The 230,686-nt window shown below is 72.0% G+C and carries 171 protein-coding genes, 1 tRNA gene and 2 pseudogenes (2 of these 174 only partly in view); 70 read left to right on the forward strand and 104 right to left on the reverse strand.

Translation table 11 applies throughout. From position 1 onward, the window contains the following. From sph to ACGFU6_RS04070, 3 genes are all read left to right on the forward strand, one after another. A protein-coding gene (gene sph / locus ACGFU6_RS04060; RefSeq protein WP_393608361.1) for a sphingomyelin phosphodiesterase crosses the window boundary here: on the forward strand, positions 1-83 show its final stretch. 898 nt of this gene lie to the left of the window's left edge; only the last 83 of its 981 coding nucleotides appear in the window; the start codon falls outside the window, past its left edge; the stop codon is at positions 81-83. Positions 84-220: 137 nt separating this feature from the next. Next, entirely contained in the window at positions 221-1,852 is a 1,632-nt protein-coding gene (locus ACGFU6_RS04065; RefSeq protein ID WP_393607944.1) for an FAD-dependent monooxygenase, read from the forward strand. Between the two features lie 125 nt (positions 1,853-1,977). Further along, positions 1,978-3,198 carry a hypothetical protein gene (locus ACGFU6_RS04070; protein WP_393607945.1) on the forward strand — a complete coding sequence of 407 codons (1,221 nt, stop codon included), beginning with the start codon at positions 1,978-1,980 and terminating at the stop codon, positions 3,196-3,198. A 36-nt stretch (positions 3,199-3,234) separates the two neighbouring features. On the opposite strand, the gene rbsD is transcribed toward ACGFU6_RS04070, so the two are convergent. Genes rbsD through ACGFU6_RS04095 form a run of 5 tightly spaced genes read right to left on the reverse strand, consistent with a single transcriptional unit; the run spans position 3,235 to position 9,136 of the window. Continuing rightward, complete coding sequence (gene rbsD / locus ACGFU6_RS04075; protein ID WP_393607946.1) at positions 3,235-3,624, reverse strand: D-ribose pyranase; 390 nt, start codon at positions 3,622-3,624, stop codon at positions 3,235-3,237. Then, the gene (locus ACGFU6_RS04080; protein WP_393607947.1) at positions 3,621-4,550 is read right to left on the reverse strand and encodes a ribokinase; all 930 of its coding nucleotides are present in this window, start codon (positions 4,548-4,550) and stop codon (positions 3,621-3,623) included. Before ACGFU6_RS04080 ends, rbsD begins: the two co-directional genes overlap by 4 nt. 53 nt (positions 4,551-4,603) lie before the next feature. Then, positions 4,604-6,574 (reverse strand): substrate-binding domain-containing protein, encoded by a 1,971-nt coding sequence (locus tag ACGFU6_RS04085; protein WP_393607948.1) that lies wholly within the window; start codon positions 6,572-6,574, stop codon positions 4,604-4,606. After that, entirely contained in the window at positions 6,564-8,102 is a 1,539-nt protein-coding gene (locus ACGFU6_RS04090) for a sugar ABC transporter ATP-binding protein (protein WP_393607949.1), read from the reverse strand. The genes ACGFU6_RS04085 and ACGFU6_RS04090 overlap by 11 nt, the downstream gene beginning before the upstream one ends. Continuing rightward, positions 8,099-9,136 carry a LacI family DNA-binding transcriptional regulator gene (locus ACGFU6_RS04095; RefSeq protein ID WP_393607950.1) on the reverse strand — a complete coding sequence of 346 codons (1,038 nt, stop codon included), beginning with the start codon at positions 9,134-9,136 and terminating at the stop codon, positions 8,099-8,101. The genes ACGFU6_RS04090 and ACGFU6_RS04095 overlap by 4 nt, the downstream gene beginning before the upstream one ends. Before the next feature lie 343 nt (positions 9,137-9,479). Between ACGFU6_RS04095 and ACGFU6_RS04100 the strand changes: the two genes are divergently transcribed. Further along, positions 9,480-13,445: an AAA domain-containing protein gene (locus tag ACGFU6_RS04100; protein WP_393607951.1), complete on the forward strand. Its 3,966-nt coding sequence runs from the start codon at positions 9,480-9,482 to the stop codon at positions 13,443-13,445. A 146-nt stretch (positions 13,446-13,591) separates the two neighbouring features. Here ACGFU6_RS04100 and ACGFU6_RS04105 read toward each other — a convergent pair. After that, positions 13,592-13,679 (reverse strand) — tRNA-Leu (locus ACGFU6_RS04105). A 236-nt stretch (positions 13,680-13,915) separates the two neighbouring features. Here ACGFU6_RS04105 and ACGFU6_RS04110 point away from each other — a divergent pair. Together ACGFU6_RS04110 and ACGFU6_RS04115 are read left to right on the forward strand one after the other, a co-directional pair. Then, positions 13,916-15,220, forward strand: a complete 1,305-nt coding sequence (locus ACGFU6_RS04110; RefSeq protein ID WP_393607952.1) for a DUF2254 domain-containing protein — start codon at positions 13,916-13,918, stop codon at positions 15,218-15,220. 117 nt (positions 15,221-15,337) lie between these two features. Next, positions 15,338-16,135: a phytanoyl-CoA dioxygenase family protein gene (locus ACGFU6_RS04115; protein ID WP_393607953.1), complete on the forward strand. Its 798-nt coding sequence runs from the start codon at positions 15,338-15,340 to the stop codon at positions 16,133-16,135. 28 nt (positions 16,136-16,163) lie between these two features. Here ACGFU6_RS04115 and ACGFU6_RS04120 read toward each other — a convergent pair whose 3' ends face one another. The 3 genes from ACGFU6_RS04120 to sucC all read right to left on the reverse strand — a co-directional run bounded on the left by ACGFU6_RS04120 (position 16,164) and on the right by sucC (position 20,167). Then, entirely contained in the window at positions 16,164-17,744 is a 1,581-nt protein-coding gene (locus ACGFU6_RS04120) for an aldehyde dehydrogenase family protein (RefSeq protein WP_393607954.1), read from the reverse strand. Positions 17,745-18,125: 381 nt separating this feature from the next. Continuing rightward, on the reverse strand, positions 18,126-19,022 hold the full coding sequence (sucD, locus tag ACGFU6_RS04125; protein ID WP_393607955.1) for a succinate--CoA ligase subunit alpha: 897 nt from the start codon (positions 19,020-19,022) through the stop codon (positions 18,126-18,128). An 11-nt stretch (positions 19,023-19,033) separates the two neighbouring features. After that, the gene (sucC, locus tag ACGFU6_RS04130) at positions 19,034-20,167 is read right to left on the reverse strand and encodes an ADP-forming succinate--CoA ligase subunit beta (protein WP_393607956.1); all 1,134 of its coding nucleotides are present in this window, start codon (positions 20,165-20,167) and stop codon (positions 19,034-19,036) included. Between the two features lie 176 nt (positions 20,168-20,343). On the opposite strand from sucC, the gene ACGFU6_RS04135 reads away from it, so the two are divergent. The 4 genes from ACGFU6_RS04135 to ACGFU6_RS04150 all read left to right on the forward strand — a co-directional run bounded on the left by ACGFU6_RS04135 (position 20,344) and on the right by ACGFU6_RS04150 (position 26,877). Continuing rightward, positions 20,344-22,026, forward strand: a complete 1,683-nt coding sequence (locus ACGFU6_RS04135) for a thiamine pyrophosphate-binding protein (RefSeq protein ID WP_393607957.1) — start codon at positions 20,344-20,346, stop codon at positions 22,024-22,026. A 16-nt stretch (positions 22,027-22,042) separates the two neighbouring features. Beyond that, a complete protein-coding gene (frc, locus tag ACGFU6_RS04140) occupies positions 22,043-23,272 on the forward strand; it encodes a formyl-CoA transferase (protein WP_393607958.1) in 1,230 nt (409 codons plus the stop codon). 2 nt (positions 23,273-23,274) lie between these two features. Continuing rightward, entirely contained in the window at positions 23,275-25,413 is a 2,139-nt protein-coding gene (locus ACGFU6_RS04145) for an acetate--CoA ligase family protein (protein WP_393607959.1), read from the forward strand. A gap of 69 nt (positions 25,414-25,482) precedes the next feature. Then, positions 25,483-26,877: an OFA family MFS transporter gene (locus ACGFU6_RS04150; protein WP_393607960.1), complete on the forward strand. Its 1,395-nt coding sequence runs from the start codon at positions 25,483-25,485 to the stop codon at positions 26,875-26,877. Positions 26,878-26,976: 99 nt separating this feature from the next. Here ACGFU6_RS04150 and ACGFU6_RS04155 read toward each other — a convergent pair whose 3' ends face one another. From ACGFU6_RS04155 to ACGFU6_RS04235, 17 genes are all read right to left on the reverse strand, one after another. After that, positions 26,977-28,173: a sugar phosphate isomerase/epimerase family protein gene (locus tag ACGFU6_RS04155; protein WP_393607961.1), complete on the reverse strand. Its 1,197-nt coding sequence runs from the start codon at positions 28,171-28,173 to the stop codon at positions 26,977-26,979. A gap of 49 nt (positions 28,174-28,222) precedes the next feature. Then, positions 28,223-29,611, reverse strand: coding sequence for an alkaline phosphatase family protein (locus tag ACGFU6_RS04160; protein ID WP_393607962.1), 1,389 nt, complete (start codon positions 29,609-29,611; stop codon positions 28,223-28,225). Further along, a complete protein-coding gene (gene eboE / locus ACGFU6_RS04165; protein WP_393607963.1) occupies positions 29,608-30,783 on the reverse strand; it encodes a metabolite traffic protein EboE in 1,176 nt (391 codons plus the stop codon). Before eboE ends, ACGFU6_RS04160 begins: the two co-directional genes overlap by 4 nt. A gap of 4 nt (positions 30,784-30,787) precedes the next feature. Then, complete coding sequence (locus ACGFU6_RS04170) at positions 30,788-31,636, reverse strand: TatD family hydrolase (protein ID WP_393607964.1); 849 nt, start codon at positions 31,634-31,636, stop codon at positions 30,788-30,790. Next, a complete protein-coding gene (locus tag ACGFU6_RS04175; protein WP_393607965.1) occupies positions 31,636-32,361 on the reverse strand; it encodes an EboA domain-containing protein in 726 nt (241 codons plus the stop codon). Before ACGFU6_RS04175 ends, ACGFU6_RS04170 begins: the two co-directional genes overlap by 1 nt. Before the next feature lie 21 nt (positions 32,362-32,382). Further along, complete coding sequence (locus ACGFU6_RS04180; protein ID WP_393607966.1) at positions 32,383-33,240, reverse strand: sugar phosphate isomerase/epimerase family protein; 858 nt, start codon at positions 33,238-33,240, stop codon at positions 32,383-32,385. Then, positions 33,237-34,205 carry an SCO3242 family prenyltransferase gene (locus ACGFU6_RS04185; RefSeq protein WP_393607967.1) on the reverse strand — a complete coding sequence of 323 codons (969 nt, stop codon included), beginning with the start codon at positions 34,203-34,205 and terminating at the stop codon, positions 33,237-33,239. The genes ACGFU6_RS04180 and ACGFU6_RS04185 overlap by 4 nt, the downstream gene beginning before the upstream one ends. Further along, the gene (locus ACGFU6_RS04190; RefSeq protein ID WP_393607968.1) at positions 34,202-35,320 is read right to left on the reverse strand and encodes an inositol-3-phosphate synthase; all 1,119 of its coding nucleotides are present in this window, start codon (positions 35,318-35,320) and stop codon (positions 34,202-34,204) included. The genes ACGFU6_RS04185 and ACGFU6_RS04190 overlap by 4 nt, the downstream gene beginning before the upstream one ends. Positions 35,321-35,452: 132 nt before the next feature. Then, positions 35,453-39,166: a ThuA domain-containing protein gene (locus tag ACGFU6_RS04195; RefSeq protein WP_393607969.1), complete on the reverse strand. Its 3,714-nt coding sequence runs from the start codon at positions 39,164-39,166 to the stop codon at positions 35,453-35,455. Between the two features lie 349 nt (positions 39,167-39,515). After that, positions 39,516-40,520: a sugar phosphate isomerase/epimerase family protein gene (locus ACGFU6_RS04200; protein ID WP_393607970.1), complete on the reverse strand. Its 1,005-nt coding sequence runs from the start codon at positions 40,518-40,520 to the stop codon at positions 39,516-39,518. Between the two features lie 12 nt (positions 40,521-40,532). Next, positions 40,533-41,783, reverse strand: coding sequence for a Gfo/Idh/MocA family protein (locus tag ACGFU6_RS04205; protein WP_393607971.1), 1,251 nt, complete (start codon positions 41,781-41,783; stop codon positions 40,533-40,535). A 227-nt stretch (positions 41,784-42,010) separates the two neighbouring features. Further along, positions 42,011-43,051, reverse strand: a complete 1,041-nt coding sequence (locus tag ACGFU6_RS04210; RefSeq protein ID WP_393607972.1) for a substrate-binding domain-containing protein — start codon at positions 43,049-43,051, stop codon at positions 42,011-42,013. A gap of 70 nt (positions 43,052-43,121) precedes the next feature. Then, positions 43,122-44,174, reverse strand: coding sequence for an ABC transporter permease (locus tag ACGFU6_RS04215; RefSeq protein WP_393607973.1), 1,053 nt, complete (start codon positions 44,172-44,174; stop codon positions 43,122-43,124). Beyond that, positions 44,171-45,697 carry a sugar ABC transporter ATP-binding protein gene (locus ACGFU6_RS04220; RefSeq protein WP_393607974.1) on the reverse strand — a complete coding sequence of 509 codons (1,527 nt, stop codon included), beginning with the start codon at positions 45,695-45,697 and terminating at the stop codon, positions 44,171-44,173. Before ACGFU6_RS04220 ends, ACGFU6_RS04215 begins: the two co-directional genes overlap by 4 nt. Before the next feature lie 252 nt (positions 45,698-45,949). Then, positions 45,950-47,131, reverse strand: coding sequence for an ROK family transcriptional regulator (locus ACGFU6_RS04225; RefSeq protein WP_123530896.1), 1,182 nt, complete (start codon positions 47,129-47,131; stop codon positions 45,950-45,952). A gap of 255 nt (positions 47,132-47,386) precedes the next feature. Then, positions 47,387-48,064, reverse strand: coding sequence for a GntR family transcriptional regulator (locus ACGFU6_RS04230; RefSeq protein ID WP_393607975.1), 678 nt, complete (start codon positions 48,062-48,064; stop codon positions 47,387-47,389). A gap of 64 nt (positions 48,065-48,128) precedes the next feature. Further along, positions 48,129-49,079: a beta-ketoacyl-ACP synthase III gene (locus ACGFU6_RS04235; RefSeq protein WP_123530900.1), complete on the reverse strand. Its 951-nt coding sequence runs from the start codon at positions 49,077-49,079 to the stop codon at positions 48,129-48,131. A 317-nt stretch (positions 49,080-49,396) separates the two neighbouring features. Here ACGFU6_RS04235 and ACGFU6_RS04240 point away from each other — a divergent pair, with 317 nt between their 5' ends. The 5 genes from ACGFU6_RS04240 to fdhD are packed head-to-tail and all read left to right on the forward strand — an operon-like array spanning position 49,397 to position 55,905. Then, positions 49,397-50,395, forward strand: coding sequence for a 2-dehydropantoate 2-reductase (locus tag ACGFU6_RS04240; RefSeq protein WP_393607976.1), 999 nt, complete (start codon positions 49,397-49,399; stop codon positions 50,393-50,395). Continuing rightward, positions 50,392-52,329, forward strand: a complete 1,938-nt coding sequence (locus ACGFU6_RS04245) for a molybdopterin oxidoreductase family protein (protein ID WP_393607977.1) — start codon at positions 50,392-50,394, stop codon at positions 52,327-52,329. The genes ACGFU6_RS04240 and ACGFU6_RS04245 overlap by 4 nt, the downstream gene beginning before the upstream one ends. Then, positions 52,320-54,191: an NAD(P)H-dependent oxidoreductase subunit E gene (locus ACGFU6_RS04250; RefSeq protein ID WP_393607978.1), complete on the forward strand. Its 1,872-nt coding sequence runs from the start codon at positions 52,320-52,322 to the stop codon at positions 54,189-54,191. Before ACGFU6_RS04245 ends, ACGFU6_RS04250 begins: the two co-directional genes overlap by 10 nt. After that, on the forward strand, positions 54,188-55,048 hold the full coding sequence (locus ACGFU6_RS04255; RefSeq protein WP_123530908.1) for a 2Fe-2S iron-sulfur cluster-binding protein: 861 nt from the start codon (positions 54,188-54,190) through the stop codon (positions 55,046-55,048). Before ACGFU6_RS04250 ends, ACGFU6_RS04255 begins: the two co-directional genes overlap by 4 nt. A gap of 5 nt (positions 55,049-55,053) precedes the next feature. Next, on the forward strand, positions 55,054-55,905 hold the full coding sequence (gene fdhD / locus ACGFU6_RS04260; protein ID WP_393607979.1) for a formate dehydrogenase accessory sulfurtransferase FdhD: 852 nt from the start codon (positions 55,054-55,056) through the stop codon (positions 55,903-55,905). 88 nt (positions 55,906-55,993) lie between these two features. Here the strand turns inward: fdhD and ACGFU6_RS04265 are convergent, their stop codons facing one another. After that, on the reverse strand, positions 55,994-57,022 hold the full coding sequence (locus ACGFU6_RS04265) for a bile acid:sodium symporter family protein (protein ID WP_393607980.1): 1,029 nt from the start codon (positions 57,020-57,022) through the stop codon (positions 55,994-55,996). 118 nt (positions 57,023-57,140) lie between these two features. On the opposite strand from ACGFU6_RS04265, the gene ACGFU6_RS04270 reads away from it, so the two are divergent. The 3 genes from ACGFU6_RS04270 (at position 57,141) to ACGFU6_RS04280 (ending at position 61,109) form a co-directional block, all read left to right on the forward strand. Further along, positions 57,141-58,025 carry a LysR family transcriptional regulator gene (locus tag ACGFU6_RS04270; protein WP_393607981.1) on the forward strand — a complete coding sequence of 295 codons (885 nt, stop codon included), beginning with the start codon at positions 57,141-57,143 and terminating at the stop codon, positions 58,023-58,025. Positions 58,026-58,357: 332 nt separating this feature from the next. Then, positions 58,358-60,157, forward strand: a complete 1,800-nt coding sequence (locus ACGFU6_RS04275) for an AMP-dependent synthetase/ligase (protein WP_393607982.1) — start codon at positions 58,358-58,360, stop codon at positions 60,155-60,157. Between the two features lie 115 nt (positions 60,158-60,272). Next, a complete protein-coding gene (locus tag ACGFU6_RS04280) occupies positions 60,273-61,109 on the forward strand; it encodes an aldo/keto reductase (RefSeq protein WP_393607983.1) in 837 nt (278 codons plus the stop codon). A gap of 140 nt (positions 61,110-61,249) precedes the next feature. Here the strand turns inward: ACGFU6_RS04280 and ACGFU6_RS04285 are convergent, their stop codons facing one another. Then, positions 61,250-62,203 carry a class I SAM-dependent methyltransferase gene (locus ACGFU6_RS04285; RefSeq protein ID WP_393607984.1) on the reverse strand — a complete coding sequence of 318 codons (954 nt, stop codon included), beginning with the start codon at positions 62,201-62,203 and terminating at the stop codon, positions 61,250-61,252. A 20-nt stretch (positions 62,204-62,223) separates the two neighbouring features. Continuing rightward, a complete protein-coding gene (locus ACGFU6_RS04290) occupies positions 62,224-63,195 on the reverse strand; it encodes an AraC family transcriptional regulator (protein ID WP_393607985.1) in 972 nt (323 codons plus the stop codon). Between the two features lie 82 nt (positions 63,196-63,277). On the opposite strand from ACGFU6_RS04290, the gene ACGFU6_RS04295 reads away from it, so the two are divergent. Beyond that, positions 63,278-64,144 (forward strand): NmrA family transcriptional regulator, encoded by an 867-nt coding sequence (locus ACGFU6_RS04295; protein WP_393607986.1) that lies wholly within the window; start codon positions 63,278-63,280, stop codon positions 64,142-64,144. A 46-nt stretch (positions 64,145-64,190) separates the two neighbouring features. On the opposite strand, the gene ACGFU6_RS04300 is transcribed toward ACGFU6_RS04295, so the two are convergent. Beyond that, the gene (locus ACGFU6_RS04300) at positions 64,191-64,949 is read right to left on the reverse strand and encodes a methyltransferase domain-containing protein (protein WP_393607987.1); all 759 of its coding nucleotides are present in this window, start codon (positions 64,947-64,949) and stop codon (positions 64,191-64,193) included. Positions 64,950-65,059: 110 nt separating this feature from the next. Between ACGFU6_RS04300 and ACGFU6_RS04305 the strand changes: the two genes are divergently transcribed. The 4 genes from ACGFU6_RS04305 to ACGFU6_RS04320 all read left to right on the forward strand — a co-directional run bounded on the left by ACGFU6_RS04305 (position 65,060) and on the right by ACGFU6_RS04320 (position 67,386). Continuing rightward, positions 65,060-65,677, forward strand: a complete 618-nt coding sequence (locus ACGFU6_RS04305; RefSeq protein WP_393607988.1) for a TetR/AcrR family transcriptional regulator — start codon at positions 65,060-65,062, stop codon at positions 65,675-65,677. After that, complete coding sequence (locus ACGFU6_RS04310; RefSeq protein ID WP_393607989.1) at positions 65,674-66,039, forward strand: DoxX family protein; 366 nt, start codon at positions 65,674-65,676, stop codon at positions 66,037-66,039. The genes ACGFU6_RS04305 and ACGFU6_RS04310 overlap by 4 nt, the downstream gene beginning before the upstream one ends. A 64-nt stretch (positions 66,040-66,103) precedes the next feature. After that, positions 66,104-66,346, forward strand: a complete 243-nt coding sequence (locus tag ACGFU6_RS04315; RefSeq protein WP_393607990.1) for a hypothetical protein — start codon at positions 66,104-66,106, stop codon at positions 66,344-66,346. 77 nt (positions 66,347-66,423) lie between these two features. After that, positions 66,424-67,386, forward strand: coding sequence for a LysR family transcriptional regulator (locus ACGFU6_RS04320; protein WP_393607991.1), 963 nt, complete (start codon positions 66,424-66,426; stop codon positions 67,384-67,386). A gap of 18 nt (positions 67,387-67,404) precedes the next feature. Here ACGFU6_RS04320 and ACGFU6_RS04325 read toward each other — a convergent pair whose 3' ends face one another. Continuing rightward, positions 67,405-67,710: a 4a-hydroxytetrahydrobiopterin dehydratase gene (locus ACGFU6_RS04325; protein ID WP_393607992.1), complete on the reverse strand. Its 306-nt coding sequence runs from the start codon at positions 67,708-67,710 to the stop codon at positions 67,405-67,407. 63 nt (positions 67,711-67,773) lie between these two features. On the opposite strand from ACGFU6_RS04325, the gene ACGFU6_RS04330 reads away from it, so the two are divergent. Further along, positions 67,774-68,580, forward strand: coding sequence for a helix-turn-helix domain-containing protein (locus tag ACGFU6_RS04330; protein WP_393607993.1), 807 nt, complete (start codon positions 67,774-67,776; stop codon positions 68,578-68,580). 35 nt (positions 68,581-68,615) lie between these two features. Here the strand turns inward: ACGFU6_RS04330 and ACGFU6_RS04335 are convergent, their stop codons facing one another. The 5 genes from ACGFU6_RS04335 to ligA form a co-directional block, all read right to left on the reverse strand. Then, positions 68,616-69,359 (reverse strand): YoaK family protein, encoded by a 744-nt coding sequence (locus tag ACGFU6_RS04335; RefSeq protein WP_393607994.1) that lies wholly within the window; start codon positions 69,357-69,359, stop codon positions 68,616-68,618. Positions 69,360-69,489: 130 nt separating this feature from the next. Next, positions 69,490-71,787 (reverse strand): protein translocase subunit SecD, encoded by a 2,298-nt coding sequence (secD, locus tag ACGFU6_RS04340; protein ID WP_393607995.1) that lies wholly within the window; start codon positions 71,785-71,787, stop codon positions 69,490-69,492. A 32-nt stretch (positions 71,788-71,819) separates the two neighbouring features. Then, positions 71,820-72,539 carry a hypothetical protein gene (locus tag ACGFU6_RS04345; RefSeq protein WP_393607996.1) on the reverse strand — a complete coding sequence of 240 codons (720 nt, stop codon included), beginning with the start codon at positions 72,537-72,539 and terminating at the stop codon, positions 71,820-71,822. After that, positions 72,536-73,354, reverse strand: coding sequence for a rod shape-determining protein MreC (locus tag ACGFU6_RS04350; RefSeq protein ID WP_393607997.1), 819 nt, complete (start codon positions 73,352-73,354; stop codon positions 72,536-72,538). The genes ACGFU6_RS04345 and ACGFU6_RS04350 overlap by 4 nt, the downstream gene beginning before the upstream one ends. Positions 73,355-73,492: 138 nt before the next feature. Further along, positions 73,493-75,619: an NAD-dependent DNA ligase LigA gene (gene ligA / locus ACGFU6_RS04355; RefSeq protein ID WP_393607998.1), complete on the reverse strand. Its 2,127-nt coding sequence runs from the start codon at positions 75,617-75,619 to the stop codon at positions 73,493-73,495. 291 nt (positions 75,620-75,910) lie between these two features. On the opposite strand from ligA, the gene ACGFU6_RS04360 reads away from it, so the two are divergent. The 3 genes from ACGFU6_RS04360 (at position 75,911) to ACGFU6_RS04370 (ending at position 78,708) form a co-directional block, all read left to right on the forward strand. Continuing rightward, positions 75,911-76,870, forward strand: coding sequence for a DUF1996 domain-containing protein (locus ACGFU6_RS04360; RefSeq protein ID WP_393607999.1), 960 nt, complete (start codon positions 75,911-75,913; stop codon positions 76,868-76,870). Between the two features lie 108 nt (positions 76,871-76,978). Further along, positions 76,979-77,581: a DUF305 domain-containing protein gene (locus ACGFU6_RS04365; RefSeq protein WP_393608000.1), complete on the forward strand. Its 603-nt coding sequence runs from the start codon at positions 76,979-76,981 to the stop codon at positions 77,579-77,581. 74 nt (positions 77,582-77,655) lie between these two features. After that, positions 77,656-78,708 (forward strand): LacI family DNA-binding transcriptional regulator, encoded by a 1,053-nt coding sequence (locus tag ACGFU6_RS04370; RefSeq protein ID WP_393608001.1) that lies wholly within the window; start codon positions 77,656-77,658, stop codon positions 78,706-78,708. 19 nt (positions 78,709-78,727) lie between these two features. Here the strand turns inward: ACGFU6_RS04370 and ACGFU6_RS04375 are convergent, their stop codons facing one another. The 5 genes from ACGFU6_RS04375 to ACGFU6_RS04395 form a co-directional block, all read right to left on the reverse strand. After that, positions 78,728-80,845 (reverse strand): phage holin family protein, encoded by a 2,118-nt coding sequence (locus tag ACGFU6_RS04375; protein ID WP_393608002.1) that lies wholly within the window; start codon positions 80,843-80,845, stop codon positions 78,728-78,730. Positions 80,846-80,944: 99 nt separating this feature from the next. Then, on the reverse strand, positions 80,945-81,349 hold the full coding sequence (locus ACGFU6_RS04380; protein ID WP_393608003.1) for a hypothetical protein: 405 nt from the start codon (positions 81,347-81,349) through the stop codon (positions 80,945-80,947). A gap of 137 nt (positions 81,350-81,486) precedes the next feature. After that, positions 81,487-82,932 (reverse strand): gamma-aminobutyraldehyde dehydrogenase, encoded by a 1,446-nt coding sequence (locus ACGFU6_RS04385; protein ID WP_393608004.1) that lies wholly within the window; start codon positions 82,930-82,932, stop codon positions 81,487-81,489. An 82-nt stretch (positions 82,933-83,014) separates the two neighbouring features. Then, the gene (locus ACGFU6_RS04390; protein ID WP_393608005.1) at positions 83,015-83,422 is read right to left on the reverse strand and encodes a YybH family protein; all 408 of its coding nucleotides are present in this window, start codon (positions 83,420-83,422) and stop codon (positions 83,015-83,017) included. 43 nt (positions 83,423-83,465) lie between these two features. Next, on the reverse strand, positions 83,466-85,001 hold the full coding sequence (locus ACGFU6_RS04395) for a purine-cytosine permease family protein (RefSeq protein WP_393608006.1): 1,536 nt from the start codon (positions 84,999-85,001) through the stop codon (positions 83,466-83,468). 112 nt (positions 85,002-85,113) lie between these two features. On the opposite strand from ACGFU6_RS04395, the gene ACGFU6_RS04400 reads away from it, so the two are divergent. The 3 genes from ACGFU6_RS04400 to ACGFU6_RS04410 all read left to right on the forward strand — a co-directional run bounded on the left by ACGFU6_RS04400 (position 85,114) and on the right by ACGFU6_RS04410 (position 88,042). After that, positions 85,114-86,565: a PucR family transcriptional regulator gene (locus ACGFU6_RS04400; protein WP_393608007.1), complete on the forward strand. Its 1,452-nt coding sequence runs from the start codon at positions 85,114-85,116 to the stop codon at positions 86,563-86,565. A 77-nt stretch (positions 86,566-86,642) separates the two neighbouring features. Then, a complete protein-coding gene (locus tag ACGFU6_RS04405) occupies positions 86,643-87,425 on the forward strand; it encodes an MBL fold metallo-hydrolase (RefSeq protein ID WP_393608008.1) in 783 nt (260 codons plus the stop codon). Between the two features lie 11 nt (positions 87,426-87,436). Beyond that, entirely contained in the window at positions 87,437-88,042 is a 606-nt protein-coding gene (locus ACGFU6_RS04410; protein WP_393608009.1) for a DedA family protein, read from the forward strand. 29 nt (positions 88,043-88,071) lie between these two features. Here ACGFU6_RS04410 and ACGFU6_RS04415 read toward each other — a convergent pair whose 3' ends face one another. Further along, positions 88,072-89,337, reverse strand: coding sequence for an aminotransferase class I/II-fold pyridoxal phosphate-dependent enzyme (locus tag ACGFU6_RS04415; protein ID WP_393608010.1), 1,266 nt, complete (start codon positions 89,335-89,337; stop codon positions 88,072-88,074). Between the two features lie 210 nt (positions 89,338-89,547). On the opposite strand from ACGFU6_RS04415, the gene ACGFU6_RS04420 reads away from it, so the two are divergent. The 3 genes from ACGFU6_RS04420 (at position 89,548) to ACGFU6_RS04430 (ending at position 92,823) form a co-directional block, all read left to right on the forward strand. Beyond that, a complete protein-coding gene (locus tag ACGFU6_RS04420; RefSeq protein ID WP_393608011.1) occupies positions 89,548-90,702 on the forward strand; it encodes a mandelate racemase/muconate lactonizing enzyme family protein in 1,155 nt (384 codons plus the stop codon). Then, positions 90,699-91,727 (forward strand): zinc-binding dehydrogenase, encoded by a 1,029-nt coding sequence (locus ACGFU6_RS04425; protein ID WP_393608012.1) that lies wholly within the window; start codon positions 90,699-90,701, stop codon positions 91,725-91,727. Before ACGFU6_RS04420 ends, ACGFU6_RS04425 begins: the two co-directional genes overlap by 4 nt. Positions 91,728-91,839: 112 nt before the next feature. Continuing rightward, positions 91,840-92,823 carry a hypothetical protein gene (locus ACGFU6_RS04430; RefSeq protein WP_393608013.1) on the forward strand — a complete coding sequence of 328 codons (984 nt, stop codon included), beginning with the start codon at positions 91,840-91,842 and terminating at the stop codon, positions 92,821-92,823. Between the two features lie 51 nt (positions 92,824-92,874). Here the strand turns inward: ACGFU6_RS04430 and ACGFU6_RS04435 are convergent, their stop codons facing one another. Together ACGFU6_RS04435 and ACGFU6_RS04440 are read right to left on the reverse strand one after the other, a co-directional pair. Further along, entirely contained in the window at positions 92,875-93,726 is an 852-nt protein-coding gene (locus ACGFU6_RS04435) for an SMP-30/gluconolactonase/LRE family protein (RefSeq protein ID WP_393608014.1), read from the reverse strand. Beyond that, complete coding sequence (locus ACGFU6_RS04440; RefSeq protein WP_393608015.1) at positions 93,723-94,496, reverse strand: IclR family transcriptional regulator; 774 nt, start codon at positions 94,494-94,496, stop codon at positions 93,723-93,725. Before ACGFU6_RS04440 ends, ACGFU6_RS04435 begins: the two co-directional genes overlap by 4 nt. A 252-nt stretch (positions 94,497-94,748) precedes the next feature. Between ACGFU6_RS04440 and ACGFU6_RS04445 the strand changes: the two genes are divergently transcribed. The 3 genes from ACGFU6_RS04445 (at position 94,749) to ACGFU6_RS04455 (ending at position 97,679) form a co-directional block, all read left to right on the forward strand. Beyond that, a complete protein-coding gene (locus tag ACGFU6_RS04445; RefSeq protein ID WP_393608016.1) occupies positions 94,749-96,254 on the forward strand; it encodes a bifunctional phosphatase PAP2/diacylglycerol kinase family protein in 1,506 nt (501 codons plus the stop codon). Between the two features lie 201 nt (positions 96,255-96,455). Then, complete coding sequence (locus tag ACGFU6_RS04450) at positions 96,456-97,265, forward strand: class I SAM-dependent methyltransferase (protein ID WP_393608017.1); 810 nt, start codon at positions 96,456-96,458, stop codon at positions 97,263-97,265. 51 nt (positions 97,266-97,316) lie between these two features. After that, a complete protein-coding gene (locus ACGFU6_RS04455) occupies positions 97,317-97,679 on the forward strand; it encodes a VOC family protein (protein WP_393608018.1) in 363 nt (120 codons plus the stop codon). A 16-nt stretch (positions 97,680-97,695) separates the two neighbouring features. On the opposite strand, the gene ACGFU6_RS04460 is transcribed toward ACGFU6_RS04455, so the two are convergent. Both ACGFU6_RS04460 and ACGFU6_RS04465 read right to left on the reverse strand, forming a co-directional pair. Beyond that, entirely contained in the window at positions 97,696-99,666 is a 1,971-nt protein-coding gene (locus ACGFU6_RS04460; protein WP_393608019.1) for a DUF5107 domain-containing protein, read from the reverse strand. A gap of 96 nt (positions 99,667-99,762) precedes the next feature. After that, the gene (locus tag ACGFU6_RS04465; RefSeq protein WP_393608020.1) at positions 99,763-100,659 is read right to left on the reverse strand and encodes an arginase family protein; all 897 of its coding nucleotides are present in this window, start codon (positions 100,657-100,659) and stop codon (positions 99,763-99,765) included. A 72-nt stretch (positions 100,660-100,731) separates the two neighbouring features. Between ACGFU6_RS04465 and ACGFU6_RS04470 the strand changes: the two genes are divergently transcribed. Next, positions 100,732-101,085, forward strand: coding sequence for a DUF6204 family protein (locus tag ACGFU6_RS04470; protein ID WP_393608021.1), 354 nt, complete (start codon positions 100,732-100,734; stop codon positions 101,083-101,085). A 40-nt stretch (positions 101,086-101,125) separates the two neighbouring features. Here the strand turns inward: ACGFU6_RS04470 and ACGFU6_RS04475 are convergent, their stop codons facing one another. Further along, entirely contained in the window at positions 101,126-101,326 is a 201-nt protein-coding gene (locus tag ACGFU6_RS04475; protein ID WP_393608022.1) for a hypothetical protein, read from the reverse strand. 220 nt (positions 101,327-101,546) lie between these two features. Continuing rightward, positions 101,547-103,067, reverse strand: a complete 1,521-nt coding sequence (locus ACGFU6_RS04480; protein WP_393608023.1) for an alpha/beta fold hydrolase — start codon at positions 103,065-103,067, stop codon at positions 101,547-101,549. Positions 103,068-103,162: 95 nt separating this feature from the next. Here ACGFU6_RS04480 and ACGFU6_RS04485 point away from each other — a divergent pair, with 95 nt between their 5' ends. Beyond that, the gene (locus ACGFU6_RS04485) at positions 103,163-104,113 is read left to right on the forward strand and encodes a MerR family transcriptional regulator (protein ID WP_393608024.1); all 951 of its coding nucleotides are present in this window, start codon (positions 103,163-103,165) and stop codon (positions 104,111-104,113) included. Between the two features lie 17 nt (positions 104,114-104,130). Here ACGFU6_RS04485 and ACGFU6_RS04490 read toward each other — a convergent pair whose 3' ends face one another. The 10 genes from ACGFU6_RS04490 to ACGFU6_RS04535 all read right to left on the reverse strand — a co-directional run bounded on the left by ACGFU6_RS04490 (position 104,131) and on the right by ACGFU6_RS04535 (position 114,931). Next, positions 104,131-104,670 (reverse strand): GNAT family N-acetyltransferase, encoded by a 540-nt coding sequence (locus ACGFU6_RS04490; protein WP_393608025.1) that lies wholly within the window; start codon positions 104,668-104,670, stop codon positions 104,131-104,133. A gap of 109 nt (positions 104,671-104,779) precedes the next feature. After that, complete coding sequence (locus tag ACGFU6_RS04495) at positions 104,780-105,019, reverse strand: DUF1049 domain-containing protein (protein ID WP_393608026.1); 240 nt, start codon at positions 105,017-105,019, stop codon at positions 104,780-104,782. A 137-nt stretch (positions 105,020-105,156) separates the two neighbouring features. Continuing rightward, entirely contained in the window at positions 105,157-107,016 is a 1,860-nt protein-coding gene (locus ACGFU6_RS04500) for a CocE/NonD family hydrolase (protein WP_393608362.1), read from the reverse strand. Positions 107,017-107,178: 162 nt separating this feature from the next. Continuing rightward, positions 107,179-108,123 carry an LD-carboxypeptidase gene (locus ACGFU6_RS04505; RefSeq protein WP_393608027.1) on the reverse strand — a complete coding sequence of 315 codons (945 nt, stop codon included), beginning with the start codon at positions 108,121-108,123 and terminating at the stop codon, positions 107,179-107,181. Beyond that, positions 108,120-110,105: an LpqB family beta-propeller domain-containing protein gene (locus tag ACGFU6_RS04510; protein ID WP_393608028.1), complete on the reverse strand. Its 1,986-nt coding sequence runs from the start codon at positions 110,103-110,105 to the stop codon at positions 108,120-108,122. Before ACGFU6_RS04510 ends, ACGFU6_RS04505 begins: the two co-directional genes overlap by 4 nt. Before the next feature lie 20 nt (positions 110,106-110,125). Next, positions 110,126-111,469 (reverse strand): M20/M25/M40 family metallo-hydrolase, encoded by a 1,344-nt coding sequence (locus ACGFU6_RS04515; protein ID WP_393608029.1) that lies wholly within the window; start codon positions 111,467-111,469, stop codon positions 110,126-110,128. Further along, positions 111,462-112,295 (reverse strand): M55 family metallopeptidase, encoded by an 834-nt coding sequence (locus ACGFU6_RS04520; protein ID WP_393608030.1) that lies wholly within the window; start codon positions 112,293-112,295, stop codon positions 111,462-111,464. Before ACGFU6_RS04520 ends, ACGFU6_RS04515 begins: the two co-directional genes overlap by 8 nt. Before the next feature lie 87 nt (positions 112,296-112,382). Then, positions 112,383-112,934, reverse strand: a complete 552-nt coding sequence (locus ACGFU6_RS04525) for a DinB family protein (RefSeq protein WP_393608031.1) — start codon at positions 112,932-112,934, stop codon at positions 112,383-112,385. Between the two features lie 42 nt (positions 112,935-112,976). Continuing rightward, positions 112,977-113,900 carry a ketopantoate reductase family protein gene (locus ACGFU6_RS04530; protein WP_393608032.1) on the reverse strand — a complete coding sequence of 308 codons (924 nt, stop codon included), beginning with the start codon at positions 113,898-113,900 and terminating at the stop codon, positions 112,977-112,979. 53 nt (positions 113,901-113,953) lie between these two features. Next, on the reverse strand, positions 113,954-114,931 hold the full coding sequence (locus tag ACGFU6_RS04535) for a zinc-binding alcohol dehydrogenase family protein (protein ID WP_393608033.1): 978 nt from the start codon (positions 114,929-114,931) through the stop codon (positions 113,954-113,956). A 138-nt stretch (positions 114,932-115,069) separates the two neighbouring features. Here ACGFU6_RS04535 and ACGFU6_RS04540 point away from each other — a divergent pair, with 138 nt between their 5' ends. Further along, positions 115,070-115,411, forward strand: coding sequence for an ArsR/SmtB family transcription factor (locus ACGFU6_RS04540; RefSeq protein WP_393608034.1), 342 nt, complete (start codon positions 115,070-115,072; stop codon positions 115,409-115,411). Between the two features lie 48 nt (positions 115,412-115,459). Here the strand turns inward: ACGFU6_RS04540 and ACGFU6_RS04545 are convergent, their stop codons facing one another. Continuing rightward, positions 115,460-116,461 carry an aldo/keto reductase gene (locus tag ACGFU6_RS04545; RefSeq protein ID WP_393608364.1) on the reverse strand — a complete coding sequence of 334 codons (1,002 nt, stop codon included), beginning with the start codon at positions 116,459-116,461 and terminating at the stop codon, positions 115,460-115,462. Between the two features lie 149 nt (positions 116,462-116,610). Here ACGFU6_RS04545 and ACGFU6_RS04550 point away from each other — a divergent pair, with 149 nt between their 5' ends. Beyond that, positions 116,611-117,501, forward strand: a complete 891-nt coding sequence (locus tag ACGFU6_RS04550) for a LysR family transcriptional regulator (RefSeq protein WP_393608035.1) — start codon at positions 116,611-116,613, stop codon at positions 117,499-117,501. 77 nt (positions 117,502-117,578) lie between these two features. Here ACGFU6_RS04550 and ACGFU6_RS04555 read toward each other — a convergent pair whose 3' ends face one another. The 4 genes from ACGFU6_RS04555 to ACGFU6_RS04570 form a co-directional block, all read right to left on the reverse strand. After that, complete coding sequence (locus ACGFU6_RS04555; RefSeq protein WP_393608036.1) at positions 117,579-118,298, reverse strand: class I SAM-dependent methyltransferase; 720 nt, start codon at positions 118,296-118,298, stop codon at positions 117,579-117,581. 121 nt (positions 118,299-118,419) lie between these two features. Further along, entirely contained in the window at positions 118,420-120,870 is a 2,451-nt protein-coding gene (locus ACGFU6_RS04560; RefSeq protein ID WP_393608037.1) for a SpoIIE family protein phosphatase, read from the reverse strand. A 158-nt stretch (positions 120,871-121,028) separates the two neighbouring features. Further along, positions 121,029-123,476, reverse strand: coding sequence for an MFS transporter (locus ACGFU6_RS04565; RefSeq protein WP_393608038.1), 2,448 nt, complete (start codon positions 123,474-123,476; stop codon positions 121,029-121,031). A 187-nt stretch (positions 123,477-123,663) separates the two neighbouring features. Beyond that, positions 123,664-124,107, reverse strand: a complete 444-nt coding sequence (locus ACGFU6_RS04570; protein WP_393608039.1) for an SRPBCC family protein — start codon at positions 124,105-124,107, stop codon at positions 123,664-123,666. A 149-nt stretch (positions 124,108-124,256) separates the two neighbouring features. On the opposite strand from ACGFU6_RS04570, the gene ACGFU6_RS04575 reads away from it, so the two are divergent. The 3 genes from ACGFU6_RS04575 (at position 124,257) to ACGFU6_RS04585 (ending at position 127,672) form a co-directional block, all read left to right on the forward strand. After that, positions 124,257-125,315, forward strand: coding sequence for an Rv2578c family radical SAM protein (locus tag ACGFU6_RS04575; RefSeq protein ID WP_393608040.1), 1,059 nt, complete (start codon positions 124,257-124,259; stop codon positions 125,313-125,315). Positions 125,316-125,464: 149 nt separating this feature from the next. Further along, complete coding sequence (locus tag ACGFU6_RS04580) at positions 125,465-127,057, forward strand: alpha/beta hydrolase (RefSeq protein WP_393608041.1); 1,593 nt, start codon at positions 125,465-125,467, stop codon at positions 127,055-127,057. 102 nt (positions 127,058-127,159) lie between these two features. After that, entirely contained in the window at positions 127,160-127,672 is a 513-nt protein-coding gene (locus tag ACGFU6_RS04585) for a GNAT family N-acetyltransferase (RefSeq protein ID WP_393608366.1), read from the forward strand. Positions 127,673-127,684: 12 nt separating this feature from the next. Here the strand turns inward: ACGFU6_RS04585 and ACGFU6_RS04590 are convergent, their stop codons facing one another. Further along, a complete protein-coding gene (locus ACGFU6_RS04590) occupies positions 127,685-128,257 on the reverse strand; it encodes an adenylosuccinate lyase (protein WP_393608042.1) in 573 nt (190 codons plus the stop codon). Positions 128,258-128,625: 368 nt separating this feature from the next. Here ACGFU6_RS04590 and ACGFU6_RS04595 point away from each other — a divergent pair, with 368 nt between their 5' ends. Continuing rightward, positions 128,626-130,407 (forward strand): 3-hydroxyacyl-CoA dehydrogenase family protein, encoded by a 1,782-nt coding sequence (locus ACGFU6_RS04595; RefSeq protein ID WP_393608043.1) that lies wholly within the window; start codon positions 128,626-128,628, stop codon positions 130,405-130,407. 91 nt (positions 130,408-130,498) lie between these two features. Beyond that, positions 130,499-131,314 (forward strand): TetR family transcriptional regulator, encoded by an 816-nt coding sequence (locus ACGFU6_RS04600; RefSeq protein ID WP_393608044.1) that lies wholly within the window; start codon positions 130,499-130,501, stop codon positions 131,312-131,314. 25 nt (positions 131,315-131,339) lie between these two features. On the opposite strand, the gene ACGFU6_RS04605 is transcribed toward ACGFU6_RS04600, so the two are convergent. Continuing rightward, on the reverse strand, positions 131,340-132,128 hold the full coding sequence (locus tag ACGFU6_RS04605; protein WP_393608045.1) for a restriction endonuclease: 789 nt from the start codon (positions 132,126-132,128) through the stop codon (positions 131,340-131,342). Positions 132,129-132,303: 175 nt separating this feature from the next. On the opposite strand from ACGFU6_RS04605, the gene ACGFU6_RS04610 reads away from it, so the two are divergent. The 8 genes from ACGFU6_RS04610 to pssA all read left to right on the forward strand — a co-directional run bounded on the left by ACGFU6_RS04610 (position 132,304) and on the right by pssA (position 141,207). Continuing rightward, entirely contained in the window at positions 132,304-133,107 is an 804-nt protein-coding gene (locus tag ACGFU6_RS04610; protein WP_393608046.1) for a GNAT family N-acetyltransferase, read from the forward strand. Positions 133,108-133,465: 358 nt separating this feature from the next. After that, entirely contained in the window at positions 133,466-134,827 is a 1,362-nt protein-coding gene (gene ccrA / locus ACGFU6_RS04615; protein WP_393608047.1) for a crotonyl-CoA carboxylase/reductase, read from the forward strand. Between the two features lies 1 nt (position 134,828). Next, a complete protein-coding gene (locus ACGFU6_RS04620) occupies positions 134,829-136,841 on the forward strand; it encodes a protein meaA (RefSeq protein WP_393608048.1) in 2,013 nt (670 codons plus the stop codon). Next, a complete protein-coding gene (locus ACGFU6_RS04625) occupies positions 136,838-137,800 on the forward strand; it encodes an HpcH/HpaI aldolase/citrate lyase family protein (RefSeq protein WP_393608049.1) in 963 nt (320 codons plus the stop codon). The genes ACGFU6_RS04620 and ACGFU6_RS04625 overlap by 4 nt, the downstream gene beginning before the upstream one ends. A gap of 1 nt (position 137,801) precedes the next feature. Next, positions 137,802-138,329 carry a MaoC family dehydratase gene (locus tag ACGFU6_RS04630; protein WP_123531075.1) on the forward strand — a complete coding sequence of 176 codons (528 nt, stop codon included), beginning with the start codon at positions 137,802-137,804 and terminating at the stop codon, positions 138,327-138,329. Positions 138,330-138,331: 2 nt separating this feature from the next. After that, the gene (locus ACGFU6_RS04635) at positions 138,332-139,537 is read left to right on the forward strand and encodes an acyl-CoA dehydrogenase family protein (protein ID WP_393608050.1); all 1,206 of its coding nucleotides are present in this window, start codon (positions 138,332-138,334) and stop codon (positions 139,535-139,537) included. Between the two features lie 181 nt (positions 139,538-139,718). Next, complete coding sequence (locus tag ACGFU6_RS04640; RefSeq protein ID WP_024489890.1) at positions 139,719-140,366, forward strand: phosphatidylserine decarboxylase; 648 nt, start codon at positions 139,719-139,721, stop codon at positions 140,364-140,366. Continuing rightward, complete coding sequence (gene pssA, locus ACGFU6_RS04645) at positions 140,353-141,207, forward strand: CDP-diacylglycerol--serine O-phosphatidyltransferase (RefSeq protein ID WP_393608051.1); 855 nt, start codon at positions 140,353-140,355, stop codon at positions 141,205-141,207. Before ACGFU6_RS04640 ends, pssA begins: the two co-directional genes overlap by 14 nt. A gap of 91 nt (positions 141,208-141,298) precedes the next feature. On the opposite strand, the gene ACGFU6_RS04650 is transcribed toward pssA, so the two are convergent. Further along, positions 141,299-142,033: a S1 family peptidase gene (locus ACGFU6_RS04650; protein WP_393608052.1), complete on the reverse strand. Its 735-nt coding sequence runs from the start codon at positions 142,031-142,033 to the stop codon at positions 141,299-141,301. Positions 142,034-142,353: 320 nt separating this feature from the next. On the opposite strand from ACGFU6_RS04650, the gene ACGFU6_RS04655 reads away from it, so the two are divergent. Further along, positions 142,354-145,212, forward strand: a complete 2,859-nt coding sequence (locus tag ACGFU6_RS04655; RefSeq protein WP_393608053.1) for a CHAT domain-containing protein — start codon at positions 142,354-142,356, stop codon at positions 145,210-145,212. Positions 145,213-145,249: 37 nt separating this feature from the next. Here the strand turns inward: ACGFU6_RS04655 and ACGFU6_RS04660 are convergent, their stop codons facing one another. The 4 genes from ACGFU6_RS04660 to ACGFU6_RS04675 form a co-directional block, all read right to left on the reverse strand. After that, the gene (locus ACGFU6_RS04660; RefSeq protein WP_393608054.1) at positions 145,250-145,492 is read right to left on the reverse strand and encodes a hypothetical protein; all 243 of its coding nucleotides are present in this window, start codon (positions 145,490-145,492) and stop codon (positions 145,250-145,252) included. After that, positions 145,489-146,181 (reverse strand): DUF6338 family protein, encoded by a 693-nt coding sequence (locus ACGFU6_RS04665; RefSeq protein ID WP_393608055.1) that lies wholly within the window; start codon positions 146,179-146,181, stop codon positions 145,489-145,491. The genes ACGFU6_RS04660 and ACGFU6_RS04665 overlap by 4 nt, the downstream gene beginning before the upstream one ends. Next, the gene (locus ACGFU6_RS04670) at positions 146,181-146,603 is read right to left on the reverse strand and encodes a hypothetical protein (RefSeq protein ID WP_393608056.1); all 423 of its coding nucleotides are present in this window, start codon (positions 146,601-146,603) and stop codon (positions 146,181-146,183) included. The genes ACGFU6_RS04665 and ACGFU6_RS04670 overlap by 1 nt, the downstream gene beginning before the upstream one ends. Positions 146,604-146,918: 315 nt before the next feature. Continuing rightward, positions 146,919-147,131 (reverse strand): hypothetical protein, encoded by a 213-nt coding sequence (locus ACGFU6_RS04675; protein ID WP_393608057.1) that lies wholly within the window; start codon positions 147,129-147,131, stop codon positions 146,919-146,921. Between the two features lie 338 nt (positions 147,132-147,469). Here ACGFU6_RS04675 and ACGFU6_RS04680 point away from each other — a divergent pair, with 338 nt between their 5' ends. After that, positions 147,470-149,839 (forward strand): discoidin domain-containing protein, encoded by a 2,370-nt coding sequence (locus ACGFU6_RS04680; RefSeq protein ID WP_393608058.1) that lies wholly within the window; start codon positions 147,470-147,472, stop codon positions 149,837-149,839. A 73-nt stretch (positions 149,840-149,912) separates the two neighbouring features. On the opposite strand, the gene ACGFU6_RS04685 is transcribed toward ACGFU6_RS04680, so the two are convergent. From ACGFU6_RS04685 to ACGFU6_RS04705, 5 genes are read right to left on the reverse strand one after another with little or no spacing between them, the layout of a single operon-like run. Further along, positions 149,913-151,163, reverse strand: coding sequence for an ABC transporter substrate-binding protein (locus tag ACGFU6_RS04685; RefSeq protein WP_393608059.1), 1,251 nt, complete (start codon positions 151,161-151,163; stop codon positions 149,913-149,915). After that, positions 151,160-152,290 (reverse strand): branched-chain amino acid ABC transporter permease, encoded by a 1,131-nt coding sequence (locus ACGFU6_RS04690; protein ID WP_393608060.1) that lies wholly within the window; start codon positions 152,288-152,290, stop codon positions 151,160-151,162. Before ACGFU6_RS04690 ends, ACGFU6_RS04685 begins: the two co-directional genes overlap by 4 nt. Next, positions 152,283-153,173, reverse strand: a complete 891-nt coding sequence (locus tag ACGFU6_RS04695; RefSeq protein ID WP_393608061.1) for a branched-chain amino acid ABC transporter permease — start codon at positions 153,171-153,173, stop codon at positions 152,283-152,285. Before ACGFU6_RS04695 ends, ACGFU6_RS04690 begins: the two co-directional genes overlap by 8 nt. After that, complete coding sequence (locus tag ACGFU6_RS04700; RefSeq protein ID WP_393608062.1) at positions 153,170-153,973, reverse strand: ABC transporter ATP-binding protein; 804 nt, start codon at positions 153,971-153,973, stop codon at positions 153,170-153,172. The genes ACGFU6_RS04695 and ACGFU6_RS04700 overlap by 4 nt, the downstream gene beginning before the upstream one ends. Then, a complete protein-coding gene (locus ACGFU6_RS04705) occupies positions 153,961-154,752 on the reverse strand; it encodes an ABC transporter ATP-binding protein (protein ID WP_393608063.1) in 792 nt (263 codons plus the stop codon). Before ACGFU6_RS04705 ends, ACGFU6_RS04700 begins: the two co-directional genes overlap by 13 nt. 327 nt (positions 154,753-155,079) lie before the next feature. On the opposite strand from ACGFU6_RS04705, the gene ACGFU6_RS04710 reads away from it, so the two are divergent. Continuing rightward, positions 155,080-155,802 (forward strand): PucR family transcriptional regulator, encoded by a 723-nt coding sequence (locus ACGFU6_RS04710; RefSeq protein ID WP_393608064.1) that lies wholly within the window; start codon positions 155,080-155,082, stop codon positions 155,800-155,802. Positions 155,803-155,882: 80 nt separating this feature from the next. On the opposite strand, the gene ACGFU6_RS04715 is transcribed toward ACGFU6_RS04710, so the two are convergent. Next, the gene (locus ACGFU6_RS04715; protein WP_393608368.1) at positions 155,883-156,998 is read right to left on the reverse strand and encodes a glycerate kinase; all 1,116 of its coding nucleotides are present in this window, start codon (positions 156,996-156,998) and stop codon (positions 155,883-155,885) included. Positions 156,999-157,139: 141 nt separating this feature from the next. On the opposite strand from ACGFU6_RS04715, the gene ACGFU6_RS04720 reads away from it, so the two are divergent. Next, complete coding sequence (locus ACGFU6_RS04720; protein ID WP_393608065.1) at positions 157,140-157,640, forward strand: NUDIX domain-containing protein; 501 nt, start codon at positions 157,140-157,142, stop codon at positions 157,638-157,640. Positions 157,641-157,901: 261 nt separating this feature from the next. Beyond that, on the forward strand, positions 157,902-158,486 hold the full coding sequence (locus tag ACGFU6_RS04725; protein ID WP_393608066.1) for a TMEM165/GDT1 family protein: 585 nt from the start codon (positions 157,902-157,904) through the stop codon (positions 158,484-158,486). A gap of 64 nt (positions 158,487-158,550) precedes the next feature. Here ACGFU6_RS04725 and ACGFU6_RS04730 read toward each other — a convergent pair whose 3' ends face one another. Beyond that, positions 158,551-159,069: a methylated-DNA--[protein]-cysteine S-methyltransferase gene (locus ACGFU6_RS04730; protein ID WP_393608067.1), complete on the reverse strand. Its 519-nt coding sequence runs from the start codon at positions 159,067-159,069 to the stop codon at positions 158,551-158,553. Further along, complete coding sequence (locus ACGFU6_RS04735) at positions 159,066-160,553, reverse strand: AlkA N-terminal domain-containing protein (protein WP_393608068.1); 1,488 nt, start codon at positions 160,551-160,553, stop codon at positions 159,066-159,068. Before ACGFU6_RS04735 ends, ACGFU6_RS04730 begins: the two co-directional genes overlap by 4 nt. 185 nt (positions 160,554-160,738) lie before the next feature. Here ACGFU6_RS04735 and ACGFU6_RS04740 point away from each other — a divergent pair, with 185 nt between their 5' ends. Then, on the forward strand, positions 160,739-161,047 hold the full coding sequence (locus ACGFU6_RS04740; RefSeq protein WP_393608069.1) for a UBP-type zinc finger domain-containing protein: 309 nt from the start codon (positions 160,739-160,741) through the stop codon (positions 161,045-161,047). A 22-nt stretch (positions 161,048-161,069) separates the two neighbouring features. Here the strand turns inward: ACGFU6_RS04740 and ACGFU6_RS04745 are convergent, their stop codons facing one another. Beyond that, positions 161,070-165,203: a molybdopterin-dependent oxidoreductase gene (locus tag ACGFU6_RS04745; protein ID WP_393608370.1), complete on the reverse strand. Its 4,134-nt coding sequence runs from the start codon at positions 165,201-165,203 to the stop codon at positions 161,070-161,072. 226 nt (positions 165,204-165,429) lie between these two features. After that, positions 165,430-166,848, reverse strand: coding sequence for a phytoene desaturase family protein (locus ACGFU6_RS04750; protein ID WP_393608070.1), 1,419 nt, complete (start codon positions 166,846-166,848; stop codon positions 165,430-165,432). 170 nt (positions 166,849-167,018) lie between these two features. Here ACGFU6_RS04750 and ACGFU6_RS04755 point away from each other — a divergent pair, with 170 nt between their 5' ends. Then, the gene (locus ACGFU6_RS04755; RefSeq protein WP_393608372.1) at positions 167,019-167,831 is read left to right on the forward strand and encodes a nucleotidyltransferase family protein; all 813 of its coding nucleotides are present in this window, start codon (positions 167,019-167,021) and stop codon (positions 167,829-167,831) included. Positions 167,832-167,851: 20 nt separating this feature from the next. Here the strand turns inward: ACGFU6_RS04755 and ACGFU6_RS04760 are convergent, their stop codons facing one another. Beyond that, entirely contained in the window at positions 167,852-168,283 is a 432-nt protein-coding gene (locus tag ACGFU6_RS04760) for a MarR family winged helix-turn-helix transcriptional regulator (RefSeq protein ID WP_260256113.1), read from the reverse strand. Positions 168,284-168,373: 90 nt separating this feature from the next. Here ACGFU6_RS04760 and ACGFU6_RS04765 point away from each other — a divergent pair, with 90 nt between their 5' ends. Beyond that, positions 168,374-169,231: an SDR family NAD(P)-dependent oxidoreductase gene (locus ACGFU6_RS04765; RefSeq protein ID WP_393608071.1), complete on the forward strand. Its 858-nt coding sequence runs from the start codon at positions 168,374-168,376 to the stop codon at positions 169,229-169,231. 13 nt (positions 169,232-169,244) lie between these two features. Here ACGFU6_RS04765 and ACGFU6_RS04770 read toward each other — a convergent pair whose 3' ends face one another. From ACGFU6_RS04770 to ACGFU6_RS04785, 4 genes and pseudogenes are all read right to left on the reverse strand, one after another. Then, complete coding sequence (locus ACGFU6_RS04770; RefSeq protein WP_393608072.1) at positions 169,245-170,072, reverse strand: inositol monophosphatase family protein; 828 nt, start codon at positions 170,070-170,072, stop codon at positions 169,245-169,247. 79 nt (positions 170,073-170,151) lie between these two features. After that, complete coding sequence (locus ACGFU6_RS04775) at positions 170,152-172,008, reverse strand: gamma-glutamyltransferase family protein (RefSeq protein ID WP_393608073.1); 1,857 nt, start codon at positions 172,006-172,008, stop codon at positions 170,152-170,154. A 49-nt stretch (positions 172,009-172,057) separates the two neighbouring features. Next, positions 172,058-172,348: pseudogene (locus tag ACGFU6_RS04780) on the reverse strand (tyrosine-type recombinase/integrase); the annotation flags it as partial. Positions 172,349-172,413: 65 nt separating this feature from the next. After that, entirely contained in the window at positions 172,414-172,692 is a 279-nt protein-coding gene (locus tag ACGFU6_RS04785; protein WP_393608074.1) for a hypothetical protein, read from the reverse strand. Positions 172,693-172,766: 74 nt separating this feature from the next. On the opposite strand from ACGFU6_RS04785, the gene ACGFU6_RS04790 reads away from it, so the two are divergent. Beyond that, positions 172,767-172,928 carry a hypothetical protein gene (locus ACGFU6_RS04790; RefSeq protein ID WP_393608075.1) on the forward strand — a complete coding sequence of 54 codons (162 nt, stop codon included), beginning with the start codon at positions 172,767-172,769 and terminating at the stop codon, positions 172,926-172,928. 259 nt (positions 172,929-173,187) lie between these two features. Here the strand turns inward: ACGFU6_RS04790 and ACGFU6_RS04795 are convergent, their stop codons facing one another. Then, positions 173,188-173,463 carry a hypothetical protein gene (locus tag ACGFU6_RS04795; protein WP_393608076.1) on the reverse strand — a complete coding sequence of 92 codons (276 nt, stop codon included), beginning with the start codon at positions 173,461-173,463 and terminating at the stop codon, positions 173,188-173,190. A gap of 511 nt (positions 173,464-173,974) precedes the next feature. On the opposite strand from ACGFU6_RS04795, the gene ACGFU6_RS04800 reads away from it, so the two are divergent. Then, positions 173,975-177,127 (forward strand): RHS repeat-associated core domain-containing protein, encoded by a 3,153-nt coding sequence (locus tag ACGFU6_RS04800; RefSeq protein WP_393608077.1) that lies wholly within the window; start codon positions 173,975-173,977, stop codon positions 177,125-177,127. Between the two features lie 746 nt (positions 177,128-177,873). Here ACGFU6_RS04800 and ACGFU6_RS04805 read toward each other — a convergent pair. The 3 genes from ACGFU6_RS04805 to ACGFU6_RS04815 form a co-directional block, all read right to left on the reverse strand. After that, positions 177,874-185,442 (reverse strand): amino acid adenylation domain-containing protein, encoded by a 7,569-nt coding sequence (locus ACGFU6_RS04805; protein ID WP_393608078.1) that lies wholly within the window; start codon positions 185,440-185,442, stop codon positions 177,874-177,876. Next, entirely contained in the window at positions 185,439-199,988 is a 14,550-nt protein-coding gene (locus ACGFU6_RS04810) for an amino acid adenylation domain-containing protein (protein WP_393608079.1), read from the reverse strand. The genes ACGFU6_RS04805 and ACGFU6_RS04810 overlap by 4 nt, the downstream gene beginning before the upstream one ends. A 402-nt stretch (positions 199,989-200,390) precedes the next feature. After that, positions 200,391-200,609, reverse strand: coding sequence for an MbtH family protein (locus ACGFU6_RS04815; RefSeq protein WP_393608080.1), 219 nt, complete (start codon positions 200,607-200,609; stop codon positions 200,391-200,393). Between the two features lie 817 nt (positions 200,610-201,426). Here ACGFU6_RS04815 and ACGFU6_RS04820 point away from each other — a divergent pair. Next, positions 201,427-202,251: an SDR family oxidoreductase gene (locus ACGFU6_RS04820; RefSeq protein WP_393608081.1), complete on the forward strand. Its 825-nt coding sequence runs from the start codon at positions 201,427-201,429 to the stop codon at positions 202,249-202,251. Between the two features lie 764 nt (positions 202,252-203,015). Here ACGFU6_RS04820 and ACGFU6_RS04825 read toward each other — a convergent pair. The 4 genes from ACGFU6_RS04825 to ACGFU6_RS04840 all read right to left on the reverse strand — a co-directional run bounded on the left by ACGFU6_RS04825 (position 203,016) and on the right by ACGFU6_RS04840 (position 205,219). Then, the gene (locus ACGFU6_RS04825) at positions 203,016-203,390 is read right to left on the reverse strand and encodes a VOC family protein (RefSeq protein WP_393608082.1); all 375 of its coding nucleotides are present in this window, start codon (positions 203,388-203,390) and stop codon (positions 203,016-203,018) included. 104 nt (positions 203,391-203,494) lie between these two features. After that, entirely contained in the window at positions 203,495-203,992 is a 498-nt protein-coding gene (locus tag ACGFU6_RS04830) for a nucleoside deaminase (RefSeq protein ID WP_393608083.1), read from the reverse strand. A 50-nt stretch (positions 203,993-204,042) separates the two neighbouring features. Beyond that, positions 204,043-204,513 carry a cyanase gene (gene cynS, locus ACGFU6_RS04835; protein WP_393608084.1) on the reverse strand — a complete coding sequence of 157 codons (471 nt, stop codon included), beginning with the start codon at positions 204,511-204,513 and terminating at the stop codon, positions 204,043-204,045. Positions 204,514-204,625: 112 nt separating this feature from the next. Further along, the gene (locus tag ACGFU6_RS04840) at positions 204,626-205,219 is read right to left on the reverse strand and encodes a carbonic anhydrase (protein WP_393608085.1); all 594 of its coding nucleotides are present in this window, start codon (positions 205,217-205,219) and stop codon (positions 204,626-204,628) included. Positions 205,220-205,343: 124 nt separating this feature from the next. On the opposite strand from ACGFU6_RS04840, the gene cynR reads away from it, so the two are divergent. Then, positions 205,344-206,243, forward strand: a complete 900-nt coding sequence (gene cynR / locus ACGFU6_RS04845; RefSeq protein ID WP_393608086.1) for a transcriptional regulator CynR — start codon at positions 205,344-205,346, stop codon at positions 206,241-206,243. A 38-nt stretch (positions 206,244-206,281) separates the two neighbouring features. On the opposite strand, the pseudogene ACGFU6_RS04850 reads toward cynR, so the two are convergent. The 5 genes and pseudogenes from ACGFU6_RS04850 to ACGFU6_RS04870 form a co-directional block, all read right to left on the reverse strand. Beyond that, a pseudogene (locus tag ACGFU6_RS04850) lies at positions 206,282-207,142 on the reverse strand (ThuA domain-containing protein); the annotation flags it as partial. 106 nt (positions 207,143-207,248) lie between these two features. Next, positions 207,249-209,393 (reverse strand): RICIN domain-containing protein, encoded by a 2,145-nt coding sequence (locus ACGFU6_RS04855; protein WP_393608373.1) that lies wholly within the window; start codon positions 209,391-209,393, stop codon positions 207,249-207,251. Positions 209,394-209,588: 195 nt separating this feature from the next. After that, positions 209,589-210,989, reverse strand: coding sequence for a ricin-type beta-trefoil lectin domain protein (locus ACGFU6_RS04860; protein ID WP_393608375.1), 1,401 nt, complete (start codon positions 210,987-210,989; stop codon positions 209,589-209,591). Next, on the reverse strand, positions 210,989-212,263 hold the full coding sequence (locus ACGFU6_RS04865) for a ricin-type beta-trefoil lectin domain protein (RefSeq protein ID WP_393608087.1): 1,275 nt from the start codon (positions 212,261-212,263) through the stop codon (positions 210,989-210,991). The genes ACGFU6_RS04860 and ACGFU6_RS04865 overlap by 1 nt, the downstream gene beginning before the upstream one ends. 445 nt (positions 212,264-212,708) lie before the next feature. Continuing rightward, a complete protein-coding gene (locus tag ACGFU6_RS04870) occupies positions 212,709-213,275 on the reverse strand; it encodes a GNAT family N-acetyltransferase (RefSeq protein ID WP_393608088.1) in 567 nt (188 codons plus the stop codon). 154 nt (positions 213,276-213,429) lie between these two features. Between ACGFU6_RS04870 and ACGFU6_RS04875 the strand changes: the two genes are divergently transcribed. The 3 genes from ACGFU6_RS04875 to argB all read left to right on the forward strand — a co-directional run bounded on the left by ACGFU6_RS04875 (position 213,430) and on the right by argB (position 215,845). Continuing rightward, entirely contained in the window at positions 213,430-214,137 is a 708-nt protein-coding gene (locus ACGFU6_RS04875; RefSeq protein ID WP_393608089.1) for a DUF2470 domain-containing protein, read from the forward strand. A gap of 98 nt (positions 214,138-214,235) precedes the next feature. Next, positions 214,236-214,892: an isochorismatase family protein gene (locus ACGFU6_RS04880; RefSeq protein ID WP_393608090.1), complete on the forward strand. Its 657-nt coding sequence runs from the start codon at positions 214,236-214,238 to the stop codon at positions 214,890-214,892. Between the two features lie 32 nt (positions 214,893-214,924). Then, a complete protein-coding gene (gene argB / locus ACGFU6_RS04885; protein WP_393608091.1) occupies positions 214,925-215,845 on the forward strand; it encodes an acetylglutamate kinase in 921 nt (306 codons plus the stop codon). A 60-nt stretch (positions 215,846-215,905) separates the two neighbouring features. Here argB and ACGFU6_RS04890 read toward each other — a convergent pair whose 3' ends face one another. From ACGFU6_RS04890 to ACGFU6_RS04905, 4 genes are all read right to left on the reverse strand, one after another. Then, on the reverse strand, positions 215,906-216,460 hold the full coding sequence (locus tag ACGFU6_RS04890) for a GNAT family N-acetyltransferase (RefSeq protein ID WP_393608092.1): 555 nt from the start codon (positions 216,458-216,460) through the stop codon (positions 215,906-215,908). A 184-nt stretch (positions 216,461-216,644) separates the two neighbouring features. Further along, on the reverse strand, positions 216,645-217,526 hold the full coding sequence (locus tag ACGFU6_RS04895; protein ID WP_393608093.1) for an ABC transporter ATP-binding protein: 882 nt from the start codon (positions 217,524-217,526) through the stop codon (positions 216,645-216,647). 107 nt (positions 217,527-217,633) lie between these two features. Continuing rightward, the gene (locus ACGFU6_RS04900; protein ID WP_393608094.1) at positions 217,634-218,734 is read right to left on the reverse strand and encodes a FecCD family ABC transporter permease; all 1,101 of its coding nucleotides are present in this window, start codon (positions 218,732-218,734) and stop codon (positions 217,634-217,636) included. Continuing rightward, positions 218,731-219,798, reverse strand: coding sequence for a FecCD family ABC transporter permease (locus tag ACGFU6_RS04905; protein WP_393608095.1), 1,068 nt, complete (start codon positions 219,796-219,798; stop codon positions 218,731-218,733). The genes ACGFU6_RS04900 and ACGFU6_RS04905 overlap by 4 nt, the downstream gene beginning before the upstream one ends. Before the next feature lie 243 nt (positions 219,799-220,041). Between ACGFU6_RS04905 and ACGFU6_RS04910 the strand changes: the two genes are divergently transcribed. After that, positions 220,042-221,739, forward strand: coding sequence for an ABC transporter ATP-binding protein (locus ACGFU6_RS04910; protein WP_393608096.1), 1,698 nt, complete (start codon positions 220,042-220,044; stop codon positions 221,737-221,739). A 65-nt stretch (positions 221,740-221,804) separates the two neighbouring features. Further along, positions 221,805-223,589: an ABC transporter ATP-binding protein gene (locus ACGFU6_RS04915; protein ID WP_393608097.1), complete on the forward strand. Its 1,785-nt coding sequence runs from the start codon at positions 221,805-221,807 to the stop codon at positions 223,587-223,589. A gap of 74 nt (positions 223,590-223,663) precedes the next feature. Here ACGFU6_RS04915 and ACGFU6_RS04920 read toward each other — a convergent pair whose 3' ends face one another. Further along, complete coding sequence (locus tag ACGFU6_RS04920; protein WP_123531213.1) at positions 223,664-223,873, reverse strand: MbtH family protein; 210 nt, start codon at positions 223,871-223,873, stop codon at positions 223,664-223,666. Continuing rightward, positions 223,870-230,686 carry the 3' end of an amino acid adenylation domain-containing protein gene (locus ACGFU6_RS04925; RefSeq protein WP_393608098.1) on the reverse strand. It continues 7,466 nt past the right edge of the window, so the window shows 6,817 of its 14,283 coding nt (coding positions 7,467-14,283); its start codon lies beyond the right edge, outside the window — the gene reads right to left on this strand; it ends in the stop codon at positions 223,870-223,872. Before ACGFU6_RS04925 ends, ACGFU6_RS04920 begins: the two co-directional genes overlap by 4 nt.

Genomic DNA, 230,686 nt, shown 5'->3' on the forward strand with positions numbered 1-230,686 from the left:
CGTGGACGGTGTCGAGCTGGGGGACGGACTACACGTACACGAACCTCTCCGACCACTACCCCCTGGTGGCGTCGGGACGGTAGCCGGTGGTCGCAGCCGGTGACCGGTACGCCCGTACCTCGTCGTCCCGGGCGAGCCGGGCAGCCCGGCTCGCCGCCCCCGTCCGATCGGGCGACCATGGAGGTGAGGGGGCGGCCGGGCAAGGCACCGGGAGGCATCCGTGGCACACGCCCATACCACCGACGTACTGATCGCGGGCGCGGGCCCGGTCGGGCTGAGCGCCGCGGCCGGACTGCGCCGCCGCGGGGTGGCGTGCCGCCTGATCGACCGCCTGCCGGCCCGTCTCCCCTATGCCAAGGCGGTCGGTGTCCAGCCGCGCACGCTGGAGCTCTGGGACCGGATGGGCCTGGCCCGCACCGTGCTGGAGGCTGCCGTCCCGATGCGCGGCCAGCTCATCCACGTCAACGGCCGCCAGGTGGCCAGAATGGACCTCGAGCTGCCGCCCGAGGTGCCGTACGGTTTCGCCGCTCTCCCCCAGTACGAGACCGAGCGCATCCTCGAGGAGTACGTGGCGGGCCTGGGCACGGCCGTCGAGCGCGGCACCGAACTTCTCGGGTTCACCCAGGACGCGGACGGTGTCACGGCGCGGCTGCGCACCGCCTCCGGGGCCACCGAGGAGGTCCGGGCCGGCCATCTCATCGGCTGCGACGGCGCGCACAGCGCCGTGCGCAAGGGGCTGGGGCTCGGCTTCGAGGGCGGGGCCTTCGCCGAGGAGTACATGCTGGCCGACGTCGAGACCGACTGGGACCTGCCCTACGGCTACGGCTTGCGCTCCAGCCACACCGCCGACGACGGTTCCACCGACGATCTGCTGGTCTGCATCCCGCTTCCGGGCACCGGCCGCTACCGGATGTCGATGCTCGTCCCGCCCGGACTCTCCACCCGTCCGGAGAACCCGGCTCCGGGCACCGCCGAGGTGGCGCACGGGCTGGAGGGCGGCCGCACCCCGCAGCTCAGCGACATCCAGGCCGTCGTCGACCGTCTGGCCCCCGGTCCGGCGACCCTGTCCACGATGCGCTGGTCCTCCGTCTTCCGCATCAGCCACCGCATCGTGGACCGCTACGGCGAGGGCCGGGTCTTCGTCGCCGGCGACGCCGCACACATCCACCCGCCGACCGGCGCCCAGGGCATGAACACCGGCATCCAGGACGCCTGCAACCTGGCCTGGAAGCTGGCCCTCGTCGTCCGGGGCGAGGCCGGACCCGCCCTGCTCACCACGTACGACGCCGAGCGCCGCCCGGTCGGTGAGGAGGTCGTCGGCCGCACCGTCCGGCACGCCACCCAGGGCATGGAGAACGACGCCGACGACCCGCAGACGCTGATGCTCCGCGAGGCGCAACTGCTCGTCGGATACCGGGACGGCCCCCTGGCCGGCGCCCCGTACGGCCCGTCCGACGCGCCGCAGCCCGGCGACCGGGCCCCGGACTGCGGCGGCCTGACCGTCCCGGTCGCCGCCTACCCGCTGCGCCTGCTCGACGTCCTGCGCGAACACCCGGGCCACGTACTGGTTCTGTACACGGAGGGGAGTACCGGCGCCGGCGCGGCGGACGCGGCCGGGATGCACACGGTCACCGTCCTCGGACGCGACGCCCCGGCGGACAGCCCTGGGTACCGCGACGCGGCAGGCGAGTTCGCAAGGCTCTACCGGCCGGACGGCCCCACCGGTTTCGTCATACGCCCGGACGGACAACTCGGCGCCCGCTTCCCGCTCTCCGCCACCTCCCGGGCCGTACCGGACTACCTCGACGCCCTGTTCGCGGCGACCGACCAGTGCCCGTCGGACCGCAACTGATTGCCGGAACCAGGAAGTCACCGGGGGCCGGGGCTGCCGGTCCCGCTTCTTGATGCCCGGCGTGCCGCGGCGCAAGCTGGCGGTGCGGGCGGACGGCTGTCGCGAGGCGAGGCGAGGGGGACCGGATGAGGCATGTACCTGTGTTCCGGTGGGTGCTGGCGGTCGGACTGGTGCTGATCGGCTGTTCGCTGGGTGCGTACCTCGCCGCGCCGGGCTACCCCGAGCTGCGGCGGGTGGACCTCACGGTGCTGGACGAGTCGGCGGACGGGGCGTGCACGGTGCGGTGGTCCGATCCGTTCGGGGAGGGCGAGCGTGAGGGGGCTTACCGCTGTGATGCCGAACGCGATCCGATCCTCAAGGCGCCGTACTACGAGGAGGGTTCCGGGCTCGGCCGGGACACCGGCTTCGTGCGGGCCGAAGGTGCTGACCGGGGTGAGCTGTACGAGCTCGGCCAGTACGACGGGGAGGCGGACGGGCTGCTCCGGCTTTCCGACGCCCTCGTCGTGGCCGGGCTGCTCCTGACGATCGTCGGTCTCGTAGGCGGGAACATCAGGGCCATGGCGCGGACGAGCGGGGTGAGCCCGCAGGTGGTGCTGCGGGCGCGGCGGCTCAGCGAGGTCGCCGGGGCGGTGGCCGTCGATCACGAACGGGCGGTGGAGGCCGTACGGGCGGCCTGGGCGCCCTTGCACAGGGAGTTGGTGGACGAACGGCTGGCCCGGCTCCCGGTGGCACGGCTGCGCTGGGCGGTCAGGGGGCGGCCGGGCGCCGACGAGTGGGAGCGGGGCGGCATCCGGAGCGTGCGGGACGTGCTCGACGCCGGGGTGTGGGAGCTGGGCCGGCTGCCGGGGGTCGGGCCCCGGACGGCCGGCCGGGCGATGGCCGCCGCGCGGCGGATCTCCGACCGGGCCGAGACCACCGCAGCCGTACCGGTCGACCCCGGCCGGCCCGAGCCCCGCACCACGGCCCTGCTGGTGGCCCTTCAGGTGCTGGTGGAGGGCGGCGCGGCGGCCCGGCGCACGGCGGATGCGGGACGGGTCCTGGCCGGGCGGCTGGAGCCGCTGCTGGCCGACGCCGAGCCGTGCCGCGGATACCGGGAGATGCTGCGTGCCGGACCGGACCGGCGCCGACTCGCCCGGGCGTCCGTGGCGCTGCTGCGTCAGGAGCTGACCGCAGCCGCGCGGGACGGCCTCGCGGAACGGTTCGCGCAGACGTCGGTGGATCTCCTGCGGGGCCAGAACAGCGACGCCGCCGGGCTGGCCGCGCGGGTCGGCTTCGAGGCCCGCCCCGCTGAGTACCGCCGGGTGCTCGTGGACGTCACGGGCCATGGCATCGTGACGGCCAGGTGACCTGACCGCGCCCGGCCGGGCCTCGTTGACGTCCCCTCAGAAAAAGACCCCGCAGCGCAGCAGCACATTCGCGTACGGCCGCGCCTCTCCCGTGCGCACCACCAGGCGGGCGTCCGCCGTGAGCGCCTTGAGGGCGTCATGGGATACGTGGGTGAGCCCCGGGAGGCGCTCGGTCAGGAGGCGTGACGCCTCCGGATTGGCTTCGCGGATCTCCCGCGCCGCAGTCGCGCCCTCCACCACCAGTTCGTCGAGCAGCCCGTCGACTACCTGCGCGAACGACGGGATTCCCGCCAGGAAGGCGAGGTCGACGACACGGGGGCCCGGAGGGATGGGCATGCCGACGTCGCAGATGAGCACGCCGTCGCCGTGGCCCAACTCGGCCAGGGCGCCGGCGAGGTGGCGGTTGAGGATGCCTGACTTCTTCACAGTGCGCCGATCTCTTCCGCTGTGGGGAACGACGCCTGCGCGCCCTGCCTGGTGACCGCGGCCGCGCCGACCCTGACGGCGAGGGCGGTGGCCGCGGGGAGCTCCTCGCCCAGGCCGAGCCGCCAGGCCAGGGCCGCGGTGAACGCGTCGCCCGCGCCCGTCGTGTCGACCGCGTCGACCTCGGGGCTCGGGACCCGTACACAGTCGCCGGTACGGGTGTCGGCCGCCAGCGCACCGCCGGCGCCCAGGGTGATCACCACCGAGCGCGGGCCGAGTGCGGTGAGCGCCCGCGCCCAGGACTCGGGAGTGGCACCCGCGTCCCGGCCCAGGATCGAGCGCGCCTCGTGCTCGTTGACCACCAGGGGGTCGCAGGCCGCCAGCACTTCGGCGGGCAGCGGGGCGGGCGGGGACGGGTTGAGGACGAGGCGGGTTCCGGCGGGCAGGACGCGGGCCGTCTCGGCGACCGTCTCCAGGGGGATCTCCAGCTGGACGGAGACCACCCGGGCGGCGGCGAGGAGGGGGGCCGCCGCCCGGATGTCCTGGGGGGTGAGCCGTGCGTTGGCGCCCGGCGAGACGACGATGCTGTTGTCGCCCGTCGGGTCGACCGTGATCAGGGCGACCCCGGTGGGCGCTCCGCCGACGAGGACTCCGCCGGTGTCGACGCCCGCCGACCGCTGCGATTCGAGCAGCAGCCTGCCGTGGGCGTCGTCACCGACCCGGGCCAGCAGCGCCGTGCGGGCGCCGAGGCGGGCGGCGGCCACCGCCTGGTTGGCGCCCTTGCCGCCCGGGTGGACGGCGAGGTCGGAGCCGAGCACCGTCTCCCCCGGCGCCGGGCGCCGTTCGACGCCGACGACCAGGTCGGCGTTGGCCGAGCCGACGACCAGGAGGTCGTACCGGGCGGGACCGGAGTCCTCGTTCTCGTACATCTGCTGCTACTGCCTTCCTTCCGTGGAGTACGTGGCCGGGGTGTGCCGCCCGGTCAGGAGAAGTCGGCCACGTTCTGCCGGGTGACGACCTTGACCGGCACCTTGACCGTGCCGGCGACCTTCTTGTCGTCGGCCGCCCGGACCGCGTTCTGCACGGCGATCTTCCCGAGCTCCTTGGGCTGCTGGGCGACGGACGCGTACAGGGTGCCCGCACCGACCGCCTTCAGGCCGTCCGGTGTGCCGTCGAAGCCGATCACGGAGACCGACTTCCCGGCCTTGGCACCGAGCGCCTTGACCGCGCCGAGCGCCATCTCGTCGTTCTCGGCGAAGACGCCGGTGATGCCGGGGTGGCCCTGGAGGAGGTTGGTCATGACGTCCAGGCCCTTGGTGCGGTCGAAGTCGGCGGGCTGGGTGGCCACGACCTTGATGCCCGGGTACGCCTTGATGCCGGCGGCGAAGCCCGCCCCGCGCTCACGGCTGGCGGAGGTGCCCGCGGTGCCCTGCAGGACGACGATGCTCCCCTTGCCGCCGAGCTTGTCGGCGAGGGCCTTGGCGGCGAGCTTGCCGCCGGCCACGTTGTCGGAGGCGACGAGCGTCGCCGTCTGCGCCTTGTTGACGCCCCGGTCGGCGGCGACCACGGGGATGTCGGCGTCGTTGGCGCTGCGTACGGCCGGTCCGACCGCGTCGGAGTCCACCGGGTTGACGATGATCGAGTCCACCCCGGAACTGGTGAAGTTCTGGAGCTGGTTGGCCTGCTGCGAGGCGTCGTTCTGCGCGTCGGTGACGGTGAGGTCGATCCCGGCGGCCTTGGCCTCCGCCTGCGCCCCCGCCTTCATCTGGACGAAGAAGGGGTTGTTGAGTGTGGACAGGGACATCCCGACCCGGGTGTTGCCGCCGGAGGAACCGGAGTTGTTGAAGAACGTGACGGCGGCGATGACAGCCGCGACGCAGACCAGTGCGAGACCGGCCTTCATCGCACCCCTGCGTCCCGATCCCGGTGATCCGGGCCCGGCCGCTGAGGAGCCGGCCGAGGACGGGGCTCCCGAACCGGCCTTGCGGCGCAGCGTGTCGAGCAGCACCGCGAGGGCGATGACGACACCGATGACGACCTGCTGCCAGAAGGCGGACACGGACATCAGGTTGAGGCCGTTGCGCAGCACCGCCAGGATCAGCGCACCGATCAGGGTGCCGGACGCCTTGCCGACGCCGCCCGCGAGGCTGGCGCCGCCGATGACGACCGCTGCGATCGCGTCGAGCTCGTACCCCTGCGCGGCCTGCGGCTGGGCGGAGGTCAGCCGGGAGGCTAGGACGATGCCCGCGACGGCGGCGAAGAGGCCGGACAGCGCGTAGATGGCCAGCTTCTGCTTCTTGACCCGCAGCCCGGAGAGCCGGGCCGCCTCCTCGTTGCCGCCGATCGCGTACATCGAGCGGCCGAGGTAGGTGCGGGCCAGGACGAGGGCGGTGATCAGCCCCATGGCGATCATGACGAGGACCGGTACGGGCAGCCAGCCGCCGAGCGTGTCACCGAGTGTGGAGACGGAGTCGGGGAACGCGATCGGGCTGCCCTGGGAGATCACCAGGGACAGGCCTCGCGCGATCGACAGCATGGCCAGCGTCGCGATGAACGAGGGCAGCTTCCCGTACGCGACGAGGGCGCCGTTGACGAAGCCGCAGGCGATGCCGGTGGCGACGGCGAGGAGGACCGCGAGTACGACGGGCATCCCCGCCGACGTCGCCGACCAGGCGAGGACCGTCGCGGAGAGCGCGGCGACCGAGCCGACGGAGAGGTCGATGCCGGCGGAGACGATGACGAAGGTGACGCCGAACGCGAGGATCGCGGTGACCGCGGCCTGTACACCGACGTTCAGCAGGTTCTGGGTGGTGAGGAAGTCGCCGGAGAGCAGCGACATCGCCAGCAGCAGGACGACCAGGGCGGTGAGGGCTCCGTTGTCGAGCAGCAGTCGGCGCAGGCTCGGCCCGGCGGCTCCCGCCCCCGTCTTGCCCGGGTGGGTGTCAGTGGCCACGGGGGCCCTCCTCGTCGTTCTCGGTGGGTTCGGTTGCGGGGGCGGAGCCGACGGCGAGGGCCATCACGGCGTCCTGGGTGGCGCGCTCGGCAGGGAGTTCACCGGCGATCCGGCCCTGGGCCATGACCAGCACCCGGTCGCTCATGCCGAGGACCTCCGGCAGGTCGCTGGAGATCATCAGGACGGCGTGGCCGGAGGCGGTCAGCTCGTTGATGAGCTGGTAGATCTCGACCTTGGCGCCGACGTCGATGCCCCGGGTCGGTTCGTCGAGGATCAGCACGCGGGTGTCCGCGAGCAGCCACTTCCCGATGACGACCTTCTGCTGGTTGCCGCCGGAGAGGGTACGGACGTGCTGGCCGAGGCCCGCCATCCGTACGCCGAGCTGTTCCGCGATCCGGGCTGCGGCCGTGCGCTGGCCCTTGAGGTCGACGAGCCCCGACCGGCTCGCCGCCCGCAGGGTGACGAGGCCGAGGTTCTCCTGCACGGAGGCGTCGAGCACCAGGCCCTGGCCCTTCCGGTCCTCGGGGACGAGGCCGATCCCGGCGTTCATCGCGGCGGTGACGTCGTGCCTGCCGAGCCGCTCGCCCCGTACGTCGACCGTGCCGGCGTCGTACGGGTCGGCGCCGAAGACGGCGCGGGCGACCTCGGTGCGGCCGGCCCCGACGAGTCCGGCGAGGCCGACGACCTCACCGGCGCGCACCTCGAAGGTGATGTCGTGGAAGACGCCTTCGCGGCTGAGCCCGCGCACGGACAGCAACGGTTCTCCGGCGTCGGCACGTTCACGCGGGTACTGCTGGTCGATGCTGCGGCCCACCATCAGCTGGACGAGTTCCGCCTCGGGGGTCGAGGCGGGCACCTGGTCGATGCTGCGGCCGTCACGCAGGACGGTGACGCGGTCGCCGAGGGCGGCGATCTCGTCCAGGTGGTGGGTGATGAAGACGATCCCGACGCCGTCCTCGCGCAGCCTGCGCACGATCCGGAAGAGCTTGTCGACCTCTTCGGAGGTGAGGACCGCGGTCGGCTCGTCCATGATCAGGACGCGCGCCTCCAGGCTGAGGGCCTTGGCGATCTCGACCATCTGCAGCCGGGCGATGCCCAGTTCGCGGATCTTCGCCCGAGGCGAGACGTGCAGGCCGACGCGGTTCAGCAGGACCTCGGCATCGGCTTCCATCCGGCGCCGGTCGATCAGTCCGTAACGGCGCGGCTGGCGGCCGAGGAAGATGTTCTCGGCCACCGTGAGATCGGGGACCAGGTTGAACTCCTGGTAGATCGTGGCGATCTTGAGCTTCTCGGCGTCCTGTGCTCCGTGGATGCGGACTTCCTGACCCCGGGCGAAGATCCGGCCGCTGTCCGGGCGGTAGGCACCGGAGAGCATCTTGATCAGGGTGCTCTTGCCGGCGCCGTTCTCGCCGAGCAGGACGTGCACCTCGCCGCTGCGCAGGTCGAAGTCGACGCTGTCCAGGGCGACCACCCCGGGGAAGGTCTTGCGCACGCCTTCGATGCGCAGCAACTCGACTGACTCGCTCACGCGTTGCTCCTCGGCTCGGTGGCGGACGGGTCCGGTTCGTTCGTGTGCTCACCGCAGGAGCCGCGTACGACGAGCCGGGCGGGCAGGGTGACGGACTGCGGGGGCCGGCCCTCGACGATGTCGACGAGTGCGCGTACGGCCGCGCGGCCGAGTTCGCCGGTGGGCTGGGCGATCGCGGTGATCGGCGGTGCGGTGTGGACGAACCAGGGGATGTCGTCGAAGGCGGCGAGCCCGATGTCCTCGGGGACGCGCAGCCCGTGGGCGCGGATGGCGTCCAGGGCGCCGAGCGCCATGAGGTTGTCCGCCGCGAACACGATCTCGGGCGGTTCTGGGAGAGCGAGGAAGTGCTCGGTGGCGCGCCGTCCGCTGGCCGCCTGGAAGTCGCCCTGGCCGATGTAGGCGTCCGGCAGCGCGAGTCCGTGCGCACTCATCGCCGCCCGGAAGGCCTCGACACGCTCGTCACCGGTGGTGGTGGCCGCGGGCCCGGCGATGATGGCGAGCCTGCGGTGACCGAGTGCGTACAGGTGGGCGACCAGGTCCTGGATGGCCCGGTGGCCGTCGGCGCGCACGACGGGGACGTCCACGCCCGGCATCCAGCGGTCCACGAACACCATCGGGGTGCCGGCGCGCGCGACGTCGTGCAGCAGCGGCGAGTCGCCGTCGGCCGGCGAGACGAGGAGCCCGTCGATCCTGCGGTCCAGGAGGGTGCGGACGTGGTCGTCCTGCTGCTCGGGCCGCTCGTCGGCGTTGCCGATGATCACGCTGTAGCCGAGGGCGCGGGCCTCCTCCTCGACGGAGCGGGCCAGGGCGGTGAAGTACGGGTTGAGCACGTCGCTGATGACGAGACCGAGCGTTCGGGTCTGATCGGTGCGCAGCGAGCGGGCCAGCGTGTTGGGCCGGTAGCCGAGGGCTTCGACGGCGGCGAGGACGCGTCTGCGCGCGTCCGGGCTGACGGAGGGATGGCTGTTGAGGACGCGGGAGACCGTGGCGACAGAGACTCCTGCCTGGGCCGCGACATCCTTGATGCTCGCCATTTCCGGGACCACCTCCTTGTGGTTTCCGTGCGCCTCGAAACCAGCGGCCAGGGCCGTGGAATCGATTACATGGAAGATTGGAATCGATTACATGGCCGAAAACAACCCCCTACCTGCCCTCCGAGACCGGATCGTGACGCGAGGGGGCGGATTGCCCGGGAGATCTCGTCCGCAGGTCACCGGCGGAGGTCACCGAGTGCCCGGGCACCCCCGCAAGCCAAGCCCGGCAGCCGGACCGCCGGCAGTCCCGGCCCGGCCTGCCGGCGGTCCGGTAGATTCGGCTGACAGCTCATCGGTAGAGGGAGCGGCCGGGGGCCGCCGCGTGTGAACTGGAGGCACGGGGGTGCGGAGCGGACAGGGGCAGGGCCACCGCAGGGAAGCACTGCTGGAATCCTGGCGCGCCATCGAGCTGTTCGGTCCGCCGGGCATCCCGGCACTGCCCCGACGGCGCCCCGTCTCGGGGTCCGGTCCGGGAGACGAGTACATCGTCGATCTGACGCCGCAGCCCGGACGCATATCGCCGCGGTTGCCGTGGGATGCCGATCATCCGGAGACGGGCGCGCGCCGGGCGCCGTACGGCCGCGTGTGGCGTCACGAGATCTACTGCGGGGTCTTCGATCTCGAGCTGCTCCGTCAGGCGATGATCGCGGTACTGCCCGCGGGGACCGATCCGGATCCTGGTGTGCCGCAGTCCGAGCTGACGGTGCCGGGCCAGAGCGCGATGTTCGCCCTGATCCTGGACGATGCGGGACGACCGGTCGAGGACACGTCCGTGATCTCCGCCTGCGCCTGGGCGACCGGCCGCCTCTTCGATCCGGGGCCCTCCGCGCCCGGCTGGCTGGACGGCTTCGAGGAGCTCGACGACGCGTTCGGCGCGGCGATCGACGAACTGACGGCCACCGCGATCCCGTACGGGTTCGCCGCCCCGCCCCCCGACTCGGGGTCCGGGCAGGGGCCCGGATCCGGGCGCCGGCCGGGAAGCTCGGCCGGGGGCGACCGCGTGAGCTGGCAGCGACTGCTCGGCGAGATCCTGGGCGGGGCCGCCGTCGGAGCGGTCGAGGCACTGTTCGGCGAGGTCGTCGGCGCCGCCCTCCAGGGCGCGGCCGAACCGCTGGTGAGCCGCGCCGCCGACTGGGCAACGGCACGCCGGGCCGTCGCAGACCAGCCGGGGTCCGGGGATCCGGCGAGCGGCAGCAGCGATCCCGCACCTGCGCGGGCGGGCTCCGCGGACACGTCGCAGGCACCCGAAGCCGGCCCCGGTCCCCGCCCGCTCGGGTTCGCCGACCTCGTCGCCCTGACCGCGCAGATCGCCGACCTGTGCGGGGTGCGGGACCATCTGCGACCCCAGGTGGTCCGGGTGCGGAGCAGGCTGGTCCACCGGCCCAAGGATCCACGGGCGAAGGCCACCGCCGCGGCGCCCTTCCTGAACAGCCTGCTCCCCCCTGATCTCGCCCGGGTGGCCGGGGCGGTAGGCAAGGGGATCGGCCCCGCTCTGGACGCGTATCTGACCGAGCACGACGCCCTCGCCGCGGGGGCGCGGACGGATGTGCGTCAGGAGCGCGGAACCGTCCTGGCCGGGGTTGACCCGGCGCTGGTTCCGTCGGGGCGGTGGCCCGCACCGGCACGATTCCCACTGGCACTGAGCCAGCAGTTCGCGGTCGACCGGATGCTGGCCGACCGCGCGGGCACCGGGGGCGGGATGTTCTCCGTGAACGGCCCGCCGGGCACGGGCAAGACGACGATGCTGCGCGACCTGGTCGCCGCGCTGGTGGTCGAGCGGGCGGCGGTGCTGGCGACGTTCGACCGGCCCGGACAGGCCTTCCCCGGTCCGGCGTGGCGGGGCAGGGACCGGCAGGGCAGTCATCCTCGGTTCGTGTCGCGGCTCGACCCCCGGCTGACCGGCTTCGAGATCGTGGTCGCCTCCTCCAACAACGGCGCGGTCGAGAACGTCACCGCCGAACTGCCGGGCATCGGCGCGCTCGGCGAGCGCTGGCACGACGCCACGGACCACTTCCCGGACCTCGCTTCCGCTCTCCTCGGCGGCCCCGCATGGGGGCTGGTCGCGGCGGTGCTCGGAAACAAGACCAACCGCAAGGAGTTCTGCGACCGGTTCTGGTGGGGCCGGCTGCCCGAGAAGGAGACCGCCGCCCGGTCCGCGGCCGAACAGCCGCCACTGCGCGGTATGCGGGCTGTTCTGAGCGACTGGATCCCGCCGAGGGTTCCGCCCGGCAGCCGGCGCCCCGCCCCCGCAGGCCCGGACGCGGCGGCCGGGCCCGCCGAACCGGTGCCGTCGTGGACCGCCGCCGTCACCGCGTTCCGCACCGCCCGGGCCGAGGTCGAGCGGCTGCGTGCCGAGCGCGCCCGGCTCGCCTCGGCGCTGACAGCCGTCGAGTCCCCGTCGGCCGGGCGGCGGATCGGCGGCCTGGAGGCTGCGGTGTCCCGCGCGGACCAGACGATCAACGCCGCGACGGCCGCCGTCGAGCAGGCCGTCGTCGCTGCCGACGGGGCCCGGCGCGCCACCTCGGCCACCGAGTCCCGGCACCGGGCGGCCACCGAGGACGTGGCACGAGCCCGGCAGGAGTTGGCCACTGCCCGTGCGGATCTGTCGGCCGCTCGTGAACTGGCCGCTCACCACCGCGATTACGTCACCGCGCTCACTGTCCGCCAGGACGCACCGCCCGCAGTCGAGGGGGGTCTGCGAGGCGGGCTGCGGCGGCTGCTTCAGAGCTCCGCGGACCGGCAGGCCGCTCAGCGGCAGCAGGAGCGCACCCAGGCCGAGATCGCGGAATTGCTCGTCGTCCAAAGCGCCGCCCTGGATGACTCCATGGCGCAGGTGGCCGCGGCCGTCCGCGCCGAGTCCCTGGCCGCGGGCAGGACCTCCCAGTACGCCACCGCCGTCGACGAGACGGCCGCCGCCGTCACCGCCGCCCGCGCGCACGAACGGACCGCGCATGCCCGGCAGACCGCGGCGGACACCGCCATGAGCCGGGCCCGTCAGGCCGCCAGCACAGCCCGCCGCGACCTGCGTGCCGCCAGGACCGAGCTGGACGGGCGCCACGCCGGGCTGCGGGACGCGGCCCGGACGCTGCCCTCACTGCCGCTCGGCTGGCTGCTCCTCGACGAAGACGTCCAGGAGCTCGGCTCCCCCTGGTCCGACGAGAAGTGGTCCACCGCACGCAGCGACCTGTTCCTGCGCGCCCTCGACCTGCACCGCGCCTTCGTGGCCGGAGCCGCGAAGAAGGTCCGCGGCAACCTCCAGGTCCTCGTGGAGCTGATGGCGGGAACGAATGGGCCGCTGCCCGACGAAGAGGTCGAGCACGCCTGGCAGACCCTCTTCCTCCTGGTGCCCGTGGTGTCCACCACGTTCTCCTCCGTCGGCAGCATGTTCGCCCGCCTCGGCCGGGAGTCGATCGGCTGGCTGCTCGTGGACGAGGCCGGGCAGGCCACCCCGCAGGCCGCCGTGGGCGCGCTGTGGCGGGCCCGCCGTGCCGTCCTGGTCGGCGATCCCCTCCAGCTGGAGCCGGTCGTCACGATGCCCACGGCTCTGCAGCGCAGGCTGCTGCGCGCCTACGGCGTCGACGAGCGGTGGCTGCCATCGGCCACCTCGGCCCAGGCCGTGGCCGACCGGACCAACCGCTTCGGCACCTACCTGCCGGCCCCGGAGGGGGACGACGAGCACGTCTGGGTGGGTTCGCCGCTGCGCGTCCACCGCCGCTGCGAGGAACCGATGTTCACCGTCAGCAACGAGGTCGCCTACGACGGCCTCATGGTCTACGGCACGGCGCGACAGGACTTCCCCGACGGGGAACGGAACGGGCTGCTGCCCAGCCGCTGGCTCAACACCGATGCCCCCTCCCGCCCGGCCGGAGCCCCGTGGGGCGAACGCGACCGCCGTGCGTTCGAGTTCGTCCTCGACACCCTGGACCGGCACGGCGTCGGCGTCGAACGCATACGCGTCATCGCCCCTTTCCGGGCGCTCGTCGCCGAGTGCAAGAAGGTCTGCCGCAGCCGCGCAGGATGGACTGCCGAACACCTGGACGAACGCTGTGCCACCGTCCACCGGGCACAGGGCAAGGAAGCCGACGTCGTGGTCCTGGTGCTCGGGGGTGGCCGTCGCGGAGCCCGGGAGTGGGCGGCCCGCACCCCGCATCTGCTCAACGTCGCCGCGAGCCGCGCCAAACGCCGCCTCTACGTCATCGGTGAGCGCAGCCTGTGGGCCCCGCTTCCCCATTTCGACGTCCTCGCAGGTGAACTCGATGTATTCGACCACCGCCGTGACCGCACCACCTGGTCGCTCGACGGCGAATAAGCGGCCCGGAGGAGTGCGGCGGCACCGCGATCCGGCGACATCAGGAGACCTCGACAGAACGGCCGCCGCGCCTAGGGGACAGACAAAAGAGCCGGTCAGAGCGATATTGCTTCGCTCTGACCGGCTCTTCTGGGTCGATCGACCTCTGGTGTCCGAGGGGGGACTTGAACCCCCACGCCCGATAAAGGGCACTAGCACCTCAAGCTAGCGCGTCTGCCATTCCGCCACCCGGACCGGGTGTGTCTGCCGCGGTTCCCCGTGGCGACAAAGAAAACAATACCAGGGGTTCGGGGTCCACCTCACCTGCATATTGGGTGGTCAGCGGGGTGCGAGCGGATCGGGCGGGTGTTCCGGGCGGCGCACGCCCACACCTGCGCACGATCCGTCGTCGGACGCGTACGCACGGTGTGTCCGGAGGGTCGGCGGCGACGTCCACGAGGGCGCGGGCGGAGCGGGTTACGTTCGCCGACATGAGTGATCGCGGCTATCGGCCACCCCGCGCGCTGTCACCGCTGCGTGAGCATCTGCGTGAGACGTTCTGGTTCGCTCCGACCCTGACGCTGGTCTGCGCCATCGCGCTCTGGTTCGCCGCCTCGGCGGTCGACGAGCAGCTCATCTCCTACCTCAAGGACGAGCAGGCGTACGACGAGGTCAAGGACCTGGTCTCGGTCGCGGAGGACACGAAGCAGATCGTCGTCACGGTCAGCTCGGCGATGATGACCTTCATCGGTGTGGTCTTCAGCATCTCGCTGGTGGCCGTGCAGATGGCGAGCGGACAGCTCACACCCCGGGTGGTGCGGATCTTCGTACGGAGCCGGATCAGCAAGCTCACGCTGTCGGTGTTCCTGGCGACGTTCGTCTTCTCGCTGCTGGTGCTGAGCTCGTACGAGAGCGAGACGGATCCGCGCCGGATCACGTCCGTGCCGTTCGTCCAGAGTGTGCTGACCGCCGCGCTCGTCGGGCTCAGCCTGCTGCTCTTCATCGCCTACGTGAGCTCCACGCTGCGTCTGATGCAGGTGGGCCCGGTCGTCGACCGCATCACCCGGGATTCGTTCCGGGTACTGGCGCGGATGCCGGGCGGCCGGCCCCAGGAAGGACCGCTCGCCGCCGAGAGCGGGCAGCTCGTGCACGAGGGGCGGGCCGGGGTCCTGCGGGACGTCAACGTGGCACGGCTGGTGCGGGCCGCGCGGCACCAAGGCGTCGTCCTGCGGCTGATCCCCCGGCTCGGGGACTTCGTCGTGCCGGGGACGCCGGTACTGGCGGTGCACGGCGGGGCCTCGCCGCCCCGGAGCGCGCTGCGGTACACGGTGTCCGTCGGGGTCGAGCGCACCCTGCACCAGGACCTCGCGTTCGGGCTGCGCCAGTTGTCGGACATCGCGCTGCGGGCCCTGTCCCCGGCGGTGAACGATCCGACCACCGCCGTGCAGTGCCTGGACCGGATCGTGCAGTTCCTCGCGGCCGTCGTGGACCTGCCCCTCGGCGCCGTCCACCACCGGGACCGCAAGGGGGTCGTGCGGCTGGTGCAGGACGTACCGGAGTGGGCGGACCTGGTGGATCTCGGCTTCGAGGAGGTCCGGCGGTGCGCGGCGAACAGTCCGCAGGTCACCCGGCGGCTGCTGGCCGGGCTGGACGATCTCCTGCTGCTGGCCCCGCCCGGCCGGCAGCAGCCCCTGGTCCGGCACCGTGCGCTGCTGATCCAGGCGGTGGAGCGCACGGTGCCCGACCCGGCCGAGCGGGAGTTCGCGCTGCTCCCCGACCGGCAGGGCATCGGGTGAGCCCCGGACGGCCCCGGCTGTCCCGGCCCGGCTTCACCCCGGTCCTCGGCGGCGCCCGACAGAAGCGGTGCGGAAAATGTCGGGCGGCCGGTGACGGCCTCACCGCACGATGGGCGCATGGATGACACGACCTTGGTATCCCGCTTCCTCCGCGACGGCTTCGTGAAGCTGGAGGGCGCCGTCGCACCACGCGTGGCCGCGGACTGCGCGCACCTGCTGTGGCGCGAGACGGGCTGCGATCCAGAGGATCCGGCGACGTGGACGCAACCGGTGCACTGGGTGCCCGGCATGGCGCAGGGGCCCTTCGCGGCCGCCCCCAACTCCCCTCTTCTGCAGCACGCCTACGACCTTCTCGTCGGCGCGGGACGCTGGGAGCCGCGCTACTCGCTGGGCACGTTCCCCTTGCGCTTCCCGCACGAGGAGGAACCGGAGGACTCGGGCTGGCACATCGAGGGGAGCTACCTGCCGGAGGGTGAGAGCTGGTACTTCACCAATCTGCGCTCCCGGGGCCGGGCGCTGCTGATGCTGTTCCTGTTCAGCGAGGTCGGTGAACAGGACGCCCCCACCCGGATCCGGGCCGGCTCGCACCTCGACGTGCCTAAGGTGCTTGAGAAGTACGGGGAGGAGGGAGCGAGCGGGCTGGTCCTCGCGCCCGATCTGGTCGCGGCATCCGCCCACCGGCCGCTCGCCCTCGCGACCGGGTCCCCGGGCGATGTCTTCCTCTGCCATCCCTTCCTGGTGCACTCGGCGCAACCGCACCACGGGGCGCGGCCGCGCTTCATGGCCCAGCCGCCGCTGATGCCGGCCGCGCCGTACGAACTACAGCGGGCCGACGGCGCCTACTCTCCCGTGGAGCTCGCGATCCGCCGGGGCCTGGGACAGGACACGCCCGGTCCGGAAGGGGCCGGGCACTGACTGCGGCACCGGGCGGAGCGGGGCACTGCTACGGCATCAAGTGGTGGTCCGGGAAGTTGCCCGGCAGGCGCTCGTCCGGCGGGCCGTCCGTCACGGCGCGGACCAGGAGTCCGCCCCCGACGAAGGCGCCGCGCCAGGAGGCGCCGAATCCGCCGAAGAGCTCCTCGCGGTCGCCCCTGGAGCGTGGGGCGCCGTGCCCGACCTTGAACGCGCGGATCTGGGGCTCGAGCCGCGCGTACGTCTGCGGGTCGTCGGTCGAAAGGGTGGCGACCAGGGCCCCGTTGGAGGCGTTCATGGCGGCGAGGAGTTCCGCCTCCGTGTCGACCAGGACGATCGTGTCGACCGGGCCGAAGGGCTCCGCGTGGTGCAGCGGCGAGGACGGCGGCGGGTTGAGGAGGGTGACCGGGTGGAAGTACGCCGAGGTGTCCTGGCCCGGGAGGAAGTGGCCGCCCCCCGGGGTCGCGCCGGCCCGGTGCAGCGGGACCGCGCCCCGGTCGATCGCCTCGGCCACCTGATCGGCCAGCTCCTTGGCCTTGGCCGCGTTGATCAGGGGCCCGAAGTCCATGGCGGGCAGCGGGTCGCCCGGGTCCGCCACTGCGAGGGGATGGCCCACGCGCAGCTTGCGGACCGCCGGGAGGTAGGCGAGGAGGAACGCGTCGAACGCGCTGCGCTGCACGACGAAGCGGGGGTAGGCGGTGCAGCGCTGCTTCCCGTAGTCGAAGAGCTTCGGGATCACGGCCGTGAGGGCGTCCCAGTCCGTGTGGTTCCAGATGCCCCAGGTGTTGAGGCCCTCCTGTTCGAGGATGTGCCGTTTACCCAGGTCCGTCACCGCTGTGGCGATGCGGGCCCCGGTGTCGCGGCCGCCGACGAAGGAGACGCAGCCGATCTCCGGTGAGCGGACCAGGGCCTCGGAGAGTTCGCCGCCACTGCCGCTGACGAGGGTGAGCGGGACGCCCTCGCGGGCGGCCAGCGCACACGCCAGTGTCAGGCATGCGACACCGCCGTCGGTGGGGGCCTTCGCGATCACCGCGTTCCCGGCGAGCGCCTGCACGAGCATCGCGTGGACCAGTACGGACATCGGGTAGTTCCAGCTGGCGATGTTGGAGACGGGGCCCGGGAGCGGGGTGCGGTCGGTGAGCATCCCCTCGATGTTGTCCACGTACCACCGCACCCCGTCGATCGCCCGGTCGACGTCCGCCTGGGCGAGGCGCCAGGGTTTGCCGATCTCCCAGACCAGGAGGAGGGCGAGCAGCTCGCGGTGTTCGGTCAGGGCGTCGAGGGTGGCCGTGACGCGGGCGCTGCGTTCGGGGAGCGGGACGTGGCGCCAGGCGCGGTGCTGGTCGAGGGCAGCGCGGACCGCGTGCGCGGCGGTTGGGGCGTCGAGCCGGGGCGGTCCGGCGATGGGGGTGCCGTCCACGGGGGTGGTGGCGGGGAGCACCCGGCCGTCGCGTTGCCAGCCGGCCGACCAGAGGTTCAGGACGCGGTCGTCCTGGAAGGCCTCGGGGGCGGTGGTCAGGCAGCGGTTCCAGGCGTCCTGCCAGGCGGTGCCGGGTTTGAGGGCGAGGGGGATGGGGGTGGGAGTCGGGGTGGGTGTGGTGTTGGGGGCCATGGGTTCTCCGCTCTCGGTGCACAGTCGGGGCGGGGTGTGGTGCGGTCGGGGTGCGGTGGCGGTGGCGGTGGCGATAGGGACGGGTTGCGGTGGGTGGGGCGCCTGCGGCGGGCCTTGCCCCCTACCCGCCCCTTCCCGTAACCGCGGCTCCGCCCCGGACCCCGCTCCTCAAACGCCGGAGGGGCTGGATGCACACGGGGCGGTGTACCTCGGCAGCCGAAGGAAATGAGCAGGGGGCACTCGGGCCCGACAGAACTCGCAAGGATCACGAAAGCGTGGCGTCCCCGGAAGAGCACGCAGGCTTCACGAGAGCGAGCGCGGCCCGAAGTACGCGCTGGCTTCACGGAAGCAGGCGCGGCCGACCAGTAGGCGCGGGGGCTCTCAGGTGCCGTGTGTTCCTGGCCTCAGTCGGGCTCTCGCCAGGTTCGCTGTCTCCGTGGGGGTCGACCCGACGGAGACTCCCGCCTCTTCCAGCCTACGCTTCTTCGCTTCGGCCGTTCCTGCCGAGCCCGAGACGATCGCGCCCGCGTGGCCCATCGTCCTGCCCTCGGGAGCGGTGAAGCCCGCGATGTAGCCGATCACCGGCTTGGTGATGTGCTGGGCGATGTGGGCGGCGGCGCGCTCCTCCGCGTCCCCGCCTATCTCGCCGATGAGGACGATCAGTTCGGTGTCGGGGTCCTGTTCGAAGGCGGTCAGGCAGTCGATGTGAGTGGTGCCGATGACGGGATCGCCACCGATGCCGACCGCCGACGAGAAGCCGGACTCGCGGAGCTCGTGCATCAGCTGGTAGGTGAGCGTGCCCGACTTGGAGACCAGGCCGATGCGGCCGGGGACGGGGGCGATGTCCGGCGGGATGATGCCCGCGTTGGAGTGGCCGGGGCTTATCAGGCCTGGGCAGTTGGGGCCGATGATGCGGGTGGGGCGGGTCCTGGCGTGGGCATGGAAGGCGACCGCGTCGTGGACGGGGATGCCCTCGGTGATGACGACGGCGAGTCCGATTCCGGCGTCCACCGCCTCGATGACGGCGGCCTTGGCGAAGGGCGGCGGGACGAAGACGACCGTGACGTCCGCGCCCGTCTCCTCCATGCCCTCCTTGACCGAGCCGAAGACCGGCACGGACGTGCCGTCGAAGTCCACGGTCCGGCCCGCCTTGCGGGGGTTCACCCCGCCGACGATCCGGGTGCCGGCGGCGAGCATCCGGCGGGTGTGCTTCATGCCCTCGGCGCCCGTCATGCCCTGGACGAGGACCCTGCTCTCCTTGGTGAGGAAGATGGCCATGTCCGCACTCCTTACGCTGCGTTGGCGAGTTGGGCGGCGCGGCGCGCGGCGCCGTCCATGGTGGTGGCCCGGTGGACCAGGGGATGCGCGCGGGCGTCGAGGATCGCGCGGCCGCGTGCGGCGTTGTTGCCGTCGAGGCGGACGACGAGCGGTTTGGTCAGCCGTACCGACTCAAGCGCTTGGACGATGCCGTCGGCCACCACGTCGCAGGCCGTGATCCCGCCGAACACGTTGACCAGGACCGACCTCACGTCGGGGTCGGAGAGGATGACGGACAGCCCGTCGGCCATCACGCCGGACGAGGCGCCACCGCCGATGTCGAGGAAGTTGGCGGGGCGGGCTCCGCAGCCGGCCACCACGTCGAGGGTGGACATGACGAGGCCCGCGCCGTTGCCGATGATGCCGACCTCGCCGTCGAGCTTGACGTAGTTGAGGCCCCGGGCGGCGGCCTCGGTCTCCAGCGGGTCGCCGTGCGGGTCGTCAGCCTCCGTGCCCCAACGGGGCTGGCGGAAGCGGGCGTTGTCGTCCAGGGTGATCTTGCCGTCCAGGGCGAGGATTCTGCCGTCGATGGTGCGTACAAGCGGGTTCACCTCGACCAGGAGGGCGTCCTCACGGGTGAGGACCTGCCAGAGCCGGTGGAGTACCGGGGCCGCTTCCGGCGGCAGCCCGGCCGCCTCGGCGATCCGCCGCGCCACCGCCTCGGTGACTCCCTCCCTCGGATCGACGGGGATCCGGGCCACCGCCTCCGGGCGGCTCGCGGCCACTTCCTCGATCTCCACGCCGCCCTCGGCCGAGGCCATGGCGAGGAAGGTGCCGGCCGCCCGGTCGAGTACGTAGCCGGCGTAGAACTCCGCCTCGATGTCCACCGGTTCGGCCAGCATCACCGTACGGACGCGGTGGCCCTTGATGTCCATACCGAGGATCCGACCCGCCGTGAGGGCGGCCGCCGCCGCGTCCGCCGCGAGTTTCACCCCGCCCGCCTTGCCGCGCCCACCGGTCTTGACCTGCGCCTTCACGACGACGCGGCCACCGAGCCGACGGGCCGCCCATTCCGCCGCGTCCGCGTCGTCGACCACCTCAGCCCTGGGTACCGCTATGCCGTGTTCCGCGAAGAGTTGCCGTGCCTGGTGCTCGTACAGATCCATAGTCACTCCCGATCGTGCCGATTGCGAAAGTGCCGCACGCCCCCTGGACACCACCCACCGGATGCGGGATAACAAGGTTCATACAGTATTCGCCGACTGTATGCAATGTACTGCGGAGTCGCTGCGCCGAGCGCTTGAGCGGCTCCCGCGCCCCCTACGAAGGGACAGGGATCTTCATGCCCGAGGACAGCCAGGACCTCATTTCCGGTGGGCACTTGGTCGCCAAGGCGTTGAAGGCCGAGGGGGTGGAACGCATCTACACCCTCTGCGGCGGTCACATCATCGATATCTACGACGGCTGCGTCGATGAGGGCATCGAGGTCGTCGACGTGCGCCATGAGCAGGTCGCCGCCCACGCCGCCGACGGGTACGCGCGGATCACCGGCAAGCCCGGCTGCGCCGTCGTCACCGCCGGGCCGGGGACCACGGACGCGGTGACCGGGGTCGCCAACGCCTTCCGTGCCGAGTCACCCATGCTGCTCATCGGCGGTCAGGGGGCGCACAGCCAGCACAAGATGGGGTCCCTCCAGGACCTGCCGCACGTCGAGATGATGTCCCCGATCTCCAAGTTCGCCGCCACCGTGCCGGACACCGCACGCGCCGCGGACATGGTGTCGATGGCCTTCCGCGAGTGCTACCACGGGGCGCCCGGCCCGTCCTTCCTGGAGATCCCGCGCGATGTACTGGACGCCAAGGTGCCGGTCGACCGGGCCCGGGTCCCGCAGGCCGGCCAGTACCGGGCCTCGACCCGTACGGCCGGCGACCCCGCGGCCGTCGAGCGGCTCGCCGACCTGCTGGTGCACGCGGAGAAGCCGGCGATCCTGCTGGGCAGTCAGGTGTGGACGACCAGGGCGACGGACAGCGCGGTCGAACTCGTACGGACCCTGAACGTCCCGGCATACATGAACGGGGCGGGGCGCGGCACCCTGCCGCCCAGCGATGCGCACCACTTCCAGCTGTCGCGGCGCTACGCGTTCTCCAACGCCGATCTCATCATCATCGTGGGGACCCCGTTCGACTTCCGCATGGGCTACGGGAAGCGCCTCTCCCCCGACGCCACCGTCGTCCAGATCGACCTGGACTACCGCACGGTGGGCAAGAACCGGGACATCGACCTCGGCATCGTCGGGGACGCCGGGATGGTGTTGAAGGCCGTCACCGAGGCCGCGAGCGGGCGGCTCAACGGGGGTGCGGTCAGGCGCAAGGCCTGGCTGGAGGAGCTGCGCACCGCCGAACAGACCGCGATCGAGAAGCGGCTGCCGAGCCTGCGCTCGGACGCGGCGCCGATCCACCCGTACCGGCTGGTCAGCGAGATCAACGACTTCCTCACCGAGGACTCCATCTACATCGGGGACGGCGGCGACATCGTCACGTTCTCCGGTCAGGTGGTGCAGCCGAAGTCGCCCGGCCACTGGATGGACCCGGGTCCGCTCGGCACGCTCGGGGTCGGGGTGCCGTTCGTGCTGGCCGCCAAGCAGGCCAGGCCGGACAAGGAGGTCGTGGCGCTGTTCGGCGACGGCGCGTTCTCCCTGACCGGCTGGGACTTCGAGACACTGGTGCGCTACAACCTCCCGTTCGTCGGCATCGTCGGCAACAACTCCTCGATGAACCAGATCCGTTACGGCCAGAAGGCCAAGTACGGCGACGCGCGCGAGCGGGTCGGCAACACCCTGGGCGACGTGCACTACGACAAGTTCGCCCAGATGCTCGGGGGTTACGGCGAGGAGGTCCGCGACCCCGCCGACATCGCGCCCGCACTGCGGCGGGCCCGTGAGTCCGGTCTGCCGTCCCTGATCAACGTATGGGTCGATCCGGACGCGTACGCCCCCGGAACCATGAACCAGACCATGTACAAGTAGCAGAGGAGCCGTTGGCATGACCAAAGCTCTTGAGGGCGTGCGCGTCCTCGACATGACACACGTGCAGTCCGGTCCCTCCGCCACCCAGCTGCTCGGCTGGCTCGGTGCGGACGTGGTGAAGCTGGAAGCGCCGAGCGGTGACATCACCCGCAAACAGCTGCGCGACCTCCCCGACGTCGACTCCCTCTACTTCACGATGCTCAACTGCAACAAGCGGAGCATCACGCTCAACACCAAGAGCGAGCGGGGCAAGGAGATCCTCACCGAACTCATCCGCCGCAGCGATGTGATGGTGGAGAACTTCGGCCCCGGGGCCGTGGACCGCATGGGGTTCACCTGGGAACGCATCCAGGAGATCAACCCCCGGATCGTCTACGCCTCCATCAAGGGTTTCGGCGAGGGCCCCTACACCAACTTCAAGGCGTACGAGGTGGTCGCCCAGGCCATGGGCGGCTCGATGTCCACCACCGGCTTCGAGGACGGACCGCCGCTGGCGACCGGGGCGCAGATCGGTGACTCCGGCACCGGGATCCACGCCGTCGCCGGCATCCTGGCCGCGCTCTTCCAGCGCGAGAGCACCGGGCGGGGGCAGCGCGTCAACGTCGCCATGCAGCACGCCGTGCTCAACCTGTGCCGGGTGAAGCTGCGCGACCAACAGCGCCTGTCGCACGGGCCGTTGACCGAGTACCCGAACGAGGACTTCGGCGACGAGGTGCCCCGCAGCGGCAACGCCAGCGGCGGCGGGCAGCCCGGCTGGGCGGTGCGGTGCGCGCCCGGCGGCCCCAACGACTACGTGTACGTGATCGTGCAGCCCGTCGGCTGGAGCCCGCTCGCCTCGCTCATCGGCCGTCCGGAGCTGGTGGACGACCCCGAGTGGGCGACGCCGGAGTCCCGGCTGCCGAAGCTCGGCAAGATGTTCCAGCTCATCGAGGAGTGGTCCTCCGCCCTCCCCAAGTGGGACGTCCTGGAGCAGCTGAACGCGCACAACATCCCGTGCGGACCGATCCTCTCCACCAAGGAGATCGTGGAGGACGAGTCGCTGGCCGCCAACGAGATGATCGTTCGGGTCGAGCACCCCGAGCGCGGGACGTTCACCACCGTCGGGAGCCCGCTGAAGCTGTCCGACTCCCCCGTCGATGTGGTGACTTCACCGCTGCTCGGTCAGCACAACGAAGAGGTGTACGCCGGTGAGCTGGGCCTCGCTGACGAGGAACTGCGGCTGCTGAAGACGAGCGGAGTCATCTGAGCATGGTCGAATCACAGGATCGCGAACAGATCGGGCGGTTGCTCGAATCCGTCCGGGCCGCCGGACGCACCGCCCTCACCGCCCCCGAGGGCAAGATCGTGGCGGACGTCTACGGGATCGCCGTGCCGGGCGAGGAGCTGGCCCGGGACGTGGACGAGGCGGTGGCCCATGCCGACCGGCTCGGCGGGCAGGTCGTCCTGAAGATCGTCTCCCCCGATGTGCTGCACAAGACGGATGCCGGCGGCGTCGTCGTGGGGGTGTCGGGCGCCCCGGCCGTACGGGAGGCCTTCTGCCGCATCGTCGAGAACGTCCGGGCGTACGCGCCGGACGCGCGGATCGACGGCGTTCAGGTGCAGCAGCTGGTGCCGCCGGGCCAGGAGGTCATCATCGGCGCGGTCACCGACCCGACGTTCGGGAAGGTGGTCGCCTTCGGCCTGGGCGGCGTGCTCGTGGAGGTGCTGAAGGACATCACGTTCCGGCTGGCACCGGTCACCGCCGACGAGGCGTGCTCGATGCTCGACTCGATCGGCGCGGCCGAGGTCCTGCGCGGTGTGCGCGGCGCCCCGCCGGTGGACCGGTGGGCGCTGGCCGAGCAGATCCGGCGGGTCTCCCAGCTGGTCACGGACTTCCCGGAGATCGCGGAGGTCGACCTGAACCCGGTGATCGCGGCCCCGGACGGGGCGGTCGCAGCCGACATCCGGATCCTGCTGGCCACCGAGCCCGTGAAGGAGCGCCGCAAGTACGGCCGCGAGGAGATCCTCGCCTCGATGCGCAGGCTGATGGAGCCGCGCTCGGTCGCGGTGATCGGTGCCTCCAACGAGGCCGGGAAGATCGGCAATTCGGTGATGCGCAACCTCATCGACGGCGGGTTCGCCGGGGAGATCCACCCGGTGAACCCGCGGGCCGATGACATTCTGGGCCGCAAGGCGTACAAGAGCGTCACGGACGTTCCCGGTGAGGTGGATGTGGCGGTCTTCGCGATCCCGGCCAAGTTCGTCGCGTCGGCGCTGGAGGAGGTGGGCCGCAAGGGCATCGCGAACGCGGTCCTGATCCCGTCCGGCTTCGCGGAGACCGGTGAACAGGCCCTCCAGGACGAGATCGTGGCGATCGGTGAGCGGTACGGGGTGCGGTTGCTCGGGCCGAACATCTACGGCTACTACTCGACGTGGCAGGATCTGTGCGCCACCTTCTGCACCCCGTACGACGTGAAGGGCGGGGTGGCGCTGACCTCCCAGTCCGGCGGCATCGGTATGGCGATCCTCGGCTTCGCCCGTTCGACGAAGACCGGTGTCTCCGCGATCGTCGGGCTCGGCAACAAGTCGGACCTCGACGAGGACGATCTGCTGACCTGGTTCGGTGAGGACCCGCACACCGAGTGCATCGCGATGCACCTGGAGGACCTCAAGGACGGGCGCGCCTTCGTGGCGGCGGCGCGGGCGACCGTGCCGAAGAAGCCGATCGTGGTCCTGAAGGCGGGCCGGACGAGCGCGGGCGCGAAGGCGGCCGGTTCGCACACCGGCGCGCTGGCCGGCGACGACGCCGTGTACGACGACATCCTGCGCCAGGCCGGGGTGATCCGGGCGCCGGGGCTGAACGAGATGCTGGAGTACGCGCGGGCGCTCCCGGTACTGCCCGCGCCCAAGGGTGACAACGTCGTCATCATCACCGGGGCGGGCGGTTCGGGCGTGCTGCTCTCCGACGCGATCGTGGACAACGGCCTTTCCCTGATGGAGATCCCGCCGGATCTGGACTCCGCGTTCAAGGCTTTCATCCCGCCGTTCGGCGCGGCCGGCAACCCGATCGACATCACGGGTGGTGAGCCGCCCTCGACGTACGAGGCGACGATCCGGCTCGGCATGGAGGACCCGCGCATCCACGCGCTGGTGCTGGGCTACTGGCACACGATCGTCACCCCGCCGATGGTCTTCGCGGAGCTGACCGCCCGGGTGGTCCAGGAGTTCCGGGACCGCGGGATCGAGAAGCCGGTGGTGGCGTCGCTGGCCGGGGACACCGAGGTCGAGGAGGCCTGCGCGTATCTCTTCGAGCGCGGCGTCGTGGCCTACCCCTATACCACCGAGAAGCCGGTCGCGGCGCTCGGTGCGAAGTACCGCTGGGCAAGGGCCGCGGGGCTGCTGACCTGACCCTTCCCAGGCACGAGGAGTTTGGACAGGGGGCGCTGGCCAGGTTCTTTCGAAGCCAAGGGGAGTTTCATGAGCACAGAAGGACAACCGGGCGCGTCAGCCGTCGCGTACCGGGAAGTGACGGACGGCAAGGGCCGCGTCTACCGGGTCGGTGAGACGGACCGCGGCATTCTCGGCCACAGCCGCAAGATCATGGTGTATCTGCCGTGGATCGCGATGATGGCCATCAGTGTGTCCGAGTACGCGTACGGCTCGGCGGAGGACACCCTCTCCGAGGCGCACGGCTGGACACAGAGCAACACCTTCTGGATTCTCAGCGTGTGGGTCTTCTTCCAGGCCGGGATAGCCTTCCCGGCCGGGTGGCTGCGTGAGAAGGGCGTACTCACCGCGCGCCGGGCGATGTATATCGGCGCCGCGCTCTGTCTCGTCGGCTTCCTCGCGCTCTCGCACCTCGACAACGTCTTCGCCGCGATCTGCGGCTTCGGCGTCATCGGCGGTCTGGGGTCCGGGCTGATCTACGCCACCTGCATCAACATGGTCGGCAAGTGGTTCCCGGAACGGCGCGGCGCGAAGACGGGCTTTGTCAACGGAGGCTTCGCCTATGGTGCGTTGCCCTTCATCTTCATCTTCAACTACGCCTTCGACACCGGTAACTACAACGAGGTGCTCGACCTCATCGGTGTCTACGTCCTGATCGTCGTGGCGATATGCGCCTGGTTCTTCAAGGACCCGCCGCAGAACTGGTGGCCGGCGGAGGTGGACCCGCTGAACCACTCCGGGAACACGAAGAGTTCCGCGAGTCTGGCGAAGAATCCTCCGGCGTCCAAGCAGTACACGCCGAAGGAGGCCATCAGGACCGGGATGCTGCCGCTCATGTGGATCACCATCGTCCTGACGGCCGGGGTGTCCATCTTCGGGATCTCCTTCCAGGTGGACTACGCCAAGGAGGTCGGCTTCGGCCCCCTGGTCGCGGCGTCCTCCATGGGGGTCATGGCGGTCATCAACGGGGTCGGGCGTGCCGTCGTGGGATGGCTGTCCGACATCTGGGGCCGCAAGCTGACCCTGGTGTTCGTCATCGTCGTGCTGGGCCTCGCCCAGTTCGGTGTGATCTGGGCCGGCAACCTGCACAGCGAGTGGCTGTTCCTGTTCTTCGCCTTCCTCTCCGGCTTCGGCGGCGGCGCCTTCTACCCGATGTTCGCCGCTCTGACCCCGGACTACTTCGGGGAGAACTACAACGCCACCAACTACGGTCTCGTCTACAGCGGCAAGCTGGTCAGCGGGCTGTTCGGCGGTGGGCTCGGCTCGATGGTGGTCGACTCCTGGGGCTACGACGGCGCCTACGCGCTGGCCGGGGCGATCTCCATGGTGGCGGCGTGCATCGCGCTGATGCTGAGGCAGCCGGGACGGCCCCGGATACGGGACATCGCGCCGAATCCACAGCCGATCAGCCGGGAAGTCGTCTAGGAGCAGCGCTTTTCCCATCACGGCCTCGGGCCTCCCCGCACAGTGTGCGGGGAGGCCCGACGTACGAGGCACAGCGGGGACGGGCCCCCGCCGGCGGTGCTACTTGCGCAGCGCCGCGATGCCCTGGTAGCTGGTCCGCGCCTGGTCCAGCGACTGCCCGAGGTCGGTCGAGCTCGGTGCGTTGTCCTGCTCGATCATCGGGTTGCGGTAGTTCGCCTCACCGACCCGGCTGAAGAAGGTCCGGTAGTCGATGATCCCGTTGCCGAAGGCGACCATGTCGTAGCCCTCGCCACTGGTCTCGTTGGCGACGCCGTCCTTGGCGTGGAACAGCGGGTAGCGCTTGTTGTTGCGGCGGACCAGTGCCGCGGGGTCGAAGACGTTCTCCCGCTGCGATCCGTCGAGCGCGGTGTAGGTGTGGAACTTGTACTGGGCGACGTGCGCCCAGAAGACGTCCATCTCCAGCCATACGGTCTTGGGGTCGGTGACCTTGAGGAAGTACTCCAGCTTGCGGATGCCGGAGCTGCGGGTGGGACGCCCCTGATCGTCCAGGGGACCGCCGTCGAGCAGGAAGCCGTAGGCCGCGTCGTGGTTGTGGGTGTACAGCTTGATCCCCGCGCGGTGGGCGATCTGCCCCATCGCGTTCCACTGGTCGGCCGCCACGTCCCAGTCGGCACGGTAGGCGCTGCCGGTGGGGTCGCCACCGGTGCCCATGTGGTCCATGCCGAGGATGTTCGCTATTTCGAGGTGCCGCTTGAACGTGTCCAGGTCGCTCTGGCTCAGCGGCCAGGACGAGGGGATGAAGCCGTGGTTGCCCTGGGCGCGCAGGCCGTAGTCGTCCAGCCACGAGCGCAGCAGCTTCGCACCCGCCACCGTCTCGAGGTTGTTGCCGCCGGGTGCGTTGGCGTGCTGGCCGTACCCGGCGAACTCGACCTGCTTGTAGCCGTAGCGGGCGAGCTCCTTGAAGACTTCGCGGAAGCCCGAGGGAAGGCTGGTGCTCAGCGGATCGCGGCCCGTCGCGTCGCGCACCGTGTACAGGATGATTCCCCGCTTGGCCGCGGGGACCAGCGCCTGACCGTGGCCGTGGCCGTGGTCATGCCCGTGGTCATGCCCGTGGTCATGGCCGTGCCCCTTCCCGTGGTGGGAGGAGTGGGCGAAGGCCGGCGACGCGCCGAGTACGGGTGCGGCGATCGCCGTCGCCGCGGCGGCGGTGCAGGTGCTGAGGAAGCGGCGGCGGTTGACGCCCAGGGTGCGGCGCAGGGCGCTGTCGGTTCCGGATTCGTCGTTGTACTCGGTCACGGTCTCTCTCTTTCTCGAAGACGCGCACAGGGCTGCGCGCGGACCGATCTCATGCGAGGCCGGCAAGCGTGAGGAGCAGGGACTTCACTTCGGTGGCCCGGACCGGGCCGCTGAAGGCGTGGGGGGTGGAGCAGAGGATGAGCGGCCCTTCTTCGTCGCTCAGGGGGAGGCGGCCGTGGCTGCCGCGGATCGGTGACGGGTCGAGCGGGACGACCGCCATGCGGTAGCGCATGCCGAGCTTCTTGCGGGCGACGGCGGTCGCGGCCTTTACCCTGACGTACGGGTCCCGGGGGTCCAGGAAGAGTTCGACGGGGTCGTAGCCGGGTTTGCGGTGGATCTCGACGAGCTGGGCGAAGTCGGGCGCGCGGGCGTCGTCGAGCCAGTAGTAGTACGTGAACCAGGCGTCCGGCTCCGCGACGGCGACCAGCTCGCCGGAGCGCGGATGGTCGAGGCCGTGCGCCTTCTTGCCCTCGTCGTCCAGGAGCTGCTCGATGCCCGGCAGTCCGGCGAGCGCCTCGCGGGCCGCTTCGAGGTCCTCGGGGCGGCGTACGTAGACGTGCGCGATCTGGTGGTCGGCGACGGCGAAGGCCCGGGAGGTCATCGGGTCGAGGTACTCCATGCCGTCCTGGGTGTGGACCTCCAGGAGTCCGGCGCGGCGCAGGGCGCGGTTGATGTCGACGGGCCGGTCCACCCGGGTGATCCCGTACTCGGAGAGGGCGACGACGGTGCGGCCCTCTCGGCGGGCGTCGTCCAGGAGCGGGGCGACGGCCCGGTCGAGGTCGGCTGCGGCCTTGAAGGCGCGCGGGTCGTCGGGACCGTAGCGCTGGAGGTCGTAGTCGAGGTGCGGGAGGTAGCAGAGGGCGAGGTCGGGGTGGCGGGTGTCGATGACGTGCCGGGTCGCGTCGATGATCCACTGCGAGGAGACGAGGTCGGCGCCGGGTCCCCAGAAGTGGAAGAGGGGGAAGGTGCCGAGCTTCTCGGTGAGCTCGTCGTGGAGGGCCGGCGGGCGGGTGTAGCAGTCGGGCTCCTTGCGGCCGTCGGCGTAGTAGACGGGTCGCGGGGTGACGGTGAAGTCGGTGTCGGCGCCCATCGCGTACCACCAGCAGATGTTGGCGACGGTGTAGCCGGGGTGGGCGCGGCGGGCCGCGTCCCAGAGCTTGTCGCCCTCGACCAGTCCGTTGTGCTGACGCCACAGGAGGACGTCACCGAGTTCACGGAAGTACCAGCCGTTGGCGACGATCCCGTGCTCGGCGGGCATGGTGCCGGTGAGGAAGGTGGACTGGGCGGCACACGTCACGGCGGGGAGCACGGTGCCGAGCGGGGCGTGGGTGCCGCTCCCGCCGAGAGCCTTGAGGTTCGGCATGTGTTCGAGGAGCCGGGGGGTGAGCCCGACGACGTCGAGGACGAGGAGGGGCGTGGGTGAGCCCTCGGTGGTCATGGCAGCTCCTTGAGGCCGAGGTCGACCAGGAGGTCGCGGGCGAGGGTGAGTTCGGCGGCGATGCCGTCCGCCAGCTGGGCACGCGTCCTGGGGCGCAGCTCCGCCGGGAGCGCCTGCCAGGTGTACGTCTCGACCTCCAGGTGCCGGGTGAGCGGCCGCGGACCGCCGACCAGCCGGGTCAGGGTGGACCGGAGCACGGGGAGGGTGGAGGTGAGCGGTGGCGCGGGTGGCGCGTGCAGGGGTACGTGGAAGTGGGCGCGCCACGGGGCGCTGTCGGGCAGGGCCTCGCCGGTGACCGCCTCGTCGAGGTCGTCGGTGCCGCGCAGCCCGGCGGCGGTGGCGACGCGGGTCTGGTGGAGGAAGCGGGGTTCGGCGAAGGCGGCGAGCGCGGTGCGTACCTCGGGGAGGTGGGGGTGCTCGGCGTGCAGGGCGGCGGAGAGCTGTGCCTTGACGGCGGGGATGCCCGCGGCGGCGAGCGCGTCGAGTGCGGTGTCCGGGTCCTCGAAGGAGGTGGCGAGGTGGCAGGTGTCGACGCAGATGCCGATGCGTTCGTGGGCGATGGCGGTGAGCGGTGCGATGGCGTCGGCGGTGGTCTCGACGGTGCAGCCGGGTTCGGGTTCGAGGCCGATCCGGATGGATTTGCCGGTGAGTTCGGCCAGCGCGTCCAGGCGTTCCCCGAGGGTGGTGAGCGCGGCCAGGGCGGTGCGGGCCGCCTCGGGGTCGCCGGTGTACGGGGTGCGCCAGGCGATGGGCAGGGTGGAGATGGTGCCGTCGGTGACGTCGTCGGGCAGGAGCGTGGCGAGGAGCCGGGCGAGGTCGGTGGTGTGGGCGAGGCGTTCGGGGTCCGTCCAGTCCGGTTTGTACACCCGGTACTTGACCTCTTCGGCGCCGAAGCCCTCGTACGGGAAGCCGTTGAGGGTGACGACCTCCAGCCCCCGGCGGTCGAGCTCGGCGCGCAGGGAGCGCAGTTGGGCGGGGTCGTTGACCAGGGTGCGGGCGGCGTCCCTGGCGAGCCAGAGGCCGATGCCGAGGCGGTCGCGGCCGAGCCGTCTGCGTACGGGTTCGCAGTGGTCGCGCAGTTGGGCGCGGACGCCTTCGAGGGTCTCGGCGGGGTGGACGTTGGTGCAGTACGCGAGGTGGACGACGGATCCGTCGGGGTGGCGGAAGCGCATGGCCTCACTCGCCGCCGCGGAGGATGGAGTTGCCCTCGTGGAGCTGTTGCGGGGCCGGGGTGTCCAGGTGGAGGCGGCCGCTCTGGCCGTAGAAGGCGACGGGGTTGCGCCACAGCACCTGGTCGACGTCGTCCTCGGTGAAGCCGGCGGCCAGCATCGCGTCGGCCACGCCGCGGGTCTTCAGCGGGTCGCTCTTGCCCCAGTCCGCGGCGGAGTTGACGAGGATGCGCTCGGTGCCGTGCAGCTTGAGGACGGCGATCATGCGGTCCTCGTCCATCTTGGTGTCGGGGTAGATGGAGAAGCCGGCCCAGCAGCCGCTGTCCAGGGCGTCCTTCACCGTCGTCTCGTTGAGGTGGTCGAGCACGACCAGCTCCGGGGCGAGGTGGGATTCGCGTACGACGTCGATGGTGCGGCGCAGACCGGCGAGCTTGTCGCGGTGCGGGGTGTGGACGAGTGCGGGCAGCCCGTGGTCGGCGGCGAGCTGGAGCTGGGCGGCCAGCGCGGTGTCCTCGGCCGGGGTCATGGAGTCGTAGCCGATCTCGCCGACGGCGACGACGGAGTCCTTGACGAGGTAGCGCGGCAGGGCGTCCAGCACCGGGGTACAGCGCGGGTCGTTGGCCTCTTTGGGGTTGAGGGCGAGTGTGCAGTGGTGCGCGATGCCGTACTGGGCGGCGCGGAAGGGCTCCCAGCCGAGCAGGGCGTCGAAGTAGTCGAAGAAGCTGCTCGGCGAGGTGCGGGGCTGGCCGAGCCAGAAGGAGGGTTCGACGAGCGCCCGGACCCCGGCGTCGTACATCGCCTGATAGTCGTCCGTGGTGCGGGACGTCATGTGGATGTGGGGGTCGAAGATGCGCATCAGGACTCCTCGGATGGGGCCGTTGAGGCCGTGGGGGCGGCGGGACCGGGGGCTGCGGGGCCGGTGGTGGCGGGGCCGGGGGCCGTGAGGGCGAGTACGTGGTGCAGGTCGGCGGGGACGGGGCGGCCCGCCGCGATGCGCTCGGCCGCGTAGTCACCCAGCATCCGGGCGAGTTCCGCGTCGCCCCGGGCGCGCCGGGCCAGCTGGTCGACGGCGTCGACGGGGACGCCGGTGAAGAGGCATTTGAGAACGGCGTGGCGCCAGTTGTGCGGGTCGAGGTGCTCGCCGGCGTACGGGCCGACAGCGGCGGCGATCAGCGTGGTGTCGTTGGCGCGCAGGGCGTCCTCGACGAGGGCGACGGCGGTGGCGCCGAGGCTCAGAGCGGGCAGCGCGAGCAGCACGGCGCGCCGTTCGGCGGCGGTGCCCTGTTCGTAGAGCCGGGTCACGGCGTCGAGGCCGGCACGGGCCCCGGTGAGCAGCAGGACGCGTACGGAGTCGCCGCGTTCGAGTCCGCAGTGCCGGCCGGCCGCGGCGTAGCGCAGTTCCCACGGGGGGACGGTGTAGGCGTTGGCGGTGGGTTCGGTGTCCGGGTGCGCGGCGGCGTGGGCGGCCTCGGCGAGGGCTTCGTCGAGCCAGGCGCGGGCGGCGCCCCCGAGCTGTGCGTCGAGTTCCCTGCGGGTCAGCAGCGGGGCGCCCGGCCGGTTCTTCGGCGGGGTCTTCGGCATGGCGTGGCTCCCTTCGGCGGGCTAGCGGCTCGGCGGACCGTACTTGCGCAGGAACTCGATGGAGGTCCGGGCGAGTTCGGGGCCCGCGTGGGAGTGGCGGGGCAGTTCGACGACGGTGAGCCCCTGGTATCCGTTGTCGCCAAGGGCGTCGAGGGCGGCGAGTACGGGCGGGAAGTCGATCTCGCCCTCGCCGAAGGGCAGGTGTTCGTGGACGCCGCGGCGCATGTCCTCGATCTGGACGTGCCGCAGCCAGGGGGCCGCGTCGCGTACGCAGTCCACGGGCGAGGCCTGCTCAAGGCACTGGCAGTGGCCGATGTCGAGGGTGAGCCCGAGCGGCTCCGGTTCACCGCACAGTGCGCGCAGGTGGTGGAAGTCGGAGAGGTGGCTGAGGAGGTGTCCTGGTTCGGGCTCGATGGCCAGCGGCACCCCGGCCCGCTGCGCCGCGTCGATGACCGGGGTGAGCGCGCCGGTCAGCCGGTCCCAGCCGGTCCCGGCATCGGTACCCGGAGGCATGACCCCGCTGAAGCAGTGCACGGCGTGGGCGCCGAGTTCGGCGGCGACGCCCACGGCCCGCACGAGCAGCCCGGTTCTGGCCGCCCTGGCCTCGGGGTCCGGGTCGAGCAGGGACGGGCCGTGCTTGCGGCGCGGGTCCAGGACGTAGCGGGCCCCGGTCTCCACGGTGACGCCGAGCCCCAGCTCCTGGAGCCGGCCGGCGACCCGCCGGGTGCGGGCGAGGAGGTCCGGGCCCATCGGGTCGAGGTGCATGTGGTCGAGGGTGAGGCCGACGCCGTCGTACCCGAGGTCCGCGAGGAGGCCGAGCGCGTCGCCCAGACGGAGGTCGGTGAGTCCGTTGGTGCCGTAGCCGAGGCGGATCGTCATGTGGGGCTCACCTTCCGGGCGAGGCTGCGGGCGAGCGGGACGAGGCCCATCACGGCGAGCGCGGTGCCGGAGGCTCCGGCCCGGGTGGCGAGGGCGGCCTGGAGCGGGATCATCGCCCGGATGCCGCCGCCGACGGCGCGCTGGGTGAGCGGCGGCGACGGGTTGAGCGCGGCGTGGACGAGCGGGCGGCCGGCGGTGCGCAGGTAGGCGCCGGTGAGCGCGGTGAGCAGGAGCCGGGCGGGGGCCGACGCCCGCTCCCCCTTCCCCGGCCGCTCCCGCACGGTCACGGCGCCGAGCGCGGCGACCGCGGTGAGGGCGGCGAGGGGTGCGGTGGTGGAGCCGCCCTGTGCCTCGTGGCGCGAGACGGCGGTGACCGCGTAGGTGTGGGCCGTCAGCAGGGCGGCTGCGGGGAGCGCGGCGGGCACGGCGGTGCGGGCCGTGGGCGGGGCCGGGGGCGCGGAATCGGTGGCGGCGGAGGTCTCAAGGGCCGTCGCGGAGGCGGTCCCGGTGGCCTTCGCCGTCGCCGTCGCCGTCGCGCCGAGGAGGAGGTCCAGGCCGCGCGCCGCCGCCATCGCCGCCGGGCCCGCCGGGGTGTGCTTCAGCCGCAGGTCGTACGCCCAGACCGTCGCCGCGAGGCCGGTGGCCACCGTCAGGGCCGGGCGGCCCGCGCGGGCGGCCAGAGCCAGGCCCGCCGCGGTCAGCGCACCGGCGGCGGTGAGCGCCGCGCGGGGGGTGATCCGGCCCGAGGGGATCGGCCGGTGCGGGCGGTCCACGGCGTCCTCTTCGCGGTCGGCCCAGTCGTTGAGGGCCATGCCCGCCTCGTACAGACAGAGCGAGGCGCCGACGGCGAGGGCGGTGGAACGGCCGGGGCGGCGCCCGACGGCTGCCGCGCCCGCCAGCGCGTCGCCCGGCACGGTGAACAGCGCGGAGACCCTGAGCAGTTCCGCCCAGGCGCGTACCGTCACTTCTCGCCCCGCAGCCGCTCCGCGAAGGAGAGCAGCGCCAGGTACTGGGCGGACAGGGCGGCGGGGCCGCCGTCCGGGTCCTTGAAGTAGAAGCCGAGTTCGGGACGTGGCCCGGTCAGGCCGACCTCCTGGGCGCGGGCCAGCAGCCGTGCCAGGTCGAGGACCAGGGGCGCGGCGAGTGCCGAGTCGCAGCCCTGCCAGGTGGTCTGGAGGACCATGCGGGCGCCGAGGAACCCGTCGAACGCGATGTGGTCCCAGGCCGTCTTCCAGTCCCCGAGCGCCGGCACGTCGTCGATGTGGACCTCGCCCTCGGGGGCGGCGCCGAGCGTGTCGGCCAGGACGCGTTCCTTGCCGGCGTTCTTCGCGGCGGCCGCCGCCGGGTCGGCCAGTGCCGCCCCGTCGCCGCCGCCGAGCAGGTTGGTGCCGGACCAGGCCCGTACCGGCAGGGCCCGCTGCACGAACATCGGGGCGAGCACGGAGCGCAGCAGGGTCTGGCCGGTCTTGCCGTCGCGGCCCGCGTGAGGAAGTCCGCACGCCGCGACGGCGGCTTGGAGGGCGGGGGTGCGCAGCCCGGTGGAGGGGGTGAAGTTGACATAGGGGCAGCCGGCGCGGAGGGCGGCGGCGGCGTAGAGGGAGCTGGCGGGCAGCCGCCGGGCGCCGGGCTCGGGGGCCGGCTCGGTGGAGGCGACGTTGATGACGACGGTCCTGGCCAGGCCGCCCCGGCGGGTGAAGTCGGTGAGGTCGGCGGCAAACGCCGTGACGAGTTCCTCGTCCGTGCGGGTGTCGCCGGGGAGCGGTCCGCCGGGGCGGATCTCGGCGTCGGCCTTGGCGAGTTCGGATTCCACCGCGGAGGGCAGGCCGTGCGGCAGCACTCCCCCGGCGGCGAGTACTTCGGCCCGTTTGGGAAGTGGGCAGTCCAGGGTGTCGTGCCCGCCGAAGACGAGTGAGCCGACGGGTGGCAGACCGCTCTCGGCGAACGGTGCGGTCTCGGTGACCATGCCGGCGGCCGGGTGGAGACCCGCCGCGACCGCTGCGCACCCCGCCGTGGCGGTGGTGGCGACGGAGCCGCGTGCTCCGATGAACCAGACTCCGGTACGAACGGCGTGTGCTGACACGGGCTGCCTCCCTGGCTGGGGGTCCTGGCGGTGCAGAGCTGGTGGCGCTGTGCCTGAGGGGATGGGGGGTATGGGGGTGCGGACGGCGGGTGGGGTGTGGTGTCCCGCCCGCCCGCCGTCCGGACGGTGGCCCTATGCGGAGGGCAGTTCCTTCAGCTGGATGTTGCGGAAGGACACCTGGTCGTCGGCCCCGTGGTTCTGGAGGCCGATGTAGCCGTCCTTGAGGCTGCGGGCCGGGTCGGTGTTGGTGAAGTCGTTGATCTTCACTCCGTTGAGGAAGATCTGGAGCCGTTCACCCTGGACCTTGATCTCGTAGCTGTTCCACTGGCCGGGCGGCCGCAGCACCTGGTCGCGGGCCTTGATGTTGGCCGACTTGAAGGTGTAGACGGCGCCGGTGGTGCGGTCGGGGGCGTCGGTGGCGTCGATCTGGACCTCGTAGCCGTTGTCGACCGCGGACCAGGGGTCGTCGGACTCCGGGAAGCCGACGAAGACTCCGGAGTTGTCGTCGCCCGCCAGCTTCCAGTCGAGCTTCAGGGAGTACGACTTCAGCTCCTTGGCCTGGTAGGTGAGCAGGCCCATGCCGCCCTCGGAGCGCAGCTCGCCGTCGACGACGTCGAACGTGCCGGGTCCGGCCTGCTTCCAGCCTTCGAGCGTCTTGCCGTTGAAGATCGAGCGGTAGCCGGTGTCCGGCTTGCAGTCGGCCTTCACCTGGCCGGCCGCGTAGCGCAGCCCGCCCGAGAGGACCTTGCGGAAGTCGGGGTCGGCGTACGACTCCTTGGTGTGACCGAGGCCGGTGTAGAAGGACCGGCCGCCCTGGTAGCTCTGGCACCAGGTGATCGGGTGGTCGCCCTTCATGTTGCCGCCGGTGTAGGTCGTCTCGTCGAGGGTGGCGAGGACCTTGACCTTGCCGCGCGGGTTGGTGCGGTAGTTGTACAGCTCGTCGGTGCGGTCCCAGGCCTCGCCCAGGTGCGCGGTGGCCGGGTTCTTGTGGTCCTCGACCCGGACGGTGACGGGCTGGATGGCGGGGTGGCTGTCGAAGTACGCGCCGACGAGTCCGCCGTAGAACGGCCAGTCGTACTCGGTGTCGGCGGCGGCGTGCACGCCGACGTATCCGCCGCCGGTGGTCACGAAGTTCTCGAACGCCTTCTGCTGGTCGGCGTTGAGGACGTCACCCGTGGTCGACATGAAGACCACGGCGTCGTAGCGGGCCAGGTTGGAGGTGGTGAACTGGCCGGCCTCCTCCGTCGCGTCGACCGTGATGTTGCTGTCCTTGCCGAGTTCCTTCAGTGCGGCGATGCCCTCGGGGATCGCGTCGTGGCGGAAGCCGGCGGTCTTGGAGAAGACCAGGACCCGCTTGGCGGTCTTGTCGGGCGCGGTGTTGGAGAGCTCGAAGTCATCGAGGTCGTAGAGCGCTCCGTCGCCTCCCTTGAAGACCAGGAAGAGCTCGGTGGACTTCTTCGGGACGCCGCGCAGTGGTACGTCGATGTCCTGGAAGACCTCCCAGCCGCCGGTCACCGGGACGGGTGCGGAGCCGAGGATCTTACCGTCGGCCGAGCCGGAGCGGACTTCGAGGAAGCCGCCGGCTCCGCCGGAGGCGATCCGGGCGGTGAGCTTGGTGGAGTCCCCGAGCATGTACGGCTTGAAGGAGATCCAGTCGCCGTTGTCGATGTCGCCGACGGTCTTGCCGCCCTCGGCGTTCGCCTTGTCGTAGGTCTTGATGCCGGACGAGTCGCTGAAGTGCTCGGCCTGGCGGTGGCGCGGCTGGAGCTCGGACTGGTCGTGACCGGACAGTGCGGCCTGGCCGCCGCCCCCGCCGTCGGTGTACGAGGCGTCGATGACCCCGAAGATGTTGGCGTTGGGGTCGTGCCCGCCGTCCATCTCGGTCTTGATGGTGCCGGTGCAGCCGTGGGCCGAGGTGATGGGGTGGCCGTGGGCGTCGTGGCCGAGGATGAAGCGGACCTCGACCTTGGAGCAGTCGATGGCCTCGTCCTCGGGATCGGTGACGGTCACCTTGAACGGGATCTCGTCGCCGAAGCTGAACAGCTGCCCGTCACCGGGGAGTTCCAGCTTCACGACCGGAGCGGTGTTGCCGACGGTCACGTGGACGTTGGCCGTTCCGGTGCGGCCGGTGGGGTCCGTGGCGGTGACGGTGGCGGTGTAGGTGCCGTTCTTCTTGTACGTGTAGGCGGGGTTGGCGGCGGTGGACTTACCGCCGTCACCGAAGTCCCAGCTGTAGGTGAGCGCGTCCCCGTCGCCGTCGGTGGTGCCGGCGGAGGAGAAGGCGACCTTGAGCGGTGCCGTGCCAGAGGTCTTGTTCGCGGTGGCCTCGGCGATCGGTGAGCGTCCGCCGGTGGCGTTCTCGATCCGGTAGAGGGCGGAGTTCTCGTCGCCGCCGAAGTAGCCGGTGCCGTAGTCCAGGACGTACAGCGCGCCGTCGGGCCCGAAGGCCATGTCCATGATCTGGGTGCCGGACCACGGCACGTCGTTGATGGACTGCACCTTGCCGTCGGCGTCCTGTTCGATGCGCTTGATCCACTGCCGGCCGAACTCACCGGCGAAGAAGTCGCCGTCGTAGCTCTCCGGGAACTTCACGGGCGAGTCGAGGTCGGCGTCGTAGTGGTAGACGGGTCCGCCCATCGGGGACTCCGAGCCGGTGCCGAACTCGGGCACGGACCCGTTGTCGTACGGGATCCAGGCGGGCTGGGCCGGCGGCAGGTCGACCAGCCCGGTGTTGTACCGGGAGGTGTTCTTGGGGGCGGCGCAGTCGAAGGCCTCACCGGAGGTCTTCGTCGCGAAGTCGTAGTCGATGAACGGGTCGTTGTTGCCCGTGCAGTACGGCCATCCGAAGTTGCCGGGCTTGGTGACGCGGGCGAACTCCACCTGTCCGGCGGGGCCGCGCTTCGGGTCGGCCGCACCGGCGTCGGGGCCGTAGTCACCGACGTACAGGATGCCGGTGGTCTTGTCGACGGTGAAGCGGAAGGGGTTGCGGAAGCCCATCGCGTAGATCTCGGGACGGGTCTTGTCCGTGCCCGGCGCGAAGAGGTTCCCGTCCGGGACGGTGTACGTGCCGTCCTCGGCGACCTTGATGCGGATGATCTTGCCGCGCAGGTCGTTGGTGTTGCCGGCCGAGCGGCGGGCGTCGAACGCCGGGTTGCGGTCCGGCCGTTCATCGATCGGGGAGTAGCCGTCGGAGGCGAACGGGTTGGAGTCGTCGCCGGTCGACATGTACAGGTTGCCCTGTGCGTCGAAGTCGATGTCCCCGCCGACGTGGCAGCACATGCCGCGCGAGGTCGGGATGTCGAGGACCTTCTTCTCGCTGGCCATGTCGAGCGTGCCGTCCTCCTTGAGGACGAAGCGCGAGAGCCGGTTGACCCCGTCGAACTTGGCGAAGTCGGCGGCGGTGCCGTTCTCGGGGGCGTCGCCGGCCGGGGTGTCGAGCGGCGGCGCGTAGTAGAGGTAGATCGCCCGGTTCTTCTCGAAGTCCGGGTCGACGCCGACGCCCTGGAGGCCTTCCTCGTCATGCGAGTAGACGGGGAGGGTGCCCGCGAGGGTGGTGTCGCCGCCGCTGTCGGTGAGCCACAGCTCGCCGCCCCGGGCGGTGTGCAGGACGCCGCGGTCCGGGAGCACCGCCAGCGTCATGGGCTCGCCGGTCTCGGCCACCCCCTTGGCGAGGGTCACCTGCTGGAAGTCCTCGGCGGCCGGGGCCGGGGCGGGCTCCTCGTGGGCGGCGGCGATGCCCGATGTGCCCAGGCTGAGGGTGGCGGCGGCGAGCAGGGCGCCGGTGAACAGGGCGAGGGACTTACGGACGCGGAGCCGTGATCCGGTCCTGCTTCGGGTTCTGTGCACGAGTTGTCCTCCGGAGAGTGCCGGTTGTACGGGCGGGTGCGGGTGCTGCCGTGCCGTTCCGCGCGGGGACTGCCGCGCAGGTCAGTCGGGGCCTGTGCGGCCCCGGTGACGAGAGTCATGTCGTGTACACGTTCTGGACGGTAGACCTGTTCGTCCTGGCTGGAAAGCCCTTGTGCAGCGGTCTTGTTGAACTTTTTCCTTGGTCAGGACAAAGCAGGGTGAGGACAGGACGGAGCGGCCCGACGGCGTACCGCGTGCCGCCGGACACGGTTCAGCTCCTCCCGCGATCGTGGCGCGGGGGTCCGGGAGCGCGGCCCCGGGCAGGGGGCCGCGCTCCCGGAGGCGTCCGTCAGTCGTTGCCGCCGAACGCCGCGTCGAACGACGTGCTCGGCGGGTCGAAGTCGAACCGCTTCAGCGAGGCCAGCGCCTCCGGCGCGCCCGTGAGGCGGTCCATGCCGGCGTCCTCCCACTCCACGGAGACCGGTCCGTCGTACTCGATGGACCGCAGCATCCGGAACACGTCCTCCCACGGCACATCGCCGTGCCCGGCCGAGACGAAGTCCCAGCCGCGCCGCGGGTCACCCCACGGCAGATGGGAGCCCAGCCGGCCGTTGCGGCCGTCCAGCCGCTTGCGGGCCTCCTTGCAGTCCACGTGGTAGATCCGGTCCCGGAAGTCGTAGAGGAAACCGACCGGGTCCAGGTCCTGCCAGACGAAGTGGCTGGGGTCGAAATTCAGCCCGAAGGCCGGCCGGTGGCCGACGGCCTCCAGCGCGCGGTGCGTGGTCCAGTAGTCGTACGCGATCTCGCTCGGGTGCACCTCGTGGGCGAACCGCACCCCCTCCGCGTCGAACACGTCCAGGATCGGGTTCCAGCGCTCGGCGAAGTCCTCGTAGCCCCGTTCGATCATGTGCGGCGGGACCGGCGGGAACATCGCCACCAGGTGCCAGATCGACGAGCCGGTGAAGCCGATGACCGTGTCGACCCCGAACGCGGCGGCCGCCCTCGCGGTGTTCTTGATCTCCTCGGCGGCCCGGCGGCGCACCCCTTCGGGCTCCCCGTCCCCCCAGATCCGGGCGGGCAGGATGCCCTGGTGGCGCTCGTCGATCGGGCTGTCGCAGACGGCCTGGCCGACCAGGTGGTTGGAGACCGCCCAGCACTTCAGCCCGTACTTGTCGAGCAGCTGGTGACGGCTCTCCAGGTAGCCGGGGTCGGCCAGAGCCTTGTCCACCTCGAAGTGGTCGCCCCAGCAGGCCAGTTCGAGGCCGTCGTAGCCGAAGTCACGGGCGTGCCGGCAGACCTCCTCCAGTGGCAGATCGGCCCACTGACCGGTGAAGAGGGTGAAGGGACGGGGCATGCGCAGGACCTCCTAGAGCTGTGCGGTCGGTTGTACGGGGGTGTGCACGGAGTTCTTCGCGGCGCTCTCCTCCACCGCCGCCAGCACCCGCTGCACCTGGAGCCCGTCCGCGAAGGACGGTGTGGGCGCGCCGTTCTCCGCGATGGTGCGGACCACGTCGCGGGCCTGGTGGATGAAGGTGTGCTCGTACCCGAGGGCGTGGCCCGGCGGCCACCAGGCCTCCAGGTAGGGATGCTCGGGCTCGGTGACCAGGATCCGCCGGAAGCCGGCCGTGGTGGCGGGCTCGGTGTGGTCGTGGAAGGACAGCTCGTTGAGCCGTTCCAGGTCGAAGGCGAGCGAGCCCAGCTCCCCGTTGATCTCCAGGCGCAGCGCGTTCTTCCGGCCGGCCGCCATCCGCGTCGCCTCGAAGGAGGCCACCGCGCCGGAGGCGAGCCGACCGGTGAAGAGCGCGGCGTCGTCCACCGTGACCGCCCCTCGCGCGCCGGTGTCCGCGATCCCGGCCAGGCCGTTCGACGAGCCGGTCCGCAGGGGCCGTTCGCGTACGAAGGTCTCGGTGACCGCGGACACCCCGACCAGCAGCTCCCCCGCGAGGAACTGGGCGAGGTCGACGATGTGCGCCCCGAGGTCGCCGAGCGCGCCCGAGCCCGCGTGTTCCCGCTCCAGCCGCCAGGTGAGCGGCGAGGCGGGGTCGACCAGCCAGTCCTGGAGGTAGGTGGCGCGTACGTGCCGCAGGGTGCCGAGCCGCCCCTCCGCGATCAGCTTCCGGGCATAGGTGATGGCGGGTACCTTGCGGTAGTTGAAGCCGACCACCGCCACCTGACCCCGGGCGGCTGCGCGCGCCGCAGCCTCGGTCATGGCCTCGGCCTCCGCGACCGTGTTGGCGAGCGGCTTCTCGCACAGCACGTGCTTGCCCGCCTCCAGGGCCGCGATGGCGATCTCCGCATGGCTGTCGCCCGGGGTGCAGATGTCGACGAGCTGCACGTCGTCCCGGGCGATCAGGGCCCGCCAGTCGGTCTCGGCCGCCGCCCAGCCGTGCCGGTCGGCGGCGGCCTCGACCGCCTTGCGGTCGCGTCCGCAGATCGCGGCGAGAGCGGGCCGCATCGGCAGCTCGAAGACATGGCCGGCCGTACGCCACCCCTGCGAGTGCGCGGCGCCCATGAACGCGTATCCGACCATGCCGACCCCGAGCGTGGGCACGCTCGCCATCGGCCGGTACGTCGGCGGCGCCGCCGCCTCCTGCTCCGTCTCTTCCCTACGGGCCATCCGGACTTCCTCCTCATCGGTGGTTCGGTGGGTGCGGCGGGAGGGTCAGCACCCTCCCGCGGGGCCTCAGCCCGACCGGCCCTTGGGGGGCGGCGTCGCGGGGCTGGATACGCACATCTGCCGCGTTGTCGTCAATCACCATGGCTCCGCCATGCCTCAATCCTCCGCCTTGCAGCTGCACGCACCCAGCCCCGCTCCTTCTCCCACCCCCCAAGGGCCGGTCGGGCTCAGTTGAAGCCCGTCGGCAGGTACTGATCGATGTTCTCCTTGGTGACCACCGCGGAGTAGAGCGTGAGGTTGGTCGGGATCTCCATCTCGGAGAGGCCGGCCACACCCTTGCCCTGGCCGAGCGCGCGGGCCAGGTCGACGGCCGAGGCGGCCATCGTCGGCGGGTAGAGCACGGTGGCCTTCAGGACACTGTTGCCGGCCTTGATGGCGTCCATCGCGGACTTGGCCCCGGCCCCGCCGACCATCAGGAACTCGTCCCGGCCCGCCTGCTCGATGGCGCGCAGCGCGCCCACGCCCTGGTCGTCGTCGTGGTTCCACAGAGCGTCGAACTTCTTCTGCGCCTGGAGGAGCTGCGCCATCTTCGCCTGGCCGGACTCGACGGTGAAGTCGGCTGCCTGACGGGCCACCAGCTTGATGTTGGAGTAGTTCTTCAGCGCGTCCGCGAAGCCCTGGCTGCGCTGCTTGGTGAGCTCCAGGCTGTCGATGCCGGCCAGCTCGACGACCTTGGCGTTCGGCTTGTCCTTGAGCTGCTCGCCGATGTAGGTCCCGGCGTTGAGCCCCATGCCGTAGCTGTCACCGCCGACGTAGCAGCGGTAGGCCTGCGGGGAGGCGAAGATACGGTCCAGGTTGACGACGGGAATACCCGCCCGCATCGCCTCCAGGCCGACCTGGGTGAGCGCCTTGCCGTCGGCCGGCAGGATGATGAGGACGTCGACCTTCTTGTTGATGAGGGTCTTGACCTGGCCGATCTGGGCGGCGGTGTCGTTGGAGCCCTCGGTGGTCTCCAGCGTGATCTCGGAGTACTTCTTCGCCCGCGACTTCGCGTTCTCGTTGATCGCGTTGAGCCAGCCGTGGTCGGCCTGCGGACCGGCGAATCCGATGGTGAGGGGCTTGCCCGGCTTGTCGTCGGCGGCGGGCGCGTTGCTCTGCGCCGCGGTGTCCTTCTCCTTGGGGTCGTTGCTGGTGCAGGCGCTGAGGAGGGCACCCGCTGAGACCGCCGCAGTCCCGAAAAGCAGTCCTCTTCGGCTGGTTTCTGGCATGGCTGTCAAACCCTTCATCCGTGCGTGGACATGCGGAACAGGCAGGAAATGATGGGGAGTTGACTAAAAGTCAGGTATCCCGGTGGGCCGACGTGCGGCTCTGGACCAGTACGGCGGCGACGATGATCGCGCCCTTGGCGATCTGCTGGACGTCGCTCTGCAGGTTGTTGAGCGCGAAGATGTTGGTGATGGTGGTGAAGACGAGGACACCCAGCACGGAGCCGACGATGGTGCCCCGGCCGCCGGTGAGCAGGGTGCCGCCGATGATCGCGGCGGCGATGGCGTCCAGCTCGTACAGGTTGCCGTTGGTGTTCTGACCCGAGCCGGACAGGATGATCAGCATGAAGGCGGCGATGCCGCAGCAGAGTCCGGACAGCAGGTAGAGGTAGAGGCGCTGGCGCCGTACGTCGATGCCCGCCAGCCGGGCCGCCTCCGCGTTGCCGCCGACGGCGACGGTGCGGCGGCCGAAGGTCGTACGGTTCAGCAGCAGCCAGCCGATGACGGTGACCACCGCGAACATGATGACCAGTGGCGGGATGCCCAGGACGTAGGAGCCGGGCAGGCCGAGGTCCAGGACCGACTTGACGGTGACGATCTGGGTCTTGCCGTCGGTGATCAGCAGGGCCATGCCCCGGGCGGAGGCGAGCATCGCCAGTGTCGCGATGAACGGCACCAGCCGGCCGTACGCGATGAGCACACCGTTGATCAGGCCGGCCCCCAGGCCGACGAGCATCGCGGTGAACAGGATGCCCACGAAGCCGTATTCCTGGGTGGCCAGGGTGGTCGCCCAGACCGAGGCGAGGGCGACCATGGCGCCGACGGACAGGTCGATGCCGCCGCTGGTGATGACGAAGGTCACCCCGACGGTCACCACGCCGATGACCGATGCCTGGGTCAGGATCAGCTGAAGGTTCCCGGTGTCCAGGAAGGCGTCGGGCTCGGTGATCGCGCCGACGACGATCAGTGCGGCGAGAACGCCCAGCAGCGAGAGGCTGCGCAGGTCGACGCGCAGCCCGAAGGCTCGCGGGGACCTGTCCTTCTTCGACGGGGGCGCGGGGACGGATACGGGCGCGGCGCCCTTGTCCGGCCCGCTCTGCTGTGCCGAGGAGACGGGCTGCGTCATGACGTCGGGCTCCCTTCCATCACGAGGTCGAGTACGCGGTGCTCGTCGAGCTCCGTGGCGGCCGCCGTATGCACGACATGACCCTCACGGAGCACCAGCACCCGGTCGGCGAGGCCCAGGACTTCGGGCACTTCGCTGGAGACGAGCAGTACGGCGAGGCCTTCGTCGGCCAGCCGGCGGATCACGGCGTAGAGCTCGGCGCGGGCGCCGACGTCCACTCCGCGGGTCGGTTCATCGAGCAGCAGCACCCGGCAGCCGCGCAGCAGCCAGCGGGCCAGGACCGCCTTCTGCTGGTTGCCCCCGGAGAGCGTGCGGACGGGGGCGTCCGGGTTGTCGGGGCGCAGCGAGAGCTCGCGGGTGGCGGCGCGGGCCGCCTTGCGCTCGGCCCCCCGGTCGAGCCAACCACCCCTGGAGAAACGGGACATGGTCGACACGGAGACATTGCGGGTGACGGATTCGAGCATCAGCAGGGCCTGCGCCTTGCGTTCCTCGGGGGCGAGGCCGATGCCGGCCGCGACGGCGGCGCGGACACTGCCGGTCCGCAGGGGCTTGCCGGCGACGGTGACCTGTCCGGCGGTGGCGCGGCGGGCTCCGTAGATGGTCTCCAGGATCTCGGAGCGCCCGGAGCCGACGAGCCCGGCCAGGCCGACGATCTCGCCGGGCCTGAGTTCCAGGTCGACCGGGGCGAACTCGCCCTTCCTGGTGAGGCCTTCGACCCTGAGCACCGGTTCGGCCACGCTGCCCGCGGGCGCGGTGTCCGGCCTCGGCGGGAAGACGTACTCGACATTGCGGCCGGTCATCATGGCAACGATGTCGCGCGTGGGTGTGGACTCGGCGGGCAGGCCGACCGCGACGGTCCTGCCGTCCTTGATCACGGTCACCCGGTCGCCGATCCGGCGGATCTCCTCCAGCCGGTGGGAGATGTAGACGACCGCGACCCCGTCGGCGGTCAGGGAGGCGACGATGCGGAAGAGGTTGGCCACCTCGTCGGGGTCCAGGGCCGCGGACGGTTCGTCCATCACGATGAGCCGTACGTCGTGGGAGAGCGCGCGGGCCATCGAGACGATCTGCTGCTGGGCCGCGGAGAGTTCACCGACCGGACGGGCCGGGTCGATCTCCGGGTGCCCGAGGCGCTTCAGCAGCGCGGCGGCGGCGGTGCGGCCGTCACGGGTGCGGACGACGAAGCCCGCGGTGGTCGGCTCGTGGCCGAGGAAGACGTTCTCGGCGACCGACAGCCCCTCCACCAGGTCGAGTTCCTGGTAGATGGTGGCGATCCCGAGGCGCATCGCGGTGATGGGCGTCTTGAGCACGGCGGGTGATCCGCGCCAGATGATCTCACCGTCGTCGGGCTGGTGGGCCCCGGCGAGCACCTTGATGAGGGTGGATTTGCCCGCCCCGTTCTGGCCGAGCAGACAGTGGACCTCGCCGGCCTGGACTTCCAGGTCGACGCCGTCCAGGGCGCGCACGCCGGGGAAGGACTTGGTGATGCCGGACATGGTGAGCAGGGGTGGTTCTGGAGCCATGACAAATCCCCTCGGCGGGTGCCGGTGAGCGGGCAGGGCGAAGTACGGTCCCGGGGTTCACCCGGACCCCGGCCGCTGGCGCGGGGTGGTGCCTTTCTTGCCGGCCGGCCGAGGATCGGTCCGGCGGGAGGCGGATCGGACGGGAGAGCGATCAGGCGGGAGAGCGATCGTGCGGGTGGTGCGCGGCTCTTGCACGTGCTGTGGCCCGGTGAGCAGGCCGGTGGTGCCGGTTTCGGGCCGGTGCTGCCGGGGTCAGGCCGGTGAGAAGAGGTGGTCGCTGATGAGCCTGGCCGCGCCGATCACTCCGGCGGCGGGTCCCAGCTCGCCCAGCACGATGGGGAGGTTGCCGGTGGCCAGTGGCAGTGACTGCCGGTAGACCTGGGTCCGGACGCTGGCCAGCAGCGTGTGACCCAGTCCGGTCACCCCGCCGCCGATCACCACCAGACCGGGGTTGAAGAAGCTGACGAGTCCCGCGATGACCTGCCCGACCCGGTTTCCGCCTTCGCGGATCAGGTCGAGCGAGGTGGCGTCGCCCGCGGCCGCGGCGGCGGCGACGTCGACGGCGGTGAGTTTCCCGGACGCCGACAGCCTGGCCGCGAGCTCCGTCGACTGCCCGGCACGGGCGGCGTCCTCGGCGTCGCGGGCCAGTGCGGCGCCGCTGAAGTGCGCTTCCAGGCAGCCCCGGTTGCCACAGGCGCAGGGGCGCCCGTCCGGTTCGACCTGGATGTGGCCGATGTCGCCCGCACTGCCCGTCGTACCCCGGTGGACCTCGCCGCCGACGACGATGCCGCAGCCGATACCGGTGCCGATCTTGACGCAGAGGAAGTCGCCCACGGAGCGTGCGACGCCCGCGTGCTGCTCCCCCATCGCCATCAGGTTCACGTCGTTGTCGACCATCACGGGGCAGCCCAGCTCCTGGCTGAGCGCCTCGCGGACCGGGAAGCCGTCCCAGCCGGGCATGATCGGCGGTGCGACCGGGATTCCCTCGGGGAAGCGGACCGGCCCCGGTACGCCGATCCCCGCGCCGTCGAACCCTTCGGCGAGCCCGGAGGCCCGGAGCTTGGCCGCCATGGACAGCACCTGCTCGAAGATGGCGACGGGGCCCTCGCGTACGTCCATGGGGTGGTTGAGGTGACCCAGGACCTCCAGCTCCGCGTTGGTGACCGCCACGTCGACCGAGGTGGCGCCGATGTCGACGCCGAGGAAGCGCAGTGCCGGGGCGAGCCGGATGTTGTGCGAGCGACGCCCGCCGCGGGATGCGGCGAGTCCGTCGGCCACCACAAGGCCGGTCTCCAGCAGTCTGTCCACCTCGACGGCGAGCTTGGAGCGGGAGAGATCGACCTGATCCCCCAGCTGTGCCCGTGAGTTGGGCCCGCCGTCGCGCAACAGCCGAAGCAGTCGCGCCTGATGCGCATTCGCGGGTCGTGCCGTCATACGTCTCACGCGCCCCTCCCCGCCACATCGGCCTGTCCGTCGGGCTTTGGAGGGGAACGTAGCAGCGCTTGCCCGGAGTGGGAAGAAGTTGCGCAGGAATCCACCACAACTTTCTCCACCCTGAGGACAAAGAGGTGTGGGCGCCGGCCTCGGAGGGGGCCGCCGGCCGCCGTCGGCGACGGGCACGACGATGCCCCCGATCGCCGGGCGGGCTGATTCCTCAGCCGGCGTTCGAGGGCATGGGAAGCGGGGAGGTCAGCCCTCCTGGCGCTGGTGGTAGCTCTGGCGGGTGTGTTCCGTGTGGGAGCGCATGACGGCCGTGGCCTGCTGCTCGTCGCGCGAGGAGATCGCGGCGATCAGCGCGCGGTGCTCGGTCCAGGACCGGATGCCCCGCTGACGGGCGACGGGGGTGTAGTACCAGCGGACCCGGCGGTCCACCTGGCCGGCCAGCTCGGCGAGGACGACATTGCCGGCCAGCTCCATGACCTTGGCGTGGAAGGCGGCGTTGGTCGCGACCGCCAGGTCCACGTCGTCGTCGGCGACGGCCCGCTCGCCCCTGGCGCACAGCTCCTCCAGGGCGGCGATGCCCGCGCTGCCGGAGTTGGCGGCGGCGAGCCGGGCGGCCTCGGCCTCCAGGAGCGTACGGACCGACAGCAGCTGGTCCGCCTCGTCCTCCGTGGGCTCATGGACGAACGCGCCCTGGGCGGGCCGCAGATCGACCCAGCCCTCGGTGTTGAGCCGCTGCAGGGCCTCGCGCACCGGCTGCCGGGACACCCCGAGATGGCCGGCCAGCTCGCTCTCGACCAGGTGCTGACCGGGACGCAGCGCACGGGTGGTGATGAGTTCGAGCAGCGCCTCGTAGACCCGCTCACGCAGCGGACCGGGGCGTTCCAGCTTCGGCACGGTCCCTTGCGGCAGTCCTGCGGACAACATTGCGGTCCCCCTCCGAGCGACGAGCAATTGCTTATCGTCTACAGTCTACCGAGCACAAGTCCCCTCAGGGACAGCGGATCACCTGACCCGCGTAGCTGAGGTTCCCGCCGAAGCCGAAGAGCAGCGCCGGAGCGCCGGTGGCGACCTCGCCCCGTTCCACCAGCTTGGACAGGGCCATCGGGATCGAGGCTGCGGACGTGTTGCCGGAGTCCACCACGTCCCGGGCGATGACCGCGTTGACGGCGCCGATCTTCCTGGCGACCGGTTCGATGATCCGCAGGTTGGCCTGATGCAGGACCACCGCGGCGAGATCCTCGGGGGTGAGCCCGGCCTTCTCGCACACCTTGCGGGCGATGGGCGGCAGCTGGGTGGTCGCCCAGCGGTAGACCGACTGCCCTTCCTGGGCGAAGCGCGGCGGCGTCCCCTCGATCCGTACCGCGTCCCCCATGCCGGGCACCGAACCCCACAGCACCGGCCCGATGCCCGGCCGGGCGGCCGAGCCGGAGTCGGCGACCACGACCGCGGCCCCGGCGCCGTCCCCCATCAGCACGCAGCTGGTGCGGTCGGTCCAGTCGACGATGTCGCCCATCTTGTCGGCGCCGATCACGAGCGCGCGGGTGGCCGCTCCGGCGCGCACGGCGTGGTCGGCGGTGGCGAGGGCGTGGGTGAAACCGGAACAGACCACGTTGATGTCCATCACCGCGGGTGACGTCATGCCGAGGCGGGCGGCCACGCGGGCCGACATGCTCGGTGACCGGTCGATCGCGGTGGAGGTGGCGACCAGCACCAGATCGATGTCCGAGGGCTGGAGCCCGGCGGTGGCGAGCGCCTTGGCCGCAGCGTGTGCGGCCAGCTCGTCCACCGGCTCGTCGGGGCCACCGAGGTGACGGGTCTTGATGCCGACGCGGCTGGTGATCCACTCGTCACTGGTGTCCACCATGGCGGCCAGGTCATGGTTGGTGAGCACCTTGGCGGGCTGATAGTGGCCGAGCGCCACGACGCGTGAGCCGGTCATATTCAGGTTCCCCTCGCTACATATGGCAGGAACCATCCAGTCTTGGTCGCTACCGACCGGTACAGAGACACGTGATCCCACAGGAATACCGCTCGACGATTGGAGGCTTGACAACAGCCTTGACCCGGTAGACCGCATACTGTAGACAATATTCTGTCGACTTGACAGCGTCTCCTGTTCCAGTCACGTGCTTCCCGACGTGCCCCGCCTTCCCGCCACACCCCCTCCGCCCCGCTGTCCCGCTCCTTCCTGCTGTACCCCCTCGCACTGCTTCCCCCGCTCCCGCCTCGCTCGGTCCCTACCGAACGGAGAGCCCCGTGAAAGTCGCAGTTGTCGGTGCCGGCGCGATCGGCGCCTATGTCGGGGCCGCGCTCCACCGCGCCGGCGCCGAGGTCCATCTCATCGCCCGCGGGCCCCATCTGGCCGCCATGCGCCGTGACGGCGTATGCGTCCTCAGCCCCCGCGGCGACTTCACCGCACACCCGTCGGCCACCGACGACCCCTCGGAGGTCGGGCCCGTCGACTTCGTGTTCCTCGGACTGAAGGCCAACTCGTACGCCGCGTCGGGCCCCCTGGTCCACCCCCTGCTGCACGACCGCACGGCAGTCGTCGCCGCACAGAACGGCATCCCCTGGTGGTACTTCCACGGGCTCACGGGCCCGCACGCCGGCCGCCGTATCAACAGCGTCGATCCGGCCGGCACGGTCAGCTCCACGCTGCCGCCCGAGCGGGCGATCGGCTGCGTCGTCTACGCGGCGACGGAGATCGAGGCACCCGGTGTCGTCCGCCATCTCGAAGGGACCAGGTTCTCCATCGGCGAGCCCGACCGGACCGTGTCCCGCCGCTGCCGGGAGTTCAGCGAGGCCATGGTCGCCGGCGGGCTCAAATGCCCGGTGGAACCCGATCTGCGCAAGGACATCTGGATCAAGCTGCTCGGCAACATCTCGTTCAACCCGATCAGCGCGCTGGCCAGAGCCACCATGGGCCAGATCTGCCGCCACCCGGACACCCGCGCACTCGTCGGTTCGATGATGCGCGAGACCCTCGACGTCGCGGCCGCGGTCGGCTGCCGGCCCGAGATCTCCGTGGAGCGGCGCCTCGCGGGCGCCGAGCGCGTCGGCGACCACAAGACCTCCACCCTCCAGGACCTGGAGAAGGGCAAGCCCCTGGAACTCGACGTACTGCTCGCGGCCGTCGTCGAACTGGCGGCCCTGGCCGGTGTCCCCGTACCGACGCTGCGCGCCGTGCACGCACTCGCCGATCTCCTCGCCACCACCTCCTCGCCCGCCCCGGCCCCAGCAGGGAGCGCACCGTGAACAACAACCGCAAGCGACGTGAGCGCAAGCAGTACGAACGGCTGACGCACCCGCTGGTCCGGGACCCGGACGGCACCCTGCGCCGGGCCGGCTGGGACGAGGCGCTGGCCCGCGCGGCTGCCGGGTTCCGGCAGACCCGGCAGGAGTACGGGCCCGACGCCTTCGCGATGCTCTCCTGCGCCCGCGCCACGAACGAGATGAACTACGTGGCGCAGAAGTTCACCCGGGTGGTGATGGGCACCAACAACGTGGACTCCTGCAACCGGACCTGTCACGCCCCCAGCGTCGCCGGCCTCTCGGCGGCGTTCGGCTCGGGCGGCGGCACCTCCTCCTACGAGGAGGTCGAGCACACCGATCTCATCGTGATGTGGGGATCCAACGCCCGCTTCGCGCACCCGATCTTCTTCCAGCACGTGCTGAAGGGCATCCGCAACGGCGCCCGCATGCACGCCGTCGACCCGCGCCGCACCTCCACAGCGGAGTGGGCGGAGAGCTGGCTCGGCCTGAACGTCGGTACGGACATCGCGCTCGCCCACGCGATCGGCCGCGAGATCATCCACGCCGGGCTGGTCAACCGGGCGTTCGTGGCCCGCGCGACCACCGGCTTCGAGCAGTACGCGGCGCTCGTCGAGCCGTGGACGCTCTCGGCGGCCGAGCAGGTGACCGGGGTGCCGGCCGAGGCGATCCGCGATCTGGCCCACGCCTACGCCACCGCCGAACGGGCCCAGCTGTGCTGGACGCTGGGCATCACCGAGCACCACAACGGCACCGACAACGTCCGCGCCCTGATCAACCTGTCGATGCTCACCGGCCACGTCGGCAGGTACGGCTCCGGCGTCCAGCCCCTGCGCGGGCAGAACAACGTGCAGGGCGGCGGCGACATGGGCGCCATCCCCGACAAGCTGCCCGGCTTCCAGGACATCCTCGACCCGCACTCCCGGCAGAAGTTCGAGCGGAGCTGGGACACGGTCATCCAGCCCCGGTACGGAATGACGCTCACCGAGATGTTCGAGTCGATGGAGAGCGGCGCACTGCGTGCGGTGTACTGCATCGGCGAGAACCCGGCCCAGTCGGAGGCCGACAGCGAACAGGCCGTACGGCGGCTGAAGGCCCTGGACCACCTGGTGGTGCAGGACATCTTCCTGACGAGGACCGCGGAGCTGGCGGACGTGGTGCTGCCCGCGACCGCCGCCTGGGCCGAGACCGACGGGACCACCACCAACAGCGAGCGCCGGGTGCAGCGGGTACGGGCGGCGCTGGTGCCGCCCGGCGAGGCCCGGGAGGACATCGACATCATCTGCGCGCTCGCCGGGCTCCTGGGCCACGACTGGAAGTTCACCGACGCCGAGACGGTGTGGAACGAGCTGCGCTCGCTCTCCCCCGACCACTTCGGGATGACGTATGACCGGCTGGCGGAACACCAGGGGCTCCAGTGGCCCTGCCCCGACACGGACCGGCTCCCGTCGAGCTTCCTGCACGCCCGGCTCTGGGAGACCGATCCGTTACGCCGCGGCCCTGCCGCCCCCTTCGGTCTCGTCCGGCACGATCCGCCGGTCGACCTCACCGACGAGGAGTACCCGCTGCGACTGACCACGGGGCGACGGCTGGACTCGTACAACACCGGCGTGCAGAGCGGTGGTTACGCCTCCCCGCTGCGGCGCGGCGAGTACATCGAGCTCTGCCCGGAGGACGCTGCCGCCTACGGGGTCACGGCCGGCGAGGAGGTCCGGGTGTCGTCCCGGCGGGGCAGCGTCACCGCACCGGTGTGGATCGAGGCCGGGCTGCGGCCCGGACTCGCCTTCATGACGATGCACTTCCCCGACGAGGTCGACACCAACGTGCTGACGATCGAGGCGAACTGTCCGATCGCCGGCACCGCCGAGTTCAAGGCCTCCGCGATCCGGATCGAGAAGCTGGTGCCCGCATGGACCTGAAATTCACCGGCGCCGCCCCCACGGACACCGAACGGCAGGCCGTGGACGCCCTGCTGGGCCCGCCGCCGTCCGGCTGGGAGGGAGCGGCCACCCGCAGCGATGAGGACCTGCGGTGGGCCAGGGGCGGCGCGGCGGCCGCCAAGGACCGGCGCGACCGGTTGCTGCCGGCGCTGCACGCGGTGAACGACCGGGTGGGCTGGATCAGCGAGGGCGCCCTGGACTACATCTGCCGCCGGCTGACGGTGGCCCCGGCCGAGGCGTACGGCGTCGCCACGTTCTACGCGATGTTCTCGCTGCGCCCCCGCCCGGCGAAGGTCCTCCACGTCTGCACGGACCTGGCCTGTGCGGCCCGGGGCTCGGCCGCGCTGTGCGCGGAGCTGACGGCGTCCCTGGCCCCGGCGGGCACACCGGTGGAGGGTGCGGTCTGGCAGGAGAGCCCCTGTCTGGGCCTGTGCGAAAGGGCCCCGGCTGCGCTGCTGCTCCGGGCGGGCGCCCCGCACACCTCCTCGGTCATCGCCCCCGCCACCGCCCAAACCCTCACCGCCGGAACCCTCACGGCCGACACGCTCACCGGCTCGGCCCGCGCCCCGGAAGCCTTCCCCGCCGAACCCCCGGCCGAAGCCGCCGTCCCCCAGGCCGGCGACCCCGGCCTCGTACTCCTCAGGCGCATCGGCACCACGGACCCCACTTCCCTCGACGACTACCGTGCGAGCGGCGGCTACACCGCGCTGCGCCGTGCCTTCGCCCTCGGCCCCGCCGGCGTCATCCGGGAGGTGCTCGACGCGGGGCTCGTCGGCCGGGGCGGCGCCGCCTTCCCGACCGGCCGCAAGTGGGAGGCCACGGCGCGGCAGCCCGACACCCCGCACTACCTCGTCTGCAACGCCGACGAGAGCGAGCCGGGCACCTTCAAGGACCGGGTGCTGATGGAGGGCGACCCGTACGCCCTCGTCGAGGCGATGACCGTGGCCGGCTACGCGACCGGTGCCCGGCAGGGGTTCGTCTACCTGCGCGGCGAGTACCCCCGGGCGTACGAGCGGCTGAGCCACGCCCTGGACAGTGCCCGCGCACGCGGACTGCTGGGTCCCGACGTGCTGGGCCAGGGGTACGCCTTCGACATCGAGATCCGGCGGGGCGCGGGGGCGTACGTCTGCGGCGAGGAGACCGCGATCTTCAACTCGATCGAGGGGCAGCGCGGGGAGCCGCGCTCCAAACCGCCGTTCCCGGTCGAGAAGGGCCTGTTCGGGAAGCCGACGGCCGTGAACAACGTCGAGACGCTGGTCAACGTGCTGGCGATCCTGGAACACGGCGCCGCCGCCTACGCGGCCACCGGCACCGGCTCGTCCACCGGCACCAAGCTGTTCTGCGTATCGGGACAGGTGGCCCGGCCCGGGGTCTACGAGCTGCCGTTCGGCGCGAGCCTGCGGGAGCTGCTGGAGCTCGCGGGCCCGCCGCCGGATCTGCGCGCGGTGCTCCTGGGCGGGGCTGCGGGCGGGTTCGTCCGCCCCGGCGAGCTGGACATCCCGCTCACCTTCGAGGGGACCCGGGCCGCCGGCACCACGCTCGGCTCGGGCGTCGTACTGGTTCTGGACGGTTCGGTGGAGCTGCCGCGCGTCCTGCTGCGGATCGCGGAGTTCTTCCGGGACGAGTCGTGCGGCCAGTGCGTGCCCTGCCGAGTCGGCACGGTGCGCCAGGAGGAGGCGCTGCACCGGATCAAGGACCGTACCGGCGCCGCGGCCGCCGATGACATCGCCCTGCTGAGAGAGGTGGGGCAGGCCATGCGCGACGCCTCGATCTGCGGTCTGGGCCAGACCGCGTGGAATGCCGTCGAGTCCGCCATCGACCGTCTGGGGGTCTACAAGTGACCGCTGTTCCGTTGCGACTGCCGCGCCGGCTGATCGAGTTCACCCTCGACGGCCGGGAGACCCGGGTGCCCGAGGGGTCGACGATCCTGGAGGCGTGCCGGGCCGCCGGCACGGACGTACCGACGCTCTGCCAGGGCGACACGCTCACCCCGAAGAACGCCTGCCGGGTGTGCGTCGTCGAGGTGGAGGGGGCCCGCACCCTCACCCCGGCGTGCTCGCGCCGGGCCGAGGCGGGGATGACGGTGCGTACCGACAGCGAGCGGGCCCGGCACAGCCGCAAGGTCGTGCTGGAGCTGCTCGCCTCGTCCACCGACCTGTCGACGACGCCCGGGGCCGCCGGGTGGATCAAGGAGTACGGGGCGGAGCCGGGCCGCTTCGGCGCCGACGCGGCCCGGGTCAACGAGGAGCCGAAGGTCGACAACGACCTCTACGTCCGGGACTACGACAAGTGCATCCAGTGCTACAAGTGCGTCGACGCGTGCGGCGAGCAGTGGCAGAACACGTTCGCCATCGCCATCGCGGGCCGCGGTTTCGACGCCCGCGTCTCCACCGAGCACGGGGTGCCGCTCACCGATTCGGCCTGTGTCTACTGCGGCAACTGCATCGAGGTCTGCCCGACCGGGGCACTGTCGTTCAAGTCGGAATTCGACATGCGGGCGGCCGGGACCTGGGACGAACCGGCACAGACGGAGACCACCACCGTCTGCGCCTACTGCGGGGTGGGCTGCAACATCACGCTCCATGTGCAGGACAATGAGATCGTGAAGGTCACCTCGCCGCACGACAACCCGGTGACCCACGGCAACCTCTGCATCAAGGGCCGCTTCGGCTTCCAACACGTACAGAATCGGGTCTAACGGTCATGGGACGGGTCACCGAACGCCGCCGCACCATCCGCATCCGGGACGGGGCCGTGTCCACGCGCCCCGACACCCTCGTCGCCGAGGAGCCCCTGGAGATCCGGCTGAACGGCAAGCCGCTCGCCATCACCATGCGCACCCCGGGTGACGACTTCGCGCTGGCGGCCGGCTTCCTGGTGAGCGAGGGCGTGATCGGCGAGGGCCACGAGGTGCAGTCGATCGTGTACTGCGCCGGGGCGACGGCCGACGGGGTCAACACGTACAACGTGGTGGACGTGCGGCTCGCGCCCGGCGTCGTGGTCCCGGACATCACGCTGGAGCGCAACGTCTACACGACGTCCTCCTGCGGGCTGTGCGGCAAGGCCAGCCTGGACGCGGTCCGCACCACGACCCGGCACCCCGTCGCCGATACTCCCCCGGTCCGGGTGGAGCCCTCGCTGCTGGCCGCCCTCCCCGACCGGTTGCGCGCCTCGCAGCAGGTCTTCGACCGGACCGGGGGCCTGCACGCGGCGGCGCTGTTCTCCGAGACGGGCGAGCTGATGGACATACGCGAGGACGTGGGCCGGCACAACGCGGTCGACAAACTGGTCGGGCGGGCCCTCACCGACCACCGGCTGCCGCTGTCCCGGTCGATCCTGCTGGTCTCGGGGCGGGCCTCGTTCGAGCTGGCGCAGAAGGCGGTGATGGCGGGCATCCCGATGCTGGCGGCCGTCTCGGCGCCGTCCTCCCTCGCCGTCGACCTGGCGGCCGAGACCGGTCTGACCCTGGTCGGCTTCCTGCGTGGCCCTTCCATGAACGTGTACGCGGGTGAGCACCGCATCGCTCTGGAGGCGACGGCCGTCCAAAGCCGCTGAGGCGCCCCGCCCGCTGCACGGGTGCGGGGCCGGCCGGCGGGGAGCGCCCCCTGCGCCGGCCGGCCCCGGTCCACCTGGGCGGTCCCCGTCAGGTCGCCGGAACGGGCTCCCGCTCCGCCACCGCGGCGTCCGCGCCCGCTTCCAGCGGGTCCCTGGCGCGCCGCTTCGCGAGTACCGCGCACACCATCAGCTGCATCTGGTGGAAGAGCATCAGCGGCAGCACGGCGAGGCTCGCCTGCGCGCCGAACAGGACGCTGGCCATGGGCAGACCTGAGGCCAGGCTCTTCTTCGAGCCGGCGAACTGGATGGTGATGCGGTCCTCCCGGCCGAAGCCGAGCCGCTTCGCCCCGTACCAGCTCAGCATGAGCATCAGCGCGAGGAGTACGGCCTCGGCGCCGAGCAGCGCCCCGAGCCTGGCCGGGGTGACCTGGTGCCAGATGCCGGCGACCATGCCCTCGCTGAACGCGGTGTAGACGACGAGCAGGATCGAGCCCCGGTCGACATAGCCGAGGACCTTCTTGTGCCGGGCGATGAAGCCGCCGATCCAGCGGCGCAGCAGCTGTCCCGCGACGAACGGCAGCAGCAGCTGGACGCCGATCTTCAGCAGGGCGTCCGCGGAGAAGCCGCCGCCGCTGTTGCCGAGCAGCGCGGCCGCGAGCAGCGGGGTGACGAAGATGCCCGCTATCGAGGAGAAGGAGCCCGCGCAGATCGCTGCGGGGACGTTGCCCCGGGCGATCGAGGTGAAGGCGATCGACGACTGGATGGTCGAGGGGACCAGGCAGAGGAACAGGAAACCGCTCTGGAGCTGGGGCGTCAGTACGTAGGGGACCAGCCCCTTGCTCGCCAGCCCCAGTACCGGGAACGCGAGGAACGTGCAGGCCAGGACGGTGAGGTGGAGGCGCCAGTGCCTGACCCCGTCGAGCGCCTCGGCGGTGGACAGACGTGCGCCGTAGAGGAAGAAGAGGAAGGCGACCGCCCCTGTCGAGGCCCCGCCCGCGACATCGGCCGCCCCTCCGGAGGCCGGCAGCAGCGCCGCGAGTACGACGGTGCCGATCAACGCCAGGATGTACGGGTCGATCGGCAGCCAGGACGGCAACTGCGGCTTGCGGCGGCTCATGTGCTCCACGTGTTCTCTCGTTCAGGGTCGTGCCCTTCCCATCGTGCTCCTGATCACCGACATCGGGAATCCCGTATACCGCTCTGACTGTCATCACGGTTCGCGATAGCGTGTCGGCATGTACGACCCCGCGCAGTTGCGCACCTTTCTCGCCGTCGCGCAGACACTGAGCTTCACCCGGGCCGCCCGCCGGCTCGGGGTGCGCCAGTCCACGGTGAGCCAGCACGTGCGGCGGCTGGAGGAGGCCGCCGGCCGGCAGCTGTTCACCCGGGACACCCACCGGGTCGACCTCACCGTGGACGGTGAGGCGATGCTGGGTTTCGCCCGGACGATCCTGGAGGCCCACGAGCGCGCGTCGGCGTTCTTCACCGGCACCCGGCTGCGCGGGCGGCTGCGGTTCGGAGCCTCGGAGGACTTCGTGCTGACGCGGCTGCCGGAGATCCTGCAGGCGTTCCGCCGCGACCATCCGGAGGTCGAGCTGGAGCTGACCGTGGAGCTGTCGGGCATCCTGCACCAGCAGCTGGCGGCGGGCCGGCTCGATCTGGTGCTGGCCAAGCGGCGGACCGGTGACACGCACGGGGAGCTGGTGTGGCAGGACGCGCTGATCTGGATCGGTGCGCCGGGGTTGCGCCTCGACCCGGACCGGCCGGTGCCGCTGGTCCTCTTCCCGCCGCCGGGCATCACCCGGGCCCGCGCCCTGGAGGTGCTGGAGGGCCAGGGCCGTTCCTGGCGGGTGGCGTGCACCAGCGGCAGCCTCAGCGGGCTGATCGCGGCCGCCCACGCGGGGCTCGGCGTGATGGCTCACAGCCGGGGTCTGGTCCCGCCCGGTCTGGTCCCGCTGCCGGCCAGGGCGGGGCTGCCGGAGCTCGGCGAGGTGGACTTCGTCCTGCTGCACGGCCGCCGCCGGGACGGTGCGCAGCAGGCGGCGGACGCACTCGCGGCGGCGATCCTGGCGGGCGGCGACCGGCTGATCCGCCGGCCGGGGATTGGGGAGCCGCCCTGAGGGGGACAATGAACGGCATGCGGCGGTCTCCGCCGGGCGGCCCAACCCGGTCAGGTCCGGCAGCTGCGGACCAACCCCCCGTATCCGCACGGAACGGCAGTGATCGCGGCGTACAGATTCGGTGGAGATTCCCGCGCGAGCCACTTACTCCTTGGTCGGAAGCGTGCCCGAGCCTTGCCCATCTGGCCGGATTTCAGCCCCTGACCAGTGCAGACGCCACGTTTCACGGGCCGCTTCGGGCTCTCCCGCGGCGGCGTCCGGTGGGGTAGCGTCACGGCGCTGTGCGGAGCGCCACAAGGAGCAGGTCATTGCGCGAGTTCACTGTCCCACCCATGGCGGCCGCGCCCCACGTGGGCGGGCTCGCTGATGTGGTTTTCGACTACGCCGAGGAGGATCCGCACCGGATCGCCCTGGGCCGCAAGGACGCGTCCGGACGCTGGCTCGATATCACCTCCGCGACGTTCCGCGACGAGGTGCTCGCGCTGGCCAAGGGGCTGATCGCGCACGGCGTGCGGTTCGGTGACCGGGTCGCCCTGATGTCGCGCACCCGCTACGAGTGGACGCTCTTCGACTTCGCCCTGTGGGCGGTCGGCGCGCAGTCCGTTCCGGTCTATCCGACGTCCTCGGCCGAGCAGGTCCTGTGGATGCTCCACGACGCCGAGGTCTCGGCGGTGATGGTCGAGCACGAGGACCACGCGATGACGATCGCCTCGGTGATCGACCAGCTGCCCCGGCTGAAGCGGCTGTGGCAGCTGGACACCGACGCGGTGTCCGAGCTGGTGGCCGCGGGCGCCCACGTCGAGGACGAGGTGGTGCACCGCCACCGGCGTGCGGTGACGCCCGACTCGGTGGCGACCGTCATCTACACGTCGGGCACCACGGGGCGGCCCAAGGGCTGTGTGATCACGCACGCCAACTTCATGTTCGAGACGGACACGATGGCCTCGCGCTGGGAGTCGGTCTTCCACTCCCGGCCGGGCGACGAGGCCGCGACCCTGCTGTTCCTGCCGCTGGCGCACGTCTTCGGGCGGATGGTGGAGGTCACGGCGATCCGGGGCCGGGTGAAGCTGGGCCACCAGCCGGAGCTGTCGGCGAAGGCGCTGATGCCGGACCTGGTGACGTTTCGCCCCACGTTCATCCTGGCGGTGCCGTACATCTTCGAGAAGGTGTTCAACGGGGCCCGCCGCAAGGCCGAGACCGAGGGCCGGGTGGGTCCCTTCGACAAGGCCGTGGACATCGCGGTGAAGTACGCGGAGGCGATGGAGGCGCGGGCCTTCGGGACAGGTCCCGGCCCGTCCGCCGGGCTGCGGATGCAGCACCAGTTCTTCGACAAGGTCGTGTACAAGAAGGTGCGCGAGGCGATGGGCGGCCGGATCCGGCACGCCATGTCAGGCGGCTCGGGGATGGAACGGCAGCTCGGCCTGTTCTTCGCGGGCGCCGGTGTCACGGTGTACGAGGGGTACGGGCTGACCGAGACGACCGCCGCGGCCACCGCCAATCCGCCGGAGCGCACCCGGTACGGCACGGTCGGGCAGCCGATCCCCGGGACCACGGTGCACATCGCCGCCGACGGCGAGATCTGGGTGTACGGCAGCAATGTGTTCTCCGGGTACCTGGGCGACCCGAAGTCCACCGACGCGGTGCTGAACGACGGCTGGCTGGCCACCGGCGATCTGGGCGCGCTGGACGAGGACGGCTATCTCACGATCACCGGGCGGAAGAAGGAGATCCTGGTGACGTCCGGCGGCAAGAGCGTCTCACCGGCCGGCCTGGAGGAACGGGTGCGGGCGCATCCGCTGGTGGCGCAGTGCATCGTGGTCGGCAACGACCGGCCGTACATCGCGGCCCTGGTCACCGTGGACCAGGAGTCCGTGGAGCACTGGCTCGCGATGCAGGGGCGCCAGCGGCTGTCACCGGGCGAGCTGGTGCGGGACCCGGATCTGGAGATGGAGGTCCGGCGGGCGGTGGTGGCCGCGAACACGGCCGTGTCGCAGGCCGAGTCGATCCGGACGTTCCGGATCCTGGCGCACCAGTTCACCGAGGAGCACGGGCTGCTGACACCGTCGCTGAAGCTGAAGCGCAAGGCGATCGAGGCGGCGTACGCGGCCGAGGTGGACGCCCTCTACCGCTGAACGGGTGAGGGGCGCTACCGCCCGGCCGGGAAGAATCGGCCGGAACGGGAATGTGCGGGCCGTCTTGATCGTTGAAGCTTCGAGTCCCACCCCCCAACGTAAGGATCGACCGCTCGTGAGCCACGTCCCCGCCCTCACCCTCAACAACGGCGTCGAGATGCCCCAGCTCGGTTTCGGAGTCTGGCAGGTGCCGGACGACGAGGCCGCGAAGGCGGTCGCCACGGCCATCGAGTCCGGGTACCGCAGCATCGACACCGCCGCCGTCTACCGGAACGAGGGCGGCACCGGCAGGGCCATCTCCGCCTCCGGTGTCGCCCGCGACGAGCTGTTCGTGACCACGAAGCTGTGGAACAGCGAGCAGGGCTACGACTCGACGCTGCGCGCGTTCGACGCCTCGCTGGACAAGCTCGGTCTCGACTACGTCGACCTGTACCTGATCCACTGGCCGGTCCCCGCCAAGGACGCGTACGTGGACACCTACCGCGCGTTCGAGAAGATCTACGCGGACGGCCGCGCACGGGCGATCGGCGTGTCGAACTTCCTCCCCGAGCACCTGGAGCGACTGCTCGGCGAGAGCTCCGTCGTGCCCGCGCTCAACCAGATCGAGCTGCACCCGCAGCTCCAGCAGACCGAGTCCCGCGCGCTGCACGCCAAGCACGGCATCGTGACCGAGGCCTGGTCGCCGCTGGGTTCGGGCAAGGGCCTCCTGGAGGTCCCGACGGTTGTCGCGGTCGCGCAGAAGCACGGCCGCACCCCCGCCCAGGCGGTGCTCCGCTGGCACCTCCAGACCGGTCACGTGGTGATCCCGAAGTCCGTGACCCCGTCGCGGATCGCGGAGAACATCGATGTGTTCGGCTTCGAGCTGGACGAGGACGACCTGGCCGCGTTCGCGGCGCTGGACGAGGGCAAGCGGCTGGGCTCGCACCCGGCCGAGTTCAACCTCGGGGCCTGAGCCGTGGCGTCAGCCGTGACGTCGCGCCACTGATCGGCACAGCGAGAATCCGCCGCCCGGCTGCCGGGCGGCGGATTCTCGCTGTTCGGGCTCTCGCGGCCGTGTTCAGGCCCTGACGCGTTCAGGCCTTGCGGTCGTGCTCAGCCCTTGCGGCCGAGATGGAACGTCCGGGCCATCAGCAGGAAGGTGTCGGTGCGCCGGTGCAGCCCGGCCGGGTCCTCGGGGTCGGTCAGCCGGTCGAGCACCGCACCGTCCTCGGCGTCGAGCCGCTCGCCCAGGCTCTCGCGGCGGCGGGTGAAGTTGTCGATGACGTGGTCACGTGCCACGTCGGTGAGCGGCGCGGGCAGGTCGAGCAGGAAGCTCCGGGTGCCCTGCGGGCCGAGGCCGACCGCGCTGAACAGGGCGGCCCAGTTCTCGGTCTCCCGCTTGGTGCCGGGCAGGTCCGCCCGCATCTGCTCGAAGGTCTCGGCCTGGATCACGTCGAGCCGCTCCTCCAGACCGGGCCGGCCGAAGCCGATGTCGCGCGGGAGGTGGCGCGGCTGCAGTCCGCCCTCGACGAGGGCGACGGTGCCGCCGGGACGCAGCAGCCCGGCGAACCCGGCCAGTGCGGCGCGCTGGTCGCCCATGTGGTGCAGCGCGTTGCCCGCCCAGATCAGGTCCGCTTCACCGGCGCGGTCCAGTTCGCCGGGCAGGTCGGCGTGCAGGGTGGTGACCCGGTCACCGAGCCCGAGCCGCTGGGCACGAGCTCGGGTGCGCTCCAGCAGCGCCGGGGTACCGTCCACGGCGACGACCTCGGCCTCCGGGAACACCTCGGCGAGCAGACAGGCCACGACGCCCGGTCCGCTGCCGATGTCCAGGACCCGGCGGACCTTGGGGGCGTCGGGCAGACCGGCGATCCAGCGGGCCGCCTCCGTGTAGTGACCGGAGCTGAGTTCGGCGTTCATCTCCAGCAGCGGACCGATGGCGTCCCAGTCGAGATCGGACCCGTGATGGTGGGCATGGCCGCTTTCGTGCCGGTGGCCGCCGTGGCCGCCTTCGTGCCCGTGGCCGTGGCTGCTGTCGTGGTGAGGACCGTGACCGGTGTCGTTGCTCATGGGGACAGCGTCACCACAGATCAGGCCACAGGCAAACTTTGTTGCCGGTCCGGCAAGCCCCGGCCGTTGCGGTAGTCCTGCGGGCCGACCCCGCGGACCCGCTTGAAGGCGGTGCTGAAGGCGAACGCCTGGCTGTAGCCGACCTTGCGGGCCACCGCCTCGACCGTCGCGTCCGTCTCCCGCAGCAGATCCGCCGCGACAGCGAGCCGCCAGCCCGTCAGGTACGCCATCGGGGGCTCCCCCACCAGCTCGGTGAACCGCCGGGCGAGCCCGGCCCGGGAGACTCCGGTCCGCTCGGCCAGGGCGGCGACCGTCCACGGGTGGGCCGGCTCGTTCTGCAGCAGCCGCAGCGCATGGCCGACGACCGGGTCACCCATGGCCCGGTACCAGGCGGGGGCCTCGGCACCCGGCCGGGAGAACCAGGTGCGCAGCGCGTCGATCAGCAGCAGGTCGAGCAGCCGGTCCAGCACCACGCTCTGCCCCGGATCGTCCCTGGCGATCTCGCTGTCGAGCAGCGTCAGCAGGGGGCCGCCCGGACCGTCGCCGGGGAGGACGAGCAGGGTGGGCAGCGCGTCCAGGAGCCGCCTGCTGATCTCGCCCTCCAGCAGATAGGTGCCGATGAGCATGGTCGCCGTGCCGTCCGGGGCATTGCCCCAGGTGCGTACGCCCAGGTGCATGGACCGGGAGAGCGGCTCGCCGCGCAGAGTGGTGCAGGTGCCGCCCGGGCCGATCCGGGTCCGGGGCTCGGTGCCGGGCAGATCCGCGACGGTGTACGGCTGCGGGCCGCGCGCGATGGCCAGGTCGCCGGGGCGCAGCAGTACGGGTTCGGCGCCTGCGGCGGGCACGATCCAGGCCTCGCCCTCGGTCATCGACATCAGGCAGAGCGGGGCCCGGTCCTCGATCCGTACGGACCACGGAGGTTCCATCACCATCCGCAGCAGGAAGGCCCCTCTGGCCCGCGGCCCGTCCAGAAGTCCGGCAAGTGCGTCCATGGGCAGCAGAGTAGACGTTCGCGTAGGGAGCTGAGCGGCTGAGGCATGGCCGGGGGCGGGGCCACGCGGCGAGCCTTGAGACATGACAAACGACATGGCGAACCAGCAGCAGGAGACCCGCCCGGCCGGACCGGTTCTGGTGACGAGCGGGACGGGCAAGACGGGCCGCCGGGTGGTGGAGCGCCTCGCCGCGCGCGGGGTGCCGGTGCGGACCGGGTCGCGCACCGGTGAGGTGGTCTTCGACTGGACGGACGAGTCGGGCTGGGAGGATGCGTTGCGGGGCGCGGAAGCGGCGTACATCGCGTACTACCCCGATCTGGCGGCGCCCGGCGCCCCGGAGGCGATGTCGGCCTTCGGGCGGATCGCGCGGGGCTGCGGGGTGCGGCGGCTCGTGCTGCTGTCGGGGCGGGGCGAGCCGCAGGCCGTGGTCGCGGAGGAGGCGCTGCGGTCGGCGGCCGTGGGGATCGAACTCACCGTGGTGCGCTCGGCGTTCTTCGCGCAGAACTTCAGCGAGGGCGCGCTGCTCGACGGGGTGCTGGGCGGCGAACTGGTGTTCCCGGCCGGTTCCACCGCCGAGCCGTTCGTGGATGCCGGGGACCTCGCCGACGTGGTGGTCGCGGCGCTGTGCGGGGAGAGTGTCCCGGGCCAGGTGCACGAGCTGACCGGGCCCCGGCTGCTGACCTTCGCCGAGGCGGCCGCCGAGATCACCCGGGCGACCGGGCGCGAGGTGCGATATGTGTCGGTGACGGGACCTCAGTATGCGGCGATGCTCGTCGAGTTCGGGGTCCCGGAGGCCGAAGCGGGTTTCCTTGCCGAGCTGTTCGCGATGCTGCTGGACGGGCACAACGCCACGGTCACGGAGGGCGTCAAGCAGGCCCTGGAGCGTGACGCGTCGCCGTTCACCGCGTTCGCCGCCGAGGCCGCGCGGAGCGGGGCCTGGGACGCGTAGCGCGGGGCCTGGGACGCGTAGCGCGGGGCCGAAGGATCCCCGGGGCCTACGCGCCGGCCCGGCCCGGTCGGCGGCGGAACGCCAGCAGCCGGTACTCCGGTTCGGCACGGCGCCGCTCCTGGCCGGGCAGCGCGGCCAGGGCCTCGGCGAGGCGGTCGGCCGCCGCGCCCGGCAGTTCCAGGCGCGAGGCGTAGTAGCCGCGGCGCACCGCGCGTGCCGCGCTCATCGGTGTCCGGCCCTGCCCGTGCCCACGGAAGCCGGCGCTCCCCACCAGGTCGAGGCCGCACTCGGCCCCGTACCCGGTCACGCGGTCGGTGGCGTCGGACGGGGTGGCCGCCAGGTACGGGGCGAACGCGGCGTCGATATCGCCGGCCACGTCGTGCGCGGCATCCTTGTCGACGGTGGTGACGAACACGCCCCCGGGCCGCAGCACTCGGGCCGCCTGCGCCACCACGGCCCGGACGTCACCGTCCCCGCGCAGCAGGTGCAGCAGCCAGACGGCCGTCACCGCATCGACGGCACCGTCCCGCACGGGCAGCCGGCGCGCGTCGGCGAGTGCCACACCACCGATGCGCTGCTTCGCGACCCGGGCCATGCCGAGGGCGGCGTCGGTGCCGGACACCCGCAGAGCGGGACGCCCGGCCGCGATCCGTTCGGTGACCAGTCCGGTCCCGCAGCCGATGTCGAGCAGCGACCGGGCGCCGGGAGGGATCAGACCGAGCACCGCGGTGGCGGCCGCCTCCGCCCGGGGCACGCCACCGCGCGTGGAGTCGTAGATGGCCGCCTCGTCGTTGTAGTCCAGCATTCGAGTGACTCTAGGACACCCCAACGGCCTTGCGGAGCAAGGCTGCTGCCGCCCGCACCGGTGGGCCGGCGGCCCTTGCGCACGCGTCTCTCCCGCCCTACTATCCGAACATGTTCAGTGAACGCGTTCAGTCACGCGTGGCGCAGCGGGAGGCGACCCGGCTCAAGGTGTTGTCCTCGGCCGAACGGCTCTTCCGCGAGCAGGGGTTCGGCTCCAGCACCATCCGCCAGATCGCCACCGACGCCGGGGTGAGCACCGGCACCGTCATGTCGGTCGGCGACAAGGACGCGCTGCTCGTCGCCATCTTCGACACCTGGATCGCCGCCGTGCACCACGGCCGGGAGGCCGAGCACGGGCCGGGCGGGATGACGCCGCTGTCCCCCGGCGCGGCGGCCGGGGCGGTCCTGGATCTCGTCGAACCCTTCATCAGCTACTTCGCACTCGACCTCGAACTGTCCCGTCAATACGCCGCGGTCATCGTCCGAGGCACCCACGAGTCCGAGATCTTCCAGACCCTCGCCGGGGCCCTGATCGCCGAACTCGAAGCCCTCCTGGCCCGCACCCCGCTCACCGCGACCGGGGCGGCAGGCGGCGCACGCACCCTCTACTTCGCCTACCTGGGCATCCTCATGACCGTGGGCTACGGCGCTCTCGACCAACGGGGCGCGGTCACCCAGTTCCAGGAAGTCATCCATTTCGTCGTCGACCGCGAAGGAAGCCAACGATGATCAGCACCCCCGACCCCTGGTGGCCGACCGCACTGCTCGCCCTGGCGCTCCTCTCCGACGCGATCATGTCGGTGCGCCCCCCGGTGTTCATCCAGCAGTGCCTGGAAGGCGTGCGCTTCCCGCGCGACTGGTGGTGGGTGCTGGTGGTCGTCAAGTTCCTGGCCGCGGCGGGGCTCGCCGCCGGTCTGCGGTACGAGGGCGTCGCCGTGACGACCAACGCCGCGGTGATCGCCTATTTCCTGTGCGCCACCTACGCCCACTACCGGGCGCGCTTCTTCAAGCGGATGTTCTGGCTGAACTGCCTGGGAATGCTCACGCTGTCGACGGCCGTCCTGTTCCTGTCCCACCTGTCCACGCTCTGACCGGGCCGGCCCGCCGCTGGGTCCCGGGGCGTTGAAACCACGGTGAAAGCGCGTTGAAGGCGCCGTGCCGCAGTCTCCGCGGCATGACCACAACGAGACTTCTCGCTCCGTCGCCATTGAGGCCAGGGGTCTGCGCGAGGCCTACGGGGACAGGTCGGTCCTCCTCGCCCGCCGCGAGGGCCGCGCCGCCGCCGCCGAACTGCGGCCGCGCCTCGACCTGACGGAGGCGGCGGGGAAGCCCGCCACCTACTCCGGCGGCATGAAGCGCCGCCTCGAGGTCAGATCGGTCGTCACACGTGCAGAATAGCCAAGGCCCGGCCAACGGAGCCCGCCCCGCCGCTCCGCACGATTGCCAGCAGCCCACCGGGGCCATAACTTTCGCTTATGGAGCTGGAGTTGCGCCATCTGCGTACGGTACGTGCCATTGCCGACACCGGAAGTCTCACCAAGGCGGCCGCCGCGCTCGGGCTCGCGCAGCCCGCGTTGAGCGCGCAGTTGCGGCGGATCGAGAAGGCGCTGGGGGGCCCGCTGTTCGACCGGGACCACACGGGTGCGCGGCCGACGCCCCTGGGTGAGCTGGTGCTCGAACGGGCCCGGGTGGTACTGCCCGCCGTCAGCGAACTCCAGGCGGAGGCGGTGCGGTTCGCCAACGCGCGCGGGGCCATGGAGCGGTTCCGGCTGGGCGGCACGCACGGTCCGTTGCTCGGCGGTCTCGTCGACCGGCTGGCCGAGGCGCACCCGGCCGCGCCGGTGTCCACGTACACCAGCTGGTCGGTGTCCGAGATCTCGGCCCAGCTGATCGACGGACGGCTCGACTTCGCTCTCATCGGCGCCTGCGGTGAGAGCCCGCCGCCGGACGCGGACCGGCTGACGTGGCAGGTCGTGGGGATCGATCCGGTCTTCGTGATGCTGCCGGAGGACCATCCGCTGGCCGGGGAACCCGAGCTGGAGCTCTCCGCGCTGGCGGACGAGTGCTGGGCCGACGTGCCGGGCGACGGCTGCTTCGCGGACTGCTTCGTGGCGGCCTGCGCGCGGGCGGGCTTCAGCCCGGTGTCGGTGTACGAGACGGACACCGTGTCCGTGGTCCATCTGGTGCGGGTGGGGCGCGCCGTCGGGCTGTGCCGGGCGACGTTCCCGCCGACGCCCGGCGTGGTGACCCGTCCGATCACCGGTTCACCGCTGAGCTGGCGCCATCTGCTGGGCTGGCATCCGCGCTCGGCGGCCGCGTCGGCGGCGGCCTCGGCGGTGAGCGGACACACCCGGGCGTCGTACGCCGAGGCGGTGGAGCGCAGCGAGAGCTGCGCGCGCTGGCTGGCCGCACATCCCCGCTTCGGCGCGACGCCCTGACGGCGCGGGCCCGGGGACCTACCGCGCCCCGTGGCCCGGGGCGACGGCCGCGACCCTGGCGGCGAGCGCGAGATCCTTCTCGGTGACCTTTCCGCCCGCGTCGTGGGAGTTCACCGAGAGCGCGACGGTGTCGTACCCGAGCGTCAGATCGGAGTGGTGGTTCAGCTCGTCCTGGATCTGGGCGACATGGACGGTGAGCCCGGCGGCGGCGAAGTGCGACGGGAGCCGGTAGGTGCGGGTAATCCGGTCCCCCTCCAGCGTCCAGCCGGGCAGTTCGCCCAGCCGGTTGTCGATCTCGTTCCGCGGCAGCGGTTCGGCGGGCATACGGTTGCTCCCTCACTCGTGGTCGGTGCCGGTCGGCGGTGCCGGTGACGTTACGGTCTCGCTATGACAACTGTCGCGCTTGACACGGGGGTAGGGCCGCTGCTGCGCAGCTGGCGGGAGCGGAGCCGGATCAGCCAGCTGGAGCTCGCGCTGCGGGCCGACTCCTCGGCCCGGCACATCTCCTTCATCGAGACGGGCCGCGCCCGCCCCAGCGAAGATATGGTCCTGCGACTGGCGGAGCACCTGGACGTACCCGTTCGGGAACGCAACGCGCTTCTGGTGGTGGCCGGTTACGCGCCCCGCTACACGGAGACCGCGCTCGACGACCCGGCGATGGGCGCGCTGCGCGAGGGCATGGACCGGCTGCTCCAGGGGTACGACCCGTATCCGGCGCTCGTCGTGGACGGCATGTACGACGTGGTGGCCGCCAACCAGGGCATCGCCCGGCTGACGGCCGGGGTGGCGGAGCACCTGCTCGCCCCGCCGCTGAACGCGATGCGGCTGACCCTGCACCCGGAGGGGCTGGCCCCTCGGATCCGCAATCTGCGCGAGTGGCGGGCCGATCTGCTGGCGCAGATGGAGCGTCAGATCGCCCTGGTCCGTTCGGCGGAGCTGCGTGCGCTGTACGAGGAGGTCGCGGGCTATCCGGTGGGCCCGGGGCCGGACGGTCAGGAGTGGGACGAGCCCTCGGCGTCGGTGCCGTTCGCGCTGCCTCTGCTGATCGAGCAGGACGGCCGGCTGCTCTCGTTCGTCGCGTCCATCGCCACGTTCAACACACCGATGGACGTGACGGTCTCGGAACTGGCCATCGAGACGTTCCTGCCCGCCGACGCCGGGACCGCGGCGTATCTGCGCTCGCTCGAGTCCTGACGGGTGAGGTGGCGTGCCGGGCGCGTCCCGGCGGGTCACTTCTTGACGACGGGCCGGGTCCACGGGCCGTCGTCGCGCGCCAGGACCCGCGCGGCCAGGCACACCACCGCGAGGATCGCCACGGCCAGGACCAGCGGCAGGACCGGGTGCCCGTGCAGCACGGCCACCGCTCCGACCAGGGCACCGGCCAGCATGGCGACGGCCGAGAGGATCCGGCGGCCGGCCCGGCTGCCGCCGCCCCCGGCGAGCCGGCCGTCGGAGGCGATGCCGGTGATGGTCAGCGTGAGCACGGTGGTGGTGAGGTCGGGTACGGCGAGCGCCCGCGAGACGGCGTTCTGCACTCCGAGGCCCAGGGCGAGCAGGACGATGAGTGCGAACCGCACGCCGCCGTCGTACGGGCTGCCCGAGGCCAGCGTGAGGACCAGGGCGGCCAGTACGCACAGGGTCTCGACACACAGCGCGTGCAGCAGCATGCGGCCGCGGTGGGCGTGGGAGTGGTGGACGAGCAGGCCGCCGGCCAGTGCCCCGGCCGCGAAGGCGGCGAGCGCGACGAGCGAGGCGGCCAGCGAGAAGCCCGGGGCGCCGGCGAAGGCGAAGCCGGAGAAGACCACGTTGCCGGTCATGTTCGCGACGAAGACCCGGCCCAGTTGCAGATAACTGACGGCGTCGACAAGCCCGGTGACGACGGTCAGGGCGAGCATCAGCGGCGGCAGCGGCCCGTGCCGGTCGGTCATGTCCGGTACGAGGGTGGTCCATGCCTCACGCAGCACGACGGGCACGGGCTCGCTCCGATCACTGGGTGGTCGATCGTGATTGTGCCGTCGCGCCCGGCAGGAATGCCACGACCGACGCGCCTCGCCCCCGCGCCGATGGAGCGGCGCGGGGGCGAGGCAGGGGAACCGGCCGGGGCTACACGCGTGCCCCGTTGTCGAGCCGGTCCCGGCGCCCGGCACCCGGCCTGCCGCGCGGGGCATCCTTGCGGACCGGCGGCGGCGCCTTGCTGCCGCGTTCCAGGAGCAGCGCGGCCGGCACCGCGGTCATGACCGAGGAGTACGTCCCGACGACGATGCCGATCAGCAGGGCGAGGGCGAAGTCCGCGAGCGAGTCGCCGCCCAGGACGGCCAGCGCGACGAGGATGAACAGGGCGCCCATCCCGGTGTTGACGGTTCTGGGCACCGTCTGCAGGACGGCCCGGTTCGCCACGCTCCCCAGCGGCTCACGGCGGGCCCTGGCCCACAGCTCCCGCACCCGGTCGAAGACCACCACCGAGTCGTTGACGGAGTAGCCGATGACGGTGAGGAGCGCCGCCAGGAAGATGCCGTCCACGGTGCGTCCCAGCCAGGCGAAGGCGCCGACCAGAATGATCACGTCGTGGACCAGGGCCCCGACCGAGGCCACCGCGAACGTCCAGCGGAACCGGACCGCCAGATAGACGAGTTGGACGAGTACGGCGATGGCCAGCGCGATCAACGCGTTGCGCCGCAGTTCGTCGCCCAGGCTGGGACCGATGAGCTCGTCCCGGACCTTGGTGGTCTCGCCGCCCTCCTCGGCCAGGGCCGCGCGCAGCGTGTGTTCGCCGGCGTTGTCGAGCGCTCCGGTCCGCACCGAGATGTCGCCCGCGCCCGCCGTGGTGACCTCGGCGTCGGCGAATCCCGCGCCGGCCAGCGCGGAACGGGCCGTCTCCACGTCGACCGGGCGGCTGGTCGCGTACTCGACTAGGCGGCCTCCGGTGAACTCGACGCCGAGGTTGACCCCACGCACCAGGATGCCGGTCACGGCGACGGCGACCAGCACCGCGGAGACCAAAAGCCAGCGGCGCGGGGAGCGCATCAGCTGCGGATCGCGGCGGTTCAGCCAGGTCCGTACCCGGCCGGGGCTCGCGATGCCGTTGACGCCCCGGTAGTCACCGACGAACGTGGAGCCCGCGGCGATCTCGGTGAGGGCGCGGGCGATGACCAGTGCGGAGAACATCGACGCGAGGACCCCGATGCCGAGGGTGACACCGAAGCCCCTGACCGGTCCCGAGCCGAGGAAGAAGAGCAGCCCCGCAGCGATCAGCGTCGTCACGTTGGAGTCCGCGACGGCGCTCCGGGCATGCCGGAATCCGGCGGTCAGCGAGGTACGCAGGGACCGGCCCGGATGCTGTGCGTGTTCCTCCCTGGCCCGTTCGAAGACAAGTACGTTGGCGTCGACCGCCATTCCGATGGCCAGGACGAATCCGGCGAGTCCGGGCAGGGTGAGCGTGACGCCGAGTGCGACGAGCGCCGCGTACGAGATCACTCCGTAGGCGCCGAGCGCGACGGCGGCGAGGGCGCCGAACAGCCGGTAGACGACGGTGATGAACAGCGCCGTGGCCGCGGCGCCGATGAGCGCGGCGCGGGCGCTGGCGTCGATGGCGGCGGCGCCGAGCGTCGGGCCGACGGTCCGCTGTTCGACGATCTCGACGGGCACCGGCAGTGCGCCGCCCTGGATCAGCAGCGCGAGTTCGCGGGCCTCGTCGGCGCTGAAGGAGCCGGTGATCCGGGTGGAACCGGAGGGCAGACCGGTGTCGCAGCCGACGGTCGGGGAGACCTGCGGCGAGGAGATCACCTGCTTGTCCAGGACGATGGCGACCCGGCGCCGCTCGTCGGCGACCGGGTGGCACGCCGCCTCGCCGGTCAGCCGGGTCCAGTCCCGCCCGGCGTCCTTGTGGAAGTCGAGCGAGACGGACCAGCCGGCGCCCTGCTGGGCGTCGAACGAGGCGGCGGCGTCCTTCACGCCCGCGCCGGAGAGCGCGGCAGGGCCGAGCGCGAGGCGGCGGCCCTGCTCGTCGGGGAGCACCGTCGTGTCCTTTGCCCCGGGGCCGTCGGGTGCTCCGGGGCCCTGTACGGCGTGGAAGGTCAGCTGGGCGGTTCTGCCGATGACCTCGGCGGCCTTGCGCGGGTCCTGGACGTCCGGGAGTTCGACGATGATCCGGTCCTCGCCGGAGCGGGTCAGGGTCGGTTCCGCGACGCCGAGCGAGTCGATGCGCTTGCGCAGCACCTCCAGGGTGCGGTCGGTGCTCTCGCGGTCCGCCTTCGCGGTGCCGGAGTCCTTGGCCTGGAGCACCATTCTAGTGCCGCCCTGGAGATCGAGGCCGAGTCTGGGGGACATGGTCAGCGTGATGAGCACGGCGACGAGCAGTACGGCCGCAGCCAGAACCGCCCGCACCGTGGTGGCGCGAGTCATGGGTTTCCTCCGAGGGGCGCCGGGCCCCTCGGTCAGGGTGCCGCGGCAGGGGTACGGGACGGGACCGGTGGCAGGTCCCACGGCCGGTGAACGGCCCTGCCCGGAGGCCCGCGCACACCGGGCAGCGCGGCGCGGAAGCGGTTGGCGGCGGCGGCCGGGGGTGCGGCCGGGAGGCTTGCGGGGACGGGGTGCGGCGGCAGGAGACCGGGCGGGCGCGGGAGCGGGGCGCCGGGGCCGGGCGGCGGAAGGTGCTGAGGGGGACGGGGGTGTTCGGCGGCGGCCCACGGCCGGGGCGCGGTCACGGGGCCCGGCCGAAGCCCTTCGGCAACGGCGCCGGCCCGGGTACGGGTATGCGTATGCGCACCGGTACGGGTGGCGGCGGTGCCGGGATCGTGGCTGATGCGACTGCCGGGGTTGAGCCCGGGGCGCGGACTCGGGCCGGGCGCGGCGCCGGTGCCGAGCCCGGTGCCTGTGCCGAGCCTGGCGCTGGTGCTGAGCCCGGCGCCGAGCCCGGTGCCGGTGCCGGTGCCGAGTCCGGTGCCGCCCCCGGTGAGGAGCACCGGACCGGCCGAGGTCCGGGCGGACAGCCCGGCTCCGACGGCGGCGGGCGCACCGCCCGCGACAGCGAGGACGGCGAGGAGCAGCGCGGCGAGGTACCGCCGCGCCGAAGCCGCGCGGCGGCGGCACTGCGGGGTGTCCGGCCGGTCCCGCGGGTGCGCGTCGCCCCGGGACGCCCCCGGGAGGGGGGTCACCCGGCTCGGCCGGGCAGGACCGGCGCGACCGCTCCGTGGCGGAGCACGGAGGCGAGGAACAGCCCGGCCCCGCGCACGACGGTGGTCGCCGGGTCGTCCGGGAGCCGGACCGCGACGCCGAGGCGGACCGCGATCCGGTTGGTGACGTCCGGGCGCAGCGCGCCGCCTCCGGCGAGCAACGGGCCCTTGCGGAGGGCGCCGAGCACCGCGCCGTGCCGGTCCTGCTGCCACATCGCCATGACCATGTCCAGGACGGCCCGGACGACGGCGGTGGGCGGTTCGCCGGGGCCCAGGTCGCTGAGCCCGGTCTCGGCCAGCCGGGCATCGCGGACCCGCCCGTCCACCAGGAGTGTCGCCTCGGTCAGTTCGGCGCCGATGTCGACGACGAGCAGCGGCCCGCCGTCCTGCGGCCCCGCGCACGCGGCGGCGGCCCTGGCGCTGTCCAGCACGATGACGCTCGAAGGGCCGAGCGCGCCGAGGATCTCCCGCGCGGCGGCGCGGTGTTCGGAGCCCGCGAGTACGGGGTGGCTGAGGACGATCACGGTGTCGTCGCGGTGGGCGCCCAGTGCCGTGTCCGCGATACGGCCGAGCAGCCGCCCGCACGACTCGGTGTCGACGATGCGTCCGCGCCGGACCGGGCCGCCCCGGCCGTACTCACCGCCGGGCCCGTTTCCCGTGTCGGACACGAGACCCTGTCCGGGGATCCAGGCACGGGTCCGGGAGCTGCCGAGGTCGAGCGCGAGCCCCCGGGTCGCTCCCCGGTGCTGCCGGTGAGCGGAGCGGACATATCGCTGTCCGTCGCGCAAAGAACGCATCGCCCCTCACCCCCGGCCCGCAGACGCAGCCGTTCGCACACCCATTGACCCGCTGATAGCGAGGCATGACCGAGCCCTCACTATGCAATAGGCAGGCAAAGAAAGCCACTCCCACGCAAAATCCAAGGATCGCTCCCGTCACACCTGGGACGGCAGGAATCCCCCGACCAGCCCGGCGAACTCCTCGGGGGCGGCGATCCGGATGCCCAGGTCCTCGGCTTTGGTCCGCTTGGACCCGGCCTTCTCACCGGCCACCAGGAGCGTGGTGCGCTTGGAGACGCTGGAGGAGGCCTTGCCGCCCGCCCGCTCGATCAGCTCGTTCATCTCGTTGCGCGAGAGCTTCTCCAGCGCGCCCGTCATGGCCCCGGTGACCACCACGGTCATCCCGTCGAGCGGCCGCTTGTCCGCACCCTCGCCGTCCGCACCTTCCCCGTCCGCGCCCCCGCCCTCCGCGTCGGCCTCCTGACCCGGCTCCGGGGGCGGGGTCGCGCCCGGCTCCGTCATGTTGACCCCGGCGGCGACGAGCTTCTCGATCAGCGGCGCGAGCTCCACCAGCTCCGCGACCACTCCCCCGGCCTTCTCCTTGCCGATGCCGTCGACGAGTTGGAGCGTCTCGGCGTCGGCCGCTCTGATGCGGTCCATGTCCGCGAAGTACCGGGCGATCCGCCGCGACATGGAACGTCCGGTGCCGCGTACCCCCAGCGCGCAGAACACCCGTGAGAGCGGCTGGGCGCGCGCCGCGTCGATCGCGGCCAGCAGATTGTCCGTGCTGGTGTCGCCCATCCGCTCCAGCGCCAGCAGCTGCTCGCGCTCCAGGACGAACAGATCCGCGAAGTCCGAGACCAGTCCGGCGTCGACGAGCTGGACGACCCGGGTCGCACCGAGCCCCTCGATATCGAGCTGGTCGCGCCCGGCCGCGTACGAGACGGAGGCGACGAGGCGGCAGTTCCGGCCTCGGACACAGCGCCAGCGCTGCTCGCTCGTGTCGATCTCGGAGCCGCACTGCGGGCAGGCCGCGGGGAACTCGACCGGCTGTTCCCCGCCGGTCCGCAGGTGGGCGACCGGGGCCTCGATCCGGGGGATGATGTCGCCCGCCTTGTAGACCATCACGTGGTCGCCCAGGCGCAGATCGCGGCGCGTGATGTCGGCCGGGTTGTGCAGCGTGGCGTAGCTGACGGTCGATCCGTCGATCTCGACCGGCTCCAGCACCGCCCTCGGCGCGATGATGCCGGTCCGGCCCACGTTCCACTCGACGCCCAGGAGCCGGGTGACCTTCTCGACGGCCGGCAGCTTGTACGCGATGGCCCAGCGCGGGGCGCGGGTGCCCGAGCCGGCCTCGCGCTGGTCCGCCGCGAGGTCGGCCTTGATCACGATGCCGTCGATCCCGAAGGGCAAAGAGGCGCGCAGCGCGGCGATTTCCTCGACCCGCAGCTGGACGTCCTCGGCGGTGCCGACGGTGCGCGGCGCCACGTCCGTGTCCGCCGCGGTGTGCACGCCGAGCTCCGCGGCGTATGCCAGGACCTCACTGTGGGGCAGCTCGGCCAGCGTGGCGGTCAGCTCGCCGGATTCGGGCAGCGGCAGGGCGCCGTACGCGAAGAACGTCATCTCCACGGTGTAGGGGCGGTCCTTGGCGCGCAGGGTGCCCGCCGCGCCGTTGCGCGCGTTGGCGAAGGGTGCGCCGCCGTGCTCGGTGCGGATCGCGTTGGCCTGTTCGAACTGCTCGGCCGTCATCAGGATCTCGCCGCGCATCTCGATCGTGACCGGCTCGGTGAGCCGTGCGGGGAGACCGGCGACGGTGCCGATGGCGTGCGAGACGTCCTCACCGGCCGTGCCGTCGCCACGTGTGATCAGCTGCTCCAGCCGGCCCTCGCGGTAACGGGCGGCGACCGCGAGGCCGTCGAGCTTCGGCTCGACGCTCCAGGCGGCGACCGGCCTGCCTATCCGGCGCTCCAGCGAGGCGGTCCAGGTGACGAACTGCTCGGCCGAGAACACGTTGTCCAGGGAGAGCATCGGCACGGTGTGCGGGACATCCCCGACGGCCGTGCCGCCCGCCACCTTGCCGGTCGGCGAATCCGCCAGCACCTCCTGCGGATGGGCCTGTTCGTACGCGGCGATCGCACGCGCCAACCGGTCGTACGCATCGTCGTCGAGCGTGCTCTCGCCCGTGGCGTAGTACGCGGCGGCGGCCTGCGACGCCTCTTCCACCGCGACGGCGTAGGCAGCGGTATCGGCGAGCACAACAGCTGAGTTCGTCATGCCCTCCATACTGCCGCCCACCACTGACAACGCCCCTGTGGCGAAGTGCCGCAGGGGCTCCGCGGCCCTCCTCGGACCGCCGCCCGCCCCGGTGCGTGCCGACCGTCCGGGAAGTCGGATCCGAAAGAATGTTGAGAGAGCGCTCTCCCACTCATCGATGCCCTCAACAAGCTTCAAACAGCAGCCAGTTGAGGGCCTGCGTGGTCTGTTGACATGTCTAGGGCGTCACTTTACGTTCCTTTGAGAGAGCGCTCTCTCTCGCGCTCAAGGAATCCCCCACTTCCTCCGAACAGGAGTGCCGTGCTCTTCTTCCGTCATCGACTCCGCGACCACCGGCCCGCCGGCCGACAGAGCCACCGGGCGTCCCTGCCGCGCCGGCGGTACCGCATCGCGGGGCTCGTCGCCGCCGCTCTCACCGTGTCCTTCCTCCAGTCCGCCACCGGCAGCGCGTCCGCCGGTGGGGGCACGAGCGCCGTACCGGCCGCCAAGGCCGCCGCGGACGTCGTCCGGGTGGCCGAGTTCCTGGCCGAATGCCCGTACACCCACCGGGCGCCCGATGACCCGATCGTGTTCCCCGGTCTGCCCGGCGCCTCGCACATGCACAGCTTCTTCGGCAACGACTCGACGAACGGCAACTCCGACCTCGCCTCGCTGGAGAAGGCCAGGAGCAGTTGCTCGCCCGACACGGACCTGTCGTCGTACTGGGTGCCGACCCTGTACGACGGCGACAAGGAGGTCGAACCCACCGGCACCACGTTCTACTACCTGGGCGAAGGGGTCCGGGACGATGTCATCCAGCGGATCCAGCCCTTCCCGCGCGGGCTGCGCATCGTCGCCGGGAACGCCAAGGCGACCGGTCCCGACGACAACACGATCTCCCGCTGGTCGTGCCTTCACCACGGGGAGGTCAACCCCTCGCACGACTTCGTGAACTGCCCGGCGGACGCGATGCTGGAGTCGTACCTGGACTTCCCGCAGTGCTGGAACGGCAAGGACCTCGACTCCGCCGACCACAAGAGCCACATGGCGTACCCGGTCAACGGCGAATGCCCCTCGACCCACCCGGTCCCGGTGCCCAAGCTGCGTCAGGTGCTCCGCTACCCGGTCAACGGCGACCCGGCCCGGTTCCGGCTGGCGTCCGGCCCCGGCTACACCATGCACGGTGACTTCTTCAACGTGTGGCCCGAGGCCGAGATGGCCCAGCGCGTCCGCGACTGCATCAACGCCATCGTGAAGTGCGGGGCCGACGGCACCCCCTGACCGGCCGACGGCCACCACCCCCGGCCACCGGCTGAACCGCCGCCGTCCGTCCGACTCCCGCCCGGGGCCCCACGCCCCGGGCGGGCCCTTCCCCCCGAGGATCTCGTCATGAAGGCGGCCCGCAGCACCGCGGCACTGTCCCTGCTCCTCCTCCTGGCCGGATGCTCGGCCCCGGCCGGCACCGGGCCCGAGGCCGCACCGCCCGCACCGGCCTCCTCGGGCTCCGCCACCACCGCGACCGGGGCCCCGGCCGATCCGACGGACGCCGCCTGGGCCCAGCTGATGACCCCGATGAACGAGCAGGCCGTGGTGCTGCTCACGCTCGCCGGGCAGCGCGCCGCCGATCCGCGGGTACGACGCTGGGCGGCCGGACTCCGTGCCGCGCAGAGCGGCGAACTCGCCCGGCTGCGACCGCTGCTGGCCAGGATGGGACTGCCGGACACCAATGTGCACGAGGGGCACGACATGCCCGGGATGGTGACGGAGCCCGACCTCGAACGGGCCCGCGCCGTCGAGGGCCGGGCGTTCGACCGCGTTCTCATGACGTTGGTCCGCGAGCATCTGAGCCAGTCCGCCCAGGTGTCACGCTCCGAGGCGAAGTCCGGGACCAGACCCGACGCCAGACGGCTGGCCACTGCCCTGGTGTCGGCGCGCAAGGCCGAACTCGCCGAACTCGACCTGCTTCCGGGCCCGTCCGAGGCGGCCGGCTGACGCCCCGCGCCGGGCGGACGCGGCGCCCCGTACGCGTTTCCGGACCGCTCGTACCGCCCGGTATAAAGGGCTGCATGACTGCCGACGCACCGCTGCCCGCGCGCCCCGCCACTCTGGAGGACGTGGCCGCCGTGGCGGGAGTTTCACGGGCCACCGTCTCCCGGGTGATCAACGGCGCGACCACCGTGGACCCGGCGCTGCGCCGGCTGGTCGAGGAGGCTGTGGACGCCACCGGATACGTGCCCAACCGCGCCGCCCGCTCGCTGGTGACCCGGCGCACGGACTCGGTCGCGCTCGTCGTCTCGGAACGGGAGCGGCGCCCGGTCTCCGAGCCCTTCATAGGCCGGATGTTCTCCGATCCGTACTTCGGGCGGGTGGTCAGCGGGCTGCTCGAAGTCCTGCGCCCGGCCGGTATCCAGCTGGTGCTGATGCTGGCCGACGACCAGTCCTCCCGCGACCAGTTGCTGTCCTACCTGCGCCACGGCCACGTCGACGGGGTGGTGCTCATCTCCTCGCACGCGGACGACCCGCTGCCGGGGCTGCTGCACGACACCCGGCTGCCCGCCGTGCTCGCGGGAGAGCCGCGCCGGCCAACGCCGCTCACCTATGTCGAGGCCGACCAGCGGGCGGGGGCGCAACTGGCCGCCGATCACCTGGTCTCGCTGGGCCGCCGCCGGATCGGCACGGTGTCGGGCCCGCAGGACATGCCGGCCGGTCAGGCGCGGCTGACGGGTTTCCTGGACGCGCTGGCGGTGCACGGCATCCGGGACGTGACGGCTTCGGAGGGCGATTTCACGCACACGGGCGGCGCCCACGCGATGAAGCGGCTGCTCGACGAGCGTCCGGACCTGGACGCGGTGTTCATCGCCTCGGACCTGATGGCGCTGGGCGCCCTTCCGGTGCTGCTGCGGGCCCGCAAGGAGATTCCCGACGACATCGCCCTCGTCGGGTTCGACGACAGCAGTGCGGCCACGGCCTGCGATCCGCCGCTCACGACGGTCCGGCAGCCGGTGGAGGAGATGTCCGTGGAGATGGCCCGGCTGCTGCTGAAGCAGATCGGCAGCCCGGGCGAGCCGGTCCCGTCGGTGATCTTCCACCCGACCCTGGTGCGGCGCCGGTCGTCCTGACGCCCCCGGGCTACGCGGCTCAGCCCCGCGCGCCGGTGTCCGCGTCGGCGTCGCCCGCCCGGTCCGGCTGCCCCAGAGGCACCTGCGGCCCCGAGACCTCGTTCAGCCAGCGCCTCAGGACCCGGTGCACGGCCTCCGCGCCGACCAGTTCGGCCGGCCGTCGCGCCCCCTCGGCGGCGACCGCGTCGAGCGGGTCCGTCATCCCGCGCGGCCAGAGCAGGAAGGGCCGGGACTGTTCGCCGCCCAGGCCCCCGTGCGAACCGATCTGCTCCTCGAAGGCGTGCACGGTGCCCGATTCCGGGTCGTACATCGAGTTGACCATGACGTCCGCGACGTGCGGGAAGGTGTCGGTGCGCCGGACCGCGGCCGCCGCTCCCGGGCCGAAGGGGGCAAGCGGCCCGTCCCCGTCGCGCAGTTCCGCCACCGGGATGCTGATCCCGCCGCGCGCCAGCACCACCGATCCGTGGGCCTCGCCGCGCACCAGCAGGAAGCCGATGCCGGGGTGGTTGGCGAGCGTGCTGAGCAGCGCGGGGTGGCGGCTCTCCAGCTGCTCGAGCGAGGCGCGTCCCGCTATGTCGGGGAAGGAGATCAGACCGAGGTTGCCGGAGGCGAGGACGACCGGGTCCGAGGGGTTCGCCAGGTTCTCCTGCCGGCCCCCCTCGACCGGGCGGTGCAGCGCGATCCGTACCGCGTCACGCGCCTCGGAGCCGCTGCGGGTGCGCTGCGCCCGGCGGGGCACCGGTAGTCCGCTGCCCGCCCGCACCAGGTCCTTCAGGGTCAGCCCGTACACCCCCGCGAAGGTCTCCCCCGGGCTCTGGCCGTGGTCGGACAGGAGCACGATCCGGTAGGTGCGCGGGGATTGTTCGGCGACCTCGACGATCAACGCGAGGGACCGGTCCAGCCGGGCGAGGACCTTCTCGGCGTCCCGGCTGCGCGGCCCGGAGTGGTGGGCGACCTCGTCGTACGCGACCAGGTCGGCGTAGACGGCGGTCCGTCCCGCGAACATGTCGCCCATGACGGCGGCGACCACCACATCGCGTTCGACGACTGTCGCGAAGGCCCGGATGAAGGGGTAGAGCCCGCCGCGCTTGATCCGGGGGGTCTCCTTGCGGATGCGGGCCCGGGTCGACTGGCCGATCTCCCGGCCGACCTCGGCGACGAACGACAGCGCGGTACGGACGGCGTTGGCCGGGTCCGCGAAGTAGGCGAAGTACCCGGCCCGGGAGCGGCGTCCCTTGCCGCGTCTGGCGGCCATGGACAGGACGAGCGCGAGCTGGTCGGCGCCGCCGCTGAAGAGGTTGCCCCGGCCGGCCCCGTCCAGCGTGAGCAGTCCGCCGTCCCGGGTGCGTACGACGGCCCGGCGCTGCATTTCGAGGGCGCTGGCCGGTCTGCTGGAGACCATGACGTCGCCGGTCTCCTTCTCGTACCACCGGAAGGCCGGGACGTCGAAGTTGGTGCCGTGCAGGATGCCGAGCTGGCTGGCACCGGTCTGGCTGGACCAGTCGGTGCGCCACGGGGTGAGCCGGTGGCCGTCTCCGTCGGCCAGCCAGTGCGCGACGGTCGGCATCAGTCCGTCGGCGGCGGCCTGCGCGAGGACGTCGTGGCCGACTCCGTCGAGCTGGATGAAGACCGTGCCGGGCGGTCCCCCGTCCGTGCCGTCACCGCTGCCGCTGCGGCGGCGCCGGCGGTCGGCGAGGCGCGACAGCCGGCGGCGGTAGGCGTTGTCGTCACGGACGGCGAGGGCGGTGGAGGTGGCCGAGGCGACGGCGGACATCACGGCCGCGACGACGACGGCCATCTGCGGGTCGGCCGCGCCGCGCCCGTCCGGGATGAGGCGCAGCGCTATCAGCAGCAGCGAACCGTTGAGGAAGAAGACCAGCATGCCCAGGACCAGGGCCGGCACGATGAGCAGGGCCCGTACCAGCACCGGCCAGACCAGTGCGGAGAGCAGGCCGAACGCGCCGGCGCCCCACGCCGCGGTGAACGCGGTCTTGGTGATGCTGTCGCCGTCGCTCGACTGGAGCTGGAAGTCCGGCAGAATCCCGGCGAGCACAAGCATCGTGAGCGTCGAGACCGCCCACACCACAATCACTCGCATCAGGGCGCTTCCGGCTCTCCGCCATCGCCCGTCACCCACGCCGCCGCCACCTCACGTCCGGGCCCCGCTGTTCCGGGCCCCGGTCCAGCTTTTCACAGCGGGACGGCCCCTTCCGCCGACGGTCTGCGGCCGGGCCGCTCAGGAGCCGTCGTATCCGGCGGTCGGCATGGACAGCCTGCGGTGCACGCCGGCCTTCGTCCGGGAGCTGTAGAGCGGCTCGTCGAGACCGGCGATCTCCAGGCGTACGCCGCGCCGCTCGCACTCCTCGGTGAAGCGCGGCACCGATGCGACGGCCCGTGCGAGCACCCGGTCGTTGGGGGCGACGAAGAGTTCGACCTCGCCGTCCTCGACGTCGGCCCAGAGTGCCTGGTGGTCGGGGCGCAGTCCGTAGAGGCGCAGCTGCCGGGTGACGACGTAACCCTTGTCGGCGGCCCAGCGGGCGCACATGTCGTGCTGGCTGCGGGTGTCCACGAGGAACGGGTCGCTGTCGAGTTCCTCCAGCGGCGTGAGACTGGCGATGGCCGCCACCCGTACGTCCCCCATGGCCGTTCTCCCCGTGCTAGGCGTCCTGCGACCCTACGCCCCGGCCTGCCGTACAAGAAGGCGCGTGGCAGGGCGGGCGGGAGCGCACGGGAGCGGGCGCGCCTGCCGCCGGGCGGCGGGCGCGCCTGTCCCCGGGGTCAGCCGTCGAGGGAGGTCATGACGTGCTTGATCCGGGTGTAGTCCTCGAAACCGTAGGCGGAGAGGTCCTTGCCGTAGCCGGACTTCTTGAACCCGCCGTGCGGCATCTCCGCGACCAGTGCCATGTGGGTGTTGATCCACACGCAGCCGAAGTCGAGGTTCTTGGACATCCGCATGGCGCGGGCGTGGTCCCTGGTCCACACCGAGGAGGCCAGGGCGTAGTCGACGCCGTTGGCGTACGCGACTGCCTGGGCCTCGTCCGTGAACGACTGGACGGTCATCACGGGGCCGAAGACCTCGTTCTGGACGATCTCGTCGTCCTGCCTGAGACCCGAGACGACGGTCGGGGCGTAGAAGTAGCCCCTCTCGCCGACACGGTGGCCGCCCGCCTCGACCCTGGCGTGCTCGGGGAGGCGCTCGACGAAACCGCTGACCTGGGCGAGCTGGTTGGCGTTGTTGAGCGGGCCGTAGAGCACGTCCTCGTCGCCCGGCTGTCCGGTCCTCGTGTCGGCGGCGGCCTTGGCCAGCGCGGTGACGAACTCGTCGTGGACGGACTCGTGGACCAGGATCCGGGTGGCGGCGGTGCAGTCCTGGCCCGCGTTGAAGAAGCCGCCGACGATCAGGTCGTCGACCGCCTTCGCCAGGTCCGCGTCCTCGAAGACGACGGCGGGCGCCTTGCCGCCGAGCTCCAGGTGGACCCGCTTGACATCCTTCGCGGCGGACTCGGCGACCTGGATGCCGGCCCGGACCGAACCGGTGATGGAGGCCATCGCGGGGGCCGGGTGCTCGACCATCAGCCGGCCGGTCTCGCGGTCGCCGCAGACCACGTTGAAGATGCCGCGCGGCAGCTCCAGCGAGTCCAGTACCCCGCCGATGATCTCGGCGGTCAGGACGGTGGAGGCCGGGGTGGTGTCGGACGGCTTGATGACCACGGCGTTGCCCGCGGCGAGCGCCGGGGCGAACTTCCAGACGGCCATCATGAGGGGGTAGTTCCACGGAGCGACCTGGGCGCAGACCCCGACCGGCTCGCGGCGGATGATCGAGGTCATGCCGTCCATGTACTCCCCGGCCGAGCGGCCCTCCAGCATCCTGGCCGCGCCCGCGAAGAAGCGGATCTGGTCGATGGCGGGGGCCAGCTCCTCACTGCGGGTGAGGTGCAGCGGCTTGCCGGTGTCCCGGCTCTCGGCGGCCACCAGCTCGTCGGCCCGCGCCTCCATGGCGTCCGCGATCCGCAGGAGGGCCAGCTGGCGCACGGCGGGGGTGGTGTCGCGCCAGACGGGGAAGGCCGCCGCGGCGGCGGCCATCGCCGCGTCGACGTCGGCCGGTCCGGAGAGCGGGGAGGTCGCGTAGACCTCACCGGTCACCGGGTCCACGACGTCGAGCGTGCGGCCGTCCGAGGCGTCGGAGGGGACACCGTCGATGGAGTTGCGGAACGTGAGGGGCATGCGGGGTAGACCGGTTTCTCTCGTGGTCGGGCGGCGTGGGAGCCATGGGCGGGGCCGCTGTGGGCCGGAGGCCGGAGCCGGGTCAGCCGGCCGTCCGGGCGGACAGGTGCTCGTGGACGGCGGGCCAGCCGCCGTCGTCGGTACGGGCGAAGACGATCGTCTCGCGCTCGTGGACCGTCTCCACGCCGCCCTTGGTGGAGAGCGTGGTCTCCACGTCGTGGCTGAAGACGGCGGTGGAGCCGAAGTGCTGGATCAGCTGCCCGGTGGAGGTGCAGCCGAGGATGCGGAAGTCGTCCTGGTCCACCCACTCCTGCCAGAGCGCGCGGTACTCGGCGGTGGAGCCGAGCCGCCGCGGGGTGGAGTGGAAGACGAAGGTCGCGTCGGGGGCGAAGGCGCCGAAGTAGTCGTCGAGGCGGCCCTCGGCGAAGGCGGCGACGAGCGCGTCGGCGGCGGCGCGGACCTGCTCGGTGTCCCGGACGGGCGTGCTCATGAAACGGCTCCTGGGTGCGGGGGCTGAGAAGGAGGCGGGGAGGTCAGAGTGCGGCGGCCGGTGCGGGGGCGGGCTCCGCCCCGGCGCCGGTGATCGGCGGGACCGGGGTGTCGGAGGCCCGGACGAACCGGGGCCCGTCCGGCCCGTACACCGCACGCGGTTCGGGGAAGAGCGTCAGCAGGCCGAGGTAGAGCACCGCGGCGAGGGCCAGGCCGACCGGCAGCGAGATGTCCGTACCGTTCGCGAGGTCGCCGAGCGGGCCGACGAACTGGCCGGGCAGGTTGGTGAAGAGGAGCGCGACCCCGGCGGAGAGCAGCCAGGTGGACAGGCCGCGCCAGTTCCAGCCGTGGTTGAACCAGTAGCGGCCGCCGGTCTGCCTGCGGTTGAAGACCTGGAGGGCGTCCGTGTCGTACCAGCCGCGCCGGGTGACGTAGCCGAGAGCCATCACGATCATCCAGGGGGCGGTGCAGGTGATGATCAGGGTGGCGAACGTGGAGATGGACTGGGCGAGGTTGAGCGCGAAGCGGCCGACGAAGATGAAGGTGATCGACAGGGCGCCGATGAGATACGTCGACTGCACGCGGCTGAAGCGGGTGAACACGCTGGAGACGTCGAGCCCGGTGCCGTACAGCGCGGTCGTGCCGGTGGAGAGTCCGCCGATCAGGGCGATCAGGCAGAGCGGCAGGAAGTACCAGCCGGGCGAGATCGCGAGCAGCCCGCCGACGTAGTTGGGGGCTGCCGGGTCGACGTACTTCGCGGCCTTGGTGGCGATGATCGACGCGGTGGCGAGGCCGAAGACAAAAGGCAGCAGCGTGGCGATCTGGGCGAGGAACGCCGCGCCCATGACACGGCGGCGCGGGGTGTCGGCCGGGATGTAGCGCGACCAGTCACCGAGGAACGCGCCGAACGAGACCGGGTTGGACAGCACGATCAGCGCGGCGCCGACGAAGGACGGCCAGAACAGCGGGTCGGCGGTGGAGGCGAAGGAGCCCGCGTACCCGGCGTCGAAGTCCCCGCCGAAGGCGAAGGCCCCCAGGACGAAGAGGGCGGAGGCCGCCACCACCGCGATCTTGTTGACCATCAGCATGAAGCGGAAGCCGTAGACGCAGACCACCAGGACGAGCCCGGCGAATACCGCGTAGGCGACGCCGTAGGTGAGGTCGGACTCGGGGACGTCCACCAGCCGGTGCGCGCCGCCCACGAGTGCGTCGCCGGACGACCAGACCGAGATGGAGAAGAACGCGACGGCGGTGAGCAGCGAGAGGAACGAGCCGACGACCCTGCCGTGCACACCGAGGTGGGCGGAGGAGGAGACGGCGTTGTTGGTGCCGTTGCGCGGGCCGAACAGCGACATGGGGGCGAGCAGCAGCGCGCCCGCGACGAGGCCGAGGACGGTCGCGGCGAGGCCCTGCCAGAAGGAGAGGCCGAACAGGATCGGGAAGGCGCCGAGCACGCAGGTGGCGAAGGTGTTGGCGCCGCCGAAGGCGAGCCGGAAGAGGTCGACGGGGCGGGCGGTGCGGTCCGCGTCGGGAATCCGCTCCACTCCATTGGTCTCGACTTCGGTGATCGAGGTAGTCACGGGCGCTCCACCTGCTGTTCGTGCTGTTCATGCGCGGGGACTGGCCCCTCAGTGTGTGGGCCGCGACGACGGCGGGCAATTGTGAAAGTCACAGAGGGATACCCTCCTTTCTGTGGCCACCAACAAACTGACGGTCGAGGATCTCCTCTCGTACCCGGCGCTCCAGCTCACCGTGCGGGCGGGCAGCGGCGGTCTCGGCCGGTCCGTCTCCTGGGCGCACGCCAGTGAGCTCGCCGATCCGACGCCCTGGCTGCTGGGCGCCGAGGTGATCATGACGGCGGGGCTCGCGGTGCCCCGTACGGCGGCGGGGCAGCGGGCCTATCTGGAGCGGCTGGACGACGCCGGCGTCTCCGCGCTGGCGCTCTCGGCGCAGCTGCACATGCCGCCGCTGCACGACGCGTTCTTCAGGGCGGCGGAGGAGCGCGGGTTCCCGGTCCTGGAGGTGCCGCTCGCGGTGCCCTTCATCGCCGTCTCCCAGGAGGTGGCCGCCTCGGTGCAGGAGGACGCGCGCCACCGGCTGGGCGCCCAGCTCCAGGTGTTCGGCTCGCTGCGCTGGCTGGTGGCCGAGGACCTGGACACCCCCACGCTGCTGCGCCGGCTGGAGCGCCTGTCGGGGTACGACGTCTATCTCTGCACCCCGCAGGGGCGTCCGCTGCTGCCCGGGGTGCCGGTACCCGGGGCGGGGGTGCTGCCCGCGTCGGCGGACGCGCCGCCGACGATTCCGGGCGGCTTCGTGCTGCCGGTGCCGGCGCCGGGCGGTCCGGCGGGGTTCCTGGTGGCGTACGAGCGGGAGGGCGCCCAGCCCGCCGGGCTCGCCGTCGTCCAGCACATCGCCACGGTGGCGGCGCTGCGGGTCGCGATGGTGCGCACCGAGCGCGAGACGCTGCGGCGCGAGGGCGCGGAGACGCTGGCCGAGCTGTTGCAGGAGGTGCTCGACCCCGAGACGGCGCGGCGCCGGCTGGCGCGGCACGCGATCGAGGGCGACACCGTGCTGATCGTGGTGCGCGGCGCCACGGACGAGGCGCTGCTGCGCTGCCTCCAGGACCAGCCGCATCTGCTGCTGACCTGGGGCGAGGACCGCTATGTGCTGGGCTCCGGTGAGCTGGCCGAGGAGATCGGCGGGCTGCCGGGGGTGGCGGCCGGGATGAGCCGGACCTTCCTGCCGGGCGCCGCGCTGCGGGTGGCGGAGCGGGAGGCGCTGTGGGCGGTGTCCAAGGCCGTGGAGTCCGGCCGGCCCGTGGTCCGCTACGGCGACGACTCGACGGGGCGCTGGCTGCCCGACGATCCGGCGGTGCTGACGGCGCTGGTCGAGCACGTGCTCGGCGAGGTGCTGCGCTACGACGCCGCCCATGACTCGCAGCTGCTGGTCTCGGTCCGCACCTGGATGGAGCGCGACCGCCGCACGGAGACGGCGGCGGCCGCCCTGCACATCCATCCGAACACCCTCTCCTACCGGCTGCGGCGCTTCGGTACGCTGGCCGGCCGGGACCTGGGGTCGACGGGGGCGTTGGCCGAGGTCTGGCTCGCGATCCAGGCGGCGGGCACGCTGGGGCTCACGGACTGAGCGGAACGACTGGCCGTAGGCTCGACAGCGGGTCCGGGAGCGGCCCGGCGGAGGGGCCGGGGAACAGGAGGCGGAGCGTGCCGGTGGAAGTCACCTGGTGGGGTCATGCCACCTGCACGATCGAGGACTCCGGGGTCCGGGTCCTGACCGACCCCCTCTTCGTACGGCGCATCGCGCATCTGCGCCGCCGGCGCGGCAAGCTGCCCGGCCCGGCGGCCACGGTCGCCGACGTCGTCCTCATCTCGCATCTGCACTCCGACCATCTGCATCTGCCGTCGCTGGCCCGCATCGCCCCGGGCGGCCGGCTGATCGTGCCGATGGGCGCGCTTCGGGCGGTCCCGGGGCTGCGGCTGCTGCGCCGGGTGCGCGGGCTGCGGATCACGGAGGTCGTGCCCGGCGACGAGGTGCGGGTCGGTGCGGTGCGGATCCGCGCGGTTCCGGCCCTGCACGACGGCCGGCGCCTGCCGGTGGGCCCGCACCGCTCCCCCGCGCTGGGTTACGTCGTCGAGGGCGCGGCACGCACCTACTTCGCCGGCGACACCGGTCTCTTCGACGACATGGCGCGGGCGGTCGGGCCGGTGGACGTGGCGCTGCTGCCGGTCGGCGGCTGGGGGCCCTACCTGGGCCACAGCCATCTCGACGCGGCCCGCGCCGCCGAGGCGCTGACCCGGCTGTCGCCGCGCTCGGCCGTGCCGGTGCACTACGGCACGTACTGGCCGATCGGGATGGACGGGGTCCGGCCGCACGAGTTCCACTCGCCGGGTGACGAGTTCGTCCGCCAGGCGGCGCTGGTGGCGCCCGGGGTGGCGGTGCACCGGCTGGAGCACGGCGAGCATGTCCGGCCGGAGGCCGGCGGGTGATCCACGAGGTCATGAGCCGGCTCCCCACGGAGTCGACGCAGCAGGCGGTCGGCTATCCGTCGCTGTTCCTGCTGGTGGCGCTGGGCGCTCTGGTTCCGGTGGTGCCGACGGGTGCGCTGGTGAGCTCGGCGGCGGTGGTGGCGTTCCACCAGTCGTCGCCGTTCGCGCTGCTGTACGTCTTCGCGGTGGCGTCGGCGGCCGCGTTCCTCGGGGACATCTCCCTGTACTGGCTGGGTCAGCGCGGAGTGCGGTCGAAGAACGGTTCCAAGTGGCTGCGGGTGATCAGCGAGCGGGCCGCTCCGGAGCGGCTCGCGCAGGCGCAGCAGAAGCTCGACGAGCACGGCGCGATGGTGCTGGTGCTGTCCCGGCTGGTGCCCGCCGGGCGGATTCCGGTGATGCTGGCGTGTCTGCTGGGGCGGATACCGATGCGGCGGTTCGCCCACGGGGACGTGCCGGCCTGTCTGGCCTGGGCCGCCACCTATCAGCTGATCGGCGTTCTGGGCGGCTCGCTGTTCCCCGAGCCGTGGCAGGGCGTGGTGGCCGCGGTGGGGCTGACGCTGCTGATCAGCGGGGCGCCCGCGCTGTGGCGCCGGCTGTGGGTGCGGTTCGGCCGCTGACGGGGCACGGTTCGAGGGTGTCGGCGGCGTCAGCGCAGCTCGTCGAGGGCCGCCGCGAAGACGCCGAGGGCCGCCGCGACGTGCGGCAGTTCCAGCGGCCGGTCGGCGGCCAGGGCCTCCAGCTGCTGCTCCGGGGCCGGCCCGAGCAGCGGCCCGGTGCCCAGGCGCACCCGCAGGGCCCCGAGTTCGTCGCCGAACCGGTGGCCGCCGGGGACCGGTGCGCCGAGCCGCTCCGTCAGGTACTCCTCCAGCTCCAGCGAGTCCGTGACCCCTCGGGCGGCGAGCCGGGACCTGAGCGGGCCGAGGTCCGCGTAGAGGTGACGGCCAGCCTGCGGGGGCCTGGCCAGCGCGCCCGAGGCGAGGACCGCCCGGTGGGCGGCGGCGGCGATCTGCGCCTGCATGGCCGAGGCCCGGCGCATCCGCTCCGTGACGGCGTCCGGTTCGCGCAGCGCGTGGGCGGCGGCCGCCGCGACGGGACCGGCGACGAAGGCGCCGAGCGCGGTGAGGATGTCGAGCGTGCGGGCGTGCCGGACCGCCGCCCGGCCGGTGTCCGGGAACCGGGCGACCGCGACCGGCCAGGCCGACGGGGTCAGCGCACCGGTCAGGTCGGAGATCACCGTCACGTCGTCGGGGCACATCTCGGCCGGGCTCAGCAGCACCGTGTCGCGCGGCCGGTGCAGGGTGTCGCGCCAGGTCTCGTCGCTGACGATGTGCAGCCCCTCGGCGACGGCGGCCTCGCAGGCCTCGCGCACGAGTTCGGGCGGCGCGACGGTGGCGGTGGGGTCGTCGACGACGGAGATCAGCAGCAGCCGGGGCCGGCCGCCCTCGGCCCGTACCCGGCGCACGGTCTCCAGCAGCGCGTACGGGTCGGGGACACCGCCGCACTCTGCGGGCGTCGGCACGTGATAGGCGGGTCTGCCCAGCAGCCGGGCCTGCGGGATCCAGGCGGCCGGGCAGGGGCGCGGCATCAGCACGTCGCCGCCGTGCGCGGCGATCAGCGCGAGCAGCAGCGCGGAAGCGCCCGGGGCGGCCGCGATGTGTTCGGGCCCGCCGCGCAGTCCGCGCCGCTCCCAGTAGCCGCGCGCGGCGTCGCGCAGCTGCGCCGAACCGCCGGCCGGCTCGGGTACCGCGCTGCCTGCCGCGCCCGCCAGCACCTCGGCCAGTTCGGGCAGGACCGGCAGGCCGGGTCCCGGCGCGGGCGGCCCGTACCGCACCGGTCCGCGGTCCTCCCGGACTCCCGGTGCGTCGCGCCCGGCCCGCCCGCGTCCCTGACGCCCGGTCCGCTCCCGGCCCATCCGGGCCTCCTTCGCCGCCGCTCGGTCCGCCGGCCCGTCGGCCGGGCCGTGTGAGCCCCTTTATACGAGGGAATGGCGCCGGCCGCCCGGCGGGCCGGGAACCGTACCGGCCGTGACGGACCCATTGACACCCGCCCCGCCGCGTCATTACGGTCACGCCAAGATTTCGAACGAGTGACGAAATATCGAACACATCGAGGGGCAGTCGCCTTGCGCATCACCGGAATCAGTACACATGTGGTCGGAACGCCCTGGCGGAACCTCACGTATGTGCAGGTGCACACCGACGAGGGCCTCACCGGTGTGGGCGAGACCCGGATGCTCGGCCGCACCGACGCGCTGATCGGCTACCTGCGCGAGGCGGAGGCCAACCACATCGCCGGTTCGGATCCGTTCGCCGTGGAGGACCTGGTACGCCGGATGAAGTACGGCGACTACGGACGGGCCGGCGAGATCGTGATGTCGGGCATCGCGGTCGTCGAGACGGCCTGCTGGGACATCAAGGGCAAGGCGCTCGGCGTCCCGGTCTGGCAGCTGCTCGGCGGAAAGGTCACCGACCGGGTCAAGGCGTACGCCAACGGCTGGTACACCACCGAGCGCACCCCGCAGGCCTACCACGAGGCGGCGTCCGGGGTCGTCGCGCGCGGCTACCGGGCGCTGAAGATCGACCCCTTCGGGACCGGCCACTTCGAGCTGGGCCAGGAGGAGACCCGGTACGCGGTGTCGCTGATCGAGGCGGTCCGGGACGCGATCGGACCCGACACCGAACTGATGCTGGAGATGCACGGCCGGTTCAGCCCGTCCACGGCGGTGCGGATCGCGCACGAGATGGCCCCCTTCAAGCCCGCCTGGCTGGAGGAGCCGGTGCCTCCGGAGAACCTCAAGGCGCTGGCCAAGGTGGCCGGCAAGGTCGACATGCCGATCGCGACCGGCGAGCGCATCCACGACCGGATCGAGTTCCGCGAGCTGTTCGAGTCACAGGCCGCCGACATCATCCAGCCGGACGTCGGCCACATCGGCGGCATCCTGGAGACGCGGAAGCTCGCGGCCACCGCCGAGACGCACTACACGCTGATCGCCCCGCACAACGTGGGCGGCTCGGTCCTGACGGCGGCCAGCCTCCAGGTCGCAGGCTGCACGCCCAACTTCAAGATCCTTGAGCACTTCAATGACTTCGCCGACGCCGAGATCAAGAAGGTCGTGCGGGGCGCCCCGCAGGTCGACCCCGCGACCGGCTGCTTCGAACTCTCCGACGCCCCGGGGCTCGGCGTGGAGCTCGACGTGGACGCCGCCGCCGAATTCCCCCAGCAGCGGGCCAGGTTCGACCTCTGGGCCGACGGCTGGGAGAAGAGGCAGCCCAAGTGAGCACCGCCCCCGCCCGCTCACGGGCGATCACGGTCGACCGGCCCGGCGGCCACCGGCTGACCGAAGGACCGGTTCCGGAACCCGGCCGGGGGGAGGTCCGGGTCCGGGTCGCCGCTGCCGGTATCTGCATGAGCGACCGGGAGGTGTACGACGGCCGCCGCGATCCCGGCTATGTCCGCTACCCGGTGGTGCCCGGACACGAGTGGTCCGGGGTGATCGAGGCCGTGGGCGCGGGCGCCGACCCGGCCCTGGCCGGACGCCGGACGGTCGCCGAGGGGTTCCGCTCCTGCGGCGGCTGCGAGCGGTGCCGGGCCGGCGAGACCTCGCTGTGCTCGGCGGGGTACGACGAGACGGGGTTCACCCGGCCCGGGGCGTTCGCGGACCATGTCGTGGTGCCCGCCCGGCTGTTGCACCCGCTGGACGACGACGCGGACCTGCGCGCCGCGGCGCTGCTGGAACCCGCCGCCGTGGTCGCCGCTGCGGTACGGGCCGGGGCGCCGGAGCCCGGGGAGCGGATCGCGGTCGTGGGCGCCGGAACCCTCGGGCTGCTCGCGGCGCAGCTGCTGGCCTCGGTGTCACCCGGTGAGCTGACGGTGATCGACCCGAGGGCCGAACGGGCGGGCCGGGCGCTGGCGTTCGGGGCGAGCGAGGCCCTGGGCCCCGAGGAGGCCACGGCGGCGCGCGGCCGGTACGACCTGGTCGTGGAGACGGCGGGGGCCGCGACCACGGCAGCCGACGCCTGCCTGCTCGCACGGCGCGGCGGCCGGGTGGTGCTCACCGGGATCTTCGCCCCGGGGGCCACCGGCATCGACCCGGTGCACATGTCGCTGAGCCAGCTCACCGTGCGCAGCGTGTTCGGGGCGTCATCCGCGTCCTGGTCGTACGCGGTACGGGCGTTCACCGCCGGGCTGCTCGATCCGGCCGCGCTGATCACGCACGAGTTCCCGCTGGAGCGGTTCGCGGACGCCGTGGCACTGGTCGGGGGCGGCGCCCCGGGGACGGGCAAGGTCCTGATGCGTCCCTGAGGGGCGGCTGCCCGCCCCCCTGACGGGCGGCCGCCCCCGCACCCCTCCACTCCCGAACCCTGTCCGGCCCACCGAACACGAGAGCCCGTCCCCCGAACACGAAAGGTCGCTGATGACCTCCGCTTCCATCGCCCCGTCCGGCCCCCGACCGGGCGCCCGGCGTCCGGGCGAGCCCGCGCTCACCGCGCTCGGGCTCGGCGCCCCGGCCCCGGACCCGGCCGACGCATCCCCGCACTCCTTCCCGGACGGCGGCACCTGGCGGACCGAGATCCCTTCGGTGGAGGGGCCCGAGGCGCTCTCCGTCGTACTGGAGGAGAGCGCGCGGCTCGATGTTCCCGTCCACCGGGTCAGCCAGGGCAGCGGGATCTGGATGCTCGGCGACGCCGAGATCACCGAGATGGCCGAGGGCTGCGCCGAACGGGGCATCGAGCTCTGCCTGTTCACCGGGCCGCGCGGCAGCTGGGACACCGGGGCCTCGTTCCGTACCGACTCGGGCGGGGCGGGACTGCGCGCCCGTGGGCACGACGCGCTGGCCGGTTGTGTCGAGGACGCCCTGCGGGCCTCGGAACTGGGTGTGAGGTGCCTGCTCGTCGCCGACGAGGGAGTGCTCTGGACGCTGCACCGGCTGCGCGTCCAGGGCGTGCTGCCCGCCGACACGACGTTCAAGGTGTCGGCGCTGATCGGCCCGGTCAACCCGGCGTCCTTCGCGGTCCACGAGCGGCTCGGCGCGGACTCGGTCAACATTCCGTCCGACCTGACGCTCGCCCACTTCACCGAGATCAGGCGGGTGTCGGCCGCACCCATGGATCTGTACATCGAGGCTCCGGACGACCTCGGTGGCTATGTGCGGATGTACGAGGCGGCCGAGCTCATCCGGCGCGGCGCCCCGCTCTATCTCAAGTTCGGGCTGTCCAGGGCGCCCGGCATCTACCCGTACGGCGCCCATCTTCGCGATGCCGCCCTGGGCACGGCCCGTGAGCGGGTCAGGCGCGGCCGGCTCGTGCTGGACCTGCTGGCCCGGCACGGCGCCGACGGGAACATGTCGCCGCTGGGCTCACGGCTGCCCGGCCCGCTGCGCCGCTTCCCGGCGGGGTGAGCCGTCGCCGGGCGGGGCCGTGAGCCGGACCTGCCCGGCGACGCGGGCCCGTCAGCCGGTGAAGGGTGTGCCGGCCATGCCCTGGCCCGCGTCCGGCAGGACGAGCAGCGAACCGGCCAGCGGATGCGGGGCTTCGAGGCCGCCGCGGGCCGTGGAGATGTACAGGTCTCGCAGGCCGGGGCCGCCGAAGGCGCAGGACGTCGGCCGCCGCACCGGCAGCTCGACGACGCGCTCCAGCACGCCGTCCGCCGTGTAGCGGCGCAGCGCGGACCCGTCCCAGAGGGCGACCCAGACGGCCCCCTCGGCATCCACCGTCAGCCCGTCGGGGTAGCCGGCCCCCTTCTCCACGGTGGCGAACGGGCGGCGGCCGCCGACCTGTTCACCGTCCACGTCGAAGACGTCGATCCGGCGGGTCGCCGTGTCGATGTAGTACATCAGCCGGCCGTCGGGGCTCCATCCGGTGCCGTTGCTGCAGGCCACCAGGGGCAGGATTCGGGTGGCCGTGCCGTCGGGCGCGACGCGGGTGAGGCTCCCGCCCGTCTCCGATTCGTCGTAGCGCATGGTGCCCGCCCACAGCGCCCCGTCCGGCGCCACCGCCGCGTCGTTGCCGCGCCGTCCCGGTTCGGCGTCGTGGACCAGCCAGCGGAAGGCGCCGTCGGCGTCGTACAGGCCGATGCCGTCGCGCAGGTTGACGACCAGGCCGCCGCCCGCGCGCGGTTTGGCCGCCCCGACGTGCTGTTCGGTGGCCATGACCGTACGGCGGCCGGTGGCCGGTTCGTAGGTGTGGATCCGGGCGCCGAGGATGTCGACCCAGATGAGCCGTCCGGTGGCCGGGTCCCAGGTCGGGCCCTCACCCAGCGCGGCGTGTTCGCGGACGGCGACCTCGGGGCGCGGACGGCTCATACCCGTCCCCCGTGGTGTCCGAGCCGGCCGGAGAGGTCAAGGGCGCCGTCGGCGGCGAGGGAGGCCAGCTCCTGTTCGCGCTCATCGCTCCAGCGGATCATCGGAACGGAGATGGAGAGCGCCGCGACGACCCTGCCGGTCCGGTCCCGTACGGGTGCGGCCACACAGCTCACGTCCGGGTTGGACTCGCGGTGCTCCACCGCGATGCCGCGCTCCCGGACGGCGTCCAGCGCGGTGCGCAGCTCCGTCTCGTCGGTGATGCTGTTCGGGGTCATGCCGGTCAGTTCGAGGCCGTCGAGCCGGGCGTCGAGCTCCCGGCCGGGCAGGGCGGCGAGCAGCATCTTGCCGACGGACGTGCAGTGGGCGGGCAGCTTGCGGCCGGCCGCCGAGACCATCCGGACCGCGTGGGTGGAGTCCACCTTGGCGATGTAGATGACGTCGGTCCCCTCCAGGATCGCCACGTGGACGGTCTCCCCGCACGTCTCGGCCACCTGCTGGGCCACCTGACGGCCCTCGGCGGCGAGGTCGAGCTGCTCGGCGTACCGGCTGCCGAGCTGGTAGGTGCGGACGCCGAGGCGGTAGCGGCCGGGCTGGTCCGGGGTGGTCACCAGGTAGGAGCGGGCGGCCAGTGTGGTGAGCAGCTCATGGACGGTGGTGCGGGGCAGCTGGAGCTTGCGGGTGACCTCGGGCGCGGAGAGCGTACCGTCACCGTCGAGGAAGAGTTCGAGTACGTCCAGCGCCCTGGTCACCGCTGGGACAAGTCGCCCCATGGTCGTTGCACCACCCTCTCGCGTTCGACATTCCGGCCAGTGACCGGCATCACGAACACAGGCTAAGCGCGGCGCACTTGTCCGGGCAATGACGAAGTGACCTCCGCCACCGGACCCTGCCCGCTTTCACCGTAATTCTCCCTTTATGTCATTGAATGGCGAGGGTCCGAAGTCACCCGGCGGGCGGGTCCGAGCGGGTCGTCCGGGCGCGCGGGTTGATTCGGCACGGCCCGGCAGGGTATTCGCTGTCCCATGTCGTCACCGAGCAACCCTTCACACGTGCCGAGCCCAGCCGGGCTGCGGAACCTGCTGCACCGATGCGATCTCGCCCTGTTCCAGGACCTGGCCCGACGGCACTGGCCTGCCGCCGCACCCGTACTGCCCCGGCTCAGCCGCAGCGCCAATCACGGACTGCTGTGGGCCGGTGCCGCGGCGGGCATGGCCGCGTTCGGCGGCAGCGCCCGCGCCCGGCGGGCGGCGCTGCGCGGGATCGCCTCGATGGCGGTGGCCTCGGCCGCGATCAACACGGTCGGCAAGGGCGCGGTCCGCAGGGAGCGCCCGATACTGGACGCCGTTCCGGTGATACGACAGCTCAAGCGCCAGCCGTTCACCACGTCGTTCCCGTCCGGGCACGCCGCGTCGGCCGCCGCGTTCGCCACCGGGGTGGCGCTGGAGTCGAAGGGCTGGGGGGCGGTCGTCGCGCCGGTCGCGCTGTCCGTGGCGGCGTCCCGCGTCTACACCGGCGTCCACTATCCGACCGATGTGCTGGCCGGCGCGGCGCTGGGCATAGGAGCCGCGTTCGCCCTGCGCGGCGTCGTCCCGACCCGGGGCCAGCTGCCCGCACCGGGCAGACCCCCCGCGCACGCGCCCTCGCTGCCCGACGGCCAGGACCTGGTCGTGGTGGTGAACCAGGCGTCCGGGACGGCGACGGCCACGGCCTCACTGGTCCGGGACGCGCTGCCGAACGCCGAGGTCGTCGAGTGTCCCCCCGAGGAGGTCTCCGCCGAGCTGGAGAAGGCGGCGGGACGGGGCCGGGCGCTGGGCGTCTGCGGCGGTGACGGCACCGTCAACCGGGCGGCGGCGGTGGCTTCCGTGCACGGTCTGCCGCTGGCCGTGTTCCCCGGCGGCACACTGAACCACTTCGCGTACGACCTGGGCATCGAGACCGTGGCCGACGCCTGTGCCGCGATCGCCGCGGGCGATGCGGTACGGGTGGACCTGGGCCGCTTCCGGCCGGGTCCGGAGGGGCCCGGCGGCGCCCACGGCTACTTCCTCAACGCGTTCAGCATGGGCGTCTATCCCGAGCTGGTCCGGACCCGTGAGCACTGGTCCCCCCGGATCGGCGGCTGGCCGGCCGGCGTGCTCGCCGCCTTGCAGGTACTGGGCGGCCGGCAGCCACTGGAGGCCGAACTGCAGGGGCGGCGGCGTCCGTTGTGGCTGCTGTTCGTCGGTAACGGCCTCTTCCAGCGGGTGGGCCCGGCCCCCGGGCGACGCCACAACCTCGCGGACGGGCTGCTGGACGTACGGGTGGTGCACGGCGGACGGACCCCGGGACTGCGGCTGCTGGCCGCGGCCGTCGCCGGCCCGCTGACCCGCTCCCCCATGCATGCCGCCGTCCGCCGCCACCGGGTGCGGATCGCCGGCCTCAAGCCGGGGACGCCGTACGCGTACGACGGCGAAGTGGCGCACAGCGGACGAGAGCTGATGGTCGACAAGCTGCCGGAGGCACTGACCGTGTACTGCCCGATGCAGATGTGAGCCGAAGCGGACGAACGAACGAGGGGCGGCCGACGCCGAGTCGGCCGCCCCTTCGCGTTCCCGGCCACCACGGACCAGCGCCGTCCCACATATCAAGATAGCCATCTCATTATTCGGCATCCGGGCGTACCGTAGCCGTACCGATCAGCACTTCGCGGTCCGCGTTCGGCGGCTCGCGTTTTCGAGAGAGGATGCACGGTCATGCCGAAGGAGACCGCCGTCTACACCCACGGCCACCACGAGTCGGTACTGCGCTCGCACCGCTGGCGCACCGCCGCCAACTCCGCGGGATACCTCATCGGTGAACTGCGCCCCGGCATGGCCGTGCTGGACGTGGGCTGCGGCCCCGGCACCATCACCGCGGACATCGCCGCACTGGTGGCCCCCGGCCGGGTGACCGCCGTCGACACCACCCGCGAGATCCTGGACCAGGCGGCGGACGTCGCGGCGGAACGCGGCCTGGGCAACCTGGTGTTCACCACTGCCGATGTGCACGCCCTGGACTTCCCCGACGACACCTTCGACGTGGTCCACGCCCATCAGGTGCTCCAGCATGTCGGGGACCCGGTCCAGGCGCTGCGCGAGATGCGCCGGGTCTGCCGCCCCGGGGGCGTGGTCGCGGCCCGGGACAGCGACTACGCGGCGATGACCTGGTACCCCGAGGTGCCCGCCATGGACACCTGGCAGGAGCTGTACGGCCGGGTGGCCCGCGCCAACGGCGGCGAGCCGGACGCGGGCCGCCAGCTGCTCTCCTGGGCCCGCCAGGCCGGCTTCACCGACATCGTCCCGACGGCCGCCGCCTGGTGCTTCGGCACCCCGGAGAGCCGTGACTGGTGGAGCGGGCTGTGGGCGGACCGTACCGTCGGCTCGGTCTACGCGGAACTGGCGGTCGACGGCGGGCACGCGACGCCCGAACAGCTGAGCGCGATCGCCGGGGCGTGGCGCACCTGGGGCGAGCAGAGCGACGGCTGGTTCATGGTCCCGCACGGCGAGGTGCTGTGCCGCGCATGAGCGCGGCGGAATCGATCACACACCTCTGACCGGCCAACTACCCTGTTCCGCATGGAAATCCTGGGAACCACGCTGCGGATCTGCGTCGACGACCTGGAGGCCGCGGTGGCCTTCTACGAGAACCTGACGGGCAGTTCGGCGCTGCGCTTCGAGCGCGGCGGGGTCTCGGTGGCCGCCATCAGCTGCTTCCTGCTGATGAGCGGCCCCGAGGCGGAGCTGGAGATCCTGCGCAAGGTGACGGCGACGATCGCGGTCAAGGACGTGGACGAGGCCAACGCCTCGCTGGCCCGGGTGGGCGCCCGCGTCATCGCGGGCCCCGTCCACACGCCCGTCGGCCGCAATCTGATCGCCGTGCACCCGGACGGTTCGGTCTTCGAGTACGTCGACCGCAACCTGTCCGCCGGGGCCTCCTGACGCACCTGTCCCTCCGTCAGGTGAGCGGGCGCATGCGGTAGTTGTACCGGTCCGGCAGCGGCTCGTCCGTCAGCTCGGCCCACACCTCGTCCAGGATCTCCGCACCCTCGCGCAGATCGGCGACCTCGAAGCCCTCGTCGAACAACGCGCGTGCGGCACCGCGGTCGCCCTCCGCGATCAGCAGCCTGGCCTCCAGCAGACGGAAGCGGCCACGGCTGCGGACCTCGGGGAGCTGCCCGTCCCAGACGGTGCGGGCAGGCTGCGGCCGGCCCGCCGTCAGCAGCGCCTCGATCGCCTCCCGGCCGAGGGCGGCGGTGGCGGCCGTCCAGGTGTCACCGTCGTCCCGGCGCTCCGCGCACAGGTCGTCGAACGCCTCCGTGTAGTGGTCGGCCGCCCGTTCCCACTGGCGGCTCTCCTGGGCGGCGACGGCGAGGCAGCGCAGCAGGGGCCAGCGGGAGGGAGCCAGGGCCAGTCCGCGTTCCCAGCTGCGGACGGCCTGGGCGCGGTCGTCGGCGTGCCACTGGGCGATGCCCAGGTGGTATTCGGTGAGCGGCTCGGCGGCGGCCGTCTCCAGCATGTCGCGCCAGTGCGGGGAGACCAGCGAGGGGCCGGGCGGCGCCACCCTGCGCGGTTCGGGGAAGGTCCCCTGCTCCAGCAACTCCAGCCAGGGCGCCTGCTGTTCACCCAGTGTGGACTCGGCGAACGGGGTACCGGGAAGCTTGAATCCGCCGCGTCGGACCTCCAGCGCACCCCAGCCGGACCCGGTGGCGAGGACCTCGCCGGGTTCGGTGTCGGCGCAGCGGCGCCAGGCCTCGTACGCGGCGTCCACATCGGCGCGCGGCAGGGCGTCGGCGAGCCTTCGTTCGGTCTCCGCGCGGGCGGCGGACCAGTCGTCGCCGTGCACGGCGGCGGGGTCCGCCGACAGGGGTCCGTACGACTCCAGCCAGCTGAACTCGCCGCCGGGCTCCAGCGGCACGTGTTCCAGCTGGGTGCGGGCGAGCCCGGCCTGGATCTCCGCGTAGCCGACGGTGCCCGGTTCGGTGAGCCACTCCTGCCAGCGGCGGCCGCCGGGTCCGCTGCCCCAGAGGAACAGCTTGCGGCCGCGCAGCAGGTCGGTGGAGGTCTGGACGAGCCCGTGGCCGTTCTCGTCGAGGGAGGCGATCCAGCGGCGGGCGCCGTCGGGGACCTCGTAGAAGTAGTCGGCGGGGAAGTCGCTGCGCAGCGGGTACGTGCGGTCGACCGAGCCGCTCTCGGGGACCGGGACCAGGTTCAGGTTGTGTTCGTAGCCGAAGTGCCAGGCTTCCTCGGCCGGGGCCACCACCCGGGTGCGCTCGCCCTCCGGTACGGCGATGTTGGACCACCAGTAGACCGGTGCGGGGCGCTCGTGCGGGTTGCGTATCCGCACGCCGACGTGGAGGAAGTCGGAATCGTCGGGCAGCCACAGGTCCACCTGGAACGGCAGGTCGCGCAGCCGCTCCCACTCCCAGAGCCGGACCATCCGGCCGCCGTCGGGGGCGGTGACCAGGGCGGCGTGCACGGGGGCGCAGGACAGGGTGGTGTGACCGGTGGCGCCGATGTTCCACTCGATGCCGCCGGAGAACCAGGCGCCGTTGAGCGCGAAGTCGGCGGGCTGCAGGACGGGGTTGGTGTAGACGAGGTCCCGGCCGGTGGGCTTGTGGAAGAGGGAGTGGATGCGGCCGCCGTATCCCGGCAGCACGGTGGCCCGGATCCGGTCGTTCTCGATCACGATCGCATCGAGGCCGGTGGGGGTGCGCTCGCGTCCGTACCCGTCGAGGACGGGCACCGGCAGGACGGTGGCCAGCGGCTCGTGGCCGATCTGGCGGGCCATGTCACGGGGCAGGCCGGCCCGGTCGCGGTCGTCGACGACGTGCATCTCGTCGAGGGGCCGCAACGCGGGCAGCGGATTCTCCGGTCCCACCGCCGCCGCGGGCAGGGTCAGTACGGCACGTCGTACGGTGGTGGCCAAGGCAACCTCGATCCCTCGCGCGGGCCGCCGCAGGTCCGGGCGCCCCCCGATGACCATGGAACACGCTGCGGGCCGCCCGGACCAGGGGATCGGCCGTCACTCTTCGGCAAAAGCCGCGACCACCAGGTCGGTGAGCATGGCACCCGCGGTGCCGTCCGGGTCGAGATCGGGGTCGTAGACGGTGATGTTGAGGCCCACGCAGCGCGGCGAGCGGACCAGTGCCCGCAGCAGCGGGCCCAGTTCGCCGGGCAGGACGCCGCCGTCGTCGGGGCTGTCCACGGCGGGCATGACGGACGGGTCGAGGACGTCGGCGTCCAGGTGCACCCAGAAGCCGTCGAGGACCGGGGTCTCCAGAGTGCTCAGGAGGTCCGCCGAGAGCGGCCCGGCACCCCGCTCGCGCAGTTCGCCCACGGTCACGAAGGGGATCTTCAGCTCGGCGAGTCCGGCACGGTCCTCGTCGTAGTCGCGGATGCCGACGAGCCTGATGTCCTCGTCCCGGAGGTAGGGCCGCAACCCCTCCAGATCGGCCAGGTCGTGCTGGCCCCGGCCGGTGGCGATGGCCACCTCCTCGCCGGCCGCCGCGCCGACCCGGTCGCTGTTGCCGGGGTGGCGGAAGTCCGCGGAGCCGTCGATCGCGACGAGCCCGTAGCGGCCGAGCCGGCGCAGCGCGAGCGAGGCGCCGAGCTGGATGGAGCAGTCCCCGCCGAGGACGAGGGGAAGGTCGCCGGAGCGGACCAGGCCCTCGATCCGGTCGGCGAGGACCGGGGTGTAGCGGGCGATCGCGGCGGCGTTGAAGACCCCGTCGCCCTCCTGCCAGTCGCCCCGGTCGTAGCGGGGCGGTACGACGACGCCACCCTCACGGGCACCGACGCGCTGGAGGATCCGTTGCTCCCGCAGCGCCCCGGCAAGCTTGTAGCAGCCCGGGACGGTGCCGGGGGCCGGCGGACGAAGCCCCAGGTTGGATGGTGCGTCGAGCACGACAATATTCCGCATGCGCCTCATCCTCCCGGTCGTAGGCTTGCCGCTCAAGCGGTTTGCGGGACGTAACGGAGACGGTGGATCACGATGAGTACGCAGCACACCTACCGAGTGATCGTGCGCGGCACCTGGGCCGGGCTGACGGACGTGGCGCGGGAGCGGATGCTGGCCGGGGTGGAGCAGCACGGCCTGGCGGCGATGGCGTTCACCGAGGAGGGTTCGCTCACCTACGACCGGGTGCTCAAGCACTTCAGCTTCCGCTACGTGGTGGTGTCGGACGCCGAGGACGGCGCGGAGATGGCGTGCGCGATCGCCGAGGACCGCGCGGAGAAGGATCTGCGCGAGCGCGGGTACGGGCACGGCGAACTGCGCTCCACGGCGACGGACATGGACACCATGAAGATCAACTACAAGGGACGGCGGGGACCGGGGGCGGGGTGACAGCGGGCCGCCAGCGGACGGAGAGGCGAGCGCGATCCGGTCAGCAGCGCACTCCGGTTGCGCCGCCGTCCGCGTGAATCATCGGTTCCGTGAGGCCGTAGTAGAAGCCTCCGTAGAAATCGATACAGGTGTTGCCCGGTGCGGAGACATAGACGGGTCCGGCGTACTTGCTGTAGTACTCCAACTCTCCGTCGACGTCGGCCCAGCCTCCCTGCACTGCTCCTCCACGGTAGGCTGACATGACCTACTCAATCGGGACCGAGTCCGGCTTCACAGCACAACTCAGGCCGTATCTGGCCCCGGGCCGGGGCCGCGTCGCAGTAGGCCTCGCGGCACCAGGGCCGCCCGCTGCCGCCGGACAGCGATCCGCCACAGGAGCACCGCACGCCCCGAGGGAGCGCCGGGCGGGATCCCCCACCACCCTGTACCCGACGCTCCGCGAACCGTGGATCCGGGCCGGCTCATACTGCCAGGTGGGCCAGTACCGAACGCATCCCGCCGTGCACGGCGTCGCGCGACTCCTGTGTCAGGTCGATGGTCTCGAAGCCGTGATGGGCGTTCGGTACGTCGACCACCTCCAGCACCGCCCCGCAGTTCCGCGACGCGGTGAGGAACTCCTCCACCGTCGCGGCGATCTCCGGCCTCTCACGGCCCACGCGCGTGATCACGAGGGGCAGGGCGCCGGCCTTCGCCACCGCGTCCGCCGGGTGGAAGCGCGCGTCGACCCGGCCCAGGTACGGCAACGGCGCGAGGACCGGATAGCTGGCCGCCAGGCAGCGCAGCCAGGACGGGGGCTCCCGCAGCCAGTCCGCCGTGAGCAGCCCGCCGCCCGAGAAGAACCACAGGGCGATCCGCTGCCCGTCCACCCGTGGATCGGCCCGGACCAGCTCCAGCGCCGCGGCCACGTCCCCGGCTGCGCGGGGGTAGTCGGCGACGTCGTGCAGGCGGTGGTCGAGGGTCACGCCCACCACGCCCTGCCCGGCCGCGCTGCGGGCGTACCCGGTCAGGGTCGGCCAGTCCCTCGGAGTCGGCCGGGCCTCGGCGGGTACCGGTCCGCCGTGCACGAACACCACGGCCGGGCGCGGGCCCTCGGCGTCCGGCAGGTACAGGTCGACGTTGGCGGTCCGCTCGCGCGGGATGTCCGGTACGTCGAGCAGGAAGGGCCGCAGGTGTGCGGGCGGCCGGGACTCCTCGGGGGACACCAGCCGGTGCCCCTCACCCGCCGCCGCCCTTCGCAGGACGTCCGCGAGCTCGTCCGGGAGGGACAGCATCGGCCAGTGCCCGGTGGGGAGTTCGAAGAACGTCACCTGTGGGCCGGTGAAGGCCTGGAGGGTGGGCTCGCCGAAGTCGACTCCCCGCTGGACCATTTCGATGCTGGAGCCGCTCCCGTTGCACAGCACCCCGCTGACGGGCAGCGCGGCGGCCGCGCCGGTCAGCCGCAGCGGCTGGAGCAGGGTGCGCAGCGGTTGCGGGGCGGCGGACGCGGTGAGCCGGTCCAGGGCCGCGTCGGGCACGCCCTCGGTGCTGCCCCAGCGCCCCCACGCCTCGCGGGCCGGAGCGGGCAGCTCCCCGTCCCCGCCGCGTCCGGCCAGTTCCTCGCGCAGGGCCGCGTCGGGTACCGCGGCCAGCGCGGGTACGCCGTCCCGGGGCAGTCCCGAGTCCAGGTAGACGATTCGGCCGACGCGCTCCGGTCTGCGGTCGGCGGCGCCCAGCACGGGGTGGATGCCGTAGTCGTGGCCGACCAGCACGATCTGCCGGCCGGCCGCGGCCCCCGCCGCTGCGTCGACCGAGTCGATCACCGCGAGCACGTCCGCGATGTGGGTCTCCAGGTCGACGGGGTCCGCCCCGGCGGGGCGGGGCCTGCCGGTTCCGGTGAGGGCCACCGCGTGCACCTCGTCGCCCGCGGCGGCCAGTCGCGCGGCGGTGTCCCGCCACACGTGTGCGTCGGTGAACATGCCCGGTACCAGGATGAATGCGGTCATCGGTCTCTCCTCAGCGCTCCTTCGCCAAAGACGCCGCCACCACTGTCCGGCAGCGCCCGCCGGTACGGTAGAAGCTCCCCCTGAGGGAGGTTCAAGTGTTCCCGTCCCACGACGGCCTGTACGGCATCGGTGAACTCGCCGAGCGTGCGGGCGTCACCGTCAAGACCGTCCGCTTCTACTCGGACAGCGGTCTGCTGCCGGAGGCCCGCCGCAGCGCCGGCGGACACCGCCGGTACGGCCCCGAGGCACTCGGCCGGCTGCGGCTGGTCCGCTCCCTGCGCGCCCTGGGGCTTCCGGTGCGCGAGGTGCGGCGCGTCATCGACGAGGAGGAGGCCGGGGCCGGCAGCGTGCTGGAGGACGCCGTCGCGGGGCAGCTGCGCGAACTCGGCTCCCAGCTCCGGGCGTTGCGCTGGCGGGAGGCCGGACTGCGGCTGGTGCAGGAGTGCGGGCCGGGTGAGCGGGCGGACCGGCTGCGCCTGATCGGGGCCGTGTCCGCGCCTCCGGACACCGCGCCGCTGGCCCGGTTCTGGCGGGGCTGGCTGCCGCCCCGGATGCCGGCCGGGGCGACCGCCGCGTTCCTGGAGGCGGTGGTGCCGCAGCCACCGGAGGACCCGGAGCCCGCCCAGGTCCTCGCCTTCGCCCGGCTGTACGCCTTGGTGACCCGCCCGTGCACCGGCGCCGAGCGGACCCAGCCGGCGGCGCACCGGGGCGAGGGGGCCGGCCGGCCGGCTGTCCTGTACGCCGGCCTGGCCGAGGCGTACGAGCTGGCGGGGGCCCGGATGCGCCGGGGCGGGCGGCCGTCCCCGGGCGCGGAGCTGGACAGTTTCGTGGCCGCGTACGCGAGCGCGTACGGCAGCCGGGACACCCTTGCCTTCCGCCGTGTGCTGGCCGGGCAGCTGGCGGCCGATCCCCGGATCGACCGCTACTGGGAGCTGGTGACCGAGGTGGTCACCCCGCCGGGCGGCACGCCGGAGCCGACCCCGGGGTCCGCGCACGACTGGCTGTTCGCCGCCCTGGACGCGCAGCGGCTTGCCGAGACGGCCTGAGGCCCCGGCCTGCCGGGTCAGCGCATCTCGGCGGTGATCGCCCAGCGCTCGTGGTCGCGCCAGGCGCCGTCGATGAACAGGAAGTCCGGCGAGAACCCCTCCAGCCGGAAACCGGCCCGGCGCACCAGCGCGAGCGAGGCCTCGTTGCCCGGCTGGATGTTGGCTTCGAGGCGGTGCAGGCCGAGGTGCCCGAAGGCGTGCCGCAGAACCAGTTCGAGCCCCTCGGTCATCAGCCCGCGACCGGCCGCGTGGGCGAAGGCGCCGTATCCGAGCGCGCCGCAGCGGAAGCCCCCGATGACGATGTTGTTGATGTTGACGAAGCCGGCGACGGCGCCGCCGGCGTCCCGCTCGCACACAAGGAAGCCCGCCCTCGACGGGTCCTCGATGAGTGCGGTCGCGTACGCGTCGTAGGTGCCGGGGCCGGTCGGCGGGAACAGCCAGGGCCGGTGCAGTTCCCGGCTCTCCCGGGCGCGTGCGGTGAACTCGTCGGCGTCCGCGGGCGTGAAGGGGCGGATCGCCGTGCGCGGGCCCTCGGCGAGGTAGGTGAAGTCGGGCATCGGCCCAGCCTAAAGGCTGTCCCGTAGGGTCTTTCGTTTGGATCAGGCCGGATCAGGAGCCCGGCATGATCCAAACGAGAGGCCCCAGGCGGCCAGGAGCGCGCCGGTGCTACTTGGGGCGCCTGCGGAAGAAGTAGGCGCCGCAGGCCATCCCGGCCACGAACATCACGGCCAGCGCCACGTAGAGCGGCATGGTCACCAGCGGGATCAGCAGGCGGACCGTCACGTCGTCGGTGTTCTCGGCGATGAACACCACCGACAGGACCGCGATGACGAGGACGAGAATGCGGGCCGGAGTGAACGGACCGGTGCTGCGCGTGCCGCCGCTCGACACATCCTTCGGGCTCATGAGACCGGCCCCTTCCCTGCTCCTGGTGCGCCTCGGCCCCCGGTCCACCAGGATGACTCCGTCCGGGTGGCCTGGGGCCGTTCTGTACACCCATTCGAGTGACAGGGGCGGGCAGGTGCGGGCAGGCGCCCGCCGTGTCAGTCCACCGTGCCGCCGACCACCGGCAGCTCCAGCACCCCGGTGTCGCCGGGTGCGCTGACGACGGTGACGGGCTTGATGCCCCGGTTCCCGAAGTACGCGGTGTCGCTGGCGGCGATCACGAACTCCAGCCGGTGCCCCGGCTCGTACCGGTGGACGATGCCCGGCAGCTGGACCGTGAACGGCCTGGTCACGTCCGGTACCCGGACCGGCGAGACGAGCCGGTTCACCAGACTCCTGGAGCCGTCCGGCGCCACGTCGTACACCTTGGCGAACAGGACGAGCTTGTCGGAGGCGTCACCGCTGTTCTGTACCCGCTCCGTCTTCGGCGAGACGACCTTCAGCGTCGCCTTCGGAGCGCCGACGACATCGACGGCGGCGGTCAGCGGGGCGCTGGTCCAGCCGAGGTAGGTGCCCTTGGTGTCGTAGGGCTTGGGATCCGGCAGGCCGATGAGGCCGGCCAGCGAGCTCTCCGAATGGCTGGTGGGAACCAGCCAGTTGCTGTACTGACGGCTGCCGCGCGAGACCTCGGAGCGGTTGTCGACGAGTTTGCCGTCACCGGAGAGGTACATCTTCTGTGTCAGGCCCGGCACGGCGTCCGCGGTGCCGTAGCCGCTCTGCCAGTCGCGGTAGTAGGCGAACTCGGGTCCGGTGTCGGTGTTCGTCTCGTGGCGGAGGTAGCGGTCGAACCAGCCGAGGATGCGGCCACCGACGTAGCTGCTCTCCAGATTGCCCTGACCCAGGTCGAGTTCACCGTCCACCTGGCCGCCGCTGTGGCCCCAGGCCTGCCAGATCATCTTGGCCGTGGTGCCCTGTGCCTTGAGCGTCCGGTAGGTGGCGGTGGCCTCGTTGAGGTTGAACAGGCTGTCAGTCTGGCCCTGGACCAGGAGCGTGGGCGCCTTGACCCGGCTCAGGTACGAGACCGGCGAGACGCTGCGCGCGTAGTCGAGCATGGCGGTGGTCTTCCCGGCCGGGTAGCGGCCCGAGTTGAGCAGCCGGACGGTGTCGCAGGCCTTCGGTGCGAAGTGCAGGCAGGTCAGGCTGCCGAACCGGGAGGGGTCCAGGCTGGGGCTGAGGATCGTCTGCCCCTCCCCCATCAGGTAGAAGCCGTTGGTCCACTGCCATTTGAAGACCCCGGGGGTGTCGGACGAGACGCCCTGGACCGCACCGGTGTTGTTGGGGGCGAGCGAGTAGCCGAGGTCGTTCCAGGTGATCAGCGGGACCAGGGCGTCGACGCGGTGGTCGACGGCGGCGGTGGCCATCTGGACGGCTCCGCCGTACGAGCCGCCGATCATGCCGACCCTGGGGTCTCCGGGGCCGTCCAGGGTGACGAAGTCGGCCTCGGTGCCGTCGTCGGCCGCGCGGGTCCCGCCGAGGAAGTCGACGAGGGCGGCGGCGGCTTTGCCGTCCGCCTCGGGGTCGTCGAGGGTGATGAGGCAGCCGGATTTGCCGAAGCCGAGTCCGGAGTAGACGAGTCCGACGTAGCCGCGCGAGGCGAAGGCCTTGCCGATGCCGTCGGTGGAGCCGTCCGACTTGCTGCCGCCGAAGCCGTTGGTGGCGAGCACGGCGGGCGCCGGGTGGGCCGCGTCGGCGCCGGTGGGGCGGTAGAGATCGGCGTCCACGGCGCAGGACCTGCCGCCCACCGAGACGGTGAACTTCATTGGGGTGACGGTGTATTCGGATGCCGCCGCGGCCGGCGCCGCCTGTGCGGTGCCGGTGAGCGCGAGCGGGGCCGCGAGGACCACGCCGGCGATGAACACGAGTGATCTGCGTGACGGTGACAGCGGTTTACGGGACAGTGACACCGGCCGGGACCGGAAACGGGAGCCGGGAACAGCACGCGACACAAAGACCTCCACACCGAGGGCGCCAGGCGCCCTACCGGCCAGTAAGCACTGGGTCGCGCTCATGCTGTGACACGGCTCATAGCGGTGTCAACGCCTCGTACGACGGTTCCTGAAGGTTGCTCAACTTCTGCGCATCGCGTACCCGTTCGGCGTGCGGGTGCCGGTCGGCACCGCTCAGAGCAGGGCCGCGACCTCGACCGTGAGGGTGGCCGGAGCGCCGTCGGCGGGCGCGTCCAGCACGGCCGGCACCCCGAGCGGGATGGTCAGCCCGGTGGGGCCGTGGCCGAAACCCAGCTCCTCGACGACCGGGATGCCGAGGCCGCCGAGCCGGTCGGCGAGTACCGCCCGCACCTTCGCGTACGGCTCGCAGCCCGCCCAGGAACCGCAGGCAACCCCGGCGACGCCGTCGAGCGCCCCGGCCCGCAGCAGCTGGGTGAGGATGCGGTCGATGCAGTACGGGGGCTCGGTGATGTCCTCGATGACCAGCAGCCCGCCGGCGGCCGACCGCCTGGCGTGCGGGGTGCCCAGGTCTGCTGCGAGCAGGCTCAGACAGCCGCCGTAGGTGACGCCCCGGGCCCGGCCGGGCACCAGCGCCCTCGCCCCGTCGAGCCCCAGCGTGCGCACCGTCCCGGGCTCGAACAGGGTGGCCCGCAGGGACTCCTGGGTGGCCGGGTCCTTGAGGAAGGTCTCCGCGCCCGCCATCGGCCCGTACAGCGTGGCGAGGCCCGTCCGCAGGGCGAACGCCTCGTGGAGCACGGTGACGTCGCTGTAGCCGACGAACACCTTGGGCCCGGCGGCCCGTATCGCCGCCCAGTCGAGCAGATCGACCATGCGGTGTGCCCCGTACCCGCCCCGGCTGCAGATCACCGCGTCGACCGAGGGGTCGCACCAGGCGTCCTGGAGATCCCGGGCACGCGCCTCGTCCGTGCCGCCGAGATAGTCCAGTTCCGGGTGGACTCCCAGGACATGGGGCATCGGCACCGGGTCCAGGCCCCAGCCCCGGAGGATGTCGAGGCCCGGCTCCAGGCGGTCGACGGGCAGCGGTCCGCTCGTCGACACGACGGCCACCCTGGCACCCGCGCGCAGGCGGGCCGGGCGGATCAGTGGCGCGAGGCTCACTTCTCCAGCTCCAGCCTCGGCACGTCGGGCCGCTCGATACCGAAGGTCTGCGCGTAGAGGGAGAGTTCGGACTCCAGTGCGCTGATCATGGTGTCGGCGCGGCGGAAGCCGTGCCCCTCGCCCGGGTAGGTGAGGTAGGCGTGCGGAATGCCGCGCCCCTCCACGGCGGCCAGGAAGCGTTCGCACTGCACGGGCGGGCAGATCGGGTCGTCCTCACCCTGGAGCAGCAGGAACGGCGTGGTGAGCCGGTCGGTGCGGGTGCTCGGGGACCGTTCGCGGTAGCGCTCGGGTACCTCGGCCAGCGGGCCCACCAGCGATTCCAGGTACTGGGACTCGAAGTCGTGGGTCTCCCCGCTGCCCCAGCCGGTCAGGTCGAGGATGGGGTAGATGATCGTGCCGCAGGCGTAGACGTCGGTGCCCGTCAGTGAGGCGGCCGCGGTCCAGCCGCCGGCGCTGCCGCCCCGGACGGCGAGCCGGTCCGGGTCCGCCGTGCCCTCGGCGGCGAGCGCGCCGGCGACGGCCGCGCAGTCCTCGACGTCGACGACGCCCCACTGTTCGCGCAGCCGGTTGCGGTACTCGCGTCCGTAGCCGGTCGAGCCGCCGTAGTTGACCTCGGCCACCCCGATGCCGCGCGAGGTGAAGTAGGCGATCTCCAGGTCGAGGACGAGGGCCGCGTGCCCGGTGGGGCCGCCGTGCGCCCACACGACGTAGGGCGGCAGTTCACCGGGCGGCCCGGTCCGGTCGGGGCTGTGCGGCGGGTAGATGTGGGCGTGGATCTCCCGGCCGCCGGGACCGGCGAAGGTGCGGTCGGCGGGCTCCGGGTAGTACGCGGGGTCGACCGCGTCCTCGTGCGGCGCCCCGATGATCCGGGTGTGCCCGGTCGCCGTGTCCAGCTCCACGATCTCGTACGCGCTGCGCGGGCTCGCGGCGATGCCGATGACCCGGCTGCCCTGCACGGCGAGCGTCCCGGCCCATTCGGTCCAGGGACCGGCGATGTCGACGAGCGTGCCGGTCTCCGGGTCGAGGATGCCGAGCGTGGTGGCGCCCTTGCCGTGCACGGTGGCGATGAGCCCGTTCTCCAGCGGCCGGAACCAGCTGAGCCCGATCTTCCACAGGGGCCCGGCGAACTCCTCCTGCCCGGGGCAGAGTTCGCTCGCGCTCCCGTCCTGCTCGGCGCGGTACAGGTTCCACCACCCGCTGCGGTCACTGGCGAAGAGCAGCCGCCCGTCGTCGGCCCACTGGATCTGCGGTACCGATTCCTCCGGTCCGCCCAGGAGGGTCCGCGGGGCGTGGAACGTCGCATCGTCACCGAGGTCCGCGACGATCACCTCGGTGCCGTCCCACGGCATCCTCGGGTGGTCCCAGGCGATCCAGGCGACCCGCCGCCCGTCGGGCGAGAGCTCGGGCCCGGTGACGAACCGGTGCCGGTCGTCGGAGAGTTCGCGTACCGCGGACCGGTCGCCGGCCGCCGAACCGTCGAGCGGCACGGCGGCGATCAGCCTGCGCAGTTCGGCCGGTCCCTCGCCGGTGAACTCCTCCAGGACGCACCAGACCTCGCCCGAGGCGCCCCGGCCCGGGTGCAGTCGCGGGTCGGCCCAGCGCAGTCCGCCGCCGAGCGGCGAGAGCGGGGTGAGCGGCCACGGGTCGCGGGGCCCGTCCGGCTCGTAGGCGTACAGCCGCTGGTCGTCGAAGTGGACGAAGACGATCAGTGGGCCGCCCTCGGCGCGTTCCGTGCCGGTCCAGGGCCGTCCGCCGTACTCGATGACCCGGCTGCGGACGTTCCAGGGGGCGGGCAGCTCCGCGGTGGTCCCGTCGGCCAGCCGTCGCACCAGGGCTCGGCGGCCTGCCTGGGCCGGGCGGGGTTCGGTCCACCACAGTTCGTCGCCGACCGCTTCGACGTACTCCGGCCGGCCGTCCCGTGAGGCGGCCAGCGCGGCGTCGATCGGGGACAGCCAGCTTCCGTAGGCCTGAGTGGTTGCCATGTGCGATTCCCCCGAGTGGGTCAGGCGGTGCGGAGATAGTGGTCCAGGACCCGGACGCCGAAGTGCAGCGCCTCGACGGGGACTCGTTCGTCCACGCCGTGGAAGAGGGCCTGGTAGTCGAAGCCGACGGGCAGCTTCAGCGGCGAGAAGCCGTAGCCGGTGATGCCGAGCCTGGAGAACTGCTTGGCATCGGTGCCGCCGGACATGGAGTACGGCACCACGTGGCCGTCCGGGTCGAACCGCTCGACGGCCGCGCGGAGCTTGGCGTACGTGGGCGAGTCGACGGGGGCCTGGAGGGCGACCTCGCGGTGGTGGAACTCCCAGTCGACCGAGGGCCCGGTCAGCCGGTCCATGGTCGTGCGGAACTCGTCCTCGCCGCCGGGCACCATCCGGCCGTCGACGAACGCGGTGGCGTGGCCCGGGATCACGTTGACCTTGTATCCGGCGTCCAGCATCGTCGGGTTGGCACTGTTGCGGACGGTCGGCTCGATGAGGGCGGCGGCCGGTCCGATCTTGCCAAGGAGTTCGTCCACGTCGAAGCCGGGGGCGTCCAGGTCGGGGTGGATGCCGTGCAGCGCGGCGATCTCGGTGAGCGCGGCGCGGACCGTCGGGGTGAGGCGCACCGGCCATTCGTGGGCGCCGATCCGGGCGACGGCGGCGGCCAGCGCGCTGACCGCGTTGGCCTTGTTGACCTTGGAGCCGTGCCCCGCCTTGCCGTGCGCGGTCAGCTTGAGCCATCCGGTGCCGCGCTCGCCCGCCGCGATGGGGTAGAGCGGCATCTTCGGCCCGGCGTGGAAGGTGAAGGCGCCGGATTCGCTGATGCCCTCCGTGCAGCCTTCGAAGAGTCCGGGGTGCTGATCGGCGAGGAAGCCCGAGCCGTCGTCGGCGCTGGCCTCCTCGTCGGCGGTGTACGCGATCACGATGTCGCGGCGGGGCCGGATGCCGGCCCTGGCCCAGAACCGGGCGACGGCCAGGACCATCGCGTCCATGTTCTTCATGTCGATGGCCCCGCGTCCCCAGACGACTCCGTCGCGTACCTCGCCGGAGAAGGGGTGCACGGTCCAGTCGGCCGCCTCGGCGGGCACCACGTCCAGGTGCCCGTGGACCAGCAGCGCGTCGGCGGTGGGGTCGGTGCCGGCGATCCTGGCGACCACGTTGGTGCGCCCGGGGGTGCGCTCCAGGAGCGTCGGTTCGAGGCCGGCGGCGGCCAGCCGCTCGGCCACGTACTCGGCCGCCGGGCGCTCCCGGCAGTCGCCGCCGCCCCGGTTGGTGGTGTCGATGCGGATCAGTTCGGAGGTGAACGTCACCGATTCGTCGAGCGCGCGTGCGTCGACGCCGTCCTGGGGGTTGGTCACCTCAGCCATACTGTTCCTCCACGGCGGACGACACGATGGTCGTCACCGCCTTGAACGTGCGGATACCTTCGTACATCGTCTCGCTCGTGTAGGAGACACGCCTCTCGCCGGAGACCGCCACGCCCGGTACGACGGTGGCCGCCGCCGCCAGGTGCTCGGCGTCGAACTCCAGCTCCACGGTGAACGGTCCGCCGTCGACGGGCTGGTACCGCCCGGCGAGCGCGGCCGCCTCCTTCGCCGCCGCACGGATGTCGGCCGCCGTACGGGCGGGGGTGCGGCAGACCGCCGCGTAGCGCGAGACGTAGTCCTTGACCGCGGCCGTACGGGCGTCGGGGGCGTAGCCGGCCGCGTCGGCACAGGTCAGGTCGTCCCCGGTGACCAGGACGACGGGAACGCCGTACTCGGCGGCGACGTGCGCGTTGAGCAGCCCCTCGCTGGCCCTGGCGCCGTTCAGCCAGACCCCGGTGATGGAGTTGGCCAGATAGGTGTGGGCCAGGACGCCCTCCGTGCCGGCACCGGTGTGGTACCCGACGAAGGCGACGGCGTCGACGTCCCCGTGCTGGATGCCCTCGACCATGCTGAGCGACTTGTGCTTGCCGGTGAGCATCTGGACCCGGTCGTCGAGCCGCTCCAGGAGCAGGTTGCGCATGCTCCAGTGGGCCTCGTTGACGAGCACCTCGTCGGCGCCGCCGTCATAGAACCCGAGGGCCGCGGCGTTGACGTCGGAGGTGAACAGGGAACGGCATCGCTCCCACTGCGGCGTGCCGGGCAGCACATCGGCCGGCCAGGTCACGCCGGTGGCGCCTTCCATGTCGGCACTCACGAGGATCTTCATGCGGCCACACGGTACGCGTCGTCGAACGCGCAGGCCAGGGCTGCCGGGACCTCCATTGGTCCATTCCACTGACGGTCCTCGCGCACCTCAGATCCCCGGGTGGTCTCCGGTCGCGCCGTCGGTCCGCTCGCGCAGGAGATCGGCGTGGCCGTTGTGCCGGGCGTACTCCTGGATCATGGTCACGTAGACCCGGCGCAGGCTGCACTCGCGGCCGCGCGTCGTCACGAAGGATGCGTCGAGGGCGTGCCCGGCGACGGCCGCGTCGGCGGCGGCGACCTCGGCCCGGTAGGCGGCGAAGTCGTCCGCGGCCCGGACCGGGTCGGTGCCTTCGAGTCCTTCGTCGCCGTCGTCCGGGCCGGTGAAGACGTCACCGAGCGGCCGGCCCGCGAAGCACCGCCGGAACCACCAGCGCTCGATCTCGGCCATGTGCCGGACCAGGCCGAGCAGAGTGAGCGAGGAAGGCGCGGCAGCGGTACGGGCCAGCTGTTCCTGGTCGAGTCCGGCGCACTTGACCAGGAGGGTCTCGCGGTGCCACTGGAGCCAGCCCGCGAGGAGGGTGCGCTCGTCGGCGGTGCCGGGGGCGTTGAGCTGGAGACCGTCGGCCGTCGTGCGGGTGAAGGGGGGCGCCGTCCATGTCATGGCGGCCATCCTTACAGCACGGGCGCGCGGGGTGCCGGCGGCTCAGCCGGCGGCTGTGCGGTGTTCGTGGACCCGCAGGTGGAGCACGGCGAGGTCCAGCAGCGGCGTGCCGACATCGTGGAGCCGGGCCCGGTCCGTCAGATCGCCGAGGACGTGCTCGGCCTCGGTCGGGGCGCCGCTCACCACATCGCGGTACAGCGAGGCGGTGAGCGGCGAGCCCTCCGTCGTCAGCATCCTTGCCAGGGCGTCGAGTTCGCCCTTCGGTACGGGGTGCCCGGCGGCCGCGGCGACGGCGGCGCACTCGCCCAGCAGCCCTTCGATGAAGGCGCGCCCACCGGGAACGGCCGCGACGTCCCCGACGGTGCCGCGCATCAGGCAGGTCAGCCCCGACAGGGTGCTGATGAGGACCCACTTGCCCCACATCGCCGTGAGGGTGTCGTCCGGCACCCTCGTGTCGATGCCGGCGTCGGTGAGGACGGCGGCGATCGCCGCCACCCGCTCCGAGGGACCGCCCCGCTGCTCACCGACGGACAGGCTGGCGACCGGGGCGAGGCGGACGATGTCCCCCTCGCCGTTCAGCGTGCTGATGATCCTGGCGACACCGCCCAGCACCGCGTCCTCGCCGAAGCGCGCGCCGAGCCGGCTCAGATGGGCCATGCCGTTGAGCAGCGGCAGGATCGCGGTCCCCGGGCCGACCGCCGGTGCGATGTCGTCGAGTGCCGCGTCGAGAGCCGTCGCCTTCACCGAGAGCAGCACCAGGTCGTAGGGGCCGGTGAGTTCGCCCGCGGTCACGAGCCGGGGGGTGACCGTCTCGTCCTCCCCGACGCCGGTGACGCGCAGGCCGCGCGCGCGGAGGGCGGCGGCGCGGCGCGGCCGGACCAGGAAGGTGACGTCCTTGCCCGCCTGTGCGAGCCGGGCGCCGAAGTATCCGCCGGTGGCTCCGGCTCCTACGACCAGGATCTTCATGAACTGCGCCTTTCGGGTTCGCGGGCAGGGTGTTCGCGTGGCGAGCTGTCGGCTCAGTCGGCGATACGGAGTACCAGCTTGCCCGTCGACGTACGGCCCTCCATCAGCAGGTGCGCCTCGGCCGCATCGGACAGCGCGAACTCGGCCGTCACCGGGAGGTCCACATGCCCCTCGGTCACCGCGCGGAAGGCCCGCTCGGCGACCGTACGCAGGGTGGCGGGGTCGGACAGGGCCAGCTCCAGGATCGAGAAGCCGGCGACCGACCTGCTCCCCGGATAGAGCTCGGGCTGCCCGACCCGCCAGGGCTCCCCGCCGCCCGCGTTGCCGAACGAGACCAGGCGGCCGAAGACGGCCAGGCTGTCGAGCCCGCGCCGCAGCGTCTCCCCGCCGACCGCGTCGAGCACCAGGTCCACGCCCCGGCCCCCGGTGGCCCGGCGCACCTCGTCCGCAAACGAGTCGCCCACGAACACCTCGTCGTAGCCGTGCGCGAGGGCGTACTCGGCCTTCGCCTCCGAGGACACGACGCCGTACACGGTGCCGGCACCGGCCGCTCGGGCCAGCTGTCCGGCCACCGTGCCGACCCCGCCCGCCGCGCCCTGCACCAGTACGCTCTCCCCGGCCCGCAGCCGCCCGATCTCGTGCAGCAGGGCGTGGGCGGTCGGCAGCACGGTGGGCAGCGTGGCGCCCGTGCGCAGGTCCACCCCCTCCGGGAGCGGGAAGACGGTGGCCGCCGGGGCGAGCGCCACCTCCGCGTAGCCGCCGCCGTCAAGGAACGCCGCGACCTCCTGTCCGATGCGCAGCCCCGTCACCCCTTCGCCGACGGCCCTGATCCGGCCCGAGACCTCCAGCCCGGGGACGACCGGCAGCGCGGTCACCCGGTACCCCTCGGCGCGGGCCTTGAGGTCCGCGAAATTGACGCCCGCGTAGGCGGTGTCGATGGTGACCTGGCCGGGGCCCGGCTCGGGTACGACCGCCTCGACGGTCTTCAGTACCTCGGGCCCGCCGTACTCCTTGAACTCGATCACACGCATGACAGACCGCCCCCTGGCAGATATGTTCAACGAAAAGCGAACACTCGGAGTGTATGATTCTCATCGAACACTTGGCAAGGGGTGACAGCCCCTCACCGCCGGTCAGGGGCCGAGCGGTTACGGACACGGGAGCGCGAGATGCCCAGCCAGCCCACGAGCAGCGGCCACCGGCCCGCACCGACGCACACCGAACCCGCGCAGGTGACGCTGCTCGGCGCCCTCTCCGCACTGGCCGACCCGGTACGCCTCCAGCTGGTCCGCGACCTGGCCGGCTCCGAGGACTGGAACCGGACCTGCGGCAGTTTCGACGTACCGGTCGGCAAGGCCGCGCTCAGCCACCACTTCGCGGTACTGCGCGGTGCGGGCCTGGTGGAACAGCGCGACATCGGGCCCAGGCGGGTGAACCGGCTGCGCCGCGAGGAGTTCGAGACCCGCTTCCCCGGTCTGCTGGGCCTCCTGCTGCGGCCCGACGAAGCCTGAGCCGGCCGCTCGGGCGGGCGCACCACCGCCGGGCCCCGGCCAGCGGTCTCAGCGGCGCTTGGCGCCCTTCAACAGCTTCTCGATCCGGCTGAGTTCCTTGTTGCTGAACTCCAGGTTGCGGACCGCCTGGACGCTGTTCTCCAGCTGGGCGACGCTGCTCGCGCCGACGACGGCGGAGGTGACCCGGCCGCCGCGCAGCACCCAGGCCAGTGCCATCTGGGCCAGCGACTGGCCGCGCTCGGAGGCCAGTTCATCGAGCTCGCGGAGCCGTCCCACCAGCTCCGGGGTGACGGAGTCGGCCGACAGGAACGGGCTGCTGCCCGCCGCCCGTGAACCCTCCGGGATGCCGCGGAGGTAGCGGTCGGAGAGGATGCCCTGCTCCAGCGGCGAGTACGCGACGGAGCCCGCGCCCAGCTCGTCGAGGGCGGTGAGCAGGCCGTCCTCCACCCAGCGGTCCAGCATCGAGTAGCGCGGCTGGTGGATGAGCAGCGGGGTACCGAGGTCCTTCAGGATCCGGGCGGCCTCGCGGGTCTGCTCGGCCGAGTAGTTGGAGACGCCCACGTAGAGCGCCTTGCCCTGCTGGACCGCCGAGTGGAGGGCGCCCATCGTCTCTTCGAGCGGGGTCTCGGGGTCGGGCCGGTGGGAGTAGAAGATGTCGACGTAGTCGAGCCCGAGCCGGCCGAGGCTCTGGTCGAGCGAGGAGAGCAGGTTCTTGCGCGAGCCCCACTCCCCGTAGGGGCCGTCCCACATCAGGTAGCCGGCCTTGGTGGAGACGATGATCTCGTCCCGGTGGCGGGCGAAGTCCGACGTGAGCGCGCGGCCCATCGCGGTCTCGGCGGATCCGGGGGGCGGGCCGTAGTTGTTCGCCAGGTCGAAGTGGGTGATGCCGAGGTCGAAGGCGCGGCGGAGGATCTGGCCCTGGGTCTCCGGCGTCCGGTCCCCGCCGAAGTTGTGCCACAGACCGAGCGAGAGGGCCGGCAGCTTCAGACCGCTGCGCCCGGTGCGCCGGTAGGGCATGTCCTGGTAGCGGTCGGCGGACGGGATGTACATGCGGGGCTCCACGGGAGAGATCGTTCCGGTCCGCCGGGACGAGGTGCTCTCGAACTCGCCCGGCGGGGTGCAGGGTCCAGGCTGGCCCACATCGATCCAGCAGTCCAACAGGAGATTCCGCTTGGATTCAGCGTCTATATTTCTCAATCATGGAGTTGCGCCAGCTGGAACATTTCGTCGCGGTCGCCGAGGAACAGCACTTCACCCGGGCCGCCGAGCGCCTCGCCGTGTCGCAGTCCGGCCTCTCCGCCTCCGTCCGGGCGCTGGAGCAGGAGCTGCGGACCCCGCTGTTCAGCCGGACCACCCGCAGCGTGCGGCTGACCGAGGCCGGACGCGCCCTGCTGGTGGAGGCCGAGCGCACGCTGGCGGGCGCACGGGCGGCGAAGGACGCCGTGGACGCCGTACGGGGGCTGCTGCGCGGCACCCTGTCGGTGGGGGTCGAGCAGTGCGTGGCCGGGGTGAGCCTGCCCAGGCTGCTCGCGGCCTTCCACCGCGAGCATCCGCACATGGAGATCCGGCTCCGCCAGGAGGGGACGACGAGCCTGGTGGACGGGGTGGCCGGCGGGCGGCTCGACATCGCCTTCGCCGCCACGGTCAGCTCCGTGGAGTGGCGCGGCGAGCTGGTCCCACTGGCCCGTGAGCCCATGGTCCTGCTGTGCGCCCCCGGCCACCGGCTGGCCGCGAGGGACCGGGCCGGGTGGGACGAGCTGGCGGGCGAGCCGTTCATCGACTTCCATCCCGACTGGGGTCCGCGCCGGGCGGCCGACGAGGCGTTCGCGGCCGCACGGGTCCGCCGCACCGTGGCCCTTGAGGTGAACGACGTGCACAGCCTGCTCGAACTGGTGCGGGAAGGCCTCGGCATCGCGGTGGTCCCGCACCACTTCTCCCGCAAGCCCGAGGCGCGGTGCCTGGCCGCGGTCCGGCTCGACGGTCCGGACCAGCCGTACTACGAGAGCGTCGTGGTGCTTCCCGACGCACGGGCCATGAGCCCCGGAGCGCGGGCGCTCATGGCCCTGGTCCGGGAGCAGGACGCCCGCTGAGGCCGCTCCCGGGCCCGGTGGGGGCGGGACCGGGACCTCGGGACGGCCCGGGGCCCCGGCGCGCTTGCGGACCGGGGTCAGCCGACGGCCAGCACGAACCACCTCGCCGGCAGGTCGATGCGGGTCCCGTCGGGCAGGTACTCGGTCTGCGGCAGCGCCGTGTCACCGCTGTCCAGCGTGGCCAGACCGGCCGCCCGCAGGAGGTCGGGCACCTCCTCCTCGGCGGCGTCGGCCGGCTTGAGCCCGTGATCGAAGACGCGTCGTAGCTTCTTGGGCGGACCGTCCGGGCCCTGGGCCGCCAGCCGGAGCACGTCCTTGGAGGCCGGGGTCAGCTCGGCGACGAAGGCACGGCCGCGCGCCCCGAGCAGCGTCGCCACGGCTGCCGCCACCGCGGGCCTGGCCTCCGCCTCGCTCTGGTGGATCACCGCTCGCATGTACACGTTGGCGTCCCCGATCCGCTCGTGCAGGGCGCGGACCGCCGCGCCGTCGGTCAGATCGAGCTGGGCGAACTCGGCGACGCCCTCGGTGTCCGCCCGGCGGGCGTGGCCGATCGCGGCGTGCGAGAGATCCACCCCGATGGCGTGGGCGAAACGGGTGGCGAGGTAGCGGGTCTGGGTGCCGTTGCCGCAGCCGAGGTCGACGACGGGCAGTGCGGCATCGGCGTACGGCAGCAGCAGTTCGCTGTGCGGTACGGCGCTGAGCGAGGGATCGGCGTCCCATATCGCCTCGCCCGGCGCGTCCGACGTCGCTTCCCAGAAGCCTTCCCACGCGTCGCGGTACCGCTGTGGATCATTCATGCGCACTCCCGATTCCCGTCATGCCGAGGCACCTTGCACAACAAGGGAGTACCGTGCCCGGCTGATCAGGGCAAGGGCGCGCACGCGAGAGGCCGCCGGAAGCGGCCCCGTTCGGCTGCGGTCACCCGCCGCCGCGCCGGGGGCCGGGCAGCCGACGGGAGAGTGCCAGCTCGAACCAGACGGTCTTGCCCCGGGCCGTGGTGCTGCTGCCCCATTCCCGGGCCAGGCCGCTCACCAGGACGAGCCCTCGGCCGAACTCGTCGTCGGCGGTGGCGTCGAGGAGCGCGGCGGGGGCCGGCTCGTCGTCGCTGACCTCGCAGAGCAGCGCGCCGGTGCGGACCAGCCGGAGCCCGATGTGGTGGGTGCGGCCGTGCTTGACCGCGTTGGTGACGAGCTCGCTGACCATCAGCTCGGCCGCCTCCACCGCGTCGGGCAGCTCCCAGTCGAGCAGCTTGCCCCGCACCATCCGGCGGGCGCGTGCCACCTCGCGCGGGTCCAGGGCGAGTTGCCACTCCGCGACGTCGTCGTCGGGGATGCCGTTGAGCCGGGCCATCAGCAGTGCGACGTCGTCCTTGCGGCCGTCACTGGGGTTGAGTGCGCGGATGATCGTGTCGCAGGCGTCGTCCATGGACGCGGCGGGGTGGGCGGCGGAGGCGCAGAGCGCGGCGAGACCGGCACCGATGTCCTGACCGCGCACCTCCACGAGCCCGTCGGTGCAGAGCACCAGGCGGTCGCCCGGCAGGACCCGCACGGTCGCGGTCGCGAAGGCGACCCCGCCGACCCCGATCGGGGCGCCGGTCGGCAGGTCGAGCAGTTCGGCCCGGCCGTCCTCGGCGTGGACGAGGACCGGCGGGATGTGCCCGGCGTTGGCGATCTGGAGCTCGGAGCGGATCGGGTCGTACACCGCGTAGAGGCAGGTGGCCAGGTACTGCTCACCGAGGCGCTGGGCCAGGTCGTCCAGGTTGCGCAGCAACTGTGCGGGCGGCATCTCCATGGTGGCCATGGTCAATACGGCGGTACGCAACTGCCCCATCATCGCTGCCGAGTTGAGGCCGTGCCCCATCACGTCGCCCACGACGAGCGCGGTCCGGGAGCCGGGTAGTTTCACCGAGTCGAACCAGTCGCCGCCGACCCTGCCGAGCCGGGCACCGGGCAGGTAGCGGGTGGCGATGTCGCAGCCGGCCATGCGCGGCTCGACCTGGGGCAGCATGCTGTCCTGGAGGGTCTCGGCGACGTTCTCCTGGTAGGTGTACATGCGGGCGTTGTCGAGTACGAGCCCTGCCCTGGCGGCCAGTTCGGCGCCGGTGGTGCGGTCCATGTCGTCGAAGGGCTCCCGGCCGGGGCGCCGCATGAGGACCATGAACCCGAGCACCACGTCGCGGGCCTTGAGCGGCACGATGAGCAGGGAGCGGTGCGTGATCAGCGGGCGCAGGTCACGCTTCTCGAACTCGCCCGAGATCCGGTTGCTCAACTCCTCACTGACGTAAGGGATGATGACCGGTTCGCCGGTGACCATGCACTGGAAGAACGGGGTGTGTTCCGGGAAGGCGATGGCCTCGCCCACCGGCACGGTGTCGTCCCAGCGGCCCGGTTCGTCGTTGTGCTCGACCCAGACCCGGTGCCAGACCGTCGTGACGTCGGGCGGGCCGTCCGGGAAGCCCTCACCGGCGAGGACCGCGGCGCGCAGATGCGTACCCGCGAAGTCGGTGAAGCGGGGCACGGCGGCGCTGGTGACCTCGCGGATGGTGCGTTCCAGATCGAGCGAGGAACCGATTCGGCCGCTGACCTCATTGAGGAACTCCAGCCGCTCCCGGACCGCCGCGTATTCGAGGTCCAGCTCGGGACGCGGCACCGCGCGCGGCGCGAGCCGCCCGACCGAGGTGCGCGGCAGGGCCTCGGCCCCCTGGTGTCCGGCGCGCTGCGGCACTCCCCAGTCGGGGGTCACCGGGATCCGGTCGTGTCGGCTGAACTCCAGCACGGGGTAGCCGAGTTCGAGTACCTGGGAGACGATCCGGGTGGCCTCGTGGACGCTCATGCTGGGCAGGATCTCGGGCAGCCGCCCGGACAGTTCCCGGTAGCCGGGGAATTCGGTGTGCAGGGCGAATCCGGGTGCGACCGTCTCGGCGCCCCCGCTCTCCCCCGCCTCGTCGCCGCGTACCTGCGCGGAGTCCGCGGCGAGCACGAGCAGCCGCTCGGGGCCGGGCCCGACGAGCGGATAGGCCCACCACAGGACCTCGATCCGGCCCCGGTCCGGTTCGTCGACCCGGGCCCGACCCGCCGTCGGGTACGCGGCGGTGCCGGTGAGGGAGCTGTCGAGCTCGGGGCCGAACTCGGCGTACATCGCGTCCCGCGACGGTTCGGCACGCTCCCGCAACGCCCCGGTGACCGGGAGCAGTTCACCGGCGGGGCAGCCGACCGCGTCGTCCCGGGCGACACCGAAGAGCTTTCGGGCACCGGACGACCAGTGCGACACCAGTCCGTCCGCGTCGACGACGACCACGGCGAGCGGCACACGGCCCGCCGCGGCGTCTCGCGGTTGTGGTGTCCTGTGCTGCGGCACACCGAGGTCCATGGGTGGAATGCTCCTTCCCCACCGCAAGGTTCTGCGGTACGTGGCTCCACCGTACGGGGCCGTGACCGGCGCCCGCCGGTCATCGGCGGAATCACCCACGAAGGTGGTGCGCCCCGCGCGCAAGAGGGGCGCACAACCTTCACCGGTGTTGCCGTCGGTCAGTCCTCGTGGCCCAGCTGGAGGTCCCGTTCGGTGCGCCCGCCGCCCGCGACCTGGAGGACCGTGGCCACCGGCGGATAGCCGGCGGCGATGACGGTGTACTCGCCGGTGGACAGGTCGACGAACCGGAAGGCCCCGTCCGGCCCGGTGGTCAGGGTGTCGACCACATTGCCGGCCGCGTCCAGCAGCGTGACCCTGGCGTCCTCGACGAGCCGCCCGCCGCTGGCGCGCACGACGCCGCGCAGCACGGCGCCGCCGGCCAGTTCGATGTCCTGCCTGGTCTCCCGGGCCGCCTGCACACTGACCGGCAGCGCGGCGGGCCGGAACGCGGGGGCGCTGGCCGCGAGGGTGTACTCGCCCGCCACGAGTTCGGAGATCACGTAGCCGCCCTCGCGGCCGCTGCGGGTCGAGGAGACCACCTCGCCGCGTACGTCGGTGAGTGTGACGGCCGCGTCCCGCACCGGAACGCCGTCCGCCGTCAGGACGGTCCCCGCCAGCCGGCCGGCCCCGCCGAGCACCACGTCGAGCTCCACGGGCCGCTCGCCCACGGTGACGCTGACCGCCTGCGGCTGGTGGCCCCCGGCGGCGGCGATGAGGACGTACGAGCCGGCGCCGGGGACACTCAGCGCGTACCGCCCCTCGTCACCGCTGGCGCCCCTGCCGACCTGCTGGCCCTGGACGTCGATGAGAGTGAGGGCGGCGCGCGGGACCTTGGTGCCGTCGGGGTGCTGGACGCTGCCGCAGACGGGCACCCCGGAGAGGTGACCGGCGGGCTGGGGGCCGGGGTCGGTGCGGGCGGAGGGGATCGCCGCGGGCTCGGCTGCGGTTTCGGGGCTGTGGTGGGACACCAGCGGTTTCTCCTTGAGGAAGAAGGCGAAGAACAGGCCGAGCACGAGGACCGGCACGAGGTAGAGGAAGATCCTGGGCATCGCGTCGGCGTACGCCTGGATATAACTGTCGCGCAGCACCGGGTCCATGGCGTGGACCAGCTGCGGGGTGATCGACTCGGGGTCGGGCAGCCCGGCTCCGGACGGCAGCCGGACCGCGAGCGCGTCGGCCAGGCGGCCGGCGAAGAGCGTGCCGAACACGGCGGCGCCGACGCTGCCGCCGATCTGCCGGAAGTAGTTGTTGGCACTGGTGGCGGTGCCGAGGTCGGCGGGGCGTACGGAGTTCTGCACGGCGAGCACCAGCACCGGCATGATCAGCCCGATCCCCAGACCGAGCACCGCCTGCGAGAAGCTGTACTCCAGCCGCGGGGTGTCCGTCTCCAGCCGGGACAGCAGCCACATGCCCACCGCCGCCAGCGCGCTGCCGGCGATCGGGTAGACGCGGTACTTGCCGGTACGGGAGATCAGCTGGCCGGAGACGACCGAAGCGGCGACGATGCCGCCCATCATCGGGAGCATCAGCAGGCCGGACTCGGTGGCGGTGGCCCCGTCGACCATCTGCAGGAAGGTCGGCAGATAGCTTGCCGCGCCGAACAGTGCGACCCCGACGACCGCGCCGACGAGTGCGCTGACGTTGAAGATCGAGTCGCGGAACAGCCGCAGCGGAATGATCGGTTCGGGCGCGCGGTGCTCGACGGCGATGAAGAGCAGGGTCGTTCCGGCGGCCCCGGCGGCCAGCCCCAGGATGGTGCGCGAGCCCCAGGCGTACTCCGTACCGCCCCAGCTGGTCAGCAGCACCAGACAGGTGGAGGCGGCGGCCAGCAGCAGGGCGCCGAGGATGTCGAGCCGGGGCCGGACCGTGGGCTTCGGGAGCTTCAGCACGACGGTGATGACGGCGAAGGTGACCACGCCGAACGGGATGTTGATGTAGAAGCACCAGCGCCAGGAGGCGTGGTCGGTGAAGAAGCCGCCGAGCAGCGGGCCCGCCACGGAGGCGAGTCCGAAGGCCGCGCCGATGAGCCCCATGAACCGGCCGCGCTCCCGGGGCGGCACGACGTCCGCGATGATCGCCTGGACGCCGATCATCAGCCCGCCGCCGCCGACGCCCTGGAGGGCGCGGAAGGCGATCAGCTCGTCCATCGTGCGTGACCAGCCGGCCAGCGCGGAGCCGATGACGAAGACGACGATCGCGAACTGGAAGACACCCTTGCGACCGAAGAGGTCGCCGAGCTTTCCGTAGACCGGGAGCCCGATGGTGGAGGCGAGCAGATAGGCGGTGACCGCCCAGGACATCTTCTCCAGGCCGTGCAGCTCACCGACGATCTTCGGGAGCGCGGTGGCCACGATCATCTGGTCGAGCGCCGCGAGCAGCAGCGTGAGCATCAGCCCGATGAAGATCAGCCGGATGCGGCGCGGGTCCGTCTCGTGGCCCGCGGGCATGACCGGCGCGGGTGGAGTGGGTGGCGCGGGCGGCGGCGGGGGCGGTTCGGACACCGGCAACGTCACGGTGTCGCCCGGACCGTCGGGCTCGTCCTTCACCAGAGTGATCCCACCCACCACGTGCCGCTCCCCTCGTCGCATCTGCGCCGCCCATTTCTCGCATTGCGATATAAGGGAGGGCAAACGCGGCGGGGGGCGCTGACGGCGCACTCGGAGGGCTTAGCCCCCGGTGAGAGCCACTACGGCGCACAACCGGCCGGGCGGAAAGACCACCCGAACCGGTGAGGCCGGAAAGCGGGACGGGGAGTTACTTCTCCACCTCGGTGGCGAGATTCTGCAGCAGTTCGTCGTAGATGCGGCCAAGTCCCTTGGGCGCGAAGGTCTTCTCGAAGAACCCGCCGATGCCGCCGGCGCCGTTCCACACGGTCGAGACGACCGCCTTGGAACTGCCCTCGCCGGCCGGGGTGACGGTCCAGGTGGTGACCATCGAGGAGTTGCGGTCCTTCTCCACGAGCTGCCCGTCCGTGGGCTCGCTGACCTCCAGCAGGCAGTCGCGCACCCGCTTGCTGGTGGCCTGGAGCTTCCAGTGCACGAGGGTGCCCTCGCCGTCGCCGCCCTCACGCACCTCGTACTCGCTGAACTGGCCGGGCAGCACCTTGCCGCGGACGTCCTTGTAGTCGGCCAGCGCGTCGAACACCGCTTCCGGGTCCGCCGCGATGATCCGCTCTGTCGTGGCCTCGACCTGCGCCATGGCTGTTCCTCCAGCACTCGGTTGTTCGGGGGTGTGCTGAGCCAACCACCTCCGGCACCCGGCTCAAAATCCGGCCGGGGACGAAGAGGAGGAAACGATCAAGGGAACAAGTGTTCTATTCTCTGGTCAGTGCTACCTAGGAGGCGTCCATGCGCTGGGACAATCTGGCAGAAAACCCCGCCGAACCCGCTGAGAACACCACCGGCCGTACCGCCGCGCTCTTCGCCGCGGACGCGGTGACGACGCGCACCTTCGACACTCCGGAGTTCCGGGGCATCACCTTCCACGAGGTCCGGGCCCGCTCGGTCGTGAACCGGGTGCCCGGCGCGTCCCGGATGCCCTTCGAGTGGACGGTGAATCCCTACCGAGGCTGTTCCCACGCCTGTGTCTACTGCTTCGCCCGCAGGACCCACAGCTATCTGGACCTCGACACCGGGCTCGGCTTCGACTCCCAGATCGTCGTCAAGGTCAACGCCCCGGAGCTGGTACGCCGCGAACTCGCCTCGCCGCGCTGGCACGGGGCGCACATAGCGATGGGGACCAACGTCGACTGCTACCAGCGGGCCGAGGGCCGCTACCGGCTGATGCCCGGCATCCTCGCCGCCCTGCGCGACCACGCGAACCCGTTCTCCATCCTGACCAAGGGCACGCTGATCCTGCGCGACCTGGAGCTGCTGCGGCAGGCGGCCGAGGTCACCGAGGTGGGCGTCTCGGTCTCCGTCGGCTTCGTCGACGCCGAGCTGTGGCGCACCGTGGAGCCCGGCACCCCCTCCCCCGAGCGCCGCCTGGACGTCGTACGCGCCCTCGGCGAGCACGGCATCGGCTGCGGGGTCCTGATGGCGCCGGTCATCCCCTTCCTCGGGGACCGGCCGGAACAGCTGCGGGCGACCGTGCGCGCGATCGCCGCCGCCGGCGCGACCTCGGTGACCCCGCTCGTCCTGCACCTGCGCCCCGGCGCGCGCGAGTGGTTCATGGAGTGGCTCGGCCGGCACCACCCCGAGCTGGTGGGGCGTTACGAGCGCCTGTACGCGAACGGGGCGTACGCGCCCACCTGGTACCAGCGCCGCGTCACCCGCCAGGTGCACGAGCTGGCGGCCGAGTACGGCATCGGGCCCTCGCACCGCACCGCCCCCCGCGCACTCCCCGGGCGTGACGAGCCGCAGATCTCGCCGGACACCTCCGGGCCCACCCAGCTGACCCTGCTCTGAGCGGACCGCCACGACCGGGGCGCGCCGGGAGCGCGCACGGCAAACGGGTCATCTCTCGGCAGAACAGGTCCTTCCGGCAAGGAATACGGGGAGCATCCGGCGGGGGCTGCCGTCACGGCAGCCGTGTTCCCCCCACCACGGGAGGCCATATGACGAAACGTTCAGGAATTCTGTTCGCCGTCGGGGCGACGGTCGCCGGTCTGGTGACCGCGGTTCCGTCCCCGGCGACCGCCGACACCGGCGCGCAGCGCGTCGCGGCGCTCAAGTGGACCGACTGCGCCACCAAGTCGTCCCCGGCGCTCCAGTGCTCGTCGGTGAGCGCCCCGCTCGACCATGACGACCCGTCGGGCCGGAAGGTCACCCTCGCCCTGACCCGGGTTCCGCACACCTCGAAGACCTTCCAGGGCCCGTTGCTGGTCAACCCCGGCGGTCCCGGCGGCAGCGGACTGTCGATGGCCGGTTTCGTCGCCGCCTCGCTGCCCAAGGCGGTGGCCGCCCAGTACGACGTGATCGGCTTCGACCCGCGCGGCGTGGGCAGGAGCCGGCCCGCCCTGGACTGCGTGCCGAAGTACTCCGACCCGGTCCGGCCGGACTCGGTGCCCACGTCCCTGGGCGCCGAGCGGGTCAACCGGGAGCGCGCCCGGTCGTTCGCGGCCGCCTGCGGCGAGAAGTACCCGGACCTGCTGCCGTACATGGACACGGTCAGCGCGGCCAAGGACCTCGATGTGATCCGCCGGGCGGCCGGCGCGGACCGGCTCAACTACCTCGGGTACTCCTACGGCACCTACCTCGGCTCGGTGTACGCCAAGCTGTTCCCGGACCGCGTGCGGCGCCTGGTGCTCGACTCGAACGTCGACCCGACCGGCATCTGGTACGGCGACAACCTGAGCCAGGACTACGCGTTCGACACCCGCCACAAGGCGTTCATGGCCTGGGTGGCGAAGTACCGCGGCACGTACGGCCTGGGCGGCGACCCCGCGAAGGTCGAGGCTGCCTGGTACCGGATGCGGGACGCGGTCAAGAAGCATCCGGCGGGCGGGAAGGTCGGCGCGAGCGAGCTCGACGACACGTTCCTGCCGGGCGGCTACTACAACGGCTACTGGCCCGCGCTGGCCGAGGCATTCGCCGGTTACGTGAACCACAAGGACGAGAAGACGCTGGTCAAGGCGTACGAGCGGTTCGGCGCGGTCGACGCGGAGGGCGACAACGGGTACTCCGTCTACACCGCCGTGCAGTGCCGTGACGCCCAGTGGCCGCGCGACTGGAACGTCTGGCGCAGTGACACCTGGCGGGTGCACGCCAAGGCGCCCTTCATGGCGTGGAGCAACACCTGGTACAACGCGCCGTGCGCCGACTGGCCGGTGGAGCCGCTGAACCCGGTCCGGGTCACCAACCACTCCCTGCCGCCCGCGCTGCTCTTCCAGGCCACGGACGACGCGGCCACACCGTACGAGGGCGGGGTCACCCTGCACCGCAAGCTCCACGGGTCCAGCCTGGTCGTCGAGCAGGGCGGCGGCAACCACGGCGTCACGCTGAGCGGCAACGACTGCCTGGACAAGTACCTGGCGGACTACCTCGCCAAGGGCACCGTGCCGCGTGGGAAGGGCGGTGACGTGGACGCGGTCTGCGCCAAGTCACCGGACCCGGAGCCCACGACAGGCAAGACCGCGAAGGCCGCGGGCCGCGCGGCCGCCGATGCCCGGGGCAGCGCGCTGCACGGGATCCTCGGCTTCCGGGGCTGACGGGCCGAAAACCCCCCTTCCCCCGGCGGGGGCGTGCGCGAGGATGGGCGTGTGAACACCCGACCCACTCCGGCGCACGCCCCCGAACCGCTGGTCCGGGACATGACCATCGAGGACTGCGAGGCCGTGGCGGCGGTCCGGGTACGCGGCTGGCGGAGCGCGTATGCCGGGCTGATGCCGCAGGCGCATCTGGACGCGATGAGCGTCGCCGAGGACGCGGAGCGGCGTCGCGGCTTCTTCACCGAGGCCGACGAGGTTGTCAACGTGGTGGCCGAGCGGGCGGACCTCGGCGTCGTCGGCTGGGCGGCATACGGCCCGTACCGCGAGAACGGCGCACGGCTCGCACGCGGTGAGCTGTACGCGATCTACGTGCTGCCGGAGCTGACGGGAACGGGCGTCGGGCGGGCCCTGATGTCCGAGGTGCTGGCGCGCGCCGCCTCGGCCGGACACCCGGATCTCGCACTCTGGGTACTCAGGGAGAACGCGCCGGCGCGCCGCTTCTACGCACGCGCGGGCTTCCGGCCGGACGGGGCGGCGGAAGCCTTCGAGGTGGACGGCGCGCTCGTGCCGGAGGTGCGCTACGTACGCCCGCTCGACGGGTCCGGGGGGCACTGACGCCGCGCGCCTTCAGGGCGCCGGCAGCCGGCTGAGCGCCTCCCCCGCCGCGTCGCCCAGCCGGGGGTGCGGCAGGGCCGCCTCCAGGACCGGACGGGCCCGCGCGTCACCGAGCAGGCCCAGCCCCTCGACGCAGGCGAGCGCCACCCGCCAGTGCGGCTCGTCCGGCCCGAGGAGCCCGCGCAGGGTGGTCATCAGCGCCGGCACGGACTCCGGGGCGCGCAGTTCGCCGAGCAGCCGGACCGGGTACAACGCGTAGGCGGTGCGCAGGGTGTTGGTGGCGAGCGCGGCGGCGGCGCGCGGGGTGCGCGGGTCGCCGAGGCGGGCCAGGGCGTGCGCCGCGCCGGCGCAGCGCTGCGGGTCGCGGTGGTTGAGCAGCAGCACCAGGGTCTCGAAGGCCCGCCGGTCGCCGCCGCAGCCCAGCCGGAACGCCGCGATCTCCCGTGCCCACAGCGGGCGTTCGCGCTCGATGAGGACCTGTGCCAGTTCCTCGTCGTCCTCGGTGGCGATCAGGCGGCGGTAGGCCGCCGACTCCCCCGCCTCGTCGGCCAGCCGGTGTGTCAGCGACCGCAGCTCCTCGTCCATGACCGTCAGCGTATCGGTGGACACGCTGCGTGCCGAAGGGTGCGTCGAATGTGAGCGGGACCACAACAATCCAGGGCTGGCGCGCTCGTTACTCGCCGGTTAACCTCATGTGAGCGGGATACTCCCCCCGCCGGCTCCGGTGGCCTGGTGACGCAGCCACCCGGAGTGGATGTCGGTTCGGCAGCTGAGGCGTGACCCCGGGACAGGGTCCGCCGCCCCTTTCCGGTCCGGACGTGCCCTTCACGCCCGGACGTGAGCACCACGACAGACAACTCCCGCACGCCCCGCCCGGCCAGGCCCTTTCCGGCCCCTCTCATCGGCCGCGCGCCGTGCGTCCCTCAGTCGTCACTCATCCCTGGAGTCCCGTGATGGACATCCCTCTCAGCACCATCGCCGTCGTCGGCCTCGGCACGATGGGCACCGGCATCGCCGAGGTCCTCGCCCGTTCCGGCCGCGAGGTCATCGGTATCGACGTCGACGACGCGGCCGCCCGCCAGGCCGTCGCCGCCCTGGAGGCCTCCACCGCCCGCGCGGTGCGGCGCGAGCGAATCACCGAGGAGGAACGGCGCGACATCCTCGCCCGGTTCCGCACCTTCTCCGACGTCCGGGCCGCCGCGGAGGCGGAGCTGGTCATCGAGGTCGTGCCCGAGTCCTACGAGATCAAGCAGCAGGTGTTCCGGGATCTCGACGCGGTCGTCCCGCCCACCGCGATCCTAGCGACGGGCACCAACGCCCTGTCGGTGACCCGGCTCGCCGCCGAGTCCCGGCACCCGGAGCGCGTGCTCGGCCTGCACTTCTTCAACCCGGCTCCCGCGATGAAGCTGGTCGAGGTGGTCTCTTCCGTGCTGACCGCTCCGCCGGCCGTCGCGGCGGTCACGGAGCTCGCCCGCCACCTGGGCAAGGAGCCGGTCGCGGTCGGTGACCGTCCGGGCTTCGTCGCCGACGGGCTGCTGTTCGGCTACCTCAACCAGGCCGCGGCGATGTACGAGGCGCACTACGCCTCGCGCGAGGACATCGACGCGGCGATGAAGCTGGGCTGCGGGCTGCCGATGGGACCGCTCGCCCTGCTGGACCTGATCGGCGTCGACACCGCCCGTACCGTCCTGGAGGCCATGTACAGCGCCTCGCACGACCGGCTGCATGCCCCCGCGCCGATCCTCGGCCAGCTCAGCGAGGCCGGGCTGACCGGCCGCAAGGCGGGCCGGGGCTTCTACACGTACACGGAGCCGGGCAGCCAGGACGTGGTCCCGGACGCGCTGACCCCGTCGCCGGACAGCGGTCCGGGCGCCGGGCGGACGGTGCGCTCGGTGGGTGTCGCGGGCTCCGGGACGATGGCCTCGGGGATCGCGGAGGTGTTCGCGAAGGCCGGTTACGACGTGGTGCTGGCCGCCCGCGGCCAGGAGAAGGCGGAGACCGCGAAGGGGCGGATCGCGAAGTCGCTCGAACGGTCCGTTACCAAGGGGCGGCTGACGGCAGAGGCGCGGGTGGAGACGCTGGCCCGGATCACCGCGGCCGGGTCGCTGGACGCGTTCGCCGAGGTGGATCTCGCCGTCGAGGCCGTGGCCGAGGACCTGCTGGTCAAGCAGCAGTTGTTCGCCATGCTGGACAAGGTGTGCAGGCCGGGCGCGGTGCTCGCCACCACCACCTCGTCACTGCCCGTGGTCTCGATCGCGCGGGCCACCTCGCGGCCGCAGGACGTCATCGGGATGCACTTCTTCAACCCGGCGCCCGCGATGAAGCTGGTCGAGGTGGTCCGTACGGTGCTCACCGCGGACGAGGTGCACGCCACGGTCCGCGAGGTCTGCGTGCGGGTGCGCAAGCACCCCGTGGACTGCGGGGACCGGGCGGGGTTCATCGTGAACGCGCTGCTGTTCCCGTACCTCAACAACGCGATCAAGATGGTCGAGGAGCACTACGCGACCCTGGACGACATCGACGCCGCGATGAAGCTGGGCGGCGGCTATCCGATGGGCCCGTTCGAGCTCCTGGACGTGGTGGGCCTGGATGTCTCGCTCGCCATCGAGAAGGTGCTGCACAGCGAGTTCCGCGATCCGGGGCTCGCCCCGGCGCCGCTGCTGGAGCATCTGGTGGCCGCCGGCTGCCTCGGCCGCAAGACGGGGCGCGGCTTTCGCGAATATGCCCGCCGCTGACGGGGGCGGCGGCTGGGGCGGGCTGCTCGGTCCTCCGGGCGGCCCGCCCCCACAGGCGCACTCACCCGCACCGATGCAGTACGTTCACACCATGCCCCAGCCCGCCAGGTCCCCCCGTGTGTCCGCCGCGCCCGACGCCCCGGAAAGTGCCGCGGGCACGCGTGCCGCCGCCCAACGGCTGAAAATGCGCCGTGAACTGGCCGCCGCGGCGATGGAACTCTTCGCCACGAAGGGGTACGAGGCGACGACGGTCGACGAGATCGCGGGCGCCGCGGGCGTCGCCAGGCGCACCTTCTTCCGGCACTTCCGCTCCAAGGAAGAGGCCATCTTCCCGGACCACGACGACACCCTCGTACGCGCCGAGGCGGTTCTGAACGCCGCCCCGGCGCACGAGCACCCGCTCGACACGGTCTGCCGGGGCATCAAGGAAGTCATGAAGATGTACGCGGCGAAGCCCGCGGTCTCGGTGGCCCGCTACAAGCTGACCCGCGAGGTGCCCACCCTGCGGGAGGCCGAGATCGCCTCGGTGGCCCGCTACGAGCGGCTGTTCACGCGCTATCTGCTGGGCCACTTCGACGAGCGCGACCACCACGTCGGCAATGACGACCCCTTGCTGGCGGAGGTCGCGGCGTCCGCCGTGGTCACCGCGCACAACCACGTGCTGCGCCGGTGGCTGCGGGTGGACGGCCAGGGCGACGTGGAGGCGCAGCTGGACCACGCGTTCGCCATCGTCCGGGACACCTTCGGCACCGGGATCGGCGCGGGCCGCACGGCCGGCGCCGAGCCGGCGAAGCCGCCCGCCGCCTCGGTGAGCGCCGAGGGCGAGGTGCTGGTCGCCGTGGCGCGTACGGACGCGCCGCTGGACGAAGTGATGCGCACGATCCAGCAGGCGCTCAAGGAGCGCTGAGCGCGCCGCACGGCTCCCGGCGGCCTCAGCACCAGGGCGGCGGTGCGGTCCCGTCGTTCCAGGCCGCGAGCGCCTCGCCGTCCACGCAGACAATCGCGCACTGCTCCGCGTACTCCAGGGCCGGGGTCGTGTAGGCGCTGGTGGTGACGCAGACGGCGATCTCGGCCTCGTGCACGGCGTAGCAGGTTCCGCCGAATCGCTGGAGGTCCTGCGAACCGACCTTGTTGTCCGGCCCGTAGTACTTGCACTGGACGACCAGGCGGCGCCCGTCGGGGGCGGTCGCGAGCACATCGGCCCCCAGGTCGCCCGCTCCGCCGACGACCTGCACGTCAACGCAGCCGTCCCGTTCACAGAGCGCGGCGATCGCGTCCTCGAACCCGTCGGCGTCCAGGGCCTCGTGGTCCTGCTCCTCCCCTTCCGGCCCGGCCGGTGCCCACTCCTGTTCCGGCACTGGTTCCCACTCCTGTTCCGGCATCGGTTCCGACACGGGTTCCAGCACCGGTTCCGGCAGGACCGCCGTGCGCGCCACGGCGTCGCCATCCAGGGGCCGGGGCTCCGGGCCCGGGGAGCTCCAGGGCTCCTGAGGCGGGTCGAAGAGCTCCTGCACGGCCTCGGAGAGCGGGCCCGGCCCGCCGCGAGGGCGACGCCGCGTGCGGCGGCGATACCCGAGAAGCACGCCCGCCGCAATGAGCGCGGCGGCCGGCACGACGGCGGCCGGATGCCTGAGCACCCCTTCCCAGGCGATGCGCACCATCAGTCCTCCACCGCAGATCAGCAGGGCCACGGCCCCGAATCCGCCGGCGGTCGTACGCACGCTGAAAGCCTTCGGGGAGCCGCCGGGGCCCCGCCTTCGTACCGGCACCGTCATGCGCGCCGCCCCGATATGCCTCTTCCAAGATCATTCATGTCTGCCGTCTGCCCCGGCGGGCCGGATCCAACGGCCGTGAAATGCGGTTGCCCGCCCCCCGGCGCGGTGCTGTGGTGGGCGGATGACCCAGAACCAGGACCATGGCTCCCTGCTCGCCGCTTTCGACCGGGAGATGCGCGAGCTCGCCCGGCCCGACGGCCCCGGCGTCCACGTCGAGCGAACCGGCGACGTCGTGCGCCAGTCCGGCGCGGCCCACGACTGGAACGGGGTCGTGTGGTCCTCCCCGGATCTGGACGCGGCGCGGGCCGACGCGGCGATCGCCGCCCAGGTGGCCCACTGCGTGGGGCGCGGGTACGAGGAGTTCGAGTGGAAGCTGTACGGGCACGACCGCCCGGCCGATCTGGGGGCCAGGCTGCAGGCCGCCGGGTTCGAGGCGGAGGAGCCCGAGACCCTGCTGGTCGCGCCGGTCGCGGAGCTGCCCACGGAAGTCGTGCTCCCCGACGGCGTCCGGCTGCGCACCGTGCGTGAGGAGGCCGATGTGGAGCTGATGGCCCGGGCCCATGAGCAGGCGTTCGGCTCGGACTGGACCCGGTTGCGCCACCAGGTACTGGCCCGGCTGAAGGAGGACCCGGACCATTTCGTGGGGGTGCTCGCGATGGCGGGCGAGGAGCCGGTGAGCTCGGCCCGGATGGAGCTGTACCCCGGCACCGGGTTCGCCGGGCTGTGGGGCGGCGGCACGGTCGAGGCCTGGCGCGGCAGGGGCGTGTACCGGGCGCTGATCGCCTTCCGGGCCCGGATCGCCGCGGAGCGCGGCTTCCGGTACCTCCAGGTCGACGCGACCGAGCTGAGCCGCCCGATCCTGCAGCGCCTCGGCTTCACGGCCCTGACCACCACGACGCCGTACGTCTACCGCCCCGCCTCCTGACCTGCTACTTCGGGGCACATCGCACCAAAACGCTCCTCGTGTTGCTCATGCGTGGCACCCGGACGACAATTGAGGGAAATTACTGGCACCCAGTGCCTTGCCAGGTGTCACGGAGTGCCATACGTTGAAGTCGTCCGGGCGGCCGGCGTGCTGAGACCTCACGTACGCCGGCTGTCCCCGCAAGCCAGGTGCCTGCGTGCCCGGACGCCTGCGTCACAGGCAAACCCTTCTGCTCCACAGAGCAAGCAGCCGAAGCACCACCAGCCGAACCGACGGCACACCTCCACGCAACACCGCTCCCCCTGCTTCGCAGGACCCTCAAGCGTTCCCTCAAACGCAGCTCCATCGGAGGCACACCGTGAAGGAAATCCTGGACGCGATCCAATCGCAGACCGACTCGAAGAGCGGCTCCGCCGCGGTCACGGCCGCGGACTTCGCGGCGCTGCCCATCCCCGAGTCGTACCGCGCGGTGACCGTGCACAAGGACGAGGCCGAGATGTTCGCCGGCGTCGCCGGCCGCGACAAGGACCCCCGCAAGTCCCTCCACATCGAGGACGTGCCGGTCCCCGAGCTCGGTCCGGGCGAGGCGCTGGTCGCGGTCATGGCCAGCTCGGTCAACTACAACTCCGTGTGGACGTCGATCTTCGAGCCCGTCTCGACCTTCGGCTTCCTGGAGCGGTACGGCAGGCTCAGCGACCTCACCAAGCGCCACGACCTGCCGTACCACGTCATCGGCTCCGACCTGGCGGGCGTCGTCCTGCGCACCGGTCCCGGCGTCAACGCCTGGAAGCCCGGCGACGAGGTCGTCGCGCACTGCCTCTCGGTGGAGCTGGAGTCCTCGGACGGTCACAACGACACGATGCTCGACCCCGAGCAGCGGATCTGGGGCTTCGAGACCAACTTCGGCGGACTGGCCGAGGTGGCGCTGGTGAAGTCGAACCAGCTGATGCCCAAGCCGGACCACCTCAGCTGGGAGGAGGCCGCGGCCCCCGGTCTGGTCAACTCCACCGCGTACCGCCAGCTCGTCTCGCGCAACGGCGCGGGGATGAAGCAGGGCGACAACGTGCTGATCTGGGGGGCGAGCGGCGGACTCGGCTCCTACGCCACGCAGTTCGCCCTGGCCGGTGGCGCCAACCCGATCTGCGTCGTCTCCAGCGACCAGAAGGCGGAGATCTGCCGGAAGATGGGCGCCGAGGCGATCATCGACCGCAACGCCGAGGGCTACAAGTTCTGGAAGGACGAGCACAACCAGGACCCGCGCGAGTGGAAGCGCTTCGGCAAGCGCATCCGCGAACTGACCGGCGGCGAGGACGTCGACATCGTCTTCGAGCACCCGGGCCGCGAGACCTTCGGCGCGAGCGTGTACGTGACCCGCAAGGGCGGCACGATCGTCACCTGCGCCTCGACCTCCGGCTACACCCACGAGTACGACAACCGCTACCTGTGGATGTCACTGAAGAAGATCGTGGGCTCGCACTTCGCCAACTACCGCGAGGCGTGGGAGGCCAACCGCCTCGTCGCCAAGGGGAAGATCCACCCGACACTGTCGAAGGTCTACTCCCTGGAGGACACCGGCCAGGCCGCGTACGACGTGCACCGCAACCTCCACCAGGGCAAGGTCGGCGTCCTGGCGCTCGCCCCGCGCGAGGGGCTGGGTGTGCGCGACGAGGCGATGCGTGAGCAGCACATCGACGCCATCAACCGATTCAGGGACATCTGACATGACCGGCCGTCAGAAGGACCGCCCCTGGCTCATGCGGACGTACGCCGGCCACTCGACCGCCGAGGCGTCCAACGAGCTCTACCGGCGCAACCTCGCCAAGGGCCAGACGGGCCTGTCGGTCGCCTTCGACCTGCCCACCCAGACGGGGTACGACCCCGACCACGTCCTCGCCCGCGGTGAGGTCGGCCGGGTCGGCGTGCCCGTCTCGCACCTCGGTGACATGCGCCGGCTGTTCCAGGACATCCCGCTGGAGCAGATGAACACCTCCATGACGATCAACGCCACCGCGATGTGGCTGCTGGCGCTCTACCAGGTGGTCGCGGAGGAGCAGGGCGCCGACGCGGACAAACTCCAGGGCACCACGCAGAACGACATCGTGAAGGAGTACCTCTCGCGCGGGACGCACGTCTTCCCGCCGGGCCCCTCACTGCGGCTGACCACCGACATGATCACGTACACGGTCAACCGCATCCCCAAGTGGAACCCGATCAACATCTGCAGCTACCACCTCCAGGAGGCGGGGGCCACCCCCGTCCAGGAGATCGCGTACGCCATGTCGACGGCCATCGCGGTCCTCGACGCGGTGCGCGACTCCGGTCAGGTGCCCGCGGAGAAGTTCGGCGCGGTCGTCGCCCGGATCTCCTTCTTCGTGAACGCGGGCGTCCGGTTCATCGAGGAGATGTGCAAGATGCGCGCCTTCGGCCGCATCTGGGACCGCATCACCCAGGAGCGGTACGGCATCACCGATGCCAGGCAGCGCCGCTTCCGCTACGGCGTCCAGGTCAACTCGCTGGGCCTGACCGAGGCCCAGCCGGAGAACAACGTCCAGCGCATCGTGCTGGAGATGCTGGCCGTCACCCTCTCCAAGGACGCCCGCGCCCGCGCGGTGCAGCTGCCCGCCTGGAACGAGGCGCTCGGGCTGCCGCGCCCCTGGGACCAGCAGTGGTCGCTGCGCATCCAGCAGGTACTCGCCCACGAGAGCGACCTGCTGGAGTACGAGGACATCTTCGCCGGGTCGCACGTCATCGAGGCCAAGGTGGACGAGCTGGTCACCGAATCGTTCACGGAGATCGACCGGATCCAGGAGATGGGCGGCGCCATGGCGGCCGTCGAGTCCGGCTACCTCAAGTCCGAACTGGTCTCCTCGCACGCCGCGCGGCGGGCCCGGATCGAGGGCGGCGAGGAGAAGATCGTCGGCGTCAACATCCACGAGGTCACCGAGCCCAACCCGCTCACCGCCGACCTCGACGCCGCGATCATGACGGTCGACCCGGCCAACGAGGCCAAGGTCGTCGCCGCGCTCCACGAGTGGCGCGACAACCGCGACGAGGCCCGCGCCACCGAGGCCCTGTCCGTCCTGAAGAAGACCGCCGCGGGCACCGACAACATGATGGAGGCCACCGTCGAGTGCGCCCGCGCAGGCGTCACCACGGGCGAGTGGTCCTGGGCACTGCGCGACGTCTTCGGTGAGTTCCGCGCCCCGACCGGCGTGTCGTCCGCGCCGGTCGCGGTGACCGCGGAGGCGGGCACGCCGCTCGCGCTGGTACGCGAGAAGGTCGCGCGGACCGCGGCGGACCTGGGCGCGGGCCGGCTGCGGCTGCTCGTCGGCAAGCCCGGCCTCGACGGGCACTCCAACGGCGCCGAGCAGATCGCGGTACGCGCCCGCGACGCCGGTTTCGAGGTCGTCTACCAGGGCATCCGCCTGACGCCCGAACAGATCGTCTCGGCCGCCGTCGCCGAGGACGTGCACTGCGTCGGGCTGTCCATCCTGTCCGGCTCGCACGCCGAGCTGGTGCCCGACGTGCTGACCCGGCTGCGCCGGACCGGCGCGGGCGACATCCCGGTGATCGCCGGCGGGATCATCCCGCCCGCCGACGCCGCGGCCCTGATCGAAGCCGGTGTCGCCGCCGTGTTCACCCCGAAGGACTTCGGCATCACGGAGATCATCGGCCGTATCGTCGACGAGATCCGGAAAGCGAACAAGCTCGACCCTCTGGAGGTCCCCGCATGACTGCCGTCAACCGCCTGCGTCCGCGCCGCTCGTGTCTGGCCGTACCCGGCTCGAACCCGCGGTTCCTGGAGAAGGCCCAGGGACTCCCGGCCGACCAGGTCTTCCTCGACCTGGAGGACGCCTGCGCGCCGCTCGCCAAGGAAGGCGCCCGGCACACGATCGTCGACGCCCTGAACAACGGCGACTGGACGGGCAAGACCCGGGTCGTGCGGGTCAACGACTGGACGACGCACTGGACGTACCGCGACGTCATCACGGTCGTCGAGGGCGCGGGCCCCAACCTCGACTGCATCATGCTGCCGAAGGTCCAGGACGCCCAGCAGGTCGTCGCACTGGACCTGCTGCTCACCCAGATCGAGAAGACCATGGGCTTCGAGGTCGGGAAGATCGGCATCGAGGCGCAGATCGAGAACGCCAAGGGCCTCGTCAACATCGACGACATCGCCGCCGCCTCGCCCCGGCTCGAGACCCTGATCTTCGGCCCGGCCGACTTCATGGCGTCGATCAACATGAAGACCCTGGTCGTCGGCCAGCAGCCGCCCGGGTACGGCGCGGACGCGTACCACTACATCCTGATGCGCATTCTGATGGCGGCCCGCACGCACGACCTCCAGGCGATCGACGGTCCGTTCCTCCAGATCCGCGACGTGGACGCGTACCGCGAGGTGGCGGGCCGTGCGGCGGCGCTCGGCTTCGACGGCAAGTGGGTGCTGCACCCCGGCCAGGTCGACGCGGCGAACGAGGTGTTCTCGCCCTCGCAGGAGGACTACGACCACGCCGAGCTGATCCTGGACGCCTACGACTGGTGCACCTCCGAGGAGGGCGGCAAGAAGGGTTCGGCGATGCTCGGCGACGAGATGATCGACGAGGCCAGCCGCAAGATGGCCCTGGTCGTCGCGGGCAAGGGCCGCGCGGCCGGCATGGAGCGCACCTCCAAGTTCGAAGCTCCGGAGGCCTGATATGCAGTTCGGGCGCACCTATGAGGAATTCGAGATCGGTGCCGTCTACAAGCACTGGCCCGGAAAGACCGTCACCGAATACGACGACCACCTCTTCTGCCTGCTGACCATGAATCATCACCCGCTGCACATGGACAGCAACTACGCGGAGAGCACAACGGATTTCGGCAAGAACGTTGTCGTCGGCAACTACATCTACTCGTTGCTGCTCGGCATGTCGGTGCCGGACGTCTCGGGAAAGGCGATCGCCAACCTGGAGGTCGAATCACTGAAGCACGTCGCGCCGACCTTCCACGGCGACACGATCTACGGCGAGACGACGGTCCTGGACAAGACTCCGTCGAAGTCCAAGAGCGACCGCGGAATCGTTTACGTGGAGACCAGGGGCTACAAGCAGGACTCCACTCTGGTCTGCGTGTTCCGTCGCAAGGTGATGGTCCCCACGGAGACGTACATCAAGGAGCGGGGCGGGGAACAGCCCGGCCGCCCGGAGCCGAAGCAGCCTTCGCAGAAGAACGTGGAGAAGTAGCCATGGCCCGACTCGCCCAGACCGCCGGCCTCACCGATGTGCAGCGGGAGATTCTCTCCACGGTCCGTGATTTCGTCGACAAAGAGATCATTCCGGTCGCCACCCAGCTGGAGCACCGAGACGAGTACCCGGCCGAAATCGTCGAGGGCCTCAAGGAACTCGGACTCTTCGGGCTGATGATCCCCGAGGAGTACGGCGGGCTGGGTGAGTCCCTCCTCACGTACGCGCTGTGCGTGGAGGAGATCGCCCGCGGCTGGATGAGTGTGTCCGGGATCATCAACACGCACTTCATCGTGGCGTACATGCTCAAGCAGCACGGCACACAGGAGCAGAAGGACACCTTCCTGCCCCGGATGGCACTGGGTGAGGTGCGCGGCGCGTTCTCGATGTCCGAGCCGGCCCTGGGCTCCGATGTCGCGGCGATCACCTCGAAGGGCGTCAGGGACGGCGACGGGTACGTACTCAACGGCCAGAAGATGTGGCTGACGAACGGCGGCACGTCCACGCTCGTCGCCGTTCTGTGCCGGAGTGACGAAGGCCACCCCGAGGGCACCCCGCCGCACAAGTCGATGACCACGTTCCTGGTGGAGAAGGAGCCCGGGTTCGGTGAGGTCCGGCCGGGCCTCACGATCCCCGGGAAGATCGACAAGATGGGTTACAAGGGCGTCGACACGACCGAACTCATCATGGACGGGCTACACATTCCAGCCAATCGTGTACTCGGCGGCACCACGGGCCGAGGGTTTTACCAAATGATGGACGGAGTGGAGGTCGGCCGGGTAAATGTCGCCGCACGTGGCTGTGGCGTCGCACAGCGTGCATTCGAGCTCGGCGTTTCCTACGCCCAGCAGCGCCATACCTTCGGAAAACCGATCGCCCAGCACCAGGCGATCCAGTTCAAGCTGGCCGAAATGGCCACCAAGGTCGAGGCCGCGCATGCGATGATGGTAAATGCAGCGCGCAAAAAGGACTCCGGGGAACGAAACGACCTGGAGGCAGGGATGGCGAAGTACCTCGCCTCCGAGTACTGCAAGGAAGTCGTCGAGGACGCCTTCCGTATCCATGGCGGTTACGGCTTCTCCAAGGAGTACGAGATCGAGCGCCTCTACCGAGAGGCCCCGATGCTGCTGATCGGTGAAGGTACCGCCGAGATCCAGAAAATGATCATCGGGCGCCGACTCCTTGAGGAGTACCGGTTCCAGGGTTGATTGCCCCATTCGCGGTGATTTAACCGCGAAGAAGATCACACCCTGTCATCCTCATCCGGTGCCTTCCAGACGTCCGACTCGGCTGCTGGCTTGCCCAGTTGCGGTCCGCAACCGATAACATCGCCGGAAAAGCCGCCGTCCCCCGTTGCCAGCGCGGCATCATCCGCTACGAAGGTCATCCATGCCCGACAGCCATACCTCTGCACCACGCGGCGGGGTCCGCCTTGCACGCGGAGCTTCGCCGTGGCTCCTCCCGACCGTCGCCACCGCCGCACTCAGCCTGTCCCGGGCCCGCAGGTCCGGGCGCTGGGCGGCCGTGGCCGTGCCCACCACCGCGCTCGCGGCGGGCATGCTGTGGTTCTTCCGCGACCCCGAGCGCGAGATCACCCAGGGCCGCGTCATCTCACCGGCCGACGGCGTGGTGCAGAGCATCATGCCGTGGAAGGACGGGCGCACCCGCGTCGCGATCTTCATGAGCCCGCTCAACGTCCACGTCAACCGCGCGCCACTGGCCGGCACGGTGACATCGGTCGAGCACATCCCCGGTGGCTTCGTTCCGGCGTTCAACAAGGAGAGCGAGAACAACGAGCGCGTTGTCTGGCACTTCGACACCGAGCTCGGCGACATCGAAATGGTGCAGATCGCGGGCGCAGTCGCCCGCCGCATCGTCCCGTACGTTCCGCAGGGCACCAAGGTGGACCAGGGCGAGCGGATCGGCCTGATCCGGTTCGGCTCCCGGGTCGACATCTACCTTCCGGAAGGTATCGATGTCGCGGTCGAGGTCGGCCAGGCCACCACCGCGGGGGTGACTCGAATTGACCGTGATTGATCCTGAGACACAGGCCGGCTGGGTGCCCGAGGCGGATGCCGAGGACGACGCCGAGGACATGCCGCTCTCAATGCGGCTGTCGATAGCGGACACCCTCACTCTCGGTAACGCCACGTGCGGTTTCATGGCGGTGTACTTCACCACCACGGGCATCCTCATCCCGCACCTCACGGGCAGCGACGAGAGCGGCATGGCCCGGCACTCGGCGGCCACCGCCGTGATCCTGATGCTCATGGCCGCGATCTTCGACCTGTTCGACGGACTCGTGGCGCGCAAGCTGCGTTCCTCGCCGATGGGCGCCGAGCTGGACAACCTCTCGGACCTCGTCAGCTTCGGCCTCGCCCCGGCGTACTTCGTCCTCGTGTACGGCATGGTCGCGGACGACGCACACCAGCGCGTCTCGGCCCTGGCGGCGATCGTCGTGCTGCTGGCGGTGGTACTCAGGCTTGCCAGATTCTCCTGCGTGACCTTGAAGGACGGCATGTTCCAGGGCATGCCGAGCCCCTTCGGGGCGCTCACGGTCATCTCGATCGTGCTCCTGGAGCTGCCCTTCGTGCCGACGCTGCTCGCGATCGTCGGCGTGGCGTGGCTGATGGTCAGCCGGGTCGAGTACCCCAAGCCGCGGGGTGTCCTCGCGGTGGCGATGCTCGGCTGGATCGTGGCCGCGATGGGTCTCCTGGCCGCTTGGGCGTTCGACGCCCCCGGCGGTCAGCTGCTGCTCCAGACCGGCTGTGCGCTCCAGGTGGTCCTGGGTGCGGTCATCCCGCTCTTCGCGACCGCCCGCCGGGTGAACACCTTCCGTGACAACCGGCGCGAGGCACGGGCGGCGCAGCTGCCGTAACGGCTCACGCACGTCATGCACGAGGGCCCGGATGCTCCCCAGCATCCGGGCCCTCGTGCGTTTCCCGGTCCCGTCCGGGCCAGGGCAGGGGCTACCCCTTGATGACCGAGCGGATCCAGGTGAGCTGCTGGGAGATCTCGCCGGCCCCGGCCGTCGTCTCCCGGTCGGAGCCGTCGAAGACGCCGAGCAGGGCCTCGTCGCCACGCGGGCCGATGCTCATCACCGGGCCCCCGGAGTCGCCGCCCGCCGGAATCCCGGACACCTTCGTCATGCAGAAGTCCGAGCCGCCCGGCACGGTGTACCCCTCGCAGCGCGGATCGGACGGCCGCAGGACCCGCAGGACCGACTGCTTGAGCACGGGGGACTGGCAGCTGTTCTCGTCCCCGGTGCAGGTGGCGCCCCATCCGTACTGCCGTACGAGCCGGCCTGGGCGGACGGCGGTGTCGGCGGGCCGCGCGGTGCGGATCCTCATCGGCGGGACCTTCACGAGCATCATGTCGGCCCGCGCGCTTCCCACACGGCCGTGCGGCACCGGGTGCACCGTGGCGCCCTTGCGCACGTCGAGGCTGCCGATCCGGAACGAGATCCGCTTGTCGGCCACCGCCTGCCCCTGCTCGAAGAAGCAGTGCGAGGCGGTGATGATCCACCGGCGCGCGATCGCCGTCCCGGTGCAGACCGGGGTGCCGTCGACGAGCATGCGCACCGCCCACGGACCGTAGGTGCTCTTCGAGCCACCGATCACGGCGGAGGCGGGGGCGGACGACATCAGCGCAGCCGTCACCACCAGTAAGGCGGTCAGCAGCGATACACGAACACGACGAACCATTCGGGACAGCTCCTCCGGGTCGGGGCGTGGGCGGCCGTACTGCTGGTGAGATACCCGGCCGTGCCGAAAGGTTCCGATTGGAGCGAATAAATCGAATGAAGCCAATGAAACGAATGGCCCGATAGAACTTTCACATTCAATCTCTTATCCGTAATGCATGCCTCCGATTGCGAACACACGGCCGAATATCGTCCCTCATTACCGCGGTCCCCCATACGGAGACTTCCGCTCTTTTCCCTCGGGACCGGCGGTACGGTGCGAGCGCGGAAGCACCACGGCCCGGCGGGCCGGCGGAACCGGAATGAGGGGGAGTTCAGCGGATGTCGGACTGGCCACTGGCGATCGGTGTACTCGGCACCTTGGCGATGCTGTTCTTCTTCTGCGCCGGTGACCGGCTCATCGGCAGCGCGGGCGGGCGCACCCCCTGGGGCATCCTCGGGTTCCTCGTCTCGCAGATGGTGGAGAGAGGGATCTGGGTCTTTCCCGGTTCCACTCCCGCCTGGTACGGGCCGTCGACCTACGTCTGCGCGATGGTGGCCGGTTTCGTGGGCTTCGCACGTCTCCAGCTGACCAACGCGGAGCAGCGCGCCAACCCGGAGAACAATCCGTTGGCGGCGAACGAGCGGGCCGCTGCCGGCACGGAACGGCTGCGGAGCTACGCGGTATCGGACGATCTGGCGGTCCTGGACTCGGGCGTGGACGACTTCCGCGCGGCGGCCCGTCAGAGCGTCGGACACGCCAACCACCTCGGCCACGTCACCGGCCTCGTCCGGGCGGCGCGCATGCGGTACGAGCGGCTCGGGCGGCTCCAGGACCTGGACGAGGCCGTCGAGGCCGGAGAGCGGGCCGACCGGGCCCGGGGCACCGGCCAGGCGCGCGGCCGGATGCTCTGCCAGCTCAGCACCGCGCTACGGCTGCGCTACGACCACCTCGGCGCGGCGGACGATCTGGCGCGGGCCGTCGCCGCCGGACGCGAGGCCGTCCGGCTCGTCCCCTCCCGCAGCCCTCACTTCCCCGGTACGTGCGGCCAGTTCGGCGCCGCCCTGCACAGCGAGTACCTGCGCACCGACGACCTGGACGTCCTGGAACAGGCCGTCGCCCAGGTGTCGGCCGCCGCGGACTGGGCCGACAGGCGCGGCTACCGGCGCGCGGCGGACCGGGCCACCCTCTGCTACCTGCTGGTGCAGCGGGGCAAGCGGACCGGGAGCCTCGTGGACATCGACCGGGCCGTACGGACGGGGCGGGAGGCGCTGGAGACGACCGAGCCGGGCGAGGCGCTGCACGGGACATGCCTGAGCAACCTCGGCCTGGCGCTGCGCACCCGGCACCGGCTGCGGGCGGGCGCCGAGCTCCATCCGGCCACGGACGATCTGGACGAGGCGGTCGGCCTGAGCGAACGCGCCCTGGCCACGGCGCCGACGGACGCCCCCGAAAGGGCGGTGTACCAGGTCGTGGCGGCACTGGCTCTTCGCGATCTCGGCCGGTACGACACGGCCCGCGGGCCTGGCGATGCCGGCGGCGGCGCCGATTCCGCCACCGGTGCCGTCCGTCCCGGGGGGCCCGATCAGGCCCTCGACGCGGCACGGGCCGCTGCGGCCCATCCGAGGGCCGACGTCCCCACGCGGATGCGGGCCGGGCTGCTCTGGAGCGATATCGCCGCCTCGGGTGCCCGCTACCGGGAGGCCATGACGGCGTTCGAGACCGTGATCGCACTCCTGCCCCGGCTGGCGGGCCGCGAGCTGCGCCGGGCGGACCAGGAGGACCGCCTCGGCCGGTACAGCGGCATCGCGGCGGACGCGGCCGCCTGCGCGCTCTTCGAGGGCGAGCCCGAGCGGGCGGTGGCGATGCTGGAGCTCGGGCGCGGTGTGCTGCTGTCGCGGGAGCTGGACCTGCGCGCCGACATCGGTGAGCTCCGGGCACAGAACCCCTCGCTGGCAAGGGAGTTCGAGGACCTGCGGACGGCCCTGGCCGAGGGGCGCGCCGAACCGCCCGTAGGCGGCGCTGCGGACTCGCGCTCCCGGCGGCGCGAGGAGGGCGAGCGCTGGGACGTGCTGCTGCGCGAGATCCGCTCGCTGGACGGGCTGGCGGACTTCGCGGGGCCGCCCTCCCCCGAGCGGCTGCTCGCCGGGGCGGCGGAGGGTGCCGTCGTGTACCTCAACGTGAGCCGGTTCCGCTCCGACGCGGTCATCATCGCCCCCGACGGCATCCGTTCCGTCCCGTTGCGGGTCACCCCGGACGAGGCCGAGGACCGGCGGCGCGCGCTGGACGCCGCGCTGGCCTCCCGGGACGAGGACGGCGCGGCGCGGGCGACGGCGGTGCACGAGGTGCTCGGCTGGCTGTGGGACGCCTTGGCCGAGCCCGTCCTGAACGCCCTGAAGGATCTGCACGCGGCACATCGCGGTCCGGGGCTGCCGCGAGTGTGGTGGGTGCCCACCGGACCGCTCGCGCTGCTGCCCGTTCACGCGGCGGGACACCGCGGCGGCGCCCGTTCCCTGCTCGACCGGGTGATCTCGTCCTACACGCCCACGGTGCGGTCCCTGGCCACCGCCCGGACCGCCGGAGCCCCGGCCGCCCGCCGCCGGGTGCCCCTCGCCGTAGCCATGTCCACCACCCCGGAGGCGGGGCCGCTCTCCGGGGCGGAGGCCGAGGCACGGATGGTGCGGGGGCTGTTCCCGGGGACCGTACGCCTCAGCGGCCCGGAGGCGACCAGGGAGCGGGTCCTGAGCGCGCTGCCGGACCATGCCTGGGCGCACTTCGCCTGCCATACGGCGACCGATCCCGACGTCCCGTCGCGCAGCGGGCTGCTCCTGCACGATCACCGGCGACGGCTGCTGACCGTCGAGGACGTGTCCCGGCTGGAGCTGGGCAGCCCCGAGCTCGCCTATCTGTCCTCGTGCGACACGGCCCGCACCGCGCCGCGCCATGCCGATGAGGCCATCCATCTGGCCTCGGCCTTCCAACTGGCCGGATACCGACAGGTCATCGCGACGCTGTGGCGGGTGGAGGACGAGGTCAGCTCGGTGTTCGCTGAGAACGTCTACACGGAGCTGGCCGAGGCGGTGCGGTCCGGCGCGCCCGTCGAGGCGGCGGCCGCGGTACGTCGCGCCACTCTGGCGGTCCGGGAGCTGTGCCCCAACCTGCCTCAGTTATGGGCGAGCTATCTGCACGTCGGCTGCTGAGGGGCGGGGCCCGGCGGCTCGGGGCCCGGCCGCGGGCTCAGCCGGACGGCTCGGACGCCCCGGACTCCGGCGGCACCGAGGACTCACCGGGCTCCGGCGGCAGGGCGGCCGCGCCGGTGCCCCGGGGCGGGAAGGAGACCCCTGCCGGGTCCGAGGGGCCCCGGGTCGGTTCGGGCAGGGCGAGGACCGGGGTGTGCCCCCGGAAGTCCCCGCCGCCCTTCCGGCGCAACTTCTTCTCGAATTCGGTCAGTTCCGGCTCTTCGGCCCGGGACGCGGTCATTCCGGCTCCTGCGTGGTCCGGGCGGCCGGGACGGCGGCCGCAAGGGGTTCGGGGGGTGCGGCGGCGGGCGGGGACAGGAGTTCCAGCACGTCGGTGTCCGCCGCCCTGATGTGGATGCCCGCGCTGTCCCGGACGGGCCGCACGAAGCTGCCGTCCGGCCTCATCAGCCACGCCGATTCGAGGTAGACCTCGGGGGCCTGCGGATACGAGGTGGCGTACGACCGGCTCCCGTACCAGCCGCCCACCCAGGCGCCGTCACGCAGCCGCATGCGTACGAAGCAGGGGCCGGAGCGGCTGAACAGGTGGTCCCAGGCGGTGGGTGTCGAACGGTAGCGCGCGGGCCGCCGGCGCCGCTGCCACCAGGTGACGCCGGCCGCGGCCGCCGCCGGCACGACGATGAACAGCACCAGGGCCGCCAGCCCGGCCGACCGGGGCTGCTGCGCCACGGCTTCCCGGCCGCCCGCACCCGCGTGCCGGGCGAAGCGCACCAGCCGGGGCCCCGCCGCGATCAGATACAGGGTGTCGAGCACGACGGACGCCGCCACCGCCCGCAACACCCTTTCCCCCAGGTCACGTTCGCCGGGCACCGGGCCCCGCCAGCGCTCCCGCAGGAACTGGTAGGTGACTCCCGGCAGGACGAACAGCACCAGGAGGGCGATCTGGAGCGGGGTGGACGGGGACTGCCCCATCACATGCCCCGCAGGCCCTCGGAGGGATCGTGCGCGATCAGTCTCGCCCGCCTCGCGCGCAGCCCCAGCAGGGCCGCCGCCACCAGTGTCGAGATCGCCACCCAGGGCCTCGCGTGCACGATCAGCGCGGCCGTCTGCGACTGCCGGTAGAAGGCCAGCGCCACCAGCAGCCCGCCGATGAGCCACAGGACCCCCGACAGGCGCCTGGGCGCGCTCATCTCCCCGAGCAGCAGCAGCGCTCCGAGCAACGCGGTGACCGCCACCCCCAGCGTGTACGGATCAGTGGCCACGAGCACCCGGTACTCACCGATGTTCAGCAGGGCCAGGATCGCCAGCCACTTGGCCCGGCCGAAGCCGATGAGGGGCGACAGGACGACGAGGGCCAGCACCAACCCGTACACGGCGGACTCCGGTACCTGCATGACTCGCCTCCCCCGGCCCGTTGTACGCCCTTGAGCGTCCTGCCTGAAATGCTAGTCACGCCGGGGGCACATCGCGGTCCCTCGTTCGGGTGATTGCGCTGCCGGAGGGTTTTCGGCCACCGGGCCGGCGCGCACGTCACGGACACCCCTGAGCCGCCGGACGGTGCTCTCGGAGCCGGCGCAGCGCGGCCTCCACGCTGTCCCCGCCATGGCTGTTGAACGCGATCGCGGCCTGGGGAGCATGACGGTGAATCAGGTTCACGATCCGCTCGAAGAGAGGCAGCAGCTGTTCCGCCTTGCGGATTCCGCCCCCGATCACCACCACGTCCCACGGACGTCCGGACAACGAGGCGACGAGGCGACGAGGGCGGCCTCGGCCGCTTCGCCGAACACGACCAAGGTCATGGCCGCCTCGATGCCGCGTTCGGCGAACCGGGCGAGCCCGCCGTCCAGCGCCGCGCGAAGGGCCTCCGCGTCGACGCCGGGTATCGCCTGTGGGTCGTATCCGAGAACAAGTGCGCAGGGCATGCGGCCGGCCTACGCAGGCGGATCCGACACCTGTCAGCTTCTGCGTTTTTTACGTATTGATGCGAATCTTTTGCGCAACCTCTGGACGCGGCCACAGACGCGACTGCCACGGCCCTGCAGCGCGGGCGATGTAACCGACCCACGCCACACCCGGGGCCGCGCACCGCCCTCCCGATGGTCGACCAAGCACCGCATAGTACGCACCACGCACAGGTTTGAGTCACGAATTTGAGTGAGCCAAGCAGAATTTTGCGCAGCAGCATGGACTTACTTGCGGCACCACTCCTAGCCTGTGGGGCGTCCGAAGTGCCCCCACGAGCCGCAAGGACGACTGATAAGTGACCCCGACTCCCAGACGCCAGTTGCTCAGACGCTCCATATCCGCCTCCCTCTCGCTGGCACTCGCCGCGGTCGGCACCGCCGCCGCCGTGGTCCTGTCCAGCGCTCCGGCCGCCCAGGCGGCGGGGGTCCCCGCCCCCTCCCCCGTCGCGGTCCCCGGTCGCGGCGCGACCGTTCCGTTCAAGGAGCAGGAAGCCGAGTACGCGGCCACCAACGGCACGCTGATCGGCCCGAACCGGCTGTACGGCACGCTGCCCTCCGAGGCCTCGGGCCGACAGGCCGTGACGCTGGACGCGGTCGGTGAGTACGTGGAGTTCACACTCACCGCACCGGCCAACGCGATGTCCTTCCGCTACTCGCTGCCGGACAGTGCCGCCGGATCGGGCCGGGACGCCTCGATCAACGTGCTGGTGAACGGCGCGTCGCCGAAGGCGGTGCCGGTCACCTCCAAGTACGGCTGGTACTACGGCGGTTATCCCTTCAACAACAACCCGGGCGACACCAACCCGCACCACTTCTACGACGAGGCCCGGACCATGTTCGGGTCGACCCTCGCCGCCGGTACGAAGGTCCGGCTGCAGGTCTCCTCCACCTCCGCCTCGCCGTCGTTCACCATCGACCTGGCGGACTTCGAGCAGGTGGCCGCGCCGACCGTCAAGCCCTCGGGCGCACTCGACGTCGTCTCCGACTTCGGCGCCGACCCGACCGGGGCCGCCGACTCGACCGCCAAGATCCAGGCGGCCGTGGACGCGGGCAAGGCGCAGGGCAAGGAGGTCTACATCCCGCAGGGCACCTTCCAGGTCCGCGACCACATCGTGGTGGACAAGGTGACGCTGCGCGGTGCCGGCCCCTGGTACTCCGTGCTGACGGGCCGCGACCCCTCCAACCGGAGCAAGGCCGTCGGCGTCTACGGCAAGTACGCCCGGGACGGCGGCAGCAGCAACGTCACGCTCAAGGACTTCGCCATCATCGGTGACATCCAGGAGCGGGTGGACGACGACCAGGTCAACGCCATCGGCGGGGCCCTGTCGAACTCGACCGTCGACAACATCTGGATGCAGCACACCAAGTGCGGCGCCTGGATGGACGGCCCGATGGACAACTTCACCATCAAGAACAGCCGCATCCTGGACCAGACCGCCGACGGCGTGAACTTCCACTACGGCGTCACAAACTCCACCGTCACCAACACCTTCGTCCGCAACACCGGTGACGACGGACTGGCGATGTGGGCGGAGAACATCCCGAACGTGAAGAACAAGTTCACGTTCAACACGGTGATCCTGCCGATCCTCGCCAACAACATCGTGACGTACGGCGGCAAGGACATCACGATCTCCGACAACGTCATGTCGGACACCATCTCCAACGGCGGCGGCCTGCACATCGCCAACCGCTACCCAGGTGTCAACTCCGGTCAGGGAACGGCCGTCTCCGGCACCACGACGGCGGCCCGCAACACCCTGATCCGCACCGGGAACAACGACTACAACTGGCAGTTCGGCGTCGGAGCCGTCTGGTTCAGCGGCCTCAACGAGCCGATCAACGCCACCATCAACATCACCGACACGGAGATCCTGGACAGCTCCTACGCCGCGATCCACTTCATCGAGGGCGCGACCAACGGAGTGCACTTCAAGAACATCAAGATCGACGGCGCCGGTACCTACGCGCTGCAGGTCCAGTCCCCCGGCACGGCGACCTTCGACAACGTCGTGGCCACGCACATCGCGCAGTCCAACCCGATCCACAACTGCGTCGGCAGCGGCTTCCAGATCACCCGGGGCGCCGGCAACTCCGGCTGGTACTCCGACCCGCCGGCCTGCACCGGCAACTGGCCGGCCCCCGTGTGGACCAACGGCGGTGTGCCGCAGGGCGGCAGCGGCCCGACGGATCCCACGGACCCGCCGACCGACCCGACCGACCCGCCCACCGACCCGCCCGCCGAGACGGGCAACCTCGCCCAGGGCCGTAACGTCACCGAGTCCGGCCACGCGGACGTGTACAGCGCGTCCAGGGCCGTGGACGGCGACGCGAACAGCTACTGGGAGAGCACCAACAACGCCTTCCCGCAGACCATCACCGTGGACCTGGGGGCGGCCAAGGCCATCAAGCGGCTGGTCCTGAAGCTGCCGCCGGCGGCCGCCTGGGCCACCCGTACGCAGACCCTGAGCGTGTCGGGCAGCACCGACAACAACTCGTTCAACTCGCTCAAGGGATCGGCGGGTTACACCTTCAATCCGTCGAGCGGCAACAAGGCCACCGTCACCCTGCCCGGCACGTCGGCCCGCTATCTGCGGCTGACGTTCACCGGCAACACGGGGTGGCCTGCCGCGCAGCTCTCCGAACTGGAGGCCTACACCAGCTGACCGGACGGACGAACGACCGCAGGGCGGCACGCGTGACGCGTGCCGCCCTGCGGCCTTCGCCGTCGTGCCGGGACTACTTCAGCGTGTATGACTTCGCCGCCGGTGCCGCCTGGGCCGGCCGGACCACCTTGAGGCCGCCGGGGGTCCCGGCGTCCGGCTTCATGATCACGCTCTCCCGGGTGGAGGGGGCCGCCGGGTCGGAGAAGTCGTGCGGCATCCCGAAGTCGCTGCCGAAGTCCGTGATGGTCAGCAGGGCCTTGTCGATGCCCTCACGGGTGAGGTCCTTGGCGGTGCAGGCCTTCTTCAGCGCCTCGCCGAACAGGCTCGCCGCGTTGTAGCCCGCGATGACGCCGTTGTCGAGGCCGTCCTTCGGGTAGGCGGCCGCGTACTCCTTGGCGAGCTTCGCCGGGCCGGCGCCCGGGTCACCGATCGGGAGGGTGGACGCGGCGACGTAGTAGTCCTTCGTCAGGGCCGGTCCGGCCTGCGTCTTCAGCAACTGGGGCGCGTAGGCTGAGTTGTTGCCGACGACCGGGACCTTGAATCCGGTGGCCGCGGCGACTCCGACGAGCGAGGCCGCCTGGCGCGGGCCCGCGCTGATGACGACGGCCTTGACGCCCGCCTGCTTGAGCGCGGCGACCTGGGCGGTCATGTCGTTGTCGGTGGGCTTGATCTTCTGCTCGACGACGGTGAGACCCGCCTCGTTCGCCGCGTACTTCGAGCCGGCCAGGGCGTTCTCGCCGTAGTCGCCCTCGAAGTAGACGTGACCGATCTTGTCGCCCTTGGCGATGCGCTTCCCGGCAAGCAGGTAGTCGATCGCGTTGATCGTCTCGACGTCGTACGTGGCGCCGATGACGCGGACGTATTTGCTGCCGAGCAGGTTCGCCGACCAGGCCTGCGGCAGGACGAGGCCCTTGTCCTGGCCGTCGATGCGCTGCTCGACCGCGGCCACGAACGGCGAGCCGATGAACTGGACGAAGCCCAGCACCTTCGGCTCCAGCTCCGTGTAGCCGGCGACGGCCTTCTGCGGGTCGTAACCGTGGTCGCGTACGGTCAGCTCGACCTTGCGCTTGCAGATGCCGCCCGCGTTGTTGGTCTGCTTGACCCAGAGCTGCTGGGCCTGGGTGACGCTCTTGCCGAGGGAGGCGTAGACCCCGGTCATGTCGGTGAGCGCGCCCAGCGAGATCACCGAGTCGGTGACGCCCACGCCGGTCTTCACACCGCCCTTGTCCTGGGTCCCCTCGTCGGAGGACTTGGCCTTCTCGCTACAGCCCACGAGGGTGAGGGTGAGGGCCGCGCACACGGCCCCGAGCACACGCAGTTTCATTTCTTCTCCCCTGAGTTCTTCATCAGACGTGTCAGGCCGCCGGGCAGGAACAGGACAGCCGCGACCACCGCGGCGCCGTACAGGTAGCGCGAGGCCTCGCCCGGTGCCAGACCGCCCGTACCGGGGGCGGAGACCAGGGGCAGGGAGTCGCTGTAGTGGGTGAGCACCTGCGGCAGCAGCGAGACGAAGGCGGCCCCGACGACCGCTCCCGCCACGGTCCCGAGCCCGCCGATGACGATCATGGCGAGGTATTCGAGGGACAGGACCATGCCGAAGTACTCGGGCACGGTCCGCTGGAAGACCAGTGCGAGCAGGACGCCCGCCAGTCCGGCGTACATCGAGGACAGGACGAAGACGCCCGCCCGGTAACGGGCCACCGGGACCCCCATCACTCCGGCCGCGATGCGGTGGTCACGGATGGCGTTGAGCGCCCTGCCGGGGCGGCCGCGCAGCACACCCCGGGCGAACAGACCGCTCAGCAGCAGGGCGAGGAGCGCCGCGTACCAGAGCTTCTCGGCGGACTGGAAGGGCACCGCGGCCACCGTCACCTCGGTGTCGTCGAAGCCGAAACCGAAGACGGAGAGCGGGGGGACGGCGCGGCCGTTGTAGCCACCGGTGAGCGAGCCCGCGTTGAACAGCACGTGCTGGCCGATGAAGATCAGGGCCAGCGTCGCGATGCCGAGGTAGGCGCCGCGCAGCCGGCTCGCGATGGGGCTGAACAGCCCGCCCGCGGCTCCGGCCAGGAGTACGGCGAGCACGGCGGCGAGCCAGCTGGGCAGGCCGAGTCCGGAGAGCTCGTGTCCGTTCTCCGTGCCGCGCTCCCCCGCGAGGACGCAGTAGCCGTACGCCCCCACCGCGAGGAAGAAGGCGTGCCCCAGGGAGAGCTGACCGGTGGCGCCGGTCAGCAGGTTGAGCCCGATGGCGCCGATGGCGGCGGCCATCGCGAAGAGTCCCGCCTGCAGCCAGAAGCGGTCCAGGTAGAAGGGGAACGCGAGCAGGAGCACCGAGCCGATGGCCCAGAGGTAGGTACGGGGGTGCCGCAGCCGGGCTGCGAGCACCGATCCGGGCGGGCGGAGCGCGGGCTTCGCCGCGGTTTCGTTCTGTGCCGTGGTCGTGGTCTCAGACACGGGCGAGCTCCTTCGTACCGAAGAGTCCCGCGGGACGCAGCAACAGCACCAGCACCATCACGAGGTAGGGGGCGAGGTCACCGATGCCGCGGCCCAGGAAGGAGAGGTCGCTCTGGTAGCCGGTGGCGAGCGACTCGGTGACGCCGACGATCAGTCCGCCGGCCAGGGCCCCGGTGGTGGAGTCGAGCCCGCCGAGGATCGCGGCGGGAAACGCCTTGAGGGCGGCCAGCGAGGTGGCCCGTTCCAGGCCGGGTGTGGGGAAGACGGTGAGGAAGAGGGCCGCGACGGCGGCGAGCGCTCCGGCGACCGCCCAGGCGGCGAGCGAGACCCGGCCGAGCTTGATCCCCATCAGGGCGGCCGTCTGCGGGTTCTCGGCCGCGGCCCGCATCGACACCCCCCAGGAGGTGAAGCGGAAGGCGAGCAGGAACACGGTGATGAGGAGGGCTGCGGCGACGAAGGCGGCGACTCTGGTCTGTGCGAGGGTGACGTCTCCGACGGTGATGACCCCGTCGCCCCAGGGGTCGCCGAGCGAGAGCACCTCCGTGCCCATCCGGCGGGTGAGTTCGGTGGTGAGCAGGATGTCGACGCCGATGGTGACGATGGCCAGGACGCTGTGGTCGCTGCCCCGGTAACGGCGCATCACCAGGAACTCGACGGCCGCTCCGACAGCGGCCGCGCCGGCGATGCCGACGGCGAGCGCGGGCCAGAAGCCGATGTCGTCGTGGAGCACGGCGGTGACGTAGCCGCCCGCGAGCAGCAGGGAGGCATGGGCGAAGTTGACGACCTCGGTCGCCTTGAAGATGACGACGAAGCCCAGTGCGATCAGGGCGTAGACCGAGCCGATGGACAGCCCGCCGAGGAGGAGTTCGATGAAGGTGGTCATTCCTGTACCCCCAAGTAGGCCTGGACTACGGCCGGATCGTTCTGGATCTCGGCGGGGCTGCCACCGGCGATCCTGCGTCCGAAGTCGAGTACGGTCACGGCGTCCGCGAGCCGCATCACCACTCCCATGTCGTGTTCGACGAGCACGATCGAGATGCCGAGGCTGTCCCGGACCCCGGCCACGACCGCGGCGGTGCGCCGCCGTTCGTCGGCGGTCATCCCGGCGACGGGTTCGTCCAGGAGGAGGACCTGCGGCTCCATGCACAGCGCGCGGCCGAGCTCGACGAGCTTCTGCTGCCCGTACGGGAGCGCCCCGGCCGGCCGTTCCAGCTCCTTCTCCAGGCCGAGGAACCCCGCGATCTCCCGGACCCGGTCCAGGTGCCGCCGGGCCTCGCGGGTTGCGGCCGGGAGGCGCAGGCCGCTCGCGAGGAAGCCGGCCCGGGTGAGCCGGTGGCGGCCCAGCAGCAGGCTGTCGGTGACGGTGGTGTGCGGGGGCAGTGCGAGGTTCTGGAAGGTCCGGGCGACACCGAGTGCGGCGATCTTGTGCGGGGCGAGTCCGGTGAGCTGCGTCGTACCGAGGTGCACGCTGCCGGATGTGGCCCGGTAGACCCCGGACAGCACGTTGAAGGTCGTCGATTTTCCCGCCCCGTTGGGGCCGATGACGGCGTGCACGCTGCCGGGCTCCACGGTGAAGGAGACGCCGTCCAGGGCGGTGAGTCCGGCGAAGCGGACGGTGACGTCCCGGACGGTGAGGGCGGCCGGGGGCGGGGCGGTATGACCGGCGGCCCTCAAGCGGACCACCTGCTCAGGGTGCGCACAGGGCCGGCCGGGTACGCGTCGACGGCCGTCTCGTCGACGACGCCCAGATAGCGCCGGCGTACCTCGTCCGACGCGGCGAGTTCGTCGGCCGGCCCCGCCAGGGTGATCTCGCCGACCTCCAGTACGTACGCCGTCGAGGCGAGCCGCAGGGCGATCGCCGCGTTCTGCTCGACGAGCAGGACGGAGGTGCCCGCCGCGTTGATCTCCCGCACCGTCTCGGCGATCCTGGCCGCCATCAGAGGGGCGAGGCCGAGCGAGGGCTCGTCGAGCAGCAGCAGCCGGGGCCGCGCCATCAGCGCCCGCCCCATGGCCAGCATCTGCTGCTCGCCGCCGGAGAGCAGTCCGGCGCGCTGGTGTGCGCGCTGGGCCAGTACGGGGAACAGTTCGTGTACGCGGGCCAGTGCGCCGGCCGACGCCTTGCGGCCGCCGCGGGCTCCCAGGGCGCCGGCCCGCAGGTTGTCGGCCACCGTCATCCGGGCGAACACCTGTCGTCCCTCGGGAACCTGGACCACTCCGGCGGCCACCACCCGGGCGGGGCGCAGCCCGTCCAGCCGGTGCCCGTCGAAGCGGACGGTGCCGGTGCCCGTTCCGCGGTGGAAGCCGAGGGTGCGCGAGACGGCCCGCAGCAGTGTGGTCTTGCCGGCCCCGTTGCCGCCGAGCACGGCGGTGATCGCCCCCGCCGGCACGTCGAGGGAGACGTCGCGCAGGGAGCGTACGGGGCCGTAGCCCACGGACAGTCCACGGATCTCCAGCGTTGCCATGCGTCCTCCTCCTCCGCCTTGTCATCGAGCCGGCCCGACGCGATTCGCCGGGCCGGGTGGCGCCGGGACCGGGGCCGCTGACTGCGGCTGTGCCCGTCACCTGCGCCGTGGGGCCACAGACCAGCAGCGGGGCGGGCCGCCCGTCCATGGCGTGCGGCCGAGACGCTGCGGGTGACCAGTGCCGGAGTCCGCCGCTTGTGCACGCGCACAGAGGCGGGCCGTGCGCGGTCGCCGCCCGCCCGGGCCGGTGGCATCCTCACGTCGGCGGCCCGGCCACCGGTGCGGGCGCCGAGGGGCCCGCGGCGGCTCGCGGAGGACGGAGCGGACATGCGGCGGCGCGGGGAGGACCGGGGGTGGGCGCTGCTCGACGCGCTGCTCGACGACCGGAGCGGACCGGGGCTCGCCGCCCTGGCCGCCGAGGCGCTGGGTCTTGCGGAGTGCGGCCGGTACGCGGTGGCCGTGCTGCCGCTTCGCGGGTGTCCCGGGCCCGGGACCACGGGCGCGCACGGGCTGCGGTTCCTCTGGCGGGTCCGTCCGGACCGGGTGATCGGGGTGGTCGTGCTGGGTGCGGCGGAGCCGGCCTCGGTCGCCGCGCTGCTGGCTGAGCGGTGTCCGGGCCCGGGTGGCGTCAGCCCGGCCGTGCGGGGTCTGGCGGGTCTGGGCAGGGCGCGCCGGCTGGCCGATGCGGCGCTGCTGACGTGCGGCACCGGCCGGGCGGAGGTCGCCTGCCTGGACGGCAGGGTCCCGGCGGCCCTGGTGGCCGGGCTGCCCTCGGTGTCGGCCTACCTGGCGGCGGAGGTCTTCGGCGCGCTGCTGGCCCGCGCCCCGGCGGAGCGGGCGCTGCTGCTGTCGACGCTGGACGCCTGGCTGGAGTGCGGAGGCTCGGCGGGTCGGGCGGCCGTCCGGCTGCGCTGCCACCGCAACACGGTGCTGAACCGGCTGCGGCGGCTGGAGGGACTGACCTCACGGTCGTTGTCCCGGCCGAGGGAGCTGGTCGAGGTGGTACTGGCCCTGGACGCGTTGAGGGCGCTTCCGGCGGCGGCGCTGTGAGGTGTCGGCGCTGTGAGGTGTCGGCGCTGTGAGGTGTCGGCGCGGAGGCACGGGACGCGCCCGTACCTCCGCGCCGGGGGTCAGCGCAGGAAGTCCCGGGCGATGGACTCCGCCGCCCGCTCCAGCAGCGGTCCCGCCTCGGCCATGCACACCGCCGGATCCGGCTCCAGCTCCGTGAGCGCGTACGCGCGGCGGATCCCCGCCCGCCCCAGCGCCTCCGGGGGCAGTGCGAGGCGGCCGCAGACCGCGACGACCTCGATGCCCGCCGCACGGGCCGCGGCGGCGACCCCCGCCGGGGCCTTGCCGTGCAGGGTCTGCTCGTCGAGCGAACCCTCGCCGGTGATGACCAGCGTGGCGCGGGCCAGCGCGGGGGCGAAGCCGAGCACGTCGAGCATCACCTCGATCCCGGGCCTGAAACGCGCGCCGAGGGCGGCCAGCGCCCCGTAGCCGATGCCGCCCGCCGCACCCGCGCCGGGCAGGTCGGCGTGGTCCGGGCCCAGCACGGACGCGTAGTGGGCGAGCGCCGCGTCCAGGACCGCGATGTCCTCCTCGGTCGCGCCCTTCTGGCGCCCGTACACCTCCGGTGCGCCCTTCGGCCCGGTCAGCGGGTTGTCGACATCGCTCGCGAGGATCAGGTCGACCCCGGTGAGCCTCGGGTCGAGCCCGGACAGATCGGCCGAGGCGAGGGCGGCGAGCCCGCCGCCCCCCGGGCCCACGGGCTTGCCGTCCGCGTCCAGGAACCGCGCGCCGAGCGCGGACAGCATGCCCGCGCCGCCGTCCGTGGTCGCGCTGCCGCCGACCCCGAACACGATGGTCCGCGCACCTGCCTCCAGCGCGGCGAGCAGCAGTTCGCCGGATCCGTACGTGGTCGCGGTGAGCGGCGCGAAGACGCCGTCGGGAAGGTGCTGGAGGCCCGAGGCCTCGGCCATCTCCACCACCGCCGTGGTGTCGCGCAGGGCGTACGCCGCCGTCACCGGATCACCGAGCGGCCCGGTCACCCGCGCCTCGCGGCGCTCGAACCCGGCGGCCACCGCGGCCGCCACCGTGCCGTCGCCGCCGTCCGCCACGGGCAGGGTCTCCACGGCCACCTCGGGAGCGATGCTCCGCAGCCCGGCCGTCACCCGCTCAGCGACCTGTACAGCCGTGAGTGAGCCTTTGAACTTGTCCGCCGCGACGAGCACGCGTGCGGCCTTCATCACTGCTCCGTCCGTCACCTTGAATCCCTTTGCTTTCGAACAGGCAGTCGCGCCGCCCCGACCCTATCCGGACCACCCGCCTCCTGCCCATGGGTGTCCGTGCCCTGGACCTGCGGCCGAGAACCTCTAGAGTCTGTCTGCGTGACCACGGATGACTACGCCACGTATATCGACGGACTCCCCAAGGTGCTCGCGGGTGCCGCGTGCGTCTTCCGCGACTCGGAGGGCCGGCTGCTGCTCGTCGAGCCGAACTACCGGGACGGCTGGGCGCTGCCGGGCGGCACGATCGAGTCCGCGGACGGCGAGAGCCCCCGGCAGGGGGCCCGGCGCGAGTCGGCCGAGGAGATCGGCCTCGACCTGGAGCCGGGCCGGCTGCTCGCCGTCGACTGGGCGCGCGGCACCGCACGGCCGCCGATCGTCGCCTACGTCTACGACGGCGGTGTGCTCGACGAGCGGCAGCTGAAGGCGGTGCGCGTCCAGGAGGAGGAGCTGCTGTCGTGGAAGCTGGTCGAGCGGGCGGAGCTCGGCAGCCATCTGCCCGCCGGACTGATGCGGCGGGTGTGTGCGGCGCTGGACGTACTGGACTCGGGCGCGGGTGCCGCGGAGCTGGAGGACGGACTGCCCGTCGGCTCGAACAGGTGATCTCCCCCGCTTCCGGGTGGGGTAGTGTTGACGGCTGCGAAGGGGAGTAGCCCCGCAAACCGGTCGTCGACACACTGGAACCTCCGGGTTCCCGGTGGCCGGGTCCGTGGATTTCCGCGGACGGGCGAGACCTTCGGTCAGGTATGACACACCCACACCCCGTGGGTGCCACCGTCATGCCGGGCCGAGTGGTCCTCCGAAAAGCCCGAGTGGCACTTCGCGGAAGATCCGGGGCCCGGCTCCTACAGAAAGCCACCCGGAATGCATCTCGACCCCCTGGCGATCCTCACCGCTTTCGGGCTGATCTTCCTCGCGGAGCTCCCCGACAAGACGATGTTCGCGTCGCTGGCCATGGGCACGCGCATGCGCCCGCTCTACGTCTGGTTCGGTACGTCGTCCGCGTTCATCGTCCATGTCGCCATCGCAGTCGGGGCGGGTGGCCTGCTCGGGCTGCTGCCCGACTGGATCGTCAAGCTCGTCTCGGCCCTGCTGTTCGCGTTCGGGGCGTTCATGCTCCTGCGGGCCGGCGGGGGCGACGACGAGGACGATGACGCCCCGAAGACCGTGACCGGTTTCTGGCCGGTGTACTCGACCGCGTTCATGGCGGTGTTCATCAGTGAGTGGGGCGACCTCACCCAGATCACCACGGCCAACCTGGCGGCGAGCAACGGCGCCTGGTCCACCGCGATCGGGTCCGCCGCGGCCCTGATGTCCGTATCCGCGCTGGCGCTGCTCGCCGGCCGGTTCATCGCCAAGCGCGTACCCCTCAAGACGGTCCAGCGCGTCGGTGGGCTGTGCATGCTGGGGCTGGCGATCTGGACGGTCATCGAGATCTTCACCGGCTGACCCGGCCGCGACGGGACGGTTACCGGTGGAGGGCTCCGCGCGCGTGCGGAGCCCTCCACCGGTTTCAGAAGAGCGAGGGGGTGGTGTCCTGCGTGCCGTTCTCGAAGGCCAGCAGCCGCTGTTTGCGGTCGAGTCCGCCGCCGTAGCCGGTGAGGCTCCCCGACGCCCCGATGACCCGGTGGCAGGGCACGATGATGCCGACCGGGTTCTTGCCGTTGGCCAGCCCCACCGCACGTGAGGCGCCGGGCCTGCCGAGGTTCTCGGCCAGTTCGCCGTACGAACGTGTCTCGCCGTACGGAATCCGCTGGAGCTCCGCCCAGACGCCGCGCTGGAACGGGGTGCCGTCGAGGTTCAGCGGGAGGTCGAACTCCCGGCGCTCACCGGCGAAGTAGGCGTCCAGCTGCCGGATCGTCTCGGCGAAGGGGCCGGGGTCGGGCGTACCGAAGGTCTCCTCGGGCGGACGGTGACGCTGAGCGGTCATGTAGAGGCCGGCGAGGACTCCGTCGGTGGCGACGAGGGTGAGCGGGCCGTAGGGGCTGTCGATCACGGTGTGCCGCCGGGTGGTGGCGCGTGCTGTGGTCACGATGGACTTCCCTGTGCCGGAAGGTGGTTGATGGGGTGGTCGTCGACGGTCCACAGGTACTGGACCGCGTACGCCCGCCAGGGCCGCCAGGCCGCCGCGCGGGCGGTGAGGGCGGCCGGTGTCGAGGGCAGGCCGAGCGCCTGGGCGGAGCGCCGGATGCCGAGGTCGGTCGGCAGGAAGGCGTCCGGATCGCCGAGCGCCCGCATGGCGATGACCTCGACCGTCCAGGGCCCGAAGCCGGGCAGGGCGCCCAGTTCGGCCCGCGCCTTCTCCCAGTCGGTGTCGGTGCCGAGCCGCAGTGAACCGTCCGCCAGGGCCCCGACGAGGGTGGTGAGCGTCCGGCGGCGGCTGCGCGGCAGGGCCAGTTGCTCGGGGTCGAGTCCGGCGAGCGCCCCGGGGGCCGGGAACAAATGGGTGAGACCGCCCTCCTGGTCGTCGACCGGCGTGCCGTGCGCGGTGACCAGCCGGGCCGCGTGGGTGCGGGCCGCCGCGGTCGACACCTGCTGGCCGAGCACCGCCCGGACGGCGAACTCCGCGCCGTCGACCGTTCTCGGCACCCGCCGCCCCGGCGCCTCGTCGACCAGCGGGGCGAGCAGCGGGTCGGCGCGCAGCTGTTCGTCGACCGCGACCGGGTCGGCGTCGAGGTCAAGCAGCCAGCGGCAGCGGCTGATGGCCAGGGTGAGGTCTCGCGGGTCGGTGAGCGAGAGCCGGCAGGCGATGTGGCCGGGGTGCGGGGTGAGGGCGACGATGCCGTGCCCGTGGGGCAGGTCGAGCGTGCGGCGGTAGGCGCCGTCGCGCCACTCCTCCACGCCCGGGACGGCCGTCGCGGCGAGGTGTCCGAAGAGGTTGCTGGGGTTGAGCGGTGCGCGGTAGGGCAGTCGCAGCGCTATCACGCCGGGTGTGGCCGGGGGTCTCACCGACCGGGTGGCACGGCTGCGCAGCTCGCCCGGGGCGAGGGCGAAGACCTCGCGAACCGTGTCGTTGAAGGTGCGGATCGAGGAGAACCCGGCCGCGAACGCCACCTCGGCCATGGGCAGCCCGGTGGTCTCGATGAGCACCCTCGCGGTCTGTGCCCGCTGCGCCCGGGCCAGGGCCAGCGGCCCCGCTCCCAGCTCCGCGAGCAGCTGACGCTCGATCTGGCGGGCCGAGTACCCGAGCCGGGTGGCCAGGCCGCTCACCCCCTCCCGGTCGACGACCCCGTCCCGGATGAGCCGCATCGCGCGGGCTACGGAGTCGGCGCGGGCGTTCCATTCGGGCGACCCCGGGCTGGTGTCGGGACGGCACCGCTTACAGGCCCGGAATCCCGCCTGCTGGCAGGCGGCCGAGCTCGGGTAGAAGGCCATGTTCTCGACCTTGGGCGGCACGACGGGACAGCTCGGCCGGCAGTAGATCCTGGTGGTCAGGACCGCCGTGAAGAACCAGCCGTCGAAACGGGAATCCTTGGACCGGACGGCCCGCACGCAACGCTCGGTGTCGGTGTGCATGGTTCAAGCATGGGGCACCGGGCCGGGCGGAGCTGGCGGGAATCCGACATCAGCCTCGAGCTGCCTGCACCGCTCCGCGCCGCCCTGCCCCGCCGCCGCTCGCCCGCCTCCCCTCGCCCCGTTCCGTACTTCGCACGAGAATGGAACGGGGCGAGGGCGGTGAGCGACGAGAAGGAGGCCCGACGATGACGGACGCACAGGCGGCACCGCTCTGCTCCCACCTGGACCAGGTGCGGCGAGTCGCCCCGGACAGTGCCGACTCCTGCACGGAGTGTGTCGCCAGGGGCGACACCTGGGTTCATCTGCGCGTGTGCCCGACCTGCGGACACGTCGGCTGCTGCGACTCCTCCCGGAACAAGCACGCCACCGCCCACCACTCCGCCACCGGGCACCCGCTCATCCGTTCCTACGAGCCGGGCGAGACCTGGTGGTGGTGTTACGAGGACGAGCTGACCTTCGACGTCGAGGGAGCCGGACCGGCGCGGACCGCCTGAGGGCGGGCGACGGCCGGGCCCCTCAGTAGACGTCGCGGACGTACCGCTTGTCGGCGGCGAGCTGCTTGACGTACAGGGCCGCCGCGTCGTCGTCGAGGCCGCCGTGCGCGACGGCGATGTCGCGCAGCGCCCGCTCGACGTCCTTGGCCATGCGCGCGGCGTCGCCGCAGACGTGGAAGTGGGCGCCGTCCCGGAGCCAGGACCAGAGCCGGGCGCCGTGTTCCCGAATCCGGTCCTGGACGTAGACCTTGGCGCGCTGGTCGCGCGAGAAGGCGGTGTCCAGACGGGTGAGGGTGCCGTCGGCGAGGTACTCCGTCAGCTCCTGCTCGTAGTAGAAGTCGGTGGCCCGGTGCTGTTCTCCGAAGAAGAGCCAGTTGGGGCCGCGGTGGCGGCGGGCGCGGCGCTCCTCCAGGAAGCCGATGAACGGGGCGACGCCGGTCCCCGGGCCGACCATCACCATCGGCGTGTCGGGACCCGCCGGGGGCCGGAAGTGCGGGGCGCGCCGCACGGTGACGGACACCGGGGCGTCGGGGGCCGCGTCCGCGAGGAAGGGCGAGCACACCCCGCCCCGGGGGCGGCCGTGCGGGTTCTCGTACCGGACGACGGAGACGGTCAGGGACACCTTGCGGGGGTCGGTGAGCGGGCTGGACGATATCGAGTACAGGCGGGGCTGCAGCCGTTTGAGGATGCCGGCCCATTCCTGCGGTGCGGCCCGGACGGGGTACTCGGCCAGGACGTCCACGGCCTGGCGGCCCCAGGACCAGCGGGCGAGTTCGCCCTTGTTGTCGGGGCGCAGCATCTTCTTCAGGACCCGGTCGCCGGTGCGTTCGGTGATGAACCCGAGCAGCGCGGGGGTGAGCGCGGTGATGTCCAGATGGCGGTGCAGCGCGTCGGCCAGCCGGATCCCGGCGAGCCCCGCGACATCGACGGGGGCGTCGGCGTCGAGACCGGTGACGGCCAGCCATTCCGTCACCAGGCCGGTGCTGTTGACGGGGTGCACGGCGAGCGCGTCTCCGGCCTCGTAGGCGAGGGGGCCGTCGGCGCCCCGGGTGTCGAAGGTGAACCGGCGGACCTCCTTGCCCGCGCCGGGGAGGCTGAGGAGCCGGTTCCCGACCAGCCGGGCCGCGACGGGGAGCGGCCTGGCGCCGCGCGCGGGAGCGCCGGCTGGTGCGGTGACGGGCACGGCGGCCGGTGCGGTGGCCGGTGAGGTGGCCGGTGAGGTGGCCGGTGAGGTGGCCGGTGAGGTGGCCGGTGAGGTGGCCGGTGAGGTGGCCGCCGTCGCGGGCGCCGGTGGTGCGGTGAGGCCGGTGAGGACCTGGTCCAGCCAGCTCAGCGCGGAGGGCTCGTAGTCGGGTTCGCAGTCGGTGCGCGGGGCCAGCCGGACCGCGCCCAGCTCGTCCAGGCGCTGGTCGAGGCGTCGTCCGTGGCCGCAGAAGTCGTCGTACGAGGAGTCTCCGAGGGCCAGGACCGCGTACCGCCTGCCGTCCAGGGCCGGGGGGTCGGCTGCGGTCAGCGCCTCCCAGAACCCGGACCCGTTGTCGGGCGCGTCGCCGTCACCGAAGGTGCTGGTGATCAGCAGGAGGTCGGCGGCGGCCGGGAGCGTCCTCGGGTCCGCGTCGGCCATGCCGACGAGCCGGGCGCGGTGCCCGGTCGCGGTCAGCCGGTCGGCGGCGGCCGTGGCGAACTCCTCGGCGTTGCCGGTCTGCGACGCCCACAGCACGACCACCTCGCGGCCGCCGGAGGGGCCGGCCGCCGCAGGTTCGTCCGAGGACTGCGGGGCGCGTGAGTACATCCCGGCGAGGACGCCGTTCACCCATCGCGCGTGCTCCCCGGTGAAAGGCGCGCCGCCCGGCAGCACCGGAACGCCCGGGGTGCCCGACGGCAGGCCGGCGAGGAATCCGACCAGGTACTGGCGTTCGTGCTCCGCGAGGACCGGCGGCGGTGCGTCCTCCAGCCCGAACACGGCCCCGGCGCTCGCGCCCGCACCCCCGCCCACGCCGGGCCCCGCGACGGCCGGCAGCGGCCGCTCGGCCTCGGTGACGGGGGCGGCGCCGGGCGCCGGGGGGAGGCCGGGCGCGGGGGCGACCTTCGCGAGCGTCACCGCGCACATCTTGAACTCCGGCTGGAAGGAGACCGGGTCCACCGCGTCGCTGGTCACGGCGTTGACGCAGCGGTACTCACCGAACAGGTCGTTCCAGTGGAAGGGCGCGAAGCAGCAGCCCGGCCGCACCCGGTCCGTGACGACGGCCGGAAGTACGGCCCGGCCGCGCCGGGAGGCGACCTCGACCGAGTCCCCCGCGACGATCCCGAGCCGTTCCGCGTCCTCGGGGTGCAGCTCGACGAACGGCGCCGGGTCGAGCCGGTTGAGCTTGGCGACCTTCCCGGTCTTGGTGAGGGTGTGCCACTGGTGCTGCAGGCGGCCGGTGTTGAGAAGATACGGGTAGTCGTCGTCCGGCATCTCGGCGGCCGCGACGTGCGGACGCGCGAAGAAGACTGCGCGCCCGCTCGCGGTCGGGAAAACCGGGCCGCCGTCCTGTCCGAGGTAGCGGATCGGGTTGCGGTCGGGGCCGTCGGCCGTCGGGGCGGGCCACTGCACGGGCGTGGTGCGCAGCCGCTCGTAGCTGACGCCTCGCAGGTCGTAGCCGGTGCGTGGGTTCGCGGCGCGCTTGATCTCCTCGAAGACCTCCTCGGCGCTGCGGTAGCCGAAGGCGTCGGCGTAGCCCATCTCGCAGGCGATCCGCGCGATGATCCGCCAGTCGGCGAGGGCCTCACCGGGCGGGTCGACGGCCGGGCGGGCGAGGGTGAGGTTGCGCTCGCTGTTGATCATGACGCCCTCGCTCTCGCTCCACAGCGCGCCGGGCAGGACGACATCGGCGTAGGCGTTGGTCTCGGTCTCCGCGAACACGTCCTGGGTGATGACGAGTTCGGCCGCCTCCAGTGCCTCGATGACGGTCCGGCGGTTGGCGACCGAGGCGACGGGGTTGGTGCAGATGATCCAGCAGGCCTTGATCTCGCCCGCCGCCATCCGCCGGAACATGTCGACGGTGCCCTCGCCCGATCCGTCCTTGCGCACGGTGCCGGGTTCCAGGCCCCAGAGTTCGTCGGCGAAGGCGCGGTCCTCGTCCACGAGCACCGACCGCTGTCCCGGCAGGCCGGGTCCCATGTAGCCCATCTCGCGGCCGCCCATGGCGTTGGGCTGGCCGGTGAGCGAGAACGGCCCGCTGCCCGGCCGGCAGATCGCCCCGGTGGCCAGGTGCAGGTTGATCAGCGCGTTGGTGTTCCAGGTGCCGTGCGTGGACTGGTTCAGCCCCATCGTCCAGCAGCTCATCCACTCCCCCGCGCCGCCGATCCACTGGGCCGCCTGCCGGATGTCGGCCTCGGGGATGCCGGTGATCTCCGCGACGGCGGCGGGGTGGTAGTCCGCCAGGAACTCCGGCATGTCCTCCCAGCCCTCGGTGCGCTCCGCGATGAACGCGGCGTCCGTGTGCCCGTTCTCGTGAAGGAGGTGCAGCAGCCCGTTCAGGAGGGCGAGGTCGGTGCCGGGCCGGATCCGGAGGAAGAGGCCCGCCTTGTCGGCGGTGGCGGTGCGGCGCGGGTCGACGACGATCAGCCGGGCGCCCGCCTTCACCCGCTCCATCATGCGCAGGAAGAGGATCGGGTGGCAGTCGGCCATGTTGGAGCCGATGACGAGGAAGGTGTCGGCGTGCTCGAAGTCCCGGTACGAGCCGGGCGGGCCGTCGGCGCCGAGGGAGAGCTTGTAGCCGCTGCCCGCACTGGCCATGCACAGACGGGAGTTGGACTCGATCCGGTTGGTGCGGACGAAGCCCTTGGCGAGTTTGTTGGCGAGGTACTGGGCCTCCAGGCTCATCTGCCCGGACACGTAGAAGGCGACGGCGTCCGGCCCGTGTTCGTCGATGACCGCCCGCAGCCGCCGGGCCGTATCGGTGATCGCCTCGTCCACGCCGGCCGGTACGGGCTCGGCGCCTCGCTCGGGCCGGATCAGCGCCGTGGTCAGCCGTCCGGGGGCGGCGAGCATGTCGGCGGTCGTCGCGCCCTTGGTGCACAGCCGGCCGAAGTTGGCGGGGTGGGTCCTGTCGCCGGACGCCTTGAGGACCTTGCGGCGGCCGTCGGGACCGGAGCCGATGTCGAGCACCATGCCGCAGCCCACCCCGCAGTAGGAGCAGACCGTCCGTACCGGAGTGACGGCGGCCGACGAGCTCTCTGGGGGCACCGGGGGACCTTCCGTGGATCGGATCGTGGTCCCGACGGTACGAATGGCCCATTACGCCGGTGTGACCCGGGCGGATCATGGGCGGTAACGCTCGCCGCACATCCACCGGCCCGGTGCTGTGAGATGAGAAGGACGTCCGCGGCCCGACGGTTCAGGCGCGGGACCGCAGCCGGCGCCACACCGCCTTCGCCGCGTGGTGTCCGGACATGCCGTGCACACCGGGTCCGGGCGGGGTCGCGGAGGAGCAGATGAAGACCGCCGGATGCGCTGTCGCGTACGGCACCCGGGCGAGCTTGGGACGGATCACGGTCTGCAGTCCCGCGAAGGCGCCGCAGGCGATGTCCCCGTCCACGTAGTTCGCGTTGCGTGCGGCGATCCGGGGCGGTCCCGCCACACAGCGGGCGAGCACCAGATCACGGAACCCGGGGGCGAAGCGCTCCAGTTGGCGTTCGATGACCTCGGTGGCGTCGCCCTCCCAGCCGGCCGGGACGTGCCCGTACACCCAGAACACCTGCTTGCCCTCGGGGGCGCGGGACGGGTCGACGAGGCTGGGCTGGGCGGTGATCAGGAACGGCACGCTCGGGTCGCGGCCGCCGACCGCCGCGCGCAGGGCGGAGTCGATCTCGCCGGCCGTGGGGCCGATGTGCACCGTGCCCGCCCGGCGGGCCTCCTCGGCGGTCCAGGGGACGGGCCCCGACAGGGCGTAGTCGATCTTGAAGCAGGAGGCGCCGTAGCGGTAGCCCCGGTAGGCGTTGCCCAGGCCGGCGATCCGGGCCAGCGCGGTCGGCGAGGTGTCGAAGATGTAGGCACGGGCCGGCGGGAGCTCGTCCAGGCGCTTGACCTCCGTACCGGTGTGGATGACACCGCTCTGTTCCCGCAGGTACGAGGCGAGGGCGTCGGAGATCGCCTGGGAGCCGCCGCGCGGCACCGGCCAGCCCTTCTCGTGCGCGGCCAGCGCGAAGAGCAGGGCGATTCCGCCGGTAGCGATGCCGCTGGTGGGGGCTATGGCGTGGGCGCCCAGTCCGGCGAAGAGGCCGCGCGCCTTCTCGCCGCTGAAGCGGCGGGACAGCAGCGTGGCGGGCTGGATGGCGTCGAGGCCGAAGCGCACCCAGCGGTACGGGTCGCGCGGCAGCCCGTCCCACGGGGTGCGCAGGAAGTCCTGGGCGAGGGTGTCCCAGTGGCCGAGGAACGGGGCGACGAGCCTGCGGTAGGCCCCCGCGTCACGCGGCCCGAGCGACATGGCGCTCTCCCCCACCGAGCCGGCCAGCACGGCGGCGGACCCGTCCGGGAACGGGTGGGCCAGGGCCAGCCGGGGCTGGATCCACTCCAGGCCGTGCCGGGCGAGCGGCATCGCGTCGAAGGCGGGCGAGCCGATGCCCAGCGGGTGGACCGCCGAGCAGGGGTCGTGCCGGAAGCCGGGGAGCGTGAGCTCCTCGGTACGGGCTCCGCCGCCGACGGTCCGCCCGGCTTCGAAGACCTCCACGGCATGGCCTCGGCGGGCCAGTTCGGCCGCGGCGGTCAGCCCGTTGGGGCCTGCCCCCACGACGACTGCGTCAAGCATCGACGGCACCTTCGGACTCCTTTGTCAGCCGATGGTCGGAGCCCCAGGATATTCACAGGCGCGGGCGGTCCGGGCGCGGGTAGGGTTCCCGCTCGATGACCACACCGAACCCCGCGCGGCCGCCGCACCCCGGCCCCCGCCCGGCAGCGCCCACCGGCCCGCTCACGGAGGATTCCGGGATGGGCCGGGCGATCGGCGCGATGGCCGGACAACTCCTCGCCGTACCGGGGATCCACGCCGTCGCACTGGGCGGCAGCCGGGCCCGGGGCACCCACCGCCCGGACTCCGACTGGGACCTGGGCCTCTACTACCGAGGCGTCCCGGACCTGGCCGCGCTGAGCGCACTGGCCCGCGAGGTGCAGGGCTCGGCGGTCGAGGTGGCCGGTCCCGGTGGCTGGGGTCCGTGGGTCGACGGCGGGGCCTGGCTGCGGGTGGACGGCACCCCGGTCGACTGGATCCTGCGCGATCTGGACCGGGTCGAGGCGGTCTGGGCAGACTGCCGCCAGGGGCGCTTCGAGGTGGGCGTCCAGCCCGGCCATCCGCTCGGCTTCTGGTCCCCCGCCTATCCGGGCGAGGTCGCGCTCGGGCACGTACTGGCCGATACCCGGGGAGAGCTGACGGCGCTTCGGGCTCAGACGCTCGACTACCCCGAGCCGCTGCGCAGGGCCCTGGCCGACGCGGCGTGGGAGGCGGAGTTCTCGGTGGCGTCGGCCCGCAAGTCGGCCCCTTCCGGTGACCGGCTGCACGTGTCGCTCTGCCTGTCCCGGGCGTTCGGCATCCTCGCCCAGTCGCTGCACGCCCACCACCGCACCTGGTGCCTCAACGAGAAGGGCGCGCTGGCAGCGGCCGCCGCCCTGCCGGACACGCCCGCGGACTTCGCGGACCGGGCCGGTGAGGCGCTGCGGGGGCTGGACGCCGCAGCGGTGGAGACGGCCGCCGGGGTCGTGGCCGACGTACGGGCGGTGCTGACGGGTACGTCCGACGGGGGCTGAGCCGCAGCCTCCGCCCACGCTCAGTCCCGCTGGATGGCCGTGACGCAGCGGGCCAGCAGGCTCCGCAGGGCGTCGCGCTCCTGCGGGGTGAACTCGTCGGCGATCCGGCGTTCGATCCGTACCGCCTGCTCGTCGGCCAGCCGCAGCGTCTCGGTGCCCGCCTCCGTCAGCCGGGTCTCCAGCATCTTCTGGTGCCACGGGTGGACCGACCTGGCGATCAGCCCGCGCTCCTCCAAGTGCTTGAGCACCGCGGCCATGGCCTGCGGGGTGACCAGGCAGACCCGGGCCAGCGCGGCGCCCGACATACCGGGGTGATCGGCGAGGGCGAACAGCGCCGCGTACTGGGCGACGGTGAGGTCGGCGCCCTTCAGCGCGGCGCTCTTGGCTGCCATGAGCGCTTGCTCCGCACGCTTGATGTCCGCGCCGAGACGGTCGCCGGCAGTCATTCCCATGCCCGCGAGCGTACAGCCACGGGCATCTGACAGAACACGGATACGTATCAAGCATGGAGTTTGAATCAAGGTCTTGATATAACTCAACCCATGGATACTCAATCCGCACACGTTGGTACGCCCGCGGTCTTCGGCGGAACCGTTCTCGTCACCGGTGCGACCCAGGGGCTCGGCCTTCACCTCGCCCGCGATCTGGCGGCCCGGGGCGCGACGCTGCTCCTGCACGGACGGGACCGGGCACGGCTGGACAGGGCGGCCGACGAGGTGCGCGCGCTCTCGGCCGGTCGCGGCGGGGTCCGCACCTACCTCGCCGATCTGTCCGACCTGGACCAGGTCAGGTCGATGGCCGAGGCCGTGCGGGCGGCCGAACCCCGGCTCGATGTGCTGGTCAACAACGCGGTGGCCGGCGGGGGCGCGTCCCCGCTGCTCCGCGAGGTGAGCGCGCAGGGGCACGAACTGCGGTTCGCGGTGAACTATCTGACGCCCTGCCTGCTGATCGACGAGCTGCTGCCGCTGCTGGCCGCGTCGGCGCCGGCCCGGGTGGTCCAGGTGGCGTCGGTGGGGCAGTCACCCGTCGACTTCGACGACGTCATGATGGAGCACGGCTACCAGGGCCTGGAGGCGTACTGCCGGAGCAAGCTCGCGATGATCATGTCCACGTTCGACCTCGCCGCCTCGCGGACACCCGGCACCGGGGTCACGTTCAACGCCCTGCACCCGGCCCATCTGATGGACACCCGAGGAGTCCGCGAGCACGGGCTGACCCCACAGGTTCCCGTCGAGGAGGGGGTACGGCCCACGGTCCGGCTGATCACCGATCCGGCGCTGGCCGGGGTCACCGGCCGCTACTTCGACCGCTTCACCGACGCCGCCGCCCATGAGCAGGCCTACGATCCGCAGGCCCGCGAGCGCCTCGCCGCACTGACCCGCGAGCTGCTGGCAGGCTGAGCGCCCCGCGCCGTCAGGCCCCGGCGCGCAGCGCGGCCAGGACGGTGTCGGCCGTCGCCCGGTCGCGGGCGGCGGTGAAGGGCAGGTCGTTGCCCCCGGCGATGCGGAACGGCGCACCGGAGAGCGTGGCCTGGGCGCCGCCCGCCTCGGTGACCAGGAGCAGCCCGGCCGCGTGGTCCCAGGCGTACTCCCAGTTGAAGGCGGTCGCCTCCAGGTCGCCTCGGGCGACGCCGAGGTATTCGAGGCCGGCCGATCCGCAGGGGCGGGCGTCGATGCCCTCGGTGCGCAGGCCCAGCAGGGCGCGCTTCTGGGCGTCGGTGGTGTAGTCGGGGTGGGACATCGCGACCCGCAGGTCGGCGCCGGGCTCGGGCGAACCCGCCTTCAGGGGCGCGCCGTTGAGCGTCGCTCCCCGGCCCCGTACGGCCACGGCCATCTCGTCCAGCGCGGCGGCGTACGTCCAGGAGGCCAGGATCTCGCCGTGGTGGGCGAGGGCGACCAGGGTGCAGAAGCCGGCTTCGCCCCGGACGAACTGCCGGGTGCCGTCGACCGGGTCGACAATCCAGACGGGTGCCTCGCCGCTCAGCGCCCCGTACACCGCCGGGTCGGCGTGGACGGCCTCCTCGCCGACGACGACCGAGCCGGGCAGGAGCCGGCTCAGGGAGGCGGTGAGGTGCTCCTCGGCCAGCCGGTCCGCGGTGGTCACCAGGTCGTGCGGGCCGTTCTTCTCGACTATCTCGTGTGCGGCGAGCTGCCGGAAGCGCGGCACGATCTCGGCGGCGGCCGCTGCGCGGACCGCCGCCTCGATCTCGGTCAGGTCCCCGGCGAGGAAGTCATCGATCATGCCCCCAGCTAAGCACGCGGGTCCGGGGCGCCGACGACCTGGTCATGACGGGTGGGTGACCGGCCGGGGACGGGGCGGGTCAGCGGCCGACGGCGTACCCCTGCATTCCGCGCGGGTTGGCGGCCGCGGACAGGATCCCGGTGCGCGGGTCGCGGGCGACCGCGCACATCCGGCCCTCGGACCACGCCTCGCCGACCGTGACGTCGTGGCCGAGGCGGCGCAGCCCGGCGACCACCTCCGGGTCCATGCCCTCCTCGACGGTGACGCTGCCGAGGTGCATCGCGCGCGGGAAGAAGGAGCCGGGGAAGCTGTCGTTGTGCCAGTTCGGGGCGTCGACGGCGCCCTGGAGGTCGAGGCCGCCGCGGACCTCGGCGCGCAGGGCGACGGCGAGGAAGAAGTGCAGCTGCCACTGGTCCTGCTGGTCGCCGCCCGGGGTGCCGAACGCCATGACGGGGACGCCGTCGCGCAGGGCGAGGGACGGGGTCAGGGTGGTGCGGGGACGCCGCCCGGGGGTGAGGGAGTTGGGCAGGCCCTCCTCCAGCCAGGCCATCTGGAGGCGGGTGCCGAGCGGGAAGCCGAGTTCGGGGACGACCGGGTTGGACTGGAGCCAGCCGCCGCTGGGCGTCGCGGAGACCATGTTGCCCCAGCGGTCGACGACGTCCACATGGCAGGTGTCGCCTCGGGTGGCCCCGTCCGCGGTGACGGGCGGCTCGCCGGTGCGGTCCACGGTCTGCGTGGGCTCTCCGGCGCCCTCCTTCGCGACCGTCGGCTCGCCGGCCCCGGCGGCGGCCAGGCCCGTCGCGTCGAAGCCGTCGGCCACGGCGCGGGCGTGCTCGCTCAGGACGGGGGCGCGCCCGTCGGGGCTGCCCGGCCGCAGCTCGCGTGAGGCGTCGTCGGTGATCAGGGCGCGGCGGGCGGTGTTGTACGGCTCGGAGAGCAGGGCGTCGAGCGGGACCTCGGCGGCGTCGCCGTACCAGGCCTCACGGTCGGCCATGGCGAGCTTGCAGCCCTCGATGAGCAGGTGGACGTATTCGGCGCAGCCGTAGCGGGGCAGTTCGGCGGGGAGCAGGGCGAGTTGCTGGAGGAGGGCGGGGCCCTGGCTCCAGCCGCCGGCCTTGGCGAGCGTCCAGCCGTTCCAGTCGTAGGTGGCCGGGGCCTCGTACGAGGCGTACCAGCCGGCCAGGTCGGCGGCGGTGAGGGTGCCGGTGTGGCGCTCGCCGCTGGTGTCCATGGTGGGCACGGCGGCCTGACGGACCAGGGCGTCGGCTATGAAGCCCTCGCGCCAGACCGTGCGGGCCGCCTCGATCTGCGCGGTGCGGTCCTCGCCGCCGGCCGCCTCGGCCTCCGCGATCAGCCGGCGCCAGGTCGCGGCGAGGGCCGGGTTGCGGAAGAGCTCGCCGGGCTTGGGGGATTCGCCGCCGGGCAGGTACACGGCGGCGGAGGAAGGCCACTCGGTCTCGAACAGCTCGCGGACGGTCTCGACGGTCCGGCCCACCCGCTCCACGGGTGCGTGGCCGTCCTCGGCGTAGCCGATGGCGTACCGCAGCACTTCGGCCAGGGTCCTGGTGCCGTGGTCACGCAGCAGCAGCATCCAGGCGTCGAAGGCGCCCGGTACGGCGGCGGCGAGCGGTCCCGTGCCGGGGACCAGGCCGAGGCCGAGCGAGCGGTAGTGGGCGACGGTGGCACCGGCGGGGGCCGGGCCCTGGCCGCACAGCACCCGGACCTCGCCGTCCGCGGGCGCGAGGATCATCGGCACCTCGCCGGCCGGTCCGTTCAGGTGCGGTTCGACAACGTGCAGGACGAATCCGGCTGCGACGGCGGCGTCATAGGCGTTGCCGCCGCCCTCCAGGACGGCCATCGCCGACTGCGAGGCGAGCCAGTGGGTCGAGGACACCATGCCGAAGGTGCCCTGGAGGGTGGGGCGGGTGGTGAACATACAGGCTCTCACCTCGTTGTTTACGCGCGTCAGACGGTCGAGACCGCACTCAGGATCGGGCCTGGGGAGAATCTGCGGAGTTTGGACCGGCACTCTCCTCCGCCCGCTCCCCCAGCAGGCTATCGATCGCCCTGCGCCCCTTCTTCCCCGCCTCCGGCATGAAGTGCGCGTAGTGATCGAGCGTGATGGCCGGCGATGAATGCCCCAACCACTTGGCGAGGGTGACGACCGGCTCTCCCGCCTCCAGCACGAGGGATGCGTACGTGTGCCTCAACACATGGAACCCGTCCTGAAGAACTCCTCGACCCGCCGCCTTGATCCAGCGACGCTCACATTCGCGCCGCCTGGCCCGCGACTACGAAACGTTGACTGCTACCAGCGAGGCGATGATCCAGTGGTCGATGATCACGCGAATGAGCCGCCGCCCGGCCCGGCCACGAGCCCACGGCCGACGCTGAACATCCCCGACGTTTCCTGGACCGGCCACCCGCGCTCCGCCAGACGCCTTGCCTTCGACCCCACACCTTCCACCTTCGCCGGCGTCGGCTCCAGACCCAGCACTACCGCTACCTCCTTGGCCCGCACCGGCCCCTGGCTCGACCGGTCCGCCACCATGCCCCGCCAGTTCCAGGCGGTCTCCGGGAGCACGGCCTCGCCTTGGTCGACACCGTCATCGCCTTCCACGGGGCGCAGGCAGCCGATCACGCGGACTGGCGGGTGGAAGCCCGACCCCGGCCGGGAACCCGCTGCCCGACGGCGTGGTGCTCCTGACCAACGGTTCCAGCGCGTTCGTGGAGATCGACCGCCCCATGACCTACGCCCGCCTGGTCGCCGAGCTGGAACGCTACGACGCCTACCGGGGCGCCCCGCCCGCCGGGCGCGGGAACGCCGCCCGCCCCGCGCGCTCGCACTTCGCGTGAGCTGAACTGCCCGCGCTTCGGGGCCGTGCAGCCAGCTGAAATCCGTGGTATCCGAGTGCCCGTTGCCACCGTCGCGGTGCTTGCGGAAGTTGGCTCGCCTGGAGTAGATCACTGTTCAGGAGCGATTGCCCGGCAACTGGTCACCCGTCAGGGCGTGTCCGATGGTCGTGCGTCGGGCGGGGCCGGGCACGTCTCGATCGCCGGGTCTTGTCCACCGTCGCCGTTCGGTAGGCGCCTTGGGCTGGGGTGCCCTCAGTGGTCAGGCCGCTCGGTCGTACGTGGGGCCGTCGTGGGTGTCGTCGGACTGTGCGATCTGGTGGAGGCGTTGTTTCTGTGCGGCGCGCAGGAGGGCCCAGGCGATGAGTAGTGCGCCGGTCAGTGTCCACGAGCCGATCCAGGCGGTGGTCCACCGGCTGGTCGATGGCTGGAGCAGGAGCTCGATGGCGGTGAGGGCCATGGCGGTTGCGTGTGCCCAGCAGAGCAGGGTGCCGGTCAAGCGGGTGGCGCGGTTGATTCTGCGGAAGCTGGGTCTCACCCGCAGCCCGTCCTGTTCCATGATCCCCCGTTACGTCGTGCGCGTCTTTGCCCGACCTTGACTGTTCATGCCCTTGAGCGCGAGGGCCGGCGTTTCGCGAGGTTGGTTTCAAGCCCCGATCTGTTGACGGCGAAACAGTTGTCACCAGGCAAGAGAAAGGCTTCTTGAAGGTCAATTCAGGAGGAATCGTTTGCGAAAGTCGGCTTGTTCTTGCTCATTTGTGTGTTTCTAGTCGTGAACTTGTTCGCATCGCGTGAAGGAGTCGTGGCAGCGTGTGGACTTCCGGTGGCCGGCTCTGCGGTCACCGTGTCTACGTGTCCCGTGGGGGGATTGCATGGTTTCGCGTGCTTCCGGCACGCCGTTTCGGCGTGCCCGCACATCCAGCAGAAGTTCTCTGACCGCCGCGCTGGTGGTGGTTGCGCTCGGTGCTTCCGCGCTGCCCGCCCTGGCCGCCCAGGCGTCTGATCCGACGCCTGTTTCGGCGTGGGGGCCGGGTGGACCGAAGGCGCAGATGCCTGAGGTGAAGGTGGGCTCCAACACCCCGGTCGCGGCTGAGGCCGAGGCGCCGGTGTCGGCGGAGGTCGCGGCCTGGCGCGCCGCCCAGAAGGAACGGGCCGAGACCGGGACCGGCGCGGGTGCTGCGGCTCGTTCGTCGGCTGCGGTGCTGACATACGTGCCGGAGGGTCAGGGGGCGGTGCCGTGGCATCAGATCTCCGACTTCCGGATCACCGACTCGCTGGTGGCCCGGGTCAACTACTCCAACGGCAACCTGATGCTCGCCGCCACCGACTTCGATGTCGCCGGCGTGGGCCAGAAGGTACGGCTGGCGCGTACGTACAACTCGCTGGACGCGCCGTGGGGCAAGGTGTCCCAGCGGTGGTGGCAGGAGTACGAGCGCTACGCGCAGATCTTCACCTCCGAGGTCGTCATCTACGACGCGAGCGGTGCGGCGCTCCGCTTCACGAAGGAGACGGACGGCACCTTCACCACTCCGAAGGGCTACTCGAAGGACCTGAAGAAGAACGCGGACGGCACGTACGCCCTGACGGACCGTAAGTCGGGGTCGAAGGACACCTACGACGCCAACGGCACGCTGACGAAGGTCACCGACAAGAACAACGGCGTCATCACCGTCACGCAGCACGACGAGGGCGGTGAGCAGAAGGGCTTCAAGGTCACCGAGACCCGCTCGGGCCGGTGGGTTGATCTGCTGAAGACGAACGCCTCGCAGTGGCAGGCCAAGGACCACACCGGCCGCACCGCCGTCTACGACCTCAACCCGTCCGGGGACGTGGTCAAGACGTCGGATACGGAGGGCAAGGCCACCCAGTTCGGCTACGACTCCTCGCGCCGTCTGACAAAGATCACCACCCCGGAGGGGCGGGTCACGGTCTTCACCTACGACGACCAGAACCGTGTCACCTCCATGCTCCGCGCCACAGCCCTCAACGGATCCGGCCACACCGGACCCACCTGGAGCTACACCTACTCGGCGTCCTCGCCCACGGCGGCCGGCACGACCACGGTCACCGACCCCGAGCAGCACGCCACCAAGTACGAGCATGACGGCGACGGCCAGGTGAAGAAGGTCACCGACGCGCTGACCCATACCCGGTCCAAGTCGTTCGACGCGAACCACAACGTGGATACGGCCTCTGACGCGATGGGAGTCCAAGGGACGGGCGCGAACGTCACGAAGTACGGGTGGGACAGCCGCAACAACCAGACATCGGCATCCCTGCCGACCGGGGCCACCTCCACCGCGGCCGGCTACCAGACCATCGCGGGTGCCGACCTTCCCGCCTCGTCCACGAGCGCGGACGACGAGAAGACCAACTACACCTACGACACGGCGGGCAATACGAAGTCCGTGGCGGTGGAGGGCACGGGCGGGGGGAACCGGTCCTTCGAGTACAACCAGGCCACACCCAACTGCCATGGCTTCCAGGGCCAGCTGTGCAAGGCCATCACGGAGATGACGTCGGCGAAGTCGGTGTCCACCGCCTTCACCTACGACACCCAGGGCAACCTGAAGACGGTCAAGGCGCCGGCTCCACTGGGCAGCACGACCTATACCTATGACGCGCTCGGCCGCACCGAATCCGTCAAGGACGCCCGCGGTGTCACCGTCCTCTACACCTACGACAACCGTGACCGCGTCATCAAGGTCGACAGCTCCAACTACATGGCCGTCACCTACTCCTACGACGGCGACGGGAACCTCAAGCAGCGTTCCGACGGCGCCGGTGTCATCAAGTACGACTTCGACCCGCTGTCCCGCGAAACGGTCCGCACGCTGCAGGACGGCTCGCAGACGGTCCTGACCTACACCCCGGCTGGGAACGTCGACACATACCAGGACCCGTCCGGGCTGACGGACTACACCTGGAACGAGGTGAACAGGCTCAAGTCCCTCAAGGACCCCAAGGGCAAGATCACCTCGTACGACTACGACAACAACGACGTCCGCACGACGACCACCTACCCGGGCAACACCGTCCAGACCGTCACCCCGGACAAGTCCGGACGCCCGGAGAAGATCAAGGCCACCAGCCCCAAGGGCACCCTGGTCGACCTCGCCTACGACTACGCCTACATCGACAAGAACGAGGTCAAGAAGGACGGCGGCAAGATCCGCACAAGCACCGACGCTGTCTCCGGCTACAAGACCTCCTACACCTACGACAGTGCCGGCCGCTTCTCCTACGCCAAGGAAGAAAAGGGCACCACACTGCGCAGCTCGTGGCAGTACTGCTACGACCTCGCCGGCAACCTGACCTCCCAGGGCGTCGCGCCCGGCTGCCCCGGCGGCACAACCTACGCGGTCAACGACGCCCAGCAGATCACCGGCAAGAACGGCTCGGCCACGAACTGGTCCTACGACAAGATCGGCAACGAGACCGCCGGAGCCTCCACCCCCGAAGGCACCCGCACCGCCGAGAAGTGGACGGACTACTCCCAGATGACCTCGGTCACCGTCGCCGGAAAGACCTACGCCGGGCAGTACGGATCGACAGACCAGTCCGAGCGGATCAAGCTCGGTGACACGTTCTTCCACAACGGACCGATCGGCCTGGCCGGCACGTCAACTGCCGGGGTCGACACAGGATTCAACCGTGAACCCGGGGGCACTCTGAACTCCATGACTCATGGGGGGAAGAACTACTACTACCTGACCGACGCGCTCGGCAGCGTGGTCGCCGTGGCCGACGAGTCCGGCACGAAGGTGAACAGCTACGGCTACAGCCCCCGCGGTGTTCCGCGCAGCATTACCAGTGAGACGGTTCCCCAGCCCTACCGGTTCGCCGGCGGCTACCAGGACCCCACCGGCCTTTACCACTTCGCGGCCCGCTACTACGACCCCAACATCGGCCGCTTCACGAACCCCGACCCCTCCGGCCAGGAACAGAACCCCTACCTGTACGCGCAGGGCGACCCGGTCAACCAGATCGATCCCGATGGGTTGTTCGGCTTCAATAGCTTCATCGAGGGAGTTGGACACGGCCTCGCCGCTGGGGCCGCGGGCTTCGGTTTCGGTGCGGGCATCGTGAGCTGTGGCCCGACCGTAGGGGCTGGGTGTGTTGCCGGTATCGCTTCTGGCGGTGCTGCCCTTGTAGAGGGAGCCAACGCGTACAAGAGTCTCACGACGGCATTCGACGAATGAGTTCGACATCCAGGATGCCAATCGCCATTTCGGGGGCTATTCTTGCCCTGATTGTCGCGGCGGTTGTCGTTGCTAAAGTGATCGACGTCGATGTAGTCACCGCCGTGAGAGTAGTGGGGTTCTCTCTCATAGCCGTGGCGGTCCTGATCGCCATCATCAAATTGATGAGACGGACGAAACGGCGTCAGGAGTAAGGCGAAACCTTATCTGCCCCAGTGCTCCGCTTGAGTTCTGTGGTCGTCGCAACACCCAGTTCAAGGGTGCGATGGACTTCGAGATCCGCAAGGGCATGGCAAGGGTGGCCGTCGGCCGATTCGTTGTGAGCGGAAGATATTCCTCCGCTCACGAATCGGGGCTGCAGCAGCGCGAAAGCCTGCGGGATCGTCGGGATCAACCTGCCGACCGGCAAGCAGTGGACCTTCAGTGCGGGGTGGGCTGTGCCTGCGGGTTCCCGGGCGCTTGGGCGGCCCGGGAACCGTGGGGCCGCTGTTGGGTGGCACCCCGGCCGCGGCCGTTGGAGGGCGCTTGAGCTGCGCGCTCGGCGGCCCGGTTCAAATTCTTGCCCAGGCAGTTCTTGATTCCCTGTTGCTGGAGGTAGGCCCGACGATCGCCCGGTCCGGGCAGCTCACGCCACCGGGCTTCCCCAAGAGAGTCCAAAAGATCACCGGACGCTCCCGCCCCGGCCGCCTGTCTCCGGAACGGTGACGCCGCCTCGGCCGGGCATCGAGGCGGCGTCCCGCCGCCCGCTACGACCTGGCCGGTGTCCCCGGCACGGGCAGGTAGCCCGTTCCGTGGAAGTACGTCAGGTAGCGGATCAGGATCTCGTCGGTGAGGGGTGTCCGGTGGATACCCACGGCAGCTGCGGCTCCGGCTGTGCGGCGGGAGTCGAAGCGGCGGAGGTCCTTGGCCTCTGGCCGGCTTTGCCCCTCGTCGCCGAGGAACAGTTGCGCGGCGTTGTCGGGCTGCGCGGCCACGCGGGCCTGCCACTGCGGCGCGGGTACGGTTCGCAGCTCGTGCCCGAGCCTGGCGGCCGCTTCGAAGACGCGGTCCAGGCCCGGAGCGTCCGGGTCGGTGAGGTGGTACGTCTGTGCACCGGACGGTCCGGACAGGGCGAGGGCCACGACCGCGGCGCTGACGTAGTCGACGGGCACCCAGCCCGTCGAACCGTGGGGCAGGTCGGGCACCGCTTCCGCCTGGAGGCAGCCCTTGATGAGCTGCCACAGCAGGTCGCGGTCCTGGCAGGCGCCGGTGGTGGTGTCGCCGCTGATCCGGCCTGGGCGGTGGACGGTCACCGGCAGGCCGCGTTCGCGGGCCAGGCCGACGAGTCCTTCTGCGACCCACTTGCTCTGTCCGTACCCGTCGGGCAGTTCGGGTGCGGGGCCCGTCGGCGTCGACTCGGTGATGGTGACGGGATCGGGGCCGGGCGCCGGGGCGTACACGCCGGTGGTCGAGATGTAGTGCATTCCGGGTGAGGCGGAGTCGGCGAGCAGGCGCAGCAGTTCTTCGGTGCCGGCCACATTCGCGTCGCGCAGATCAGCGTACGCGGCGGCGAAGTTGACTCTCGCGCCGTTGTGCAGAACGGTACCGAGGCGACGGACCAGGGCGGTCCTGTCCTCGGGTGACAGGCCCAGGTCAGGGGCGGCGAGATCGCCCGGAACAGCGTGGATCAGGGCCTCGTACCGGGGGCGCCACAGGCCGTAGCGCTCCAGGTTGGCGCGCAGCCGGTGGGCGGCGCTGTGGCTGTCCCGCGCCCTGACGAGGCAGTCGACGGGCCCGTCCGTCGTCTCGATGAGGTCGCGCAGCAGGAACGCGCCGAGGAAGCCGGAGGCGCCTGTCAGAAGGGGCCGGGCGGACGGACGCAGGGGCCGTCGCGGGGTGGGCAGGAGGGACGCGGCCTGCCGGCGGTTGCTTGAGATGTCCGTGGCCAGCCGGACCTCGGCGGCGAGGTCCGTCGTGACGGTGTCCGCTTGGTCCTCCTCCCCCACCGCCTGCCCCAGCAGACGGTCGACACCTTCGACGGTGGGCGCGGCGAACAGGGCCCGCAGGGAGGGGCGCCGGCCGCATCGCTCACCGATCCGCCGGGCCAGGGTGACGGCGAGCAGGGAGTGGCCGCCCAGGGCGAAGAAGTCGTCCGTGACGCCCACATCCGGCACGCCGAGTGTCTCCGCGAACACCTCGCACAGGGTGCGTTCGCGGGCGGTGCGCGGCGGGCGGCCGCCCGCCGGAGCGGCACGGTGGGGGGCGGGCAGTGCGCGCCGGTCGGTCTTCCCGTTCGGGGTGACGGGCAGGGCCGCGAGGCTGACGTGGGCGGCGGGGATCATGTGGTCGGGCAGGCTCGCCGCGAGGTGTGCGCGCACCTCGTCCTCCTCGGGGCCCGGCGTGCCGTCCGCGGGCACGGTGTAGACGACCAGGCGCCGGTCGCCGGGCCGGTCCTCACGGACGGCGGCGCAGGCCGCGGCCACACCGGGCATCGCGGCGAGGACCGCCTCGATCTCGCCGAGTTCGATGCGGAAGCCGCGGAGTTTGACCTGGTCGTCGACCCGGGATACGTAGACGAGCTCCCCCTTCGCCGTCCAGCGCGCCAGATCGCCCGTGCGGTACATGCGGCCCCCGGTGCGGTCGAACGGGTTGGCCAGGAACCGGGAGGCGGTGAGCGCGGCGCGGCCGTGGTAGCCGCGGGCGACCCCCGCCCCGGAGACGTACAGCTCACCGGCCACGCCGGGCGGTACGGGTGCCAGCCGGTCGTCCAGGACGTGGACCGTGGTGCCGTCGACCGGGGCTCCGATGGACACCGTGCGGTCGGGCGCGAGCGGCCCGTCCGCGTGCTGGCGGCCGCTCATGGTGGCGCAGACGGTGGTCTCTGTGGGTCCGTAGGCGTTGACGAGGAAACGGTCGCGCGCCCAGGCGTGTACCAGGGCGGGCGGGCACGCCTCGCCGGCGAGGACCATGGTGGTGCCGGCCGGCAGTGAGTCCGGCGGCATCACGGCGAGTGCGGCGGGTGGCAGGGTGAGGTGGGTGATGCCCCGCTCGCGGACCAGCGCCGCCAGGGTGGGGCCGGGCAGCAGTGCGTCGCGCTCGTCGATCTCCAGGCAGGCTCCGGAGAGCAGTCCCATGCACAGTTCCCAGAACGCGGCGTCGAAGCTGACGGACGCCATGTGCAGGACCCGGCTGCCCGGGGTGATGTTCAGCCGGTCGCTCTGGGTCTGTGCCATGGCTCCGACGCCCCGGTGCGTGACGACGACGCCCTTGGGCCGGCCGGTGGAACCGGACGTGTAGATGACGTATGCGGGGTGTGCCGGTCGCGGGGCCGTGCCGGTGCGGGCGGTCGTCGGGGCGCGGTCGCCGAGCTGATCGGCGTACAGGTGCGGCACGGAGGCCGGGGGAAGGCGGCGGTGGATCGCGGGGGTGGTGAGGAGCAGGCGTGGGGCTGCGTCGTCGAGCATGTACGACAGGCGCTGGGCCGGGTAGTCGGGGTCGAGCGGTACGTAGGCCGCTCCGGTCCTGAGGACGGCGAGCAGGGCCACCACGAGGTGGTGGGTGCGGGGCATGGCGACGGCGACGCGGTCCTCGGGGCCGATGCCCTGTGCGGCGAGGTGGTGAGCGAGGGTCTCGGCGCGGGCGTCGAGTTCACCGTAGGTGAGGGTGGTCGCGGCGTCGCGGACGGCCGGGGCGTCGGGAGTGCGCCGGACCCACTGTTCGAAGAGCGTGGGAACCGTCGACCCGGTGTGGTGCTCGACGGGCCCGGTCCCCCAGTCGGTGAGCCGGGTGCGCTCGGCGGCGGTGAGCACGTCGTAGGTGTGCAGGGGGCGCTCGGGGTCCGCGGTGACGGTGTCGAGCAGCAGGACGAGCCGGTCGGCGATGCCGCGGACCGTCGCCTCGTCGAAGAGTTCCGTCGCGTAGTCGACCGCTGCCCGCATGCCGTCCGGGGCGCCGCTTTCGTCGTACGTCTCGGTGAAGGTGAACGACAGGTCGAACTTGCTGACCCCGGCGACGACCGGTACGCCGCTCACGGTCAGGTCCGGCAGGTCGATGGCGGCAGCGGGCGCGTGGTTCTGCAGGACGAGCATGGTCTGGAAGAGGGGGTGGTGGCTCTGTGAACGCGTGGGGTTGAGCAGTTCGACCAGTCGTTCGAAGGGGACGTCCTGATGTGCGTACGCGGAGAGGTTGGAGTCCTTCACGCGGTCGAGCAGTTCGAGGAACGTCGGGTCGCCTGTCAGGTCCGTGCGCAGCACGAGGGTGTTCACGAAGAGTCCGACGAGGTCGGAGGCGGCTTCGTCGGTGCGTCCGGCGACTGCCGTGCCCAGCGGGATGTCGTCGCCGCCGCCGTGCCGGGACAGTACGGTCGACAGGGCTGCCTGGAGGACCATGAAGGCGCTGCATCCGCTGGTCCGGGCGAGTTCCGCGATCCGCCTGGAGGCGGTGGGGGCGACGGCGAAGTCGTAGGTGGCTCCGGTGTGCCGGGGTACGGCCGGGCGCGACCGGTCCCACGGCAGCTCGACCATCTCCGGAAGGCCGTCCAGTGCGGCTTTCCAGTAGTCCAGTTGGCCCGATACGACACTGTCCGGGTCGTGCTCGTCGCCGAGGAGGCGGCGCTGCCAGAGGGTGTGGTCGGCGTAGTCGACAGGCAGTGCGGGCAGTGCGGGTTCCTCGGCGCGGACGCGGGCCCGGTAGGCGGCGCCCAGGTCGTGGACGAGAGGCGCGAGGGAGGATCCGTCGGCGGCGATGTGGTGGATCACGAGCACCAGGACGTGGGCGTCGTCGGCCAGGCGCAACAGGGTCGCCTGGAGCGGGAGGCGGTGCTCGATGTCGATCGGCTCGGCCGCGGCGGCTCTGATCCGGTGGTGGATCTTGTCCTCGTCGATCGTCTCCGATGCGAACGGGAGTCTGACGTCGTGCGGGGCGGTGATGTGCTGGTGCGGTCCGGTGTCGCCTTCGGGGAAGACCGTGCGCAGGGCGGCGTGCCGGCTGACGACGTCGTGCAGGGCCAGGCGCAGGGCCTCCGTGTCGAGCGGTCCGTCGATGCGTACGGCGAAGGGGATGTTGTACGTCGAGGAGGGGCCTTCGAGCCGGTGGAGGAACCACAGGCGCTGCTGGGCGTACGAGAGCGGAATCGTGGCGGGACGTTCCTGCGGGGTGAGGGCGGGGCGGGGCGGGTGGCCCGATTCCGCCAGGGTGGTGGCGAGCGCGGCGACGGTGGGGTTCTCGAAGAGGGTGCGGATCTCGGTCTCGGTGCCGAGGGCGGCGCGGACACGGCCCACCAGTCGGGTGGCGAGCAGGGAGTGGCCGCCCAGGGCGAAGAAGCTGTCGTCGATGCCGACGCGCTCCACGCCGAGCACGTCGGCGAAGAGACCGGCGAGGATCTCTTCCATGGCGCTGCGCGGCGGCCGGCCCTGCGCGGCGGGCGGGCCGTCCGGCCTGGGCAGGGCTGCCCGGTCGAGCTTGCCGTTGGGGGTCAGCGGCAGCGTGCCGACCGGCTGGATGACGGAGGGCACCATGTAGGCGGGCAGGTGGTGTCCCACGTGTGCGGCGAGCCGGTCCGGGTCCGGGGCGGGCCGCCCGGGTGCGGGGACGACGTAGGCGGTGAGGGTGCGGTCGCCGGGCAGGTCCTCGCGGACCAGCACGCAGGCGGCGTGCACCGACGGATCGGTACGGAGCACCGTCTCGATCTCGGCGGGCTCGATGCGGTGGCCGCGGAGTTTGATCTGCTGGTCGGACCTGGCCACGTAGTGCAGGAGGCCGTCGGCGTCCCGGCGTACGAGGTCGCCGGTGCGGTACATGCGCTCCCCGGCTTCGGAGAACGGGTCGGCGACGAATCGGGTGGCGGTGAGGCCGGGCCGCCCCAGGTAGCCGCGCGCCACTCCGGCGCCCGCGATGTACAGCTCGCCCTCGGCGCCGGTCGGTACGGGTCGCATCGCCGTGTCCAGGACGTGGGCGCGCATTCCGTCGAGCGGCCGGCCGATCGGGGCGGCGCCGGTGGGAGCGTCGCCGGGGCGGACGCGGTGGACGGTGGCGAAGGTGGTCGTCTCGGTGGGGCCGTAGACGTGCCGGAAGGTGGTGCCGGGGTGGGCGGCGGCGACGCGTTGCAGCACGCCGGGTGCGGCGCCCTCACCTCCGGTGGCCACCGTGCGCAGCAGGCCGAGGGCGCCCGGATCCGCTTCCGCGAGGACGTTGAACAGGGCCGTCGTCAGGAACGCCGACGTCAGGCCGTGCCGGGTGACGAGGTCCCTGAGCACGGCGGGCTGGAGCGTGCCTTCGGGTGCCACGACGACGCGGCCCCCGTTGAGGAGCGGGGCCCAGATCTCGAAGGTGGAGGCGTCGAAGACGTACGCCGAGTGCAGCAGGACAGCGTCGGCCGCGCCGTCCTGCCAGGCCCGGTGCGAGGCGAGGGCGGTCACGTCGGCGTGGGTGACGCCGACGCCCTTGGGCAGACCGGTGGAGCCGGAGGTGAACATCACGTACGCGAGCCGGGCGCCGCCCGTGACCGCGGGGAGAGCGCCCGGTCCGGCCGGTTCCCCCTGCCTGACGCGGCCGGCGCCATCGACGCTCAGCACAGCTGTGTCCGGGCCGAGTTCTCCTACCCAGGGGTGCGTGCGAGTGCTCTCGTCGACGATCAGGACACGCACGGCGGCCACCTCCGCGACCCGGCGGAGCCGTTCCAGCGGCCAGCGTGCGTCGAGGGGCACATAGGCGGCGCCCGCGCGCAGGGCGGCCAGGGAGGCGGTGACGGTGGCCGCCGAGCGGGCAACGAGGATGCCGACGCCGCCCTCCGCGCCGCACCCGGCAGCTGTCAGGGCGCCGGCGAGACCGTCCGAGAGGTCACAGAGCTGCCCGTAGCTGAGCTGCTCGCCCGCGCCGGACACGGCCACCGCGTCCGGGTGCCGGGCGGCGTACCTCGCCACGGCGTCCGGGATGCTCATGTCCGGAGCGTCGGAGGCCAGTTCGGCTCCGCGCCCCTGGGAGAGCAGGGTCTCGCGCTCACCGTCCAGGAGGACGGGCACGGCGTCGGCGGGGCGGTCGAGGCCTTGCGCCATCAGCGTCAGCAGGCGCCGCATCCGGGCGACCGTCCGGGCGACGTAGTCGTGGTCCAGGACACCGGCCCGGTAACCGAAGGTGATCCTCAGGGTGTCGCCCGGGGCGATGGTGAGGGTGAGCGGGTAGTGAGCGGCGTCCGTACCGCTGAACCCGGTGACGGCGAGTCCGGGCAGTCCCCGTTGTGCGGTGCGCAGGGCCTCGTCGTCCATCGGGTAGTTCTCGAACACGGTCAGGGTGTCGAAGAGTTCGTCCAGTGCGGTGACGCCCCGGATCTCGCTCAGGCCCACGTGCTGACTGTCGAGGAGCCGGCCCTGTTCCTCCTGGAGCCGGGTCAGGAGCGCGGCCAGGGTTTCGCCGGGCTCAGGGCGGAGCCGTACCGGCACGGTGTTGATGAACAGGCCGATCATCGACTCGATGCCGGGGATCTCCGGCGGCCGGCCGGACACGGTGGCGCCGAACACGACGTCGGGGCGTCCGGTGAGGTGCCCGAGCAGCAGGCCCCAGGCGCCCTGCACAAGGGTGTTGAGGGTGAGCCGGTGAGCACGGGCAGTCGCGCGGAGCCGGGTCGTCGTGGCCGCGTCCAGGTCGAGCACCAGGGTTTCGGGCAGCTCGGCGGAGTCCGGCGCGCCCGCGCGGCCGGGCCCGGCGATCAGGGTCGGCGCCTCGATCCCGGCCAGGGCGGTGGACCAGGCGTCCAGCGCGGCCGCCCGGTCCTGCCGGGCGAGCCAGCCGAGGTAGGTGCGGTAAGGGGTGACGCGCGGCAGGGTACTGGCGTCGCCCCCGGTCGCGTACAGCTCGAAGAGCTCCCGTACGAGCAGGGGCATCGACCAGCCGTCGAGGAGGATGTGATGGCTCGTCATGACGAGATGGTGGCGCTGCGGCGCGGTGCGCACCAGGGTGAACCGCAGCAGGGGCGGGGTGGTCAGGTCGAAGCGGCGGGTGCGGTCGGCGGCGAGGAACGCGGCGAGGCGCTCCTCGGTCGTGCCCGTGGAGTGCGTACCGGTCAGGTCGAGCTCCTCCAGCGGCACCGGCACCTCGGCGGCTACGGCCTGCACGGGCTCGTCGAGGCCCTCGTGGAGGAATCCGACCCGCAGGTTGGCGTGCCTGCGCAGCAGGCTGCCGATGGCGGCGCGCAGTGCGGGGACGCCGACGGGGCCTTCGAGGTCGAAGACGAACTGCGCGGTGTAGACGTCCACGGTGTGCGAGTCGTACAGGGCGTGGAAGTGCATGCCTGCCTGAAGCGGCGTCAGCGGTAGTACGTCTTCCAGCTGGAAACCGGTCACTTGCGTCCACCCCACTTGTTCTGCAGTCGGTCGATCTGGGCCTGGTTGAGCGACACCAGGGGAAGGTCGGACGGCGTGTAGCCGCCCGCGTCGGGCCGTTCGGCGTGGTCCGCGATGGCACGCAGCGCCCGCGTGAACGCATCGGTCAGCGCCCCCACGTCCTCCTCCTTGAGGAGGTCGCTGGGCCAGGTCCAGCGGGTCACGAGTCGTGGGCCGTCCGGCAGGTCCTCGGTGTGCGCGTTGATGTCGAGGACGTGGTGCACGGGCATGTCCGGGTCCTGGCCGCGTGGCCCGCCACCGTCGAGCAGTACGTCCCAGTCGGCGCCCGTTCCGCCGTCCGGTGTGCCGTGTGAAGCGGCATACCTTCCCAGGTAGTTGAAGCCGATCTGGGGGGCGGCCCCGGTGTCCAGCCGGGGGCGGGTCGCCGGGTTGAGGTGGCGCAGCATTCCGTGGCCGACGCCGTGGTCGGGCACGGCCCGTAGCTGTTCCTTGACGCGTTTGACCGCGCGTTCGACCAGCGCGGTGCCGAAGCCTCCTGGTCCGCGGGCGTCGACGGGTCCGGGGTCGAGCCGGACGGGGTAGAGGCTGGTGAACCAGCCGACGGTGCGGGAGAGGTCGATGTGGTCGGCGATCTGCTCGCGGCCGTGGCTCTCCAGGTCGATGAGGACGCCGGTGCCGGTGGCCCGGGGTGCGCCGGGGACCGCGTCCCGTTCTGCCCGCCAGGTGCGGACGGCGAGAGCCAGGCCCGTGAGCAGGATGTCGTCCACACCCGCGTGGAAGGCGCCGGGGGCGGTGGTGAGCAGCGACTGTGTCCAGGTGGCGGGTAGGTGGGTGACTAGGGTGCGGGTGCCGTCGGCGGTGTCCAGGCAGGGGTCGAGCGGCCGGTATCCCAGTTGGGGGTCCGGGGTGTTCAGTACGTCCTGCCAGAGGGGCAGTTCGGCTTCCCGCTCGGTGCTCCGGGACTGGGACGCGAGGAGGTGCGCCCAGCTTCGGTAGGACGTGGTGACGGCGGGCAGTGCGGTGGCGGGGCTCTCTCCCGCGGTGCCGGTCTCGGTGACGGCCTGCCACGCGCGGGCCAGGTCCGCGGCGAGGATGCGCCAGGAGACGGCATCGACGGCCAGGTGGTGCACGACGAGCAGCAGGCGCCCTCGGGCGTGCGGTCCGGCGTCGCACCAGACGGCTTCGACCACGTTTCCTTCGGCGGGCCGCAGCCGTCTGCGTACCTGTTCACCGGCCGCCGTGGTGGCGGCGTGGGCGGCGTCGGGATCGAGGCCCTCGATGCCGACGCGGGTGAAGCGGCGGCGGGCCGGGACGGCGCCGGGGGGCAGTGCTTCGAGGACGGGTTCGCCCCCGGCCGGGCGGGTGATGCGCAGGCGGAGCATGTCGTGGTGGTCGACGAGGAGTTGGAGGGCGGCGACGAGCGTGTCCTCCTCGGCTCCCGCGGGCGTGCTCAGTACTCCGGACTGGTTGTAGCCGTCCGTGGTGCCCGGCCGGTCCAGGAGCCAGGCGGCGATGGGCGTCGGCGGCATCTCGCCGGTTCCCGGGTCGGCCTGCGCGGTGGTGTCCTGGTCGAGCGCGGTGGCGGCGGCCGCGATGGCCTCGGGGGTGCGGTGGACGAAGACGTCGCGGGGTGTGACACCGAACCCCGCCTCCCGGACCCGGCTGACGAGCTGGATCGAGAGGATGCTGTCGCCGCCGAGCGCGAAGAAGTCGTCGTCCGTGCGGACGGCCGGGGTGCGCAGGACGGAGGCGAAGACGTCGCACAGGACACGTTCCCGTGCGGTGCGCGGCTGCCCGCCCGGCCGGGTGGCGGCGGGGCGTTCCGGGGCGGGCAGGGCCCTGCGGTCGGTCTTGCCGTTGGGCAGGAGCGGCAGCGCGTCGAGGGCGATGAAGACGGCGGGCACCATGTAGGGGGGCAGTGCCGAGGTGAGCCGGGTCCGCAGTTCGCCGTCCGTGGGGCGCGCGCTGTCACCGCGCCGGTCGGGAACGGTGTAGGCGACCAGGCGCCGCTCCCCCGGCCGGTCCTCGCGGACGAGGGCGCAGGCGGCGGCGATGCCGTCGAGCCCGGTGAGCGCGGCCTCGATCTCGCCGGGTTCGATGCGGAAGCCGTGCAGCTTGACCTGGTGATCGGCGCGCGAGACGTAGGTGAGCAGGCCGTCAGCGTCCCTTTTGACGAGGTCTCCCGTGCGGTACATGCGGCTGCCGGCGGGGCCGTGGGGATCGGCGACGAACCGGGTGGCGGTCAGCCCCGGGTGCCCCAGGTAGCCGCGGGCGAGACCGTCACCGGCGATGTGGAGCTCTCCGGTGACACCCGGCGGCACCGGCCGGAGCCCGGCGTCCAGGACGTAGGCGCGGGTGTTGCCGACGGGGCGGCCGATCGGCACGCCCGCCTCCGCCGCCGTGGTGGCCTGCTCCCCGCTCCGGTGCTGGTGGGCGGTGGCGTCGATGGTGGTCTCTGTGGGGCCGTACAGGTTGTGGACGTCGACCCGCCAGGCCTGTCCGGCGCGCTCGGCCAGGGACGTGGGCAGGGGTTCGCCTCCGCACAGGACCGCTCGCAGCGTCGAGGGCGCCTCCTCCGGGCCGGTCTCGGTGAGGACGACCGAGAGGTGCGCGGGCACGAACTGCGCGAGGGTCACCCCGGCGTCGCGCATGCGGGCGAGCAGTGCGCAGGGGTCGTGGTTGGCGGCAGGCGGCACGGGGCAGGTGGTGCCGCCGTGCAGCAGCGGCAGCCAGGTCTCCCAGACCGAGGCGTCGAAGCTCGGGGAGGTGCGTGCCAGGACCCGGTCGTCGTCGGTGAGCGCGAGGTGGCCGGCCATCCAGTCCATGTGGTTGGTCAGGGACGCGTGAGTGACGACGACGCCCTTGGGGCGGCCGGTGGAGCCCGAGGTGTAGATGACGTACGCCGCGTCGAGCGGGGCCGGTCCGGCGTCGGGCGGGGCCCCGCGCCCCGTGGACCACGCTGCTCGGTCGTCGAGCGCGAGGCAGGGGAGGGACGCGGCGTACCGCGCGGCGCGTGTGGTGCCGTGGGTGAGGAGCAGCGCCGGGCGGGCGTCGTCGAGCATGTAGGTGATCCGCGCCTGCGGGTACTCCAGGTCGACCGGCAGGTAGGCGGCTCCGGCCTTGGCCACCGCCAGCATGGCGACGGCCTGGTCGGCTGTGCCTTCCAGAGCGAGGGCGACGAGGTCGCCGCGGCCGATGCCCCGGTCGTGCAGATGGTGTGCCAAGTCGTCCGACAGGGAGTCCAGTTCGCTGAAGGTGAGCCGGTGCGCGCCGTCCCGCACGGCGATCGCCGTAGGGGTTCTGCTGGACTGCTGGCGGAACGCCTCGGGTGCGGTGCGCGCGGTCAGGGGCCGGGCGGTGCCGTGTGCGGCCCGCTCCAGGCTCTGCCGCTCGGCCGTCTCCAGTACCTCGACCGTGTGGACGCGCCGTGCGGGGTCGGTGGCGAGTGCGGCCAGGAGGCGGGTCAGTCGTGCGGCCAGGGCGTGCGCGGTGGCGGGGACGAAGAGTTCGGTGGAGAACTCCAGGATGCCGTCGAGTCCTGCGGGGCGGCCCTCGCCGTCGCGCGTCTCGGTGAAGGTGAAGGTCAGATCGAATTTGCTGATGCCGGTGTGCACAGGCTGCCCGGTAACCGTGAGACCGGGCAGGTCGACGGTGGTGTCCGCCTGGTTCTGGAGGACGAGCATGGTCTGGAACAGCGGGTGGTGGTTCTGGGCCCGCACCGGGCTGAGGGCATCCACCAGCCGTTCGAACGGCACGTCCTGATGGGCGTAGGCGCCGAGGTCGAACTCCCTTACCCTGTCGATGACTTCAGCGAAGGTGGGGTCTCCGGACAAGTCGGTGCGCAGGACGAGGGTGTTGACGAAGAAGCCCACCAGATCGTCGAGTGCCTCGTCGGTGCGTCCGGCGACGGCGGTGCCGAGCGGGATGTCCTCACCGGCACCGTGCCGGGAAAGCAGAACGGACAGCGCGGCCTGGAGCACCATGAAGAGGCTGCTTCCGCGGGACCGGGCGAGTTCCGCGAGGGCGCGGTGGGTGTCCACGTCGACGGGAAAGGCGAACGCGTCTCCGCCGTACGCCGTGACAGCGGGGCGCGGTCGGTCGCACGGCAGGTCGAGCAGGTCGGGGGCTCCGGCGAGTGCGGTGCGCCAGAAGTCCAGCTGGCGGGCTGCCTGGCTCGACGGGTCGTCCTCGGCGCCGAGCAGCGCGCACTGCCACAGGGTGTAGTCGGCGTACTGGACGCCGAGTTCCGTCCAGGCCGGCTCCTCGCCCTCGGCGCGCGCCCGGTAGGCGGCGCCCAGATCGCGGGCGAGCGGGGCGAGGGACCAGCCGTCGCCCGCGATGTGGTGGATGAGCAGCACAAGGACGTGGGATTCGGCGTCGAGCCGCAGCAGCCTTGCCCGCACGGGCAGTTGGGTGCCGACGTCGAAGGTGTGCGCGACCTCTGCGGTCAGTACCTCGTCCAGGCGGGCGGGGTCGGTGTCGCGGGGGCTGAGGTCGAGGTCGGCTCCACTGGTGTCGAGGACCAGCTGACGCGCCACCCCGTCGGTCTCGGGAAAGACGGTGCGCAGGCTTTCGTGGCGTTCGACGACGTCCGCGAGGGCGCTCTCCAGGGCCTCCGCGTCGAGCGGGCCGTCCAGGCGCAGCACGAGCGGCACGTTGTACGTGGCGCTCGGCCCATCGAACCGGTTGAGGAACCACAGGCGCTGCTGGGCGAAGGACAGCGGAAGCGGATCGGGGCGGTGCGGAGCACGCTCCAGCCGGTTCCTGGCCTTTTCCGCGCCGTCCAGTGACGCCGCGAGCGCGGCCGGCGTGGGGTGCTCGAAGACGGTCTTGACCTGGACCTCGACGGCGAGCGCGGTGCGGATGCGCGCGGCCAGCCGGGTGGCGAGCAGGGAGTGACCGCCCAGGGCGAAGAAGTCGTCGTCGGCGCCCGCCCCTTCGAGGCCGAGCACATCGGCGAAGAGTCCGCAGAGGATCTCCTCGCGCGCGGTGCGGGCGGCGCGCCCGCGGACCGGTGCGTGGTACGCGGGCCGGGGCAGGGCGCGTCGGTCCACCTTCCCGTTCACGGTCAGCGGCAGGGTCTCCAGCAGGACGACCGCGGAGGGCACCATGTAGGCGGGCAGGGACCGGCCGACGGCTCGGGCAAGTTCGGCGGGCTCGGGACGCGCCCCGCCCGCGGGCACCACGTACGCGACGAGCCGCCGGTCGCCCGGGGTGTCCTCGCGGACGACGGCGAAGGAGTCCGCGACGCCCTCGCAGCAGGCCAGCACCCCCTCGATCTCACCGAGTTCGATGCGGTAACCGCGCAGCTTCACCTGGCTGTCGGCGCGGGTGACGTAGTCGATCTGCCCGTCGCGGGTCCACCGCACGAGGTCGCCGGTGCGGTACATACGGCCGCCCGACGGGTCGAACGGATCGGCGACGAACCGGGTGGCGGTCAGCCCGGGGAGGCCGGTGTACCCGCGTGCCACGCCGCGTCCGGCGAGGTACAGCTCGCCCGTGACGCCCGGCGGGACCTGGCCCAGGGAGCCGTCGAGGACGTACAGCCGCATCCCGTCCAGGGCGCGCCCGATGGGCGGCGGGCCGGCCGGGAGGCCGGGCGCCACGTCGTAGCGGGTGGCGAAGGTGGTCGTCTCTGTGGGTCCGTACACGTGCAGGACGCGTGTACCGGCGGCGGTGCCCGCGACCCGCTGCATCGCGTCCGGTGAGGCCAGTTCTCCTCCGGCGCAGACGAGCCGGAGGCCGGTGAAGGCGCCCGGATCGGATTCCGCGATCACGTTGAACAGGGCCGTCGTCATGAAGACCGCGGTGACCCCGTGCTCCTGCACGGCATCGCCGAGGGCGCGGGCCTCCAGGACGCCGTCCGGTGCGACGACGACCGTCCCTCCGTGCAGCAGCGGGGCCCAGATCTCGAACGTCGATGCGTCGAAGACGTACGCCGAGTGCATCAGGACGGCGTCGGCGGCTCCGCCCTGCCAGGCGGAGTCGGCCGTCAGCGCCACCACGTCGGCGTGCGTGACTCCCACGCCCTTGGGCAGACCGGTGGAGCCGGAGGTGAACATGACGTAGGCGAGGGCGCCGGGGCTCCGGACGGTTGCGGGACGTCCCGGCTGCTCGGGCGCGCCGCGGAGCATCCGGCCGCGCCGGTCCACGACCACGACCGGGATCCGGCGCGCGGTCGCTGCCACCCAGGGGGAGGCGAGGGCGTCCTCGTCGACGACGAGGACCCGCACGTCGGCCACGTCGGCCACCTGTTCCAGCCGCTCCGCGGGCCAGCGCGCGTCCAGCGGGACGTACGCACCGGCCGCGCGGACCGCGCCCAGCGACACCGTCACGACCGCCGGTGACCTGGAGAGCAGTACGCCGATCCCGGTCTCGGGGCGGACGCCCAGGCCGGCCAGCGCGCGGGCCAGGCCGGCGGAGGCCAGGTCGAGTTCGGCGTAGGTGAGGGCGCCGCCGTCGCCGGTGACGGCGACGGCGTCCGGTGCGCGGTGGGCCTGGGCGGCGAAGAGCGCGGGCAGGGTGGCGTCCTCGGTGTGCGCGGGCAGGGCTCCGCCGGTGCCCCGGCGCGTGACGCGGGCGTGCTCGTGCGGTGTCATCAGGTCGTAGCCCGTCAGGGGCAGGGCGGGGTCGGCGGCCGCCTGCTCCAGGAGCCGGACCAGGCGGTCCGCGAGGGCTTCGACGGTGGACCGGTCGAAGAGGGCGGTGGCGTACTCGATCCCGGCGCTGAGGCCGCCGTCGTCGCGCTCCTCGTCGAAGGCGAAGGTGAGGTCGAACTTGCTGAGCCCGTTGTGGACGAGCCGGCTCCCGACGGTGAGACCTGGCAGGCCGGGCAGGGCGGTCTCCTGGTTCTGCAGGACCAGCATGGCCTGGAACAGCGGGTGGTGGTTGCGCGCCCTGACGGGGTTGACGCTCTCGACGAGCCGTTCGAAGGGCACGTCCTGGTGCGCGTACGCGGCGAGGTCGAATTCCCGTACTCGCAGGAGGAGTTCACGGAAGGTCGGGTTGCCCGACAGGTCCGTGCGCAGGACCAGCGTGTTGACGAAGAACCCGACCAGCTCCTCCAGCGCCTCGTCCGTGCGGCCGGCGACGGGCGAGCCGAGCGGGATGTCGTCGCCCGCGCCGTGCCGGTGCAGCAGGGTGGCGACCGCCGCCTGGAGCACCATGAAGAGACTGCTTCCCGACTCCCGTGCCAGGCGCAGGAGCCGGGCGTGGAGGGCGGGCGGTACGTCGAAGGTGTGGACGGCTCCTGCGGGGTCGGTGGTGACCGGGCGCGGCCGGTCCAGCGGGAGGTCGATGAGGCCGGGCAGGCCCGCGAGGGCGGTGTGCCAGTGGTCGAGTTGTTGCCGCAGGACGCTCTCGGGCGCGAGACCGTCGCCCAGGGCGGCGTGCTGCCAGAGGGTGTAGTCGGCGTACTGGAGCGGGGGGCCGGCCGCCGGTTCGGGCTCCCGGCCCGTGAGACGGGCCTCGTAGGCCTCGCCGAGGTGCCGGGCGAGCGGGGCGAGGGACCAGCCGTCGCCGGCGATGTGGTGCAGGACGAGCACCAGGACGTGGTGGCCGGGCGCGGACCGCAGGAGCAGGGCGCGCAGCGGCGGGTCCGTGATGACGTCGAACGGCTCACGCACGGCGGCCAGGACGGCGGCCTCCAGATCCGCGGGTGCGGTGCTCACGACAGGCAGCGGAGGTGTGACGGCACCTGCGGGGAGAACCACCTGATGCGGTACGCCGTCGCGTTCGGGGAACAGGGTGCGCAGCGCCTCGTGCCGCTGCACGACATCACGGAGCGCGGCCCGCAGCGCGTGGGTGTCCAGGGTCCCGTCGAGTTCGAGGACGAGCGGGATGTTGTAGGCGGAGCTGGGTCCTTCGAACCGGTTGAGGAACCACAGGCGCTGCTGGGCGTAGGACAGCGGCAGCGGATCGGGCCGCTGCGCCGCGGGTACGACCGGTGGGTGGGCCCGGCTCCGGGTGTCCAGGACGCGGGCCAGGCCCGCGACGGTCGGGTGCTCGAAGAGGGTGCGTACGGCGATCTCGGCACCGAGGACGGCGCGGATGCGACTGACGACGCGCATGGCGAGGAGCGAATGCCCGCCCAGCTCGAAGAAGCTGTCGTGCGAACCCACGTGAGGCCGTCGCAGGACGTCGGCGAAGATACCGGCGAGCAGGCCTTCCTGGAGCGTGTGCCGCCCCGTTCCGTCGGTGTTGTCCGAGGCCCGCGGGGGCTCCGGCAGGGCGCGCCGGTCCACCTTGCCGTTGGGCAGGAGCGGGAGGTCGTCCAGGATGACGACGGCGCCGGGCACCATGTAGTGCGGCAGGTTCTCGGCGAGGGCGTCGCGCAGGGTGACGGGGCGCTGGGCCGGGTCGCCGGTGACGGCGTAGGCGACGAGGCGGCGCACGCCAGGGGTGTCCTCACGGATCACGGCACAGGCGGCGGTGACGGTGGGCATCGCCAGCAGTGCGGCCTCGACCTCTCCGAGCTCGATGCGGAAGCCCCGCAGTTTGACCTGGTCGTCGGCGCGTGCGACGTAGTCGAGCAGACCTTGGTGGTTCCAGCGCACGAGGTCGCCCGTCCGGTACATCCGCGCGCCCGCTCCGTCGAACGGGTCGGCGACGAACCGCGCGGCGGTCAGGCCGGGGCGGTCGAGGTAGCCGCGGGCGAGGTTGGGACCCGCCAGGTACAGCTCACCGGTGACGCCCGGCGCGACGGGCCGCAGCCGGCCGTCGAGGACGTAGACACGCATGGTGTCGACGGGGCGGCCGATCGGCACGGTCTCGTACGGTGTGCCGGACTCCGCGTGCCCGCCGTCTCCCGGCACGTCGATCCGGTGGGCGGTGGCGTCGATGGTGGCCTCGGTCGGCCCGTAGAGGTTGTGCACGTCGGCCCGCCACAGCTCGGCGGCCTCGGCGGCGAGGGCACGCGGCAGTGGTTCGCCGCCGCACAGCACGGCGCGCAGGCCGGGCAGCGGCGCGGCGTGTGCCGCCTCGGTGAGCACGAGGGCCAGGTGGGAGGGGACGAACTGGGCGAGTGTGACGTCGAATCGGCTCATCCAGGAGACCAGGGCACGGGGTTCGGTGTTGGCTCCGTCCGGCAGCAGACAGACTTCGGCGCCGTTCATCAGCGGGAGCCAGAGCTCCCACACGGAGGCGTCGAAGCTGAAGGAGGTACGGGCGAGCACCCGGTCGTCCGGAGTGATCGCCAGGTGACCCGCCATCCAGGTCATGTGGTTGGCCAGTGCGGCGTGCGAGACGACCACGCCCTTCGGGCGGCCGGTGGATCCGGAGGTGTAGATGACGTACGCCGGGTCCGCCGGGTGGGGTATGTCCAGGGTGTGTCCGGCACGCGCCGTGGCCGGGGTGTCGACGGCGAGCCACGGTACGTCGCAGTCGGGCAGCCCCGCGTGGACGTCCGTGGTGCCGAGCAGCAGGACGGGGCGGGCGTCCGCCAGCATGTGGCGGATGCGGGCGGCCGGGTAGTGCGGGTCGACCGGCAGGTAGGCGGCGCCGGCCCGCAGCACGGCCAGCATGGCGACGACGGTGTCCACGGAGGGCGGCGCCGCGATGGCCACCCTGGTCTCGCGGCCCGCGCCGCGTTCCCGCAGGAGGTGGGCGAGGGTGTCGGCGCGTGCGTCGAGCTCGGCGTAGGTCAGGCTCGTGTGCGCGTCGCGCACGGCGACGGCACCGGGTTCGCGCGCGGCCCGTTCCCGGATCGCTTCGGTGACAGTGCGGGAGGGCAGAGGCCGCTCCGTTCCGCGTCCCTGGGCCAGGAGGCGGTCCCGCTCGGCCGGAGTGAGCGGGTCCAGGCCGCTGATGGGCCGGTCCGGGTCGGCCACGGCCAGGGTGAGGACGTGGGCGAAACGGGCGCACAGGGCGCGAGCGGTGGCTGCGTCGAAGAGGTCGGTCGCGTACTCCAGGTAGCCGCGGATGCCTCCGCCGACGTCCGCGGTACCGGGCATGGTGCTCGCGGCGCTCCGCGTCGGGTCGGCCTGTCCGTCGGCCCCGGCGGGTCTGATGGCCCCGGCGGATCTCGTACTCCCGGATTCTTCGGCGGGTCCCGGCACTTCGGTGAGTGAGAACGTCAGGTCGAACTTGCTGCCCCCGCGGTGCCGCGACCGGTCGTGGACGGTGACGCCCGGCAGTTCGAGACTCGCGTGCTCCTGGTTCTGGAGGACCAGCATGGTCTGGAAGAGGGGGTGGTGGTCGCTGGACCGCTCGGGGTTGACGGCCTCGACGATCCGCTCGAAGGGGATGTCGCCGTGGCTGAGCCCGGCGATGTCGAACTCCTTCACCCTGTCGAGCAGTTGCCGGAACTTCGGGTCGCCGGACAGGTCCGCGCGCAGGACGACGGTGTTGACGAAGAACCCGACCAGGTCGTCCAGGGCCTCGTCGGTGCGTCCGGCCACGGCGGTGCCCAGCGGGATGTCGGAACCGGCACCGTGGGCCTGAAGCGTCACGGCGAGGGCTGCCTGGAGCACCATGAAGGGCGTGCAGCCGGCGGCGCGGGCGAGCCGGGTGAGGCCGGCGTGCGCGGCGGCGGGCAGTTCGAAGGGGACGGCGTCGCCCCGATGGCTGGGCACGGCCGGGCGGGGCCGGTCGAGGGGCAGGTCCAGCAGGTCGGGGGCGCCGTGCAGCGCCTCCTTCCAGAAGCCGGCCTGTCGGGCACCGAGGCTGTCCGGGTCGCTGTCGCCGCCGAGCAGCCGACGCTGCCAGAGGGCGTAGTCGGCGTACTGCACGCGCAGGGGAGCCCAGTCGGGGGCGCCCGTGCCCTCGATCCTGGCGCGGTAGGCGGCTGCGAGGTCGCGGCTGAGCGGGGCGAGGGACCAGCCGTCCGCGACGACGTGGTGCAGGACGAGGACGAGGATGTAGCGGTCGGGTCCCGGGCGGAGCAGATGGGCACGGACCGCGGTGTCGCCCGCGAGGTCGAAGGGTGCGGCGGTCAGGTGACGCACCGATTCCTCGGCCCAGGTGCCCCCGTCGTCCCCGGCCCGCGGCTGTTCGACGACGAGGGGGACGAGCGAGGCGGCGGCGTCCGCGTCCAGGACTTCCTGGCGGGCGACGCCGTCGTGCTCGGCGAAGACCGTGCGCAGGCTCTCGTGCCGGGCGACCACGTCGGCGAGGGCGCCGCGCAGGGCGTCGGCGTCCAGGGGGCCGTCCAGTTCGAGGACGAGCGGGACGTTGTAGCTGCTGTCGGGGCCCTCCGACCGGTTGAGGAACCAGAGGCGCTGCTGCGCGAAGGACAGCGGCACCGCTTCTGGCCGAGGCTCCGGGGAGAGGACGGGCCGGGTCGCACCGGTGGTGTCCAGGGCCGCGGCGAGGGAAGCGACCGTGGGGTGGTCGAAGAGGGTGCCCAGGCCCAGTTCGGCGCCCAGCGCCGTCCGCACCCGGCCGGTGAGACGGGTGGCGAGCAGTGAGTGGCCGCCCAGGGAGAAGAAGTTGTCGTCGATGCCGACCGCCGCCACGCCGAGGACGTCGGCGAAGAGACCGGCCAGGACCTCCTCGTAGGGGGTGCGCGGGGCACGGCCCCCGGACGTGACGGCGCGGGGCGCGGGCAGAGCGCGCCGGTCGACCTTGCCGTTGGGGTTCAGGGGCAGTGCGTCCAGCGTCACGAACGCGGAGGGCACCATGTACGCGGGCAGTGCGCGACTTGCTCTGCGGGCCAGGGCGGACGCGTCCGGCCGGGCACCGGGAGCCGGTACGACATAGGCGACGAGCCGGCGGTCGCCCGGCATGTCCTCCCGGACCACGACGCAGGCGCCCCGTACGTCCGGGGCGGCCAGCAGGACGTTCTCGGTCTCGGCCGGTTCGATGCGGAACCCTCGGAGTTTGATCTGGCCGTCCGCACGCCCGACGTACTCGATGTCGCCGCGAGCGGTCCAGCGCACGAGGTCGCCCGTGCGGTACAGCCGGCGGCCCGACGCGTCGTGCGGGTCCGCGACGAAGCGGGTGGCCGTCAGCGCGGGGTTGCCCTGGTAGCCGCGGGCGACGCCGTGGCCGCCGACGTACAGCTCCCCCACGACGCCGGGCGGCACCATGGCGAGGGTGTCGTCCAGGACGTACAGGCGCATCCCGTCGAGGGCCCGGCCGATGGGCGGCACGCCCGTGGTTCCGGGGACTACCGGATGGCGGGTGGCGAACGTCGTGGTCTCCGTGGGGCCGTAGACGTGCAGCACGCGGGTGCCGGGCGTCACGGCGGCCACCCGCTGCATCAGGTCCGGTCTCGCCGCCTCACCGCCGGTGGCGACCATGCGGAGCCCGGCGAACGCGGCCGGGTCCGCCTCGGCCATCACGTTGAACAGGGCCGTCGTCAGGAACAGCGCGGTGACGCCGTGCCGCTGGACCGTGTCGTGGAGGACCCGTGCCTCCAGGACGCCGGCGGGCGCGACGACCACGCGGCCGCCGTTGAGGAGCGGCGCCCAGATCTCGAAGGTGGCGGCGTCGAAGACGTACGCCGAGTGCATCAGCACCGCGTCGGACACGCCGCCCGTCCAGGTGCTGTCGGCGGCCAGCGCGAGGACATCGGCGTGAGTGACGCCGACGCCCTTGGGCAGTCCGGTGGACCCGGAGGTGAACATCACGTAGGCGAGCCGGTCACCGCGGATCACGCGCGGCAGCGGTCCCGGCCGCGGCGGCGCGCCACGCAGGACACCGCCGAGCGGGTCGAGGACGATCAGGGGCAGACCCGCGGCTGTCTGCTCGCGCACCCAGGGCTGCCGGGCCGTCGCCTCGTCGGCCACCAGGGCGTGTACGCGGGCCGCTTGCGCGACGCGGTCGAGCCGTTCGCCGGGCCAGGCCGCGTCCATCGGTACGTACGCCGCTCCGGCGCGGACCGCGCCGAGCGTGGCGGACAGCACGGCCGCCGAGCGGCCGACGAGCACGCCGACGCCCTCCTCGGCCCCGATGCCCCAGCCGGCCAGGGCACCCGCGAGGTCCTCCGCCGCTCCGGCCAGCTCCTGGTACGAGAGCGTGACGGCGCCGTCCGACACGGCCGGGGCGTCGGGCGTCCGGCGCGCCTGCGCACCGAACGCCTCCGGCAGGCTCGATGCCACGGTCTCCGCCGGAATGGCAGCACCACGCCCTTGTACGCGCAGGGCCTGGGTGCCGGTCTCGTCGAGGAACGGCAGGTCGCGCAGCGGGAGGTCGTGGTCCGCGTCCGCGAGCGCGGACAGGAAGGAGACGACGGCCTGCTGGAGCAACCGCACGTCCTGCGGCCCGTAGAGCTCCGGGCTGGCGTCGAATCCGATCAACGGCCCTTTGTCAGCGGCCCGTTCCGAGACGAAGAAGGACACGTCGTCGGCCGGTCCGACGGACAGCACGCGGGAGGCGCCGGGGCTGCCGGCGAAGTCCATGTCGTAGTCGTAGCCCATGATGTTGACGACGACACCGGTGAGGCGGGTCGCGTCGTCGGTCATGTTCAGCTCGCGCGCCAGCTGTTCGCGGGAGAACCGGCGGTGCCGCAGGGCGCCGCGCATCTCGGCGGCGACGGCGCGTACGAGAGAGCCGACCGTCATCTCGGAGGTGACGGTGAGGCGCAGCGGCAGGATGTTGGAGGTCATGCCGACGATATGGCGGAGTCCGCTGTGACGGCCGTTGGAGGCGAGGCCCACGGTGACGTCCTGTGTTCCGGTGGCCCGGCCGATGTACGCGGCGACCGCGCTCACGAGGACGGCGCTCCACGTGGTGCGGTTGGCGGAGGCGATCGTGCGCAGGCGGTCGAGGACGGCGACGGGCAGCGCCTCGCCGGTGTGCAGCCGGACCTCCTCCGGTGCGCCGGGGGTGGCCGGTGGCGGAGCGTCGGCGCGCCGGCGGATGAGCGCGCGGCCGGTGTGCGCCCCCGCCCCGTCGCCCGGTCCGTGCGGGTCAGCGGGGCCGGGTGTCTCCGATGCGGCGCGATCGGCGACCAGGTCCGCGAATCGGCCGGTCCAGTAGGCGCGGTCGGCCTCGTAGCGGTCCGATGCGCGGTAGGCCTCTTCGTCGGCGACGAGATCGCGCAGGGACGCGGTGGGCACCTCGGCCGTGTCGAGGTTCTCGCCCCGCACCGCGCGCCCGTAGAGATCGGCCACGGTGCGGGTGAAGACGGAGCCGCCGAGGCCGTCGACGGCTATGTGGTGGAACCTCACGTACCAGTAGTGCAGTCGGTCGCTGACGCGGAGCAGAGCGAAGTGGTGGGACGGGGCCTCGATCGTGTCGACGGTGGCCATGTCGTCGGCCAGGTAGCGTTCGACCGCGGCGATGGGGTCGTCGGCGTCGGACAGGTCGACCCGGCGGAGCAGGCTGGTCCCGTCCGGGGAGCGGCGGACGACACGCTGGCGGACCGCGCCGTCCTCGGTGACGAACACGGTGTTGAGGCTGTCGCACAGTGCGGCGGCCCGGTCGAACGCGGCGGCGAATAACACCTCGTCGAGGCCGCCCCGGACCTCGACGCATTCCCCGATGTTGTATTTCGGGCTCTGCGGATCGACCAGTTGCCCGTACCAGACCCCTTGTTGAGCCGCGGTCGTCCCGAACAAATTTTCGGGAACAGGGCCCGAGGAGTCGGAGTTGTTTTCGCGCATGCCGGATCACACCTTTGGGGAGAGATTTTTACGGGGGACGAAGAGGGCGCGACAAAACCGCCCGCGCCGGCGCATCACCTTTGGCCGACCGCGGGCAGATGAAATCACAGAGAAGCGTCGCCGAACCCATGGCATCAATACCGGTGGCGCCCCTGACGACCCGGTAGATCGACAGGCACTCCACCGACTTCACGTATCGAGGACGATCCGCGAGGCGGTCCATCAATGATTCACGAAAGCCAAATAAAGGCAACATGATCGCTCATGGGCCAAGCGTGAATGCTTGTCGCTCCAGCCTGATCGGTTCTGCTCGATTGCGAGCGAAGGTGATCGGCTGGAGCGCCGGAACATGCCCCGTCCTGGGTGGTCATCTACGGCGGCATCAAGGGCTCGAACGCCCCACTACCCCGCGTCGGCCTCCATCATCCGCACCAGGCTGGCGGGCCGCATATCGGTCCACCCAGCCTCGATCGCGTCCAGACACTCCTGACGCGATCCTTCCGGGCCGCCCACACTCCAGCCGCCCGGGATTTCGATGTGCGCCGGCCACAGCGAGTACTGCCCCTCGCCATTCACCAGCGTCACGAACCGCCCCGACTCGTCATCGAAAGGATTGGTCACGACCGTCCCCCCACTTGTTCTCGCACTTTCCACGGCATGTTCATCAGCCTTTTTCGGGCACACCGCAAATCGATGTCCACAGCGACCCGCCGAACCGCCCGCCCCATCACGGTGCGATATCTCGATCACGCGGGGCGAAGATTCGTTACGCCTCGGGATACCGACGTCACACCGACGGCCGAGCGGGACTCCCCCGACTTGGCTCGCTCACGCCAATCACACTAGAGGACTTTCGACGGCCGACGACGCAAATTCAGCCCATTGCCCGCGATTACCCAAAGGGCCCACAACGACCGAGACGCCCCCGAGGCATATGCCAGTCGGGTCACAACGGAAACATTCAGCCACTCCATGTCCCTATTGTGCGAGTATCGCCAAATGCGACCCGTTCAATTTTGGATAGCCGATGGCGTACGCCCGCTGACGTTCTGACACACCGAGATCACACCGCGCTCCCGTACGCCGGGTACGCGCCCCGCCTGCGCCCCGTCTCGCCCAGCCAAGGAGAGGCAATGGGGCGTCCGTCGCACGGCGGGAGACCGGCCGCGCCAAACGCGTCAGTGCGCCACGTCTCCGGAGAGCCAACGCCTGCGGGAGTACTGAGGACACGGCCCAGCAGCGCGTCGCCCCGATCCCGCAGGTCCCCGCCCCCGCTGTGGCGCCCCGACCGACAGGGACTGCCGAGACCAGGGCACAGCCGATCCCGGCGTTTCGGCGGCCGCCACGCGCCTGACGACTTGTCTTCGAGTCCACTCGAAGGTGTTGTCTGGCGGGAGATGTTGTCCGAGCGGATGACGGGTTTCTGGAGGAGCACACCATGACGCAGAAGATCTGGTTCATCACCGGTGCCTCGCGCGGCTTCGGCAGGGAGTGGGCCGTCGCCGCCCTCGAACGCGGCGATTCGGTGGCCGCGACCGCGCGCGACCTCTCCACTCTGGGTGATCTTCGCGAGAAGTACGGAGAACGGCTGCTGCCTCTGCGTCTCGACGTGACGGACCGTGAAGCCGGCTTCGCCGCCGTGCAGCAGGCACACGAACGGTTCGGGCGTCTTGACGTGGTGGTCAACAACGCCGGTTACGGTCACTTCGGCCTGGTCGAGGAGCTCACCGAGGCCGAGGCGCGCGCGCAACTGGACACCAACCTGTTCGGCGCCCTGTGGATCACCCAGGCCGCGCTGCCGCTGCTGCGCGAGCAGGGTAGCGGCCATATTCTCCAGGTCTCTTCCATCGGAGGCATCAGCGCCTTCCCGCTGGTCGGGATCTACCACGCGTCGAAGTGGGCGCTCGAAGGCATCAGCCAGGCACTGGCCCAGGAAGTGGCGCCGTTCGGCATCAAGGTCACGCTGATCGAGCCCGGAGGCTTCGCCACCGATTGGGCGGGTTCGTCGTCGAGCACCTCCCACCCGTTGCCCGCGTACGCCGACTTCCACAAGGAGGTGCAGGAGCAGCGCCGCAAGCGGGTCGGCACACCGGGCGACCCGGCCGCGTCCGCCGCCGCCGTGCTGGAGATCGTCGACGCCGACGAGCCGCCGCTGCGCTGCTTCTTCGGCTCGGCGCCGCTGGGCATCGCCAAGGCCGACTACGAGCAGCGACTCGCCGTCTGGGAGAAGTGGCAGCCCGTAGCAGAGCTGGCGCAGGGCTGAGCCGGGGCCGGACAGGAGCCAGGTGTATTGATCACGAGCGTTGTTGACACTGGCGGGTCTTGAACATGGCGAAGACCTCCGGTGCGCGATCTGTGGCCGGCATGTAGTGGTCCGGAACCGGGCAGCCTGCTCTGTGAACCGCGCCTGTCTCTTCACCGGCGGGATTGTATGGAAGCGACGAAAGCGTCCACCCGGTGGGGTGCCACCACCATCCCCCGCATGCGGCGCATACCCGTCGACTACAGCCGGCCTGCCACCCGTCTCGCCACCCGGCTCGACATGCACCGGCGTCGCCGGCGGCGGCGTGTCAAAACCGTACCCACTGGGAGGTATTTGTGACCCGCCTATCCGCACGGCAGCTCCTCAAGGACGACGCCTTGGGAACTTCCACCCGTTCTTGCGCAGCCTCAACAGGATGAAGACAGCGAACAGCACCCACACTCCGAGGAACGCCCATTTGAACCAGGGCGGACCCTGCCATCGCTCAGCGAGCACGACCATCGACGACGCTGCCACGTGAGAAGACATGGCCTACGGATGCCCTCGCACAGTCGCTCGAATCCCGCGCCACCCGGCTCGCCGCAACGGCACTTCCTGGGGAGAATCCGGTGAGTATCGACCGTCCTGGGGAGCGCGTGGGGAGAATCGGCCGCGTAACGCAGCATGATCCCGAAAGACGCTGATGGGGCCTGTGGCCGCGGCAGGGAATCTTCCGGCGGGTTCGCGGCACCGAGCGCGGTCCTCGGCCGCCGGGGCGGTGCCGGTCACGCCCCCGGGAGGAAGAGGCAGAACAGGTGACCGTGGGGGTCGCGGAGGACCCGCACACCGTCCTGGGGCTGGTGTTCCTCCAGCGTGGCGCCCAGGGCGCAGGCCCGTCCGGTCTCCACGTCCAGGTCGTCCACCTGGATGTCCAGGTGTGCCTGCATCTGCTGGGTGCCCGGTCGCGGCGGCCATACGGGAACGGTGTGTCCGGCCTCCAGCTGGAAGCTCAGGCCCGGCCGCTCCTGTTCGAGCGACCGGAGCCGGACCCACTCCGCGTCCCGGTCCACTTCCTCCCAGCCCAGCAGAGCGCGGTAGAAGTCGGCCAGGGCGGGCGGGTCCGGCGTACCGAGGACGAAAGCGCCGAGCGATGTAGTCATGCTCTTCGCCTTCCCCGGAACGCCCCTTGCCGCACGCGTCCATCGGTGTGCCGTCGGCCGGTGGAACGGCAGGGGGTGACGTTCGCCGCTTCCGCGCCGTGGTGTCAGGCGGTGGGGGCGCCGGGGACCCGGCGCTCGCCGCCGTTGCGTTCCTGCCAGAGCCGGTAGACCTCGGTCGTCCCTTCGTGGGGCGCGTGGCTCATCGGCAGCCTGCGCTCGTCCCAGTTCTTGGCGAACTCTCCGTAGAAGGAGTCGAGTTCGAAGTACTTGCGGTCGTCCACGTAGTACGGCTCGTAGGCGTCGCGGGTGGTCAGGAAGACGACCTCGTCCGGCGAGCAGTAATAGAGGGAGCCCAGGCACATCGGGCAGGGGTGGGCGAGTACGTAGATGGTGGTGCCGGTCAGGTGCTCGGTGCCCAGCTTCGTACAGGCCTCGCGGATGGCGAGGATCTCCGCGTGTGCGGTCGGGTCGTTGGTCTGGGCGACCCGGTTCGGGCTCTCGGCCAGGATCTCGCCGTCCTTGACGATGACGGTGGCGAAGGGGCGGCCGCCTTCGGCGACGTTCCGGCGGGCGATGTCGATGGTGCGCTGTGCGAAGTCCATGGGGTCCTCGGGGTGGTACGTGCGTATGGGGGTGGGGAGGCCGGGGCGGCTCAGAAGGGCCTGGTCGGCAGGTACTTGCCGTCCAGCGTGATGACGGCGCGCTCGCCGCCCTCCGGGTCGGCGACCTTCTTCACGTCCAGGCGGAAGTTGATGGCCGAGATGATGCCGTCACCGAACTGCTCGTGGACCAGGGCCTTCAGGGTGGTGCCGTAGACCTGGAGCATCTCGTGGAACCGGTAGATGGTCGGGTCGGTGGGGATGCCGCCCGGGATGGAGCCCCGGGTCGGGATGGTCTGGAGCAGCATCACCGCTTCGTCGTCCAGGCCGAGGAGCCCGGCGACCGCTTCGGCGGAGGCCTTGGGCAGGGCGTGCTGGCCGAGCACGGCGGCGGTGACGAAGGCGACGGAGAAGCCGGCCGCGTCGGCGATCTGCTGCCAGGACAGGTCCCTGCGCGTCTTGGCCTCCACGGCCGTGACGGCGAGCTGCTGGCGGGCGGTGTTGTCGAACTGGGCGTGCACCATGACGGTGAGGTCCTTTCCTGGGGTGCCGCACCGGGACCGGAGCGGCGGGTCGGGGCGACGGGACAGCGTGTACGGGGGACGTGGTGGTTTCGGGGACGTGGTGGTCCGGGGGTCAGGACACCGCGGCCGGTGCCGGGGCGCCGGACGGGTCCAGCCGGGTGATCGCGCCGGTGGGGATGTCGTAGACCCAGCCGTGCAGCGTCACCTCGCGTGCCGCCAGCGCCCTGGCCACCGAGGGGTGGGTGGCCAGACCGGCGAGCTGGGCCAGGACGTTGCCCCGCACCAGCGCGTCCACCCCGGACCCGGCGGTGCGGGCCACGGAGGCGTCCGCGTGGCGCAGCCAGCCGGCGACGGTCGGCAGGGCGCTCAGGTCGTGGCCCTCGGCCAGGGCCGTCATGGCGCCGCAGGCGGAGTGGCCGCACACGACGATGTCCGTGACACCCAGGACGGCCACCGCGTACTCGATGCTCGCCGCCACTCCGTCGGCGCCGGGGGTGTAGGCCGGGACGAGGTTGCCCGCGGTCCGGATCACGAACAGCTCACCCGGCTCGCTGCCGGTGATCAGCTCGGGCACCACGCGGGCGTCGGAGCAGCTGATGAACAGTGTCGTGGGCGTGTGCGTGCTCGCCAGGTGGGCGAAGAGCTCCGCCTTGGCCGGGAAGACGTCCCGGCGGAAACGCGCGACGCCTGCTGCGAGGTCGTGCACGGTGACTCCCTTCGGTGGCTTGTCGGCCCGTCGGGCTGACGAGATCCACCATGCATGACCTGTATCTATAGTGTCCAAGACGCAATATCCATACCTGCCATAGATGTGATCTATTCTTGGAGGTATGGCCCTGGAACTGCGTCATCTGCGCTATCTGCTCGCCGTCGCGGAACACGCCGGCTTCACCCGGGCGGCCGAGGAGCTGCACATCTCCCAGCCCACCCTGTCCCAGCAGATCAAGCAGCTGGAGCGGACGGTGGGCGTCCAGCTGTTCGACCGCTCCGGCCGCGCGGTCCGGCTGACCGACGCGGGTGAGACGTACGCGCACTACGCCCGCCGCGCCCTCCAGGACCTCGCCGCCGCCGAACGTGCCGTCCTCGACGTGCGGGACCTCTCCCGCGGCGCCCTGCGGCTGGCCATGACGCCGACCTTCACGGCGTATCTCGTCGGCCCGCTGGCCGAGCTGCTCCACACCCGCCACCCGGGGATCACGCTGGATGTCCGGGAGCTGCCCCAGGACCGCATCGAATCGGCGCTGCTGGCCGACGAACTGGACCTCGGCATCGCCTTCCACGGCCCGCACCTGCCGGGCATCGGCGCGACCGACCTGTTCACCGAGACGCTGAGCCTGGTCGTCGGCCCCCGCCACCCCCGCGCGGGGAGCACCCGGGCACTGCCGGTGACGAGCCTCACCGGGCAGCCCCTCGCCCTGCTCAGCGACGACTTCGCCACCCGGGGCCACATCGACGCCTACTTCACCCGGCACCGCACGACACCGTCGGTCGCGGTGGAGGCCAACTCCATCAGTGCCCTCACCGAGATCGTCCGGCGCACCCCGCTGGCCACGGTCCTGCCGGACGCGATCACCCGCGACCACCCCCACCTCAGCCCCGTCCCCCTCACCCCGGCCCTGCCCTCGCGCACGGTCGCACTGCTGCGCCGCGAAGCCTCCTATCAGAGCTCCGCGGCGCAGGAGTTCACCCGGCTCACGCACGACTGGGTCAGGACCGCCCTGGACGCCTGACGGCCGGGCCGGGGCTGCGATCAGCGCCGGGCGCCCCCGGTGGCGGACGCGCCGCCCAGCCACTTCAGCCCGTCCACGACGAAGCGGTTCTGGGTCTCGCTCGCGAAGGTCGAGGACAGGGTCGTGTTCGACCCGTAGTCCATGGCGTTGTGGCCGAAGTTGGCGTACAGCATCCGGTAGCCGGTGTTGGTCCACAGGATCGGGTAGTCGCCGCTGTACCAGGACTGGTCGGGGTCCGTGCCGAGCGGGAAACTGACCGGGTCGACGGAGGCCAGGACCTTGATGTCCGGGTTGTCGCGCAGGTTGTTGGACCAGGAGTACCACTCGCTCACCGACGAGGTGAAGGTGGCGGGCAGGCCCGTGGTGGAGGGGTGGCCCCGGTCCTCGGTGCGCAGCACCGAGGTGGTCGGGCCCCAGGTGTTCGACCTGAAGTTGCCGCTGCCCAGGAACTGGTCGTAGTACCAGGGCCAGTTCTGGGCCTCGGTGGTGAACGCGGAGACGTGGAAGCCCATCCAGGCGCCGCCGGAGCGCATGTACCGCTCGAATCCGGAGCGCTGGGACGCGGTCTGCGAGGCGTCGTCGAGGAACAGCACGACCTGGTACTGGTCGCGGGTGATGCTGTTCAGCCGGGACCAGTCGTTGGTGGAGGTGTACGAGAAGTCGTTGGCCGCCGCCGTGGTGGGGAACCAGCGGTTGGCTTCCTGGACGAAGCTGATGTGCGCCGCGTCCCAGGTGCCGTTGTAGAAGGCGATCACCTTGAAGGCGGGGGCCTTCGCCGCCGAGTGCGCGGGGGCGGCGGTGAGTCCGAGCAGGAGCGCCGGCAGCAGGAGCAGCCGCAGGAGCAGCCGGCCGACGCCTCCGCGGCGCCGGGCCGTGGGCCTGGTGGTGTGGGTGTTCATTCGAATGCGTCCCTTCCGAACCTGTGGGGGGCCGGGCCGGATCCAGTGGTGTCCGGATCCGGCCCGGTGCGTCATGAGGACGTCGCGCGGAACTGCCGGGGGCTGGTCAGGGCTGGCTGACGAGATTCGCCACGTTGGAGGCGGAGTTGGAGGGGCCGCCCCGCCCGTTGATGACGTGGCGGATCGTTCCGGTGCCGCCGAGCGAGACGGTCACCATGCTCTGGAACCGCACGTCCGGGTTGTTCGGGACCTCGAAGGCGTGCTCGGCCGTCACGCCCGGGTTGGAGCTGAAGAAGCAGTAGCTGCCGAGCCCGTAGGCCTGATGGCTGGTGACCGAGTCGGCGACCTTGTAGGCGGCGTAGCCCTGGGTGGAGCCGTTCATCCAGGACGCCTGGTCCGGCACGTCGTACGGCATCTCGTTCTGGTAGAAGTACGTGCGCCCGCCGTTGCCGTTCCAGATCGTCTGGTGCTTCTGGTAGTGCTCGACGAAGAGCCCGTACATCGTCACGTCGTCGCCGTTGACGACGAGTCCGGTGTCCGCCTTGTTGCTGTTCCAGCCGATGCCGCTGCCGTGGTCGCCGCGCCAGATCCACATGTGGTCGCCGATGACGTTGTCGCTGTTGACCACCAGGCTGGTGGTCGCCCGGCCCACGGCGGCGCCGCCGACCCGGAAGAAGACGTCGTGCAGCGAGGTCGGGTTCGCCGCGTGCGAGGCCGACGAGCCGGCCGGGCCGACCTCCATCAGGGTCGACGAGTTCGTCGTGCCCGCGTCGAGGAGGATGCCGGCGACCTTGACCCCGTCGACGTCGGCCACCGTCATCGCGGTGACCCCGTTGTCCGGGATGAACGTGGCGAGGCCGAGCCCGAGCACGACCGTGTCGGGCCTGGTCACCTTCAGGGTCTGGTCGAGGTGGTAGACGCCCGGGGTGACGAGCAGGTTCTTCCCCTCGGCCAGCGCGGCGTTGATCTGCGCGGCCGTGGCTCCCGCCTTCACGACGAAGAACTTGTCCATGCCGATCGAGGTGCCCGCGGCGTTGCCGCCCGCCCACGTGGTGCCCGAGGCGTTGTTGCGGACGGCCGGTACGAACACCTGGTAGGCGCCGTTGCCGTCCACGTACAGGAAGGGCTTCTCGCGGACCACCGGGGCCTGGTTCACCGTCGTGTACGGCGGGTTGGGGAAGCTGGTGGCCGGGACGCCCTGGCTGCCGACGAAGACCATGTTCCAGTTGGAGCCGGTCCAGCTGCCGAGCGTGGAGTTGCGGGTGATCCACTGCTGCTGCGTGCCGGACCGCACCTGGCCGTCGATCTTGGTGTCGGCCATGAATCCGCCGCTGGCCCAGCCGCCGTCGTCCAGGGCCAGATTGCCCCGGACGTGCATGCGCCGGTACGGGGCGGCCTGGGAGACGGCCCAGCGGTCGGTGCCGCCGGTCGGGTTCACCGAGAGGTTCTCGGCGCCGCGCCAGAAGTTCTGGGTGGCGTTCTGCGGCGGGAACCAGTCCGCCTCGGCGTGGACGGCGCCGTTGATCGTCACCGAGTCGGGCGACTGCCCCAGCCCGAGGACCTGGGTGTAGAAGCCCACGTTGACGTCGTTGCTGTACGTACCCGGCTTGAACATCACCGCGTAGCGCTGGTTGCCGAACTGGTTGGTCTCCTGCTGGCGGAAGATCGAGTCGAGCCGGCCCTGGATGGTGGCGGAGGGCATCGACGGATCGAAGACCACCACGTTGGGGCCGAGGTCCGTATCGCCGGGCGCGGTGCTCACCGGGGTGACCTGGAAGCGCTGGGCGGCGGAGTTGTTGCAGGTGTACTGGACGAGCTGGACGCTGTCGGCCGTCGAGGCGGCGGGCACGTCGAGGCACTTCCCGCTGTTGCGGTTGACGAAGTGGTAGGCGCCGCCGCCCTCGTCGACCGGCTGCCACTGCTGATTGGCACCGTTGCTGTACGTCCAGAGCTGGACGGCGGCGCTGTCGGCGGTGGACACGTCGGTGACGTCCACCGCCTGGTTGGCGTCGTTGCGGTTGTTGATGCGCACATAGCCACCGCTGGTCGCGGTCAGGCTCCACTGCTGGGCGGTGGAGCTGTTGCAGGTGTACTGCTGGACGGCGGTGCCGTTGACGGTCGCGGCGGCCCTGGCGTCCAGGCACTTGCCGCTGCCGCTGTTGACGACGGTGGCCCAGCCGGTGGGCAGCGCCGCGGCGGCGGCCGGGGCGGGGGCGGCCCGGACGGCGGCCGGGGCGGGGGTGGCGGCCAGGACCGACCCGGCCAGCGCGCCGGCCACCAGCACGGAGGTCAGTGCCCGCCGTCTGCGGGTGGGCGAGGGGCCGGCCGGGCCGTCCCCGGTGGGCCTTCGGACAGATCTGAGCACGGTTGTCTCCTGTGCGGTGGACGACGCGTCGGGCAGGGCGGTCAGCCGGTGTACCGGGCGGTCACCCGGTACACCGGACGGTCAGCCCGCGTACTGGGCGAACACCTTCGTGAAGTCCCAGGGCTGCTGCGAGACGCCCGAGCAGGTGTCGGCGCCGCCGCCGGCGCACGGGCGGTCCCGGTTGACGGACCAGAAGGTGAGCCGGGCCAGGTGGCGCTGCTGGGCGTAGGCCAGGATGGTGCGGAAGTCCGCGACCGTCACCGTCTCGTTGTCGTCGGTGATGCCGTTCATCGAGGAGATCCCGGTGTGCCGGTAGGCCTGGTCGTCCGTGTACCCGTAGGCGTTCTTGACCACGTTCTTCAGCCCCTCGGCGGCGCTGACGGTGAGGTTGCCCATGTTCTGGCCCGCCCCGCCGAAGTCGAACGGCATGATCGTCCAGCTGTCCACGGTAAGCCCGGAGGCCGACGCCTTGCGGATCATGCTGTCGTCGGGCCCGCTCTGGCCTGTGCCGAAGGTGACGTACACCTTGATGCCCGGGTTGGCGGCCTTCACCGTCTTCAGCGCGTCGACCGTGCGCTGCTGCACCGTGGCGCTGGCGTACGCGTCGGCCTCGATGTCGATGTCGATCGCCTTCAGCCCGTAGGCGTTGATCACCTTCTGGTACGCGGCCGCCAGCTCACCGGCGCTGGAGCAGGAGCTCTCCAGCTTGTTGCCGCTCCAGCCGCCGAAGGACGGGATGACGTCGCCGCCCGCCGCCCGGACGGTGTTCACCGTCTGCTGGTCGACCCCGCCGGTCAGCGGCCTGCCGCCGTCCCACTGCGGGTTGCAGTAGCCGTTGCTGAGGACGAAGGCGAGCGTGAACCACTTGACGCCGGTGGCGTTCATGACGGTGGTCGGACTGGGCGGGCTGCCCCAGCCGTTGTAGAGGTACGGTGCGACCGCCATCGCCCCGGGCGTCCCCGGGTCTCCGCCGCCTCCGTCCACGGCTGGCGCGGTCCACTTCTGGTTGGCGGCGCCGGTGCAGGTCCAGATCTGGAGCCGGGTGCCGTTGGCCGAACTGTTCCCCGTGGCATCCAGGCACTTGTCCGCCTGCGGATTCACGATGTCGCGCGCACCACTGACCGCCCAGCGCTGGGCTGCGGAGCCGTTGCAGTCCCACAGCTGGACGACGGACCCGTTGGCCGTGCCACCTGACGCGACGTCAAGACACTTGCCCAGCGCCTTGACCGTCCCGTCACTGCCAAGACTCCACTGCTGGGCGGTAGTGCCGTTGCAGTCGTAGAGCTGGACGGGAGTGCCGTTGGCCGTGGCGCCCGCGGCGACGTCCAGGCATTTCCCGCCGACCCCGGTGATCCGTCCGGTGGCCTGGGCGGCGCCCAGGGCGGGCGAGCCGGTCAGCCCGGCGAGCAGCGCCGCGGCGGCCACCACTCCCAGTGCGCTCCGTACGGCGGGCGCTCGCCCACGCAGCAGGTATCGGCGCATCAGCTGTTCACCGTCCACTTCTGGTTGGTCGCGCCGGTGCAGGTCCAGATCTGGAGCCGGGTGCCGTTGGCCGAACTGTTCCCCGTGACGTCCAGGCACTTGTCCGCCTGCGGATTCACGATGTCGCGCGCACCACTGACCGCCCAGCGCTGGGCGGCGGAGCCGTTGCAGTCCCACAGCTGGACGACGGACCCGTTGGCCGTACCGCCCGACGCGACGTCAAGGCACTTGCCAAGGGCTCTGATCGTCCCGTCGCCCCCGACACTCCACTTCTGGGCGGCGGAGCCGTTGCAGTCGTAGAGCTGGACGGGAGTGCCGTTGGCGCTGTTCGCCGCGGCCACGTCGACGCACTTTCCGGCCAGGCCGGTGATGGTGCCCGAACCGGCCGGGGGCTGGGTGTCGCTGGTGGTGACGCGGACGTGGTCGACGACGAGTTGCTGGGGGAAGGTGGTGTTGCCGTCGGGGTCGCCGGGCCAGTAGCCGCCGACGGCGAGGTTGAGGATGAGGAAGAAGGGCTTGTTGAAGGCCCAGGTGTTGCCGCCGGTGTCGGCGGGGGTGCGGTGCTGGTAGACGTTGCCGTCGACGGACCAGGTGACGGAGTCGGGGGCCCAGTCGATGGCGAAGGTGTGGAAGTCGTCGGCGAAGGCCTGGCCACCGGGGAGGCTGTAGCCGGCGCCGACGCCGGCGGAGCCGGAGTAGCCGGGGCCGTGCAGGGTGCCGTGGACGGTGCTGGGTTCGAAGCCGACGTTCTCCATGATGTCGATCTCGCCGGAGTTGGGCCAGCCGACCTGTCCGATGTCGTCGCCGAGCATCCAGAAGGCGGGCCACATGCCCTGGCCGCGCGGGATCTTCATCCGGGCCTCGACGTGGCCGTAGGTCTGGGTGAACTTGCCCGAGGTGTTCAGCCGCGCCGAGGTGTACTGACAGGTGCCGTACCAGCACTGGTAGTTCTTGGGGTTCTCCTTGCGCGCGGTGATGACCAGATGACCCTGGCCGTCCAGCGCGGCGTTGCTGTTCCCGGCGGTGTAGTACTGCCGCTCGTGGTTGTCGACGTTGTCACCGGTCTCGATCTGCCATCGGGAGCCGTTGACCGCCGAGCCGGCGGAGCCGTCGAACTCCTCGTCGAACGTCATGGCGGCCGAGGCCGCCGCGTCCGAGAGGGCGGGTGACCGCTCGTGAGCGCCACCGCCCACGAGGGCGGTCGTGACCAGCGCAAGGGTCAGGGCCGAAAGTGCGGAGCGCAGCAAACGCCGCGACAAGCGGGGGGAGTCCATGACTCTCCCTTCCGGTGTGTGAGGGGAAGAAGACCTGTCATGCATATGACATGACAGACGCAGGGCGCGTTGGGCATGCCGAAGCTGCGCCGACCGGGGCGGGGTGCCGTTCAAGAGGTGGGGCGAGAACCGGGGTGCGAGGGGGGCGGCAGGCACGTGCTGTGGGGGCGCTGTGGGACTGCTGTGCACGAGGCTTAATTCACTACGTGATTTAAGAAGTGAACCAATGGACTGTCAAGACCCTGGTCTGTACCAGTGCACGTTCACACACCCACCCCGTCCGGCTTGGGCGGACATGCCTCAGGTGTCCGGGCCGTCACTCACGGCGATCCGGTGAACTGGCGCCGCGTGAACAAGAGTCAAAGACTGCAAGCCCTGTCCATGGCCACGACCGTCGGCCTCATGACGCCGGAATCGCCGCGGCCCGCGCATCGGACACCCGGGATCAGGCCGGGTCACCGGCCCACCGCACATGCAGGTGGCCCGGCACCGGGAAGGAGGGCGGCAGGGCCGGGAGGATCTGGCGAAACCCGTACCGGGCCTTCTCCGCGACCCGGCACGAGGCCGGATTGTCCACCTGGTGCAGCAGCTTGACGCACTCCAGGCCGTCTGCCCCGAAGCTCTCGAAGGCCCAGCGGGTGACGGCCTCGAGAGCGCGAGGAGCCACTCCGCGGCCCCGGGCGTGCGCCGCCGTCCAGTAGCCGGCCTCCGCGGACTCCTGGCCGAGATCCCCCCGCTTGATGACCACACTGCCCGCCAACGCGCCTCCACCGGGGCCCGGCCGGTCCTCCTGCACGGCGAAGCCCAGCCGCTCGCCGGTGACCCAGCCGCTCCGCTGGACCTCCAGCCACGCCCGGACGTCCTCGGCGCTCTCCATGGGGCCGCGCGCCCCGCGGCGCAACGCGGGATCCCGGAACGCCTCGACCAGCGGCCCGATGTCCGCCTCGCCCCAGGGGCGCAGCAGGAGTGCGGGGGCGCACGGTGTCGCGTCCACCCGCAGGGTGGTGTTCATCGAAGTCCTCCCCGGACGGTTCACCCGATCCTCCCGCATCCGGTGAACCGTGGTGCGAACGGCCACAGAACCGCGCGTCCGGCGGAACACCACCCACCGCCAGAGGGGTAAGGTTAGGCTTACCTAACTCGCATCCGTTCCGCAGGGAGTCCCCTTGAACACCGACACCGTCCCGGCCGGACCGACCGACGCGGAGCAGGTCCGCACGGTGCTGTCCCGCGCGACCTCGCTCTCCCTCACCACCACCGGGCAGGCCTACGACCTGATCGGGCTCCACTCGGTCAGCACGGGCGGGCAGGTCACCCTCCACCCCCGCCCAGACAGTCCGTTGGCACGAGAGGCCGCCGAAGCTCCCCTGGGCAGCCTCGCCGCCCTCCTGCAGTTCACCGACATCGCCCCCACCCCGCTGCGCGACCGCGTCCGCGCCAGGGTGACGGTCTCCGGCCGGCTGGCCCCGGAGGCGGACGGCGCGCTCCGGCTGGACTCGGCGCGAATCTCGCTGCGGACCCCGGCGGGCGCGCGGGATGTCGGGCTGGACGAGATCGCCCTCGCCGAGCCCGATCCGCTGGCCGCGGAGGAGGCCGACATGCTGACCCATCTGGCCGACTCGCACGAGGAGTTGATGGCCGACCTGCTCGGACTCGCGGGCTCCCGGCTGCCGCGCGGCATGGTCCGCGCACTCCCCCTCGCGCTGGACCGGCACGGCATCACCCTGCGCTGCGAATACGAATCCGGCCACTGCGACCTCCAGTTGCTCTTCCCGGCACTCGCGCACGACGCCACGGACGCCGGCGAGCAGATCCGGCGGCTTCTCACCGCACCTCGGAGTTGCGCGCACCAGCAGCACCACTCCCACCCCTGATCCCTTTCGGCACAAGAAACTTAGGTTAGGCTTCACTAAGTCATAGTGAATCCTCGCGCCACGGCCGGATCGCCGGATCATCAGGGGAGGGGCCGGTCATGGGCCTGCCAGTCATCGAGTCCTACGACATGCCCGACGTTACGGCCCTCCCCCGCTCCTGGCCCTCCTGGACCATCGACCCCGACCGGGCCGCGCTGCTCGTCCACGACATGCAGAACCACTTCGTCCGGGCGTTCCCGCCGGGGCGCTCGCCGGTCGTGCAACTGGTCGAGAACATCGCCGCGTTGCGGGAGCTGGCCGGAACGCTCGGCATGCCCGTCGTCTTCAGCGCCGAACCCGCCGCCCAGTCGCCGGGCAGGCGGGGGCTCGTCGCGGACGTCTGGGGACCCGGCATCGGCAGCGGCCCGGGCGACTCCGCCATCATCGAGGCCCTGGTGCCCCGGCCGGGCGAGCACGTGCTGCCCAATGTGCGCCCCAACGCCTTCCTGCACAGCCATCTCAGCCGGCTGCTGCGCTCGACGGGCCGCGATCAGCTGATCCTTTGCGGCGTGCACGCCCACCTGGGCGTGCTGCTGACCGCCGCGGACGCCTTCATGAACGACATTCAGCCCTTTGTCGTCGCCGACGCCGTGGCCGACTTCTCCGCCGAGGAGCACTCCATGGCGCTTCGCTGGGCGGCTCGCAGCGCGGTGGTCCGCACGACGGACGGCCTGCTGCGCGATCTGCTGCTCGGCCGGGTCCGCCACGACGCGTGACGGCACCCCCACCTCAGAAGAGACGGAAGAAGATGACCGCACGGGTCGCGACGGCCGAAACCGGCCTCCATGAACAGTCACCACGGCGCGGCGACGGGATACGGACGGACCCGCGTCCGGGGACGGCCCTGCCCAAGGAGACGCGGGGCCGGGTGGTGGTGGTCAAGTTCGGCGGCAACGCCATGGTGGACGAATCCCTCCAGGAGACGTTCGCGCGCGATGTCGTGGAGCTGTGGCACTGCGGGCTGCACCCGGTGGTGGTTCATGGCGGCGGGCCGCAGATCAGTGCGATGCTCGACCGCCTCGGCCTGGAGGTCCGCTTCGAGGCAGGCCTGCGGGTGACCACCGAGGAGACCCTCGACGTGGTGCGCATGGTGCTGACGGGGCGGGTCCAGCGTGAGCTGGTCGGTGCGATCAACGCGCACGGGCCGTTCGCCGTGGGCCTGTCGGGCGAGGACGCGCACACCATGACGGCCGTGCGCCGCTCCGGCCGGGTGAACGGGCTGCCGGTCGACATCGGCCTGGTAGGTGACATCGTCAACGTGGCCCCGGACACCGTCCGTTCGCTGCTGGAGCTGGGCCGCATCCCGGTGGTTTCACCCCTCGCGCGCGGCACCGAGGGGGAGGTCTACAACGTCAACGCCGATCTCGCGGCTTCGGCCCTGGCGGTCGCCCTCGGTGCCGAGCGGCTGGTGATGCTCACCGATGTCGAGGGGCTGTACGCGGACTGGCCGCACAGCACGGAGGTCATCGAGCGCCTGACGGCGGCCGAACTGTCCGGCCTGCTCCCCGGGCTGGCGAGCGGGATGCTCCCGAAGATGGAGGGCTGTCTGCGGGCGGTGCGCGCCGGGGTGGGGCGGGCGCAGGTGCTGGACGGCCGGGTCCCGCACGCCGTGCTGCGCGGCGTCCTGGACGAGCGGAGCCCCGGAACCACGGTTTTCCCGGACGCGTGACGCCTCGTACGTGACGCGCGCGTGGTGGCGTGCCCCGGCCTCCGGGGCACGCCACCGCTGTCACAGGGCGCGGGCGAGAACGCGCGCACCTCGCCGGGGATCCAGTGTGCGCGCCCAGGCGCGTGGGGCCAGCCCGTGAGGGACCGGCGCGAAGCCGTGGCGGAGGAAGAGCCGCCCGCTGCCGGTCGTCGCGGTGAACAGCGCCGCCAGTGACTGCGCCCGCGCCCCGGTGAGCGCCGCGCCCAGCAGCCGTGCGCCCAGGCCGCTGCCCTGCCTCGGCCGGGCGACACAGAAGTTGTAGAGGACGCCCGCGGCTGCCGCGCCGGGTTCCGCGTCGGGTTCCGCGCCGGGTTCCGCGTCGGGGTGGACCCGCAGCGCGAGGCAGCCGTGCAGGACGCCACCGGGCTCCTCGGCCACCAGGAAGTCGGCCGCCCGGTCCGCGTAGACGTCGAACGGCCGCCGGCGCAGCGCTCCCGCGCGGACGAACGGCTCGGAGAGCGCGACGAGGGCGGCGGCGTCGCCAGGGCTCGCCCGGCGCACCCGGAGCGGGTCGGGGAGGGATGCGTCCCGCAGGTGCGCAGACGTGACTGAGGGGCGCGGTGTGGCCGTGATCAAGGCGTTCCTTCCTCGGGTTCCACCGTGCGCGAAGAGCGGCCGGATCGCCGCGGGTCCCCGGTGAACCATCACGAGTTAGGTTAGCCTTACCTAACTGCAATGGCCAAGTCGGCACCCCGGGGACGGCGTCGCTCCGCGCCGGGACCGCGAGCGGGCTCGCCGGCGCTCCGGGCAGCCGCCGCCCTCAGCGCACTCCCCGGCCGGTCTCGGCCATGACGGGGCCGCCGGAGCCCGCCGGGACGTCCTCGGGGACGTAGCGCCGGGGTGCGGCCGGAATCATCAGGGGCGTGCCGGTCTCCGGGTCGGAGATGATCCGGCAGGGCAGCCCGAACACGTCCTCGACCAGTTCGGCGGTCATGACGGCGGCCGGATCGCCCTCGGCAGCGATCGTGCCGCCGGGCCGCATGACGATGAGGTGGGTGGCGTAACGGCATGCCTGGTTGAGGTCGTGCAGCACCGCGACGACCGTGTGCCCCTTGCGGGCGTGCAGGTCGGCGCAGAGATCGAGCACCTCGACCTGATGGGCGATGTCGAGGAAGGTGGTGGGCTCGTCCAGGAGCAGGATCGAGGTCTGCTGCGCCAGCACCATGGAGAGCCAGACCCGCTGGCGCTGGCCGCCGGAGAGGTCGTCGACCGGGCGGTCGGCGAGGTCCAGCACACCGGTCTGCCGCATGGCGTCCAGCACGGCCGTCTCGTCGTCGGCGGACCACTGCTTCAGCATCCCCTGGTGCGGGTAGCGGCCCCGCGCCACCAGGTCCCCCACGGTGATGCCGCCGGGCGCGGTCGAGGACTGCGGGAGCAGGCCCAGCCGGCGGGCGACCTCCCGCGAGCGGTAGGTGGCGATGCCGGCGCCGTCCAGATACACCTGCCCGGAACGGGGTTTGAGCATCCGGGCCAGTGCCTTGAGGAGGGTGGACTTCCCGCAGGCGTTCGGTCCGATGATCACGGTGAAGGAGCGGTCGGGGATCTCGACGCCGAGCGAACTGACCACGGTCCGCTGCTCGTAGGAGAGCGTCAGGTCCTCGGCCCGCAGCCGCGCGCCCTGCACCGGGGGTGTCCCGTTCATATGAGTCCCTTCCGCCGTCGCGGAGTCCGCGCCGGGGCCGGTCGAATCGGACGTACGTGACGTGTCCGCCGTGCGCGACGCGCCCGTCGTACGTGTCGTCTTTCGGGTCATGCGCGGCTCTTTCGCGACTCGGTGATCAGCAGCCAGATGAGGTACAGCCCGCCGATGGTCCCGGTCGCCGTACCCACCGGCAGCAGTGAGGGGGCGAACAGCCGTTGCGCCAGCAGGTCGCTCGCGGCGAGCAGCAGAGCGCCCATGAGTGCGGCCGGGACCAGCGCGGGACCCGATGCCCGGGTCAGCCGGCGGGCGAGCTGGGGCGCCGCCAGTGCGATGAACCAGATCGGTCCGGTGACCGCCGTGGCGAAGGCGGCGAGCGCGACACTGATGACGAGCAGGAGCGCCCGGGTGCGTGCCACGTCGACGCCGAGGGCCATGGCGGTGACGTCGCCCATCTCCACCATGGAGAGCCGGCGGGCGAGGAAGAACGCGGGCGGGAGCAGGACGAGGACGGCGATGCCGATGGTGTTGGCCTGCTGCCAGCCCCGGTTGGTCAGGCTGCCGATCAGCCAGGCCTGCGCCTCCAGCGCCTCCTGCCAGGTCGCCCGGGTGATCAGATAGGAGTTGACGGCGAGCAGCAGCGCGCTGACGCCGATGCCGACGACGACCAGGCGGAAGCCCTGGAGTCCCCTGCCCAGCATGAGGAGGTACATCGCGGCGGCGGTGGCGAGGCCGCCGATCAGCGCGCCCACCGCGATCTGGGTCATGCTGCCGTGCAGCACGATGATGACGAGGAGCGCCCCTACGGCCGAGCCGTTGGTGAAGCCGATGATGTCGGGGCTGCCGAGGGAGTTGCCGGTCAGGCTCTGCAGGATGGCCCCGCTGACCGCGAGGGCCGCGCCCACGCACATCGCGGTCAGCAGGCGTGGCATGCGCAGGGTGTTGACGATGAAGTCGGCGCCGCCTGAGCCGTGGCCCAGCACGGCCCGCAGTACCTCGCCGACGGAGAGTTCGAAGTCTCCGGTGGTGAGGGTGACGAGCGCGACGGCGACGAGCGCGACGAGCATCACGGCCGTCACCACGAGGACGCGGCCCTGGATCCGTACGGACAGCCCGCCCGGCCGGGTGCGCAGCACCAGTCCGCTGACGACCCTCGGCCGCGCTGTCTCCGTACCGGCTCCGGCGGGGTCCTTCTCCCGTACGGCGCTCACAGCATGACCAGCTTTCGACGGCGGCACAGGGCGATGAAGAGCGGCGCCCCGAGGAACGCGGTGATGATCCCCACCTGGACCTCGCCCGGCGAGCCGAGCACCCGCCCCAGGACGTCCGCGCCGATCAGCAGGACCGGGGCGAGCAGCATCGAGTACGTCAGCACCCAGCGCTGGTCGGGGCCGACGACGAAGCGGGCGACGTGCGGTACGGCGAGCCCGACGAAGCCGATCGGCCCGGCGGCGGCGGTGGCCGCGCCGCACAGCAGCATGACGGCGACGGCGCCCAGCACCCGGGTGCGGCCGACGTTCAGGCCGAGGGCGCGGCCGAGCTGGTCGCCCATCGCGAGGGCGTTGAGCGAGGGTGCGAGGCCGAGGGCGATCAGGAGGCCCACCACGATGAACGGCAGGATGACGTAGATGACGTCGTAGTACCGGCCGGACAGGGAACCCACCGTCCAGAAGCGGTACTGGTCGAAGGCGCGCGGATTGAGCAGCAGCACCGCCGAGTTGAAGGCGTACAGCACCGCGGTCAGCGCCGCCCCGGCCACCACGAGCCGGTCGGGTGTGGCCAGGGTACGGCCCGAGGAGCCCAGCAGGTAGACGGCGACGGAGGCGACGGCCGCGCCGATGAAGGCGAACCACACGTACCCCAGCACCGAGCCGACCCCGAGGAAGGCGATGGCCACGACGACCCCGGCGGAGGCGCCGAGGCTGATGCCGAGGATGCCCGGGTCGGCGAGCGGGTTGCGGGTCAGGGCCTGCATCAGCGCGCCGGACAGGCCGAGCGCCATGCCCACGAGCAGCCCCAGGAGCGTCCTGGGGATGCGGTAGTCATGGATGATGATCGAGGTCTCGGAGCCGTCGGGGTGCCAGAGCGCACTCCAGGTCGCGGTGAACGGGATGCCCCGGGTGCCCACCCACACGCTGAGCAGCCCGACCAGGACGAGGGCGGCCAGCGCCGCGACCAGCCCCAGGGCCCGCAGGGTGTTCGCGGTCCGGGCGGGCGGCGGGGCGTCGGGGGCGACGGCCCGGTCCTCCGGAGCCGTCCGGGTTTCGACCGACAACGACAACTCCCCCTGACAGCGGTTCGGGTGCACCGCGAGCTGTAGGGCGCCGGAACGTGACGCAGGGACCCGGATAGAACTTAGGTGAGGCTAACCGAACGGTGCCGCGTGGTCAACGAGTGCCCCCCGCACGCGAAATGACGTGCGCCGCCGTGACCGGGGGCATAGCGGTCGGCGTACCCCCTCGGCCACCCATTTAGAGTAGCCTTACCTAACTTTTCCAGACTCATCGCGGAGGCCCGCATGCCAGGTGGAGGACCGACCGGGGGGCACGTCCTCCGCAGGGCGATCAGGGGGCAACGGCGCCGCGTCGCCACCGCCTCAGTGCTCGGAGCGGTGCATCAGGGGTGTGAGGCCCTGGTGCCCGTCGTCATCGGCGCGGCCATCGACACGGCGGTGGCCACCGGCTCCTCCCAGTCGCTGCTGCGCTGGCTCCTGGTGCTCGCCGGGCTGTTCCTGGTGCTGTCGAACTGCTACCGCACCAGCGCCCGGCTCGCCGAAGGGGCGGGGGAACGAGCCGCGCACCGGCTCCGGATGGAGCTCGGAGCCCGGGTGCTCGACCCGCGCGGGGGCGCCGACACGAACCGGCTGCCCGGCGCGCTCACCAGCATCGCCACCAACGACGCCCGCCGGGTGGGCTCGGTCGCCACGGTCCTGGCCTACGGGGTCGCCGCGACCTCGGCGCTGGTGATCAGCGCGGTGGCACTGCTCAGGATCTCCGTCCCGCTCGGACTCCTCGTGCTGCTGGGCATCCCGCCGCTGCTGTGGCTCGGCCACCGCATCAGCCGTCCGCTCGAGCGCCGCAGCGAGACCGAGCAGGAACGGGCCGCGCACGCCTCGGGCGTCGCCGCCGACCTGGTCGCCGGACTCCGCGTCCTCAAGGGCATGGGCGCCGAGTCGGCCGCCGTGGCCCGCTACCGCACCACCAGCCAGGACTCGCTGGCCGCTGCCCTGCGGGCGGCCCGCAGCCGGGCCGGCCACGAGGGCGCCGTCCTCTCGCTCACCGGCGTCTTCATCGCGGTCATCGGCATCGTGGGCGCCTACCTCGCGATGCGCGGCAGCATCAGCATCGGTGACCTGGTGGCGGCGGTGGGCCTGGCCCAGTTCCTCCTCGGCCCGTTCCAGCTGCTCACCTACGTCAACGCCGAGTTCGCCCAGGGCCGCGCCTCCGCCCGCCGGATCGCCGAGGTGCTGGACTCGCCCGCCGCCGTCGAGGGCGGCGCGTCCTCGGTCCCCCAGGACGCGGCGGGACGGCTGTGCCTGAGCGGGGTGCGGCTCGGCTCGCTGCATGACATCGATCTGGACATCCGGTCCGGCGAACTGATCGGAGTGGTCACCGGTGATCCGGCCGCCGCGACAGATCTGCTGCTCTGCCTGGCCAGGGAGCGGGACCCCGCCGAGGGGCTGATCGAGCTCGACGGCGTACCGCTGACCGAACTCGCCCCCGACGCGCTGCGCCGCGCCGTCCTCGTCGCCCACCACGACGCCGACCTCTTCGAAACCAGCCTGCTGGACAACGTACGTGCCGGGGCCCGCGACGACGCCGCCCCGGTCGACGAGGCCCTCGCCGCATCGGCGGCCGACGAGGTCGCCCGGCTGCTGCCCGACGGCGGGGACACCGTGCTCGCCGAACGCGGCCGGTCCCTCTCCGGCGGCCAGCGGCAGCGCGTCGCACTGGCCAGGGCGCTGGCAGCCGACAGCTCCGTACTGGTGCTGCACGACCCGACCACCGCCGTGGACACCGTCACCGAGTCCCGGATCGCCGCCCGGCTGCGGGAGATCCGCGACGGGCGCACCACCGTGCTGATCACCACCAGCCCGGCCCTCCTCGCGGTCACCGACCGGGTGGTCGTCCTCGACGGGGGCACCGTCTCCGCGACCGGCCACCACACCGAACTCGTCGCCGGGGACGAGCGCTACCGGGCGGCGGTGCTTGCATGACATCCACGTACGAGGAACGCGCGCAAGACACGGAAACGCACGCGGAAGAAGAGGGGAAAGCGGTCATGAGCACATCCGGCGCGGACCGCGCGCTGCTGCCGACGGCGACCGGCGCGGAGAGCGTCGCGGCGCTGCGCACCATGCTGCGCGGCCACCGGCGGCTGACCGCGGCCGCCGTCGGCGTGCTGGTCGCCGGAACCGCGATCGGTCTGCTGACCGCTCCCCTGCTCGGCCACATCGTGGACCTGGTGGTGGAGCGGCGCGGTTCACGGGCGCTGACGGTGCCCCTGGTGCTGCTCATCGTGGTGGCCCTGGTGCGCGGCGCCGCCGCCGCGGTCGGCAGCACGCTCGTGGCGCGGCTCGGCGAGACCGTACTCGCCGCCGTGCGCGAGCAGTTCATCGAGCGAGCGCTGCGGCTGCCGCTGGAGCGCGTCGAGGCGGCCGGTTCGGGGGACCTGGTCTCCCGGGTGACCAGCGATGTCTCCATGATCGCGAAGTCGGTGCGCCAGGCGCTGCCCGAGTTCACCCGCTCCGCGCTGACCATCGTGCTGACTTTCGTCGGACTCGCCGTGCTGGACTGGCGGTTCCTGGTCGCGGCCCTGCTGGCGATGCCGGTCCAGGTGCTGTCGGTGCGCTGGTACCTGCGCCGGGCCGCTCCGGTGTACGCCGAGCACCGCGTCGCGACCGGCGCGCTCCAGCACCAGCTGCTCGACAGCGTCGGCGGGGTACGCACCGTACGGGCGTTCCGGCTGAACCGTGCGCACACCGACCTGCTGGAGCAGCGCTCCGCCTCGGCGCGGGACCTCGCGCTGGGCGGCATCCACATCGTCACCGGCTTCTTCTCCCGGCTGAACCTGGCCGAGTACATCGGCCTGGCGGCCATGCTCGGCGCGGGCTTCCTGCTGGTGGACAGCGGTTCGGTGAGCATCGGTACGGCCACCGCCGCCGCGCTCTACTTCCACAGCCTCTTCAACCCGGTCAACGCGACGCTGTTCCTCATCGACGACGCGCAGTCGGCGGGTGCCAGCTTCGCCCGGCTGGTCGGGCTGTCCAAGCTGCCGGCCGAGCAGGGCGCCCCGGGCGGCACCGCTCCGGCGGACGGCTCGGTGAAGGTGAGCGCGGTCAGTTACGCCTACGGCTCCGGGTCCCCCGTACTGCGGAAGGTCGATCTGGAGGTGCGCAGCGGCGAGCGGGTGGCGCTGGTGGGTGCCAGCGGCGCCGGCAAGACGACGCTGGCCAAGGTCATCGCGGGCGTCCACGAGCCGCACGGCGGGACCATCTCGCTGGGCGGGGTCGACGCGGCCGAGCTGGGCGCCGCCGGGGTGCGGCGCGCGGTGACGCTGATCAGCCAGGAGGTGCACGTGTTCGCGGGCCCGCTGGCCGAGGACCTGCGCCTCGCCCGCCCGGAGGCCACCGACGAGGAGGTGCGCGCGGCCCTTGACCGGGTCGGCGCCCTGGAGTGGGCGCAGGCGCTGGCCGACGGCCTGGACACGGTCGTGGGCGAGGGCGGTCACCGGCTGACGGTGACGCAGGCGCAGCATCTCGCCCTGGCCCGGCTGGTGCTGGCGGACCCGCCGGTCGCGATCCTCGACGAGGCGACCGCGGATGCGGGCAGCGCGGGCGCGCGGGTCCTGGAGGAGGCGGCGCTGCGGGCGCTGGAGGGGCGTACCGGGCTGGTGGTCGCGCACCGGCTCCCCCAGGCGGCGACCGCCGACCGCGTCGTCGTCCTGGACGAGGGCCGGATCGTGGAGACCGGCAGCCATGACGAACTCGTGGCGGCCGGCGGCCGGTACGCGGCGCTGTGGGAGGCGTGGTCCGACAGCCGCCGGGAGCCGGCGGACGTGCGGTGAACACGTACTGACCCACAACAGGCGGCCGCCCCCGGTGAGGAGTTCTCACCGGGGGCGGCCGCTTGTGTACGGGCTCAGCCCTGGAGGGCGACGAGGCTCGCCGGTCGCAGGTCCGTCCAGTTCGCCTCCACGTGGGCGAGGCAGGCTTCGCGGGTGTCCGCGCCGAATGCGGTCCGCCAGCCGGCGGGGACCTCGGCGAAGGCGGGCCACAGCGAGTGCTGGTTCTCGTCGTTGACCAGGACCAGGAAGGTGCCCTGCGGGTCCTCGAACGGGTTGGTCGTCATGCGTTGTCACTCCTCTTGGACAGTGCGGTGAACAGCTCGGACAGCGGCTGCTCCGGATGAGCCGCCGCGCGGTGCAGCAGCTCCAGGTATGCGTCGGCCAGTCGCCGGGCCTTCGCGGTGCCCAGCAGGCCGGTGGCGTGGATCAGCGCGCAGTGCACCGGCCCGTCGCCGCGCGGCTCGTAGAAACTGAGGGTCAGGTCGGCCCGGGTGACGCCGGTCGGTACGGCCGAGAGCGAGCCGATGCCGCCCTCCAGCTGTTCCGCGTCGGCCTGCTCGTGGTGGATGACCATGACCTGCGGGCCCTGCGGCGGGAGTCCGGCGGCCCGGACGACGGCGTCGAACGGGACGTCCTGCCGGTCCAGGGCGCTCAGCGTCGTCTCCCTTACCCGGGTCAGCAGTTCCGTGAAGGTGGGGTCGCCCGCCGTGCCGGTGCGCAGTACCACGGTGTTGAAGAAGCAGCCGACCAGATCGGCGAGCTGGTCGTCGGTGCGTCCGGCGACCATCGTGCCGATCGGCAGGTCGGTGCCCGCGCCGTGCCCGGTGAGCAGTGCGGCGAGCGCCGAGTGGAGCACCATGAACATGCTGGTGCCGGTGGCCCGCGCGAGGCGGTCCACGGCGGCGTGCAGCTCCTCGTCGAGGACGAAGCCGACGTGGGCCCCGGGCCTGACGGAGGTATCCGGTCCTGTTCGGCGCGGGCCGTCGGCGGGCAGGGCGAGCCGGTCCGGGAGTCCGTCGAGCGTCCGGCGCCAGTAGGCGAGCTGCTGCCCGCCCCGGCTGTCCGGGTCCGCGGGGTCGCCCAGGACCTCGTGGGCCCAGTGCGCGTAGTCCGCGTAGCCGACCGGCAGCGGCTGCCAGCCGGGGGCGAGGCCCTGGGCGCGTGCCGCGTGGGCCGTGACCAGGTCGCGGAAGAGCGGCACGACCGACCACTCGTCGACGGCGAGGTAGTGCATGGTCAGCAGCACCGCCTGGGCGCCATCGGGACCGGTGAGCAGATGGGCCCTGAGCGGAGCCTCGACGCCCGGATCGGGTGCCTGTCCCGCGAGTTCGGCCAGCCGGGCGTCCAGGTCGGCGCACGGCTCCTCGGTCAGTACGGGCGCCGCGGCGGGCCGCTGGAACAGGACGCCGTCCCGCTCCGTGAAGGCGGTGCGCAGCGGCTCGTGCCGGGCCACCACATCCGCCAGCGCGGCGGCCAGCACCTCGGCGTCGAGCCCGCCCGCGGAGCGCAGCGTCAGCGCGTGGTCGACGCCCCGCGCGTCGCGGGAGGCCTGCCACTGCCAGTCCTGGACGGGCGCCGCCGGCGGTTCCCCGGCGCGCTGTGCGGCCGGGCGCAGCGCGGGCCGGGCCGGGCCCGCATCCTCTGTGGCGGTGGCCGCGCCCTCCAGCGCCCCGGCGATGCCGGCGACGGTGAGCGCGTCGAAGACGTCCCTGATGCTCAGTTCGACGCCGAACTCGGCGCGGATGCGGCCGAGCAGTCGCATCGAGGCCATGGAGTGGCCGCCGAGCGCGAAGAAACTGTCGTGCACTCCGACGTCGTCCAGCTTGAGGATCTCGCAGAACAGTGCGGCGATCCTGGCCTGGGTGGGGGTGGCCGGGCGTGCGTCGCCCGTCATCGCGGACCAGTCGGGCGCGGGCAGCGCCGCACGGTCCAGCTTGCCGTTGGGCGTGAGCGGCAGCGGGCCGTCCAGCGGGACCACCAGGGCCGGGACCATGTACTCGGGGAGCAGCCCGGCCATGTGGGCGCGCAGCTCCTGCGGGTCCGGTGCGCCGGACTCGGGCACCGCGTAGGCGATCAGCCGGACGATGTCGCCGTCCCGGTCGGGGACCACCGCGGCCTGGGCGACACCGGGGTGCGCGGCGAGCGCCGCCTCGATCTCGCCCAGTTCGATGCGGAAGCCCCGCACCTTGACCTGGCTGTCGGCCCGGCCCAGGAAGTCGAGGTTGCCGTCCCGGCGCCGGCGGGCCCGGTCCCCGGTGCGGTACATCCGGCTGCCGGGCGCCCCGAAGGGGTCGGCGACGAACCGTTCCGAGGTGAGGGCCTCCTTGCCGAGGTAGCCGCGGGCGAGCCCGCGCCCGGCGACGTACAGCTCGCCCACCACACCCGGCGGTACGGGCCGCAGCCGCTCGTCGAGCACGTAGGCCCGGGTGTTGGGGTCGGGGCGGCCGATGGGCACCCGGCCGGCCGGGGTGCCGCCGTGCTCGCGGGCGCTCCACAGCGTCGAGTTGACCGTCGCCTCGGTGAGCCCGTAGGCGCAGATCAGGTCGGCGGTGGCGCCGAAGCGGTCGAAGAGGTCCGGCGGCACCGTCTCGGTGCCGACCAGCACGGTCGATCCCCCGGGCAGTTCACAGCCGGGCGGGAGCGCCGATACCAGGGACGGCGGCAGGATCATGTGGGTGATCCGCCGGTCCGCGAGGAAGTCGGTCAGTGCCGGACCCGCCACCCGTGCCTCGTCGGTGATGAGGACGAGGCTGCCGCCGTGGCACAGCGCCATGGCGAGTTCGAAGACGAAGACGTCGAAGCCGGTGGAGGCGAACTGGAGCACCCGGCTGTCGCTTCGCAGGTTCATCCGGTCGACGGCGGTGGCCACGAGGGAGGAGATCCCCTCGTGGGGCACGATCACGCCCTTGGGGCGGCCGGTCGAGCCGGAGGTGTAGATCACGTACGCGGCCTGGTCCAGGCCTGCGGGCCCGCCGGGCTCGGCGGCCGGGGCCGGCTCCTCCAGTTCCGCGGCGGTGTCCGGGGCGTCCAGCAGGACCACCGGGACGCCCACCGCGTCGGGGATCTTCCCCGCGACGGTCTCGGTGCCGACGACCAGGGCCGCCCCCGAGTCCTCGATCATGTAGGAGAGCCGGTCCCCCGGGTGGATCAGGTCGAGCGGCAGGAAGGCCGCGCCCAGCTTCATCGCGGCGAGCACGGTGGCGATCATGTCCACGGACCGGGGAACGGCGACGCCGACCACGCTCTCGGCGCCCACGCCGTGCGCGGCGAGGAGCCGGGCGATGCGGCGGGCCCGGTCGTCGAGCTCGGCGTACGTCACCGAGCGGGACCGGTCCACCACGGCCACGGCGTCGGGCCGTTCGGTGAGCCTGCGGGCGAACAGGGCGGGCAGGGACTCCTCCTCGACCTCGCGGGCGGTGTCGTTGAAGCCCTCCAGCACGGTGTGCCGCTCCTGGCCGGAGAGGATCTCGGCCCGGGACAGCGGCTGTCCGGGCGCGGCGACGAGCGCGGCGACCAGGGTGCGCAGCCGCTCACCGATGGCCTCGGCGGTCTCCCGGTCGAACAGCTCGGTGGCGAACTCGAGCCGGCAGCCGAGCGAGCCGGGGCCGCCGTCCTGCGCGGTGTGCTCGGTGAAGCTGAACACCAGGTCGAACTTGGCGGAGCGGATCCTGAACGGCACGAACTCCACGTTCAGGCCGGGCAGTGCGAGTTCACCGCCGGTGCGGGCGTGATAGCCGACCATCACCTGGAAGAGCGGGTTGCGGGAGAGCGAGCGGGTCGGGTTGAGAGCTTCCACGACCGATTCGAAGGGCACGTCGGCGTGGGAGAACGCGGCCAGGTCGGTGTCACGGACCCGGGTGAGGAGTTCGGTGAAGCTGGGGTCGCCGCCGAGGTCGGTGCGCAGCACCAGGGTGTTGACGAAGAAGCCGACCAGTTCGTCCAGTGCCTCGTCGCCGCGCCCCGCGATGGGCGAGCCGAGCGGGATGTCCGTCCCGGCACCCATGCGGTGGAGCAGCGCGGCCACGGCCGCGTGCACCACCATGAACATGCTGGCGCCGGTCTCCCGGGCGAGCCGCTTCAGTCCGGCGTGCACGGGGGCGTCGAAGGCGATGTCGAGTTCGGCGCCGGAGAACGCCGGGCGCGCGGGCCTGGCCCGGTCGGTGGGCAGTTCGAGCTCTTCCGGGGCGCCGGCCAGGGCCGTACGCCAGTGATCCAGCTGCCGGGCGGCCAGACTGGCCCGGTCGGCGGGATCGCCCAGCAGCCGGTCCTGCCACAGCGCGTAGTCGGCGTACTGGACGGGCAGCGGCTCCCAGTCGGGTGCCCCGCCTTCGAGGCGGGCCGCGTAGGCGGTGGCCAGGTCCCGCAGGAACGGCCGGTCGGACCACTCGTCGGTGGTGATGTGGTGCAGCAGCAGCACGACGACGTGGTCCTCGGGCGAGAGCTCCACCACCGTGGCGCGCAGCAGCAGTTCGGCGGCGAGGTCGAACGGCCGGTTGACGACCGTGTCGATGATCCCGGGCACCTCGTCCTCGGTGGCCCGCAGGCACTCCACCACCGGGTGCGCATCGTCGGCGGGCAGCACCCGCTGGAACACCTGGCCGTCACAGGCCGTGAAGAAGACGGTGCGCAGGGCCTCATGACGGGCGGTCACATCGGCGAGCGCGGTGCTCCAGGCGGCCAGGTCCAGCGGGCCGCGCAGCCGCATGGCCAGCGAGAAGTTGTACGCGGCCGAGGTGCACTCGATCTGCTGGATGACCCACAGCCGCTGCTGGGCGTGGGACAGCGGCAGCCGCTCGGGCCGGTCGCCCGCGGTCAGCGCCGGTCGGGCGGCGCCGCCGGTGCGGGCGGCGCGGGCCACCAGTTCCGCGACGGTCGGTGCCTCGAAGAGGTCCCGGATCGCCAGTTCCGCGTCGAGCGCGGTACGGGCCCGGCTGACCAGCCGGGTGGCCAGCAGCGAGTGCCCGCCCAGGTCGAAGAAGTCGCTGTCGATGTCCACGCTGCCGGCGGGCAGTCCGAGCACCTCCGCGAACAGGGCGCAGAGCGTCTCCTCGCGCGGGTCGCGCGGGGCGCGGCCGGTCCCCGTACCGGCGAGGTCGGGTGCGGGCAGCGCTCTGACGTCCAGCTTGCCGTTGACGGTCAGGGGCAGCGTGCCCAGGGTGACGAGCGCGGCGGGGACCATGTAGTCCGGCAGTCGCGCCTTCAGGTGCTCGCGCAGCCGGCGGATCAGCGTGTCGTCGTCTCCGGCGCCGTCCTCGGGTACGACATAGCCGACCAGGCGCTTGGTGCCCGCGCGCTCCGACACGACGACCGCCGCGTGCGCGACCTCGGGGTGCGTGGACAGGGCCGTGGAGATCTCACCCAGCTCGATGCGGTAGCCGCGGATCTTCACCTGGTCGTCGGTGCGGCCGAGGAAGTCGATGAGCCCGTCGGGTCGTTGGCGCACCAGGTCGCCGGTGCGGTACATGCGCTCGCCCGGTCCGCCGAACGGGTCGGCGACGAACCGCTCGGCCGTCAGCGCGGTCCGGTCGTGGTAGCCGCGGGCCAGGCCCGTGCCGGCGATGTACAGCTCGCCGGGACTGCCCGGCGGGACGGGGCGCAGCATCGGGTCCAGGACGTGGGCGCGGGTGCCCCGGATCGGCACCCCGACCGTGGAGGTCGTGCTGTCGGCGGTGGAGGCGCCGAGTGTGTTGATCGTGTACTCGGTCGGCCCGTAGAGGTTGTAGCCGTAGACGCCCTCGGTGCGGCGCAGCCGGGTCCAGACGGTGTCGGGGACGGCCTCGCCGCCGAGCAGGACCAGTGCGGGCCGGTGCTTGCCGGCGGCCTCGTCGCGGTCGAGGAGGCCTTCCTCGATGAGGAGCTGGGCGTAGGTGGGGGTCACGTTGACCACGTCGATGCGGTGGCTGTCGCAGTACGCGACCAGCGCCTCGGCGTCTCGGCGCAGTTCCTCGTCACAGACGTGGACCTCATGGCCCTCGACGAGCCAGAGCAGTTCCTCCCAGGACATGTCGAAGGCGAAGGACACGGTGTGCGCGATGCGCAGCCGCCGTCCGCCCGCCGAGGCGATGGCCGGGTCGAAGATCTCCTTCTGGTGGTTGAACTGCATGTTCGTCAGCCCGCGGTACGGGGTGACGACGCCCTTGGGGCGCCCGGTCGAGCCCGAGGTGTAGATGACGTACGCGGGGTGGTCGAGGCGGCCCGGCACCCCGTGCGCGAACGCGGGCCGCTCGGCGTCGGTGACCTCGCCGCCCGGCAGCGCGGCCAGCTCGGCGGCCACGGCCGCCTCGTCCAGCAGGAGTTCGGGGGCGACGGGTCCGTCCGCGTCGCGCAGGGACGGGGCGACGGCGGTGGTGGACAGCAGGCACAGCGGTCCGCTGTCACGCGCCATCAGGCGCAGCCGGTCGGCGGGGTGGTCCAGGTCGAGGGGCAGGTAGGCGGCGCCGGTGCGCAGTACGGCGAAGAGCGCGGCCACCATCTCGATGGAGCGCGGCAGCGCGAGCGCCACGACCTTCTCCGGTCCGGCGCCCCGGGCGAGCAGCAGCCGGGCGAGCCGGTTGACGCGGGCGTCCAGCTCGGCGTACGTGAGGGTCTGCTCGCCGAAGACGAGCGCCACCGCGTCCGGGGTGCGGGCGACCTGGGCGGCCAGCAGATCGGCGACCGTCTCGTCGGGCACGGGCTCGCGGCCGGTGAGCTGTGCGGCGGCGGTGGCGGCCCGCTCGGCGGGCAGCAGCAGGTCGACACCCGCGGTGCGGGCCGGGGCGCCGCCGTCGAGGGCCTCGGTGAGCCGGCCGAGTACCGCGGTGAACCGGTCGAGGATGGTGGTCGCGGCCTCGGCGTCGAACAGGTCCGGCCGGGCCGCCAGGGTGATCCGCAGCCGGCTGCCGGGGGTGACGATCAGCGTGAGCGGGAAGTGCGTGCCGTCCACGTTGGACATGGCGGTGATGCCGTGGCGCCGCCGCAGTTCGGCCGCGCGGTCCTCGCCGTCGGCCGAGCGCAGGACGAACAGGGTGTCGAACAGCCGGCGGTGGCCGGTCTCCTGCTGGAGGGCGCCGAGCCCCACGTACTCGAAGGGCATGACGGCGGCGCGCTCGGACTGCATG

It is taken from the genome of Streptomyces sp. NPDC048462 (genome assembly GCF_043200175.1).
Classification (GTDB): domain Bacteria; phylum Actinomycetota; class Actinomycetes; order Streptomycetales; family Streptomycetaceae; genus Streptomyces.

Excerpts from the sequence above, each read along its gene's own strand:
- ACGFU6_RS04390 (WP_393608005.1), bottom strand. The coding sequence starts at position 83,422 with ATGAGCACGCCCGTCCGGGACACCGAGCAGGTCCGCGCCGCCGCCGAC.
- ACGFU6_RS04200 (WP_393607970.1), bottom strand. The coding sequence starts at position 40,520 with ATGCCCCGTCCCTTCACCCTCTTCACCGGTCAGTGGGCCGATCTGCCA.
- ACGFU6_RS04600 (WP_393608044.1), top strand. The coding sequence starts at position 130,499 with ATGCCCCAGCCCGCCAGGTCCCCCCGTGTGTCCGCCGCGCCCGACGCC.
- ACGFU6_RS04120 (WP_393607954.1), bottom strand. The coding sequence starts at position 17,744 with ATGGCCCCCAACACCACACCCACCCCGACTCCCACCCCCATCCCCCTC.
- ACGFU6_RS04870 (WP_393608088.1), bottom strand. The coding sequence starts at position 213,275 with ATGAACACCACCCTGCGGGTGGACGCGACACCGTGCGCCCCCGCACTC.
- ACGFU6_RS04920 (WP_123531213.1), bottom strand. The coding sequence starts at position 223,873 with ATGACGACCAACCCGTTCGAGGACCCGCAGGGCACCTTCCTGGTCCTG.
- ACGFU6_RS04705 (WP_393608063.1), bottom strand. The coding sequence starts at position 154,752 with ATGGCAACGCTGGAGATCCGTGGACTGTCCGTGGGCTACGGCCCCGTA.
- ACGFU6_RS04560 (WP_393608037.1), bottom strand. The coding sequence starts at position 120,870 with ATGGACCTCGGTGTGCCGCAGCACAGGACACCACAACCGCGAGACGCC.
- ACGFU6_RS04810 (WP_393608079.1), bottom strand. The coding sequence starts at position 199,988 with ATGCGCGAAAACAACTCCGACTCCTCGGGCCCTGTTCCCGAAAATTTG.
- ACGFU6_RS04580 (WP_393608041.1), top strand. The coding sequence starts at position 125,465 with ATGACGAAACGTTCAGGAATTCTGTTCGCCGTCGGGGCGACGGTCGCC.
- ACGFU6_RS04770 (WP_393608072.1), bottom strand. The coding sequence starts at position 170,072 with ATGATCGATGACTTCCTCGCCGGGGACCTGACCGAGATCGAGGCGGCG.
- ACGFU6_RS04685 (WP_393608059.1), bottom strand. The coding sequence starts at position 151,163 with ATGAAACTGCGTGTGCTCGGGGCCGTGTGCGCGGCCCTCACCCTCACC.
- ACGFU6_RS04570 (WP_393608039.1), bottom strand. The coding sequence starts at position 124,107 with ATGGCGCAGGTCGAGGCCACGACAGAGCGGATCATCGCGGCGGACCCG.
- ACGFU6_RS04520 (WP_393608030.1), bottom strand. The coding sequence starts at position 112,295 with ATGAAGATCCTCGTGAGTGCCGACATGGAAGGCGCCACCGGCGTGACC.
- ACGFU6_RS04275 (WP_393607982.1), top strand. The coding sequence starts at position 58,358 with ATGGCGGCCGCGCCCCACGTGGGCGGGCTCGCTGATGTGGTTTTCGAC.
- ACGFU6_RS04655 (WP_393608053.1), top strand. The coding sequence starts at position 142,354 with ATGTCGGACTGGCCACTGGCGATCGGTGTACTCGGCACCTTGGCGATG.
- ACGFU6_RS04170 (WP_393607964.1), bottom strand. The coding sequence starts at position 31,636 with ATGCGCATCTTCGACCCCCACATCCACATGACGTCCCGCACCACGGAC.
- ACGFU6_RS04740 (WP_393608069.1), top strand. The coding sequence starts at position 160,739 with ATGACGGACGCACAGGCGGCACCGCTCTGCTCCCACCTGGACCAGGTG.
- ACGFU6_RS04290 (WP_393607985.1), bottom strand. The coding sequence starts at position 63,195 with ATGGACGCACTTGCCGGACTTCTGGACGGGCCGCGGGCCAGAGGGGCC.
- ACGFU6_RS04475 (WP_393608022.1), bottom strand. The coding sequence starts at position 101,326 with ATGTCAGCCTACCGTGGAGGAGCAGTGCAGGGAGGCTGGGCCGACGTC.
- ACGFU6_RS04180 (WP_393607966.1), bottom strand. The coding sequence starts at position 33,240 with ATGACGATCCGCCTCGGCTACGGCACCAACGGACTCACCGACCTCCGT.
- ACGFU6_RS04410 (WP_393608009.1), top strand. The coding sequence starts at position 87,437 with ATGAGCCGGCTCCCCACGGAGTCGACGCAGCAGGCGGTCGGCTATCCG.
- ACGFU6_RS04895 (WP_393608093.1), bottom strand. The coding sequence starts at position 217,526 with ATGAACGGGACACCCCCGGTGCAGGGCGCGCGGCTGCGGGCCGAGGAC.
- ACGFU6_RS04585 (WP_393608366.1), top strand. The coding sequence starts at position 127,160 with ATGACCATCGAGGACTGCGAGGCCGTGGCGGCGGTCCGGGTACGCGGC.
- ACGFU6_RS04215 (WP_393607973.1), bottom strand. The coding sequence starts at position 44,174 with ATGACGCAGCCCGTCTCCTCGGCACAGCAGAGCGGGCCGGACAAGGGC.
- ACGFU6_RS04210 (WP_393607972.1), bottom strand. The coding sequence starts at position 43,051 with ATGCCAGAAACCAGCCGAAGAGGACTGCTTTTCGGGACTGCGGCGGTC.
- sucD (WP_393607955.1), bottom strand. The coding sequence starts at position 19,022 with ATGGCCATCTTCCTCACCAAGGAGAGCAGGGTCCTCGTCCAGGGCATG.
- ACGFU6_RS04265 (WP_393607980.1), bottom strand. The coding sequence starts at position 57,022 with ATGAGCCGCCGCAAGCCGCAGTTGCCGTCCTGGCTGCCGATCGACCCG.
- ACGFU6_RS04365 (WP_393608000.1), top strand. The coding sequence starts at position 76,979 with ATGAAGGCGGCCCGCAGCACCGCGGCACTGTCCCTGCTCCTCCTCCTG.
- ACGFU6_RS04620 (WP_393608048.1), top strand. The coding sequence starts at position 134,829 with ATGACCGGCCGTCAGAAGGACCGCCCCTGGCTCATGCGGACGTACGCC.
- ACGFU6_RS04445 (WP_393608016.1), top strand. The coding sequence starts at position 94,749 with ATGTCGTCACCGAGCAACCCTTCACACGTGCCGAGCCCAGCCGGGCTG.
- ACGFU6_RS04470 (WP_393608021.1), top strand. The coding sequence starts at position 100,732 with ATGAGTACGCAGCACACCTACCGAGTGATCGTGCGCGGCACCTGGGCC.
- ACGFU6_RS04610 (WP_393608046.1), top strand. The coding sequence starts at position 132,304 with ATGACCCAGAACCAGGACCATGGCTCCCTGCTCGCCGCTTTCGACCGG.
- ACGFU6_RS04235 (WP_123530900.1), bottom strand. The coding sequence starts at position 49,079 with ATGACCGGCTCACGCGTCGTGGCGCTCGGCCACTATCAGCCCGCCAAG.
- ACGFU6_RS04070 (WP_393607945.1), top strand. The coding sequence starts at position 1,978 with ATGAGGCATGTACCTGTGTTCCGGTGGGTGCTGGCGGTCGGACTGGTG.
- ACGFU6_RS04555 (WP_393608036.1), bottom strand. The coding sequence starts at position 118,298 with ATGAATGATCCACAGCGGTACCGCGACGCGTGGGAAGGCTTCTGGGAA.
- ACGFU6_RS04440 (WP_393608015.1), bottom strand. The coding sequence starts at position 94,496 with ATGGGGCGACTTGTCCCAGCGGTGACCAGGGCGCTGGACGTACTCGAA.
- ACGFU6_RS04430 (WP_393608013.1), top strand. The coding sequence starts at position 91,840 with ATGACCTCCGCTTCCATCGCCCCGTCCGGCCCCCGACCGGGCGCCCGG.
- ligA (WP_393607998.1), bottom strand. The coding sequence starts at position 75,619 with ATGGAGGGCATGACGAACTCAGCTGTTGTGCTCGCCGATACCGCTGCC.
- ACGFU6_RS04800 (WP_393608077.1), top strand. The coding sequence starts at position 173,975 with ATGCCTGAGGTGAAGGTGGGCTCCAACACCCCGGTCGCGGCTGAGGCC.
- ACGFU6_RS04625 (WP_393608049.1), top strand. The coding sequence starts at position 136,838 with ATGACTGCCGTCAACCGCCTGCGTCCGCGCCGCTCGTGTCTGGCCGTA.
- ACGFU6_RS04480 (WP_393608023.1), bottom strand. The coding sequence starts at position 103,067 with ATGACCGCATTCATCCTGGTACCGGGCATGTTCACCGACGCACACGTG.
- ACGFU6_RS04775 (WP_393608073.1), bottom strand. The coding sequence starts at position 172,008 with ATGTTCACCACCCGCCCCACCCTCCAGGGCACCTTCGGCATGGTGTCC.
- ACGFU6_RS04545 (WP_393608364.1), bottom strand. The coding sequence starts at position 116,461 with ATGTACATCCCGTCCGCCGACCGCTACCAGGACATGCCCTACCGGCGC.
- ACGFU6_RS04205 (WP_393607971.1), bottom strand. The coding sequence starts at position 41,783 with ATGGCCCGTAGGGAAGAGACGGAGCAGGAGGCGGCGGCGCCGCCGACG.
- ACGFU6_RS04510 (WP_393608028.1), bottom strand. The coding sequence starts at position 110,105 with ATGGCAACCACTCAGGCCTACGGAAGCTGGCTGTCCCCGATCGACGCC.
- ACGFU6_RS04590 (WP_393608042.1), bottom strand. The coding sequence starts at position 128,257 with ATGGACGAGGAGCTGCGGTCGCTGACACACCGGCTGGCCGACGAGGCG.
- ACGFU6_RS04380 (WP_393608003.1), bottom strand. The coding sequence starts at position 81,349 with ATGGGGGACGTACGGGTGGCGGCCATCGCCAGTCTCACGCCGCTGGAG.
- ACGFU6_RS04695 (WP_393608061.1), bottom strand. The coding sequence starts at position 153,173 with ATGACCACCTTCATCGAACTCCTCCTCGGCGGGCTGTCCATCGGCTCG.
- ACGFU6_RS04350 (WP_393607997.1), bottom strand. The coding sequence starts at position 73,354 with ATGCGTTCTTTGCGCGACGGACAGCGATATGTCCGCTCCGCTCACCGG.
- eboE (WP_393607963.1), bottom strand. The coding sequence starts at position 30,783 with ATGCGCTTCCGCCACCCCGACGGATCCGTCGTCCACCTCGCGTACTGC.
- ACGFU6_RS04310 (WP_393607989.1), top strand. The coding sequence starts at position 65,674 with ATGATCAGCACCCCCGACCCCTGGTGGCCGACCGCACTGCTCGCCCTG.
- ACGFU6_RS04860 (WP_393608375.1), bottom strand. The coding sequence starts at position 210,989 with ATGCGCCGATACCTGCTGCGTGGGCGAGCGCCCGCCGTACGGAGCGCA.
- secD (WP_393607995.1), bottom strand. The coding sequence starts at position 71,787 with ATGACTCGCGCCACCACGGTGCGGGCGGTTCTGGCTGCGGCCGTACTG.
- ACGFU6_RS04760 (WP_260256113.1), bottom strand. The coding sequence starts at position 168,283 with ATGGGAATGACTGCCGGCGACCGTCTCGGCGCGGACATCAAGCGTGCG.
- sucC (WP_393607956.1), bottom strand. The coding sequence starts at position 20,167 with ATGGATCTGTACGAGCACCAGGCACGGCAACTCTTCGCGGAACACGGC.
- ACGFU6_RS04635 (WP_393608050.1), top strand. The coding sequence starts at position 138,332 with ATGGCCCGACTCGCCCAGACCGCCGGCCTCACCGATGTGCAGCGGGAG.
- ACGFU6_RS04330 (WP_393607993.1), top strand. The coding sequence starts at position 67,774 with ATGACAACTGTCGCGCTTGACACGGGGGTAGGGCCGCTGCTGCGCAGC.
- ACGFU6_RS04490 (WP_393608025.1), bottom strand. The coding sequence starts at position 104,670 with ATGCCCGACTTCACCTACCTCGCCGAGGGCCCGCGCACGGCGATCCGC.
- ACGFU6_RS04910 (WP_393608096.1), top strand. The coding sequence starts at position 220,042 with ATGCCAGGTGGAGGACCGACCGGGGGGCACGTCCTCCGCAGGGCGATC.
- cynR (WP_393608086.1), top strand. The coding sequence starts at position 205,344 with ATGGCCCTGGAACTGCGTCATCTGCGCTATCTGCTCGCCGTCGCGGAA.
- fdhD (WP_393607979.1), top strand. The coding sequence starts at position 55,054 with ATGGGACGGGTCACCGAACGCCGCCGCACCATCCGCATCCGGGACGGG.
- ACGFU6_RS04830 (WP_393608083.1), bottom strand. The coding sequence starts at position 203,992 with ATGGACTTCGCACAGCGCACCATCGACATCGCCCGCCGGAACGTCGCC.
- ACGFU6_RS04710 (WP_393608064.1), top strand. The coding sequence starts at position 155,080 with ATGCGGCGGCGCGGGGAGGACCGGGGGTGGGCGCTGCTCGACGCGCTG.
- ACGFU6_RS04095 (WP_393607950.1), bottom strand. The coding sequence starts at position 9,136 with ATGGCGAGCATCAAGGATGTCGCGGCCCAGGCAGGAGTCTCTGTCGCC.
- ACGFU6_RS04665 (WP_393608055.1), bottom strand. The coding sequence starts at position 146,181 with ATGGGGCAGTCCCCGTCCACCCCGCTCCAGATCGCCCTCCTGGTGCTG.
- ACGFU6_RS04305 (WP_393607988.1), top strand. The coding sequence starts at position 65,060 with ATGTTCAGTGAACGCGTTCAGTCACGCGTGGCGCAGCGGGAGGCGACC.
- ACGFU6_RS04640 (WP_024489890.1), top strand. The coding sequence starts at position 139,719 with ATGCCCGACAGCCATACCTCTGCACCACGCGGCGGGGTCCGCCTTGCA.
- ACGFU6_RS04915 (WP_393608097.1), top strand. The coding sequence starts at position 221,805 with ATGAGCACATCCGGCGCGGACCGCGCGCTGCTGCCGACGGCGACCGGC.
- ACGFU6_RS04465 (WP_393608020.1), bottom strand. The coding sequence starts at position 100,659 with ATGCGGAATATTGTCGTGCTCGACGCACCATCCAACCTGGGGCTTCGT.
- ACGFU6_RS04230 (WP_393607975.1), bottom strand. The coding sequence starts at position 48,064 with ATGTTGTCCGCAGGACTGCCGCAAGGGACCGTGCCGAAGCTGGAACGC.
- ACGFU6_RS04150 (WP_393607960.1), top strand. The coding sequence starts at position 25,483 with ATGAGCACAGAAGGACAACCGGGCGCGTCAGCCGTCGCGTACCGGGAA.
- ACGFU6_RS04765 (WP_393608071.1), top strand. The coding sequence starts at position 168,374 with ATGGATACTCAATCCGCACACGTTGGTACGCCCGCGGTCTTCGGCGGA.
- ACGFU6_RS04495 (WP_393608026.1), bottom strand. The coding sequence starts at position 105,019 with ATGAGCCCGAAGGATGTGTCGAGCGGCGGCACGCGCAGCACCGGTCCG.
- ACGFU6_RS04295 (WP_393607986.1), top strand. The coding sequence starts at position 63,278 with ATGACAAACGACATGGCGAACCAGCAGCAGGAGACCCGCCCGGCCGGA.
- ACGFU6_RS04650 (WP_393608052.1), bottom strand. The coding sequence starts at position 142,033 with ATGGTTCGTCGTGTTCGTGTATCGCTGCTGACCGCCTTACTGGTGGTG.
- ACGFU6_RS04370 (WP_393608001.1), top strand. The coding sequence starts at position 77,656 with ATGACTGCCGACGCACCGCTGCCCGCGCGCCCCGCCACTCTGGAGGAC.
- ACGFU6_RS04270 (WP_393607981.1), top strand. The coding sequence starts at position 57,141 with ATGTACGACCCCGCGCAGTTGCGCACCTTTCTCGCCGTCGCGCAGACA.
- ACGFU6_RS04220 (WP_393607974.1), bottom strand. The coding sequence starts at position 45,697 with ATGGCTCCAGAACCACCCCTGCTCACCATGTCCGGCATCACCAAGTCC.
- ACGFU6_RS04225 (WP_123530896.1), bottom strand. The coding sequence starts at position 47,131 with ATGACGGCACGACCCGCGAATGCGCATCAGGCGCGACTGCTTCGGCTG.
- ACGFU6_RS04325 (WP_393607992.1), bottom strand. The coding sequence starts at position 67,710 with ATGCCCGCCGAACCGCTGCCGCGGAACGAGATCGACAACCGGCTGGGC.
- ACGFU6_RS04630 (WP_123531075.1), top strand. The coding sequence starts at position 137,802 with ATGCAGTTCGGGCGCACCTATGAGGAATTCGAGATCGGTGCCGTCTAC.
- ACGFU6_RS04435 (WP_393608014.1), bottom strand. The coding sequence starts at position 93,726 with ATGAGCCGTCCGCGCCCCGAGGTCGCCGTCCGCGAACACGCCGCGCTG.
- ACGFU6_RS04115 (WP_393607953.1), top strand. The coding sequence starts at position 15,338 with ATGGATGACACGACCTTGGTATCCCGCTTCCTCCGCGACGGCTTCGTG.
- cynS (WP_393608084.1), bottom strand. The coding sequence starts at position 204,513 with ATGGTGCACGCCCAGTTCGACAACACCGCCCGCCAGCAGCTCGCCGTC.
- ACGFU6_RS04575 (WP_393608040.1), top strand. The coding sequence starts at position 124,257 with ATGCGCTGGGACAATCTGGCAGAAAACCCCGCCGAACCCGCTGAGAAC.
- ACGFU6_RS04455 (WP_393608018.1), top strand. The coding sequence starts at position 97,317 with ATGGAAATCCTGGGAACCACGCTGCGGATCTGCGTCGACGACCTGGAG.
- ACGFU6_RS04715 (WP_393608368.1), bottom strand. The coding sequence starts at position 156,998 with ATGAAGGCCGCACGCGTGCTCGTCGCGGCGGACAAGTTCAAAGGCTCA.
- ACGFU6_RS04525 (WP_393608031.1), bottom strand. The coding sequence starts at position 112,934 with ATGACATGGACGGCGCCCCCCTTCACCCGCACGACGGCCGACGGTCTC.
- ACGFU6_RS04540 (WP_393608034.1), top strand. The coding sequence starts at position 115,070 with ATGCCCAGCCAGCCCACGAGCAGCGGCCACCGGCCCGCACCGACGCAC.
- ACGFU6_RS04160 (WP_393607962.1), bottom strand. The coding sequence starts at position 29,611 with ATGACCACCGAGGGCTCACCCACGCCCCTCCTCGTCCTCGACGTCGTC.
- ACGFU6_RS04080 (WP_393607947.1), bottom strand. The coding sequence starts at position 4,550 with ATGTACGAGAACGAGGACTCCGGTCCCGCCCGGTACGACCTCCTGGTC.
- ACGFU6_RS04175 (WP_393607965.1), bottom strand. The coding sequence starts at position 32,361 with ATGCCGAAGACCCCGCCGAAGAACCGGCCGGGCGCCCCGCTGCTGACC.
- ACGFU6_RS04300 (WP_393607987.1), bottom strand. The coding sequence starts at position 64,949 with ATGCTGGACTACAACGACGAGGCGGCCATCTACGACTCCACGCGCGGT.
- ACGFU6_RS04110 (WP_393607952.1), top strand. The coding sequence starts at position 13,916 with ATGAGTGATCGCGGCTATCGGCCACCCCGCGCGCTGTCACCGCTGCGT.
- ACGFU6_RS04865 (WP_393608087.1), bottom strand. The coding sequence starts at position 212,263 with ATGGACTCCCCCCGCTTGTCGCGGCGTTTGCTGCGCTCCGCACTTTCG.
- ACGFU6_RS04880 (WP_393608090.1), top strand. The coding sequence starts at position 214,236 with ATGGGCCTGCCAGTCATCGAGTCCTACGACATGCCCGACGTTACGGCC.
- ACGFU6_RS04415 (WP_393608010.1), bottom strand. The coding sequence starts at position 89,337 with ATGGGCCGGGAGCGGACCGGGCGTCAGGGACGCGGGCGGGCCGGGCGC.
- ACGFU6_RS04450 (WP_393608017.1), top strand. The coding sequence starts at position 96,456 with ATGCCGAAGGAGACCGCCGTCTACACCCACGGCCACCACGAGTCGGTA.
- ACGFU6_RS04595 (WP_393608043.1), top strand. The coding sequence starts at position 128,626 with ATGGACATCCCTCTCAGCACCATCGCCGTCGTCGGCCTCGGCACGATG.
- ACGFU6_RS04320 (WP_393607991.1), top strand. The coding sequence starts at position 66,424 with ATGGAGCTGGAGTTGCGCCATCTGCGTACGGTACGTGCCATTGCCGAC.
- ACGFU6_RS04385 (WP_393608004.1), bottom strand. The coding sequence starts at position 82,932 with ATGCCCCTCACGTTCCGCAACTCCATCGACGGTGTCCCCTCCGACGCC.
- ACGFU6_RS04145 (WP_393607959.1), top strand. The coding sequence starts at position 23,275 with ATGGTCGAATCACAGGATCGCGAACAGATCGGGCGGTTGCTCGAATCC.
- frc (WP_393607958.1), top strand. The coding sequence starts at position 22,043 with ATGACCAAAGCTCTTGAGGGCGTGCGCGTCCTCGACATGACACACGTG.
- ACGFU6_RS04515 (WP_393608029.1), bottom strand. The coding sequence starts at position 111,469 with ATGGCTGAGGTGACCAACCCCCAGGACGGCGTCGACGCACGCGCGCTC.
- ACGFU6_RS04675 (WP_393608057.1), bottom strand. The coding sequence starts at position 147,131 with ATGCCCTGCGCACTTGTTCTCGGATACGACCCACAGGCGATACCCGGC.
- ACGFU6_RS04535 (WP_393608033.1), bottom strand. The coding sequence starts at position 114,931 with ATGCGTGTGATCGAGTTCAAGGAGTACGGCGGGCCCGAGGTACTGAAG.
- ACGFU6_RS04250 (WP_393607978.1), top strand. The coding sequence starts at position 52,320 with ATGGACCTGAAATTCACCGGCGCCGCCCCCACGGACACCGAACGGCAG.
- ACGFU6_RS04820 (WP_393608081.1), top strand. The coding sequence starts at position 201,427 with ATGACGCAGAAGATCTGGTTCATCACCGGTGCCTCGCGCGGCTTCGGC.
- ACGFU6_RS04825 (WP_393608082.1), bottom strand. The coding sequence starts at position 203,390 with ATGACTACATCGCTCGGCGCTTTCGTCCTCGGTACGCCGGACCCGCCC.
- ACGFU6_RS04550 (WP_393608035.1), top strand. The coding sequence starts at position 116,611 with ATGGAGTTGCGCCAGCTGGAACATTTCGTCGCGGTCGCCGAGGAACAG.
- ACGFU6_RS04725 (WP_393608066.1), top strand. The coding sequence starts at position 157,902 with ATGCATCTCGACCCCCTGGCGATCCTCACCGCTTTCGGGCTGATCTTC.
- ACGFU6_RS04660 (WP_393608054.1), bottom strand. The coding sequence starts at position 145,492 with ATGACCGCGTCCCGGGCCGAAGAGCCGGAACTGACCGAATTCGAGAAG.
- ACGFU6_RS04735 (WP_393608068.1), bottom strand. The coding sequence starts at position 160,553 with ATGCACACCGACACCGAGCGTTGCGTGCGGGCCGTCCGGTCCAAGGAT.
- ACGFU6_RS04745 (WP_393608370.1), bottom strand. The coding sequence starts at position 165,203 with ATGGTGCTCGACATCGGCTCCGGTCCCGACGGCCGCCGCAAGGTCCTC.
- argB (WP_393608091.1), top strand. The coding sequence starts at position 214,925 with ATGACCGCACGGGTCGCGACGGCCGAAACCGGCCTCCATGAACAGTCA.
- ACGFU6_RS04530 (WP_393608032.1), bottom strand. The coding sequence starts at position 113,900 with ATGAAGATCCTGGTCGTAGGAGCCGGAGCCACCGGCGGATACTTCGGC.
- ACGFU6_RS04670 (WP_393608056.1), bottom strand. The coding sequence starts at position 146,603 with ATGCAGGTACCGGAGTCCGCCGTGTACGGGTTGGTGCTGGCCCTCGTC.
- ACGFU6_RS04755 (WP_393608372.1), top strand. The coding sequence starts at position 167,019 with ATGGGCCGGGCGATCGGCGCGATGGCCGGACAACTCCTCGCCGTACCG.
- ACGFU6_RS04135 (WP_393607957.1), top strand. The coding sequence starts at position 20,344 with ATGCCCGAGGACAGCCAGGACCTCATTTCCGGTGGGCACTTGGTCGCC.
- ACGFU6_RS04285 (WP_393607984.1), bottom strand. The coding sequence starts at position 62,203 with ATGAGCAACGACACCGGTCACGGTCCTCACCACGACAGCAGCCACGGC.